The organism is Desulfobacterales bacterium (genome assembly GCA_030066985.1).
In the GTDB taxonomy this organism is placed as follows: Bacteria; Desulfobacterota; Desulfobacteria; order Desulfobacterales; family JAHEIW01; genus JAHEIW01.
On sequence record JASJAN010000002.1, the window covers coordinates 115344 to 281494 of the forward strand.

Here is a 166151-nt window from a genome sequence, read left to right on the forward strand (position 1 = left end):
ATGATATCAGCCCCGCAGAGCAGTCCGCGCTGGACGCCCTTATTAATGCATTTAAGGGCAAAATCATCGGGGTCCAGGTGGCCACCATCAATCAAAAATTTGCCGATGCGTATCTGGGCGAGCATGCTGAAATTCGCATTTATGATTTCCAGCACACCGTTGACCTGGAGCTTTACCAGGGTCGCCTGGACGCGCTGATAGGGGGTATGGCCTACTGGGTGCCGCTGCTCAAATCCGATCAGGGCAAGGAGTATACGATCGTCGGCCCCCAGATGACCGGCGGGCCTTTTGGCAGTGGCATTGGCGTGGCCGTCCGTAAAAAGAATCAGGACCTGGCCGATATGTTTTCAAAGGCCATTGACGCAGCGCTGCGTGACGGAACCGTTAAAAAACTGGCCATCGAGTGGTTTACCTTCGACACTTCAGCACCGCAATAGCGGTTTTGATGATAGAACCCTAACCGAATTCGCTTATTCATCCTAATTACAGGAAAGCTGTATGTCTCAGGTTGTTGCCTATTTTCCGCTGATTCTGAAAGGAATGCTGCTGACCGTCGAAGTGGCCTTATTATCCCTGTTGATTGCTATTTTGCTGGGATTGATCGGTGCGGTGGCCAAGCTTTCCAAATCCCGCATTGCCAAAGCGATCGCGGGCACCTACACCACCATCATCAGGGGCATACCCGATCTGGTCCTGATGACCCTTATCTTTTTCGGTGGCCAGATTCTGGTCAACAATTTCGGTGAAAAACTGGGGTGGGATTATATCGATGTGGATCCTTTTATCGCCGGTGTCCTCACCATCGGTTTTATTTTTGGTGCCTATTTCGCGGAGTCCTTCCGGGGGGGGATACTGGCCGTAGCCCGCGGAGAAATCGAGGCCGGATACGCCTTTGGTATGACGCCGTTGCAGGTTTTTTTCCGAATTACCTTGCCGGCCATGGTGCGGCATGCCCTGCCGGGAATCGGCAATAACTGGCTGGTGATGGTCAAGACCACCGCACTGGTTTCGGTGATCGGCTTGCAGGATATGGTTTACAACGCCGGCCTGGCCGGCGGCTCCACCCGCAAACCATTTACATTTTATTGCGTAGTGGCTTTTTTGTTTCTGGTCATCACGGGCTTTTCCGATGTGGGCATGCGATGGCTGGATAAAAAGTACAGTGTTGGGGTGCGCAAAGCTTAACCTGCATTTTTCATGAATATTTTTTCTTTTAATAAAAAATGCGGATCAACATTCTATGGATTTTCAGGTTATCATAGATAATTTACCGCTGTATCTTCAAGGGTTGAAAACCACTATTGTTTTGGTTGTTGCCTCGTTGATATTGGGATTGGTTCTGGCGATACCCATTGCCCTGCTGGCAACATCAAAACGCAAATGGGTGGCTGCACTGCCCAAGGCTTACATATATTTTTTCCGGGGCACACCACTGCTGGTCCAGATGTTTATGATTTACCACGGCATGGGGCAGTTTGAGGCGGTGCGCGAAAGTTTTTTGTGGGTCATCTTCCAGCATGCCTGGGCCTGCGCCCTGGTGGCCTTTGCGCTGAATACCGCCGGCTATACGGGCGAGATCCTGCGGGGCACCATCGAGCAAACCCCTTACGGCGAAATCGAAGCCGCCAAGTCGGTGGGCATGTCCAATGCCCAGATTTATCGCCGTATTATCTTGCCCAGCACTTTCAGACGGGCCCTGCCCGCCTATGGCAACGAAGTCATCTTCATGCTGCATGGCAGCTCTTTGGCGGGGCTGATCACCATTGTCGACCTATTCGGTGCGGCTAAAGTTGTCAACGCCCGCAATTTTGTGCCGTTTGAATCGTTTATCGCCGCCGGGATTTTTTATCTGGCGATCACGTTTATGATCGTCTGGGGATTCAAAAAAGCCGAACATTACTGGCATGCTTATCTGCGCCCGCGCGAAAGCTAGAAGGGATTTCAAAACCTCATCTTCCCGCTCAATGGAGCGGAATTTCGCATCTAGTTTGAAAAACTATTTAAGGTGCTCAAAAGGCTCCAATGGCTGAAGCTGTCCCAGCTCGGCTGAGCTCGCCACAGGACCGCAACGTTATGCTCATTTATCGCGGCAAGATGCCGCTCCCACTAAATGTATCAGAGCTGAGCGGAATGAATTATCAACAGCGGCATCGTACTTATGCAAATACAGTGTCGCTATTTACATGTGGATTTTGCACAAGTCGGAGGCTTTCATATGCAAGGCATTTAAGGGCGAGGCTATAGTCTACTATGCCTCGCCCTTAATAACGCAGCAGATGGAAGTCTCCGGCTTGCCCGTAGGGTGAAAATTAATGAGAATAAAATAGATTCGATCCTTTATCCGGATTTGTAATATATTTTATCATGGCGTAAAGTTAGCATCCTCTTATTAAATTTATATTGAACCTCTCATTAATTTTCATGCAAGTTAAGGTGATAACAGGTTTCCACCTTTATCTTTGATAGGCTCCTTGCCGGCAATCTTGGCCAGGATGCGGCCGGGCCGGGCATAGCGGTCGGTGTTAATGGAAAAGACGATCCCGCTGACAGCGCTTTTTACGGGTGTGATGCGATCTTCCGACCCGTCTGCCAGTGGATTGACGATCTCGGCGATCAGTTCACCCTTATCGACGCGGTCCCCGGGTGCTTTTAAAAAAACCACCACGCCCGGGGCCGTTGCCTTCAGATGCTCTACAGCCCGTAGAGGCGTTGCTTCATTTCGCAGAGGCGGCACCCCGGGCGCCGCTCCTTTGATAAACCCTCTTCTCTGTAAAAACCAGAAGATATTTTGCGCATCCTGCTGCCCCTGCGCATGGGAAACATCGGCCATGCCGCGCAGCTCAACCGTAGCGGCCAGGCAGGCCGATGGGATGGGATGATCGGGAAATTTTTTGGCCAGCTGCCACCAGATGCGGCTGCAAGCCTCGTCATAGGGGGTCACACCGGAATCTGCCGCCAGCAATGTGACTTCGGCGCCCAGCTGGGCGGATAGATCTGCGGCCTCCGGCCACAGCGGCGTGCCCAGGTAAACGTGCATCAGGGCCTGGTAGTCGCAGTGTAGATCCAGCACAACATCGGCATCAAACGACAGCATTAGCAGCTGACGCTTCAAGGCAGCCGCCTCATCCGGCGGGGAAATGCCGCCCAGGATTTCTGCGGCGGTCTTGCGGATCAGGGCCACATTATCCTCCGCTGAGCTTCCCAGGCGGTCTTTGACCTGCTCCGCGGTCTGGGCTGCGATGTCCGGATACTGGCGGTTAAAATTGATGTTATTAAAAAAATCAAAACGGCCGTGCAGGGCCTCATCACGCCACTGGCTGACGCCGATGGGATTGGCCACCGGAACGAGCACAAGGTGCCCCTCCACGTTGTTTTCAGCATCGGCTTGATCAAACAAATCGATCAGATGATGCATGACGACAAAGCCGGGGGCCTCGTCGGCATGCAGGCCGGCCTGGATATAGGCTTTGCGCCCGGCGCTTTGATCCCCGTAATGGATGGCCTTTAAAGTGCGCGCATTTCCCAGACTGGCAGCCGGCAGGGTATACTGTTTTGTGGTTTTGGTGCCCATAGCGCTTGTGCTCCGGTGCTGCTTATTTCTTTTCAAAAGAAGCATTCAATTTAATAAAAAGGGGGAGTGGAACTCCCCCTTTTGAAAACAATACTAGATGAGCAAATAAGTTTATTCGCCGTACACGTCAAAATCAAAGTATTTATCCTGGATGGCCTTATAGGTGCCATCTGACCGGATCTGCACTATGGCCTTGTTAAACATTTCCACCAGATCCGTGTCTTTCTTGCGGATGGCAATCCCAGAGCCTTCACCGAACCATTTTTTATCCGTCAAAGGAGGCCCGATGAAATGGTACTCTTTGCCCTCGGGTTTTTTGAGAAAGCCACCGTCAATCGCAACGCTGTCGGCCAGCAACATGTCGACGCGCCCGGATCGCAGGTCCATATAGGCCTCATCCTGGGTGGCATAGCGTTTGATCACCACACCTTTGCCGCCATTGTCGGTAATAAAATTGTCATGGATGGTGGCGCGCTGGACACCGATCTTCTTGCCGGCGGTGACTTCTGCAACCTGGTCGCGCGTAAATTCTTCCATGATGCCTTTTTTGACCACAAATCTGGCGGGCGTGTTATAGTACTTGTTGGTGAAAGCCACTTTTTTCTTGCGCTCTTCGGTAATGGACATGGAGGCGATGATGGCATCATATTTGCGCGCCAGCAGGGCCGGAATGATCCCGTCCCAGTCCTGGGGCACCAGCTTGATCTCAACACCCATGGCTTTGCCCAATGCTCGAGCAATGTCGATGTCAAATCCCTCCAGTTTGCCGTCGGCCGTTGTATAACTGAATGGCGGGTAAGCGCCTTCCACGCCGATGCGCACCAATTTCCAATCTTTGGCTTGGATGGTTCCGGCCGCAAATACCAGTGCAATCAGGGCAAATACAACAAGAAGTTTTTTCATATTTCCTCCTTTTTGATGTTGGCTAAACCGCCTGCGGATTGTTTTCGGTGACAATGCGACGGTTAGCCGTCAGTATACCAGTATCAATCAACGAACGCCATTCACTTAACAACCAATGGAAAATAAATAAAATGAAGGCTTCTGTCAAACGAAAAAGGCTTTGGATGCGCATGCACCCGTCCGGCAAATGGTGGAGCAACACAGGTGCATCGCAGGATCCGCCTTTTCCAAAACGGGAAAAGGGATTTTACAACAAGCCACATCTTATGCTATAAATAATAGCAGTTGTGCTGACCGGATCTCCATCTCCCACGCGCTGTTCGTTCTCCTAAAATTCACCTGACGACGCTTTCTGATATGTTGAATCAATTTAAAGAGGGATCAATATGTCACTAAAATCCAAATTTTGGGGTTTATGCACTTTGAGCGCAGTTCTCATTGCTGCGCTCGTGTTCATTTTCAATGTTGGCGGAACAAGGGAAAAGGCATGGCTTCTCATCAAACCGGAATTTACCGCGGAAAATGTTGAACTGAAAATTGAGAATCAACGTTTAAAACATAGCATCGCCCACCTGAAGAAACAGAACAGAAACTTAAAAACCTATCTGGATGCATATGAAGAAAATATTATCGCCTTAAAAGATGCCGCCAAAAATTGTGACCCGTTTCAGACAATGCTTCAAATCGACCTGCCTGCGGGCTTGGCAACTGAGCGCTTTGAAATACGCCAACTCTATCGTCAAAAGCTGGCCGAAAAAAAACGCTGGGATCAGTATCAGCAGAATAAATACAGAGGTATTTTGGAAGATACGCTTGAGCCGGCGGTCGTTGAAGCTCAGAATCTAGTATTAGATAATGAAGACAATTTGGACCATTTTCTGGAATTGGACGGCGCCTTGAAACTGCACCGAAGGCTGATCCGGGATGTGCGTGTCTTTCACGATGAAATCAAATACCAAAAAAAGCAATTTCAAGCGCAACAACCGTATGCGCTGTATGATGTAAAATTTTCACTCGCCCCTTTTACCCGGGAATCTGCCCTGGTTGATGCGTTGCAGCAGGCCATGAGTGCGCTGAGCACTGGTATCTATGAACAGGAGGCGATTGAGGTACTGGATCGGATCAGCGATGAGTTTACCGAACCGATTCAGCGGCTTTACGAGCATCAGCTGGATGGGTCTGATCCTGTCCTACCGCTGGAATATAATTATAATTTCTACACCCTGTTTGGTAAAAAATTAATGGATTACGCCGATAAGCTGGCGGGGCAATCCGCCATCCCCTTGGGGCCGTCGACTTTCGGCGAATTGGATTTTTTCAACCGCCAGCTGCTTGAAAGCTTAGCTGATCTCTATGAAGTCGGGCAGACAGCGGACATCCATCCACATTATCTCGATGTCAGTGAGTTAGAGCATTTGCTGACCTCCAGACCCTGAAAGCGTTCCATCATCCCCACACAGGTGTTCCTCTTAGCGCGCTCGCCTCCCATCTTACTCCAATTGCAGTCTCCTTTTTTGGACTTACCGGCAATGATGATTATGTTAACTCAGCAAAAACAGAAGGGAGATCCAGATGACGAATTTGGCCCGAAAAATAAGCTTGGTCTTTGCCGCGGGTGTGCTGGGCGCTCTGCTCAACAGCCTGGCAGTTTGGGCTGCCGGAGAGTTCGGTATTACGGCAACGGCCGGTGTAAAAATTGCGCCCAAACTATCGGCTGCATGGCTATATCCTCGATTGGTATGGGGGGGAATTTGGGGAATACTGTTTCTGCTACCCATGATGCAGTCAAGTATCTGGTACCGTGGTTTGATTTACAGTCTCGGTCCAACACTGGTTCAGCTGTTCGTCGTTTTTCCCATGAAAGCCCAAAAAGGGGCCATGGGTCTTGAGCTGGGTGCGCTCACACCCCTTTTCGTAGTGGTCTTTAATGCCATCTGGGGGTGGACCGCGGCCATCTGGTTGCGCTGGACGGGGAGATAGACATGCACTTTTACCGCTTGAATGATTCAGGTTAAACGGCATCCAAAAATATTGAGTCCTGCATTCTTGTCCTGTCTGAAAACATCACCGGTGAATCCCCCACCACAATGTAGCATAATAATCCAATATCATTGACAATAGTAATCATTTTTATTACGTATCAGCTGTATGTTGAACTAATTGATAATACCGTTGGACGGCAGTTGCTCTTTTTCTTGATTTCCACAAACACGCACGCCATATACCGGTGGATGATGGGACCCATTGAAAAAGATAAATATTTAACTTTACTGAGCAAGGCCGTTGAGTGCTCCATTAATGCGATTGGCATGACGGATCTCGAAGGCAGGTTAATTTATGTCAACGAATCTGCCGTAAAGCTATGGCGGTATAATAACAGAGAGGAAATGCTGGGCCGGTTTTTGCCCGAATTCTGGGAAGGGGAGCGCATCGGCCAGACCATTGAAGAACTGCATTGCAAGGGGTATTCATCCGGACAGGACCTGGCAAAACGAAAAGATAATACGGTATTCAACGTTGAATACAGCGCCAATTTGATTCGAGATGAAAACGGTGAACCCCTGGCAATGTTTGGCGCTTTTGTTGACATCACCAAACGCAAAACCGCCCTGAAGCTCTCCAAAAAAAAACAGCAGGAATTGGAATCCAAATCAATAGAACTTAAAGAAGTCAATGCCGCCTTACGCGTGCTGCTCAAAAAAAGGGAGGAAGACAAGTCTGAACTTGAAGAAAGCGTGCTTTCCAATATAAAAAATAATATCGAGCCCTATCTGGAAAAGCTGCAAAGAGGCAGCCTGAATGAGAGGCAAAAAAACTATATCGACATTATTCGAAAAAATTTAAACGACATCATCTCACCATTTGCACGTAATTTATCGTCAATTTATTACCATTTAACCCCCCAGGAAATTCAAATTGCCGGCCTTGTCAGACAGGGAAAAACCAACAAAGAAATTGCTGCGATCATGAGCCTTTCCCTGAAGACCATTGAGTTTCATCGCACCAACATTCGCAAAAAACTGGGATTAAAAACCAGAAAAGCAAATCTGAGAACCTATCTGATGTCCCACGGCTAAACCCTAATTAATACTAGAGTTTTACTGGGGTTATTTTCGGTTGTGCGATTCCCCTGATATTTATTATATAATAATTTCAGGTTGCATCTTTGTGCAGCCTACCACCCGCCGCCCCTGAAGTTCGGTTTGGCCTTTTCCGCTTCAGGGGCAATCTGACAACCATAGGGAATTGAAAGTCCCTTTTAGAAATACTAGATTCTTCAGATACCAAACATATACAAGTGTCATCCTTGATTCAAACGCGTCCCGTGATCTTTTTGCCAAGCGTTTTCTTGGGTGCACAAAGAAGAATCAGATCATCAGGCATTGAGTGGGTTCAGGGGGGACATTCACGCCGGATTGAATTCATTCTTGTGCACCCATTATTTTAAGCACCGGGTTCAATTTGTGTCCAAGTCACGCTTTATCGTGTTGTGGCTTCATGCTTATGATCCAGCCCCCCTTCTGTACCCGCTACACCTTATGAAGAAAAAGCTTACACTTACTGCCTTTCGCAGTCTTGCCTATACCTTGCGCCCTATCAAACCCCTGGGAATGTGCTGTGGCAACACCCTGCTGGAAACGGTTTCAGTTGAACCGTTGGCAGGGAGATCAAAAGCACAGGTAAAGCGGTCATGTATTGTTGAATGCCCTGAATGCAAAACAAAGTATGTAAGCAAGTGGGATTAATCCAGCTTTAAAGGGCCATCCGGGAAGCACATTAGTTGCCATGCCATTGAAGATCACCAACACTGACAATTACATCCTGATGGAATCCTCCAGCGGAATGGATTATTGGGAAATCATGGAGGGCATTTCCAATTTATTTTCAATGCCTGAATTCAAGAATAAGAATGATATTTGGCTGTTTAGAGATGGTCAATTGAAAATCATGTACAGCGACTTGTACAGTATCAAAGATATGGTCGTAAGGCTGTATCCTCCAGATTCCAAAGGTAAAAAAACGGCCATCGTTGCGCAAACCGGTGTCCAGCACAGTTTGGTCACCTTGTATGCTGATTTGGCTAAAGATCTACCCCGCAAAATAAAGGTTTTCTCAGATTTACAATCGGCTAAACAGTGGATTCGTATCTGAGCTGGATGTTAGCTGATCGGTTGTAACGCCAGTACCTCAAAGTGTTGATGTCATCAACACGCTTGCAGTTATTAAATCCCAAAAATCAACATCAGTTTTTATACTAACAGATAGTATGATGGAAAAAGGTTACAAAAAACTTGACAATTAAAGACGACCGGTCTATTTTTTAATCGTAAACCTTCATTTAATCACCCATCTGAAGGGATTCATAAAATGGCGTTAAACACCAGAGACCGGATCATTGAAACCGGTGCCGAAATTATCCATCGCAAAGGATTCAACCACACGGGTATCCAGGAAATATTGACCGCCGCCGGTGTGCCTAAAGGATCATTTTATAATTATTTCAAGAGTAAAAATGACTTTGGGCTTCACATTATCGACTATTTTTCAGCCCACTTTATGCAGATTGCCAGCGAAATCTTGGAGGATACTTCCATTTCACCGCTGAACCGGATCTATGAGTTTTTAAGCGCCTTTATGAAGCATTTTGAATCCCAAAATTATGCCGGCGGTTGTCCGATTGGCAATCTGGCGCAGGAAATGGGGGATTTAGATCCAGCGTTTCGTAAAAAGCTAAATGAATCCGTCGAGTTGATGATCGATGCGTATTGCCGGCTTTTATCCGCCGCCCAGAAAGACGGTAAGATATCAAAATATTTGGATATTAAAGACACAGCCAGTTTTATTGTCGCCAGTTGGCACGGCGCCATCATTCAAATGAAGCTGAACCAAAGCCTGCAACCGCTCAGAAACCACCGCAATTTTATATTTGACCATATTTTAAAAAGATGAGCCTGTGATTTGAAACCACAATCAACACAACTTGACCGTCTTTAGGGTGTTAAAATTAGACCGGTCGTCTTATTATTTGCTTTACAGGGATTGTAAAACCCCCCCTCAATATCAATATTAAGAATGAAATTCATGAACGGTTGCTAAAAGCACTCTAATTTTCAAGGTCCAACGACTGATTTATATCATAACGAAATAGACTGTCTTCACTTTAATAAATCCAAAACCGTTCAAACCTTAGGAGCCTAACATGGTAGACAAATTTAAAACACATGGTGCGTTTAGCTGGTGTGAGTTAATGACAAACGACCCTGAGGCAGCGACCCGATTTTACGTCGAGTTGTTCGGCTGGACGGTTGATAAGATGCAAATGACGCATATAGACATGACCTACACGGTTGTAAAAAGTGGTGAAGAAGGCCTCGGGGGTATCATGCCGATCCCTGCGGCTGTTGCGGGAATGCCGCCGCAATGGGGTGTTTATGTTACGGTTGATGATGTGGACGCTACGGCTAAAAAAGCAGAGGAACTCGGCGCCAAAATCGTGATACCCCTGACGGATATCCCCAACGTCGGCCGCATGTGTGTATTTCAGGATCCCCAGGGAGCGGCCATTTCTATAATCACGTATGTGGATATGGATTAGACAGCTTCAAACAGACGTTAAAGAGATTTCAATTTTAATCCAAATAAACGGATGATCATGAAAGCGAACAAACCAACACAATATGCAGAAAAGATAAAAAACCTGGTAGACAGCGTTTACAGCGGCCCGGGACACAGCGATACCCAGCTTCGACGAGCGGTGGCGCGAAAGGTCGCTGCGCATTGCCATCGGGTACCGGCAAATAGCCTGCGATTGCCTGAAATGCTTGAACCCTATGTGGACAAGATTGCCCGGCATGCATACAAGGTCACCGATGCAGATGTTAATGACTTGCGAGATGCCGGCTATTCAGAAGATGTCATTTTCGAGTTGACGGTAAGCGCGGCTTTGGGGGCAGGCATCGCAAGGCTTGAAACCGGCATGGCGGCCTTAAAGGGAGACAAAGATGCGGCTTAAGAAAATTGAAAGCGGCCAGAAACTCTCCAAAAAATTGGTCCTGGGGCTGATGGGCTTTAAACTCGGTGAACGCGCGCCAGATGTGCTTCGCACCGTATGGTATCGACCGGAGTATTTCGGGAACCCCTACGGCAGTTACCTGAATGCCGTTATGCGCGGCCCCTCGCAATGGTCGGTGGGTGAACGCGAGCTATTTGCCGCTTTTGTATCAAAATTAAACCAGTGTGCTTTTTGAACCGGCGCCCATGGCGCGGTCGCGTCAAAAGCACTGGGTGCAAATATCAGCCAAGCGGTTTTAAAAGACTGGCGCAACGCCCCTATCAGCAGACGACTTCGGGCGGCATTGGCATTTATTGAAAAGCTGACGCTGGCGCCGCATGAAATTGAGGCCGGCGATATGGAACCACTCCGGGCAGAAGGCCTCAGTGATGCGGCCATTGAAGATGCCATTCATGTCACGGTCTTGTTTAACATTATCGATCGTATCGCCGATTCCCTGGGTTTTGCCATACCCAGCGCGAAGAGTTTTGCAAATATGGCGGAAGTATTACTCAAAAGAGGATATTAAAACCTATCTAAAAAATGCAGTCGGTTTTTCCTTATTTGACGGGCAAACGGGGCAACGGGACAACCTTGATATTTATTTTTACCCAGCAGGTTGACCTGCCAGTCGAGCGGTCATAAGTTTAAACAAATTACTTCCAACCAATTAAAGCCAACGCTCATTTAAAATAAACGGTAAAAAAATGACATCTGATAAAAACAAAACCAAAGATGAACTCATTAATGAATTAGCAGCGCTTAAGAAGCAAATTACAGAGAATGCGAATTCTTTTGAGCAAGAGTGCAAATTGCACGACCGTGCAGAAGAAGAATTGCGCCTGGCCAAAGTGATCATCGACAACAGCCCTGTGGTTCTCTTTCGACGGTTGGCCGGTGAACAGCCGCGTCTGGTATATGTTTCCGATAACATACGCCAAATGGGATATACCCCCGAAGATTTTATCGAAGAAAAAATTTTATTCCGTGAAATCGTTTATCCCGACGACATGGACCGCGTTGCCGAGGAAATTCAGCAATACGCAGAAGAAGATGCGGAAGAATACACCCAGTTTTACCGTATCAGGACTAAAGACGGCCAAATCCGCTGGGTAGAAGATCAGACCTCGGTGGTAAGGGATGCCGAAGGCAATAAAATTTTTAATCAAGGGCTGCTGGTAGACATCACCAGCCGCAAGCTGGCAGAAGACGAAGTGCGCAAAAGCGAAGAAAAGTTTCGTCGGATTGTGGAGACCGCCGGGGAGGGCTTTATCCTCATGGACGAGGATTTGACCATCATCGACGTCAACGAGGCCTACTGTCGCATGCTCGGTTATACCCGGGAAGAAATCCTGGGTAAAACCCCGCTTGATTTGGCCTCTGAAGATTTCAGACAATTCATGCTAGCCAATCGCGAAGAAATCCTGGCCAAGGAATATCGGGAATTTGAAGGAACAGTGGTGGCCAAAGACGGCCGGCATGTACCGATTTTGATTCACGGCAGCACCTTAAGGGATGATCAAGGAGAGGTTATCGGAAATATGGCATTTGTTACCGATATGACCGAGCATAAAAAAGCCCTCGCACTGGCCGGAGAAGTTCAAAAAAGTCTGCTGCCCCAGAGCAAGCCGGATGTGCACGGTCTGGATGTGGCCGGCCGCAATGTATCCTGCGATGAAATCGGCGGAGACTATTTTGACTTTCTGTGGCGGCGTGAAAATCCCGATGGCCCCTTCAGTGTCGTGGTAGGCGATATCACCGGCCACGGGGTGGATTCAGCCCTGCTGATGACATCAGCCCGCGCGTTTCTGCGCATGCGCGCCTCTCAACCCGGCAGCATTTCAGATATCGTTGGCGCCATGAACAGCCATCTGACCCAGGATGTCCTGGAGACCGGACGCTTTATGACCCTGTTTTATCTGACCGTTGACCCGCAAGAAGACCGCATCGATTGGGTGCGCGCTGGCCATGACCCGGCCCTTTTATATGACCCGCAAAATGACGCTTTCCAGGAGCTCAAAGGCACCGGAATGGCGCTGGGCGTCAACGATACTTTTAAATATGCTGAAAATCGACATGAGGGGTTGATAAACGGTCAAATTATCGCCATTGGCACTGATGGCATCTGGGAAGCGTTCAATAAAGATGGTGCAATGTTTGGCAAACAGCGCTTTAAAGAGATCATTCGCCAAAACGCCGCAGCAGGGGCCGATGATATTCTCAATGCGGTTTACAATGAAATCAATCAGTTTACCGAAGGTCAAAAAACTGAAGATGATATCACACTAGTGATTATTAAGATTAAAAAGCCTTAAATAAAATTAGTGGCAACAGGATTTTCTCAATTAGAAAGCTACATGAATCATCAGCGACTGCATCATGCAAACTCATGCATAAGGGGGCGTAACGAAAGAACAGATATCAAATATAAATAAGCAGAAAAATCTAAGGGCAACATTGTGCCCATGTGCTGCTTTGAGTTTATTCACTGGTCTTTCGCAACGCACCCTAATGCATTCAGACAATACATGACTGTGCTGCTGATAATTCATTCCGCCTTCGTCAACGGATGGGCAGAATAGCTCAAATAAAACAGCTCGCTGAGAGCGGTCAGTATAAGTTAAAACAACTTGAGGCCGGAGGTTCCCCATGAAGGAAGAATTGGAAGCGGTCGAAAAATATATGGATCTCATCGTAGAATTCGCCGTTAAGTATGGTTTTCAGGTCGTCTATGCCATTATTATCCTGATCATCGGTCTGATCATTGCACGCTGGCTGTCCAATATGGTGGTTCGTGTCTGTGAATCCCGCCATCTGGACATCACCCTCAGTCGTTTTCTGGGAAATGTTGTGCGGTTGACCTTGATTGCATTTGTACTGATCATCGTTCTGGGGAAATTCGGCATCACCATGACGCCATTTATTGCAGCGATCGGTGCGGTGGCTTTTGGCTCCAGTTTGGCGTTGGCAGGGCTGCTGTCAAATTACGGCGCCGGTCTGAGCATTATCATTACCCGACCGTTTGTGGTCAATGATACCATCCAAATCCAGGGTGTCAGCGGTGTGGTGGAAGAAGTTGGCCTGGCTGCCACCCGGCTGTCCACCGAAGACGGAGAGCAAATCACCATTCCCAACAAGCACATCGTCGGTGAGATTCTGATCAACTCATTTGAAAACAAGGTCGTTGAGGCCAGCATTGGGATCTCTTATGACGATGATGCCCAAAAAGCCATCGATACCATCCAAAAAGCGCTGCAGACAATACCCGACATCGTCAGCGAGCCGACGCCCCAAATCGGTATTGAGGAATTTGCCGACTCCAGCGTCAATATCGGCATACGATACTGGGTGCCGACCAAACAATATTTTCAAACGCTGTATCAGGCCAATCTGGCTGTTTATAAGGCGCTTGACCAGGCTGGAATTACAATCCCCTTTCCTCAGCGAGACATTCACATGGCAGCCGGAGATCAGGGTTAAATACCTCTTCAAAAAAAACACGTGAAAGATCCAAATGCCCCGGCAGTTTCGTTCTCACATGCCTTGCCTTGCATTCGCATCGCAAACTTTTGTTAGCTGGATGCCAACACCACTTGATCCTGTGCGCACGATTTCACCGATCAGCACCTTTATCTTATCCGTCTTGCGGTCGCGTATCTTCAACTCTATGGTTTGACCTACGGCCAAATCATCAGGGGTTTCAATAAATAGTCCACCGGGGCAGACATTTTTCACTACGCCATCATACTGTCGGCTTTGAGAAGAAAAGCAGACCGATTGGCAACAGCTCCATCTGGGGTATTTTCTCATATCCACCTTGGCGTTGACATTGATGGCTTCAGTGGATTCCGAAAGTAATAGGGCGCCGTAGCCGTAATTGTAATAATTGGATTGTGACCGTTTACGCCACAAAATTTTAGTCCGATATACGTCAATGACATCTGAATGATGTGAAAAGGGCGAATTTTCAATACCCAGTATGATCTCGGCGCCTTCAGCCAAGGTGCAGTTGGATTCAAAATAGAGACCGTTGTCGCAATAGTTCACCATACGGGCATTGCTAAATGTGCCGCTTTTTAAATTTTTTATTTTAAGCGGAGACTTAAACGCAACGCGTGCGCCAGCTCTTCTTTCAATATATCGCGACATTTTATCTTTCCAGTTCATGTTTTGGTAATAATCGACGCAAATTTCCTGCCAGAGTGCCGAGCTGCAAGGATAAAGTTTACAAGCTATTGATATTAATACTATTTGAGATAAAATGCGGGGATAACAAGTTTGTCATTAATGCGGGAAATAACCAATATCTGGGGCATTTAGCAGGTACGCGGGTCATCTTATTGAGCAGGTCAATCGTCTGAAGCATTGGCAAGCGGGTATAAAGCGGTTTGCAAAGGAGGCCATAAGATCAGTGGCGAGTACAAAAAAGGGCTGGCAGATAATATCATTGCCAACCCAGACATCCCGGCTGCGGAATGCGCCCCTGGAGATTTGACTCGCTTCCTGACTTTGGGTTTCCTTTCGTCAGGATTCGGGGCCATTCCGTTACTTAAAAAAAAATAATCATTTGCGTTTTAGCTGTCAAACAACGTAAATACCTTTAAAGCTAAAACCCATGGACTAAAGGAGGACAAAGAATGACACTTGAAATCGTGCGTGGCATGCTGGCCTGGAGCACTGTCATCAATTGGGGCTTGTTGCTTTTTTGGCTTATTTTTTTCATCGGGGCCCACGATTGGATGTATAACCTGCACAGTAGATGGTTTAATATTTCTGTCGAAAAATTTGATGCCATTCACTACAGCGGCATGGCCATTTTTAAAACTGCGGTTGTCATGCTAAACCTGGTGCCTTATCTGGCTTTGCGCATTGTGGGCTAATCAACTTTACTGATCGCTGGTTCTATCAACGGGATTTTAGACACTTTTAATCTGAACATGGTCAATAGGCGTATTTGCTCATCCGCCGAGTGCGGTAATACCAGACAGCTCGATTGCGGTGTAGAGCAAAAGCAATACAAGCACCGTATTGATCAGCATTCTTAATCTGGGCTGATGCAAATGCTTTCTGATTGCGGCCCCACCAAAAGCCCAGGTTGAAGTGGCACAGAAGGCAATAATGGCAAACAGCAGGGCAAACACCGCCAGAAAAAAATAATTTCCAGCGACAGATGACAAAAAGGTTGAATAAAGGGTGAGGCCGTAAACCGCCACTTTCGGATTCAGCGTCTGGAGAAAAAAACCCTTTTTAAATCCCATTGGCCTCACATTAGAATGGTCAAAGGCATAACTTGCCCGGGCGGTGCCAATGGCCAGCCATAATATATAGGCCGCGCCGATGACCCGCAGGATCGGCTCTACTGATGGTATGGTGTTTAGCAGCGCACTTGACACATAAGCACACACAAGCATGATAAAAAAGAAACCCACCATAATCCCTGTCAAATACCTTACCGTTTCTCGGTACCCGTAAAGAACTCCCATGGACGCGCTGGAAATATTGTTAGGCCCCGGTGTAAAGGTGGTTACCATTGCAAATGAAACCAGCGGAATAAACTCGATAGCCATCGGAAAACCTCCTTGACCATATCTGAAAATTGTCATACTATCTAACAGTCAATTGTACGTTATAACATACATTATGTTTAATATATTGTCAAGGTGTGCGCTATATGAAACAAACAGAAAGTAACATTGCAGCCAATTTGAAGGAGATCCGAGAAAAAAGGAACCTGAGCCTGGATCAGCTTGCGGACTTAACAGGGGTCAGCAAAAGCATGCTGCGGCAAATTGAAACGGGTCGCTCGAGCCCTACGATTGCCACCATATGGAAAATTGCCAATGGATTGCGGTTGTCGTTTACAACCCTTGTCAGCAAACGACCTGCGGAAGTGGCTATTATGGACTTTAATGCATCAAGGCCATTGACCGCAAAATCAAAACGCTATCGTCTGTTTCCGATGGTTCCGTTTGACCCGGAGCATGCATTTGAGATTTACCATGTCGAGATTGAACCCAAGACCACCTTTGAGGGAGAGCCCCATGAGGGCAATGTAGAAGAATATGTTTTTGTTCTGAGTGGTAAACTTGAAGTTACGGTTGATGATAACCACTACAGGGCTAAAGCCAACCAGTTTATGCGCTTTGTCGCCAATCGCCCGCACACCTACTACAGCGCAGGTAAAAAGATGGTTTCAGCCATTATGATGATCTGCTACCTGGGATAAATAGATGTCGATTTAATCTTCATTGTCGATTTTAATGACAACCAGGGTAACGTCATCTTCCAATTCAGCTTCTTGTTGAAAGTGCTGCAGGTCACGAAAAATAACGTCTAAAATCTGCTCGGCTGCGGCAGATTTATATCGCCGCAAAAGATTGACGATCGAGGACATGCCATACATCCTGCCTGCCGGATTGCGCGCCTCCAAAATACCATCTGTTGCCAGCACAATAACCTGGCCCTTTTTCAGCAGTCGTTTAACATTTTCCGTATACTGATGGTTGGCATCCACACCCAGCGCCAAACCCGGACCATTCAGTTCTTCAATGGTGTCCGTAGCGGGATCATACACAATCGCAGGCGCATGGCCGGCCCGAACCCATTTGAGACTTCGCTCCCTTAGGTCCACCGCCAGGTAAAATAATCCGATAAACTGGCCGGACTCTTCAATATCGCCGACCAGCTGGCGGTTTACATCGGATATGATGTCCTTAAGACGCCCTCCCAAAGATACGCGCTGGCGCAAGGCGGCACGAACAGCAGCCATCAGCAGGGCAGCTGAAATACCATGACCGGATACATCCCCGATGGCCACACCCAATTGTTCAGGACCGGTTTCACCCAGATGGTGATAGTCGAAATAATCTCCGCCGGTCTCATCGCAGTAAATGCTTTTGCCCGCGATGTCTAAGCCTGTCATTTGCGGTGTCTTACGGGGCAATAGGTTTTGCTGAACCTCCTGGGCCAGACTTAATGATTGGCGCATCCGACGGTGCTCTTTTAAATGCTGACCCAGGTTGATAAATTTACCTGCCTCGCCACTGTCGAGCAGCCGAATCTCGCAATCGGTTTTATCATCGCATCTGATGGTTGAACCCGCTCTATTTTCCTTCGATGGCGGCATATTAGTGGATTCATCCCTTACACAGGCCCCCTTTGAGTGTTCGATTACACCCGGATTCTGCATATGGTTGGTTGTGGTCATGTTTACACCATTACGCATGCAAGGCATCTAATCGCTCCAAGGGCTTGCTTAATTACCCCTTAAACTTATGAACAACCGCAGCCACTGGCCGGCGTATGCGCGGAAGTTTCCCCAGCGCTATTGTGGGCATTTGATTCCATCGGACACTCGACTTGATTTGAGGCCATCTGAAGATGGGTTCCTAAAAGCGCATCTGCTTTGGCCTTCATATGCCCTGCCGGCTGATCCTTGACAAACTGGCCGATAATGGCAGCCGCCCGCATCTTTTTTTCATCGATACTTTCAGCACGCGCCATCCCGCTAATGCTCTCCAGACACGGTATGCAGCCGGAGGCCACCGCTGAGCCTAAAGCAATGAGTAGTTGGGTTTCAGTGTCTAAGCCTTTGGTAAAAGGTTTCATTTTCTCATACCTCCTTTCAAACTTGTTTCAGAAATCTTATCTTTTGCCCCATGGCTGTGTTACATTTCGCTTCAAAATGCTCACGTACTAGCGTGTACGCTCCACTTTTGAACCGAAATGCGCCTTGCCCTGGAACAAAACCTAAGCTTCTGAAACAAGTTTAACTTATTCATATCAATAGGAACTTATTGATATATAATGATTAGCAAGCCATTTTACACATCACTCCATTACTCCAATAAAAAAATAATCTTTGCGACTTTGCGTGGGGCCTAAATCGGTTTTCTGGCTTCAATCGTAGCCGAAGCCACATAGTCTTCCAAATTTCGCTCCGGGAACCACTCGCGGATGCTTGCGCGGCTTTCGTCTTTAGGCTGTATCTTGATATCTGCAAAGCCGGTTTCCACGAGCATCGTTTCAATATCTTCGACTTGCTCAGTGCCCCCAACGCAGCCGGAAATCAGGGCTATATCGTTTTTGATTTCAGCCGGCAGTGGCTGCAAGGCCACCACGTCTAAAATGGCTAGACGGCCGCCGGGTTTGAGCACCCGCCAGGCTTCCTTAAAGACCTTATTTTTTTCAGGGGAAAGATTGATCACGCAGTTTGACAAAATGACATCTACGCTGGCATCGGCCACCGGCAGGTGTTCGATCTCACCCAACCGGAACTCAACGTTGCGCGCGCCTAGCTTCTCGGCATTGCGGCGGGCCTTGCTGACCATGTCGGCCGTCATGTCAACGCCAATAATCCGGCCGGCGTCACCGACCGATTTTGCAGCCAGGAAGCAATCAAAGCCGCCGCCACTGCCCAGATCCAGCACCGTTTCGCCTTCTTTTAGAACAGCGATTGCCTGAGGATTGCCACAGCCCAGCCCCATATTGGCGCCTTCGGGTGCACTTTCCAGCTGCTCTTTGGTATACCCAAAAGCCTGCGACATGGTTTCAATCGACACCGGCGCAGAACCACAGCAGGATGATTGAGTGCCGCAGCCGCAACCGGATGTTTCTTGCTTGGCGATCTCTCCATACCGGTTTCTGACTTCCTGACGAATTTCATCTGAATTTTTGGGTTCCATTTAATTCAATCCTTTCATATTTGTATAATTCGACATATATCGAACTTATTTTCCAAAAAAATTCCTGCCTACTAAAATGAGAAAAAATATTTTAGTTCATCGACAATCTCCGGATCCACCCAGCATTCGATATTCTGCCCATTGCGGCGGGATTTGATCAATCCTGCCTGGCGTAACTCCTTAATATGATGTGAAACTGTTGATGGTACGATTTTTAAATCCTTGCCGATATCCCCTACACAGGCGGTACTTCTGGGCTCAAAGATGCCAATGGTGCCCGGTTTGCAGCAGGTGGCCAGACTAAAGAAAATCTTTAACCTGTTGGGGTTGGACAATGCTTTAAAGATTTCAGCATAACGTTCAAATTTTGTATCATTATTCGACATATATCGAATTATAACACAAAAAAAATTATTGTCAATAGAATGATGTATTTTTTATTGACGCATATTTTTTAACTGCCGCTGCTCTTCCAGTTGACCACACACATACTGGTAAATGGACATCGGCAAGCAGATAATTGTAAAGCCGATAAAAAACAGCAGGCCCCAGAATGAAGATATAATTGCCTTTGCCAGCTTGCTGCCCGGACCGGCATAAGCCGGCTGGATAAAAATAAAGGCAATAATTAGAAATGTCAGACCAATACCCAGAAGTCTGTTCTTGTTCATAATTCACCTCGTTCAAACTAATTCAAAATAAAGAGCAAAAATTATACCACCCAGAAAAAATTGTATTTTATAAAATGATTTCAAAAGGATAAATCTAAGTGGAAATTAATAAGAGATTGAAAAGTTGCAAATATTGTCATGTTGAATGGCAATAAATGCCATCTAAGGGGGTTTTTTAATGAAAAGTCGTCGCGGCTTTGCCCTCAACAGGAATTGACAAAAAATCAGGACCCATTTAAGGAGGACAACGAAGGGTAAGTCAATTATTTCTTGTAGAATAAAAGGACTTTAGAATGATACCGAATAAGTTCATGGTCCTTGTGTTAACCCTGTTTTTACATTCCGCGGTAGCTCTGTTTGCAGAAAAGCGCGGCATCCAAATCCACAACCTAGTGAACATGTAGAGAGTATTCATTTCGGTAAGAAATCTCGCTTAGTATACTAATACCCGTTTTAGATCAGGCTTTTTTCGTGATCCAGCAGCCAGCGTTTGCGCCAGATCCCGCCTCCGAACCCGGCCAGTTTACCGTCACTGCCGATCACGCGGTGACAGGGAATGATCAAAGGGATTGGGTTTTTATTGTTGGCGTTGCCCACCGCTCGATATGCCTTGGGACGATCGATGGCGCGGGCCACATCACCGTATGAGGCCGTCTCGCCAAAGGGAATCTTTTGCAGCTGGCGCCAGACGGCAATTTGAAAATCAGTTCCTTCCAGCCGCATCACAACGTCGAAGTTCTGGCGCCGGCCCTTGAAATATTCTTCCAGCTGCCGCAGGCACTCCATCATACAGGCCGGCAAGTCGTTATCCGTCACCAATGGGTCAGTATTGAACTTGATCGTCAAAATCCCCTTGTCGCTGCCGACAATTTCAAAAGGCCCGATTTCAGACCAGTAGCATGCGGTGTAGGTTTGCACGAACAACTCCTTTGCGTATTGATATTGCTGCAGCACTTATGCCGCAATCATTATTTCGGAACACTCGTTTAATAGGCAGAATAAATTGCAGCTGGCCTTCTATCCCGAAATTGCCAATACCGTCAACGGCTCAATTCTGGTTAGCTTTTTTTTACGATGCCTTACGACAGGTAGGATGGAAAATTCTTTACTTAACCGTTTTACGCCAGAATTGCTTTTACATTCTGAGGTTCCTTATCCTTGATTCCCAAATCCTCAGCAGTCAATCCTTTCTGGAAATAGTCGACACCCAACATGGTTGAAGCAATCCGGATGACTGCATTTATGGTGGGTGTGGGCACACCCCAGGCGCGGCCGATCAAAGACCAGGGGACCAGGCCAAAGGGTAAATCCTCGTTTATGTAACGCGTATCTACGGATGACGGCGCCGGAAAGACCGGATCGCTGTGAATGGGGCTTTGCCGAAGGGTTTCAGACAAGGTTTTTTTGCCCAACGAATAATTGGCATAAAATGTTTCAAATGAATCTTTTATCGGAATACCATCCGTGCTGATAAGTTTGAGCAGGGCCATGCGCTCTTTGTCCATTGACAACATGACTCTGGCAACTGATTCGGTGGCACCATCTGCATACAGGTTCCAGCCTTCACCGCCGGTTGCTTCAATTCGCCCGGCGTTGAACAAAACCATGGGCGGGTGAACGATGGGATTTAAATTGTTAAGGCTTGTGGACCACACATTTTCGGCGGCAACAAATTGGGGGAATACGGGTCTGATTTTTTCCAAAAACTCCGCTGTCCGACTGGCCGGCAGGGCTGCTGTTGGAAGCTTACTTTTTAAGCCAATGCAGGCCACCACTCCTGGCTCTGAGGCCCGGGTGGCATATAAGAGCGAAATGGTCTCAACCGGCGTTACCCGGGCGGTGACTCCGGCCTCTTTCATCCATTTATGAAAACGCAGCGCCCCAAAATTGGATGTAAACAGGATAAACTGGCCATCCTCGAATTGGTGGGCCAATGCCTTGCTGAAAGGTTCATGCGCATGGGCCGATCCGCCGATAATGATGATATCTACACCCTTAATGGCTGCTTTGAGATCGGTGGTAACCATATTCAATTTGGCAAAACCGCTGCCGGCATCGCCGGATATCTCGATACCGCCTTTTTTTTCAATTGCGCGAAGGGCGGCTTCAAACTCAGGCACCTCTGCCAGGTTAACCGAATAGCCTTTTAAGGCAATATCCGCTGCAAAAGTTTGGCCCGAGTTACCGGTGCCGAGAACTGCAAATTTTGGCTTTTTTGAAAATGTAGTCATTCAAGGTATCCGTAAGTCAGCTAATTTTAGAGTAATCTTTGGTATACTTTTTAAGCTTATCCTCATTCAGTGCAACCCCGAGACCGGGTTGGGATGGAACCGTCACAACCGATCGGGATATGTTTTTGGCAAAGTCAGTAATGTCATCCGACATTCTAAGCACGGACATGTAAGCATGTCCCATGTCCAGCAGGTTCGGCAGCACACAGCCCAACTGCAATGAAGCCGCCTGGGTTATTCCAAAGTCAAACATGCTGTTCATTAAGACCTTTAGGCCAAAAGCATGGGTCATTTCCGCAATTCTTTTTGACTTGCTCAAACCACCATTTTTGGAAACTTTGATACTGAAGGCATCTACCGCCTGCTCCCGGATCAATGTTGCTGCGTCCCGGATCGAGGCGACACCCTCATCGGCACTCAGCGGGCAGGGTGCGCGACTACGAATCCGCTTAAGTCCTTCTACGTCATCACGTTCTATGGGCTGTTCAAGTAATACAGGGCGACTTCCACTAATGCCGTCGATAAATTCCAAGGTTTCAGCCAACGTCCAGCCCTGGTTGGCATCGACAATGATTTTAATACGGTCACCGAATTTTTTCTCAGCAGTGATCATGCGTTGGATTTCATCTTCGATCGGAAGGGCACCCATTTTGAGCATGACCGTTTTATATCCATCCTCGATCGATTTTTGGATGGAGTTTGCGTCCTCATCGGGGGTTCCACTGCCGATAGGGCTCAGCAGCGGCAATTTATCTTGGTATAAACCGCCCAGCAGCATGTGCGCGGGCAGATTATAGGATTTACCTGAAATGTCGAAAAGCGCCATATTGACTGCTCCCCTGGCCAGCAGATTGCCATGCACCAACATGTCCAAATGGGATTCCAGGGCCGAGATACGGATCGGGTTTTGTCCTATCAAATGTGGCGCAATCAAATCACGAGTGACGGCCATGACCGTCGCGGGAGTCTCGTCAGAAAATGGATTCAACGGATCTGCCTCACCTAGACCGACAATGCCCTCATCGGTGTGAACCTTTAAAATAACAGATTCGGCATCATAGCGAGTACCGTATTTTTTGGACAGGTGATATGGTTTGGCAAAGGGTATCGAAATATGAAACAGCTCGAGTCCGGTAATCTTCATTCCAAGGCTCCTAAATTGTTAGTAATTTGACCCACTTTGACATAATAGCAGAAACATCATTTGACCGCAACGACCGGGCATGGCGCCATCAGTATGATATACTGCGCGTTGGACCCGAATATGAGCTTTCCCACTTTCGATCTTCTTTTGACCCCAACGATAATTTCATCAATCTCTCTTTCATTGACAAATTGAACCAGATCTTCTCCGGGAGTAATCGGGCTGACAATGGCTTCGGCTTTGCATTCAATCCCTTTGTCTCTGAAAGACCGCCTGATTTTTTCAAGCTCCTGTTCGGCCTTTTGTATATCTTCCCGTTTCATTTCACGACTTTGGGCCAATGACCTGACGACATATACTTTGGCGTCAAAGGCTTTGGCGTGTTTCTCGGCCAGCGTTAACGCTTCTTTGGCAGCATTGGATTGATCATATCCCACCATAATCTTCATTATAGCCTCCTCACTGTTCAATAAGATTCAAAAGATCTTCAATCTAAGACGTATTATGTTCTGTATTTTCAAACAGAAAAGTAAAATTGCTGCACCCATTTTGTGCAGGGTATAACCATTGTCCAGTGGTCTTAATCAAGCTATGCAGTCAGAGAAACGATCTCTTCCGGCGTCTTATGGGCGATTCCAAGCTTTTCAAGATTCGTTCCCGTTGAAACATAATCCACGTCGTGAAGCCACGAGGTCAACCGAACGGTCAATTCGATAATCGGGGATTCCACGGCTGCTTTTTTTGCCATTTGCAAGGCGGGAACATTCAGACCCGGAACATCTTCGGTCAGATAACGACTTTGCACATTGTGACCGATGACATCTGTGTAAGGGCTTTGCGGACTATTCACATACTCATAATAGGTTTTAGCGTCGTTTTCTCCGTAATACATCTTTAGCTGCTCTAGCGTTGACATGAGCTCCAACGAGAGCGCTTTGCCTATGGCAAGGCGTTCTTCGTCCATTTGCATCATCTTTGCAGAGATCAGGGGGGTTATGCCGTCCATGTAATGACGAAAGGTTTCCGGATTATTTTCGATGCCGCCGTAATTTAAGAGCACCGGAAGCGGATGGAGGGTCTGATTGGGGTTATCCAAATCGACTTCCAGCAAATTTTTCCCGGGGATAAAATGGACATCACCCGAAAAAATATCGTTCATAATGTCAACCACTTCCGGGTTGTCGCCGCCAGGAGAGGTGGCTATTTTCAGGCGGAATTTTTTCTTATAAATCGTGACGGTATTGTATGTGCTAATCCGACATGCGTATGGAAGTGAGACCGTTTCAGATATGGTGATGTTGCGCTTGATCCCGCGATCGGACATCATTTTTTTTAATCGCAAGCCGCCATAATTTCCGGGAACAATGATGACATGCTGGCCGTCGACAAGGTGCGGGACCAATTTTGCAAATATGGGTTTATGCGCAAAAGAAGGGACAACAATTAAAATAACATTGCTGTCTTTTACAGCCTCCTCAATAGCCATGGTAGCGCCGCTGAGTTTACCACCGGCTTGAATGTCCCCATCTAAAAACATCTCTTTTTCTTGCCTGATTTTCAGATAGTCCTCTGTTTCTTCAAGGGGCTCATACATGATGACAGGATAGCCTTTTTCAGCGATCTGCCCGCAAACGGCTCTTCCGCCATGTCCACTCCCTAACACGGCATATTTTATGTTTTTTTTCATTTCCAATTTTTCCGTTTCATAATTCTGGGTAATCTTTCGGCCACAGTTTGAACTTCAAATACTTTTTTGTGTCCTGGTGTCTGATGGTTTGAAATATTACTTAAAGAAGTATTATAATCTAATGTTTTAGTAGAGATGGCATGCGACCGCGTGCCCTGGTTTTACCTCTTTGAGGGGTGGTTCAGTACCCCTGCATATATCCATCACCTGCAGGCATCGCGTCTGAAAACGACAGCCGGGCGGCGGATCAATGGGCTGGGCAACTTCGCCTCTAATTTCAGGTATGGGCCTTGTATAGGCGGGGTCGGGGATCGGAACCGCAGCGATGAGAGCCTGCGCATATGGGTGGAATGGCTCGGTGATCACATCCTTTGTGATACCCAGTTCCATAATCCTGCCCAGATACATGATCATCAACCGCTCCGAAATGTTGGACAGAATGGAAAGGTCGTGGGAAACATAAATACATGAAAAGTTCATGCGTTCGGACAGGTCCCGGATTAGGTCCAGTATGCCGGCCCGAATGGAAACATCCAGCATCGACAAAGGCTCATCGGCAATGACTAGATTCGGCTCTAAAACCAGCGCCTGGGCTATACCCACCCGCTGTCTTTCCCCGCCGCTCATCTGATGAGGATAGCGGTTTTTGTACTCGTCGGGCTCTAAGCCGGCCATTGAAATCGTTTCCAGGGTTCTCTCGCGGATCTCGGTTTTATTCTTTTCGGTAAGCGCCCGCAAAGGTTCTGCCACCAGATCAAAGACCGTGTACCGCGGGTTTAGAGATTCATAGGGATCCTGAAAAATGAGCTGAACTTCACGGCGATATTTCCGGAGCTCTGTTTTGGACATCACGGCGATATCGTTTTCTTTGTAGCGGATGGTACCGCCGGTCGGTTCCCGAAGTTTGGCGATCGCCAGGCAGCAAGTGGACTTGCCGCAACCCGACTCTCCGGCCAGGCCCATGATTTCGCCGGCATCCAGGGAGAAGCTCATGCCATCGACAGCCTTGATGACTCTGGGTTTCTTGCCGCCTACCAGTTTAGCCAGAAAGGTGGGTTCGAGATAGAAATACTGTTTTAAGTCGCTGACGTCGAGGATTGCCATGTCTTTTTGTCTCCCGCTAGTTTGCGAAATTCTTCCACATGATCGGTACGAATGCAATGCACGAAATGACCCGGTTTTATCTCCAGATCCGGCGGCCTTTCCTTCTCACATTCCGGAACAACAAACGGGCACCGGAAGGCAAAAAGGCACCCGGGAAGATCCCCCAGCAAAGATGGCGGCGAGCCGGGAATTGAAATGAGCTCCCGATCAAGGGCTTGAATGCTGGGAAAAGCATTTTTAAGACCCAGTGTATACGGGTGATAGGGCTCATTGAAAAGCTCCATCGATTCGGCAAATTCCATCAAGCGGCCCGCGTACATAATTCCGATGCGATCGCTCATTTCCGCAATGACAGAAATGTCATGGGTAATGAGCAGTATGGATACCGATGACTCGGACTTCTTGCGGATTTCCTTGATGTTTCTCAGGATCCGTTCCTGGACCAGAACGTCCAGGCCGGTGGTTGGTTCATCCATAATGACCAGATCAGGGTTTAAAACCAGGGACATGGCGATCATGGAGCGCTGGCGCATACCGCCGCTGAATTCATGGGGATAAGCCTTCATCATGCCGGCCTGCAGGCCCACCGCGTCAAAAAGCTTTTTAACAATCTGTTCGCATTCAGCTTTACTATTATCGGTGTGGGCCTGGATCGCTTCGATGCACTGGTCCCCGACCCGGTAGACCGGGTTAAGGGCGTTCATTGCGCTCTGGGGGACCAGGCCGATTCCTTGCCAGAGAATTTTTTCCCGGAAATCTTTCTCTGGCATGGAAAGAATGTCCTGTCCTTTAAATTCCATTTTGTCAGCCGATACATGAGCGCTTTTGGGAACCAGACGAATTAGGGTGCGAATGAGGGTCGATTTGCCGCAACCGGATTCACCGGCAAGGCCGACGACCTCGTTTTCATCGATAGATAAAGTGATCCCGTCATTGGCCTTTACGACACCCTGCTCTGTTTGATAATGGGTTTTCAGATTTTCTATTTCTAAAATCATTTGGTGTTATCTCCGCTATCGCTGTTTTAGGCGTGGATTGGCCACTTCCTCGTACGCCCGGGAAATGAAAACCAGGGCGCTGACCATCAGGATAATACAGATCGAGGGCCAGGCAAACCACCACCATGCCGTCCGGATTTTTCCCGAAATCCAGAGGTTATATAACATGCCGCCCCAGGTAAGGTTGTCCGGATCGCTAAATCCTAAAAAGCTGGCGCCAGCCTCAGCAAGAACGGACCAGGCAATGTTAAAAGAGGTATAGAGGAGTAATAGCGGCAGGATGTTGGGCATGATATGCCCGTAAATGATGCGCAAATTGCTGCAACCTCTGGCCCTGGCCGCCATGATGAACTGGCGTTGCCGGATGGAAAGGGCCTGGGAGCGAACCACCCGGGCCGAGGTGCGCCAGACGATGCAACAGATGGCGATAATCACAAACCAAATATTGCGGCCGAAAAGTGAGATCAAGACGATTAGAAACGGCAGGAAGGGCATGCCGTACACGATATCGGTAAAACGCATTAGAATTTCATCAATTTTTCCGCCATAGTAAGCTGAGAACAGCCCAATGTTGGCGCCGATGATGATGGAGATCAGCCCGGACACCAATCCGATCAGGAATGTGGTCCGGGTGGCGAGGATCATCTGACTCAAAATGTCGCGGCCCATGGCGGTGGTGCCCAGCGGAAACTCCAACGATGGCGGCCTTAGCATGGCCAGCTTGCCATTGGAATCCCGCAGTGGCTCCCATAAATCGTGAGGGGCAATCCAGGGGGCCAGAATGGCGACCACAGCGAAAAAAATGAGAATCACAGCGCCGAAGATACCGAAACGGTTGCTTGTGATAATGCCGTACTGGGTAACAAAAAAGTCTTTTATGCTTTCCAGTTTCATTCCATTGGCTCCCTTGGTAGTCGGTTTTGAATATGTCGGTCCCGGCAAAACCCCTGGTTGGCCATGCCGGACTTCCCGCTAACGGCTTCCTTCCTGATGAGCCGGTAGGTGGATGGGTCCATGAAACCTTTAGTGTTTTCCACCACCCACGGATATCCTCGGATCCAGGTAACAATAGGCAATATCCGACACCAGATTCAGGACAATAACCAGAGCCGCCAGCATCAAAAAAGTGGCCTGCGCCACCGGGTAATCGTGCGAAGAAGCTGCTTCAACCATCAACTGGCCCATGCCGGGCCAGGAGAAAACCTGCTCGACAATGACCTGCCCTCCCAGTGCAAACCCGATCAGAACTGATGAAACAGTAAACACCGGCAATAGCGCGTTACGGGCAGCGTGTTTCATCATGACCCTGTTGGGGGACAATCCCTTGGCCTGGGCCAGCTCAATGTAATCGCTACCGGTCACCTCGAGCATGGAATCCCGCATGATCAGCATCGGAGTCGCCAGATAGTAAAAGGCAGTGGTGATCGTCGGCAACACCAGGTGGTGCAGGAAATCCTTGCTGAAAAGCATTTGAATCCCTGTCTCCAATCGCATGCCCGGGGTGGCCATGCCGCCGGTTGGAAAAAGATCAAGCCGGTAGCTTAAGATTATTAAAAAGAGGATACCGGTCACAAAAGGAGGAGCGGATTGAAGGACCAAGGCGCTCACGGTGGAACCCACGTCAAGGGCGCTGCCACGTTTCCAAGCCATCAGCATACCCAGGCCCGCGCCAATCACCAAGGTAAAGCTCATGGCGGCGCCCATCAGAAAGATCGTGTTCCAGAAACGATACGCAAGGATGCCGAATACCTCATGCTGAGTGGTGTAGGATCGGCCCCAGTTGAGCGTGACCAGGTTTTTAAGGTACAGGACGTATTGCATGATCAAAGGCTTGTCCAGTCCAAATGCCTCTTTTAACCGGGCCTGGGCCGCCTCATCCAGGGCTGGGCTGATCACCTGGGCGGTGGGATCGCCGGGCATGACACGAAAAATAAAAAAAAGGATTGTTGCCACCGCAAATATCGTCATAATCGTGTATAAGATTCTGCGGATGATATATTCTTGCACCTTTTTTCTCCTCTACTGATGTGGAGGCGACCGACGCGTTCAGGTCGCCTCCAATGTTAGAGGGCAATATTCGATTTATGCCGGATAGTGGAGTTTGCCCTTTTTCCAGGTGTAGCCTGCGTCGGCCAGGATCTTTTTGGCCTTGTTGACATCCTCGGGGAATGGCTTGACCGCCGGGTTATGCCAGAATTTATTGGCCGGTGCGATGACCGAACCGCCCGGATCGGCCAGGCCGGACAATATGGCCTCGATAATCAATTCCTTGGGGATGACATGGGCGATGGCCTTTCTGAAGGCCGGATCGTTCAGTGGCGGCCGGCGGGTATGATAGCCCAGGTTGTAGAAGCCATGGTTGGGATACCCTTTAGCCACAACGTTTTTGACCTTTTGCAGATCCAGCAGCAGACTGGGTTTAAGGATATATCGGTTGCGGTCACATTCACCTTTTTCGATAGCCGCGGCAACCGCATCATGGGAACCGTAAACGATCCCGATAATTCCGGCGCACTTGGGCGGATTGAAATGCTTTTTAAAGGCTGACACCTTGAATTCCCGGCCCCGGTCCCAGTAATCCAGCTTGAATGGGCCGCTGCCGATGGGTTTCTCATTCGGGTAGTTGAGCGGATCGCTCACGTCAACCTTCTCGGGGATATCCTGCCAAACATGTTTGGGGATCAGGAACATGCCGCCCAAAAGGTTGGGAATAAAGGGGGCGTAAGATTCCGCCAGTTTAATACGCACGGAATTCGCGCCTGTGATATCGACGCTCGCCACCCGTTTCAGGATCTGGTAGAAAAAGGGGTGTTTCCACTGCTTGCAGTAATCGAAGGTAAATTTGACGTCTTCAGCAGTCAGCGGTTTGCCGTCGTGCCAGAGCATTCCCTTGCGGATGTTTAGGTCAAGCGTCAACTGATCGATTACCTTGTAAGACTCGGCCGCCCAGGGCACCATGTTCCCGTCAGGACCAACCCTGAACAGCGGATCATATATCATCCGCAACTCCATGAACTCGGTGGTGTCCTTGGCCGCCACCGGGTTCATCATCTTCAAAGGCGTCGGGCGGGCTGTCCTAACATAACCGTCACCCTGTACAACTTCCATATTAATATCCGTCCAGAAACTTCCGGTGCCTTCTCCGAGCATGGGAACGACATTCTTGATGCGATCGGAGCGATAGACGGTGGTCATCTGCATATAGGCAACCACAGTCAAGGCCTGAGCTTCATGGCACATTTCTTGGGCCTTGAAGACGATTTCTTTTCTTTTCTCAATGTCCATTTCCTGTTGCTGGGCCAGCGCCATTTTGTCGATTTCGGGATCGTTCAGCCCATACCAGTTATAGCCACCTTTCTTATATTGCGAAGAATGGTGAACCTGGTAAATGAAAACATTGGGGTCGATGCGAATGGAGGCGCCGGACAGCATGACAAACCACATGTCATAATCATGCTCCATGATCACCTTTTGGACATTCAGGTTATAATCGATGGGGTCCGCCTTGACGTCCCAACCGATTCGCTTGAAGGCGTCGGCGCACACACGGGCCACCTCCGGTCTGACCGGGTCCATGGTGGCGGTGGCGGTTGTAATTTTCATGGGATCCACCGGCGCTCCCGCTTTGGACGCAGCGAAGACGGCGCCGGGGCCTGCGATCATGGTAGCCCCGATCGTCCCCCCTGTTATTTTCATAAACTCACGTCTTCCTATTTTCCGTTCATTCATTTTAAGCCTCCTTATTGTGAGATGATTACTTGCGGTTGGCTGGTTATCGCGGCCATTGAACTTACTCAAGGTTTTGAAATGATCGAGCCCGGTTGATAGGAAATAATGGTGTACCTTTTTGAATATCAAAAAGATAACCATTGCTAAAAACAAATTTTACAGAGACGGTACTTTGCTAGTCAGGAAAAAATTGCGTGTTAAAAGTATAACTGACAACAATTGCATGCTATTTTGATAGGGTAGGCTGATGGTTAGCCGTTTTACAGGATAGTAAATTTCTATAGATTAAACCCCATTCAAAATCAACACTTTTTATTTAAAATTTGGATCGGTGCGCTTCCTTTTTAGCGGGCTATTTCCCAGTCCGGGCCAAATTCGAATCACTCCAAATAACGCCCGCAGAACAATCCAAAAAGCTGTAATGAGCCAAATCCAGGTAAGCGCGCCTGCGATCGTTTCATCGAGCAGATAGATAGCAATGGCGCCGCAACTCGTTGCAATAATAATGGCATTTCGCAAATACCGAAAGTCACTGGTTCCCCAGTGAATGCCGTCGGTGGCAAATGCCAAGGCATTGACCGGCTGGATGAGAGCGGCTATGGCCCAGGCAGGGACGAAAAGGTTTATCGCCGAAGGCGGAACAAAAAATGCGATCACAAGCGGCTTTCCAAACCACAGCAGGACGCCCATCAGCAGGCCGGTTAAGAAACTCCATAAACAAACAATTCGCGCAACTCTTCTGGTATGCTCCATTAACCGCGGACCGATAAAATACCCAATCAGGCTTTGTCCGGTGGTCGCATAAGCGTCCAAAAAAAGAAACGAAAATACCCAGACCTGCCGAACGGCCTGATGTGCCGCTCCTGCATCCGGTCCGATGCGCGTGGCCGCGCGGGTGGTGATAATGTAAAATGCCGTCAGAAGGCCGGTACGAATAAACAGATCTCTGCCGATCTTAACCAGTTTGACGACATCACGAAATTGTATGCGGTAAGCAAGACCTAATCGTTTATGGATAACCCACATCAGGCAGATCGCACCTATCCATTGACTGACCGTGCTGGCCAGCCCCGCGCCGAAAACGCCCAGGCGAGGAAACGGACCGTATCCGAAAATCAGCAGAGGATCCAGTATGATGTTGAGCGTATTGACACCCGTAGCTACCCAGAAGGGCGTATGCATATCCTGCATTCCCCTGAAAATGCCAAAGGCGGCTATGGTCAGTAAAACTGCCGGCGCTCCGAAAAGTCGAATTTGAATGTATTGCGATGATAAATCATAGACAGCGCCGCTGGCACCCATGACCTTTGAAACATAGGGCACAAAAGGCAAGCCAAGCATCACCAGTAAAAGTCCAATCAAAACAGCTAGCACTAATGCCGTGCCCCCGATGTCTTTTGTGATATTGAATTCCTGGCGACCTTGAGCCTGGGCCACTTCGGTCTGGGTTCCGATGCCTAAGAAATTAAAAATCCAAAAGATGCCTGAAAGCGTTACCGTGCCAACCCCCAGGGCGGCGAGTGATTCCGCGCCCAAACGCGCCACAAAGGCCGTATCCACCAAGCCTGTTAAGGGCTCTGCCACCAGCGACAACAGCACCGGCACCGACATGGACAACAGTGTCTTATGCGGCGACTTTACAAAAGGATGATCATTTTGGCCGTTGGCTTTGGTTTTCACAATGCTATGCGCTAAAAATTTAAAGGTTACGTTTTGGAAATAATCAGATTTTCTACCTCACAAAAAGATTTTCTTCAATTTAATTTAAACGGGATTAAAAAAATAGCTGACAGGGGTTGACAACCCTATTTTGAGTCTGATATTGTTAATCGTAAAAATACGATAAACGGATAGTCTACCATGACACAAACAAAAACAGCGATACCACCCGCATGTTGCACATTAAAAATCGCCGGCAAAGAACAGGAGCAGCTGGTTTCCATGCTGAAGGCAATCGGCAATCCTATCCGTTTTGAGATCATCAAGTTCCTGGTGACCCATCCGGGGTGCATCACCGGTGATATTGTCGAATATCTGCCCATTGCCCAGGCCACCGTTTCCCAGCATCTCAAGGTGTTAAAAGAGGCCGGTTGGATCTCTGGAGTTATTGAGGGCACCGCCACCTGTTATCAGCTGGATGCAAAGAATATTGGATGGTTTCGTTCAGTTGTAACAGATATTTTTTAAAATTGATTGCTCCCGCTGCCGGGACATGAGCTGCTTGAAAGCAGCGTTTTTTTTACGTTTGTATATCGTAATTTTACGATAAACCATAGGGGCATTAAAGATGATCACACACGTCTTAGACATTGGCCAATTCATTTTCGACGCCTTTCTTCATATCTGGCCGTATTTACTGGTCACCATCCCGCTGGCCGTTGCGGTTCAGATGTCAGGCGCCTCCAAATATATCAAACGCGCTTTTGAGGCGCGACCATTGATCGCTATTTTACTGGCAACGATAGCGGGCGCTTTTAGCCCATTTTGCTCATGCGGGGTTATTCCGGTCATTGCCTCATTGTTGATCAGCGGAGTGCCTCTGGCTCCGGTGATGTCTTTCTGGATTGCCTCCCCATCAATGGATCCGGAAATTTTTTTTCTGAGTGTCGGAATGATCGGCTGGAATCTGGCCGTCTGGCGCCTGGTGGCCACCCTTTTGATGAGTCTGGCCGCTGGCTACATCACCCATATGCTCATGCAAAAAGGATGGCTGGGCAAAGAGATCCTGCGCATGCACAAGGAGGTAAGGGTACAAAGCACTGCGGACTTTTTGAAGAGAGGCTGGCAGAAAATTAAAGACGGTTTCGCAAATGGTAAACCCTCAAAACGTGTGGTGCCGCCGTTGATCCCCAATCCAGGGCGTTGGCTTCAATATGCACCCGTTATTACTTCTGCTAATCCTGAAATGACTACCAGTTGCCGTTCGTGTTCAACCGAAACCACAGCACCCATCAGCATGCTGCCAGAAAGTCTTCAGTTCGCCAAGGCGCCCCCTGCTGAGGACGCCGGCAGCAGCGCAAAGCAAGGCTGCGGCTGCGATGAGACCACCGTGACATTCCGGCAACGCCTGTTTAAAGAAACCCTGGGCGCGACCATGATGGTGGTTAAATTCATGGCGCTGGCCTTTTTTCTCGAAGCTTTGATTATTCTATACGTTCCCCAACAATGGATAACGGCAGCACTGGGGCAGAACAACCCCATGGCGATCACAACCGCAGCCCTTTTAGGGATACCGACCTATACCGGCACTTTGACCGCGCTGCCGATGATCAGCGGATTGTTAACCCAGGGCATGAACCCGGCCGCTGCCCTGGCATTTCTGATTGCCGGGCCGACCACGACACTGCCAGCCATGGCGGCAGTCTGGCCCTTAGTGGTCCGGCGTGTTTTCGTTCTTTATGTTGTCTTCTCTTTGGTCGGGGCGGTTTTATTCGGCTATTTTTATAAAATGGCGGCCATGGGCTTCTGAGATCAAGATCTAAAAATGCTGACTTGTTATTGCAAAACCAAAATTCTTCCTTTAATAATATGTAAATCCAACAATAAGGGGAAAGGTGTGCAATGGACGAGCGCAAAGAAGTAACCGTTCAAAACTACAAAGGATGGGAAGACTTTTATAAAATCGAAAAAAGCGAAAAGCTCGATTTCTTTATCCGCAAGGGGCGCATGTTGGACATTTTGTTTTCCCAGCAGTTTGACCGTCCCTTTCTCGATAAGATGTGCCAGCTGGCCACCCAGATCCGTCGCATGGCCCTGACTAAAATGGGGGCCCGCAAATTAAGCGGCCTGCTATCACACAAGCGTGCCATGCTGTATTTTGTACAACCTTCCACGCGAACTTTTATATCCTTTCTCAATGCCTGCCACATACTGGGGATGAAAATATCTGAAATTCGCGGCACCAGCACCAGCTCGGAAGTCAAAGGCGAATCCCAGGAGGACACCATCCGCACCTTTGCCAGTTATGTGAATTTAATCATCATCCGACATCCTGAGGCCGGCTTTGCTGAAAAAACTGCCTGGCTGCTGAATCAAAACAACCTGCCGGTGGCCATTATCAACGGGGGCTCCGGGCCCGACCAGCACCCCACCCAGGCCCTGCTGGATATTTACACCCTGGAGCGCTCGTTTCGCAACATCGGCGGGATGGACGGCAAAAAAATTGCCATGGTCGGTGATCTCAAACGCGGCCGCACCGTGCGCTCGCTCAGCTATCTGATGCGAAACTATAAAGATGTCACGCTTTATTTTGTCGCACCGGAAATATTCCGCATGAAAGATGACATCAAAAGTTTTCTTAAAAAGCACAACATCGAATTTTACGAAACCGAAGACTTCGCCAGTGTCATGCCCCAGGTGGATGCCATCTACATGACCCGCATTCAAAAAGAATATTCCGAAGCCCCGGCTGAAGAAACTGACGTTTACCCGGAGTTTCATTTCACTAAAGAGCATCTCTCCGTTATCCAATCCCATTGCATCATTATGCACCCGCTGCCGCGCCGCTATGAAATTGAAATCGAGGTCGATAAGGACCCGCGTGCCGCTTACTGGAAGCAGGAACGCAACGGCATGTGGATGCGCGCTGCATTGATATCGTATCTTTTCGGCGTGGATGATGAAATTACAGCGGAATTCCGATAGGTCACCAACAAAACAATCTGGCTATAGTGTGGATAGCAGCAGAATACCGGAAGTCTCTGGGCAGGATTTGCCAGACGGGCGACGGTTACTGAAGCCGCATCGGAAGGAATCGCTTCAGAGAATAGGTTGCCTGTAGGAATGGGTTTAAATTTTATAAACCCTCTGGGGGCCCGTTGCCTGCTGCCGGGGCACAGCAGAAGAATGTTGCGCACTTGAACGATCACCTTTTTTCGCTTTTAAGCGGGGCAGAAATCGAAGCAAAAGAAAAATGATCACAAAACCGATTAAGCTGAGGCCGATGAAGGTCAAATTGTTCAAAGCGTCAACCCTTTTCTAAGTTTGATACGTTTGCGACTGCCTGTAAAAAAGGGGGCAACCCACCATGAACTGCCCCCCTTTTCAAGGATGTACATCTTTCTCAAGACTCTCACAAACTACCTAATATGATAGCACAAAGAAGCTGCTAAATAAAGCCCCTTCATCGATCAATTTGCTCTTGAACTGCTGTCTGTCAAACAGGCAACAGGCTCAATTATCCGACCTTTGCTGCATATTTGAGATCACCCCTAAAGTATTTGAAATAGATGCCAATAACTTAGTTGAGGTATCTCAATATGAAACTTTTCTTACTCATACTTGGTATTGTGGTTATTTTATTGAACATTTTTCTGTGGTATTCGAAAAAAAAGATCAGAGCCGCAAATGGTCATCCATCTTCAGATAGTGACAATTATTCGCAGGCCGCTCCAACTGAATTTTTAGACAGCCCTGAGGCCGACGACCTAAAAAAGGCTGCGGCAGCTGAGTTGGGAATAGCAGTTGAGCAGCTGAATCGCATGTCTACCGAAGAGATCGCCCATATGGCATCTGAAAAAGGGCTGATTTAAGACCACAACCAGCCAGATGATAATTGCAGGACCTTTTTTGACATCAGATGGGTGTCAGGAAGGTCCTTTTTTATCTATCGATCCCAATATTTAACTTGACTCAACACACCCCCGTGCGCATGTTTTCAAATCGTCTATTTCCAACCCCCAACCCGTTTCTAAAAAATTTTATCCTATGAAAATATCAAAAATCGGCACCGCAAAATTGTGGCCAACGATATCATGCGTAATGATGATATTAATCGTCTTGATGGGCTGCACCGCCTCAAATTACGGTCGGCTAGCATCCAATCCTGATGTTACCCAGGCATTTCAGGCCTATCAGATCCTGCCGGATCACACCTATTACTACAGAGGCTCGTCTAGCCGGCCATTTGTCATCGTCGGCATTCACAAGGACTTCACGCTAGATTCACCGCTATGGGTCAAAATTGATGCAAATTCAGAAGATTTTCGCAACCTGGTCGGCCGGGTATCGCTCCAGGCTACGGGTCGCACCACAGAACCCTGGGGATTCAACATCATTGATCAAACCGGAAGGAAAGTCGGTGTGTGGTATTCAGCAATTCGCAATGCCACGGTGGAAGTAGATCAATCTGGCCGAATTGCTAAATTGTTACCCATCCGAACGGTAACCAGAAGAGGACAAGGCATGTAAAACCCACTTTAAATCTATCGCCTAAACACTTTCACTAGAGGGACGCCCATATAATTATAAGTTTCTCAGGTACCGCAAGGGGACGCCCATAAAATTATAAGATTCTAGGCATCCTTTATTTTAAATTCTTCTTCTCTGGCAATATTTTCGCCTCTTTTTACACACTGGCTGATGGCCGGCTGGGTGATCCCGATTCGTCTGGCAAGCTCAGTGGCGCTGATGCCTAACTCACGCACTGCCCAATAGCACAGCAAACTGCGGGCTTTAACGGTTTGCGGATGTTTGCCTTTTTCCCATACCTGCTCAATTTTAACGCCGATTATATCAGCCACTCGCTGGGCAAGTTGATCAACTGTAAATCCTTCAGCTTTCAGTTGATATTGGCGATCAAGTCTCTCCTGCGCCTTTTTTAAAACCTGTTCGACAAAATCACTGTCACCCAGTATGCGCTCATCACTTTTTAAGTGACCATCGGTATGATCAAGGGCCTTGAACGCATGCCATCCGCCAACACTCCGAATCAAACCACCACCGACCAGCTCGGATCGGCGGCCCTGATTTACACCCTTTTTGACAAACTTACGATATCTCTTGCGGGCCTTAGACGCTTTTTTCCCAAACAGCTTTAGGGTTTCATCCACTGATTGCCAATCATTTTGATAATGGCCCATCAGCACAGAGTGGCCACCATACGGGTATTCGTCTAATTTTTTTAAATTATATGCCTGATTTGCGCGTAATGGATTGAGGTGAATGTAACGCACAAGCTCCAGCAAATAGCTTTCTTCCTGGCACAAAATAGACTTATAACGGTTTTGAAACAAATGCCCGCTTCTTTTGTGACGATGGTTAAAATTTACAGCATGGCTCGTCAGCAACCTTCGCATGATAGTGGCAATGGGGGTGAGGCTAGTTTTTAAGAGCAGATGAAAATGATTGGGGAGTAAAGCCCAGGCATAACAGGGGGTTTGGCTTTCGTTTAAGATATCACCCAGACGCTGGACAAAGCGTTTACGATCGGTATTGTCTTTAAAAATATCCCGCTTTTCAATGCCGCGAACGATAATATGATGTAAGGCGCCTGGGGCATCTATGCGGGCTTTACGTGGCATGCATTTAGATATAGCAAATTTTAAATTGGAAAGAAACTTATAATTTTATGGGCGTCCCCCTACCAAAAGCGGATATTTGGTTTGTTGTTTAGCTTTTTGGGCAAAATTTGTAATTTAATGAACATATGTGCTACCATATATAAAGAAGTACACTGAGGAACGACATTCAGCGGTATTCTCATCCTACCTTTCTCATTCGATATAACCGCTAAAAACCAATTCAACATCAGGCCATAAGGAGGTTCGCTATGCTACGACTGGTCTTTGCCGTTTTATTTATTCTTGGCATTACCCTCATCCCCAGATTAATCCCCAAAACCCGGCAAAAGCTAGTCGTCGACGAGGAAGGCAACAGCAAAAAGATCGACGAAGATAACCCGCTGCGCAAATACATTTTACCGTGCCAAATCGGTTGCGGTGTAATTGCGGCCTTTTTGATTTTCTCAACCTCTTTTGTGATCATCGATGCGGCCCGCATTGGTCACCTTAAACGAATTTATTTGGGCGAGCCCATGCCGCCTGGACAAATTGTCGCCTTTAATGGCCAGAAGGGGCCCCAGGCAGAAATCCTGCCACCCGGCTTTCACTTCAGACTGCTGCTCAACGTGCTTTTTGATGTGGAAGAATACCCGGTCATTGACATCAAGGAAGGTACCTACGGCTATATGGTGGCCAAAGATGGCGCCCCACTCAGAGAAGGCCAATATCTGGCCGATTCATGGCCCAACGATCAGTTTCAAAAGATGCTCCAAGCCGAATATTTTTTAAAAACCGGCGGACAGAAAGGACCCCAGCTAACCGTCCTGCCGCCGGGCAAATACCGCTTAAATCAATACCTGTTTAATATTCAGCTAAACGAAGCCACCGATATACCGGCGGGTTTTGTGGGTGTTATCAAATCAAACGTGCAGGAAACCGAATCCTATGAGCTTGCGCAAATACCTTTCGAGCTTGAGGGGTCGCTGGCCGTTCCGCTGGTTACAAAAGGATCCGTCGGTGTCTGGGAAGATCCCCTGCAGCCCGGCCGCTATTATCTGAACCGTACCGCTTATAACGTTACGGTGGTTGATACCCGGGTGCAGACCTGGAACTATAAAGGCGGCTACAGTCGCCGCTATATTGACCTGCAGGTCACCCAGGACGGCAAAATTGAGCAAAAAGAGCGCTCGGAAACCGTTTCCATTCCAGAAGATGCCGCCGATTCAGCCATTTTTACCCGTATGGAAGGCTGGCTGGTACCCCAGGAGCTGCGCATACAGGTACAGGTGGAGCCCAAAGATGCCCCGTTTCTGGTGGCCTCGGTCGGCAATGTCGCTGCCGCGGAAGACAAGGTGGTCACCCCATCCATCCGTTCGGTGGTCAGAAATATTTGCGCAGCAGAAAGAGTGCTGAGCCTGATCGACGAAAACCGGGCGGCTGTAGAGCAGCGAATTGAAGCATCGGTTATTCCTGAAGGCAAAAAAGCCGGTGTCACGATCAAAGACGTGCGCCTGGTGGATTCGGTGGTGCCGCCTGAGCTTTTGGTGGCCCGGCTGCGGGAGCAACTGGCCGAGCAGCTCCAGGAGACCTTCAAACGCGAAAGAGAGGCTCAGGATCAGCGTATTCAAACTCAAAAAGCCCGCGCAACAGCCGATCAGCAGCCTGAGCTGGTGGCGGCTGAGATCCGGGTGAAAATCGCTGAAAAAGATAAACTGGCCGCTAAGCTGGAAGGCGAGGGGCAAAAATTGAAGCTGATTGAAATTGCAACCGGCCAGAAGGCCCAGTCTACTGTGTTGGGTCAGGAGCGCGTCATGCAGCTTGCCGTATTGGAAAAAGTGCTGAACGCGGCAGTTGAAAATCCTGAAATCGTTAAAATACCAACAACACTGGTCACCGGATCAACCGGTGGTTTTGAAGGCGCGGCCGCCATTCTCGGCGCCAGCAATATCGCCAGCGGTATACCGCAAAAACAAGAAGCTGCCAAAGCACCGCAATAGAGCACCCGGGCTGAATAAGCCCTTGGTAAAAATAATTAAAGCTACGTCTAAGGGTCTTGCATCTATGCTTGCTTTGTAGAGTGCAGATTAATTTATAGGTAACATTGCGCTTACTAGAATCTTATAATTTTATGGGCGTCCCCCTAGTTTTTCCTTCAATGTAATATTTTTCAAATTAAAGAATACCTATATCAATCTCAATTATTTGGAGAATAGTCCGCGAAAACCCTTCTTACGGATATGTTCTTCTAAACTGAGCAACTTAGTTTTGGGATTATATTTTTTTAAAAGTTTTATTAGATGGGAAAATGATTTAATGGCTTGTCCTTTTAATATCAAACACTGTTTTTCCTCTAAATCTGTAACATGAATAGAAGAATACTGATTTTCACCTTTATAATAGAAGTAATATGCCTTGAAAGTGTATATTCTCCAAGGAAAAGCTTCTTTTTTTTTAAACCATTTCCAAAATACTCCTCCATGTTCAACTATTAGTCTGTCTTCTTTAATAAGTATTTTACCAAATACTATTTTAAAGTAGCAATCAAAAAGCAACATTATAAATAAAGCAACCAGTATTCCAGCAAATAATTTATTTTCGGAAGCACATCCTACAAGAATAGGTAAGGTCACCGCGACAAATAAAAATATAGCATATATTTTTCTCCAAAGTGTGTATTGAAAAACGACGGTTTTTTTCTCAGATATTTTCTTAATCATTTATTTACAAATTTGCTTAAAATTTAGCGAATATGTTTAGTTATCTTTTGTGCCATTGGAACGTGCTTTGGTAAAGTTGACACTGGTTCCTTTGCATAGAGGTGCATTAGTAGCCTAGTGATGATTTCTAATCGTTTCGGGTCTTGAAGGCCTAAATATGCTCCACCGGCTAAAACCCCAGCTGTTTTATACCAGGTATTTGGTGTCCAGAGTACAGCAAGGGACAGTCCCGCACCATAGGCTAACTTTTCATACCATTTATCGGCGTCGACTAATTTATCTGCATACCAATTTGCTGCATAGTCACCAAAACCTGTCCCGAAGTAATATCCCTTATAAATTCTATCTATTGCTTCACTAAAGGTACCATCACTTATATGACCTTGGGAGACAATATTGGCACTGTAGTAATCGGATTTATAATCAAAATTACCACCATAAGTTTGTGAATAATTAACAAATGGCGCTGATCCATCAAATGTTGTTCCGAATGAACTATTGCCGAATTGGTTTGATGATGCGAATCCAACACTATTTAAGCTGACGCCATTTTTAGATGAAGAGCCTCCATCTTTGATGGCGTTTTCGACTTTATCCCCTGCAAAATCACCGGCTAAATAGGATACCGAGGCGATGCCAGCTTGAATCGCTAACCCAAGACCTGGGACGGCTATATCAAATACGCTAAATATAATATTTGTGAGAACAACACTGGTAACATTTGTCGTTACAAATTTTGTCGCATCATCAGCAAATCCCTTCACTTTGTCCCATAAATTGCTGAAAAACCCGTACCCCGAAGGATCAATGTAGATTAACGGGTTGTTGCGACAGTAGCTGTAGCGATTGAGCGTCTGGGGATCAAAAGGCGCCTGGACAAACGGATCTGCGCTGATAAAACGGCCGATGACCGGATCATAAAGCCTGGCGTTGTAATTGTAAAGACCGGATTCGGGGTCAAATTCCTGGTCAGTGTACTTGTAATCGGAAACCTCCGTCCCGCTGTGACTGCGCAGCGCGCCAAAAGGCATATACGATGACGACTCCACCATCTCACCGGCAGCATCGGTCATCACCGTGGAGCTGCCCAGATGGTCCTTATGAAAATAGCTGGTCTCAGCACCTTTAATCATCGCAACCCGCAGATTGCCGGCGAAGATGTATTTAGTGGCTACGCCGTTTTTGATCTCAAAATGAGCGCCGATGTAATAGGTGGTGCTGCCGCCGCCGATAACCTTTTTGGCCCGCACACCGTCACCGTCATAGGTAAAATCAGTGGTGACCTGGCTTCCGCCCTTAGCGTGCACGATACGGGTGACCATGTTGTCCGCATTGTAGCTGATGCTGCGGGTGGCCACCTGGGCCGGATCGCTAAAGTCTGGCCCGCTGATCATGTTGCCGTTGTCGTCGTATTCATATTGAAAGTCGAAACCATTGACGTCGATGGTTTTAACCGCATGCTTGTGCCAAGTGTCATAGGTGTAGTCAAAGGAGCGGTTGCCGATGGTTTTGGCGGTTAAATTTCCGGTGGCGCCGTAGGTGTAGCTGATCGGATCATAAGCGCCGGTATTGGTTTCAGATTTGAGCCGGTGCAGTTTGTCGTAGGTGCAGTAAAAGCTGACCCCTTCGATATTGTTGGTCATTTCTTTGATGTTGCCCGCCGGTGTATAGGCATATGTTTTGTTCTGATAATACGGTTCGGGCGTCGGCGCGGGCACCCCTATCCCCGTCATGGATGCAGATTGACTCGCACTGCCAACCCCAATTGACGCGCTGGCGGATTGATTGCCGACCACCTGCGGCCCCTGGGTGACAATCGACATCAGGCGGGTGGATTCCGGATCGTAGGCATATTCCGTAGTAACCGTGTTGCGATAATCAATTCGGCCGATTTTACCGGTGGGCGTATAATTTGACATATATGCCAGCAGGCTGGATTGTGGGTCTCTGACGGCTTCAAGCAAACCGCTTTTCGGATGGTAGGTATTGGTCAGTTGATAACCATCCGGATAAGCGGTGTTTATGAGCTTGCCGGACAGATCGTAGGTGTATTGAGTGGTATAGGTGGCGGCATCTCCGGCAATGGTTTTAGAAAAACTTTTAATGTTGCCGATCTCGTCATAGGCGTTATAGATGGTGGTTGCATGCGCGTTGGATGCCGCATACAGACGACCTCTTCCATGAGCAATGTCAAGGTTGTCGTAGGTGTAGGTAACGGTTGGGTCATTTGTTGAGTAGGTTTTTGAAATGATCCGATTTAGCACGTCATAGTTAAATGATATTGTCTGCAGTTTTTCATCGATTTGGGTGATCAAATTGCCGTTTGAGTCATAGGTATATTCCCAGTAGCCCATGTCCGGGTCATTCATGCTGATTTTTCGGCCCAGTGTATCATAATCGATGGTGGTTGTGTTGCTGTAATGGTCATTGACGGTCAGCAGGTCCCCGGCGGCATTATAGGCATAGCGGGTGACATAGTCCTGCTGATCGGCATGCTCGACGACCTCAACCACCCGCCCCAGATAATCTTTGCGCTCGGTTTTACGGCTGCCGTCCGGATCGGTGACGGTTGCTGACAGGCCGTTGTAGTCAAACGTGGTGACAACCGAGCCATATTCACCATCGGCGCTTTCAACGGCTTCCGGCCGGCCGCGAAGATCAAAAGTGATCTGCTGCCAGGGATAAGCATCGGAAGGACTTAAAGGATAATCCACACCGGCGGCAAAAAACGGGCCTTCGGCCAGATCGTTGCGCCCCAGGGCATCATAAAACTTTTTGGTGACAATGGACTTGCCGGCCTCGCCAAAGGAGATCGTCTGAATTTCCCGGCCCAGCCCGTCAACATATTGATAGGTATCGATGGTGCTGCCGGATGGGTCTTCTTTGACTTTGGTGACCACATAGCGGGGAAATTCAGTATCGACATATTCGGTGGTCACCTGCCCGCCATTGGGAAAATCCACCTGCACCAGCCGCCCGAATTCATCGTAAGCATATTCGGTTGGGTTACCGTTTTCGTCTCTGGTGGTGATCACTTTGCCAAAGCGGTAATCCCAGGCTTCGTTTTCAACGATGTGAGAAATGCCGTTGGTTTCAGGATAAATTATTTTTACGGGAAAGGTATAGGTGATGGTATCGTATTCAGTGGCGGTGATGTTCCCTCTGGCGTCTTTAACCGTTTGCTGATTGCCGTACGGGTCATAGGTCATCTCGAGCCTGGGGTTGTCACCATCACTCAACCAGAATACTTTGTACAATAAATTGCCGGTATCGGATTCATAGCCGTAATAGGCTTCGCGCACCTTGCCGCTGCTACTGCCTTCAATGGTTTCCTGCGTTGGGCGCCATGTCCAGTTTCCAAAATTTGAATACTGGTAGGTGGATGTCAGCGTCTCACCATCGGTGCCGGATATGGTTTTTGAAAGCAGATTTCCATTGGCACTATTGTATTGATAAATTTCTTGGCGGGTTGTTGTCGCACCATCATATGATTCGGCGATTTTTTGCTGCAGGTAGACAAAACAATGCGCGGCATAAGGCAAATTTGCCGCTACATAAGATTCCACAAACCATGAGAAAGCTGTCTTGGACAGCAGCGCGCCGGTTTCACCGGGCTCTTTGAACTCAACCTGAGATGGTCTGCCTTTAAGATATTCGTCTTGATGAAATTGTGTAAGTGTGACGGTTTCATGCGGCGTACCCGGTGCGCTGGTCTGCACGGCGGTATGAAACCCTCTGAATTCCCTGCTTTCAATATCATAGCGCCCCCCCGTATAGCTGAACGCCGTACCGGCCAAATTGTCCAATCCGTCGTTTACGGTTATTTCCGAGACCGGATGCAAGACAAAGGGCAAAAAATCGTTGGCATAATGTGAAGAGGGCAGATAATCAATGGCGGTTGACCCGCCGGCGCCATTATCAACTTGAGCCAGCAGATCCGGATAAGATCCGCCGGCCATCAAGACAAACCAATTGCCGGAATTATTGGGACCGATAACAATATCGTGCATACCGTCTCCATTCACATCCATGGGACGGACATGAGCTGCCTTTTCTTTTTTCCGCCAGCTGTCGTAAAGGCCTTTAAGTTTCCATTCGGTCTTGTTGATAAAACTGCTTCCGGTGGACATCAAGATGTACCACTCCCCGGAGCCATTGGGACCCAATACGATATCCTGCATCCCGTCTCCATTGACGTCAGCAGAACGAATGCGGTAATTTTTCCAGCCGCCGAAGCTGTTTGTCATCCAGGCGCCTTCATCTGAAAAACTATCGCCGGTGGAAAGCAGCACATACCAGTTGCCCGATCCGCTGGGCCCGATGACCAAATCCGCAAATCCATCACCGTTGGCATCCATAGGCCGTATTTTTGCCGCATTATCATACCAGTTGCCGTAAGCACCGGTTATCCAGGCCCCATCATCTACAAAATCCGTGCCTGTTGAGCGCAGTACATACCAGTTGCCCGACTTATTCGGACCGATGACAATGTCCACCATGCCATCGGCATTAACATCCATAGGGCGTATGCGGTCCGCATTATCATGCCAGCCACCGTAGGCGCCGGTTAGCCAGACCCCATCATCTACAAATTGCGTGCCCGTTGAGCGCAACACAAACCAATCACCGTACTTATTCGGACCGATGACAATGTCCGTCATGCCATCGGCATTGACATCCACGGGGCGTATGCGATTCGCATTATCATGCCAGCCGCCGTAAGCACCGGCTATCCAGGCCCCATCATCTACAAAATCCGTGCCTGTTGAGCGCAGCACAAACCATTTACCGGACTTGTTCGGACCGATGACAATGTCCATCATGCCATCGGCATTGACATCCATGGCGCGAATACGGTCAGGATTATCTTTCCAGTTCTTATAGGCACCCTCAATCCAGGCACCATCGTTGATCATTTGATTTTCGGCGGATCTCAGCACAAACCATTTACCGGAACCGCTCGGGCCGATCACAATATCCTGTCTGCCATCGGCATTGACGTCCATCGGCCGAATAAGACCCGGGTCATCAGCAAAATTCTTATAGCCTGACTCAATCCAGTTAGACCCCAAATTTTCAAAACCGGCTTCCTTTGTTGTGTAGGTAAATTCGGTTTGGGGCTGCGACGTTTGCCCGTCACTGCCATACTGGGTTACCGCGTGAAGCAGCGAACGCGAAGTGCTTGGGTTCTGGTCCTTGTAAGTCAATTGATAGCGGCCTGCCAGTTGCCCGTTTGCATGTACCTCGATCGCCTCAAGTATTTTAGCGGTGGTCACCTTAAAGCGGGCCGTGTAGCGATCGACAACATCGGGTCGACCGGCCAGATAAAATTTGACGGTATTTGCCGGCGCCAGGTTTCCGTTACCGGTGTAATCAATCTGATCCGGATAAATTTGACCCAGTTCTTTTGTATAGGCAACGGTCATAAAGTTTCCGTTGCTGTCTTCCACCCTGTCCAAACACCATTTAAACACACGGCTGCTATCATCAGGATCAACCTGCCGCGAAGCAGAGCTGGTCCCATAAAAATATCGGGTGCCATTTTTGCCGGTAACTTCCCAGCCCGCATCGCCTTTATATTGATATTTGGTGAAACGACTTTCGATTTTGGCGCCGTAGTAGTCCGATCCCCATTCGTGCCTTTCCACAAGCTCGGATGAAGAGCCATTTATTAAAACGACAAAATCGTTGCCGCCATAATCAACCCCATGCCGGGTTGACCGCTGAATGGCCACCAGATCCAGGTCCCAGCCAACACCTACCCAGCCGTTTTTCAGGTAGCTGTTGTAAATCAAAGCCAGTTTCGGCTGGATACCCAACCTTCCGGGCGGTACAAAGATTGGAATTTTTCCGGCGGCTGCTCCGGTAAATTGAAACGTATCGACCGTGAGCGCTGACAAGGCTATTGATTTGCCGCCAGCATCATTTGAGCCGGGTAAGTCCTGATATGAAGATGTGGCTGCCGCTTGAACGGATTGCACTGATTCATCAGATGACACCTCACCCTGGCTTGTTTCGGTTTTTTTATCGGAAGTTATCGATGCAAATACGGCAGGTTCTGAGACGGGTTCAGGTGTCGAAATTAAATTTGGGTCGGTTTCTTGTGGGACAACGGTGCTGTCATCGGCAATTGATGCTTTTGATGAAATTAAGATTAGGACAAAAATACAAAAAATACCAAAAAAAGCCCTGCCGCCCCCTTTAAATAGCTTCATTCATGCTCCCCCTTCAGCAGAAATAAAGTTACCCCTACAGCTAAGCTTTACTCAGGTGTGAATTTGTGGCGGAATTCTAGCAAAATAAACAAATTGGATCAAGCTAAAAATAGTAATATTTTCAATATTTTACATTACTTTACAGCATTTGACAGCATTTGACAGCATTTGACAATTTGGCTTAAAAAATAACGATAAATTTGATCTTTTTCGTCAATCATGACTACAATTTGACGGGCGTAATACCTCTAAAACTGTCTAGTGAAACCAACTGACATTACGACCGGGATGGTCTGATCGCATATGAAAAAACACATTAAATGGCTGATTGCTGAAATAGACGGGTGGGTCAACGCCGGTATCATCGCACCCGATCAAGGCCAGGCCATCAGGGATCGCTATCCGGCCCCCGAGCAGGGATCGGCCTGGGGCCGGATAATTTTTTTTAGCATCGGCGCTATTGATTGAAATTGGTTTAAAAACACTTGGATTTTGTCTATGGCGGCGTTAAAACTTGCATAGTCTTTGCCCTTGATTACAGAAGAACAGGAAAATAGGATTATATCATGAAGATGTTGAAGATACTGGCGGCTTTGGTGACTGCCACAATGCTGATGCTGGCCTGCGCGACTGACCCGGAAGAGCGAAAAAAGCAATCACAGAAGGCCTTTCCCAATCAAGAATGGCGACGCCCACCGGCGCATTGGTCCCCACCCTGACATTATTTTTTGTCGATCCAATCAAAAAACTAAAACCCATATCCAGGTATGAAATTGGACGTAATAAATGCAACTAACTAGTCAATACCTGTAAACATAGTTGACACTTTTTGAAACCTAACCGCGACAGCTGCGAGAGCCATATCTTTCCATCAATTAAAAATATATTATATATATAAATATGTTAAGTCATCCTATGTGTATTTCTTGCCCCAATTGAAACCCCTGGCACCACATTTGCTCCTCTGAAATGTGAAGGCTTAGAAAGTATCCATTTCCCGTAGAGTTGAGACACAAGATTTCCGCAGATTCCGTAAACATTTCTGAATATGAACTCACCCGAGTCCTTTTGATTGATTCTGCTTTTTGAAACCCGAAGACATGGAGCCTTTTAGATAAAAAATGAAAGCAAAGGAGGGCAACATGTACACTAAATTATTGATCATTGGCTTGATGATCGCTTTGGGTGCTTTGTTAAGTTCGCTGCACTCACCTGAGCTTTCCAATGAAATGGTTGACCTGGCCACATTATATGAATACAGCATCGTCAAAAAGATAGAGAAGTGCGAATCACAGGCGGATTTGCTGCACACTTCCGGGTCCGCGACACTGCGGCATCATGCAACGCTCCAGGATAAAAAGGCACAATTCTTTGATACCCAAAGGGATTTGCTGGTTCAGGCGATGATTCAAAGACGTCTGGAACCCAAGCAGTATAAAATAGATCACTTTTTGGAAGTTCAGTTTTACCAATCCACGGCAAACTAATAGCCCTTAGATCGGATATCTCCTGCTGGCGCGCATCTCGCTTACCGGTGGGTGGCACAAGCACGCATGCTCTGCAGCCCCCACCGGTTTAGGCGCGCAGCGCGATCTCTGCTGAAATCCAATGCCCCGCATTTGACACCTATTCCCAGGTCCCGCCGGACAGGCATTTATCTATGTTCAATTTCTCGAACTGCTTGACTTTATTCTCAATCTTGTTAACTTAATTTTTGGTGTCCAATAAAAATCTACAACTTTCCGGGTAAGTAGCGTAACTGCCTTGACCTCAAAGCGAGGCCGGTGTTTGTGGTAAATTAAACTATGATCGTCTCTTTTCATCCTTTATTTGAAGCAGACCAAAACATTATCTGTGCCGGGCGCGAGCCCAATACAGATGATCTGGCCGCCATCAAAGCCGCCAAGGCGATTGTATTGCCCCAAGGCTGCCGTCAATCTCTGTACGAGATGGCCATCGACAATTGCCGTCATGTTTTTCCCAATTATGATGCGCGTTTTGCTTATCCCGGAAAAATCGGTCAGATCCAGCTGTTCCAAAAAAGCGGCGCTGCTCACCCGCGTACCGAAACCTTTGCTGCCCTGACGGATTTCAGGCGGCAGTATGGTGAGAACGCCGAAGATCTTGCTTTTGAAATGCCATGGGTTTTCAAATTTGACTGGGGAGGTGAAGGCGAAACTGTTTTTCTGATAAATTCCTCGGAAAATCTTGCAGAAATATTGCAAAAAGCCATCGATTTTGAGCGCTCGGGTCAAAAAGGCTTTTTAATACAGGAATACGTCCCCATACAGGGCAGGACCCTGCGGGTCGCCATCATCGGCCAGTCCCTGATTTCATACTGGCGGATTCAGGAAGATACCCAAACGTTTAGGTCAAATGTATCGCAGGGGGCACGCATCGATGCCGCTTTTGCTCCCGAGCAACAAAAGGTGGCAAAGGGTTTCGTAACATCTTTTTGTGGCAAAACCGGCATCAATCTGGCCGGCTTTGATGTCATCTTTGCCTCGACTCATAAAGACAGCAAGCCCCTGATGCTTGAAATCAATTATTTTTTCGGCCGCCGCGGCCTGGGCGGCTCCGACGCCTATTATGAAATTTTAAATCAGGAAATTAAAAATTGGTTAGGAAATATATTATGCAAGCAGGAGCAGTTAAACACCAAAAGGTAATTTCATCAGGTATTTGGTGTTTCGTTTTTGGAATTTGGTATTTGATTTTACATATAAACATATCTATTCGTTATTGAACCGCTGAACACAAAACACTAAATACTAAACACGCTCATTTAAAAATAACATGAAGAAAAAAAAATCCCCCGAACCCTTTGCCTATGATCTGGAAAAATCGGATCTGAAGCGCGAACGCCACAAAGCCCGGGAATTGCGCGGATCCCAATGGTGGAAGCGCCAGTTGGCCAAAGGGGTGTGTTATTACTGCGGCAGCAAAACACCGCCCAAGGAGCTGACCATGGATCATATCGTTCCGATTGCACGCGGCGGCAAAAGCACCCGCGGCAATGTAGTGCCCTGCTGCAAAACCTGCAACACCGCTAAAAAACAACTCCTGCCCATGGAGTGGGAGGCATACCTGCAGAAACTTACCTCAACATCATCCTAAATTCATTATTATTTATTTTTCCCAGGGTCGAAAAATTTGCGAAGATTCCATTTATATGCGATAATTTTAACAGTTGCCTAAACCAAGTATCTGTTGCCCGTTGGCCCGTTAGCCGGTTAACCGTTAACCCTAACAAACAAAAACCATCTTACCCAACCAACGGGCAATCGGATCAGCCGGCTAACGGGTTACCCATACACCCTGCTAGAATCAGCAACACAAAATTTCTGAATACCCGAAGCACCCAAGCCCATACATCAGGAAATTCATCATGCAAATCAGTTGTTCGAATTGCAAAAAAGTTTACACGGTAAATTCAAGCAAGATACCGCCCAATGTCAACACCACGCGCTGCAAAGCCTGCGGGGGTTCGGTTCCCCTTCAGCCCCAAAAATCCCAGACTCAGCCTCAAAGCGCTTCCAAAACAGCAATGCCATCAGACATTGTGCAGATCAGCTGCCAATATTGCAGCCAGCAGTTCAAGATCAAATCCAGTGCCATTCCCCAGGGCGTCACCAGCACCCGCTGCAAAGCCTGCGGCCATGCGATTTCCTTAAAGCCTGCAACCGACGCGGCGGCCCCCATATCCAAATCGGCAAAACCCGCTGCGTCCGAATCAGGGATCCTTGAGATCGCCTGTCTGTATTGCGGTAAAAAATACAGCATCAATTCCGCCAAGATTCCACCGGGTGTCAAAAGCACCAAATGCAGGGACTGCGGCCGCCCCATGTCTCTGCAAGCAACTCAAACAGGCCCATCGGCACTTCAAAAAGACGCCCCGCCGACTCAGCCGCAACCTCATGAAGCAGCGCAAGGTGCGTTTGAGGGGGCAGAGGCCCCGCTGATCGCTGATGCCGGGCAGCGTGCAAATCCAATCTGGCTAAGCCGGCGGGCGTTTTTAGCGGCAGCCGTCCTCATTATAGTGCTGGTGGCCGGTTATTTTGCGGCCGCCAACTGGTATGGTTTAGACAAAAGCCGTCTGGGATTGGACAAAATCTTCGCAAAAAAACCGGCCGTTGAAAAAGCTCAACCACCTGCTCAAACGGCACCTGTCGGAAACCTGGCAAAAGCCAAACCGATTGGCGCCCTTAATCTCAATGTCCCTCTGCTGCTGGCGGCTGTGGATCAGAACATGGCGGCAGATAAAAAAGACATCCGCTATAAGATGACCACTACTGTTATCAAATCGTTTGGGTTAAAAAACATTGAGCTTTTCCTTTATCCGCATCCGCAATACACTTTATTACCGGTTATTCTAGCCAGCGGTGAAGAGGGCAATAGTCTTGAGAAACTGGTAAGTGCCCAGGCGAATTTTGTACAGGTGCTGGAGCCGCTGCCGGATGGATCTTACGCTTTCAAAAAAGACGCCATACCGGCCGACAAACAACAAAGCTTCCCCATTGATCAATACCGCGTTCAATTTGTCGATGACATCGCCATTATAGCTCCGCAAAGTTTCTCCAGACTGCTGCGCAAAGGACCAGACTCCCTGCGCAAAACCCTGGTGGCGCAAATGATCGCCGCCCTTGCCCAGCCGCAGGACCTGGCTGTATTGGCGGTTCGCATCCCTGAAAATTTCAGCACAGACTGGCAGAAAAAAATCCAGGGCAACCCAGCCGTGCAGCAGAACCCACAGGCCGCCATGATGATCGCCATGGGAGGCGGGGTTCTGACCCAATTATCCGAACCAATGAAAAATGTGGAATCGCTGGCGGTGGGTTTTCGCCTGGATGAAATCAATGACCGCGTGCTAAGCTATGCCCAGCAATTTCGCGAGGGTTTCGATGGCAACCGTATATATCAGCAATTAAAAGCCGGTGATCCAGACGATCTTGATGTTGACGGTATGGTCTTAAAGCTGGTCGAGCTTTTTAACGATCCGCGTTACCGACACACCCTCAAGCACAAAAACAATCGTCTGATGATAACACTCAACTGGGAGCAGACAGATGATGAAGCCTTCTTTGCGGCCTTGTCAGAGGCCACCATCGGGCAGCTATTTGCCCAGGGTATGGCGTTAGAGCCCACAGAAGGCCCCGTTGCCGCTCAATACATCGATACGCCGCGCATTTTACCGACCGTCAATATCGACACTTTGAAAAAAACCGTGCCCGCAGCGGTTGAGCAAAACCTTTTTCCCGGCAATTACTGGAGTTTTGGTGATGAGCCCCGCATGACCCTGGAATTTGACACGCTTGCCATTCCAAATGCATCCCTGGCCCAGTTAAAATATGAGGTCATCGAAGTCGCATCAACCGATGGTGCCAATATCATGCGGGTGGAGGAAAACGCCTTTCAGCCCATCATTAACCCGGGTAGTGCTTCGCCCGGCTTTATCGAGATTAACGTTAAAAAGAAAACCCCGGCCGAAAAGCTGGCAACCGCCAAAATCCAGTTTAATCTCACCTTACCATCGCGTCTGAAAATATTTGAATTTGTCGCCACTAATGACGCCCCCGGCACGATCCGCAAATCTGAAGGGGTATCAGTGAAGCTGGCCCGCCTGGAGAAGGATGTGACCAAAATCAGCTTTCGCGGTGGTGCTTCAGCGCGGCTGTATGCGTTTGACAAATCCGGGCGTTCGCTGGCCCCCAAAGAATCCATGAGCGGGACCTCGTCCGCCACCGCTCGTTTTCAGGGTGAAATCTACCGGCTGCAAGCGGTCGTGGTGGAAGAAAACTTTGAGCATGCCTTTGAGGTAGCGGCTGACCTCAACCAGGGCAAAGAGCTGGCCCTGTCTCACAAGCCGGAAGAACCTGCAAGACGGCGCTATGACCATCGCCCCATGCAAACCTTTGTGAATTACACCGAAAGTGAGCTCAATGGCCTGAATGTGGCGTGGCGGGAAGCCGGTGGCATGATGTGGAACGACAACCTGCGGGTCACGCTTCCCCGGGGGCCCTATAGCGGCGATATTGCCTGGGAAGTCCACTTTTTTGGTGAGCGCGAGCCGGTCTATTTAGCGGGCACTTCATTTCACAGCCCGGGCGGTTTCAGTTACGGGCTTACAGACGGACAGCTTAAAAGCGCCCATGCCGCCTTCGGAAAAGTGCGGATGGAGCTGGCAGCGACCATTGAGCGCGTTACTTTTGAAAAACAAGCTGACCGCAAAACCAGCGTTAAACGGCTGCCTTCCGGTCAAACCATCAAGGTAACTTTCAATCAGAATGAGATCACATTGAATGCCGGCAAAAATGATGTCATCCAGTCAATGGCGTTTGATGCCGAGGGCCTGCAATTACGTAAGGATGGCTATACGGGGATCAAAGGCAATCAGAAAAAGATGTATTTCTGGGGATTGCCCACCCGTTTTGTCATCGATGTGGCCACCGAAAAAATCAATAAGACCATTGAATTTGATGTTCGCCAGCGAACGGTAGATGAAACCCGCTACCAGAAATATAAACAGGACATTGCCAACCACCGTGAGGTGGTCAGAACACTCAAGCAAATCGCCAGTGCCCGGCGCAAGGATCGCTCAAAATACGGCGACGATCTTGCGGGGCTGTTTTACCTGTACGGCCGTAAAACCAAAAAACCCATGGCGCTTGTGGATCAGAAGGTGGCCCATTCCGATCCAGCCGGGCAGAAACGTTTCGGTTACACATCAAAGCCATATAAAGGCTATTATTTCACGGTGCTGTCCGGGATTGAATCCGGCGGCACACGCAATGACTACAGGCGATTGCCCAAACAGCGCACCTATTCCTGGAAAAAAGGATCATTTAAAACCGCGCTGTTTTTGCAGCCGCCCGATCTGGTCGCCATCCCCGTCGACAAATCGCAGCCGACGTTTTTTATGCAGTATGATCAAATTTTTATGAAACAACTCAATGGCGACAAGCTGACCTATCTGCCGGAAGACTATTACAGCACCGGCTGGGTGGAGGCTAAGTTTGTCGGCGGATGATGAACCATTTTAAAGATTTTACCCCGCATTGGCTTTTTTAGTTCAACATAACAGTCCAAAAGGCCAACAACTTTGATTTAGGCGGGCAGCTTCCCCCATGTTGCGGCGCCAGCCTGCCATTTTTTTGCATTTTCCCACCATCATCATTTTATTATTTAAAAATATAAAGAATTACCCCGACTGTCCGATATTAACAGTAGGATTTAATATAATTTTATCAAAACGTTGTCTTCAATTGTGCAGCCCATTCACCAAAAAAAATAATATATTGCTTTTACACAGATTTTACAGATGGAAGCCGTCTTTTATGCCCGGGGGCCATCCATATATTTAGACATTTCGGCAGCAAGATCGGACAAATTTTATGATTCTCAAGTGGATGCAAAAATTAGGTGCGGTAAAAACCGCTCTGGCCATCACTGTTGTCTCAATCCTGGGGTCAGTGGCTCTTGAATTGGGGATGTCGCTATTTTCCGGTCAGATCCACACAAGGGCCGTAATCAAATGCATCCTTTTTCCCGGCATTCTGACACCCTTCATTGCCTATGCGGTCGTGCGGGTGGTGCTGAAGATGGCCGATTCGGAAAAGGCGCTGTGCGAAAGCAAGGAAAAATACCATTCCATTCTGGATGATATCGAAGACGGATATTACGAAGTTGACCTGAAAGGAAATTTCACCTTTTTCAATAACTCGTTGAGCCGTTTGTTGGGATATTCCCCTTCGGCCATGGCGGGCATGAATTACTGCGAATGCATGAGCTCTGAAAATGCTCAGAAAGTATACCAAACCTTTAATCAGATCTATGAGACCGGCGAGCCCGCCAAAGGATTTGACTGGGAAATTTTTAAAGTCGATGGTTCCAGAGGCCACCTGGATACCGCTGTAACGCTGATGAAAGACGCCGAGGGAAACCCCATTGGATTTCGCGGAATCGTGCGCGACATGACCCAGCGAAAAAAGTCTGAAAATGCCTTACGCGAAAGTGAGGCCAAATATCGTCAGCTGCTCAATCATGCCCCCAGCGGCATTTACGAAATCGATCTGGCCAGTGGAAAATTTACCAGCGTCAATGATGTCATGTGTGAGTATACCGGTTATTCACGGCATGAGCTGTTGTCGATGAGGGCACTGGACATTCTGACAGAAGAAAGTCAGAAAAAATCCATTCAGCGATTAGAAAAAATTATGAATGGTGAAAAAGTGCCGACATCGGTTGATTATAAAATCAAAACCAAAAACGGTCGTGAAATTTGCGCACTGCTGAACACGAAATTTTTGCATGACCCCGAAGGCAGGACTACCGGGGTGCTGGTCGTCGCACATGATATCACTGAGCAAAAACAGGCCGAAGAAGAAAAGAAAAATCTGGAACACCAACTGCAACAGGCGCAGAAAATGGAAGCCATCGGAACACTGGCCGGTGGGATTGCGCACGATTTTAACAACATTCTTTCTGTAATCATCGGATATACCGAGCTGATCTTGATGAACGCCCATGTGGATTCAGAGGTCCGCCAAAATTTAAAAGAAATTTTCAACGCCAGCAAACATGCGCGCGATATGGTCAAGCAAATTCTGGCGTTCAGTCGCCAGAACAAGCAGGAGCGCAAACCCATTCAAGTAGCCCATATCGTCAAAGAAGCCCTGAAAATGCTGCGAGCTTCTTTGCCATCCACCATATCGATTCAGCAAAAAATTGAAAAAAATACCGGGATCATTGAAGCAGACCCCTCCCAGATCCATCAGGTGCTGATGAACCTGTGCACCAATGCCGCGCATGCCATCGATGAAAAAGACGGTGTGCTTAACGTCAGTCTTGCCAATGTGGATCTGGATCAGGCAGCAGCTGCGAATATTACGGATATCCGACCGGGGTCTTATCTGAAGCTTAGTGTCAGCGATACCGGGGATGGCATTCCGCCCGAGGCGTTTCCTCAAATTTTCAATCCTTATTTTACAACCAAGGAAAAGGGGGAAGGGACCGGCCTGGGATTAGCAGTGGTTCAGGGTATCATCAAATCCTTAAACGGCACCATAACTGTTGAAAGCGAGGTCGGCAAAGGCTCAACCTTTGAGGTGTATCTGCCGATCATCAAACGCGAATTGGCAAAGGAAGAAGAAATGCCCAAGCCGCTGCCGATGGGTTATGAGCGCATTCTGCTGATAGACGATGAGCAGCCTCTGGTGGAGATTGGTAAACAAATGCTGGAACGCCTGGGCTATAAGGTCGATACCCGCACGAGCAGCATCGAAGCCCTGAATCTTTTTAAAGCGGACCCACATCGATTTGATCTGGTCATCACCGACATCGTGATGCCCAATATGACCGGTGACAAGCTGGCCGATGAAATGATTGGCATCCGACCCGATATTCCCATCGTGCTGTGCACCGGTTACAGTGAAAAGTTTACCCGCCGGGATGCCTCCGATATGGGCATCGAAGCCTTTCTCATGAAACCGCTGGTGATGCAGGACCTGGCAAATACCGTCCGGCAAGCGTTATCCGTTAACTAACTCCCTAGCGGTAAAAACCGCCTTATTTTAAAGCTTAATATCGTAACGGGTGATCTTGTTAAGCAGGCCCTGGCGGGTCAACCCCAAATCCCGCGCAGCCTGGGACTTATTGCCGCCTGTTTTACGAAGCGCATCCACAACCATCTGACGCTCCATCTGCACGGTGGCTTCCTTTAGAGTCGCGGTTTTGGTAGCGGGGGCGCTGCCGGCGGCGGTCGAAGCCTTGATTCGTTCTGAGAGAAATTCTTCGGTGATTTCGGTGTCACCCCCGGCCAGGGTCAAGGCCCGCTCAATTTCATTTTCCAGCTCACGCACATTTCCCGGCCAATCAAAGTGCATCAATGTCTCCAGAGCACCGGGTGATAGGCGCGCTGGCGGCCGGTCCAGCCGCGCAGAGTGTTGCTCCAAAAAATAGGCCACCAGCAGCGGAATATCTTCCTTGCGCTCTCTGAGCGGTGGTATAACGATGGGAAACACCTGAACCCGGTAAAGAAGATCTTCTCTGAACTTGCCTTCCTTAACCTGTTCAAACAAATCACGATTGGTAGACGAAATCAGCCGGAAATCCACACGCTGATAGTTACTACCGCCCACCGGCCGGATTTGATTTTCTTGCAGTACTCTCAGCAGCTTTATTTGCATTGAATAGGGCATGTCGGATATTTCATCCAGAAAGACAGTGCCCCCGTTTGCCCGTTCAAACAGGCCCTTTTTATCGGCAATCGCGCCGGTAAAGGCGCCTTTGACATGGCCAAAGATTTCACTTTCCAGAAGGTTTTCAGACAGGGCCCCGCAGTTTTCGGCAACAAAGGGCTTATTCTTCAAAGCTCCGTTATAGTGAATCACTTTGGCCAGCAGCTCTTTTCCGGTTCCGGTCTCACCTTGAATGAGAACAGCGGTGTCGGTTTCGATGACTTTATCCAGCAGGGTAAAAACACGCTGCATGGCCGTACTGGATCCAATGATTCCCTGGACATTGAACCGTGCCTGGCATTCGGTTTTGAGTCGAAAATTTTCCTTTTCTAGGGAACTGGCATAGCGCTGCACCTCACCGTAAAGTCTGGCGTTTTCAATGGACACCGCAATGACCACCGACAATACTTCCAGCAGACGCAAATCTTTTTGGTTGAATTCAGCCCCGTGTTTGTTGATGGCATACAGCACACCCATTACCCGTTTCCGGGTTTTCAATGGTACGCATATCATGGAACGGGTATCCAGATTTTGCTGAAGGTCGAGTTTTTTGGTAAAGCGGCTGTCTTTGGAAACATCGGGAATTAAAACCGACTGTTGTTCTCTTAAAACCCAACCCGCTACACCATAATCGTCAGGAAAGCGCATCTCGGCCATTTTCTGCGGATCGCCGTCTGTGAGCTCTTCGACGGTTCGAATAAAATACAATTCTTTGCGCACATGATCATGAAGGGCAATCGAAGCGCCATCTATTTTGAAAACATCTTTAACCTTCGCCAGGACATTTCGAAGCATTTCATCCAGGTCATGGATGGAGTGAATGGCGGTTGAAACCTCATACAGCAGATCAAGATCGGCCGCCTCCAATGAAACGCCAGGATTGATTTCAACCATCGCTTTGCTCCCCCAAAATATGATGTTGAAATGCAAAAAAAATTGCTCAAAATTGTAAATGTACTTTACACTTAAACGCTAACAATATCAACTTGCTTTACATATACCGCCGCGTCGTTTTTTTTGCCATGAGACCACAAAGAAGCATTATTATATATATTTATATTGATGTTAGATAGTTATAAAGACAATAGAAACTGCTAGGGTATTAATTCAAGGAAGTGGCATTGAATCTGCACTAAGGTCTAAACAAAGACTCGCACCACAAAACCCACAAACTATGAACGAGGAGGCTCTATGAACACAAAAATGATGATCATATTGTCGGCAATGGTCATGGCCGGAATGATGGTGACAGCTCCGGCATTGGGTGGTGAAACGGATCGTGCTCGTCTGGAAGTCATTGTGGATGAATATATTAGCGCCTGTGAGGCCAAATCCGCAATGCTGAATTCCAGCAGCGAAAAAATCCGACGGGCTGCCATGCTTTCCTGTCTGCGAGCCACTTTTGCCCGCAGAGCAAAATCTGAGCTTGTTGATGAAATGGTCGCCCATAAGGTGGATCCCAAGCCATATAAGGTTCACCATTTTCTGAATGCCCGCTTTAACGAAGTCGTAGATTCCAGCCAACTGGCTTTGAAATGAGGCCAAAAACAAACATTCATCTGCCTTGTGGTTTGGCCCGCAACCGGATCCGTTGAGTCACGTCGGCGAGCTCAACATGGCCGGGGATGAAGTTTCAATCAGGGGGGGACTTCATTCGGGCCAAACCCACTCCACGCTGCTGAACAGCGCACACCGCTTCATCAGCCATCCATCCTTCAAGCTGCCGTCAAAATCATATCGACCTTATCGTATTATGTCCTTCAAATTAATGTCAAAAACCATGGCACCGCTAAAATAAAATTTTGGCATCTATTCGTTTTCCGTGTATAATATTTAATTATTCCATCTAGCAAAGCCCTGCTGTGCGTTATTCTAACCCAAGGACTTAAATGAGAATGCCGTCTTTATTTACCCGGGATAAGGTCAAACTGCCTGAGGCCATGGAGGCAAGTTACCAGAAGTATCTGGTGAAAGTCTGGATGCTGATCGGCATACCGGTCCTAGTTGGTTTTATCATCTATGATTTCATTATCGGACGCTATCTTGTCGGATGTGTTCTGGTGTTGATGTTGGCTGTTCTGGCCACTCTTTACATCATCACCAAAAATCCCAGTTCTCGAGCCAAAGAAAAGCAAATCTACAGATATTCGATCACTGTTTTTTTTATCCTGTTCGGCTTGTTTTTAATCTATACCATCGGTGTTGAAGGCAATATAACCCGAATGCCATGGGCGTTTCTTTATGCCGTATTGATATTTTTTGCTCTGGGCGCAACCAGAGGCATTATCTGGACCACTGTTTTAGGTGCGATCCTTTTCTTTTTGACTTACAGCTCAACGCCTGCAAATCTACCCGCCCAGGGGCTAAAGGCTCGGTTTTTTATGGCGTTTCTGCTGGTGATCGTGGCCGCTTACTTTTTCGAACGCCTCAAAAGACGATATCAGTTGGAGGTGATTGAAAACCAGCAATCGCTGCAAGAATCAGAGCATCGATATCGAGAAGCATTTGAACAACTCAACCAGGAAATCAACGGACGCCAGCAAGCGGAAAAAGAATATCATCAAATTGAAAACCGCTTCCGTGAAATGGCAGATAACATCCGGGAGGTTTTTTGGTTGTTTGACTGGATAGAACAAAAAGTGATCTATGTCAGCCCTGCTTATGAAGTGATTTGGGACCGCTCGGTTGAGAATCTGTATAATCGTTATGAGGAGTGGGGCAACAGCATCTACCCGGAAGATGTGGAATACGCCAACGAAAGCTTCCAGGAGATTGTCCAAACCGGTGGTGGTCAAATCAGAGAGTACCGTATCGTGCGGCCGGATGGCTCGGTACGCTGGGTATCAGACAGGGGCTTTGCCATCAAGGATGAAAGTGGCAAGGTGGCGCGAATTGCCGGAATCGCTGAAGACATTACCGACCGTAAAAGGGCAGAAACAGCCCTGCGTGAAAGCGAGGAACGCTTCAGGGAGCTGGCTGAATTAATGCCGGAAACCATCTTTGAAATGGATTTAAGCGGAAATTTAACCTACGTGAATCGCAACGCTTATAACTATTTCGGATATACGCGCACCGATTTTAAAAATGGTTTAAAAAATCAGGACATGCTGATCCCTAAAGACCGTGAGCGGGCCACTGAAAATGTTGCTAAAATACTTGAGGGTGAAAAAACCGGTATCAATGAATATACGGCCCTGCGAAAAGATGGCACTACTTTTCCGGTAATGGTCCATTCGGCGCCTATTTTTAAGGAAGGCCAGCCGGTTGGCCTCAGAGGCTTTATCATCGATATTTCCGACCGCAAAAAGGCCGAAGAAGAACGCCACAAATTGGAAGTTCAATTCCAACAGGCCCAGCGCTTTGAGGCCCTGGGAACCCTGGCCGGCGGTATTGCCCATGATTTTAACAATCTTTTGATGAACATTCAGGGCAATACATCATTGATGCTATGCGAAATTAAGACCAGCCATCCATACTTCCAATTGCTGAAAAATATCGAGAAACAGGTTAAAAGCGGTGCCCAGCTAACCCGTCAAATGCTGGGGTATGCCCGCAAAGGGAAATTCAATGTCAAGGCCATCGATTTAAACCAGGTTGTCGAAGAAAGCACCGAAACCTTCGGTCGAACCCGCAAGGAAATTACGATACAGCGAGATTTGGAAGAAGATCTGTACCCCATCGAAGTCGACCGGGGACAAATTGAACAGGTGCTGTTAAATCTGTATGTAAATGCCGCCGATGCCATGCCTGGCGGCGGCACGCTTAGTTTGAAAACAAATAACGTCAGCCATCTGAATATCAAAAGTACCCAGTACAGTGCCAACCCGGGCCATTATGTTCAATTAACTATCAGCGACAGTGGTATCGGGATGGACCGGCATACATTGGAACACCTGTTTGATCCATTTTTTACAACCAAAGAAATGGGTCGGGGCACCGGTTTGGGCTTGGCCTCGGTTTACGGAATTATCAAAAGCCATGATGGCTACATTGATGTTGAGTCAGAAAAAGGCCAAGGAACAACCTTCACCATTTTTCTACCCGCCTCCGATAAAGCGGTTGAAGATCATACTGATACAGCCGCCGAACTGATCAGGGGCAGCGGAACGATCTTGGTGGTAGACGATGAAAATCTGGTATTGGATGTGGCTGCCAATATGCTTGAAAAATTAGGGTACACCGTCCTGAAAGCGCTAAATGGTAACGAAGCCGTCAATATTTTCGAAACCCATAAAGATGAGATTCAAATGGTGGTACTGGATATAATTATGCCGGATATGGGTGGCAGTGAGGTCTATGATAAAATCAAAACCATACATCCGGATGTGAAGGTGCTGCTATCAAGCGGATATAGCGTGGATGGGCAGGCCATTGAATTGCTGGAACGCGGCTGCGACGGCTTTATGCAGAAACCATTCACCATGGAGGAGTTATCGGGGAAGGTAGAACAAGTTCTTACCAAATAATATTCTATTCACCATCTCCCATTTTGAAATCCTTTTGGTTTTATTGTGACGGTCTCTCCTTTGCTGGCATCTAACAATAACAGCTTTATATAGGATCAAATCAAATTTAGGCGGGTTAATTCGTCTTTGCTTTGGTGATTATGAAATTAGACACTGATAAATATAAAATGAATTGGAACCGGAATTTAATCAAGTTAATCCATAATAAACCGATAATCGTTTAAATTCTCAGCCGAAACAGCATGGCTTGTTTTTTTTATATGCGGCTATAATTTGACATTAATTAAACATGTTCTCCAAAGTCTCTCATAAGCAAAATTAAATATAATCTATAACTAGTGAATAATATGAAAGCTATCATTGTTAGTGATTTACATATCGGCTCACGGTATTTTCTGCGTGCTGACTTCATGAAGTTTCTTCAACATATTCCTCAAGATCATGAATTTATTTTAAATGGAGATATCATTGACAATCCATATGCAAAAATGTCGTCGGCCGACCAGGCGCTGCTGGATTATTTGAGAGAGATGTCTCTGAGGCAACCGGTGGTCTGGGTACGAGGCAATCACGACAATGGTTATGTACCTGATAATTTTTGCAAAGTTAAGATTAAAAGGCATTATGCCGTGCAGAAACGTCTGTTCATCACCCATGGTGATTTTTTTGACGAAGTGATGCCACAGAGTCGTCTTTTTATCAAAACATTTAATATGTTACATGATTTCAGGATTCGGCTTGGCGCTCGACCTGTTCATGTGGCCCGGTATGCCAAAAAATGGCGGCGCTTTTATGCCTATCTGCGTAAAAATGTGACGTTAAATGCCGTCAATTATGCTGCAAAACATGGATTTAAGGCCGTGACCTGCGGTCATACCCACTATGCTGAAGAACAGTTTATTAATGGTATCAAATACTTAAATACCGGCGCTTGGACCGAACAGCCGACCTATTACGTGCAGGTAACCGCCACTGATATAATGTTGAAAAAATCAACAGATACGGCTGATTGGTCCAGATCATCGGATCTCCAAACAGTTGAGCGGTCATCTGTTGATCTGCAACAACCGGCCCAACCGGTTACCCATCAAAATTAGACGTTGATTACATGACGGGTTTTTAGCGGTTAGCCCGTACCCGTTTATTGGCAAAGGAATCAACTCAAACATATTACCGGTTTCACCAGGCCTAACTGGCTCAATCCCGTTTCACGAGGACCTTCGGCAGGCTCAACCGGCCAACCTATTATTATCGGCTACTATTTTTACCTTGATACCCCCATAACGATCCGCTAAGGATAGGCTCAAACTCGAATAAACTTGCGGAGGCACCCATGGGGGGCTTTAAAGAATATGATCAATATGATGGGCTTGGGCTGGCAGAACTGGTCAGCAAGAAAAAAGTCACCGCGTCTGAAATCTGTGAAGAGGCCATTTCCCGCATCGAGGATGTCAATCCTGCTTTAAATGCGGTCATCACGCCCCTGTTCGATCTGGCCCGCAAAGCGGTTCAGGAAGCACTTCCCGACGGCCCTTTTTGCGGTGTGCCTTTTCTGTTAAAGGATTTGTTATGTGACCTTGCCGGCGTCCCCCAGACCATGGGATCCAAAGCCTGCCAACATTACATCCCCCCCCAGGACAGTGAGTTGGTCAAACGTTACAAACAAGCCGGTCTGGTAATTCTGGGAAAAACAAACTTGCCCGAATTCGGATTGCTGGGCATCACAGAGCCAAAATTGCACGGACCAACCCGCAACCCGTGGAATCCGGACCATACACCCGGCGGTTCAAGTGGCGGATCAGCCGCCGCGGTTGCCAGTGGAATGGTACCGTTGGCTTCAGCCAGCGATGGCGCCGGTTCGATCCGCATCCCGGCTTCTTGTTGCGGCCTGTTTGGTTTAAAAACCACCCGGGGCCGCACGCCCAGCGGGCCGCCCTACGGCCGCACCTGGCAGGGCGCGGTGATTGAACATGTGATCAGCCGCTCTGTAAGGGATAGCGCAGCCATTCTGGATGCAACCCATGGTTGCGATGCGGGGGCCCCTTATGTCATCCCGCTGCCGGCACAGCCCTATCTGGACGAACTCGATCAGAGCCCGGGGTGTCTTAAAATCGCATTTAATACCCGATCACCCATCGATACCAAGGTGCATCCGGAATGCATCGGCGCGGTGGAAAAAACAGCGGAGCTTCTTGAAGAATTGGGCCACACGGTGGAAGAAACACGTCCGCAAATTAACGGCCAGGCCCTGGCCAGGGGTTTGGTCACACTGTACGCCGGCGAGGTCGCCGCTTTGATGGAGGATTTGAAATTAATGCGCGGCAAAAAAGTAACTCCGTCTGATGTGGAAACCCTTACATGGACGGTGGCCTTACTGGGGCGCAGCTTTAAAGCCGGCCATATTGTAAAAGCCAAACGTGAATGGGAGCTTGCGGCCAGAATTATGGGGCGTTTCCATGAAGACTATGATCTGTACCTGACCCCCACCATGGCCTACCCGCCGGTAAAAATAGGTGAGCTAACGCCAGGCCCAATGGAGTTGGCAACACTGAAAGTCATCAATACTCTGGGGCTGGGCCGCTTGCTCATCAGTTCGGGAATGACAGACAAGCTGGCGGTGCAAAACCTTGAGAAAACGCCATTTACGCAACTGGCCAATTTCACCGGCCAGCCGGCCATGTCGGTGCCGCTGTATTGGACCACGGATGGGTTGCCCTGCGGTGTGCAGTTTATGGGGCGTTATGGAGATGAAGCCACATTATTGCGGCTGGCGGCTCAATTGGAAAAAGCGCAGCCCTGGTTTGAAAAACGGCCGCCGATTTTCGCATCTAAATGAAAAGCGGTTGTTTATGATGATGGTTTGTTAGCCGTCTTGCCAAGCTTTTCAAGTTGCTTGTCAATGGCCACCTGAAAACCTTTGAGGCTGCGATCTCTGAGGCGCCTGCCATTGACAAAAACCGTTGGGGTGCCCCTGACCCCGGCCCGGCGCCCATCTGAAAGATCTCTTCTTACCTTTCCCTGAATGGATGGATCTTTCTTCATTTTCTCATATTCTTCCAGGTTTAAACCGACGGCCACAGCAATATCTTGGATTTTTTGGTCATTGATCTTGTTATAGTTTTCGAATAACAGGTCGTGAAACTCCCAGAATTTTCCCTGGCTTTCAGCCGCCAGGGCTGCAACTGCCGCCTTCATGGCGAATTTATGGTTTTGCAGAGGAAAGTTTTTAAAAACCACTTTGACATCTTGCGGATATTTCTCGAGCACCTGCTCGAGTACGGGCACGAGCCCGGCACAGTACTTTCATTGAAAATCATCGAAAACAGCAATCACAATCGGTGCCTCTTCAGACCCCTTGAATGGAGAGCCGGATGTATTGATCTGCTGGATAAAATCAATGGAAATCACCTGCACGGTTTTGTTTTTGCCGCTGCCCAAAATTAAAGTGTCACCTCTGGGCCCCAACTTAATTTGATCCACGTGTTTACCAACATCTATGGTGGCCTCCGGCCGGGTGCTGGTCGAGTAAATCAAAACTTTACCCTCATCGGTCAGAATAAAAATTTTGCGGCCGTCATAGGTAATGGCCACGTCAATGGGTGACGCATCCAGCTTCAAGGTCTGATAGACCTCCCACTCCAGGTTATCGGAAGCCAGGAGGCCGGTAAAAGCGCCCGGTGCGATTACCAAGATCATCACCATGATCAAATTGCGAATTTTCCAATTCATTTCTCAAGCTCCTTGTTCGCAGCAGCAGCAGATCGGCTGTCATTTAAAAAAACTATTATAGCATATCAAAAAGAAAAATCTTTGATTATTTTTACGCGCCCGTTTGCCTATTTCGATCCGAAAATCCTGCTATTTTTTATTAACATCTGAACAATTGCCATAACCTTACCATTTACAAAAGAAAATGCAACAGGCGCCAGAATCAGAGATCGATTATAAAGATACTATGACCCCTAAATCGTGCAGATCGCCTTCAATATGACATTTACCGGCGATTATCATAAGGTTTAATACGCTAGAAACTTATAATTTTATGGGCGTCCCCCTAGTTTTTACTAGCTTGTATTTTTGTTTTAGCTTTGCGTGAGGTTTCTTCATTCCGGTCGATACGGCTTACCCAGGGCCGAGGGGGCCATGCCGGAGAGCATGTTCAATATGGCTTTGAGTTGCGCTTTGCCTTCTGCCCAGATCTGAACGGATTCTTTCTGGGCAAAGGACATGATCAGGAGGGTAAAAATCATCAAGGGGAAGGGTGCCACCTGAAAAACCTGGGCCGGTACAGACGGCAGCCACCCCTGGAGATAAATGCCGATGACCTGTAAAAAGGAAAAAAGATAGGCACCGATGGCGGCACGGACCGGATTCCAGCCACCGAAAATGACCAATGCCAGCGCGATCCAGCCGGTGCCTTCGGCGCCCTGGGGGCGCCCCCAGCCCGGTTTGGTGGCCAAAGAAAATGTGGCCCCGGCCAACCCAACCAGCATACCGCCGCAGATGGCATAAAATAACTGCAGCTTTTGCGGACTCATGCCCCGGGCATAGGAAGCGCGTGGGTGTTCACCCACCGAACGCAATTTGAGACCGTATGGGGTGTAATAAACATACCACCAGCACAGCAGAATCAGCAGCAAGCTGAAATATACCGGTAAATTATGGTGAAAAAATACATCACCGATAAACGGGATCTTTTCCAACAGCGGGATGGCCAGCGGTTTTACTTGCGGGCCCTGAATGCGGGAGTAAGGGTTGCCGATAAAATAGGCCAAATCGCGGCCCATGAGCGTTAACACAAATCCCACGGCCACCTGGTTTTGATTCAGGTAAATGCTGAAAACCGCCACCGTCAAAGCCATCAGGCCACCCACCAGCGAACCGGCGACAAAACCAGCCAGCAGATGCTGGGTCTCAAATGCAACCGCAAATGCCGCCATGGCACTCAGCAATATGGAGCCGTCCAAAGACAGATTGATGAGCCCGGCTTTCTCGGTAATGGTCTCGCCCAGAGCCGCCAGCACGATCGGCGCAGCGCCGGCAATCACACCGGCAAATAAGATGGTGATGTCTAGTTCAAGCATGGCTTTTCAATGGAGTACTGGAGTATTGGCGTAATGGCGTATTGGACCGAATCAGCATATGTTCTCTTCCTACTCCTTACTCAGCTTTGTCTTCTGACCTCTGCTTGCTGCGGCGAAGCTCGCTAGAGCGAAGACGAGTCTTCTGTTTTCTGTCCTCTGATTTCTGACCTCTGTTCCTTGCGCGTCGCCAGCCGTGAATTCCCAGAGCGGCCAGCACCAGGGCGCCCTGGATGACACCGCTCAGGGATGAATCCAGCTGAAGGGCCATGGGCAGCTGGATGCTGCCGACATTCAGACAGGCAAAAAATAAGGCTACCAGCGGCACGAGCCAGATATTATAGTTGGACAGCATGGCCACCAGCAGGGCCAGGTATCCGTAATTGCTGGATATGGCCGGCAGCAGGCGGTGATAAACACCGCTGACCTGGAGGCTTCCGGCCACACCGGCGAATCCGCCGGCAAATATCATGGCCAGCACCATATTGCGCGCCGGTTTCAGTCCGAACAGATAAGCGGCGGACGAATTGCTGCCGATGGCTTTTAAATGCAGACCGATTTTGGTGTACCGCAGAATCAGCGCCGTTAAAATCAACGCCAGGCATACAATGCCCAGCGCCGGCAAAGACAGCCGCAACGAAGCCAGTTGGGGTAGCCACAGGGCTGGCGGAAAAACTTCCGTTCCACTCATTGATGCAACCCCCGGTCGCTTCCAGGGACCGAATATCAGCCAAAGAATAACCCCCTGGGCCACAAAATTGAGACCCAGGCCGGCAAAGATTTCATTAACACCGCCCTTTGTTTTCAGAAAGCCGGCGATTAGGGCCCACAGGGCACCGCCGATCAGACCGGCGATAATCGATCCCAGAATAATTATCGACGGCATCTGGCTTTCCAGCCCCAAGCGTAAAACTGCGGTTGTAAAAACAGCGCCCATCATGACCTGGCCTTCGATACCGATATTCCACAACCCGATCCGGAAGGTAAACAGCAAGCCGCAGGCACATAAGGTCAGCGGAATCCAGCTTTTGATAACATGGGAAAATTTAATCCAGGACCCCAGCGATCCTTTAAAAATATGATAATAAGCAGCCAGGGGCGGCGCGCCGGCGATCATCAGAACCAGGGAGGTGAAGAAAAACACAGCAGCAACGGTCACCAACACATTGCGGGATTGCCTTGTTAATAATTCAAATCTATTGGTCATGGGTTCATTCATAATTAATCGGATTTTTATCGGGTTTGCCGGCCGAAGGTCCCCTTGAAAAGGGATTGGGCTTATCACAGATAATAATTTACGCAAAAAAATAATTTGAAAATTTATTCTTTAAACAAGTGTTATAAGCAAACTTAAAAATAGCAGATCACGTTCAAGGGCAAGGCGCAAACCGATTCGAAAGTGGAGTCCGCCTCCGGCGGATTAGTATTCGAGCATTTCGAATTGGTTTGTAACACCGCCATTGGGCGTTAGATGCATTTTAAAGTTTGCTTATCAGACCTTGCCCGCTATGGCCCTGCCTAACTCCTGGGTGTCTGTCTTAGTGGCTGAAACTTCTTTGATCACACGGCCATTGAAGAAAACCAGCACACGATCGGCCACCATCAGAATTTCATCAAGCTCCGGTGAAGAAAAAACAATGCTGGTTCGTTTTGAACAATAAGCGTGCAAATGCTGCCAGACCCAGTTCACCGATTCAATATCCAGCCCGCGGGTGGGATTTTCCAACAGCAGCAATTGCGGATTAGCAGGCAGAAAGGATAGTAGCAGGCGCTGCTGGTTGCCGCCCGATAGCGCTTCAACCATTGAGTCCGGCCGGCCTTTAATCTGAAATTTTTCGATTTGCCGCTTGGCCTGCTGCATGGCGTCCGGCCAGCGAACCACAAAATGCTGCTGGTTGTCCTGGAGGGCAAAATGCTCGGTGATGTGCATTCCTGTGATCAGCCCCTCTTCAAGACGCGATGCCGGCAGAAAGGAAACGCCTTGCTGTTTGAAGGCATGATGGTTTTTTCCATGCATGTCGTTTCCCAGCAAACTTAAGGATCCGCGTCTGGCCTGTTTTAAACCGCCGGCAATTCGCAGAAAAACACCCTGGCCACTGCCTTCAAGACCCGCCAGCCCGACAACCTCCCCCTCACGAATGACAACGTCACAATCTTTAAGGCCGGCGCGACCGCCGCTGCCGCACACTCGATTCATGACCAGAACATCTTTACCCGGCGTTTCCGAGCAGCGGGGTGGAAACACCGGCGGTGTACCGAACATCATCTCCAGAAGTTTGCGGGAATCAAAGGGCCGATCCATATCGCCGGTGACCTTGCCATGGCGCAACACGGTGACCCTGTCACACAGGGCCTCGACATCTTCCAGCTTGTGGGACACCAGGATAATGCTTTTACCCTCGGCAGCCAGTTTTTTAAGGGCATCAAATAAAACCTCTTTTTGGGTGCTGGAAATGCCGGTGGTCGGTTCATCCAGGATCAACACCTGAATGCCAAGGGATATGAGTCGGATAATTTCAAGCTGTTGGCGCTCACCAATGGTCAGGGTATTTAAAGGCGCATCCGGTTTTAAAACAAAGTGCAGGGCCCTTGAAAGTGAAGCAAACCGTTGGCGAAATTTTTTGCGTTGCGCTCTGGGGCCAGCGGTTTGTCCGAGCATAAAATTATCCAGAACCGTTAGCAGCGGAAAATCGAGTGGATCCTGATAGAGCATGCCAATGCCCAGCTCAGCAGCCTGAGCCGGATTGCGGTAATCAACCACAGCGCTGTCTACCCGAACCAGCCCGCTGGTTGGCTGACTGAAACCCGCCAGGATTTTCATCAGCGTGCTTTTACCGGCGCCGTTTTCACCCAGGATTCCGTGGATCTCACCGGGCATCACCTTCAGATCAACCCCGTCGTTGGCTCTTACGGCGCCATAATGTTTGTGGATATCCTGCAGCTCAATTTGCATGGTTCACTCCTTCTTCCACACCAGAGCTATTAACGTATTTCATCGGCAAGCACAAAGGGAATTTGCCTTTCTTGGATTTTTTTTGGAGTACTGGAGTATTGGAGTAATGGAGTAATGGAAATGCGCAATTGATAGCAAAAAATAAAAAGGTGCAGAAGGGCTCAATGTCTTCTTCTGCACCTTATATTTTTAATTGATGAATATTTGATATAGATCTTTAAGGCACAATATTTTTTAAAACAGTAAAATTTTCGCTTTATGAATGAGTAATTTTTTCAATGCACAAGGCCGCACGAGAGTTTGCAAGGAGGCGTACTTGAAGTACGTCGACGCAGCAAACTCTTGGAGAACGCCGTGCATTGGAAACAGGGCCATTCAGAAAGCGGAAATTATTTGGCGCTACTTTGGCCTTCCATCCCCTCCAACAACTGCTCCATATACCAGATCTGCTTGTCGCTGGCGGTTTGGCCGGCTTTGACAAACGGGCTGCCATCCTGATAGTTCAAGGGGCCCTTGAACAGGTTGATCTTTTTTGAACCCAGATCATTGATAAAGCTGACCAGGTGCTTTTGGGCGTCGGCGGAAAGCGCTGGCCCTTTGGTAAATCCAATGGTGCTGGTATCGAGATTATTGATATCTTCCCAGTCCGGTCCCAGCCAGACCCATTTGGATTGCCATTTTCCGGAAAAGGCGGCCTTCACAAAGTCCACATAACTCGGCCCCCAATTAAAGAAAGGCACCCCCAGGCAAACGTCATCAGCGCCTTCACAAGCACCAATGTAGTCATAGGGAATGGCCCAGACCGCTTTGCCCTCCTGCTTTTTCTGCTTGGCAACCACTACCGCTTCGGTGGTGTCAATTCCGGAGATGACCACATCATGCCCGGTGTTAAAGAAATTTTGAGCTACCTGGGTTGGATCGGCAGTTACGCCGGGGATATTGAACCAGAAACCAATCCAGGTCACCTGAAATTTCAGCTGCTTGGGATCTTTTTTAAGCACATTTGCCCAAGCATATTTGGCACCCAGATAGGCGCAAGCAGCCAAACGGCGTGTTTCTTCGTTGATGAGTGGCCCAAGATAGCCGATTTTTCCGGTCTTGGTGGTCAAAGCGGCTGCAAAACCGGCCATCATTTTTCCATATTCCATGCGACCCATTAAATTGCTCAGATTCTTGGGTGCCTTGCCGGTCAGCACATCGTCTCCGGAGATATGAATGAAGTAAACATCCGGATGCATCGCGGCCGCTTCACGCGTCCCGTCTTTCATGTCGTCAGAGTTGGCAATAATCAGCTTGGCACCTTTTTCGACCATATCATCTACCAGCTGCGGAATGGTGACCCCCTGGCGATCGGCCGGATTTACTTTGTCTATATAAATCATCTTGGTGCCCGGCACCATTTTTTCGACATACTTGCCGCCCTCATAATGGGCCTGGCTCCAGCCATGGTCGTTGTAAGGCCCGACAAGAAGCAGCCCGAAGACATTGGGCTTGTCAGCCGCGATGACCAGGCCGGCAGAGGCAAATATGAAGGCAAAAACAAGACAAATGGTTGCGAATCCAGTAAAGATTTTTTTCGTCATGAATTTTCCTCCTTCGTAATGTGAAATGAGAAAGACTTATCGTCGCTGGCGGGAGAAACGATATAATTCCTTAAAGAGTCTGCTGCACCCCGGGCCCAATGATATTTAATCCAGGGCACAGGACTTTTCTCAATCAACAGGAATAACGACATTCATTTACTTCAAAGACATGCCAAAATGGATCTTGCCTTTATAAATAAAAAAAATACCCGCGGTCAAGTCTGAATTTAATTTTTGTGAAAATTTATTTGTTTAAATTTCAACAGGTTATAATCTGTAAAACACTGTAAAGTAATTTCTTTAATAATATTAAATACAAAGCGCATATTATACTTCTTCAAATATTTTGCCAAGGAAGGGTAATTGCTTTTTTAGCATTGTTTTCACGTGAAACATTCCGAACTGGCTTTAAAAACCTATCTTTTACTCGATGACGGTGTTCCGATCCGCTTCAAAATGCTCACGTACCATTCCGCCGGAGGCAGACTCCGCTTTCAAACCGAATCGCGCTTGCTGAATACACTAATATTTCTAAAATCAGATGTGAAGTCTCGCATACTTGCAGGGTCATCAAGCAAAATCTGGGCTTTTAAAGCCAGTTCGAGTTATTAAAAAATCAAGTATGAGACAACGATCACGGATGCTGCCGGTTGCATGTTCTAAATATGGGAAAGTGTATCTATAAGGCTCTATAGGTATTAGAACGAAGATGACCGATTTTTTGTTGACATATCGTATGATCTATGACCAATAAATGCGTTTACTACCCTGTAGCGAGCCATCTCAAATTTTTCATATCATACCTGCCCAGTCTACTTTTCGCAGGAGAAAAAGTTCACCAGTATCCGATTTCGGAGAAAGACACGATTTGGGACAAAGGGTTTCATGTTGAAAAGTTAAATGGATAACTGCTGAGTGCTTTTCGTTTAATGGCTGCACTCTGACGTGCAGCAAACAAGATGGAGGCATACCGTGTTCGGCTTTGAAAATATATCAAACCATAATGGATGGGCCATAGCGGCCGTGGGCGCATCAATCGTGTTTTCGGGTCTGGTTGTGCTGTCTTTCGTTATTTCTCAAATCCATAAAATCTTGAATCTTTGGGAGGATAGAGAAAAAGTTGTCCGCCGATTCAAAAAACAGCCTGCAGCCGTTGAACCGCAAGAAACTGAAGAGATGGTGTACAGCGAGCAACGACTTCCGTCCGTAGAGGAGCTGATCGAGGTTTACCAGCCGTTGGTTGAACAATTGGAAGAACCGTTTAAACTATCACAACTATTTGAATTTGCTAATAAAAATGACATGCCCCACCCGCATCTATCGATACAGCGCCTGCAGGAGGCCGACGTTTTAGTGGCACAAGGGGATGGCACGTTTACCTGGAATGAATTCAAATCATAAGTAAGGGTTAAACCATGTTCGATCTATTATTGCAGTTTTTAGCAAATACCGGATACGCTTTGGCAGACTATCGCAATTATATCATGCTCGTGGTGGGTTGCATCTTTTTATATCTTGGCACCGCCAAAAAATATGAGCCTTTGCTGCTGATTCCTATCGGCTTTGGTATCTTGGTGGGCAATATTCCCTTTTTCAAAGGCTTTGGCATCGGTATCTATGAACCCAACAGTGTTTTGCACTATCTTTACTTTGGGGTTACCACCGGTGTTTATCCATCAATCGTTTTTATGGGCTTGGGCGCCATGACCGATTTTTCATCCTTGCTGGCCCAGCCCAAGTTAATGCTTCTGGGGGCTGCCGCCCAGATGGGAATTTATTTTACCCTGCTGGGGGCCCTGTTTTTCGGGTTCGCCCCCAAAGAAGCGGCTTCAATTGCGATTATCGGTGGCGCTGACGGTCCGACATCCATTTTTTTAACCGCCAAACTGGCGCCGCACCTCATCGGCCCAATTGCCATCGCCGCCTATTCCTACATGGCATTGATACCGGTTATCCAACCACCGATCATGCGTTTGCTGACGACCAAAAAGGAACGGCTGATTAAAATGCCGCCCGCCAGAGCCGTCTCCAAAAAAGAGCTGCTCATATTTCCGGTAGCAGGGGTTTTGCTGTGCTGTTTTCTGGCGCCCACCGCACTGCCGTTGCTGGGGATGCTGTTTCTAGGCAACTTCATCAAAGAATGCGGCGTTGTCAATCGTCTTGCCAATACCGCCCAATCCGCTATTATTGATACGGCCACCATCTTCCTGGGTTTCACGGTGGGCTGCAGCACCCAAGCGGATGTCTTTTTAACCCCAAAATCTCTTGGCATTTTCTTTCTGGGTGCCGTGGCATTCTCCATTGCCACTGCATCAGGTCTGATTTTTGCCAAAATAATGAATCTATTTCTGAAGCAAAAAATTAATCCTCTGCTGGGCGCAGCCGGCGTATCCGCGGTGCCCGGTTCCGCCCGCGAAGTCCATTTGATGGGCTTGAAAGAGGATCCCAATAATTTTTTGCTGATGCATGGGATGGCATGCAATTCATCGGGTGTGATTGGCTCGGCCATTTGCGCCGGAATTCTGTGGAGTTTCTTTGTTTGATTTGACTTTCGGTGTTTTCACCACAAAGACACAAAGATCACGAAGGTCACAAAAAATTTTCTTTATCAATTTTCGCTGCAACCTCACAGCCCGTGAGGAATTAAAGCAATCATCATAATAAAAAAGCTCGCCCAATGGGCGAGCTTTTTTATTTGCCGGATATTTTTTATCTATCTTCTGACCTCTGCCTGCGGCGCCGAAGTCTTTAGGCGAAGGCGGGTTCTCTGTCTTCTGACCTCAGTAAAACTACTGATGGGTGGGGATGTCCTTGATGCAGCGGAATCCCATCCAGTGAGCGCCGTTTACGGGATCCTCCGGAGTCCAACGGCAAGTAACGCGCACAAAAGTCGCCGTGCCTAAAAAACACCCCCCCCGCATGGGCAGATGTTCATCCAACCAGCGGCCTTCGCACATTTCCCAAACATTGCCACACATATCATAACAACCATATGGACTGATTCCCTGATCAAAGACGCCAATTTCTGATGTGTGGCCCAGCCCGTATTCATTTGAATTGCAGCGTTCGGGTAAAAAATCCTGTCCCCAGGACCACCAGCGGCCATCTGTACCGCGACCGGCTTTTTCCCACTGTTCCTCGGTAGGAAGTGTCTTTCCGGCCCATTTGGCATATGCGCGGGCATCATCCCAGCCCACAAATACCACCGGCCGCATCGGCTGCCCCCAGATGGGGTGCTGGAGCAAAATGGGTTCGCGGTGACCAGTTGCCTTGATAAAGTTTTGATACTGGAAGTTGGTGACGGGATAGCGATCGATATAAAAATCCGTTAGATAAATTCTACGGGCGGGAACCTCGGAGGCAAAAACAGGATTTTCTTGTTTGTCCAGCAAGAATATCTGGTCCAATTCGGCTTCAGTTATTCCTTTGGTAAAATCGCCGGCAGGCACCCTAACCATCTCGGCCCTATCAATCGGAGCAAGAAGGGTTTCGGGCAAAGAGCCGCTGCCGATGGTTTCTTTTATGTTCCAGCGGGTTTCCATGGTAGAGACTGGTATTGGTTGTCGAAAATTGGCAAATGGATTTCGGGTTCCTGATTCGAATCGCTATGCATAACCGACATTCATACCCCGTATCATCATCCGCAATTCAAAATAAAAGATTAGGTTCTTCCTTCTTTGTCCAACAAATCCTTGTACCAGCAGGAAAATTCAAACATTGCCAGAAAATAATCGTCTTCGTTTACGATACCCAGGGCAAGATCCAATACACCGCGACCGTATGAATTACTGTATTCTTCTGAACTGCGTGATTGCAAAAACTCTCTGACCAGCATCTGGGTGGTCCGTTTGGTTTTGTCCTTGCGAATGTCAATCGGATCTTTGGGTTCTTCAAACGGATCCCATTTATCATACCCTTTTTTTAAAATATGCTTCTGGCGCCGGGCGGACATACTTTCAAAGACGGCCCGCTTCCGCTTTTCGACCTCTTCAGGAGAAAATTCGCTCATAGGGTTCTCCTCTTGCGTTTTTTTCGGGGTGGCGGTTCGGCGGCTTTCTCCTCACCGATTCCCATATACTCATCATCATATACCGTGAGCAAGGCCATGGACAGCGGTACCAGCATGTCCGCCAGTTTTACATACCTGGATTTAAGATCCCGGATCAATTCCGCCGACAGTTTCTGGAGTTGATTGTGGATGACATCCAGGTTCACCGTCGGGTACTGTTCTCCTTCTTTAAATTCGGATTTGCCGCAGGTGTGACCCTGCCCTCCAATAGCTGTGGGTATACCATAAAAACGACAGGTCAAGGGACGATTATCGTATAGATCACACAAATCATCTGCGTTTAAAAGCGGGCAGCGCACGCGCTCCAGGGCCAGTTCGGCAAGAATCTTGTCTTCGCTTTTGCCGTTCTGCAGATCTTTGTATGCTTGGCGCTTAAGTTTGTGTACCCTGCGATCAGCCTGATTGGCTTTTTCCAAAAGATCCGCTTTCTGGCCGCCTTTGACCTTCTCGTTAAACTTATGATTGATGTAAAGGGCTTCAATCAAGGTTAAATCGAATAAAGCATGGCAACAATCCGCACATTTTTCCTCACATTTTACACATTCTGCGTATGCCTGTTGCACGCGTTCAAATGCTTCGTCGCCTTTTGAAACCAGGGCCTCATACTTATCAAAATAGGGTGTAAAATCAAAATCCATGGATAGTTTTATCTCCTTTGGTGAATCATATAAGCATTTCGATTAAACCATACAATGGTCGCTGTTAAGATACAAGTGCCTAAAATTTATTATGATCTAATCCACCACAACAAAGGCGGATAAAAATGCCTAAAATTAAGGCTGGACTCAATATTTTTTAAATTTAGGCATTTTAGCTCATTTTAGTTCAATTTAGGCATTTCCAAATGTTTCACGTGAAACATTAACTATTTTCCCACACAAAATCGGCTAAAAATCTGATCCAGCACATCCACTTTGACATTATCACCACTGATAACCCCCAGCGCATCGATGGCTTCCTGCAGGTGAATTGCCATCAAGTCGCTGGAGGTATTGTTTTGTAGCGCTTCAATGACCGTTTCCGTAGCCGATAAGCTGGTTTCCAACAGCATTTTATGCCTTAAATTAGGGACAACCGTAGCGGTTACATCCAGCGGATTTTTTCCACCAGCCAGCTGAATCATTTTGTCTTTAAGCTGGTCTATTCCCTGGTCGTAAAGAGCTGAAATAAATACCCGATCATCAAATTGCCACTTGTCCGGAAGCGCTGCCGGGCTGTCTTGTTGTATCAGATCTTTTTTGTTCAACACCAAAATGATGCGTTTGGACTTGATCTTCTCATAGATCAAATAATCATCCGAGCCCAAAGGACAATGGGATTCAACCATAAAAAGGACCAGATCAGACCCATTGACATGCTCGATTGTTTTTTCAATTCCAATTTTTTCAATGGGGTTATCAGTTGGATGGACGCCGGCCGTATCGCTGATGATCACGGGTATGCCCTGCAGGCTGAGGGTTTCTTCGATAATATCCCGGGTGGTTCCGGGCATATCGGTAACAATGGCACGATCCTTTTTGACCAGCTGATTTAGCAGGCTGGATTTGCCCACGTTGGGCCTGCCAACCACAGCCACCGATATGCCATCTCTGAAAACATGGGCATCAATATAATTTTGGATCAGGCCTTTAAGAGGCGCCAAAACGTCTTTTTGAAGTACTTTGACGGTGTTATCGGGGTTGACCAGGTCGTCAACCTCATCCGGAAAATCAATGGCAGCTTCCACCTGAGTCAAGAGTCCGATAAGGCTGTTTCTGGACATTGCTACCCGCTCTTTTAGCTTCCCGCTGATTTGAGCCGCAGCCAGCTCCAGATTTTTTTGGGTTCGGGCATTGATGACATCGATGACCGCTTCAGCCTGGGTCAGATCGATGCGCCCATTCAGAAATGCCCGACGGGTGAACTCCCCCGGTTCAGCCAAACGCGCGCCCTTGCTTAAAACCAGGCCTAAAATCGACTGCAGTACCACGGCACCGCCGTGGGCATTGATTTCGACCACATCTTCACGGGTATAGGTTTGCGGCGCCTTCATGGCCGACACCAATACTTCGTCTAACAACCGACCGTCATCCGGATCAATGATGTGCCCGTAGTAAAGGCGATGGGTTTCAAATCGAAATGATCGCGTTTCAGGGGACTGTCGGTTTTGACCTGCATACTGTTTCAGGGAACTTTTTTGCGGTCTAAAAATAGCCTGTGCAATCACAAACGCATCATTGCCGGATATCTTGACAATGCCGATGCCACCCTGGCCAGCAGGTGTGGCGATGGCCGCAATGGTATCAGAATGTGGTATCATAAGCTTTCAACCGAGGAATGCCCTTCCATTTTGGGCCATTTGGGCTGTACCAGCACAGCTGGCAGCAGATTTGAGATGTCAGCGGACATCCTTCTGGACAACAAAGCCCATCAGCAGGAATACAGTTGTTCGGGGCCTACATCCATTTTTCTGGAGGGATAGCGCTATCGGCCGAAGTGTTGGCTTGCCTACTCCCTATTGTCGTGCGGCATTCCTTTTCTGGGGGAAGATCACCAGTTTTCTTAAAGGACCTTCTCCCCGGCTGCGGGTTTGAACAGCCGAAAAATCTTGTAGCGCAAGGTGAACAATTCTGCGGTCATAGGCATTCATGGGGCCCAGTGTCATGGGCTTACCGATTTTTTTGGATTTTTCGGCCAGTCGCAAAGCCATCTTTTCCAAATTTTCCTTGCGGGTTTCCAGATAACCTTCAATATCCACCAGGACCCGGGTTCGGCTTTGATTGTGCTTGTTGACCACTTTATGGACGATGGCCTGAATGGCATCCAGGGTTTGACCGCGCTTGCCGATCAAAACGCCGGCATTACCACCATTGACATTGAAACATATTCGATCATCAACTTTCTCAACCGAGATTTTCGCATCCGAGGTTATGGCGTCCACGATACGCCTTAAGACGAGCCGGCCCATTTCAGCAGGGTCATCCGGAAAAGCATAAAGCGTTTGGCCGTTATCGCTTTGGTCAGTTGTTCTACCGTTATTGCTTGAATCCATCTCGGCTGAATCCACAGTGGCGCCGTAAGCAACCGCTTCAGGGCTACTGTCAGCAACGGATGTGTCTTTAGCTTCAGATGCCAGGGTATCTTCCGGCAGCTGAACCCGAATTTTAGCTTTTCTGGCACCGGTCAAACCGAATATGCCGCTGGATCCGTAGGAGAGCACTTCGTACTTTAACTCATCTTTCGGCAGTTTGAGCTCTGTACTGGCCCGCTCGACGGCCTTGTCTAGGTTTTTGCCTTTGAATTCCAGCTTGGTTGACATATAAAACCTCCGTAATCAGGCATATTTTTTCTGAGTATAGTATTGCTGGGCAATCGATAAAATGTTGTTCACCAGCCAGTAAAGCACCAGACCGGATGAAAAATTAATAAAAATGACCGTAAATATAATGGGCATAAACATCATCATCTTTGCCTGGGTGGCATCCCCCATCGGTGGTGACATTTTTTGCTGAAGCAGCATACTGGCACCCATAATAACCGTCAAAACAGGGATGCCGTATGGCGGCTCCATAAAGGGTATGCTAAAGTTAAAATTAAATAAACGGTCCGGTGCTGACAGGTCATTTATCCAGAGAAAAAAGGGCGCATGCCGCAGTTCAATAGCCTGGTAGAGCATGCGATACAGAGCAAAAAATACCGGCAGCTGAACAATCATGGGCAGACAGCCGCCCAGCGGATTAATTTTGTAAGTTTTATAAAGACCCATGAGCTCCTGGTTCTGGCGCTGTTTGTCATCTTTGTATTTTTCACGGATCTCTTTCATCAGCGGCTGCAGTCTTTTCATCTCGCTCATGGATTTGTAGCTTTTCTGTCCAAGGGGCCACAGCAAGGCCTTGACCAAAACGGTTAGAACAATGATGGCCACCCCATAATTGGGGATTACGCTGTAAAACAGATTTAGAAGCCACAGACACGGTCTGGCAATAAAATCAAACCAGCCAAAATCAATTAGCTTTTCCAGATTATTGCCCACTGTTTTCAAATAGCTGATGCGTTTCGGGCCGATGAACAAATCATATTTATATGTGTACTGGTTGCCGGGCGGTATGGCTTTTTCCGGCTGCTGATACTGGGCAGCGACAAATTTATCAGATTTCAAGGCCAGAAATAATCGGGCTTCTTCGATCTGTTCGGGAATCAGCCCGGACATAAAATAACGGCTTTGAATCGCAATCCATTTAATTCGGCCGTCAAAGGTATTCTCATCTTCAATATTTTTAATCTTGATTTGCTGGAGTTCATCGTTGATCAACGCACTGGGGCCTTGAAACGAATACATGCGTTTGTCAGAGGGTGTCTTGCCGTTTATGCCAACCCACAGCCTGTCCTGAATGCTGCTTGCAGAACCATTTTTAACCGACACATTCAGGCCAATGACATATGAATTGGGGTCAAAGCGGTATGTTTTCTGAATCACGACGCCTTTGGGCGAACGCCATAAAAAGGAGAGATCGCGCGCAGCTTGACTTACCGTCAGCTGATCAGCAGTCAAGTCCGTGCTGAAAACCGCTTTATCAAGCCCGGCAACGCTTTGGCCGAGAAATCCCAGTTGGCCAACGCCCTGGGTCTGGTCGTTTGTCAACACCTGTTTTAACGGTGCATCTCGCTGGACGCGTTCGCGATAGTTTTTGAGAAGCAAGCTGTAAACAACCGCCCCACTCTCAGATATTTTTGCTTCATATAGCGGTGTCTGAATGGTTATGGTTCTTGCGATTGCGGGTGCCACGCTTGTGGTGTCAGACTGGGCGCTCAAACCGGTGGTTTCTTTTTCCGCCACATAGGGCTGCGCCTGATCTTTATCTTGAACCGGTTTTTCCTGGGTCGCCACAGGCGTCTTCGCCTTTTCGGCCGGTGGGCGTTGCGGCGGCTGGGGCGCGAAAAAAAACTGCCATGCCAAAAATATAAGTAGAGATATGACGATGGCTAATAACAATCGCGATTGTTCCATAGGTTTCTCCTAAACACAGGTTATGAAATTGCGGCCCTCAAATTGGGCGCATGCGCACCGATCAAACAGGTTTATATCTGGGGTTTTCGCAAGGTGAGCTGGTGCTGCTCGGTTAACCTTTCATCTTATATCCTGCAAGAGGCGTCCGCATCGATTTGTTATGCGCAGATTGGGGAACCGGATCAACGCCGCCAGGATGAAAGGGATGACATCGCAGCACTCGTTTGGATGCCAGAAATAGGCCTTTGAACGGACCATGCTGTTGGATGGCCTGTAAGGCATAATTCGAACAGCTTGGATAGAAACGACAACAGGGACCCAATAGCGGAGATAGTGTATATTGGTAGCCCCTGATCGATGAGAGCATTAATATCGATATAATCTTTTTAATTAACACCATTCTCAATCTGTTCAAACACATCTTGAAGGAATGAAAATACCTTCTCAGCTGAAAGGTCTACGGCCTTATTTTTGGCTACGATGTTGATATCCCAGTTTTGATTGAAATGCCGCCTGTTTAATCGAAAATATTCGCGTACCAAACGCTTAATTCTATTTCGGTGTGCAGCTTTTGCGACCTTTCGCGTAACCGTAATTCCCAGCCTGCAGCGATCAAATCGGCCTGGCTTGTAGAGTGCGATAAAGCAGTCGTTTTGTACCTTGCGCCCGGATCGGGTGAGTTCGAGAAATTCCGATCGCTTCAGGAGTCGATCTGCCTTTTTTAAGGAAAAGCGCATCGCCATCCATCACCATCATCCGGTTTTAAAGGCCGGGTCGTTTAACCGGCGAGTCGTGCTCTGCCTTTTGCCCGGCGACGATTAATGATTCTGCGACCTGCTTTGGACGACATCCGTTTGCGAAATCCATGATTCCTGGCGCGTCTGACCCTGCTGGGTTGAAAAGTGCGCTTCATTTTATAACTTCCTTATATTATTATATATTTTATTTATTAAAGTGGGCACCAACTGCCGATATTTAGGGCCTGAGCATGCGTAGCCCGAAATTTTTGATATAAATCACATGCTTGAAACCATGTCAAGATAAAATCCTAATCTTGATGAATTTCAAATATATCGAACTCTTCAAGGTGATAGGTGGTATTGGGGTATATGACAATTTGCTTGCCGATGACTTTTTCCAGAGCCGCGATCAGGGAGTTTTCTTCGTTGTGCAGCAGTTCGGCGATCTGAGGGTTGACCCTTAGGGTTAGCCGAATACCGTTCATATCCTTGGATTCCCGCAAAATTTCGCGGAAAATTGTGTAACAGATGGTTTGCTTGGAAACGATGTAGCCTTCACCATCGCAGTAATAGCATGGCTCGCACAGAATTCGCGTCAGCGGCTCACGCGTGCGTTTGCGGGTCATCTGAATGAGTCCCATATCAGACATCGGCAGCACATGGGTTTTGCTTTTGTCTTTTAGCAGCGCTTCCTTTAAGGCCGTATAAACTTTTTCGCGATTGGATTTTTTATCCATATCGATAAAATCAAGAATGATAATACCGCCGATATCCCGCAATCGAATTTGATATGCAATCTCTTTGACGGCTTCCAGATTGGTTTTTAGAATCGTTTCTTCCAAATTGTGTTTGCCGACATAGCGTCCGGTATTGACATCAACCGCAACCAGCGCCTCGGTATGCTCTATGGTAATATAACCACCAGATTTCAGCCAGACCTTGCGTTTTAGCGCTCTTGAAATGTCGCCTTCCAGGTTATAGGCATCAAAAACTGATTCAGTGCCTTCATAAAGCACCACATGGTCTTTTAGGGTGGGCATATAGGTGTCCAGAAAAGACAAAACCGATTCATAGGTGGCTTTGTCGTCAATGACCAGTTTCTCGACTTCATGGATCAGCAAATCCCGCACTGCGCGCAGACTCACAGAAATCTCGTGATGCAAAATGGATGCAGCCGTGGCTTTTTCAGACTTCTTCTGGATGTTGGCCCACAGGTTATTTAAAAAGGCCATCTCTGAAGCCAATTTTTCTTCAGCCTCGCCCTCTGCGGCTGTGCGCACGATATACCCATGGCTGTTGGAGCGCAAATCCACCACCGCTTGGCGTAATCGCTCGCGTTCGACTTCATCTTCGATGCGGCGTGAAATGCCGATATGATCCGAGGAGGGCATCAGTACCAAAAAGCGTCCGGGCAGAGAAATGTATGAGGATATGCGGGCCCCTTTGGTACCGATGGGTGATTTGGCAACCTGGGCCATTATTTCCTGGCCCTCTGAAATCAGTTCTTCGATGTGCTGGCTGCGCCGGTTTTCGAATGCGGACGGCTCTATATCCACGTCGGTTTCTTCGTCCGTTTCATCAGCATCCATCTGAAAAAGGCGCTCGTATTCTTTAAAATCATCGGAATAAACATCATCCACATAAATAAAGGCCGCCTGTTGAAGACCGATATCAACAAAGGCCGCCTGCATTCCGGGCAACACTCGCAGTACCCTGCCCTTGTAGATGTTACCGGCAATATCCGAATCATCCCCACGGTCCACATAGAGTTCAACGATGGTGCCATCTTCGAGCAAGGCTACGCGGGTTTCATGCTCCAGCACATTTATGATCAGCTGTTTGTACATGGTGTCGCTAAGATAAAAATTTAGTTTCTTAAGCTATTATTTTTTCACCACGAACCCGCTCGTCTCGCCTGAGTCCGCCTCAGGCGGACGATGGCGGGCGCGGGACACAAAGTTCACAAAGGATTTTAATGAATTTTATTAATTGGTGCACTTAGTTTTCTTTGTGAACTTCGTGGTTAAATTTCTTTTAGCTTCGAACCTGAACGGCTAAGTTTCTGAGTTTAATTTAATGATTTTTGCCTGTTTGATCTGCGTGTCGCTCAAATTGAATATGTGACGCAGGACATCAAAGGGCCTCACGGTTTTTCCCGGTTCGCTTTGAAGGACCAGCTCCAAATCGCCTGAATCGCGCAGCTCACTTTTAATTACAATATCCTTTAAATCAATCTTTTTCAACTTTCCTTTTCGCCCGCTGAGCGAAATGGGAAAATGTGGCTGCGCATTGAAGGCTTTTAGCAGCGCGGGATCAAACTGTCCTTCTGGCAGGGCAATTCGGTAACGGATGCGCCGCTGCCGACTTTGCGCCGATTTGGGAGGGGTCAACCGGCAATCGTTGATCTTAAGACCCGCCGGCAAGTGGGCATTTAGCGCATCTTTTATTTTGCGGGGATCTCTGGTGTCCGGAACAGAAATCACAAAGCGCTCCTGCTGGCTTTCGATTCCCACAGGCAACGGATCGTCAAAAGAGATTTTGGGTTTGGGGTGAAATCCCTCTGAAAAGCGAACGGCTATTCCAGCCCGTTTTAAGGCCCGTTGGAAAATGTTGACCAGCTCAAGATGTCCAAAGAACCGCGCCTGATCCCGCTTGGTATAAAAAACGGTGAGTTTTTTGAAAGTCGACGGTTTCGGTGCCGCGTGTTGCTGCGCCCCGGTGGTACGGTTTTTAAAACGGTCGTGGGTTAACGGCTCAACGTGTTCAAAGTCGCAGACACCGCATTGGTTGCAATCATCTACACGGCAATCTGCTGTATGGGCGCCTTTGCGCGCCTGTTCCCATTCAGCGGCTAAAAAAGATTTGGTCACCTGGGTGTCAATATGATCCCAGGGCAGCGGTTCGCAAACGTCTCTTTCGCGTAGGGTATAATACTCCGGATCGACACCCTGCTCCGCAAAGGCCGCTTGCCACAAATCATAGCGAAATTGATCGCTCCAGCCGTCAAAGCGGCAGCCTTTTTGGTATGCAGCGACCAGTAGACGACTCAATTTACGATTGCCACGGGCCCAGACCCCTTCCAGCCAGCTGACCTTTGGCGCCTGCCATTTGAATTTGATTCCGGGCAATTTCAGCTGAGCTTGCAGCCAATGGATGCGCTCTTCAGATTCGGTGAGTGACAGCTGGGAGGCCCATTGAAAAGGGGTATGCGGTTTGGGAATAAAGGTCGCCACGCTGACATTGATCTTGCCCCGACGTCCGGCGGTATTTTTAGCGTGTCGCAGGGATTTAACCAATGCCACCAAAGCGGCCAGGTCCACCTCGGTTTCGGTGGGCAGCCCAATCATAAAGTACAATTTGATTGCCTGCCAGCCCAGATCGAATGCATCTTTAACCGTTTTGATAATCTCGCTGTCACTGATATTTTTATTGATTACATCGCGCAGTCGCTGGCTGCCGGCTTCAGGGGCAATTGTAAAGCCGGTTTTACGCACTGTCTTGATCAGTTTCATCAGCTCGGGTGTCAATGTTCCGGCCCGCAACGAGGGTAGCGACACCGCTACATTCTGGGGCGCGTAACGCGACATCAATTGCTCCATCAACGGCACGATGCAGCCGTAATCGCCGGTGCTCAGGGACAACAGAGAGATGTCTTCATAACCCGTGTTGCTGACGGATTGATCGCACAGGGCCAGCAAAGCGTCCGGTGAGCGTTCCCGCACCGGCCGGTAGATCATGCCCGCCTGACAGAACCGACAGCCGCGGGTGCAGCCCCTGGCGACCTCCAGCCGCAGGCGATCATGAATGGGTTTGCCGAAAGGGATGATGGGTGTCTCCGGAAAAGGCACCTGATCCAGATCGGCGACCAGCGTGCGGGTGACATGGGTATAATCCGAATAGCGCGGCGCCAGTTTTTGAAAACCACAGTCATCATCATAGGGCGTGAAAAAAGAAGGCACATAGACACCTTCGATTTGAGACCAGCGCTTTAAAAGCGCCTCTTTGTCGTTTTTCGCATTCTCTTTCCACTCCAACCAGCTTTCGGCCAGCTGCAGGGTAACGTTTTCACCGTCACCAATGACCATGGCATCAAAAAAATCCGCCACCGGCTCCGGGTTGCAGGTACATGGTCCGCCGGCGACGATCATCGGATAGGTGTGGTCGCGCTGGCTGGCGTAAAAGGGGATGCCGGCCAGCTCCAAGATGGTTAAAATATTGGTGTAGTTCAGCTCGTAAAGCAGGCTGAATCCGATAATGTCAAAGCAATCCAGCGGCTGGCGTGATTCCAGAGAAAATAAGCGCAGTCCCGAGGCTCTCAAATGGCCTTCCATATCCACTCCCGGTGCAAATACCCGTTCGGCGGCAATATCCGCACGCTTATTGAGGATATGATACAGAATCTGCATTCCGAAATGGGAGGTGCCGATTTCATATAGATCCGGAAACGCCAGCGCAATACGCAATTTGACGCGAGCGGGATCTTTTTTGATCTGGTTGATTTCTCCACCCAGATAACGGCTGGGTTTTTCAACCAGCGGCAGAATGTCTTCGATGGTCTTGGTGCTCATAGAATTTAGGGTGATACACAGCAGCCATTATTTTAACTTGTTTTTGGCATTCATGCATAAATAGCCATCAAAAAAAAGTGACTAAAGTGAACTAAAGTTTGGCGTGACTAAAGTGATGGTGTCGCTATGCTCCTTCTTTTTTATGAACGATAGAATTCCTCAATTTTAGTCATTTTAGCTCACTTTAGTCATTTTAGGCACTTCTTTTTGTTTTTTCTGAGGACCGCAATACTGCTTGATATTGATTTTTAGCTCATAGTACCAGATTTGCTCTAATAAAAGAAGAAGTCGTCTTTATTTTCATGGCAAGATGTTTATCTTTTAGCTGCCAAACGGGGACGCAGTGTCAAACACAGGCGAACTGCAGGATTGGAAGGAAATATATGTCCAACCACTTGAACCGCAATCAGACCAAGATCGTTTGCTTTCTTTTTGTTTTGCTTTGTTTTCTGTTTTCTCTGGTATCCCCACAGCCTGGCTGGAGCCTAAAAAACGAGCGTGAAAGCCCAGTCGTAAGGGCCGTGCGCAAAGTCAGCCCGGCAGTCGTTAATATAAGCTCCTCCTATGCCGTCCGCAAGCGTCCCAATCCTTTCTCCGGATTCGGCATGGATCCGTTTTTTGAGGAGTTTTTCAAAGATTTCTTTGACCCGCGCTTTGAACGCCGGCAGCAAAGCGCCAGCCTGGGCTCCGGCGTGCTCATCGACGGTAAAAGAGGCTTAATTCTCACCAACGCCCATGTCATTGAAAAAGCAAGCAAAATAAAGATCGTGTTGGAGGATGAACGCGAATTTGATGCCAAGATCATCGGCGCGGACCCGGACTCTGATCTGGCTGTTTTGCAAATCGACTCCCCCAATCGTCTGCCGGCGATCGAAATGGGCAGCAGTGATGATCTGATGATTGGTGAAACGGTTATTGCCATCGGCAATCCCTTTGGTTTTTCACACACGGTGACCACCGGTGTCATCAGTGCCCTCAACCGTAGCGTTCGCAGCGAAGAGATGGTGTTTCATGATTTCATTCAAATCGACGCTTCCATCAATCCCGGCAACAGCGGTGGGCCGCTGTTAAATATCGAAGGTGATCTGATCGGTATCAATACCGCTATTTATGCCAAAGCCCAGGGCATTGGATTTGCGATCCCCATCAACAAGGCCAAAAAGATCATCGCCGATCTGATTGAATTCGGCGAAGTGATCCAGGCCTGGATCGGCATCCGCGTTCAAAACCTGAGTCGCAAACTGGCCGGGTATTTGAACGTCCCCGATAAAAAAGGGGTTGTGGTAAAAGCCGTTGAGCCCGGGAGCCCGGCACTCAAATCCGGTCTTAAGGAAGGCGATATCATTTTGGGGATTGATTCAAAAAAAATTGCCTCGCCGCGGGATTACTGGTCGATAAAAAAAACATATGCCGCCGGAGATAAGCTCAAGGCCCGAATTTGGCGCAACAATAAAGTCAAAACCGTATCGATCAAAACCCGGGTGTTTCCCATGGAGCGAGCTGAAAAACTGGCCTTTCGTACTATGGGCATCCGGGTGGAAAATATCAATCGACAAAACCGCAATTATTATCGCCTCCTGACGCGAGAAGGCGTGGTGATTTCAGAAATTGCCAATGGCAGCCATCTTGACCGCATCGGTGCGCGGCCCGGTGATGTCATTCGCCAAATTGATGACTTGACTATTTCAAACAAAGAAGACTTTAAAAAAGCCGTTGTCAAATATCGGCAGAAACAATCGGTGGTGATCCTGCTTCAGAGGGGGGATCAGGGGTATTATATAACACTTAGAATGTAACGTTGTGGTGCTCTATTCATTTTAAAAATAGGCGCTACAAAATCTAAAGATACTGGCGTGGTGACGTATTGGAGTGATGGAGTAATGGAAAAGCGAAAAAAGAGCAGAGCAGTAAGATATTTTGAAATATGGATAAAAGATGTAAATGCGGATGCGTTTAAGGAGGTCAATATGCAAAGGTTAAAGTTGCGAATGATGATAGTCGTCCTGATGGTGGTGTTTCTTTATGCCTGTGGTTACAATACCATGCAGCAAAATGAGGAAGCGGTTTTCAGTGCCTGGGGTGGCGTGGAGTCCAACTTGCAGCGCAGGGCGGATCTGATTCCGAACCTGGTCGAAACAGTCAAAGGCTATGCGGCCCATGAAAGAGAAACATTGGAGGCCGTGATCAATGCCCGCGCCAAGGCCACATCTGTGGAAGTCTCGGCCTCAGATCTGAGCAATCCCGCCGCGATGCAGCAACTGCAGGCCGCCCAAGGAGAGCTGTCTTCGGCCCTGGCCCGCTTGATGGTGGTGGTTGAACGATACCCGGATTTAAAGGCCAACGAGAATTTTAAAGATCTGCAAAACCAGTTGGAGGGCACCGAAAACCGCATCAATGTTGCCCGGCAGCGCTATAATCAGAATGTGGAGACATTTAATTTTTCGATTCGCAAATTTCCCAACAGCCTGACCAACAAATTGCTGCTGAATCTGGAGCGCAAGGAATACATCAAAGCCGAGGAAGGCGCCGCACGTGCGCCCGAAGTCAAGTTTAACGAATAATGCCAAGCCGTATTGGATAAGCCGACGTTATGAAAATGCAAAAACGACATTGGATTATCCCATTTCTGGTCGTGGGCGGATTGATCTGTTTTGTTAGGATCTCCAACCTGTTGGCGCTGGAGGTCCCGGCGCTCAGAGGCCGGGTAAACGATACCGCCGGCATGCTCTCAGCAGCCACACGGCAACAGTTGGAAGATGTTCTGGCGCGCCTGGAAGAAACCGATTCCACCCAGATCGTCGTATTGACCATCCCTTCGCTGGGCGGAGAAGTCCTGGAAGAATATTCCATCAAAGTGTTGGATCAATGGAAAATTGGTCAAAAAGGCCTCGACAACGGCGCAATGCTGTTGATTGCCAGAAATGATCGCAAAATTCGCATCGAGGTCGGGTACGGCCTGGAGGGCTCCATGACCGATTTGATGGCCGGCCGCATCATTCGCAACGTGATTGTGCCGCAGTTTAAAGCCGGTAATTTCGATCAGGGAGTCATCGACGGTGTCCAGGCCATGATCAAGGTGGTCAAGGGTGAATATCAAGCTGCGGATAAATTGCCGACCGGCAGGGGCCAACGGCAAAAAAAGGTGTCTGGAGGTTTTGCCGGTTTGATCGCCTTTTTATTTTTCATCAGCTTGCTGGGTCGGTTGCGGCGTCCTTTAGGCATTGCCGCCGGCGGCATCCTGGCGCCAATAGCGGCATCACAGTTCTTTAACATCAGTTCCGTCTGGCTTCTGCTGTCGATTCCCATCGGTTTGCTGGTCGGCCTGATTTTAAGCTTCCTGGGTTCACCGCTGATATTCGGCCACGGGCATCACCATCATCGCCACAGCGGCGGGTGGTGGTCCGGAGGGGGCGGTGGCGGATTTTCAACGGGCGGCTTTGGTGGCGGTGGGGGCGGTTTTGGCGGCGGCGGCGCCTCCGGTGGCTGGTAGCGGTCATACGCAGGAAATATGATCTGATAGTATGTTCAAGTTGCAAACCATAAATTTAGAGCCGATTGATATGGTTAATTATTTCGGGTTTAGAATACAGGGGAATCGCGAATGAAAGACCTGGCCCAACATTTCTTAACAGACAATGAGCGCAACCGGGTGGAGGATGCGGTCAAAGCGGCGGAAAAATTAACTGCCGGCGAAATTGTGGTGATGATCATATCGTCCAGCTATCAATATCCGCTGGCCAATGTGATCGGCGCGGCCACCTTTGCGCTGCCGCTGGCTTTGATATGGTCATCCCTGGCGGGGTCGTGGTTGTGGATCGGCGCTCAGAATATGTGGCTGTTTTTGGGATTTCTAACCGTTTTTTTCATCCTTTTTCATGAAGTCATCAAGCGCACGCCATGGCTCAAGCGCTTTTTTATATCTCAGCGGGAAATCGATGATGAGGTTGAAGAAGCGGCCGTAACCCAATTTTTCGATCAGGATTTGTATCGCACCCGGGACGAAACCGGTGTACTGGTGTTGATATCGGTATTCGAACATAGGGTCTGGGTATTGGCCGACCGCGGCATCAATGCCAAAGTTGATGAGGGCCAGTGGGACGATATTGTCACCATCATTACCGATGGCATCAAGCAAAGCCGCCCGGCGGAAGCCATTTGCACGGCGGTCGAAAAAATCGGGGATCTTTTGAAAACGCATTTTCCCATCAAACCCGATGATACCGACGAATTAAAGAACCTGATCATTGAAAAATAGCGCATTACGGCCCTTACCGGTAAAGCATCCTCATAAAACCAAGCGCAGGCGCACCCAACTGAATAATTTTAGTTAAAGTTTTACCTGTATAACGCCGATAAGACATTTGAACCGCTTAGGTTTATCGTAAATGTCATTGTGGTTTGCTCTTTGTAAAAATCGGTTGTTAAGATCATAAATTTCTCAAGATAATGCCAAACCTTGAGTAATCAGGGGACGGAAAGCCACGGGTCCGCCGGAGGTGGATGGCCGGGTTGCCTGAGGAGGCAAAGAAGCTGGGTTGTCGATAAGACGGCCCAGCTTTTTTCATTGGTCATTTCAGAGGTCAGACATCAGATGACAGATAGCAAATTTAGAAAATGATGCACGCAAAAATCCCTCAATACCCAGTATCGAATACTCGACATCTAATCAACTTTCACAGATAGTGATCACAACCGAACCGCCGACCGTCAACAGCATCTAGCAAGTGTAGATCTATCTTGCCGACTCAGTATGACAATGGTATAAATGAGAATTGGAGGGATTGCAGTGCACGATTTTGCTAATGATAACTCATCCCGCCTTAACCGACCCAACGGGCTCAACCGATTATAGGGAGTTTTCATGGAACGCACCAAGATATTCAAACTCATGCAAGCAGATGATCCCATGGAACAGGTGATGATCAAAGGCTGGGTCCGCACCCGGCGTGATTCCAAGGGTTTTTCCTTCATCGAAGTCAATGACGGCTCCAGTTTAAAGAACATTCAGGTCGTGGCCGATGAAAAATTGCCCAATTATGCGGACATCAAAAAACTGACCACCGGCTCAGCCATTGCCGTCGGCGGCGGCCTGGTCGCCTCCCAGGGTGGCGGCCAGCGCTGGGAAATCCAGGCCGATGATTTACAGATCATTCATCTGGCGCCGGAAGATTACCAGCTGCAAAAAAAACGGCATACCGACGAATTTTTACGAACCATCGCTCACTTGAGGCCTCGTACCAATAAATATGGCGCAGCCTTTCGCATCCGCTCTGAAATGGCCTACGGTATTCACAGCTTTTTTCGGGACCGTGGCTTTCGTTATCTGCATTCGCCGATTCTGACCGGCTCGGACTGCGAGGGGGCCGGGGAGCTGTTTCAGGTGACCACCCTGGATCTGAACAATCCGCCTCAAAAAAAAGGTAAGACCGATTATGAGCAGGATTTTTTCGGTATGGAAGCCAATCTGACGGTTTCAGGCCAATTATCAGCCGAGATGTTTGCCCTGGCCTTGGGAGATGTCTACACTTTCGGACCCACCTTCAGAGCAGAAAATTCGAACACCCGCCGCCATGCCGCCGAGTTCTGGATGGTGGAGCCGGAGATGGCCTTCTGTGACCTGGACGGTAACATGGACCTGGGAGAGGAGCTCATTCGCGAGCTGACCACCTACGCCATGGACGCGTGCGCTGAAGATCTTGAGCTTTTTGGCCGCTGGGTAGACAAAACCCTGATGGCCACTTTGGAAAACATCGCCCAATCCGATTATATCCGTCTGCCCTATCGCGAGGCGGTGGATATCCTAAGTCAATCCGCCAAAAAATTTGAATACCCGGTGGGCTTCGGCCATGATCTGCAGACCGAACATGAGCGTTTTCTGACTGAAAAACACTTTAAAAAGCCCGTCATCGTCTATGACTACCCCAAATCCATCAAACCCTTTTATATGCGGGTCAATGACGATGGGGAGACTGTGGGCGCTATGGATGTACTGGTGCCACGCATCGGCGAAATCATCGGCGGCAGCCAGCGTGAAGAGCGTCTGGAAGTGCTGGAAGCGCGTATGGATGAAATGCAAATGGACAAAGCCCCCCTGTGGTGGTATCTGGATGCCCGCCGATATGGCAGCGTGCCTCACAGCGGCTTTGGCCTGGGTTTTGAACGCTTTCTAATGATGATCACCGGCATCCGTAACATCCGTGACGTGATCCCTTTTCCGAGAACACCGCAAAACATCGATTTTTAACCGCCAGCAGATAAACTGGAACGAAAAAGGCGCCCGGATTCAAACGGACGCCTTTGTTTTTGATTTAGCCTGAAAGCGTTTTCAAGGCATTTGAATGGATGCGATGATCTGCTCGGCAGTATTTTTATATTTGGGGTAATAATATTCGCGTGCGCCCGAATAGCAGATTAAATACAACCGCTGGTCTTTAACCGTCCCGACGGCAAACCCCTCATATTCAAGGCCTTGCTTGGATAGAAAAGTAAGCTGGAAACGAAATCCGTTTTGGCTGCCAAAGGTAAAGGGTCTCAAATTAAACGACTGCACATTGGTGCCGATCATATTGGGCCCCACCAGTGATTGGGGATAGGGCGCCATCATGCTGTCAACCACAAACTCCTGCACCTCATTGGCCGTCATATCGTCTTGAAATTTGGGTAATTTTGCTTTGCGTATCGCTTTTCCGTAGTAAGGGTACAGGTTTTCCCCATCAGCGATGCCATTGAAAAAATGAACGGCTGCCAGGGCAGGGCCGTCGACCGTCCAGATTTCAACCTTACCCTGGGTAGCCCGATTCCAGGTAATTTGCGGCTCAACATGATAACTGCCACCGGCCATGTCTCTTTTGGCCGGCTCCACCCGGGTGTAATGCGCACAGGCGCTTAAAAGTAAGACCATTGCCAACAGGATAAGGCGTTTGTTGTTACTCATTTGATTCAAGCTCCTTTAAATAGGATTTGACCATTTCAGCATCGGGCGCAGCCGGATCTACCACCAGATAATTGTTAAATGATTCTTTAGCATCCTCGATTTTTTGGGTCTTCCAGAACAGCAATCCGAGAGACCGCAGGACGACGGGCGGGTAATGGTCATAATTTAAGGCCTTTTGATAGCTGGCAATGGCCTTTTCGAGGTCGCCTTCCTGGGCCCGCATGCGATAGAGTTCACCCTGATAAAAATACAACTCTCCGGCATTGTCGGCGGCGATGAGCAAATGCTTGAGCACCACCTCACTGGCGGCATAATCCCGTTTGCGCAATTCATTTTTTAACCATTGGCCCCGAAAGGGGCGGATGGCAGCTAAATACTCACTTTGAAAAGATTGCCCGTAGATGCCATGGGATTCCAGCACGTCGGCCATTTTTTGCAGGGTCTCCACCCTTTCGGAGGAAGTGGGGTGGGTGGAAAAAAGAATGAATTGCTCGGGGTGTTCGGCGGCATCATGTTCTTCGATTAATGCCTGCCATATTTTGGGCGCTTCATGGACGTCATAGCCGGCATCCGCCATAAGATCAATACCGATGTCGTCGGATTCGCGCTCCTGATCCCGACTGTAAGCCAGAAGGCCAAAAAGGGCTGCGAAAGAGGCTATGTCGCCGGCATACCCTGCACCGGCGGCTGAAGCCGCAATCCGCACAAAAGCCAGAGCGGTGGTGGTATTGCGCACAGCTCGCCAGCGCTCCAGTGAATGGCGCTCCTGGTAGTGGCCGATTTCATGACCCACCACATAGGCCAGCTGGGCTTCGTTCTGGGCTCTCAGCATCAGACCGGTCCAGATTTCCATGTAGCCGTTGGGGGCCATCATGGCGTTAAAATGGGGTGTTTTGACAATATAAAAGCGCAGGTCGTCACAAAAATCGGGCTCGAGTTTGCAAATAATGCGGTGCACATAAGCGTTGAGCGCAGGGTCGGTTTCGATGCGGCCGGATGTCTTTAAATTTTCTTCCATGCGATCCATCATCATCCATAGACCGCCCTCATCGGTTTCCGGAGCCGGTGTTTCACCGGGTTTGATCTTCGGCACCGAAGTGGTGGCACAGGACAGACAGATCAAGCAAACCGCCAGAATCCAGAGGTTTAAAAACTTATTGGTCATAACGGTATCTCGGATAAAAGCTGCATTACCGCTTCGTGGGCCGGCTCTTCTGTTCGCAAATCACCCGTAGTTCTGAATAATCGGCCAAACCACAGGACATTTCCGGTTTCAAGATCAACAAGGGAGGCAAAACCGCTCTGAGCGCCGCCGGTCACCCCAATACCGGCCAATGCCCCCAGTACCATCACCGCTTTTCGGCCGGCACTGGCATAGCTGTCCCTTACAAATATGAACAGCGCGCAGTCGGCGTCGTATCTTTCGTTAATGCGCTGGACGCCGCTGCCCAGACTCCAATCGAAATTGTCCTTTTTGGTCGGAAGGTTGAAGCCCGCAAAATAGGTATGCACCAAAATGGTTCCCCCGACCACCTCATGCAGTTTCAGCAGCTGTTGATTAAGGCGTTTTTTTTCCGGATCATCCTGTGGGGGTTCGTAGAGCAGCACGGTATCTTTTTTGTCCGCCAATACCTTTTTCAGTGCTGTGTGCATGTGGATTTCGGCCGCCGCCGTCCAATCTGCTTTGGGCTCCTGAAGACCGCCAGCGGTGAGTTCAAACAGCTGCACATCGAGGGGCATCAAAAGAACCCGCGCATTGGGCGGCAACTCTGGTGACTCCGGGTTTGCTTTATAGCTGACGGTGGCACAACCAACGCAGACCAAACAAACGCATAAGATGGCTGATTTGAAAGCGGTGTGGATCAGACGGGCAAAAATAGAAAAAACTCTAGACCACGTACTTGTAGTATTCATTACCTTGATTCCCTTCGGTTAAATTTCCAGGAAAAAATGAATCCACTATAACAAGCACAATTAACGGCGTTTTTCGGTTTGTGGAAAGAGAAGGTGAGTAATTTTACTTTATCAAAGAATCATACGGCGGTCAAATGAATATCAGAGGCCTGCCTACAAACAAGCGCCTGCCGCGAATTTACATCAACACCCTGTTCACGTAAAGATACTGCAACTGTATGGTTAAGTATAATCTTCAGAATCTGGTTTGCAGTCAAGAAAATGTGATAAAAAATTAAACAGCCGAATTTATGAGTATTATTGATTGTCCTCATTTGTGGTATGCCTTTTGCTTTGACTAGCTCCCCAATACGTTGTCTGCAAGGCCTAAATAAGGGAAGCCCCCACCTCAAGCCGCATGATCTGCATATTCTTTTTGTCCAGCAGAACACAGATCTACTAGGAAACTTTATCGGATCTCCCGAACCGGTGAAGGTCATTCAACCTAACGGCAGCAATAAAAAGCGATCAACACCTGCCATCGCGTGGTATCCCGTTCGCGCTTCACGCGAAGATCTTAAAAAGGAGATTCGGGTGCAACGGCAGGTTGGGTGTTACCAAAAAGGAGGTGGCTATGATCAACACGCGTTTACCAATAATTCTCATCCTAATGATATTGATGGCTGCATGCAGCGGTGGTGGCGGCAGCGGATCGGGCGATTCCGACGGCCTCGGCAGTGATTCGCAAGAAGAAATCGGCCTGCAAAGTTTTGCAGATCAGGATTACAATGCGCTGAGCGAAGAAGACAAATTGGGGGTCTCCAACAAAGCCTTGGGCGCTCTATTTAAAGGCGTGGCCCCGGACGAATTTTTCGATATGGGCAACGGTGTGTCGGCCCTGGCGCTTGAAACGGAAGAAAATTATGTGTCCAAAATTGAAAAGGACCTTTCCAAACCAATCAATGAAAGCCAGATTCGCAATCTGATCAACGAAAAATATGAATTCGACGACAAGCAGGAACCGATTCAATATCAACTGGCCTTGCTTTATGAAACCCCTTTGAGCAAAAATTATTTTGAGTTGTGGATGGCCTATCAATTAACCAACACCATCCTGTTTTCTCCGGCGGTTGAGCTGGATACCGTTGCCTATGAGGATGCGCGGCGCGTCTTTGAGCGTGTGCTGGCTGGAATTCGACAGGACAACTCGATTCGCAAGATTGTATATGACCATATGATATCCCAGGAAAACTGGCGCCGTTTTCGCTCGCCGGAAGACAATACCCGGGAAATGATGGAAATATTTTTAAAGCGCTTTAACGATGCCGAGGTGCCGCTGGCTGCCATGGCTTGCAAGAACTGGTCACTGGAAGAAGAAGACGATGAATATCTGCTGGTCATTGGCCCTGAAGTAAATACGGAACCGGTTCAAATCCTGGATACCACCGTTGTCGACTGCACTCAGTTTTACCAGGCCGTAGCCGGTCATGCAGATTTGATCCCCACCGTGGCAGCAGCGCTGGTAGACGTTTTCTTTTACGGATATATGCCGGAAGACAAGGCCAGAATAGTCGAAGATATCATCGACGGTAATCCCGTCACATTTAATGATATTTTCAAAGACATCCTCTTTTCAAAAGAATTTCTAATGAATGTTGAACGACCGAAGTCCTTCGAAGAAATTTTCCTCGGTCTGGCTGAAAAGATGGACTGGTACGCCAATGAAAGCTTTTTTCGGTACATCAACCGGCAGACCAGTAATACCAGTTTTCCCAGTCTCAACAACATGAATCAGTCCGCCCTGACCTATAAACTGGGCCGCCGGGCCCGGGTACCTTTAGATACACTCAGCTTTGCCTTTTATCATCAAGCGGTTCGGGAAAGACTGCTGATCGACCGCAAAGGCAACCCTGACAATGACCGAGACGGCGGCTGGCAGGACTCGTTTATCGAGGTGGATCTGCTGCAGGACGACTTTTATCATTATTTATTTTTGGCCCTTTTATCGCGCAATGCACGCCAGCAAGAACTCGACGAGCTTAAGTCCATCATCGCAGATCAGGGCTTTAACCGTAACGATCGCCGAAGGCAGCAGGCCATGATTATCCTGGATTATATATCCCGACTATCAGAGCTCTATCACACCCGGCCGTTTGAAAAGGAGGTGTCCTAATGATTTCCAGAAGGCAATTTTTAAAAGTCGCCACCATCGGAGGCCTTTCCTTGGCAATACCGCCGCTGGTCTGTAGGCATGAAGCCCAGGCAGCCCTTCCCGATACGCTCAATTATAATGCACCGGCGATGGTCCCCCAAATTATTCATATATTTTTATACGGTGGGCCTTCGGAACTGGCCGGCAATTTGACCAACATCGAAGAAATTGCCACCAATTCGCAAAATCCTTATCCGTCCAGCCTGAATCCGAATATCGCTAACAACGATATTACTGCCAATAACCTCTGGGGCAGCGCCGGTGGCGATATTATGGAGCAGTTGCTAGCCAGCGGTGAAATGTCGCTGTATCGCACCATCAACCGAATTAAAGACGATAACAAAGGCCACGGCCGATGTATCGCCCAGAATCTGCTGGGCAACCTGGATTTGTCCAACCCCGGTATTGCCACCACCCTGGCGGCAGTTCTCGAGCGCTTTAATCCTTTCGGCAAGGCGGTTGATGAGCTCCGGCTGCCATTTGTCAGTTTTGAGGGCGATTCGCGGGTTTTCAGTTCCGGAGATCTGGATATACCCCAGACCTTAAAGCCCTTGTCCCTGGATGCCAATTTCAACAACCCCTATGCACGTTCTGACAATAATTTTTTAAACGCCGCCAATGATCAAAAACTGGAGGATCTGGCCCAAAGTGAGTCGAACCTGTTCCCGCAATTTGACAAAGTCAACAGCGCATTTATCAAACGGGCCGAGCTCTCAGATTTTATTGAAAGCAGCTTTAACAGTGCAAAAATCATTGAAGACCTGCCCGTGGATCCGTCCACCGGCCAAAAACTTCAATACCCCAACACCAATTTCGGCAACCGGCTGCTGGCAGCTGTCAGCCTGGCGATCAAGAACCCGGAAAGTGTTTTTATCAGCCTGGGCAGCGGGGGTCTGGGTGGCTGGGATGATCATTCCGAATCGCTAAGCCGCTATCCAAACCGCATTCAGCTACTGATGGGGGCCCTGCAAGTGGCTTCCCGGCATCTGGCACTAATGGAAGCCAACAACATCGTCATCAATGTATTCGGAGACTTTGGCCGAAATGTGAATGTGAACGACTCCCAGGGGTGGGACCACGGCAACAACCAGAACCTGTATACCTTCGGAGGCGCTGACATTCCCGGTCGCGCCCTGGGAAAACTGGTTGGCAAAACCCAACGTATTGGAACGGCTTTTCAAAATCGGCAATTTACTTCACCGACCGATGACAGCTACCAGTGCGAGCCTTTTGCAATTGCATCGACAATATTTAAATATTTCGGGGTGCAAAACCCTGAGGTGTTGACCGGTGAGCCAGCCATTGATGAATCTGACAACATACCCGATGAACGAGTTTAGCCGGAGCACGAATTAAGCGCCCAATGACCCGGCAAATGAAACCGCCTTTTGTCAATAATGAGCCGCTGAATCAAGATCTTAAATGAAACAAAAGCCAGGCGGGGGTTGATTTTTTCAACCCCCGCCTGATCTTGTAAGGGTTTGACTTTCTTTGATAAAAGAAGCTATAATAAAAAAGAACGACATCTGGCATAACAAACCCAGCAGCAAGAAAGGCTTTTTCATCATGGACACCACCGAGCGCGGAAAACTGATTCTAAAAGCAGTGCCGGCCGGAGAAGCTGAAGAAAAGGTTGTTCGGCTGCTGTTAAAATTTGCAAAAACGGCGTCCGCCATCGAATTGACCCAGAAGGTCAGGAATCCGCCTTATGAGCTGAGCAGTGATATTGAGGCGGAAAAAGCGGCCATCTTCATCGAGGCATTTCAAAATTGTGGAGCGACCGCCGTATTTATCCCCCACATTACCGAAAAACCGGTTCCGGAAAAACCGGCACTTGTCCAGAGTCGACCGGATTTTTCCTTTGACTCAGATCCCGCATCAGCTGGTGAAATCACACCGCCACCAATTAAGGTAAAGCCTCAAAAAAACGGCGTCCGCCGCTTAACCATGATTCTGGTAATCATCTTATTGTTGTTATCCCTTGGTTTTCTGACCTGGCAGCTCTGGCCGATTATCAGCGTTAAACTTCAAGAGATGATTCACTTCCTCAAAAACAACATTTAAAACCGGCCTTAAAAATGCATCTAACGCCCAATGGCTGTGTTGAAAACCGATTCAAAATGCTCGAATACTAGCGTGTATGCTCCACTTTTGAATCGGTTTTCGCCTTGCCCTTGAACGTTATCTACTATTTTTAAGACCGGTTTTTATATTAATAAATTCCAGAATAATTCGTATTTGTTAATGAAAATAAAATTATAAATTCGAAACGCTCAAATTTGGAACCTAAGCTGAGCGCTTGTTGAGGTTGCTGCAGCTACACGGCAGATGCCGTTCCGCTATAGTCTACTATGCGGAATGGCATCTAACACTGCAGATGCAGTAAGATCGACAAGCCCCTTGGGGTTTCAAAATAAAAATATTAAAATGATAGAATTCCTTAAAAAAAGATCCCTCCTATTTTTATTTTGAAACGATCAGCTTAGGTAATACTTAAAGTGAGCGCTTGTTGAGGTTGCTGCAGCTACAAGGCAGATGGTGTTCCGCTATAGTCTACTATGCGGAACGCCATCTAACACAGTAGATGCAGTAAGATCGACAAGCCCCATAGGGGTTTTAAATTTTAAAAATTAAAAAGACAGAATTCCTTATACTTTAATTAGATTTTTTAAAATTTAAAACGCTCACTTTAAGTAAAAGTTGTGTAAAAGATACTCTCCTAATATTGACTGCCGCAGCCGTCGCTTATAAAATTTTAGCATGAGCTTAAAAACCAACATCCAATGCATACCAAAACAGCCGGGAGCTTATTCCATGAAACGGATCCATATCTTTTTTTATATAGCGCTGCTTTTGCTGATCGCCGCACCGGTCGGGGCTGCAGACATCGCCCACCCTCAAATTCGCAAACAGGCCCAAAAAGCTTATGCCGATGGCAACTGGCGGGATGCCTTTGAGCTGTATCGCCAACTGAGTCTGGACACCGACGCTGACCCCAAAATGGTTGGGCCGGATTTTAACCAGGCCTGGCAGTGCCTACGCCAGCTCAAACAGTTAAACCAGCTGGACGAATACCGTGAAGCGGTCATTGAGCAACATGCGGCCAATTGGCGTTTGCTACTGGCTGCAGCCCGCAGCTACAGCCACAACACCCACTGGGGCTATATGATCGCCGGAGAATTTCGGCGGGGTCATCATCGGGGCGGTGGGAAATATATCAACGCCGTTGCCCGCGACCGGGTGCGCGCCATGCAGCTTCTGCAGCTGGCCATGGCGCCGGCTGAATCAGATCCGCAAAAAACGGAAGTGGCCCAGTTTTACATGGCATTTGCCCAGATCGTTCAGCAGCAGCGCGGAACCAACCAGTCCTGGCGCCTGCAGTATTTAACCGATCTGAACCGCCTGCCGGACTATGCGCCCGGTTACGGACCTGCCTATGGCCGGCGCACCGTATTCGCCCCGGTGGATGCTGAGGGTCAGCCGATTTATCATCACATTCCAAAAAATTTCACATCCGCGGTCTCTGATGGAGAGCGCTGGCGCTGGTTGCTGTCCAGAGCGGTGGCACTGGATCCGACGCTCAAAGCCAGTGTCGACAACACCTGGGCCACTTTTTTACACCAGCAATTTGGTGTTCAAACCCTGGCAAATGTCGGTATTCTCTACGGCCGCGGGCGCCCCTTTAATAAGGAAACGAAGCAGAAAGATGAAAGCGGCGCATATGCCGTGCACACTTTAAACGATCAAGAAACCATCGCCAGACTGGCGGTCGGCGTCCGCCGCTTTGATCTGCCCGCAGGTTTTAATTTCATTCAGTTGTATAAGCAGATCCTTGATGGTCACAACAGCAGCCAGGCCGCAAATGCCGCCCGGGCGCTGGCTCAAATCCATGAAAACCGGAGGCAATACGATCGCGCCGGACACTACTGGCAACGGTACAAAACATACAACCGCTCCGCTGCCCAAAAGCGAATTGATCAAATCACCCAAAACTGGGGTATGTTTGAATCCAGCAGTACACAGCCTGCCGGCACAACCCCCCGGGTTGATTATCGCTATCGCAACGGCCGCATGGTGACATTCAGCGCCCAGCGTATCCGGGTCAAGCGGCTACTTGAAGATGTAAAGGCCTATATCCGCTCTGAAAAACGGCGACTGGACTGGCAACGCATCAATCTCAACAACATTGGCTGGCGCATCGTCAATGCAAACCAGACCCGCTATGTCGGTCAGCATGTGGCAACCTGGAAACTGGCCCTGGAGCCTGACGTGCGTCACTGGGACCGGCACGTCAGCGTTGAATTTCCCGATGCCCTTAAAAAGGCCGGTGCCTATCTGGTAACCGCCCGGATGCAAAGCGGCAATATTGCCCGCATCATCATCTGGGTAAGCGATACGGTTATCGTTAAAAAGCCGCTCAAGCAGCAGATGCTGTATTATGTCGCCGACGCAGTCAGCGGCAAAGCCCTGGCCGGTGTTGACCTTGAATTTTTCGGCTACCGCACCCGTTCGATTAAAGGAACCAATCGCTACCGGGTCATTCACCGGGAGTTAAACAAGGTTACCGACGCCAACGGTCTGGTCATTGTCGAGCCGGACCAAATGGCTCAAAATATGAACTGGCTGGCAACTGCAACCACGCGGCAGGGCCGCCTGGCCTTTTTGGGTTTTTCAAATGTCTGGTATCCAAATTATTATGATAGTGGATACAACCAGACCAAAACCCTGATCATGACCGACCGCCCGGTGTATCGACCGGCCCAAACGGTAAAGTTCAAAGCCTGGGTGCGGCACGCCCGCTATGACAAGGAGGATACGTCCAGCTTTGCCGGCCAGCACTTTACGGTTCGTATTCATAATCCCAAAAGCGAACAAATCTATTCGCAACGCCTGACAGCCGACGCCTATGGGGGCATCGCGGGAGAATTTAACATACCGCCTGAAGCCCCATTGGGTGTTTATCGCATCTCCCACGGGCGCAGCAGCGCCTATGGCGGGCAGACCTTTCGGGTGGAAGAATACAAAAAACCTGAATTTGAGGTCCGTGTGGAAGCCCCCACAGAACCGATCATGCTGGGCGAAAAAATCACCGCGACCATCAAAGCCGCTTATTACTTCGGCTCTGCAGTCACCGAAGCCAGGGTCAAATACAAAGTCTTGCGAACCGTGCACGACAGCCGCTGGTATCCGCAATTTTACTGGGACTGGTTTTATGGACCCGGTTACTGGTGGTATGCCTATGACTACCCCTGGTACCCGGGCTGGCAGGAATGGGGCTGCCTCAGGCCGATCTGGAGCTGGTGGCCGCACTGGCCCCAACAGCCGCCGGAAATCGTTGCCGATGGTGAAGTTGACATCGGCCCCGACGGCACGGTCCGTATTCCCATCGATACTGCCCTGGCAAAACTGATCCACGGCGACAGCGACCAACGCTATACCATCAAAGCCGAGGTACGGGATCAGTCGCGGCGAACGATCGTCGGACAGGGCCAGGTGCTGGTGGCCCGCAAACCGTTTAAGGTATATGCCTGGTTGGATCGCGGCCACTACCAAGTCGGCGATACGATCCGGGCCAGTTTCAAAGCCCAGACCCTCAGCCAGAGCCCGGTTAGCGGAAAGGGACGGCTCAAGCTGCTGCGCATTACCTACCCAAACGATCAACCCCGGGAAGACGAAGTGGCTAGCTGGGATTTGAACACCGACGAGCAGGGCGAAGCCGGCATGCAGATTCAGGCTTCCCGTTCCGGTCAATACCGGTTGTCCTATAGCGTTCGCGATGCCAAAGGGCATGCCATCGAAGGGGGCTACATTTTTACGGTGCGCGGTGCGGGCGATGACGGTGCCGGCTACCGATTTGCCAAGATCGAACTCATCGCCGACAAAGCCGAATATGCGCCCGGAGACACGGTCCGGCTGCAGATCAATACGGATCAAAAAGGTGCTACGGTGGTATTGTTTGTGCGCCCGGTAAACGGCATCTATTTAGCGCCCAGAGTCATCACACCCGTTGGTAAGAGCGCCCGGGAAACGATACAGATTTCAAAAAAGGATATGCCCAATTTTTTTGTAGAGGCGTTTACGGTATATGGCGGCAAGGTGCACACCGAGATCCGTGAAATTGTGGTGCCTCCCGAAAAGAGGGTACTGAGCGTCAGCGTGGCACCTGCCCATCAAGATTATCGGCCCGGCCAAACCGCTAAACTCAAGGTTCAGCTAACCGATTATAATGGTGAGCCCTTTCAGGGCTCAGCGGTCATCAGTGTTTATGACCGCGCCGTCGAATATATTTCCGGCGGCTCCAATGTACCCGAGATTCGCTCATTTTTCTGGAAATGGCGGCGTCAGCATCAATCCTATCGAGAATCCAATCTCACTCGCTGGTTTGCCAACCTGCTTAAAAAAGATGAAACCCCCATGAGGCCCATCGGCGTCTTCGGAAATCTCATGCAGCCCGTTACGCCTGGAAAGGGAACACGGGACGAACATAAAAAAGCCCGCTCCCAGGCGACCCTTGAGGCAGGAGTTGCCAGAGCCCCGGCGCCGGCCGAGGCCGGTGAAGCCGCACCCGTTTTACATTCTAAAATGCATGCGGCCGACCGGTTCGCCGACAAGGAGGGTCAGGCTGCAGCACCCGAAGACCTGGCCCAACCCGAGGTGCGCACCCAATTTGCCGATACGGCTTTCTGGTCAGCCAACATCACCACCGATGCCCAGGGGATGGCAGCGGTTGCCTTTAAAATGCCTGAAAACCTGACCGGCTGGCAGGCCAAAGTATGGGCCATGGGGCACGGCACCCAGGTCGGCCAGGGGGAAGCCAGGTTGGTGACCCGCAAGGATTTGATTGTGCGCCTGCAGGCCCCCCGGTTTTTTGTGGAAACCGATGAGGTCGTGCTGTCGGCCAACGTTCACAATTATCTAAAACGGCGCAAATTTGCTAAGGTTTCACTGGAACTGGACAGCGGTTGCCTGGTCTTGATCAAAGGCCAGCAACAAACCCAATCGGTCTTTGTCGACGCCAACGGCGAAACACGCGTAGACTGGCGTGTTAAAGTCATCAAAGAAGGTGAGGCCGTGGTGAGCATGCAGGCGCTCACCGATGAAGAATCCGATGCCATGCAGATGCGCTTTCCAGTCTACGTCCACGGCATGGTCAAGCAGGTGCCCAAAAGTGGCGTCATCCGCAACGATCAGACCCAGGCCCGGATTCTGTTTAAGGTGCCCGCCGCCCGGCGGGTGGACCAATCCCGCCTGGAGCTGCGCTATTCACCTACTCTGGCCGGCGCTATGGTGGATGCCCTGCCGTATCTGGTCAGTTATCCTTACGGCTGCACCGAACAAACCTTAAACCGCTTTTTACCGACGGTGATCACCCAGCAAACCTTAAAACGCATGGGGGTTGATCTGGCCGATATTCAAAACAAACGCACCAATTTAAATGCCCAGGAAATCGGTGACGACACCCGGCGGGCCGCGCAGTGGCAACGCTATGACCACAACCCGGTGTTTGACGCGGATGAAGTGGCCGCCATGATCACTGCCGGGGTCAGGCGCCTGATCGCCATGCAGCTTTCCGACGGCGGCTGGGGTTGGTTTAGCGGTTACGGTGAGCGGTCCTATCCCCACACCACCGCCCTGGTCGTTCATGGGCTGCAGATCGCCCGACAAAACGGGGTGACCATCTCCGACACGGTTATCGATCGGGGCATTCAGTGGCTCAAAGACTATCAGGCCAAAGAAATCGAGCGCCTGCGGCTTTGGGACCGCACCCGCAAGAAAGGAAAATCCCAGGCCGACAACCTGGATGCTTTTGTCTACATGGTATTGACCGATGCAGCGGCCGAAAATCAAACGATGCGTGCGTACCTGTATCGTGATCGCAAACGGTTGGCGGTATATGCCAAAGCCATGTACGCTCTGGCGCTGGTCACCGTCGAGGATCATGAAAAGCTGGCCATGGTCATTAAAAATATCGAGCAGTTTCTGGTCATTGATGACGAGAATCAAACGGCTTACCTGGACCTTCCCAACCACCATTACTGGTGGTACTGGTACGGCTCCGAATACGAGGCCCACGCCTATTATCTGAAGCTGTTGGCGCGCACCGATCCGGCCGGTAAGAAAGCGCCCGGCCTGGTCAAATATCTGCTCAACAATCGCAAACATGCTACCTATTGGAACAGTACCCGGGATACGGCCGTGATCGTGGAAGCGTTTGCCGATTATCTGGCCGCCAGCGGTGAGGCTGCACCGGATCTAACCCTGGACCTCTTTTTTAACGACCAAAAAGTAAAAACCGTCCGGATCAATGCCCAGAACCTGTTTACCTTTGACAACAAATGGGTGCTGGAAGGCAAACAGATTCCGGGTGGCACCCAGTCTTTGACATTGAAAAAATCAGGCCGGGGTCCGATCTATTTTAATGCCTATCTGGATTATTTTTCCCTGGAAGACTTTATCACCAAAGAAGGTCTGGAGATCAAAGTTGAGCGCCGAGTGTTTCGCCTAACAGAAATCGACAAAAAAATTAAAGATGTCGGCTCGCGCGGGCAGGTAATTGACCGCCGGGTGGAAAAATACGAACGTCAGCCGCTTAAAAATAAGGCCGTCTTGCAAAGCGGCGAGCTGGTTGAAGTTGAGCTGCTCATTGACAGCAAAAACGATTATGAATACCTGGTCTTTGAGGACATGAAGGCCGCCGGCTTTGAACCCGTTGAGGTGCGCAGCGGCTATACCGGAAATGAAATGGGCGCCTATGTGGAATTTCGCGATCAGAAGGTGGCCTTTTTTGTGCGCCGACTGGCACGCGGCAGGCACAGCGTCAGCTATCGGCTGCGGGCGGAGATCCCTGGTAAATTCAGTGCGTTGCCCACTAGGGCATATGCCATGTATGCACCGGAGCTGAAGGCCAATTCAGATGAAATTAAGCTGGTCATCCGAGATCAATAGGATCCTTGGCGACCACCGATGTACCCAGTGGCTGGCAACCTATTGTATTTGCTTTTGATATGAACCATCAACGCCTTGGGGTGAAAACGAATCGGGCCATAAACGGATGATTATACCAAAGGGTGGGGGATTTCACAGGGTGAGTGACAACGGTCCACGAGAATAACTGGGTACAGGTGACCTGTCTCAATTGCCAAATGAGGCCATAAATACGCTGCTTAAAAGCGAGGCATATGCAGCTTGTCGATATGGTGTTTGTTTTCCCTGACAAAATGGTTCACGTAAGGCGGAATCACCGAACGGTCTAAATAATCCTTGAAATCGGCTTCTATTTTCGCCTTGGGCACGCTGGCCACCGGCCAGTCTTCGGCAGATTTGCAGAAAACATCGTATTCGCTGTGTCCTGTCACGCGCGAGATTTTATACAAATAATACTCCATTGAATTCTGATGTTTCTTGATCTGTCGGGCATTTAACTTATACAGGGCCACCAGTCCCATACCTGCCAGAAGTCCAAAACACACATTGCCAACGCCGTTTATAATATCTGCAAACATCACACTATCTCCCAAAACATTGTTCTCCGACATATATATCAGCACTATCTGGTGTAATTTTTAGACATTTATACAGATTCCATCTTTCGGCAGCCGGACTATGCTGCAAAGAACTGGATTCTGCCAAAATGCCAGAGGTATATGATAAGCACGAATTTAAAAATGCAAATCATATGCCATTTCAACCGCCCGCCGCATCAGAAGTGATTCAATCGGCCAAAAGGGTCTGGATAGCATTTATCTTGCTGAGAGTGAGAACGCGCTAAGTGGCTTAGCCATGCAAACCGCCAGCAGTGGGCGGATATCCAGCGCGCCCGATCTCCCGAATCGTTTCGTTTGACATCGCCAATGGCCTAGCTCGCTGCATTGCCATATAATGTGAAAATCCGTCAAATTCCGAACCCTAAGGCTGCTGCGCATCGTCAGGTTTTTGGCGAAATATAATGCTAAAAGACTCAAAACCTCCGTTTCATTGTATTTTTGAGTTAAGGTGTATTATCGAAATAGCTTGCCTGAGGCGACTTTGATGCTTAAGATTCCCAATAGATTCAATCTGATGGAAGGGTGCTGACGGCACCCGATGGCATTTCACTCTAAGGAAGGATTTGGCTCGTGACGCCGGAAATTGTGCTGGTATTGTCGATCCTGGCCGTAGCGATCGTATTTTTGATCAGCGAATGGCTCCCGATGGAGGTCACCGCCCTGCTGGCGCTGGGGGCTGTGGCCTTAACCGGTCTGGTTAGCCCGGTTGAAGCGCTGGCCGGATTTAGCAACCCGGCGGTTGTTACCGTGTGGGCGGTTTTCATTCTAAGCGGCGGTTTAACCCGAACCGGCGTTGCCAATGTCATCGGTCGATTTGTGCTGCGCCTGGCGGGCAACAGTCAAACAATTATGGTTATCGTCATCATGATCACCGCCGGTGTGATGTCGGCCATTATGAACAATGTGGCGGTGGCCGCCCTGATGCTGCCGGTGGTCATGGATATCGCCCGCCACACCGGCAGCGCGCCCTCCCGGTTGTTGATGCCCCTGGCATATGGTTCGCTGCTCGGCGGTCTCACCACCCAGATCGGCACGCCCCCCAACATCCTGGTCACCAATGCCCTGCAGGATGCAGGGCTTGAGCCTTACTCATTCTTTGATTTTACGCCTATCGGCCTGGTGATTATGTTTGGCGGCATTGCGGTAATGACCTTTATCGGCCGTTACCTTCTGCCGCAACGCGATGTGGCCAAGGAATCATCCCGCACCAATACGGTGGACTGGGGGTCCGATGACGATTCAGGAGAGCAATTGTTTAAAGTACGAATTCCAGCGGACTCAAATCTGATCAACAAGACCCTGGCTGACAGCCGTATGGGATCTGTTTTGGGCTGGAATGTGATTGGTATTACCCGCAAGGAGCGCACTGTTTTGGCCCCCGGCCCCACTGATGTTTTACAGGCCGATGACCTGTTGACCGTTGAAGGCCGTATTGAAAATTTAGATGACATGAAAAACTGGCAGCAGTTAATTGTGGAAGATAAAAAAATCGATGTTACCGAGCCCTATTCAGATGAGATCAAAATCGGTGAAGTGCACCTGCCGCCCGCTTCCCAGTACATCGGCAAGACCCTAAATGTTTTGGGTTTTCGCGATCAATTCGGCGCCAATGTGCTGGCCATACACCGTAACGGCAGCACCAAACGCACCCATCTGTCGGATGAACCTCTGCTGCCGAATGATCGACTGCTGGTGGCAGGGCAACAGGAGCGCCTGGAGCAGCTCGGGAAAAAATCCGGTTTCGATCAATTTCGTTTTGTCCCCCGGCAGGAACTGATCGATGTCTTTCACCTGCATGAGCGCCTGATGGTCATGCGGGTGCCGCCGGATTCACCGCTGGCCGGAAAAACACTTAAACAGAGCCGTTTGGGAGATGCGCTCGGCAGCCGAGTTTTGGGTATCATGCGGGGCAATGATCCCATCGTGATGCCCGAGCCTCACGAAATCCTGCAGGCTGGTGATCGGCTGGCGGTCGAAGGGCGTCTGCGGGATTTTAAAGAGTTGGGTGACCTTGAAAAGCTACAAATTGAAAGACGCACCCGTCCGGATATCCAGTCATTGGTAACAGACAATGTGGGCGTGGTTGAGGTCATCCTATCCCCCCAGACGACGCTGGTGGGCAAAACCCTGCGCCAGCTAAACTTCCGCGAAAAATACGGTTTAAATGTACTGGCCATATGGCGTGGTGGAAAGGCTTTTCGGTCGGATTTGCGGGATATGGACCTGCGCTTCGGAGATGCCATCCTACTGCTGGGCCCGCGCAATAAACTCCAGCTGCTGGGCCGCGAGCCGGATTTTGTGGTCCTGACGGAAATGGCGCAACGGGAAGTGCGTCAGGAAAAGATGAACATCTCGATTTTGATCATGGCCGCGGTGCTGTTTCCGGTGATTATGGGCTGGGTGCCCATTTACATTGCTGCCGTGGTCGGGGCTGCTGTGATGGTTATGTGCGGTTGTCTGACCATGGAAGAAGCCTATCGGCAGATTGAATGGAAGGCTGTTTTTCTGATCGCCGGTATGCTGCCGCTGGGCACGGCCCTGGATCAGACCGGCGCTGCCCGGATGATCGCCGAAGGGGTAGTCGCACTGGTGGGTCCTTTCGGGCCCACGGCGGTGATGTTCGGCCTGGTGAGCCTCACCTTTGCAGCCACCTGTTTTGTGCCCACGGCCGCCCTGGTGGTTTTAATGGCGCCCATCGTTTTAAATACCGCCGCCACATTGGGCCTGTCGCCGCATGCCCTGCTCATGGGGGTGGCCATGGCCGCTTCGGCCAGTTTTATGACCCCCATATCGCACCCGGCCAACATCCTGGTGATGGGGCCGGGGGGCTATCGTTTTTTGGATTATATCAAAGTCGGCGGTCTGCTGACCCTGGTCGTTTTACTGATCATTGTTTTTGTTTTGCCGTTTTTCTGGCCGCTGACCGGATGATAGCGCATTAGGAAAATTGCAGCGCGTACACCGCAGCTAACGCCCCTTTGTATGTTTCCCCCTTTTTAACAAACGCGCTGCGGCTTACTCACCGTGGCGGGTATACTGGCGGCAAACGCCAACTATCGGATAACCAATGGTTCGCACCGATAGGTCCCCCGATTTGCCGCTAGACAGCGCCCAACCCTTGAATTGATATTAATTGACTACACAAAAATCGCTAAGATCCCGGGCCGGCAAGTTCGTTGGTGTTTACAGGTCGGGCCCGATATTCATCTATAACGAACAGCAAATCCATCAAAACGGCGAATGATTTCTAGCCGCAAATCTGATGATCGGCAAAACAACAACATGACAATCGATTCGAATATCGGCTTTATCATCCGATCGAACCATCAATTCATTGACCGACAGCCTGATCATTTAGACTTTATGGTTATGCCCGGCAGAATTGTATAGTGGGAGCAAACATTAGAAGGGATGAAGGGGGATAACCTAACCCAAACCAGAGACAAAGCAGAATTGGCAAAGAACTTGTGTTTTAGGCGTCGGCTTCTTTAAAACCTTCCTCTGTCCGGAATAGTTTATCCCCCTTGTAGGCTTCATGCTGACGGGTGATTTTAAGCTCCTTATCAGAATATGCGATGATAAGCGCTCGTGGCTTAGGACAGCCATGCAGCATGATAGATGTCACCGTAGCAAAAGATCGCAGGGGTTTCAAGAAAATAATTATATATAATCAAATATTTACAGCATTTGACAGCATTTGACAGCATTTGACAGATAGAATCCTGAAAAACTGTAAAATTGCTAAAACCTGTAATAAATAAACAGGAGGCATCCGTAAGAATGCCTCCTGTTGTTTATCCTGGGTATTTGTCATTGCTGTTGGCTGGCAATCGGTTATACAAAGACCGTTTGCCGGCAATGGCAATTATTTGCCGGTTACCGCGGATCCGCCTGTAGGATCCGAACCTTCGGGCTGAGCACATCATAGTACACCACTACCGCCGGCAGAAAATTACCGTCACGCTTGGCGTCATAGCCGGCGACCACCGTCTGACGCTGATACACCGGCGATAAGTTGCCGAAACCGTCTTCAGTCATAAAGGGTTCAGCAATAAATCCACCGTCGCGGAAGCGCAGCAGCCCCTGTTCGATGGCTTCGCCGGTGGTGTTGGTGTAGCTGCGGTCCTCGACGATCTCACCCTGGTACTCGAACAGGATGATGGGGCGCTCGTCGGGCCCGTTGTCCGCCTTGTATTCTTCAGCAGCAAACGGCGATCCGGCCTGCGACACGTAATCACAGGAGCCGTCAAAGTGGATGCCGGTGTTCTGGCCTTCGGCCATGTACTTGTCGTTGACCTGCACGTAACCGGCACCTGAGACGCGCACGAAGAACACGCACGCCAGCACCTCGGCCGTGTTCTGGTCCACCAAGAACATGTAGGCCGCCCGGTACCCGGTGCGCTCGCCCGAGATCCAGCCCGTGTTGCCGCCGGTATTGACCTTGAAAGAGCTCTCCACAGTCCGGTGCCAGTAGCCAGGTCGTTTAAGATGATGGTAAAGGCTTCTTTGGGAAGGCCCCTGCCGTTGAAGGTCTCATTCTTAATCTGTTCTTCGATACACGGCCCGCCGGGTACAGCCCAACCATTGTTAGCCAGCCCCCCGACAACCAGGATGCTAAGGAGCATCAAGAGCATGATTTTAGCGAACAGCAACCGGGTTGGCGCCGTGACAATTTGAACAGTTACTAAATCCATTTGCTTTGCGAAATTCATTTTAAAGACCTCCATTTCATGTTGCAGAAGTCAATTTTTGAAAAGTTCTTCCTCAACGCCAGTGTCTTTGAACACGAAGCGCTTTAAAAGCACGGGTCACTAAAAACGGCTGCTAATCGGTAATGGGTTCTTGCTGCGCGGCAATCCGTATGCAACTGCAATTTTCTGGGACAGAATTGGCACCGCATGCAGCGTGAATGACCGTTGGTGTTGCCGAAACGGTCTCGGTTTTAAGGGGGCAAACGATCCATGCAGATCATACGAGATCTTGGACCGGACGCAGATCGGGAGATGTCCCTGAACGCCCGTCCTATAAGGACCGCAAGGGGCATGTTGCCGTACATGTAGAGCAAAAAGCATTCCACAAAAAGGCAGATATAAATTAATACAAAAATATCAGTGGTTTTATTGTGGGGTTGGGTTGAAACCGCGGTCAGTAGACAAATAAAGCGTGTGATTTAGTGAACGGCTAATTATAGGTTTCGAATACAAAACCATACAGGCAGTTTAAGATGAAAACGAAAATCAAACTGGCGAGCCGTAAAAAAACATGACTGGCTGTGTAAGGAGGAATTTTTTTTCAAACACATACACGCCGAAAAATACGGCTTAGTTTTGACTCTATTTTAGAGCATTTTACACATCTTTGACAATTTTCAAAAAAGTACCTCACACAGGCGGCTTTATCATTTAAAGCTTAACGTCAGGGGGTTCGTTTGGCTATTTTAGAAAATAACCATAAAGAAAAACAAGACATTTACCGATACTAGAGTAGGCCAAAAGCCAAGAGAAGTTTTCCACAAAAATATAAAATTAGGTGGTATTTATGATCAACGATCATATCGTACAACGCAGAAGCGGTGAAGATCGGCGCAAAAAAAGCGACAGACGCAGCGGGTTTGATAGACGTAACGCAAGCTTTGCCAATGGTTTTGATGATACCAGCGAAGAAAATGTGTATACCACCAAAGAAGCCTGTGAGTACCTGAAAATATCACGCCCTACCTACCTTAAGTATATCGCTGAAGGCCGTATCAGGGCCATTAAAGTCGGCCGCGGCTGGCGTACCCTTAAAACCGAACTGGACCGATTTTTACGCGGAGACTGACGCTTTTAAGCCCTGGCGTCATAAGATTCATGCATCTTTCAGCTCGCATCTAACTGTTTTTTCCTGCCACTGATAACATCTCTGCTCGTTTTCAGCATCAAGCACAACATCGTGCAACAGTGAAATCAAATCCCAGCGCGTTTGTGCCAAACCCATTTGATCCATCATTCAGCCCTAATTGAAGCGCTGGATAAAAAAGTTTACCCTGTGTATGAAATCAACGCTAGCTAAAAAACCATGTGTTTACTTTTGGTTAAGCCAGTTGAAGCTCCCACCATAACACCGGTGGTGCAGGGAAAACCATACATTTCAACGTATCCAGAATCCACCCTGTTTTTATAAAAAATCATAATAACAATTGGTTATGCATCATTTTGCCACTTTGGCATCGACCTTGCTGTTACAGAAAATAAACGCAAAGGAGGTGACCATTGTGTTGCAAAAAAGCATGTCTCTAATCCTGGTAGCACGCTGGCTAATCGTCATCTTTATAATTTCGGTGGTGGGTGTGGCCGTGATCCCTTTTGAGAAAGGAATTCAAACCGGCCGAATATTAGAAGGCACGATCATTAATAAAAACATAGAATTGGTTACAGTGGGAGCCAATGAACACCCCGGTCAAATTTTAACATTAAACACCGGACCCGGCATCGATCGGTTGGCCTTGCGCACGGGTGATCAGATCATCGTTGAATTCAGTCCGGATTATACCATTCGTTGGATTTCAAAGCGAAGTTAGCCTCATGGCAATCATGCGCCTGTATCTTTTAATACAAATGCATACAAGCCAGCAACAAATGGATACACAATTTAAGTCACTGTTATTTCAATATATCATAATATTTTGGCGTCTGATGACCCCCAAACTGTCACAAATACTATACAAATCACAGCTTTTCTGTGATAGCAAAAAATATAAAATTATAATTATTTCAGGCAGATAATTAGAAATACCCTGCCTGGCACAGCCCTTGCTCTTTCAATTGGCGGTATCGGAGGGATCCGTTGATATCGTTGTTCAGCATCGAAAGCCATATTCACCTGTTGGTCATTCGGTGCCGAAAATTGAAATGGGCTGTCACACCGCACTAAATGGACCCGCATGGAAAGGAGGTGACCTATTACGGGTATAACCCTGTTCAACAGAAAATCATAGTGAATCAGAATGATTCACTTATCACCAAAAAGGAGAAGACCTATGCATCAATTAACAAGACATAAGCCCATTTCAATGTTGATCATCACCCTGTTTGCCGTTTGTTTTGCAGCTATTAGCGTTGCTCAAGCCGCCGGACCCGCTGGGGCCATTAAAGGCGAGGTGGTTTCAGTAGACCCCAATACCGGTATGCTTGAAGTGATGAATCCGGATGGCAAAACCATCATGCTCAATGCCGGACCGCAAATAGAGGACCTGAAAACGCTGCAAAAAGGTGACCAGGTCATGATCCAATACGATAAAAACAAAAATATTACATCCATCAACAAAGAAGGCTAGTGCTAATGCTTTCTTTGAAAAGGATAAAAGGGGCACCTGCTGCCCCTTTTATCCCTAAGTTTTCAGCCTGTAATCTGGCTGACAGTGTTCCCCCTCTTCACGGATCCAACCTTTTACCCGCTTGTTCGCGCCCAAACTAAAAAGAATTCTCAAGAATATAGCCAAACAGTATTGCCAAACGGACAAGTTCTTTTCTGAATGGCGATATGCGGAAAACTAACGCATGAGTGAAACCATGCCACGATATTTGGGATGACAGGCACCCAAATATCTTCGCTGATGATTGCGGTTGTGGAATCACAAATATCGGGGCACAGGCACATTAATATTCATATCGCCTATCAGAAAATGACTTGTCCGGCTTTCATCATTAAAGCGTTTTCGGTAAGAACTTATTGTGGGGCTTAATCGTCAAACCAAAACCATGAAACTAACCATCTTTAAACGATTGACCTTTGGTTATGCAGCCATTTTGCTGCTGGTGATATTTTTGGGTGTATATGTGACCTTAACACTCAACCAGCTAAATGGTCTTAGCCGTGAGATCGCAACGGTTCATGTCAACCGCCTGACACTTGCAGAACATATTTTGGACAAGCTGTTTTCCCAGGTCAGTTTTGAGAAAAAATACCTGATTTCCAATGATGCTGATTTTTTAAAAAAATTCTGGGAAATACAACTCCATCTGATTGAAGACATCCGCAAGCTCTCTGCATTACCGGACACCGCGGAGAGCAAACATCTGCTGGACCAGATAGAGACCGACTATGGCCATTTTCTGCTGCTGTTTAGAACCGAGGTTAAAGAGATGAAGGACAACCCGGATTATCTGCGCGCTAAATATCAGCAACGGAAAGATAACCTGGTTGATCGCATCAATCAGCGACTCAAAAAAATGATTCACATCAGCCGCTTGCAGCGCGATAAAAAAGTAAACGACGCCAGCCAAATTAGCTCCCGGGTTCTGCAGGTAACAGCAATTACAGCCGCTATAGCCGTTTTATTGGGCGTACTCATTTCTTTTTACAATACGCGCAGCATCAATCGTTCGATCAAGCGCTTGCAGATGATGACAAGAGAAATTGCCAAAGGTAAATTTGAAGAAATGCGTCATTTTTCTTCACCGCCTGAAATTAAAAAACTGGCTGACGATTTTAACCTAATGTGCGAGCGTCTCAGAGAGCTGGATGAAATGAAAAAAGATTTTATCAGCCATGTTTCCCATACGCTACGCACACCTTTGACCGCCATAAAAGAAGCCAGCCGCATGCTAATGGACAAAACCTATGCCGAGGTCCCCGCTAAAGAAAAGGAGCTGTTGACCATTAGCCAAAAAGAATGTGATCGCTTAATTGAATCGGTAAACCGCATTCTGGATCTGTCCCGTATGGAAGCCAAAATGATGGACTATCGCTTAAGGCCGCAAGCAGTATTTCCAATCATTCAACAAACTGTTTTAAAACTGGCGCCCATTGCCCAGCGTAAAAAAATTGACCTTGAATTAAAGCCATCGCGCAATTTGCCGGTGGTTAAAATGGATGAAGAGCGCATCGCCCAGGTCATGGAAAACCTGATCGGCAATGCTTTAAAATTTACAGCTGCCGGCGGAAAAGTTGTCATTGAAGCGTGTTTGAAAATCAAAGGTCGGCATTGGATCGAGGTCTGCGTGGCAGACAAAGGATGCGGTATTCCACGGAAAAACCTGGGAAAAATATTTGATCGATTTCAACGAATCGATGGCGGTCGCAATACCCCCCTGGGGACGGGATTGGGACTATCAATCGTCAAACACATCATCGCCGGTCATGGAGGAAAGATATGGGTGCAAAGCCAACCCGGACAGGGCAGCCGCTTTTTCTTTACACTGCCGGTCTCCTGATATGGGTTTTGATGGTCACGGGTTGTCTGCATTGGCCGCCACCGTCGCAGGGAAAACAGCAATTGCTCGAGGCCCGACAGCGGTTGGTCAGCGGGGACTACTCTGGAGCGCTTGACATAAGCCGGCACGTACAGACGCAGTTTCCTACAAGCCTGGCAGCGCAATCGCTTTTTCAAATCGGTCAGATCTATGCGCACCCGCATAATCCGGATCGCGATGTCCAAAAAGCAATGGCAGCCTTTCAAGACATCATCGACCATTATCCTGCCAGTTCTCTGCGCCCGGAGGCCGAGCTGTGGCTGACTTTACTGCACGACCTTAGAGCGCAAGAGGCTCAAATTCACGCATTAACGCAGCGTCATTCACCGCTGGAGAAAAAAATAAAAATGCAACACCAGAAAATACTTCGGCTCCAGGATCAATTGGAAAAATTAAAACGCATTGACATCAAGATAGAAGAAAAGAAACGCGACACCATACCCCAGACAGAAGATTTCGAGGCAAAAGAAGATGGAAAAAATTCTGGTAGTTGACGATGATCCCAGTATCCTTAAGGTGATTCGTATGCGACTGGAGGCCCAGGGATATCGGGTAACCACCGCCTTTGATGCCCAAAAGGCCATCGAACTGGCAGCCGAAAATCGGTTTGATGCCGCCCTGCTCGACCTGAAGCTCAATGGTAAAGACGGCATTCAGCTGATGCAGGATTTACACCATATCACCCCGGAAATGCCGGTTATTATCCTGACCGCTTACGGCACGATTAAAAGCGCCGTGGCAGCCATGAAAAAAGGGGCCTACAGCTATTTAACAAAACCGTTTGATCATGAGGAACTTTTGCTGCAAACCCGCAATTGCCTTGAACGCAGCCGTCTGACCAAAGAAGTAAAAAATCTAAAAAAAATCGTCAAAGAACGCTACGGTTTTGAAAACATCATTACCAAAAGTAAATCGATGCAAACGGTCCTTGATCAGGTTGCCCATGCAGCAGAGTCGGATGCCAATGTGACCATTGAAGGGGAGAGCGGGACCGGAAAAGAGCTGATTGCCCGAACGCTGCATCTGGCCAGCTCACGCAGAGACGGACCTTTTGTGGCGATTAATTGTGCCGCCATACCCGAAACCCTCCTGGAAAGTGAGCTTTTTGGCTACCAGAAAGGCGCTTTTACGGATGCCGCGCAAAACAAACCTGGCCTGTTTTTACAGGCCAACAAGGGGTCTTTTTTTTTGGATGAAATTTCAGAAATGGTGCTTACGATGCAAGCCAAATTTTTACGGGTCCTGCAGGAAAAAGAGTTTTATCCGGTCGGCGCCTCAAAGACCGTTAAGGTGAACACCCGCTTTATTGCCAGCTCCAATAAGAACCTTGACGCAGAGGTTAAGAAAGGCACATTTCGCGAAGATCTGTTTTACCGCATCCATGTTATCGTCATACAGCTGCCGCCGCTGCGCCGACGCAAAGATGACATTCCCCTGCTGGCCAATTATTTTTTAAATAAATACTCCCGTGAGGCAAAAAAAGATATTGCCGGATTTACACCCTCGGCCCTGCAAAAACTGATGTTTCACGAATGGCCGGGTAATGTGCGCGAGTTGGAAAATACCATTGAATGTGCGGTTGCGCTGGCCACTGAGAATATCATCTCGGAAACGTCAATTCTACCGGACCACAACGTCGCCGAAAGCGGCCCGCCGTCCTTCAAAAATGCCAAAGAGAATTTCGAGAAAAATTATCTGACCCAGTTGATTGAACTGACAGGCGGCAATGTGAGTCAGGCCGCCAAATTGGCCGGAAAATACAGAGCAGATCTGTATCAATTGTTGAAAAAATACGGTATCAAAGCAGCCGATTATCGCAAATCGCCATAACATTGCCGATATAAAATTATTGTAACTTGCTTGGCACTTTTAATTCATAAAACCACCGCTGCTACCGGATACCTTACTTTCGCGTACCTTTCGAACAATACCGTTTTTTTCAAAATAGACATGAAGATTACAATTTTTTTTGTCCATCTCAACCCGTCCGCCACCCATCGTATCTCTGCTGGATGACTTGAAGGCATTTCCGCTGCCGCGTCCGCTGGGCGATGTGACTTCATAAGAATATTTCCAAAGCTCACCTTGATTGAGGGCTTCCTCAACTTTATCGGGATCACCAATGAGCTGCTTGACATCCTCTTTGGATGACTTGCCCTGCTGGATCTGACCGATAATCTTTGGATCACAGACATCTCTATTACCGCGAGTTGAGCCGGCATAACCCGGCAACACCATTGCCAGCATGAATAGACAGGCGATTGATGCGGTCATATAATGTATTTTCATGTTTTTCCTCCTTTCCCATGACCGGTAAAGAAAACGAAACTTTGGAACGTCATGAGGTTATGACAAAAGATAATTTCAGAATGAGGAATGACAACCCCGGCGCCATAGACGGTTTCGACCAGAGGCATGAATCCTATTGACTTTTGCAGCCATACCAGAGACAAAAAAGGCGGCAGGAGATTAAACAATGAAGCCCATAAAACTGGCGGAAATTGATTGTCAACAGGTTAGCAAAGAGATTGGTGATTTTGTCATCGAAGTGGTGTCGCAAGCCGCCTCTACTGGGTGTGTGATCGGATTATCGGGTGGGGTCGATTCCAGTACAGCGGCAGCCCTGATCAAAACCGCCTTTGACCGCCATAATGTCAAGCATTCAAAAAGCCAACCGGCGCTCGAGTTAGTGGGCTATATCTTGCCCTCCAGCGTCAATGCAACCCAGGACGAAGCTGACGCCGTATCTGTGGCCAATCACCTAAAGTTGCGTCATGAAATTCACAGCATCGAAGACCTGGTAAAATCTTTTCAATCAACCAATCCGGAAGCATTTGAACATAGATTCCACATAGGCAATATGATTTCCAGAATCCGGGCCAATGTTTTATCGACCAAGGCGGCTACCGAAAATAAAACTTTAGCGGGCACCGGCAATCGGGATGAAGACTTTGGTATCGGTTATTATACCCTTTTTGGTGATGGGGCGGTGCACCTTAGCCCTATTGCCGGTCTACCCAAGCGGCTTGTACGTGAAATGGCCACTTTTCTGGGTTTGGATAAGCAGATTGTGGAACGAGAACCAACTGCCGGTTTAGAGCCAGGTCAAAGTGATTTTAAAGACCTGGGATATGACTATGACGTGGTTGAACTGATTACCGAGGGTCTCCAACAGGGTTTTTCAAAAGATGCCCTCGTCAAACATACGCAAATCGTCCCCCTGATTGAACGGCAAATCAAACAGTATCAATCGGTTTTCGGCAGCAAAAAGTTTAACTCGGTTAAGGCCGTAGTCGAAGATGTGCTCCACCGACATCAGCGGGCGAAAGACAAAATGAAAATCATCCATCCGCCAACGCCAAAAATCTCGTTATTCTACGACTGATCAATTTTAGCTCTCTCCAAAATTATTTTTTACGCCACCAAGAACACAAAGAATAAAAAGGGGGAAACATGCCTGCAGAAGCCTTGCGCAAACAATTGTATGGATCATTTAAAAACCGTGCCATGATGTACTGGCATATTTATCAAGTATTGCTAAAAGAACTCGGGGAACAGAAGGCGACCAAGATCATGAAACAAGGCATTTACCATCGCGGCCTGGAAATCGGCAGCCCGTTTGAAAGATTTGCGCCGGCTGACCTCAACGGCTTAAAGGATGCTTTTTTTGATGTTATCCCGGATGGCGGCAAGATGTTTGATCCTGAAGTGCAAAAATGTGATCAAAGTGGGTTGGAGATCCAGATGCGCCGTTGTCCCCTGAAAGAGGCCTGGCAGGAAGCCGGACTTAAAGAAAGTGACATCGAGCGCATGTGCGATATTGCAGCTGCTGTTGACAAAGGCACCTTTGAAGGCGCCGGCTTTGGTTTTACAATCAAAACCTGGAAACCGGGCCAGCAAGGATGCTGCCTGCTAAAAATAAAGCCGGGTAAATAAAATTATGCGGTTATCTGGGAAACTCCGGTAGGATACATCTGATATGGCTTACACTACGAAGAACACGAAGATCACAAAGGGAAAACACTTTAGTTTACTTTTATCCTTTTGTGTCCTTTGTGCCCTTCGTGGTTTTGGGTGCCTAACTTGAGCTTTCTGCATAACCATACAAAATTATTGATCCGAGAAAAAAAACTAAAGTTAATTGCAAAATGGCCAATAACAGTAGTGAGGGGATTGTGATCTGTAAGCCTTAAAAATGAGGCCGCAAAGTCCAATATACCCCTTAATCAGTTCAGTATTCGGATAACCAATCAATTAATGATTGCCAAGCCTTGGGGGGGCTTAGATGTGTAAGGTTCGTATCCGTATCGTCTGGATGTTGGTCATTTTAGGCCTAACCGGTTTTATCATCGGCTGTAATTCGATGCCGGTACCCGAAGAAAAAAAGTCTTATATCGGAACCTGGGAAGGCGTCGGCTTTCATTTGACCATAAATGACAACGGTGGTGTTGATTACCGGCGCGTCGACGGGAACCGATCAACCAAGATCTCCGGCCCCCTTAAAGACTTTGATGGCGATGACTTCATCATCGGTGTCCTCTTTTTCACCACAACTTTTGAAGTGCACAAGCCCCCTTACCTGGATGGTGATGATTGGTTAATGATAGTCGACGGTGTTGAATTGAAAAAAGTTGCCGGACCGATTACCTGATCCCTTTAAACATTCCTGTTTGGCGCAACTGCATACCCCACATACCATTCTCATATGGTGTTAATCCTTTGATTTATAGGATTGATGCTTTTGCTTGTTGTAACATTGCTAATCTGAGTCGTGATTTTGCCAATAGCTGAATATAATAGCTAAAAATCATTTTATCGCGTTCATTTTCATGCAAAGTCCTGCCAGTAGCTTAATCTTGCATGAAAATGAATGCGAAATTAAAGTAATATGTATTGACAGCATCTCATGCTTATTAGAAAAGTAGGACAAAATTCCGCTTGGGTATAAAGGAGTCGAAAGATGCCGCTAAAATATATGGGCCTGATGGTTCTGCTGTGTTTGTGTGCTGTATCCTGTGTCACCGATTCCGGACCGCGCTTCAATAGCCTGCGGGCCACAGAGCAACAGCAGATCCAGCAGCAGTTGGTGGACAACTGGTCCCAGTACACCATATATTACATCCCGGAACATGCCGTTTTATTTGACCCCAAGGACGACAATAACACGCTTAAAGTCAGCGGAAGGTGGTACCGGGTGGGTGATGGTGAAGAAAAAAGATGGATAGACATCTTGCGAAAAAACACCCAGGAAAAGGATGATTTTTTCAGTGTCTGGCTGGGTTCAAGATCGGGTTTTCTCGAAGTTATCGGACCCGATGAACAGCTTTTCGGCTATCTGATCCATGATAAAAATGACCTGGTCGCCTTAAGAATCCTCGACCCCAGTACGATGCGTATTTATTACTCGCCGCAGAGAAGTGAAGGACCTTAATAGAAGCCATCTCAAAAACGCCTTTTGGCTCAATATCTTTCTTAGTGCCTAATTTTAAATCCTCGATCCGCCTCATTCGGACCTCCGGTTTAAAATTAGACCCCGACACGCGTGTCCCGGCGAAGCCTTTGGGCGAAGACGGAATCTTGAACAATAATCCTTTTTTTGAAATGACTTCTAATAACTTAGTATATTGTGTATCGGATATGCTCCTATTTTAGCTGCTTTTTGATCAAGCGCCCCAATTCGGCCACTGCCGCGGCAATCACCATTTCACTGGATTGAGAATATGAGAGCCGAAACGTATGAGCGCCACTGCCGTCGATGAAAAACGGCTCCCCGGCCACAAAGGCCACGTTGTGTTCAATTGCTTCGGTCAGAAGTGTGGAAGCATCGAGGCTTTGGGGCAATTGAACAAATATAAAAAAGCCGCCATCCGGCCGATTCCAATTAACTTCTTCGGGGAAATGGGCCGCCAGCTGTTCGAGCATAAAATCCCGTTTGCGTTTATAGTACTGGTTGTTAAGCTGAACGCGTTTTTCCCACAACCCGCCTCGAATAAATTCCAGCAATATATACTGCGCCAGGCTGTTGGTGGCCACATCGACAAACTGTTTGGCAACCACCATTTTACGAATCATTTCCGGCGCACCAATAGTCCAAGCCACCCGTAGCCCCGGGGCAAACGTCTTGGACATTGAGCGCATGTGCACGACGCGACCGTGGGTATCCAGAGATATAATCGGCGGCAGATGTTGGCCTTCAAATTGCAAATCACCATAGGGGTCATCTTCAAAAATGACCAGATCATAGCGCTTAGCCAGCTCCACAAGGTGTCGGCGGCGTTCGAGGGATAGGGTGGTTCCGGTGGGGTTCTGAAAATTGGGTATGACATAAACACCTTTGGCGCGCTGACCCTTTTTCTTTAATTGTTTCAGTTGCGTTTCCAGTTGCTGGGTATTCATCCCCTCTTCATCGACTGCCACGCCCAACAATTCGCCGCAAGCAGCCATTATTGCACCAGTTCCACCAAAATAGGTCGGCAAGCCAACGGCAACAACGTCATCGGGATTGATGATCACCCGGCAGGCCAGATCCATTCCCTGGGCTGAACCGGCCGTAATGACAATGTGATCCAGGCTGCAGTCAATACCGTAGCGGTCAGTGGCCAGACTGGCCAGTTCCTGTCGCAGCTCAGTCACCCCCTCGGTGGTACCATATTGCAAAACCTTACCCGCCTTATTTTTGAGCAGCTCGTTGGTAATACCAACAATCTCTTCTCCCGGAAAAACAGCCGGATCCGGCCAACCACCAGCCAAGGATTTCATTCCGGGTGAATCAACCAGTTTATTAATTTCGCGGATGGCAGACGGTACAGCACAACAAGCGCTTTTAGAATATAGATGGGCCAGGTTTGATGGTGACATGATGAACCTCAATGTTGATGGTTAACATGTTTGGGTGAGTGGGAAGGCGTGCAACTGCCAGCACCACATACTCAAATAATATCGAAATAACCTTATATTAATCAAATATTATTTGATATTCAGATCAATTGAACATCAACAATACAGGCGGATGCTGGTGTATCTTGGGGGGATCAATGGTGTTGCGATAATGCGGGCGAATTAGGTTCTTAAACAGCGCAAGTTCGCCAGATCTTCCGCATAGCCGTAAAGGTGTAATCCTTTGCTTTCGACAACCATCTGACCATCTTCAACGCCAATTTCAGCAGCCATGTACTCTTTGAGGTTTTGAATGGCGGCAAGATTGGCCGGAAAACCATTCCATAAGTCCCAGGAGCGAAAATAAACAAAGAAATTTAGGCTGTCATTTTGAACACGGGTATCAATTGACCGCAGGCAGGGCGGATCTATTAGGGTCAGATCCGAAGGATGAGCGATTTGAAGGACCAGTTGATTATTGCGCTCGCCAAACTTTCGATAAGTATCGATGACCCACTCGATTTGGTTTAAATACAGTTGTCCGTCTTCCTCAAATACAATTTTTCCGTCAACATCGCGTTTGTCAATGATCTCTTTATTGGATTCTTGCCACCAGCTCAGTTTGTCACCGGACAATGGAACCCGCGTCAAGCGCTCTCCATAGGTATAGGACTCACCGGGTTCCTTGCGTGCTGACATTAAATACTCGATATAGGCCCGGTCATAACCGGGACCGCCGTAAATGTAATCGTGCTCCACTGGATTGGGTATACCGCATGTCGGCGGAATATCCGGAATCAACGGTTGGGTACCGGGATGTTTTACATGACCCATGAAATAATCATACTCCAGCCGGGTTTGGCCTTCATATGATCCACGATCGATAACAAAACGTTTGCCTTGATCCAGAATATCATGCACCGCTTGAAACCACAGATCCGGCAAGTCCCTGGCATAAATGTTGTGGATGTCCATCTTTTTTCTCTTAACTTAATTAGGTGTCGGGTGTCAGTGAAATTCAGATGTCAAAGATTAGTCGTTTTGAATGTCAAATAGTGGTGTTTGTTTTTCGACTTACCTAATTATCAAGTCTTTCAATCCTGACACCTGAACACTGACACCCAATGACTTATATAAGGAGCCAAGTTTTTGGGGAGAACCGATTACGATTTTTTCAGTAATTAAGACTAAATGTCGAGCGTGCTGACTTCCAAAGCATTACTCTGAATGAACTCTCGGCGGGGTTCAACGGCTTCACCCATTAGGACGGTAAATATTTCATCGGTATCGACAACATCTTCGACTTTCACTTGAAACATGTTGCGCTTTTCCGGATTCATAGTGGTTTCCCACAGCTGGTCCGGATTCATTTCCCCCAGACCTTTGTAGCGCTGAATGCTTATACCTTTTTTGCCGTCGTTTAAGAAAATATTCAGCAATTCAGCCTTGTCTTTGGCCGTCTGGGGCTCAGAATCTTTTTCTTTATCCTTTAGTGCAATGGTAAAAGGTGGAAAATCATATTTAGTAATATTTTTGCCCAGATTCAGGCAGCGTTGATAATCTGTGGAATAGATGAGACCGCGACCTATTTTTACCGTACCGAATGCCTTGCCGCCAAGATCGAATAACATTTCGCCATCTTCTTTGGGAGACTGACCGTTAACGGTTAATTCAAAGACTTTGCGTTCTTCACTGAAATTTAAGTCATCGACCAAATAGCCATTTTTAATCAATTTGTCGCGCAATTGCGTCATGCGCTTTTCATCTTGTAAAAAGGTTTTATTGGTGACTTTTTCGTTAATCAAAAGCTCAATCAGGTGGGCTGGAAGACCACGGTTTTCCAGGTGTGCTAAAACTGAATAACACTCTGATATGCTGGTAATGAACATAAACAGATTGTGTCCGCTTAATTCCTGCCGACCTTTTTTAAATTTCACTAGACGGTTATTGCAAATCTTTTTGAGAACAAAATCATTTAATTCGGACTCACTGTTAAGGTAATTTTCGCTCTTCTTACCTTTGCCGACTTTAAACAATGGTGGTTGGGCAATGTAAAGATACCCTTTATCGACCATCTCAGGCATCTGACGATAAAAAAAGGTCAGCAACAGTGTTCGGATGTGGGAGCCGTCGACATCCGCATCGGTCATAATAATGACTTTGTGATACTTTATTTTATCAATATTGTATTCTTCTTTGCCAACGCCAGTTCCTAAAGCGGTGATGATATTTTTGATTTCCTCACTGCGTAGAATTTTATCAAAGCGCGCTTTTTCGACATTTAAAATTTTACCTTTCAGCGGCAGCACCGCCTGAAATTTGCGATCCCGCGCCTGTTTGGCGGATCCACCGGCTGAATCCCCCTCGACAATAAACAGCTCCCGCTCCGCAGGATCGGATGATTGACACTCGGCCAGTTTACCGGGCAAGGTGGCATCCACCAGGGCACCCTTGCTGCGCGCCAGATCTCGCGCCCGCTTGGCCGCATCGCGAGCACGGGCGGCGTCTACGCCTTTGGCAATAATCTTTTTGGCAACCGAGGGGTTTTCTTCAAAAAATGTGCTTAATTTCTCATTGACCAGAGATTCGACAATCCCTTTGACTTCGCTGTTGCCCAACTTTGTCTTGGTCTGACCTTCAAACTGTGGATTGGTGATGCGAACACTGATAATAGCCGTCAACCCTTCGCGTACATCATCACCGGTGATTTTTGCCTGTAAATTTTTGGGTAGATTCCCGTTAGCGGCATATTGGTTAATGGTGCGGGTTAATCCGGCTTTAAATCCGATCAGATGGAAGCCGCCTTCGGTGGTGTGGATGTTGTTGGCAAAAGAAAATATTTTTTCTGTGTAGGTGTCGTTATATTGGATGGCAACTTCAATTTGGATATCGTTTTTGGTGCCTTCCATAAAAATGGGTTTTTTGTGGACGGCGCTGTGGCGGCGATTTATATATTTTACAAAATCGATGATACCGCCTTTATGATAAAATTCTTCTTTGGTGTCGCTACGCTCATCTTCGATCTTAATTTTGAGACCCTTATTTAAAAAGGCCAGCTCTTTTAGTCGGCGCACAAGGACGTCATAGCTGAATTCAGTGATTTCGAAAATTTCCGGATCCGGAATAAAATGAACCTTGGTGCCTTGCTTGCGGGATTTTCCTTTTTGGGATAATTCGCAGGTTTTTTTGCCTCTTTCATAAGACTGATAATAGCGCTTGCCTTCGGTGTAAATTTCAACTTCCAAAAAACTGGACAGGGCATTGACCACCGACACGCCGACACCATGCAGACCACCGGAAACCTTGTACGAATGGTTGTCAAATTTTCCGCCGGCATGCAGTTTGGTCATCACGACTTCAACAGCCGGAATTTTTTCCTTTTTGTGAATACCCACCGGTATTCCCCGACCATTGTCGACCACACTGATACTGTTGTCATCGTGAATGGTAACATTAATCTGGTTGCAATATCCGGCCATGGCTTCATCGATGCTGTTGTCAACAACCTCGTAAACCAGATGGTGTAAGCCGGCAACATCGACGTTTCCAATATACATAGCCGGTCTTTTGCGGACTGCCTCCAGGCCTTCCAATACTTTAATATCGTCTTCGGTGTAATTGTTGGTTCTTAAATTTTCTTTCATATTCGCATCGGCATAATAACGCTTAAATAGGTTTTATCTTTCTCACTTTCAATTAAACAGGGTTTTTCCTCATCAATAATATTTAATATAACGTTGTCTTCATCAATCACATTAAGGGTTTCAATAAAAAATTTGGGGTTAAACATAACCGTGATGGAATCCCCGCCATATTCAACTTCCATATCTTCTTTTGATTCCCCGATATCAGGATTGGTGGATGTTATCACCAGTTGATTTTTTTCAAAATTAAAAATAACCCCTTTATAATCTTCTGAACTCAAAATTGACATACGTTTGAGCATCATTAAGAAAGGCTGACGTTCCATAACAATTGAATGACCGCCTTTTTTAACAATTATATCACCATATTCAGGAAAATCACCCTCCAGTAGCAAAATAATCAAGGTTTCTGAATCTTTTTTAACAATAAAATTGTTTTCTTTAAAACCAATTTTTACCGGACCTTCAGCATCTAAAAATTTACTGACTTCAATTAGCCCCTTTTTGGGAATTATCACATTATCCCCGGCAGGCAGATTATTATCCTTTTCAAATACCGTATCAACTTTAGACAGGCGGCTTCCGTCGGTGGATACAAAACGAAACAATTTGTTCTTTTTTTCCTCAATACGCTCAGCAAAGACCCCCATAATATGAGCTCGCTTATCATCACTTGATCCACTGACCACCACTGCACGTTCAATCATTTTATTGAGGTCCAGAGAATCGATCTCAAAAAATTCGATGGCCTTTATTTTGGGAATCTCCGGAAAATCGTCCGGATTTAAACCGACGATATGATATTCAATATTCTTGTTACCAATTTCAATCCAATGGTTTTCCACTTCGTTTAAAAAGATGTCTTCGGTGGGAAAATCCCTGACAATTTCATAAAATTTTCTGGCATTTATGGCGATGACACCTTCTTTTTCAACCTTGGCCGGATAAAATCCCTCAAAACCGGTTTCAAGATCTGTGGCCGATATCGACAGACCTTTTTGTTCCGTTTTCATGAGAATATTGGTGGTTATGGCCAGATTGGTTCGGCGGCCGGTCAAACCCTGTACTTTAGATAATACAGGAAGCAAGTCACCCTTTTTGATGGTCGCTTTCATAATCTATTCCTTAATTATATTTAATAAATAAAGATAATAATAAATAAGGGCTGTTGATAACATCAACAACTTTATAACCATTTTATTTTTATTAATAAAAAATAAAATTAGATGATCATAATGGATGTCTTTATAATTGAATAAAAGCCGCGATATGATCAGAAATAAGCTATTGTCGAAAACAGCACTTTTTTAAACAGTCTATGAACACACTATAATCGATATTTTGTTGAAAACCTAATAAAAGGAATTGTTTTATTAATAATATAAAATTCAAATATATAGAGATCCCTTTTACCATTTAAGAGCCCGATTGGGACCACTTTTTAATCAATATTAAGGAACCTTTTTGCCAGCGGGATGATACGCGCTCTTTGATAAAGTTTTTATATAATTTTTCTAAAAATTGCAAGATCTTATCATAAAGAAAGATTTTTTCTAAAATAAAGCCTTCCATATCTTCGGGGCTGTCTGGGGCGGCTATTTTGGGTGTTTTCAAACTGCTTAAGTTAAGACTCTCGCCTTTCAATGTAAATTGCCATTTTAACTCGGCTGACCGGTACACCAGATTAAGTTCGGTTACCAGAGCCCCCTTCTGCAAGGCCAGCATGGCTTCTTCAAGACCCGCATTTTCCCCTTTAATGGTAATCTTTTCGACACTCTTTTTATGCCGTTTTTCAAGCACCATACGATTACCTATTTCCAATGAAGCAAATTCCGGATCGGCCTTTCTAAGGATAGCTGTGTCCTGATCGACGACAAACCACAACCAGGTTAGAAACTCTTCACCTAAAAATTTAAAACGGTTATAGGCTACGGCAATATCCAGCATTTTGTCGATTGATTATCCTGTAAACGGGGTTTGCGTCAGTTCCAATAGTTGATCTTTTTGTGTATCGGTCAGATTGGAGGTATAGTAGGCTTCAGTGTAGGGAATCATCCGTATCAAAGTTAGATCAAAAGATCTCAAAAATAAGGTTTCCAATTCCTCGTTGGCCGCCTTGAGATTAGAAAAAAACCATAATCTGGCATCTTCATAATTCCAGACAAGATCATAAATATGGGGTGTTGCTGGAACAGTTGCATGTAGACGATCTATTACCTGATCGCGGATACGCTCTTTTTCATTGCGAGACAAATAGGGTCGACCACTTTCAGCCAATCGCCTGTCTGATTCGATTACCACATGTTTTTTAAGTACCTTGGGCGGAACGGTTTTGCGATCAACTCGCAATGAGAATACCAGATAATTTCCATAAACAAATCCGGATCCGCCAAAATCAGGTTGATACGGTTTTTCAAAAGATGTCCAACCGACCGCCCTTTCCAAAGAGGCATCATCTATTTCGGAAATGGTATGTTTTTTTAATGCGGCTGCTACGGTTTCCAGAATGGGGGTTTTAAGTTGTCCCTCAACCTGGTAACGCGTTATGGAAACCGAACTCGACAGCAAACTCATATCAGCGCCAAAGATTCTTTTTGGTATAAACCGTTTAAATAAGGTAGAAGGTGAAAAAACACCATATATAGTATATCGTCTATAACAATATAAATATATAGCGTGTTTGGTAGAAACGCACAAGCTTAATTTAGGGTTAAAAAATGAGTTTAAAAATGATATGAAGATGTGGTCTGAAGCTTTGCCCGTAAGCCAGTTGCACCTGTTTATCATTTGTCCGCCTTAGCACCCAAACTAGCATAAACAACACTTTTATAATGAAAAAAATTCCATGAAATTTATTGCCGATTTACACGTTCATTCCAAATATTCAAGAGCTACGGCTAAAAACCTGGATCTGGAAAATCTTTATATTGCGGCTCAACTCAAAGGTGTCACGGTAGTGGGGACCGGCGATTTTACTTACCCGGCCTGGTATGAAGAAATTTCTGACAAATTAGTCGCCGCTGAACCTGGTCTGTATAAACTTAAAGATGACCTGGCACGACATTGCGACGTCGAGGTGCCGGATTCCTGTCGCGCACCGGTGCGCTTTATGCTGGTTACTGAAATCAGCAATATCTACAAAAAAAATGGTAGAACCCGCAAAAATCATAATCTTGTATTTGCACCCGACGTTGATGTGGCCCGGCGATTCAGCAACCGGCTGGACAAAATCGGCAATATCCGATCAGATGGAAGACCTATTCTGGGGCTGGATGCCCACGACCTGCTTGAAATGCTGCTTGATACATCCGAAGAGGCGTTCTTAATCCCAGCTCACATCTGGACGCCCTGGTTTTCGGTATTGGGCTCAAAGTCTGGCTTTGATTCAATAGAAGAGTGCTTCGAAGATTTAACACCCCATATTTTTGCGGTTGAAACCGGGCTTTCTTCCGATCCGGCCATGAACTGGCGCGTGTCTTCACTGGATGGGTTTACACTGGTGTCCAACTCAGATGCGCATTCACCACTCAATTTAGGACGCGAAGCCAACGTATTCAACACGGCACTTGCCTATGCAGAGATAAAATCGGCATTAAAAACCGCTGATCCTGAAAAATTCTTGGGAACCCTGGAGTTTTATCCTGAAGAGGGCAAATACCATATCGATGGTCACCGCGCCTGTAATATTTCCTTATGGCCGGCCACAACTCTTAAACATGACGGTCTGTGCCCGGTCTGCAACAAACCTCTGACGCTTGGGGTTTTGCATCGAGTCGAAGAATTGGCTGACCACAAAGAAGGCCGCAAACCTGCCCGGCATTCTCCCTACCGCAGCATCATTCAACTGGCGGATATCCTGTCCGATGTGATGCGGGTAGGACCCAAATCCAAAAAGGTCACCCGGGCCTATCAAACCATCTTGCAACAGCTGGGATCGGAATTCAATATTCTACAAAATATGGATTTCGAGGAAATCGAAAAGGCTGGCATCCCGTTGCTGGCAGAAGGCATCAGGCGCATGCGGCATCAGGAAATTACCGTCATTCCCGGATTTGACGGGCAATACGGCCGGGTTCGAATTTTTAAAGAACATGAGCGCGCATCTTTACTGGGCCAGCAATCGCTTTTTGCGGCCGGCGAGCCCCAGGAGCCCGCTTCCAAACCCGGCTTTACTGAACCCCCGCGCAGGATGCCGCATAAAAAGGATGGGGCTGCAAAAAACGATAAACCCAAAGACGTGTCACCGGCGCAATTTTTTAAGCAGCTAAATGAACAGCAGCGCCAGGCGGTGGAGCATCCCGAGGGCCCGCTACTGGTTGTGGCCGGGCCCGGCACCGGCAAAACCCGCACCATGACCGTTCGTATCGCCCATTTGATCAAACGCAAAGGGGTATCCCCCGACAATATTCTGGCATTGACATTTACCCGCAAAGCCGCGCGTGAAATGCAGCAGCGCCTGCACACCATTCTAAACGACGATCATCATTTGCCGCTGACGGCTACGTTTCATTCTTTGTGCTATAAACTACTTAATGATCTTAAGCCGCAAGAAACGTTCGCCATTATTGATGACGACGATCGCAAAGAAATGATGCGTGAGGCCATCAAAACAGTAAAGCATCATAAAATTGAAGTTTTGCAAACTCCCAAACAACTCCTGACCCAAATCATTGCCGCTAAACAGCAGATTTTGGGACCGGACGAGATGACACCGTCGAATAAGGTTACTGCTGCTGGCCGCGCGCTGGCCGAGGTCTATCACAGTTATCAGACACTGCTATCCACCCAAGGGCTCTATGATTATGAAGATCTTATTTTTAACGTCGTTGAGCTGCTTGAGAATAATTCCAACCTCCTTCAAAAATATCGCCGCCGCTTTCAGTACGTATTTGTCGACGAATATCAAGATTTAAACCATGGCCAATACCGCATCGTAAAAGCACTGGCGCCACCGGATGAGAACGGTCCCAATCTGTGTGTGATCGGCGACCCGGATCAGTCCATTTATGGATTCAGGGGGGCTGACGTCCATTATTTCAAACGCTTTAAAGACGACTACCCCGATACAACAGAGATTCACTTAACCCGGAATTATCGATCAACAGAAACCATACTGGATGCTTCCTTTTATGTGATCCGCGATCATCGGCTCCATTCCAGCGACACCCGAACCTATTCCCAGATTGATGGCGTAAAGACCATCAGCATCCTTGAGGCTGCCAGCGGCAAAGCCGAAGCCCGCGCCATTGCCAGTGTCATTGGCCAACTGGTGGGCGGTTCCGGTTTTCACTCTGTTGATACCGGTCAAGTTGCCGATGCCAACCTTGATGCAGCAAACAGTTATGCTGATTTTGCGGTGTTGGTTCGCACCCACTATCAGCTGAACATCATCGCCGATGTCTTTGATCAGAAAGGTGTGCCGTTTCAGATAGCCAGCCGCAAAACCAGCCTTAAGAGCTGGGGACTGGCAGAACTGATTTCGCTGTTAAGCGTCGTGGAGGGATTCGGCAGCGATTTGGATTTGAACGTCTGTCTATCTTTATTAACAGGAGGTTTGAACAATAAAACAACCGAACAATTCAAATCCTGGTGCACCGCTAATAAATTCTCGCAACTAAACGGACTGGTTAATGCCAAACGATTTCCTGTCCCGGGTTTAAGCCGTGACCAACAGCAAAAGCTCATTGATTTTAGCGAAGCGCTAGGCGTGATTAAAAACGAAACGGCGGCGATGACCATTGCTAAAAAATTGCAGCATTTATCCCAAATTCGGCAGTTATCAACCCTGGTAAACACCGAACCCCAATCCCGCGAAGCGTTCAGCAACCTGTTAAACCTTTCAAATGATTTTGATGATATGGCAGCCTTTTTGGCAGCCGCAGCGCTGCAAAGTGATACGGATGCCTATTCGTCCCGGGCCGAGAAGGTGGCGTTGATGACTCTGCATGCTGCCAAGGGGCTCGAATTTCCGGTGGTGTTTATCGCCGGGTGTGAAGATGAACTGATTCCCCTTAACCACCAGGGCAATGGTCAAACCGATCTGGCTGAAGAACGTCGTTTGTTTTATGTGGCCATGACCCGCGCCATGCAGCGTTTATATCTGACCCGCGCTAAAAAACGCAGTGTTTATGGTAAGCTTTTGACCCGCCGACCGTCTCCTTTTCTGGCCGACATTGAAGACCATCTTAAAAAATATGAAACCCCGCAAAAAAAATCTCCAAAGAAGAAAGATAAGCAGCAGGAGCAGCTCAAACTCTTCTAAAAACGCTCTCAAACCCAACGGTTGGGCCCGTTACCCGCTTGTCCGCCTTTGGTGGATTGACCCGTTAACCGGTTGAACGTCATTTATTCCTATATAACCGGCGCAACCGGCTCAACGGGCTTAACCGGCAACCTGAAATAATAGAAAACCTTAAGTTTTCTATTATTTTAGTCGATATTTTAGTGGGGAAGCATGACCGGATGACCCATGCGGCATACGCCTTGGGTTAAGGTTTAGCAGCGCCTACAAGATATAGGGGTTTTGTTTCATAAGCACCTAAAATTATTATATATTATTATTAATGACTTGAGTTTCGGGAAAAAGTATTGTAAAATTTAAGATACAGTCTCAACGAGCATATGAGCCCTTGCTTTTGGGGGAAAGCACTAAATGGGGTTAAATTGATTCTGAGGTACAATGAGCGGACGAGGAAATACATTTCGACAAATTTTTGGTTTCGGTACTGCGCTGTTTTTACTTGTCTTTGGATCATCGGTGAATGCGGACATATTTCGCTATATCGATGAAAACGGGGTGATGCATTTCACCAACACCCCCACCTCCAATGTCCAGGAATACAAACTGTACATCAAAGAAAAAACCACCCTATCGCGGAATTTTTACGCCCCTGACAAGTATGATCGTTACATTTCGGATGCCTCCGCCCAAACCGGTGTCGATTCGCGCTTATTGAAAGCCATGATTAAAGCCGAATCGGATTTTAACCCGCGGGCCATTTCCAGAAAAGGCGCCATGGGTTTGATGCAGATCATGCCCGAGAATTTTAAAATGCTGGATTTGGAAAATCCCTTCGATCCCTGGCAAAACATCAGGGCCGGTGCACGCTATTTTCAACAGCTCTACGAGCGCTTCAACGGCAAATTGGCGCTTTCTCTGGCCGCCTATAATGCCGGACCCACCGCTGTTGACCGCTATAAAACAATCCCGCCCTATAAAGAAACCGAAGAGTATGTTCGCCGGGTCCTGAGATACTATCGAACCTTTAAACAGCTATAAATTGACATTCCGATTCCTACCGACATTCAATCATGGGTCTATTCAATAAACTCCGTCGTCACGCTTCTGTTGCCCGGGGCGACTTCCAGATGCTGTCCAAGGATTTGAAGATTCCCCCCTTGCCAGCGGCCGTCAACCAGCTTCTAGCAGAAATCAATCGAAGCGAGCCGAATATCGATCGGCTGGTAAAGCTCATTTCCGCAGATCCGGAAATCACCGCTAAAGTCATTAAAACGGTGAACTCTTCGCTGTATTCGCCGCGTGTGCCGGTTGCTGATGTTAAACGGGCCGTTACCATGCTGGGTCTTGCTCAGATTCGCTCCATTGTCTTGGCTTTTGCCACCATGGAGGCGTTGCCTCAGCCCAAAGGAAACGGTTTCGATCACAACGCCTTCTGGATTGACTCGTTACTCAGAGCCATTCTGGCACGGGCGTTATCGCAGCAGCGTTTCAGCGGGCAGTTGGATGAAGTATTTACAGCGGCATTACTGTCAGAGCTGGCAGTGCCTTTATTGCTGTGCGTCTGGGCGGAGTACTATGAACCCGTTGTGGCTGAATGGCAAACCAGCGACCGACGGTTATCAGATATCGAGCGCGAGCAATTTGGCTGGGATCACGCTCAGGCAGGCGCCTGGATCGTGCAGTCCTGGGAGTTTCCCGAAGAGATGATTTGCTATATCGGTGCCCACAATATGTCCATGGAAAAATTACAGGAAATGGAATTGCAAGATACCATTGTCATGCCGCTGGCGGTGGCATCGCTGGCACCCAGTGTACTGAGACCGGAGCCTGAATCATTGGCAGCGGTTTTTAACCAAAGCGTCCACCACCTTGACATGGACGCCAGTCAGTTTGCCGCTGTGGTCGAAACGGCCAAAGATACCTTGACGGAGCTATTGGCTCTGTTTGAGCTGCCGGATCAAAAAGCCGTTAACATTTTTGATCAGCTAGTGGAAATCGCTGAACCGGGTGCTGATACACCTCTTGAGAAACCATGACCCAACGGCCGCCGCAACATACCCTCTTTTTCCGGATGGTCGCTTTTTTCAGTCGGCTTCAGTTGTGGTATCTGATCCGTAAAATCGACAACCCGCGTGTGCTGTTGCTGCTGTTCATTTTTATCGCCGGTGCCGTTGCATTGGGCACCATATCCATTATCGCCTACCTGACACGGTTGCCATTGCTTTTTCCCCAACTGGGCCCTTCGGCGTTTATTTTGTTTCATACCCCAATGTCGGTGACAGCCAGCCCGCGCAATGTTCTGCTGTCGCATACCCTGGCGGTGGCTTCCGGTCTATTTGCCTTATGGCTGGTGGGATGGTTCTATCCGCAGGCCGGCCTTTCCGATCCATTTGTGCTAAACTGGTATCGCATTTTAGTGATCGCGCTAACGATGGGCGTTTCCGGGGTGATGATGGTGGGCATAAAATGCATCCACCCGCCGGCGGCGGCCTCTGCCTTGATTGCGGCAATGGGGTTTTTAAACAGCCCTGCGCAGGTGCTGGGCGTCATCGGTGCCATGATCCTGCTGGTGCTGGAAGCGATATTATTTAACCGGTTTATCGGCGGGCTTCCCTATCCTTTGTGGCGCGCCGATCCGAAAGTGGCACGCCATTACGGCGCCCTGGCCGGTATCCCCGACAGCGAAACCACCTTCTGGCGACGGCTGGCCGCTAAAACCGTTCAAAAACGATGATCTCATCAAGGCCCTTGGGGGTTATTCGTCTTGTTGAGTACGATACCTGACCGTCATTCTGGGGAAGGTGTTTTGCGCTTCAATAACCGGTCAATGACAAGTTGACCGACGCGGGCATTGTCAAGAATTCCACCGAATTCAGCACTGGATGGCCCATAGGCAAAGACGGGCACCATCGATGCCGTATAACTGCTAGTTGTAAAAGAGGTTGAGGTGACCTGCCGGTTTATCATCGAACCCTCATGGATGGCTAATCCGCCGGTTTCATGATCGGAGGTCACAACGACCAACGTGCGGCCCTGTGTTCGGGCGAAATCCAATGCCGCCCCGATTGCAGCGTCAAAATCGAGCATCTCGGCGATAATGTTGGGGGTATCATTATCGTGGGCGGCCCAATCGATTTGAGAGCCTTCGATCATGAGCACAAATCCGTTACGATTTTTTGACAGGATTTGAATCGCCGTCCGGGCCAGCTGGGCCAGGGAATAATCCCGCTCTGCTGCCCTATTCAGCCCATCGGGGGCCAGCAGGGCAGCCAGTTTTTCACCGTTGCTGTGCTCCAAGATGGCATCTGCATGCAGCACCAGCGGCATGCGGGATTCAAGGGTGGCCGGTACAAAATATGCCCATCCCCCGCCGATGAGCACATCAATGCCGCTGTTGGCAATCTGTTCGGCGATATCGTCCTGCTTGCGACGATGGTTGGCATGGGACATAAACGCTGCCGGTGTGGCGTGGGTCACCTAAGAGGTGACCACCACCCCGACGGACTTGCCCAGGTCTTTGGCGTATTCAAAAAGGGTTTTGGCCGGTGTACCATCAGGTAAAACCGAGACAGCCCTGTTGTTGGTTTTTTTTCCGGTTGCCAACGCAGTAGATCCTGCCGCCGATTCGGTTACCAGCCGGTTGGCCGAGTGGGTGGTGACCAGACCGCCGACAGGCATGCGCTCCAGGTTTAAGTTGCCCGCCACAATCTGACTGGCGGTGACATGGGCCACACCCATACCGTCGCCGATGAATAGAATAATATTGTGCGGATAATCGCTTTCATTGCTGCAAGCGAACAGCAGTAAAACGGAAAGAAAGCACAACCCCGCAAGGCGAAAAATTTTTGCTTTACCCGCTGATGGTATCATTTGCATTAACCTGAGATTATCATAGAGGTGTTTGAAGCAAGGTGTCGATGAAAAATTACGCGATCAAGGGTTTGGGCTCTTGGAGTTGACCATTGCCAGGATCCGTTCGACAATTGAGCGGGCGATTTGATCGGATTGATCCATGACCGAGGCCGAGGTCATCGCATCCACATCCCGCACCTCAGGTGTCCAGCTGTCCCCGATACCGGTGGTCAAAACAATGATTTTATTTTTTTGTGGTTCGCGATCGATAAAGCTCTCCACCCGGGGGTCCGGCCGGCCGGCCATACATCTATTAAGGATCACAATGGCTGCAAACTCAGTGGTGGGTTGATTTTTAAGGCCTTTGACATCAATGAGTTTTATATAAATGGCGTTTTGAACCAGTTCATCATAAATTTCAGTGACCACGGCCTGTTTGAATTTGCTTTTCTGAGTGGCCACCAGCACCCGCTTATCGTCCGCTGCCGGCGTGCCGCTTTCAACGGTTGCCACCGGCTGCGATGCGCACCCCCAAACGACCAGACACATGCAGATCAACATTTGTCGGAGCATATTTTCGATATCCATCCTGGTTTTCATTCGTGATTGGTAATTCTAAAAGAACATAAGCATTATCCGAAGAAAACAAGCGGGTCAAGGCTGAATTAACTGATGCCGCGGTTCAGCGGGGTAATCTGACGGCGATGGTTTTACCGCCATAACCATGCACCGAGTCGTGGGCCCGAATAGTAACGGTGGTAATGCCGGCAGAGATCTTCACGCCGCCCAAACTGCGGGTAAACGGCTGCTCGTTGTCATGTGGATGATGCAGGGTGCGTGTCGCCAGCACGGTGCCATCGGGGGCCACCACGTCCCATTTATTGGCATAGTGATCCCACCCCTTGTCGTCGTGGCGCACGGTCACCGAAAACTGGAACGTATCAGGTCCCGTGGAAATTGCGTTGACCGTTAACACATCCGCTTCACCCGCATAAAGGGTATGAATCACCAACATTGACAACAAAGTCAGGGTCGTTAAAATTTTCATCATGAGCTCCTAAAGTTAAGGCAAGGCAACATCATCTTTATGATGTGCAAATTCCTGTGATCGAATTTTGGTTGCGCGGGTCATGGTTGCGATGCGGTTTTCTGGTTGGGGCGTGACGCCGAAGGCCACTTTTGTGAAGGCGATGGATTTAATGGCTTCCACGACGGCTTCCTGATCACCTGGGCCGTAAATTTCAGGCGGGTCGCCGATGGCAACCGCATTGGGGGCTACGAAAAAACCTTGCGGAATCCTAGTGCCGGCATGCACCAGCGCGCCGACGGCCACCACCGCCCCCCGACCCACTTGTGCCCCCTGGAGCACTGTTGCTCCGGTGGCGATGTAGGCGTGAGATGCCACCCGGCATCCCAAAAGGGTCGCCTGTGGGCTGATAAAGACATGATCGCTGATACGTACCGGATGATCGATATCTTCAACCTTGGTGGCCCGGATAACCGCATTTTCACAGACAATACTGCACTTGCCGATCTCAACGGCCGATGCTTCCGAATCGATGACGGCACCGTACATCACCCGCGTCTGGGGACCGACCGTGACATTACCGCAAACAACAGCCGTGGGTGCAACGTATACCGACTCATCTATGCGGGGCTCAACCCCACGATGCTTGATTATCATGGTTAAACACCTCCCATCATGTTACACAATAACGGTCAAAAAATATTCGATTATTATATTAGGTTGGCCGGTTAAGCCCGTTGAGCCCGTTAAGCCCGTCACTTTATTGGAAGGGCTACAAGAGCGCTATAGGACGACCGAAGGTTCCCGTGAAACGGAATTAAGCCTGTTGAGCCCGCTAATATGTCAAAAGGGGTGTTTTAAAAAGATATTGTTTGGTTTGGATTTCAGTTAAAATGAAATGGGCGACATCCGCACGGGATATTTTGCCGGCCGTGACGCCCGCAAGATCCGTTAGCGCGCGATAGGTGCCTGTCAGCGGGCCATTGGTCAGAAATCCTGGACGCACGATAACCCACTCCAGGCTCGCATCGCGCACGAGTGCTTCCTGGCGATCTTTGTCTTCATAGATGGTTTTTAGCAAAAGTGGATTAAAGATTTTATCATAGAAAAAACCGCCATGATTTTTGCTGTCGCCGGCACCGATTCCGGTAACACAAACCAGCAGCTTTGGTCCGCTTTGGGTCATGGCAGCGATAACGTTGCGGGCGCCATGTGAAAATACGCTTACTGGTTTGCGGGTTGGATGAATCCCAATAGTGAGGCATACGGCCTCCTGATCTTTAACTGCGCGAGTGACCGTTGCTTCGTCGCGAATATCGCCTGTGATTACCGTTAGCTGATCATGGCGAACCGGCATCCGCGCCGGATCGCGCACCAGTGCCGTCACGGTATGGCCTTCTTCTATGGACAGTTCAGCAAGGCGCAGACCGATGCCGCGGGTGGCGCCAATAACCAAAAGTTTCATAAGCCTGCATCCTCTGATTTAATTGGATGTTGGATCGGTCTCTTGCAGATGCACCCATTTTACAGTGGCTCGGCGAATCAATTCCTGCCACAGGGCTTTGGGATCCTGGGCAAAAACGCTATCCGCGTCGGCTTTTAAAATATGCCAATCGCCCCGGCTGTGCTCAAAATCAAGTTGGTTGGGCGCCCAGCCGGCATAGCCGGCAAACAGGCGAAAGCGCTGCTCAGCAGAGGCTTTTTTGATGAGGCCCTCGAGCACTTTCCAACTCGAGCTGATATAAACATTGTCGATGACCAGGGTCGACGCTTCCGGAGCCTGGCTGGATCGGACGAGCATGAGCATCTGATTGACGGCTACCGGCCCACCGATATAGACGGTATCTTTGCGCTTTTTGAGCTCTTTGACATCCGGAAACACTTTAGACAGCTTGACCGCTGAAGGCCGATTGATGACCAGGCCCATTGCACCGTCCGGACCGTAATCAATCAACAGCACCACGGTTTGGCTAAAATTGGGATCGTTCAGCCGGCGGCTGGCCACCAAAAATTTTCCTTTGGCCAGTTTTTCCCGGGAACCCGGTGTGCCGGGGTCTTCTTTTGGGATGGCGGCATAAATTTGCTGTTGGGTCGATGTTGCGCTACCGGCCTCTGCGGGTATGGTTGCAAGCTGAAATGACCCGCCGCTGAGCAGCAACATGACACTCAAGCATAGGTAAACCAAGCGTTTGGACGATCGCTTGAATGGACGTGTGTCAGGATTCAGTCTAATCCCCCTTTCCTGGCCAGACTACCAACGACGGTTTTTATTCCGAGACCCGCTCTGAATGGTGTTTTTAGTCAAATCAAAACCCCGTTATCAGTACATGATACGGGGTTTTTTCATCAGACCATTTTTGATCCTTCCGGGCAATTTTTTAAAGTCTTCTTTAGCGGGATCACTTGTCGATTTTAGTTTATCTTCTGGTGGTTAATTTACCCATAAAATATTTCCGTAGTCAAGAAAGCAACCGCTAAATGGTTTTACCCGGTAGACGCCTGCCCCTGATATCGAAACCAACCGCATGCAAACGTCATTCGCTAAAACCCATGCCCTTAAAGGCGTCTATGCGGGCCTTTCTGACCTGCCAGCGGGTGTCTGTTTTGAGCCATTCGAGCTTAAGCTGGAACAAATCCGCATTGTCCCCCACCTTTTCGAGCCATCCCTGCGGGTCATCATAGAGATCTTTTAGTTCCGGGATAACACGGTCCTTTTTCACAATCAGCAAAAACATTTTACTGGACGCCCGGTCCTCTTCGGCGGAAAGTTCAACAGAGGGCTTTGGATATAAAACCTTTATTTGGCCGTAATGCCGCAGCGCCAACCAGAGGATGCGCTTGATCTCCAGACGATTGTGCGCCCCCGGCTGAGCCACGATATCTTCGCGGGCCATCTCCATCAGGCTGCTGATATCATGCGCTTCGGCCAGCGCGGCACCTTTTTGAATCATCGACCGGATAACGGCAACATCATCTTCTTGTGAGCAGGCGCTTGCCAGAAGGAAAAAAATGCCCCCGATAAGGGTGAATACGGTCCCCTTGCTACGGCGGTTCATGGGGTTCATTTCGTGGACCTCAGCGGTGTCATCGATTTTACGGACCTTTATTCGTGCGCCGACTGTGGAATTTGTGACGAGTGGTGGTGAATAATGGGATGATCTTTGGCGGCGTTGATAACAAATGTAAACCGTGAGGCAAATGAATGCTTCTTTCCAGCCACATCATATGAGAAGGTATAATGACCGCAGACACATTCAACTGTTTCTCCGATGCGATACTCAACAATGGTATCCGGATCAAACTTGACACGGAGGGCCGCTTTAGACGCCAGATTTTCAAAATACGCTTTGATGGCGGTTTTTGTGGGTGCTGGATACGGTGAAAACGTCGGCAACAGTGTGGCGGATTCATCATACAACCCCAGAACGCCTTCCAAATCACCGGCGTTGACCTTTTCCATCCAGGTTTGCAAGATGGTATTCATTTATCAACCCCTTTGGATATAGTTTGCGTTACGGTCTAGTTTGTATATGCGGTGCTGTCTGGAGAGAGGTGATGCGCCATTGGATATGTCCCACCGTGGTGGGATTTTTCCGGCCCAATACGCCTATTACAAAAAACCGATACCAGAAACGAACCTTATTTACAACTTAACAGTGGCATAAATAGGCGGCAACGCGGGCTAGCGGCTCGGATGTGCTTTTTGTGGTATCAGCCGCAGGCACATCGGATAGCGGTAATATTCGCCATCATTGGCCTTGACGCCGGCAACGATAACCATAATAAGGCTGAACAGCACCAGACCGATGAGCAGAAAGATGCCGATAACCACCAAAATCAAAACAACTGAAATTATCATGTAAATCATCATCGAGATCTGAAAATTGAGCGCTTCTTTGGCTTGATCGGTAACAAATTCAGATTCATTTTTCTTCAATTGCCAGACGATGATGGGGCCGATAAGATTGCCCAGCGGCACCAGAATCGAGAGGAACGTGCTGATATGGGCCCACATGGCCCAGTTGTTTTCTTGTTCTTCGGTCAGCGCGCCTTCGACCGGATCGCTGTTTGGTTTTTGGCGCCTGACAAAAACCACCAATGCGATGATCGGAGCAATGACAACGCCCAAAAATAACAGCACCCCACCCCAGATAATGGCTTTGGCCATTTCCCATACTTCAAAGCGACGCACCAGCAGGCTGTCACTCCCCGGGATTTCGCCGACAACCGTGGCGCTATAAGCGCCAAGGGTATCAAACTGAATCTGTGCAATGGCATGCAATGTCATGTTGCCGTCTTCTTCGGTATAGGGCATCTCAACCGGCTGTAAGGCCATTTCCTGTCCGGTGGACAGATCCATTATGTAGATGGCAAAATCCCGGCCCCATTGATAATTGGCCGCATTAAAAACCCGATAACGGCTGGTTTCATAAAAAAATACATAGGTACCGGTGTTGTCGATCTGCAGGTCGGTTTCACCCGGCACCGCCAGGCGGGTTTCACTCTCAAAATAGGTATTAAAGGTATTAAACAGTTTGGTTACGCCGGCAATCACCGGAATTAAGAAAAGCAATGCCGCAAAGACATACCACAACGCGCTGGGACCGGTGCCGGTCATGGTCGCTGACGTTTGGGCCACTGCAGCCGGTGGGGATTCGACCGCGGTTGTGTTCTGAGCCGCCGGCACAGGCGCGGCCTGATCCATTGGCGCCGTATGGTCCATCTGTAGCGACTGTGCGGGCAGCGGCGGTGGTGCCGTGGTGCTACCGTCGTCTATCGGTGTAATCATACAATCCGCACCGGCATCTTTAAACATATTATTGATCTTTAAAGCAGTCTGATGATCGACATTTTTTTTGATCACAATCCGCTTGCCGGAAAACAGTTTGTAAATGGTCTCTTCATTTGCTTTTAATATTACCGCCAGATTGGATTTGACTTCATCGAGCTCCCACCCCGGGATAATACGCCCTGAAAAATCGACATTGTAAAGCGTTCCAGACATCATTTTTTCCTTGATAGTGATATTAGGGGTTGTCAAAAGCGCCTGTTATGTTTCAATTTTTTGACCACCCGGTATCGCACCACGTTGTAACTTAAATACGGTCAGCGCAATGCCTTGCTAATCGCCTTGAAAATTAAGTCAAACAATATGAATACTTTAAAGAAACAGCCGCCATGAGGCTGCCGATCCTAAGTCTATTGTCGGCTAAAGTATGGAAATGGTTTAGAGTTTTTTGGACCAAAGTTGGTTAAAAAAGCAGTTGCGGCAGGTCCGATGCAAGCTGATTGCAGCAGGAAAAAGGGTCTTGAGATACACGACTTTTTGAGTTGATCGGCTGATTTTTGACCCGATTTTACGGATTTGCTATGATAGCATCGATTCTAGCATCAATGCGATCCAGAGGAGGATTAAGGTTGTCGCTACAATTGTTGAAAGATAAGCGTTGTTTTGTCTGTGGTGCCGAAAATCCCCATGGTCTAAACATAACGGTCCATCAGACGGGTAATGATCAGGTAACGGCAGAATTTGTTGCCGCAGATCGCTACCGGGGCTGGTCCGATTATCTGCATGGTGGCGTTTTATCCCTCATTTTCGATGAAATGATGGGTTGGCTGTCGCGCTACATGGGCCATGATGCCATGACCGCCCGACTGGAGGTGCGCTATCGCAAACCGGTGCCGCTGGGCAGCCGCTTGACCTTCAGCGCTGTTTTGCAGCGCCAGATCAAAGGACTGCTGGATATAAAATTAGATGCCTTAATGGAAGATGATACCGTGGTGGCCGAGGCCACCGGTAGGATGATGATTATCAGCGATCAAAAACAAGCGGATCAAGACTGAATCAGGCTCAGAAAATATTGGTGGAAGCGGGTATCATGGGTTAGTTCAGGATGAAAAGCGGTTGCCAAAAGCGTATCTTCCACCGCGGCTACCGGGGAGCCATCTGCCAGATGGGCAAGAATGACGGCCCGGCCTTTGGTTTGGACCAATTTGGGCGACCGAATAAATATCCCGGGGAACGGAATGGAATCCCCGTTTATCAGGGCGCTGACGTATAAATTTTCCTTAAAACTGTCTTTTTGGCGGCCAAAAGCGTTGCGTTCAACCATAATATCCATGATGCCCAAAAGGGGCTGATCCATTCCAATCGCTTTGGCCATAAAAATCATTCCGGCACAGGTGCCCCATATCGGTCTTTCGCTGGCAAATTGGCGCAAAGGGTCCATCAACTGATACATGACGGCCAATTTGCCGATGGTGGTGCTTTCACCCCCGGGGATGATCAACCCGTCGATGTCTTCTAATGTTTCCGGCAGGCGCACCTCGACTGTTTCCACATCGAGCTGTCGCAGCATATGGATGTGCTCGCTAAATGCGCCCTGGAGAGCCAGTATACCGATTTTCATTGTTCAGGTTTGCCCGTTGAGCCCGTTGGCCGGTTAGAAGAGGCGTGTTATCGATTTGTCGTTGAATGAATTTCTTTGTGAGCCTTGTACCTTTGTGGTGAAAAATATTCAATCTATTCTTACCACCCGCGGTCGGCCAGGGTTTCTCCTTCGGCCAATGTGCTGACACTGATACCGACCATGGGTTCACCCAGATTTTCACTGATATCTGCCAGAATTTTGGGATCCTTGTAGTGAGTGGTGGCTTCAACGATCGCTTTTGCCCGGTGGGCCGGATCGGCGGATTTAAATATGCCGGAGCCGACAAATACGCCATCCACGCCGATTTGCATCATCAAGGCGGCATCCGCTGGCGTGGCAATGCCACCGGCCGCAAAATTGACCACCGGCAACCGCCCCAGTTCTTTGGTTTGTTTGACCACTTCATAGGGTGCACCGATATCCTTGGCAAAAGCCATTAATTCATCATCCGGTTTGGCCTTGAGATTGCGGATGGCGCCCAATACAGTGCGTGCATGGCGCACCGCTTCGACAATATCACCGGTTCCCGCCTCGCCTTTTGTTCGAATCATGGCGGCCCCCTCACCGATACGGCGCAGCGCCTCGCCCAAATCGCGGCATCCGCAGACAAACGGAATTGTAAAGGGGTGTTTGTCGATATGATGGCGCTCATCGGCCGGGGTGAGCACCTCGCTTTCGTCAACATAATCGACGCCGATGGCCTCTAAGATCTGAGCCTCGACAAAATGACCAATGCGACATTTGGCCATTACCGGTATGCTGACCGATTGCATAATTTCCTTGATCAATGCCGGATCGGACATGCGCGCCACGCCGCCATGCTCGCGGATATCAGCCGGAACGCGCTCCAGGGCCATCACCGCCACTGCACCGGCTTCTTCGGCAATTACAGCATGCTCTACGGAGACCACATCCATAATGACGCCGCCTTTGAGCATCTGTGCCAGCCCGCTTTTGACCGTGAAGCTGCCCACCCTGTCGTCACATTTTTTATCATGCGTTTCCATTGGATTTCCCCCTGGTGAAATAAAATTCAGCTGAATGATATCGGTTGCAGCCAGAGTAGCGGGTGTGTTAAAGAAAAAACAGATACAGATAATATAAAAAATATGCATAACAGATTAATTGTCAGCTTAATGGCGCTGAAGCTCATTGACCCAAATGGATGCCACCATACGGCTTTAACGGAGAAAAAATGGATCCAGCCAAAAGAATTTTTCGTTATCGGCATCTGGCCGAACAGATAGAGCAAAAAATATTAAGCGGGACCTATCAACCCGGGGAGCGGCTTCCCTCGATCCGCAAACTACACAAGCAATCCAATTTGAGTATTTCCACGATCTATCATGCCTACCTGGAACTGGAATCCATGGGGCTGGTTGAAGCCCGGCCCAAATCCGGCTATTTCGTCAATCCCGTCGCCCTGCAATACATAAAGATTCCGCGATTTAAGAAAGAGTCTTATCCGCCGAAAAAAGTCAGATTGTCATCCATGATTAATTCGGTCATATCGGCCATCAGCAACCCTTATCTTTTGCCGCTGGGCTCTACGGTCGTGGATGCGAAGCTGATGCCCTTTAAGCACTTTTCCAGAATTTTAAAAAATCTTTCCCATGCCGAATTAACATCCATGATTTCATATTCTCCATCGGAGGGGTATGCTGAGCTGCGCCGGCAGATTGCTTTGCGAACCGTGGGCGTTTTGGAAGGGATTGCGCCGGAAGATATTCTTATCACCAACGGTTGCATGGAAGCGGTGGCTTTGTCCATGCTGGCCATTGCACAGCCGGGGGATACCATCGCGGTTGAAACCCCGACCAATTTTGGTTTTCTACAATTGCTGCAGGAGCTGGGACTCATGGTGATGGAGGTGCCGGCTGATCCCAGATTTGGTGTCGATTTAGACGAACTGGAAAAAATCTTTCGCCGCAACACCATCAAGGCTTGCCTTCTGATACCGAATTTTCATAATCCGCTGGGAGCGCTGATGCCTCACGATCATAAGGTCAGACTGATACAATTAATCAATCAATATGACATTACGGTGATCGAGGATGACATCAGCTCCGAATTGCATTTTGGAGATAAACGGCCGATGCCGTTAAAATCATATGATACGTATGACCGGGTGATCACATGTTCATCTTTTTCAAAGACACTGGCACCGGGCTTGCGGATTGGCTGGGCCATTCCGGGCAAGCGATATATGGAAAAGGTTCAGAATTTAAAGGCGGCCACAACGGTTTCAACGTCGACTTTGGATCAATACCTGATATCGCAATACCTGGCCGAAGGCGCTTTTGAGCGTCACAGCCGGCGGTTGAGGCACATGCTGAAAAAACAGGTCGTTAGAACTGCTGTTGCCATCCAAAAATATTTTCCAGCTGAAACCCGTCTGGCCATACCCGAAGGGGGAACCCTGCTGTGGGTCGAGCTTCCTTCGCAGGTTGACGGCTTGCACGTTTACCGCTTGGCCCTGGAGAACCATATTGCCATCATTCCCGGCGGGGTTTGCTCAAACTCAATGCGGTTTAAGAATTTTATCCAGATAAGCTGCGGATCACCGATTACAGAAGACATGGAAAAGGGAATTATGCGATTGGGTCAGATCGTCAAAGATTTGTGTCGCCGGTGACAACTTGTATTTTAGGCATAATCAGCGTTTGCTGCTTTAGCGATGACGTCATTGAATATCATCTACAGTGTAGGTGCCCCATTGCCCGATTTTGACAATGCCGTCTTCTTCCAGGCCCTCTTGAATCGATTGAAATACGGCATCAACCGCTTTAGCAGCCGTCTTTTTGGGAAGATCGCCCAGCTTTTCGGCCACTCGTTTGACCAATTCAGTTTTATTCATCTGCACCTCTTTGTGTTGAAGTAAAATTGGCGCCAAAACCGCCTATCATGGTTGAGGGCACGGCGCAAATCGATTCAAAAGTGGAGCGTACACGGCAGTACGGGAGCATTTTGAATCGATTTGTAACACAGCCATCGGCCATTAGAGGCGGTTTTGGCGTCAATTTTATTTCCAGCCAATGACCTGGTATCCTTTATCCCTCAAACACTGCTCAACAAAGCGACGCTCGATATTATCCGGATCGCCTGATTTCCAGACACCTGTCATCAGCCCCCCGGCACCGCCCCCGGCAGCGCCGGCAGCCGCGCCGCGGCCTGGCCGGCCGGTTACCGCTCCAACGGCACCGCCGACGACTGCGCCGGTAGTAGCGCCCTTGGCCGTTGAGACCGCCATATTTTTGCCGGCATCGGTTTCATGGCCATGATCGGCTGCCAGCTGAATGCAGGCATCAATATCGGCCATCGCCACATTGGCACCCGCTGTCTGGTAGGTGAGGTTGGGGTAAAGAACCGGTCGTTTTTTGGCGCAAGCGCCCACCAGCAGAGAAATTGCTAACAGGCAAAAACAAATTGTCAGAAATTTTTTCATTATCGCAAAAACTTTCATCAATGCATGTTCATCATACCAAACAAAGATGGGCAGCGATAGATTAATTCGTCTAAACAACAAAATGGTATACGACCGAGTCAATAGACGTATGGACGCGATCCTTTTGTCTACAGGGACACTTAATTTAATCCCGGGGTTTCAGGAATTCAACCCGGATTCCGCATTTTCATCTGAATCGGTCCCGGCTTCGGCGCCATTGGGTTTACTTGCGGATTTGTTGTCGCTGGTCGGGGTGTCAAATATACCGTAAACCGGATCGGATTTGGCCCCGTGGCGGAATCGGTCTTGAATGAAGTATAGCAAATAGGCGATCAGGATTCCGAGAAAAATGAAAAAAGCAACAATTAAAAGGGATTCGATCAGGGTCGCCATGGCGGTGCTGACACTATCACTTTTTACCATGCGATAAATAACCGTAAAAATAAACAGGAGCATGGCCGCAAAAAACAAGATCGCTCGCAAGGGGATCACCACATGCCCCTGGTGGTTGCAAACCTGTCGCATCATTGTATTTCCCCGTTGGCCTTAAGATTATTAATGTCATACCGGCTGTCCAAAGCCCGTATGATGCTTGTGTAGGGTTAATGTTATTCGGCTTTTAATCGACCAAATGATGTTCAGGCGGGATTTGGTCGATTGTCCGCTATTGAAATGACAGCGTATTGACAATGTTTTCCAACTGGCCAAGACCGGAATCATCCTGATACGTCAGCGCCATCAACAATGCATATCCTTTTATAATGGTGGCATACTGCCGTTGGCGGATGACGACACCCGGCCCCATGTTGATTACCGTCTCCATAATATCAAACGAAATCCCGTCAATGGTCTTTTCGTAGATCTCTTTTGGATAGGAGACCTTCATACGGCTAAACTTCATTATTTTTTTCGCATGGTAGTGGTAATCACTGCCTCGTTTAATACCCGGGGCATGCGTTACTTTTTCGGCAATCAACATTATTCCCGGGTTGGTGGTCACCGCCGCCCCGGGAGGGTGCTCATAGGCGGTTAACAAATTGATGCTTTTCAAATCCGCAGCATCAATCGCCGCCTTTAATTTTTTATTGTCTCCGGCGACAATTTCGCCGCCGCGTTTCATTATTTCCAGGCGGGATTCCAGATCCATTACATGCCAGGAATCCGGGATGCTGAGCATCAAATTAAAAAATGTATTGGAATAGGTGCCGGCTTCAAATGTTCCAAAATCAATAGCATTTTTATCACTGCAACTGCTTAGTAATATGCTTGTAACCAACCCGGCGAGCATCATCAAATTTCGCGCAATTTTCATTCGACAGCTACCCTTACAAATATTTATCCTTTTGCTATTGAAAATGAACAAAAAGCATGCGAACCACAATATATAGTATATCGGAAATCGCTCCATGTCGCAATTTTTTCTGCTCACAGGTTGCATTTAAGCACAACGCTCCGATTGCTGGTTCATCCACCAATGCTTAATTTCTGGTATTTGGAAGCAAATGCTAAGCGCTTATTAGCGGACTCAACTGGTGAACCGGCAAAACCGGCCCACTGAAACTGGAGGTCACAATGGAAGTTTTACACTGGAAAGAGAGCGAAGATGTTCAGATCAAAAAATTCCCCTATCGGGGTCAGCAGCTCGATGTCAAAGGCATCAGCATCCGCTGGTTGTCAAAGCACGGAGATGACGGCAGCGGTTATCCTGAATACGGTTTGCGGTTTTTTACTGCCCAACCCGGCGGTGAGATTCCCATCCATAATCATTTTTATCATCAAACCATGTACATCCTCAGCGGGCAGTTTGAATGCTATCAGTATGATCCCCAAAACGATGATGTTGTAAAAACAAAGGTTTGCGGTGCCGGTGATGTGATTTATGTTCCCAGCCTCGAACCCCACGGTATGAAAAACATCAGCGACACCGAGACGGCCACTTTTCTTTGCTGTATTTGCAATGTTTATGAGAATGAGGAAGGCTAGGTGTCAGATGCCATTGCGGTGCCGGTATGGGTCGACAGGTGTTCAGATCATAGCAAAACGATGGTATCGACTTGATCACTTGCTCCAGTCATACTTGCTCTGCTGGTAACAACCCGAAATGATTTATTTTATTAATCAGCAACTGGGATTCAAGTGGTTTAACCAGAAAATCATCACAACCGTTTCTCAGACAGGCCATCACCATTTCCTTTTCCAGCACACCGCTGATCATAATGATTTTGGCCCGGAGCTTGTCGGGAATGTGTTTTTCTCTTTCAAGCTCCCGGATTTTGCTTAATACCTGGCTTCCATGCATTTCGGGCATCAGGATATCCAGGAAAATTAGGTCGAAAGGGCGCCAATCTTCCCATGCTTTGGTGAATGCGGAGATGGCTTTCTGACCGCTTTCAGCCGTCTCGCATTCCCCCAGTTTTGCGACCATGGCCTTTAACAAATTGCGAATGGCAGCGTCGTCATCTATGATTAAAATTCTCATGGGATCCCCCAACATGTCATTAGAGCTCTGATATAAGTAAAGTATCGGTTATTTATAGAAAAACTTAAGAAAAAGATGTCATCATTTTACCTATCCCAAATTCACCCTAAGGGTGAAGTTAATGGGGCGAAACGTGTACTACACCAGGGTTTAGGTCAGGTGAGAAAATGAAAGCGGCCAAGCTGCGGATCAGCGGGAATGCTGTAAAACCATTCCGGTTCGGCTGGGCAAATAAAGCCTTAAAAATTGGGATTTACCGGGAGCGTCCGTTGTCGGCAGGGTTGAATGCTCCTGGTCGATTTGTACACGACCGTGACCGCCGTAGCGGGGGTCATCGCTGCACAGCAGCATGCGATAGCGGCCCGGCGGGGTATTAAAGCGATAGTCGGGAAAGGATTGCTGGGGATGAAAGTTGAAAGCAAACAAGAGCTGGGCTCGTTTAAATACGATAATCTTGTGATCGGTGTATTCGTACAGCAAACGCAAATCATTGCTGTCTAACAGGTGGTGGGAATTGGCCATCTCGATCATATCGCGGTCAAAGTGGGCCAAAAATTGGTATTTTAAATTTGGATCATCGACCAGGTGCCATTGCCGGCGAGCATAATGATAAGACCAGTCGTTACCCTCCCGCGGAAAATCGATCCATTCCGGATGCCCGAATTCATTGCCCATAAAATTTAAATAACCGCTGCCGGCTGTGCTCAGCGTAATCAACCGAATCATTTTCTGCAGGGCCAGGCCGCGATCCACTTTCAGATTCTCAGCATCCAAATGCATATGGTCATACATGTCGGCGCCGATCAAACGAAAGATGATGGATTGATCCCCCACCATCGCTTGGTCGTGGGATTCAGCATAGCTGATGGTTTTTTCATCGCGGCGCCGATTGGTGAGCTCGTGCCACAGGTGCCCAACCGGCCACTGTTCATCAGACACTTCTTTGATCAATTTGATCCACAGATCCGGCACCCCCATCGCGAAGCGAAAATCAAATCCGAAGCCGCCATGTTCTGTTGCGGTTGCCAGACCCGGCATTCCGCTGACATCTTCGGCTATCGAGATGGCATCCGGGCGGACCGCATGGATGACTTCGTTGGCCAGCGCCAGATAAACCAGCGCATCTTCATCTACCTGATCATTGAAATAATCCGCATATGAGGTAAAGGCCTTACTCAGTCCGTGGTGCAGATAGAGCATGCTGGTGATGCCGTCGAAGCGAAAGCCATCCAGTTGATATTCATCCAGCCAGAAGCGACAGTTGGACAGCAGAAAATGCAATACTTGATATTTGCCGTAATCAAAGCAGCGGGAGTCCCACAGCTCGTGGCGCCCACGGGGGCCTTCATGAAAATATTGGTACAGGGTGCCGTCAAAGCGACTGAGCCCTTCAACTTCATTTGAGACGGCATGGGAATGAATCAGATCAATAATGACGGCCAATCCTGACCTGTGGGCCGCGTCAATGAGGGCCTTGAAATCTTCAGGGGAACCGAATCGCGAAGATGCCGCGAAGAAACTCGAAACCTGATAGCCGAACGATCCATAATAAGGGTGCTCCGGTATGGCCATGATCTGAAGCGTGTTGTATCCGGAGTCGGCCACCCGGGGTAAGATATGTTCGGTAAATTCCGCATATGATCCGATTTTGCCCTCTTCCTGGGCCATACCGATGTGAACTTCATAAATTAAGGGGGCCGAAGGGTCACGCCCGAAGTCCTGACATTGCCATTGATAAGGAGAGGCCGGTCGCCACACCTGGGCGTTAAAGATGAGCGATTGGGGGTCCTGGACCACACGCCGGGTATATGCGGGAATACGATCTCCCTGACCGCCGGGCCAGTGAACACGCAGGCGGTACAAGTCAGCGTGCTGAAACGACTCGGCAGGCAGGGAAATTTCCCAGACGCCTTCGTCGCAGGGCTTGAGGGCAAATTCTTTTTTTTCCTGCCAGCCGGACAGATTTCCGATTAAATAAATGGCAGTGGCATTGGGGGCCCACTCGCGAAACACCCATTGATCATCTTTAAAATGCAATCCAAAGTATTCGTGCCCGGAAGCAAAATCTGCTAGTGATGCATGCCCTCGGATCAGTTGCTGTCGGGTTTTCGCAATTTTTTTCAGGCGCCGGCGTATGATGTCTTGATATGGCTCTAAATACGGATCGTTTTCCAACAGACGCTCAAGCGCCGCATTGATCTGATCTGGCTGTACATCATCTGTTTTTTGTGGGGCCATGTTGTCAACCGGACGGACAGTTTTTTCCGCCTTGGCTTTGGTTTGTGCTGTTGTTAACAGTTGATTGAGGCAGGCATCCGATGTTAATGCTTTGCGGTCATTTGAACCGCGCTAGTTGAACACCTTCGCTAATTTCTCACCACGAAGATCACGAAAGCGGGACAGAAAAAATATAATTTCTCTCTTCGTTTTCTTTGTGCACGTCGTGGTATAAAAGCGTCAGTTGGGTTATGTGCATATCCGATTAAGATTTTTACGTTTCCGGTTTGATAACGGGTTCGCAGGCATCCGTTGCAGGCACATTTTCGAGTATCAACGGGCGTTCGAGCATGCGTTCATATAGCGCAATGTATTGGCGCGCGGTATTGGCGTGGGTGAAGGTATGGGCGCTTTCTTTCATAATTCGTCTGATTTGTTGATTTTTGATGGTCTTCGGCAGGTTATAAAAATTCATCGCCTGCTCAATGGCCCAAAAAAGACCGTTGGGGTCAAAGGTTTTAAACAGGAAGCCGTTTCCCTGATCCCCGATGGTGTCCAGATCCCCGATGGTATCGTGGATCCCCCCGGTGTCGTGGGCAACCGGCAGGGTGCCATAAATGGGGGCGATCATCTGGGGCAATCCGCAGGGCTCAAAACTAGAGGGCATCAATATGAAATCGGCTGCGCCGTATGCCAAATGCTCCAATCGGAAATCAAAATCGCAAATCGCTACCCGCTTTTGCAATCCGTGAAAATTGACGATGTCTCGAAAGACGCTCTGATAATCGCCGTTGGCAACAAAGATAATTTGTAAATTTTGTTTCCAATAGGTTGAAAGGACCCGATACAAAATGTCTGCCAGCAAGTGGCAGCCTTTTTGGACCGGATCCAGGCGCGAGGGCCAAAAGAAAATCGGGGCGGCGTCATCCAGAATGAGGCCTAGTTTATTTTGCAAAAACACCTTATTGGCCTTTTTACCGGATACAAAATTCTTAGGGCCATAATTTTGGGCCAGTTCTTTGTCGGTCTCAGGGTCAAAGGCGGGATCGGGTGCATTCAGTATACCGGCAGCACAATCGGCTTTTACTTTATTGGCCAGTTCCTGTTTCAGCGGAGGGTAGACAAAATCATGCCGGCCATTGATGACTTCCGCTAAAAAATTAGGGCTGACCACATTGACAAAGTGGGCTGCAAAAACACCGCTGGTCAGAAGATCCACCGGAATGGCTTCGCGGGCCTCTTCATATTGATAGGCCATGTTTTCAAAATATAAATTCTGCCAGAAATAGGCGGCATCGATTCCGCGGTCTTCGATATATGCCAGGGTGGTTTTGACCGTATGCACATTGTGAATGGTGAAAAGGCAAGGGATGCCCATCTGTCGGGCCATGGCCGGAATCAGGCCAGTCATCCAGTCGTTGCAGTGGATCAGATCTGGCTGTACCCGCGGAACGATGTTGTTGATAACCTCCCGCTGAAATGCCAGCGCCAGTTTGATATTTTCCTCGCCATAGTCAGAATAAACGCGGTTTACATAGTAAAAAGCGCGATCTTCGGCCAGGTGGATGCGGTCATCGGGCATTTTTCTGCTAATTGTACGGAATTCTTTTTTCAGAACCGGTGCCAGGCCGTCGCTGAAAATGGACCGATAGTCTGGAATGGCCACGTGTACATCAGCGCCCTGCTCAAATAAAGCGGTTACCAGTGCCGCCGACACGTCGGCCAGTCCCCCGGCCTTGGCGGTAAAAAAAGAGGCCAGGCCGCCCATGCGATGCGGCAGATAAGTTACCTCGGGAGTCACCAGCAGCACCCGCGGGTTGCATGTTATGTCATCCATACACGTCGTGCTTTCTTTAAGCGCTTATGAAAATTTACTTCCGGCTTTTATAAACAGGTAAGTTATTGGTTATCTGTTATTGGTTATTTGTTGATTGAAAAGCCGCTACTGAAATTTTTTTACCAATAACAAATATCTATTAACGAATAACCATATTAGGCCCATGTTAAAAGACCGGGCGTTGATTTTACGCGACTATCACCCCGGGGGGTAATACGAACCGTAAATCCAAATCGACCTGAGCTTTGACAATTTAACGCGCAGCCATACAGATAGTGTCCGTTGCCGTTGTCTTCCAGGACGCTCATTTTTTCTGATTTACTGGCGCCCAGATCCTCCAGGGATTTCATTTGGCCGTAATACAGTTCGACATCGACCTCATCGGGTGTCAGTTCTGCCAAATTGACTTCGGACGTAATTTCAAATTTTTCTCCGACGCGACAGGGCCCGTGGGCGTGCCTGACCGGCGGCTGGATCTTAATTTTTTTCCATAGCGAACGCAGCCTGCTGACCTGATTGTTGAGCATCTTTGCTTCTTCAGCCTGATTGGCAAGCAAGGCCTCATAGCGATTGGCAGCCGGAATATAAAAACGGTTTTCATAATCGGCCACCATACGAAGACTGCAAAACATCTCCATCGCCATTTCCATCGATGCTTTCATCATTTTTAACCATTTGACCGGGATGTCACCGTTTTTTCGATCGTAGAAGCGGGGAATCACCTCATTTTCAAGTACATTATAAAGCGCTTGGCTTTCAACAGCGTCCTGGTAGTCGCGATCCTCGTATTCCTCGCCGTTTCCGATGCGCCAGCCCCTTTCCTCGTCATAGCCTTCGCACCACCATCCGTCGAGGATACTGACATTTAAGACCCCATTGATGGCAGCTTTCATACCGGATGTGCCGCAGGCCTCAAGGGGCCGCCTGGGTGTATTCAGCCATACATCGGCACCCTGCAGCAGATGTCGGGCCAGATGCATATCGTAATCTTCCAGAAAAACAATTCGATCACGAAGTTCCGGCTTGCTGGCAAAATGGAAGAGTTGTTTGATCAGATCCTTGCCTTCGCCGTCTTTGGGGTGGGCCTTGCCGGCAAAAATAAACTGAACCGGATATTTTTCCGAGTTGACAATCGCTTCCAGACGTTGGGGATCCTGAAAGAGCAAAAAGGCGCGCTTGTAGGTTGCAAACCGCCGGGCAAAAGCGACGGTGAGCACATTGGGATCCAAAACGGATTCAAGCGCCTCGATCACAGTTCGCGGTGCGTTGCGGCGGGCATATTGTTTTACCAGCTGTTCCCGGCAGGTGCGCACCAGACGCGAGCGATTCATCTCATGGCTGCGCCACAGCTCCTCGTCAAAAATATCATCAATGTGTTTGATATTTTCCGGTTTGCGCGAGCTCATGTACCAATCCGGCCCGAGATAGCGCCCAAAAAGATTGGCAAATTCCTGGGAAATGAATGAGGATATGTGGATACCGTTGGTGATATGGGATATGGGCACTTCTTCAACCGGACGTTGCGGCCAGACATGGGACCACATACGCCGGGCTACCGAACCGTGCAGGCGGCTGACGCCATTGCAATGGGATGCCAGATGCAACGCTAAGATAAACATCGATAAAGGCGCGTCGGGCGGCGAACCATCGGTTTGTCCCCATGATAAAATTTCAGTTGCCGCTATGCCTAATTTTTCCTCCAGCGGTTCCAGATACGGCAGGACATCTTCGGCTGGAAATTCATCATGTCCGGCGGCCACCGGTGTGTGGGTGGTAAAGACGGTTGTGCGCGGTATGATCTCGAGGGCGGTCTTTAGGTCAACATCGTGGCTGGCCATTATTTGCGCCACTCGTTCCACGCTGGCAAAGGCCGAATGCCCCTCATTCATATGCAGAACCTTCACCTGCACGTTCATCTTTTCCAGCGCCCGCATTCCACCGATACCCAACAGCACCTCCTGGGCCAGACGCGTTTTCTGATCACCGGCGTACAGCCTTGATGTCATGTCGCGATACGGCAGCGGGTTTTCAAGAATATTGGTGTCCAGCAAATAAAGAGGGATTCGCCCGATCATCATTTTCCAGACAACCGCCTGGATGGGGCCGTCTGGTCCCATAACCGAGATCCGCAATTCGTTATTCTCAGCATCCCGCACCCGGTCAACCGGAAGGTCGTAAATGTCGGTTTCCGGATAAGCTTCCTGCTGCCATCCGTCAGGATTGAGATACTGGCGAAAATAACCGCGGCGATACATGAGCCCTATGCCGATCAGCGGCAGATTCAAATTTGATGCCGATTTCAAATGATCACCGGCCAGAATTCCGAGACCTCCGGCAAACAAGGGCAGGCTCTCATGAATACCAAACTCCATTGAGAAATATGCAATCGTCTCCCCGGGCTCGAAGGCCGTTTTGGTACGTTCGGCCGAATCCAGAACCCGGCTTTGAAATTGTTCCTGGACACCTTTTAGGTGCGCCAGAAAACCTTTATCTTTTGCTAGTTTTTCAAAGCGACTCTGTGAAATTTTCGATAAGAAAAAAATAGGGTTCCGGCCGGTTTGTCCCCAAAGCGGTGGATCTATGCGCCGGAAAAGCTCGATCGCATCTTTGTTCCAGCACCACCACATGTTGCGAGAGAGGGTTTCGAGAAATAGAAGGGGCTTGGGTATACTTGGAACAACCTGAAATGTCTGAAAATTTTTCATATAATTTATATCCTTGCATATGAATGCAAACGGCATTGCCGTTTTGATTTTCTTCTGGTTAAGATCGTTGCAGCTGAATTAAAGAAGAATAAAGCCTAACGTCTGAAAAATCAATATGCGCGCTAAATTTAGAAATTAATTGCCAGTTCATTTGCGATTCTCAATTCCTCATTTGAAACGCTCACTTTAGAAACCTGAGTTGAGCGCTTGTCGAGGTCGAAGATCCGCCTCTGGCGGATTGCCGCCCTGTTGGGGCGCCTTTTGACACCGTAGATGCGGTGAGATCGGCAAGCCCCCTGGGGTTTCAAATTCAAAATACTAAAAATGATAGAAGTCCTTAATCTTGGTTGGTGTTATTCACATTTTTAATTTGAAACGCTCACTCAGGTTAGTTTTAGCCAGACCCTAAGCAACTCACTGGCCCCCCAGGCCTGGGCATCACATCCGCGCGCTGTATGCGGATAATCGCCGTCTAAAATTTCGGGTATATGACCCAGACAGCCATGCTCGAGCAAATGTGCCCCACTGGCAAGCCATGCCAGTGCGGTAGGCTTGCTTTCGGGTCCGTAGGTCATCTCCCAAGCTTCACAATAAGAAGGAAACATCCAGGTCCAGGCCGTGCCGTTATGATAGGCCGGTTTGCGCCGGGTGTCTTCATCGCCTTCATATTTTCCCCAGTACGGATGGTCGGGATCGTTTAGCAATGCTCCCCGGTGGACAATTTTAATCTCGTGTCGAACCGTTCGGTCTGCCAGGCTGCGGATAGCCCCCGGGACCAGGAGGGTTTCACAGGCCGCCAGAATGCTGCGGCACTTGACGGCATCTTTGATGGCGCCCAGTGTGATGGCCAACAGTTGATTGGGGCGCAGGGCATCATCGGCAACAGCAGCCGATGCCGGTTGTCCGGGGGTGGCGTGCAGACAATCCGACAAAAAGGCCAGTTCCGGTTGCCAGAAATATTGCAGAATCGATTGTTGAACCTGTTTGGCCAGCTGCCGCCAATGCCGGCCGGATTCCGCCGGATCTATTTGGGCCAGAAAACGAAGGGCCGCAAACCACAGGGCCTGAATTTCAATTGGATAGCCTTGACGGGGGCTGCCGGCTGGATGGTTGGTATCCATCCAGCTGAAATGGGTTGGACTGAAAATCAACCCCGATTCCGGGTCCATGTACACACCGTTGGGCGCGCCGTTTTTCAAGGACTGGCCGATGGACAGCAGAATTTGTCCCAGCGAGCGCCCGCCGCAATCTGTGGCCAGCAAGGTGTCTTTATCTTGTGCTTGGACCCAGTCGGCACAGGCCGTCAGCAGCCATAGGGGTGCATCGGATGTATTGCGGTTGGCGTCATTTTCTGCCTGAATCATGTTCGGCAGGGTGCCGTTTTTCTCAAAACGGGCAAATTGGACGAGTATATCGCGGGCCTCAGCGGTTTTACCGGCAGCCACCAATCCGCGCACAAAAATTAAGGCATCCCGCCCCCAATCCAGAAACCATGGATAACCGGCGATGACCGATTTTAAATCACCGCGTTTGACAACATAATGCGCCAAGGCGGTTTGCAACATCTTGCTGACCGATGTTTGCGCTTCGCTTTCCGCCAAGACCGCCTCGGCCATCGAATCGGTAGCGGATGACGGTGCCTCTGATATCTCACTGGCTGATCCGGCCGTGGCATGCAGCGATACGGTCTGATTGCCTTTGACATATACGGACAGATATCCGGGGCTGAATAGATCTGAATCCGGATCATGACCCCGCCGGGCATCCTGCGGCCGATGGATCATGTAAAGCCATTCGGGTTCCGGCACAAAGGCGGCCTTAGCCATCTGGATTCTGAGCTGATGGTCAGCATCCGGTCCAAAATCAAAACCATTGTCAAAGGCGCTCACCGCTTTTGGCCATCGATTTTCAGGCCCCTGATAAGCCTTGGTAGCGGCATGAAAACTACGGTTTTCAATGTCGGGTCGCAAAATAATTTCCACCGACTCTGAATCGGTCAGTCTTTGAGGCAGACCTTTGGCCGGATGTCGGAAAAATTGCAGTGCTATCGAATTTTGGCCCGCTGCCATGGTCATCCGAACTGTCAGCAAAACATTTTGGCCCTGACCGGTAGGAACGTGATATTGCCACCATCCGCTGCCGTCTGCCGATGTCCGAAACATTTCCAGACAATCCCGATTGAGGGCCTGTGAGTACCCCTGAAAAACGATCCAGGCCCGGCAGCGGCTGAACATTATCCAGCGATCGGCAGGATATTGTGGATTGAAATTGGCGGCCAGTAGCCCGTCATAGCGGCTGGCCAGCCTGTTCCAGGCCACTGGGCTGCGCATCATGGCACCGCGACCGTTGGTTGCCAAAAAGGTTAAATCTTCAGCGATAAGCTCAGAATGGTTAAACCGTTGTTTGATGCGCAACTCCTTGGCGCTCGGCAACAACAGCACATGGGCCTCTTCATGCCGACAACCGTGAGGGTCTGTCTGATCGTAGACCGACAATGACAAAGTACAGGGTGTAAAGGTTTGCGGTACTTTAAGCGGTCTCAACAAAACAAAATGGTGACCATCCGCCGTCGGCAGGCTGGCTTCTGCTGCCAAGGTTTGGTCCCCAGCGGCCATTCGGACTCCGAAGGCGCAATCAGAGCGGATAAGCAAAAAATGATCGGGCGGGAGCATGACTTCCCGCTGCAGATCCTGCGGCCATTGCCAGATGATCACCCCGGGTGGCCGATCGGCGGAAACCTGCTGTTTGCAAAACGTCAGCGGATCTTCTTTTAGCTGCTGTACCGCCTGGCGCCGATCAAAACCATCGAAATGGCCGATACCCCCGTAAAATGACACCACCTCCAACGCTTTGGCTGACAAACGCTGCTGTTCTATTTTTGCGGGTATCGTGAAGGGTTGTTTGGGATACCGCTGGGCTTGCGTTAGATCATCCGCCTGGGTTGACAGACACAACACCTGGCCGGGTGCCAACAGCAGGCTGTGCATGTTATCGATTGTCTCTGGTTCAAGCGACGCACCGCTGAGCAGATCATAAAATAAAGGGGCTGGCAAACCTGTTGTGTTTGCGTCCCAGAAAACTCTGGTTTGCTTGTCCGGCTCCAAGTTGACAATGATCAATAATTTTTTTCCAGAGGCGCGATGGTGCCGCAGCAGGACAATCGCATTTCCGTCCTTTTGCTGGTGCATGTTTAGGGCAACCTCTTGGTGAAACGCCGGATGGATCTTCAGCAGATGATTCAAGCGTCGAATTTCAGCGACCTGGTTTGGGGTCGCACCCCAGTTCAACGACGGGGCATCATGAACGTTTATTTTTTCGGTGGCCAGCCATTCCACACCATTGGCAAAGCCGAATGCGCCGTTATGGGAGCTCAAAGCACACAGAGCGGTTCGCATGCGCGCATACGATTCAGATTGCTGCGCCAACCTGAGGTTATCATGGGTTTCAGCAAAATGTACTGTTAAACCGTCAGTGTTGGCAATATCGATGGCTTCCGGCAGGTAATGCTCAATTTGTTTGCGGTCGTAATTTTGAAACAGTTCTGAATAGGCCCAGTTTAAGTTGGCGCGGTTCAAAAGATCGCGGGTCACCGAAATTTTCCCGCCTAGACCCTCAAGCAAAAAGATCACATCTGGAAATTGAGACCGCACTTTGGCGACGATGTAGCGCCAGGCGGCCAATGGTATCATATATCCTGCATCGCAACGGAAGCCGTCCACTCCCCGGCGACACCACTTGAGGAAAACATCCGCCATATACTGCCACAACTCCGGCTGAGAATAGTCCAATTTCGTCAGGTCTTCCCAGGCAACCCCCCAGGCGCCGGGCACTTCGATACGGCCTTCGGGACTTCTGACCAGCCATTGCGGATGGGCTTCATGCAGCCGCGCAGCCCAGCCGGTGTGATTGATGGCAATATCGATCAGGATTTTGGCGTTGCGGCGGTGAACCGCGTCCACCAACTCGATGAATTGCTCCAGGGGTGTGGCATGGGGATCAAATTCTGCCAGGGCAGGATCAACTTCGGTAAAGCTCAAGGCAGCGTAAGGGCTGCCGAATCTTCCCATGCGGGCATAGGTTGTTGGCGTCGGATGGATGGGCAGCAGCATCAGCAAGCGGCACCCCAGCTCACCGATGATAAAATCCAGTTCTCCAATCAGGTCACGAAATTTTCCCGATGGCGGGATAACTGTATAACCGCTGCTATCCAACTTTTGAACACACTGTTCATCGGATGGTTCAAGCCTGCGGCGACCGGTTTTATTGGGTCCAAATTGCCGCACAAAAGCGTTGTAAATGATGTTGGCGCAACAGGCATCAGCCGCCTCTACGTTAATGGCCGTGTTGGGTCCCGGCGGCCATGTCGGCTGAACCTCGCCTTCTTTTAAAAAATAGCATTTGGCTTCAAAATGGCCGGCCTCGCACAGGGGCAGGGTGACTGTAAAACGCCGTTCATCCAAACGCTTCATGGGAAGATCAAACCAGGCTTTACCAAGTGGTGGTTTTTTTTCTTCGACCTCCCGGATAATTTCCTCTCTGATGATGCTGGCATAACCGATATTGGTGCGCACCCATGCCGTACCGGAATGGGTATCGGGCAATTGAAGGGTTAGCCTCAGGGTATCACCACAGAAGCTCACCAGCCGCGTTCCCGGAGCTGGATTTTGCACGATATGAATGTCATAGGTCATTTTTCAGGCACCTTGGATGCTTCTTTAGGATTTTGGCTATCGAGGTCAACCTTCTCACACAGTCAATCGTCATCTTTATGGAAGTTTTTGTAAGGCGTATTCCAATGCCCGGTTTAATGTTTAATTTGATGTGATGTTCATATTCACATCATTTGCTGATATATATATAACACCGAAATTCTCCTTGAAAAATCAAAAATATAAGTATAAGAAATTTTTAGGGATTTATCAGGCTACGGTTCTATTGTAAACAAGAAGTTGATATGCCAATCCCATAAAAAAACAAAAAAGGCTTTATATGAGACTAAAACAAACCACGGGGCGCAGTGTTTGCGTCCCTCTCTGGATGGTGCTGATGGGTGCACTCGGATTTTGGCTGCTGCCATTCCAGACAACGACATCTGTCTTTGGTGCCGAATCATCACAGCTGCAGTTGTTTCAGGCATTAATGGCTGAGGACATTTTTTCTAACGCCCCCCGCAACCCGACGACGGTTTTTTCCGTCGAGCAAAAGAAAGCCGTTTGCTATACATCGTTCAATCAGGTACCGCAAAAACTAATTATTTATCATAACTGGTATCACCGCGATGTGCCCAGCGCCAAAATTCGGTTAACGCTTAGGCCACCCCGCTGGTCAACTTACAGCAGCATCGAACTAAACCAATCCGATGTCGGTCCCTGGCGGGTTGAAATCACCGATGAATCCGGCAAAATTATAGAAGCATTAAGATTCAGTGTGACGGAATAATCGTAATGGAAAATATTCTGCTATTTTTATCCACCATTCGCTGGCAGGACGTTGTTGATATTTGTGTCAACAGTTACATTCTTTTCCGTTTTTATGTTCTCTTTAGAGGAACAAATGTTTTTCAGGTTCTTGTCGGAATGACCGTTTTGTGGTTTCTGCAGCGCATTGCGGTTTCCCTCGGATTGATTGTTACCAGCTGGGTTGTCCAGGGCATTGTGGCAGTGGGTGCGATCATTATCATCGTTGTATTTCGCAATGAAATTCGGCGGGTGCTCCAGGCCAAAAATTTAAAATCGATTCTCTGGGGGTTGTCCTATAAAACGGCGACGACGCCCACCGAAATAATCACCGAGACCGTCTATCAAATGGCGGCCCGCAAGTGCGGCGCTTTGATTGTTTTTCCGGGCAAAGAGGATCTAAGCGGCTTGGTGCAGGGCGGTACGCCCTGGAAAGGCTTGATCACCAAAGAAATGATTGCCAGTATCTTCTGGCCTGACAATCCGGTGCACGATGGTGCCGCCATTGTTCAGGGAGATCAAATAACCCTTGTAGGCGCCATTCTGCCGCTATCGGATCGTCAGGATTTGCCTTCACACTATGGTACCCGGCACCGTGCGGCCTTAGGCCTGGCTGAAGCGTCCGATGCACTGGTTATTGTGGTATCAGAAGAAAGAGGCGATGTGCTGGTGGCCAAGGGTAACCGCTTGCGCGAAATCAAGCAAAAACGGACACTGGAGAACAACCTGCAAGAGCATTTGGGTACGGCCGCCGTTGACAAAGGAGCCGCTCGTAAAGAAGGCCTGGAAATAGCGTCAGCCGCGATGCTGTCCATCTTGTTTATTACCGGCATCTGGTTCAGTGTTTCCCGGGGACAGGACACACTGGTTTCTTTAGACATTCCTATCGATTACACCAATCGAAAAGCCGGAACTGAAATTGTCGATACGTCGGTTAAATCGGTTAGTCTGGTGTTAAGCGGTTCAGGTGCCTTGGTCAAAGCCATCACACCGAACCAGGTCAACGTTCGCCTGGATTTAAGCAATGCCGTTATCGGTTCCAACTCTTTTTTCCTCACATCAGAGAACATATCGTTGCCACCCGGTATTGTGCTGCGTGAAGTGACGCCTTCAGAGGTCGATGTTTTAATTGACGAAACCATCAAAAAGAAATTGCCGGTCCAGATTGATTGGGCTGGCAAACTGTCCGGGAATCTCATTTTGGTGGATTCCGTAACCGAACCGGCCAAAGTGGAAGTCACCGGCAGCAAGCGCATTCTTGAAGAAATCGGGACGATTTATACCGAAAAAGTGCAGCTCGATCAGCTAAGCGGCACAGGCGAAATTACAGCCAACCTGGTGCTGAGTCCGGCATCTTTAAAAATGGCGCCCGGATCCAAGGAAAAGGTTACTATCCAATATTTTATTCGGGAAAGAGAGTGATTTGAATGCGGAATGCGGAATTTTGATTCTAGAAAAGGAGGTCCTGATTGATGAGGGTTCCTTTTTTGACGGTGGCGTTAGTGTTTTGCGTGTTTTTGATTGACACCCGGCCCTGAATGACCACATCGCTCTCAAAAGCGACATCGCCTACAATTTCAAGTGATTCACAATCCACCAACGAGGGCAATCCCTGCCCGATACGTTGCTCCAATAGATCTATTTTTCCATAGAACCGTGGGTCCAATTTGATTTTGACCGTTTCCGGTTTGCCGGCTGCCGTGCGTTTTGGATTGATGCTCAGTTGGTATTTATCCTCGAGAATATAACAATCCGAGCGCAGCGCCAAAAGGTCATTGCAGGACTTGACCGGAAAAAATCGGGAACGGGGCACCCGCACAGCGGTGGCACCGTCGAACAGAGAAATTGCAGCGCCCATGGCGGTCTCAACCTGGAAAACCACCGGGCTGCTTTCATTTCTAGGATCTGCTGTTTTCGGATTGAGGATCATGGGAAGATGCAACGTGTGTTCTTTGTCGAACAGCGTTTTTAAAGCGTCTAAATTGATCCAGATGTTATTGGTGTTGAAAAAGCGATAGCGGGTAATATCCTGAAAGGCCTTAATTTCATCCTGGGGGCATTGAGCAGCCTCACGCAAAATCATGCGCCCGTTGCGATGCCGGGCCAGATGCCCGCCTTTGATATCCGCCGGGGTTTTTTCTGCCACCTCCATCATAAACGGAAAGCCTTCTTCTGCAAAATAACCCAGCAGCCCCATTTCCATTTGGGCACCGAGATTATCCAGGTTATGAATAAAGGCAAATCGGATTCCGTTTTTCTGAAGCCGATCCAGCATTCCGGACGTATGCAGGGCGGTAAACACATCACCGTGTCCCGGTGGGTTCCATTCCAATTCCGGATTCGGCGGCCATGTGGCCGGTTGTAGATCTTTTTGTTGAATTTTTGGAAACTTGTGCTGAATAAACTGAAACGGTTTGCGTGCAGGATTAATTTTGGATAAGGCTGTTTGGGTTGCCGCATGGGTATTAAAGCTGTTCATGAGCGCCAGCTGGACGCCATCGTGATCAGCTTGTTTTAAAATAATTTCAAGAAAATTCTTTCCGTCTTTGGCTTCGATCAGTGACTTGGGCCCAGTCAAACCCATGGTTGTTCCCAATCCGCCGTTTAAAACGATTCGAACACTATGCTGCAGAGCACGCTGACCGGCATCGGCATATTTTTTTAAACGGTTGAAGTCCTGGATATCCTGGTGCTCAACCGGCTGAATCTCGCGATCATACACCAGACCTGTTTCTCCGCTTAGCACCTGATGGTAGTAATAGGCAAAGGTATCAATCACCAGAGGCTGCAGACCTTCGTCTTGCATCTTGGCAACAAATGCAGGCAGATGGCCTTTAGCCGGTGTTTTGGACATTTAGTTCTCCATGTCAAAGGGTTCTGTGTTTCGCGTTGCGGGTATCAGGCTCTAAAGTTCCGCCGTTGGCGGTTCAGGTTTCAGGTTTCGGGTGTCAGAAAAAAGAGGCCATGCAGAATCTGATGATTTCCATCAGATTGGTAATCCTGACACCTGACACCTTTTTTAGGTGACTTGAACAATCCACCCCAACGGGTCTTCGGCTTTGCCATACTGGATGTCGGTGATGGCCTTGTAGTATTTCTGGGCCACCGGGCCAACCTTGCCGTCGGCAATTGTAAAGACCTGGTCCCCGTATTTGATCTCGCCAACCGGTGAGATCACGGCTGCGGTCCCGGAGCCGAAAACTTCCGTCAGTTTTCCCGAAGCATTGGCCTCCACTAAATCATCGATACTGATTTTTCTCTCTGACACTTTATCTTTCCAGTGTTTGGCCAGCCGGATCACCGAATCCCGGGTGATGCCCGGCAGGATGCTGCCGTTTAATTCCGGTGTGACGATCTCACCGTCAATCACGAAAAAGATGTTCATGGAGCCGACTTCTTCAAGATATTTTTGCTCGACGCCATCCAGCCAAAGCACCTGCGCATAGCCTTCTTTGTGGGCTTCTTCACCGGCCAGGATGCTGGCAGCATAGTTGCCGGGTGTTTTGGCTTCACCCACACCGCCGCGCACGGCCCGGACATATTTATGGGTGACCAGAATTTTAACCGGGTTAAATCCCTCGGGGTAATAGGCGCCCACCGGTGAAAGAATAATAAAATAGCGATAGTTGAATGAAGCCCGCACACCGATATAGGGGTCCGTGGCAATAAGCGTGGGCCGGATGTAAAGAGAGGTTTCGGGGGCTCCCGGCACCCAATTTTTTTCCATTGTCAGCAGCTGCTTGAGTGCATCAAGGGCAAAGCCCTCGTCGAGTTCAGGCATGCACAGTCGCCGACAGGAGCGATTCAAACGTTTAAAATTTTCCTGGGGCCTGAACAGCTGAATGTTGCCGGATTCTGTTCGGTAAGCTTTAAGCCCCTCAAACGCGCCCTGAGCATAATGCAGAAACATGGTGGACGGATCCAAAGCCATGGGACCGTAAGGCTCGATGCGCGCTGAATGCCACCCCTTATCCGGCTCGTAATCCATGATAAACATGTAATCGGTGAACAGGGTCCCAAAACCCAAGTTGGCTTCATCCGGTTTTTCTTTTAGCTGTGCAGATTCTGTCACGATCACTTCCATGGAATCCTCCTCGGTGATTCTAATATTGATGGATATATCCAGAGCTTTATCTTCCTAATTTAATGGATATAGTATATTCAAGTGATAAATCAAGAAATATGTTCTTATCATCACAGAAGAGGTTCAAAGGTTCAGCGTTCAAAGGTTCTGGGTTTCTGGCTTCTGATTCTTATACCTAGTCAATTCGTTAACTGGTTAAATGGTCAAATAGATTAAAATAGATTCAATCCCTGACTATTAAACCAATCAACTAATTAACCTCTGAACCCCGAACCCTGAACCTTTGAACCTGGTGATTGACATCCGGCGCCAGCTTGGATATAAGCGGCCATTTGAAGTTTTAAGTCACAACTTTGCGCAATGGCGGCAAGG

General features: G+C 48.5%; 139 protein-coding genes, 1 pseudogene and 1 riboswitch (1 of these 141 only partly in view). Of the genes and pseudogenes, 64 read left to right on the forward strand and 76 right to left on the reverse strand.

Annotated elements, in window-relative coordinates:
- The 3 genes from QNJ26_01325 to QNJ26_01335 all read left to right on the forward strand — a co-directional run.
- A protein-coding gene (locus tag QNJ26_01325; GenBank protein ID MDJ0984154.1) for a transporter substrate-binding domain-containing protein crosses the window boundary here: on the forward strand, window positions 1-437 show its 3' portion. It extends 412 nt beyond the left edge of the window; only the last 437 of its 849 coding nucleotides appear in the window; its start codon lies beyond the left edge, outside the window; the stop codon is at window positions 435-437.
- A 61-nt stretch (window positions 438-498) separates the two neighbouring features.
- On the forward strand, window positions 499-1185 hold the full coding sequence (locus tag QNJ26_01330) for an ABC transporter permease (protein ID MDJ0984155.1): 687 nt from the start codon (window positions 499-501) through the stop codon (window positions 1183-1185).
- Between the two features lie 55 nt (window positions 1186-1240).
- Window positions 1241-1933 (forward strand): ABC transporter permease, encoded by a 693-nt coding sequence (locus tag QNJ26_01335; GenBank protein MDJ0984156.1) that lies wholly within the window; start codon window positions 1241-1243, stop codon window positions 1931-1933.
- A 495-nt stretch (window positions 1934-2428) separates the two neighbouring features.
- On the opposite strand, the gene QNJ26_01340 is transcribed toward QNJ26_01335, so the two are convergent.
- Window positions 2429-3571: a M14 family metallopeptidase gene (locus QNJ26_01340; protein ID MDJ0984157.1), complete on the reverse strand. Its 1143-nt coding sequence runs from the start codon at window positions 3569-3571 to the stop codon at window positions 2429-2431.
- A gap of 111 nt (window positions 3572-3682) precedes the next feature.
- The gene (locus tag QNJ26_01345) at window positions 3683-4474 is read right to left on the reverse strand and encodes an ABC transporter substrate-binding protein (GenBank protein MDJ0984158.1); all 792 of its coding nucleotides are present in this window, start codon (window positions 4472-4474) and stop codon (window positions 3683-3685) included.
- 386 nt (window positions 4475-4860) lie between these two features.
- On the opposite strand from QNJ26_01345, the gene QNJ26_01350 reads away from it, so the two are divergent.
- The 11 genes from QNJ26_01350 to QNJ26_01400 all read left to right on the forward strand — a co-directional run bounded on the left by QNJ26_01350 (window position 4861) and on the right by QNJ26_01400 (window position 14006).
- Window positions 4861-5910, forward strand: coding sequence for a hypothetical protein (locus tag QNJ26_01350; GenBank protein ID MDJ0984159.1), 1050 nt, complete (start codon window positions 4861-4863; stop codon window positions 5908-5910).
- Window positions 5911-6046: 136 nt separating this feature from the next.
- Entirely contained in the window at window positions 6047-6454 is a 408-nt protein-coding gene (locus tag QNJ26_01355) for a hypothetical protein (protein MDJ0984160.1), read from the forward strand.
- A 254-nt stretch (window positions 6455-6708) separates the two neighbouring features.
- On the forward strand, window positions 6709-7551 hold the full coding sequence (locus tag QNJ26_01360) for a LuxR C-terminal-related transcriptional regulator (GenBank protein MDJ0984161.1): 843 nt from the start codon (window positions 6709-6711) through the stop codon (window positions 7549-7551).
- 709 nt (window positions 7552-8260) lie between these two features.
- Window positions 8261-8626 (forward strand): hypothetical protein, encoded by a 366-nt coding sequence (locus tag QNJ26_01365; protein ID MDJ0984162.1) that lies wholly within the window; start codon window positions 8261-8263, stop codon window positions 8624-8626.
- A 216-nt stretch (window positions 8627-8842) separates the two neighbouring features.
- Window positions 8843-9424 (forward strand): TetR family transcriptional regulator C-terminal domain-containing protein, encoded by a 582-nt coding sequence (locus tag QNJ26_01370; protein MDJ0984163.1) that lies wholly within the window; start codon window positions 8843-8845, stop codon window positions 9422-9424.
- Between the two features lie 250 nt (window positions 9425-9674).
- A complete protein-coding gene (locus QNJ26_01375; GenBank protein MDJ0984164.1) occupies window positions 9675-10070 on the forward strand; it encodes a VOC family protein in 396 nt (131 codons plus the stop codon).
- 57 nt (window positions 10071-10127) lie between these two features.
- The gene (locus QNJ26_01380) at window positions 10128-10487 is read left to right on the forward strand and encodes a hypothetical protein (protein MDJ0984165.1); all 360 of its coding nucleotides are present in this window, start codon (window positions 10128-10130) and stop codon (window positions 10485-10487) included.
- Complete coding sequence (locus QNJ26_01385) at window positions 10477-10722, forward strand: hypothetical protein (GenBank protein ID MDJ0984166.1); 246 nt, start codon at window positions 10477-10479, stop codon at window positions 10720-10722. Before QNJ26_01380 ends, QNJ26_01385 begins: the two co-directional genes overlap by 11 nt.
- 108 nt (window positions 10723-10830) lie before the next feature.
- Window positions 10831-11055 (forward strand): hypothetical protein, encoded by a 225-nt coding sequence (locus tag QNJ26_01390; protein ID MDJ0984167.1) that lies wholly within the window; start codon window positions 10831-10833, stop codon window positions 11053-11055.
- Window positions 11056-11233: 178 nt separating this feature from the next.
- A complete protein-coding gene (locus QNJ26_01395) occupies window positions 11234-12841 on the forward strand; it encodes a PAS domain S-box protein (protein MDJ0984168.1) in 1608 nt (535 codons plus the stop codon).
- A 334-nt stretch (window positions 12842-13175) separates the two neighbouring features.
- The gene (locus tag QNJ26_01400) at window positions 13176-14006 is read left to right on the forward strand and encodes a mechanosensitive ion channel family protein (GenBank protein MDJ0984169.1); all 831 of its coding nucleotides are present in this window, start codon (window positions 13176-13178) and stop codon (window positions 14004-14006) included.
- 54 nt (window positions 14007-14060) lie between these two features.
- Here QNJ26_01400 and QNJ26_01405 read toward each other — a convergent pair whose 3' ends face one another.
- Window positions 14061-14675: a PilZ domain-containing protein gene (locus tag QNJ26_01405; protein ID MDJ0984170.1), complete on the reverse strand. Its 615-nt coding sequence runs from the start codon at window positions 14673-14675 to the stop codon at window positions 14061-14063.
- Window positions 14676-15163: 488 nt separating this feature from the next.
- Here QNJ26_01405 and QNJ26_01410 point away from each other — a divergent pair, with 488 nt between their 5' ends.
- Window positions 15164-15406, forward strand: a complete 243-nt coding sequence (locus QNJ26_01410; protein ID MDJ0984171.1) for a hypothetical protein — start codon at window positions 15164-15166, stop codon at window positions 15404-15406.
- Window positions 15407-15484: 78 nt separating this feature from the next.
- Here QNJ26_01410 and QNJ26_01415 read toward each other — a convergent pair whose 3' ends face one another.
- Window positions 15485-16093, reverse strand: a complete 609-nt coding sequence (locus QNJ26_01415) for a LysE family transporter (protein MDJ0984172.1) — start codon at window positions 16091-16093, stop codon at window positions 15485-15487.
- 104 nt (window positions 16094-16197) lie between these two features.
- Between QNJ26_01415 and QNJ26_01420 the strand changes: the two genes are divergently transcribed.
- Entirely contained in the window at window positions 16198-16752 is a 555-nt protein-coding gene (locus QNJ26_01420) for an XRE family transcriptional regulator (GenBank protein MDJ0984173.1), read from the forward strand.
- A gap of 12 nt (window positions 16753-16764) precedes the next feature.
- Here QNJ26_01420 and QNJ26_01425 read toward each other — a convergent pair whose 3' ends face one another.
- From QNJ26_01425 to QNJ26_01500, 16 genes are all read right to left on the reverse strand, one after another.
- Complete coding sequence (locus tag QNJ26_01425) at window positions 16765-17733, reverse strand: PP2C family protein-serine/threonine phosphatase (GenBank protein MDJ0984174.1); 969 nt, start codon at window positions 17731-17733, stop codon at window positions 16765-16767.
- A 65-nt stretch (window positions 17734-17798) separates the two neighbouring features.
- Window positions 17799-18134, reverse strand: coding sequence for a carboxymuconolactone decarboxylase family protein (locus QNJ26_01430; protein ID MDJ0984175.1), 336 nt, complete (start codon window positions 18132-18134; stop codon window positions 17799-17801).
- A 272-nt stretch (window positions 18135-18406) separates the two neighbouring features.
- Entirely contained in the window at window positions 18407-19210 is an 804-nt protein-coding gene (locus QNJ26_01435) for an arsenite methyltransferase (GenBank protein MDJ0984176.1), read from the reverse strand.
- 71 nt (window positions 19211-19281) lie between these two features.
- Window positions 19282-19596 (reverse strand): metalloregulator ArsR/SmtB family transcription factor, encoded by a 315-nt coding sequence (locus QNJ26_01440; protein ID MDJ0984177.1) that lies wholly within the window; start codon window positions 19594-19596, stop codon window positions 19282-19284.
- Between the two features lie 51 nt (window positions 19597-19647).
- Window positions 19648-19881, reverse strand: a complete 234-nt coding sequence (locus QNJ26_01445; protein MDJ0984178.1) for a hypothetical protein — start codon at window positions 19879-19881, stop codon at window positions 19648-19650.
- Window positions 19882-20334: 453 nt separating this feature from the next.
- Window positions 20335-20799, reverse strand: coding sequence for a methylated-DNA--[protein]-cysteine S-methyltransferase (locus QNJ26_01450; protein MDJ0984179.1), 465 nt, complete (start codon window positions 20797-20799; stop codon window positions 20335-20337).
- Between the two features lie 200 nt (window positions 20800-20999).
- Window positions 21000-22112 (reverse strand): NAD/NADP octopine/nopaline dehydrogenase family protein, encoded by a 1113-nt coding sequence (locus QNJ26_01455; protein MDJ0984180.1) that lies wholly within the window; start codon window positions 22110-22112, stop codon window positions 21000-21002.
- A gap of 16 nt (window positions 22113-22128) precedes the next feature.
- A complete protein-coding gene (locus QNJ26_01460; protein ID MDJ0984181.1) occupies window positions 22129-23256 on the reverse strand; it encodes an enolase C-terminal domain-like protein in 1128 nt (375 codons plus the stop codon).
- 56 nt (window positions 23257-23312) lie between these two features.
- Window positions 23313-23705 carry a universal stress protein gene (locus tag QNJ26_01465; protein ID MDJ0984182.1) on the reverse strand — a complete coding sequence of 131 codons (393 nt, stop codon included), beginning with the start codon at window positions 23703-23705 and terminating at the stop codon, window positions 23313-23315.
- Window positions 23706-23845: 140 nt separating this feature from the next.
- Window positions 23846-24943 (reverse strand): NAD/NADP octopine/nopaline dehydrogenase family protein, encoded by a 1098-nt coding sequence (locus tag QNJ26_01470; GenBank protein MDJ0984183.1) that lies wholly within the window; start codon window positions 24941-24943, stop codon window positions 23846-23848.
- 126 nt (window positions 24944-25069) lie between these two features.
- Window positions 25070-26047, reverse strand: a complete 978-nt coding sequence (locus QNJ26_01475; GenBank protein MDJ0984184.1) for an ABC transporter ATP-binding protein — start codon at window positions 26045-26047, stop codon at window positions 25070-25072.
- The gene (locus QNJ26_01480) at window positions 26020-27045 is read right to left on the reverse strand and encodes an ABC transporter ATP-binding protein (protein ID MDJ0984185.1); all 1026 of its coding nucleotides are present in this window, start codon (window positions 27043-27045) and stop codon (window positions 26020-26022) included. The genes QNJ26_01475 and QNJ26_01480 overlap by 28 nt, the downstream gene beginning before the upstream one ends.
- A 15-nt stretch (window positions 27046-27060) precedes the next feature.
- Window positions 27061-27939: an ABC transporter permease gene (locus QNJ26_01485; protein MDJ0984186.1), complete on the reverse strand. Its 879-nt coding sequence runs from the start codon at window positions 27937-27939 to the stop codon at window positions 27061-27063.
- A gap of 129 nt (window positions 27940-28068) precedes the next feature.
- Window positions 28069-29052: an ABC transporter permease gene (locus QNJ26_01490; protein ID MDJ0984187.1), complete on the reverse strand. Its 984-nt coding sequence runs from the start codon at window positions 29050-29052 to the stop codon at window positions 28069-28071.
- Window positions 29053-29127: 75 nt separating this feature from the next.
- Entirely contained in the window at window positions 29128-30774 is a 1647-nt protein-coding gene (locus QNJ26_01495; GenBank protein ID MDJ0984188.1) for an ABC transporter substrate-binding protein, read from the reverse strand.
- A gap of 312 nt (window positions 30775-31086) precedes the next feature.
- A complete protein-coding gene (locus QNJ26_01500) occupies window positions 31087-32454 on the reverse strand; it encodes an MATE family efflux transporter (protein ID MDJ0984189.1) in 1368 nt (455 codons plus the stop codon).
- Between the two features lie 180 nt (window positions 32455-32634).
- On the opposite strand from QNJ26_01500, the gene QNJ26_01505 reads away from it, so the two are divergent.
- The 5 genes from QNJ26_01505 to QNJ26_01525 all read left to right on the forward strand — a co-directional run bounded on the left by QNJ26_01505 (window position 32635) and on the right by QNJ26_01525 (window position 36963).
- A complete protein-coding gene (locus QNJ26_01505; GenBank protein MDJ0984190.1) occupies window positions 32635-32961 on the forward strand; it encodes a winged helix-turn-helix domain-containing protein in 327 nt (108 codons plus the stop codon).
- A 100-nt stretch (window positions 32962-33061) separates the two neighbouring features.
- Entirely contained in the window at window positions 33062-34243 is a 1182-nt protein-coding gene (locus QNJ26_01510) for a permease (GenBank protein ID MDJ0984191.1), read from the forward strand.
- Window positions 34244-34335: 92 nt separating this feature from the next.
- On the forward strand, window positions 34336-35418 hold the full coding sequence (pyrB, locus tag QNJ26_01515; protein MDJ0984192.1) for an aspartate carbamoyltransferase: 1083 nt from the start codon (window positions 34336-34338) through the stop codon (window positions 35416-35418).
- A 614-nt stretch (window positions 35419-36032) separates the two neighbouring features.
- A complete protein-coding gene (locus tag QNJ26_01520; GenBank protein ID MDJ0984193.1) occupies window positions 36033-36305 on the forward strand; it encodes a hypothetical protein in 273 nt (90 codons plus the stop codon).
- Between the two features lie 229 nt (window positions 36306-36534).
- Window positions 36535-36963 carry a hypothetical protein gene (locus QNJ26_01525; GenBank protein ID MDJ0984194.1) on the forward strand — a complete coding sequence of 143 codons (429 nt, stop codon included), beginning with the start codon at window positions 36535-36537 and terminating at the stop codon, window positions 36961-36963.
- Between the two features lie 104 nt (window positions 36964-37067).
- On the opposite strand, the gene QNJ26_01530 is transcribed toward QNJ26_01525, so the two are convergent.
- Window positions 37068-38075, reverse strand: coding sequence for a transposase (locus tag QNJ26_01530; GenBank protein ID MDJ0984195.1), 1008 nt, complete (start codon window positions 38073-38075; stop codon window positions 37068-37070).
- Window positions 38076-38323: 248 nt separating this feature from the next.
- Here QNJ26_01530 and QNJ26_01535 point away from each other — a divergent pair, with 248 nt between their 5' ends.
- Complete coding sequence (locus tag QNJ26_01535; GenBank protein MDJ0984196.1) at window positions 38324-40051, forward strand: SPFH domain-containing protein; 1728 nt, start codon at window positions 38324-38326, stop codon at window positions 40049-40051.
- A 201-nt stretch (window positions 40052-40252) separates the two neighbouring features.
- Here QNJ26_01535 and QNJ26_01540 read toward each other — a convergent pair whose 3' ends face one another.
- The gene (locus QNJ26_01540; GenBank protein MDJ0984197.1) at window positions 40253-40771 is read right to left on the reverse strand and encodes a hypothetical protein; all 519 of its coding nucleotides are present in this window, start codon (window positions 40769-40771) and stop codon (window positions 40253-40255) included.
- A 23-nt stretch (window positions 40772-40794) separates the two neighbouring features.
- Complete coding sequence (locus QNJ26_01545; protein ID MDJ0984198.1) at window positions 40795-46986, reverse strand: FG-GAP-like repeat-containing protein; 6192 nt, start codon at window positions 46984-46986, stop codon at window positions 40795-40797.
- Between the two features lie 303 nt (window positions 46987-47289).
- Here QNJ26_01545 and QNJ26_01550 point away from each other — a divergent pair, with 303 nt between their 5' ends.
- The 7 genes from QNJ26_01550 to QNJ26_01580 all read left to right on the forward strand — a co-directional run bounded on the left by QNJ26_01550 (window position 47290) and on the right by QNJ26_01580 (window position 56528).
- Window positions 47290-47454: a hypothetical protein gene (locus tag QNJ26_01550; GenBank protein MDJ0984199.1), complete on the forward strand. Its 165-nt coding sequence runs from the start codon at window positions 47290-47292 to the stop codon at window positions 47452-47454.
- Window positions 47455-47552: 98 nt separating this feature from the next.
- Window positions 47553-47705, forward strand: coding sequence for a hypothetical protein (locus QNJ26_01555; protein MDJ0984200.1), 153 nt, complete (start codon window positions 47553-47555; stop codon window positions 47703-47705).
- Window positions 47706-48128: 423 nt separating this feature from the next.
- The gene (locus QNJ26_01560; GenBank protein ID MDJ0984201.1) at window positions 48129-48473 is read left to right on the forward strand and encodes a hypothetical protein; all 345 of its coding nucleotides are present in this window, start codon (window positions 48129-48131) and stop codon (window positions 48471-48473) included.
- 318 nt (window positions 48474-48791) lie between these two features.
- Window positions 48792-49655, forward strand: a complete 864-nt coding sequence (locus tag QNJ26_01565; protein ID MDJ0984202.1) for a hypothetical protein — start codon at window positions 48792-48794, stop codon at window positions 49653-49655.
- A gap of 127 nt (window positions 49656-49782) precedes the next feature.
- A complete protein-coding gene (locus tag QNJ26_01570) occupies window positions 49783-50103 on the forward strand; it encodes an HNH endonuclease (GenBank protein ID MDJ0984203.1) in 321 nt (106 codons plus the stop codon).
- Window positions 50104-50374: 271 nt separating this feature from the next.
- The gene (locus tag QNJ26_01575) at window positions 50375-54013 is read left to right on the forward strand and encodes a zinc-ribbon domain-containing protein (GenBank protein MDJ0984204.1); all 3639 of its coding nucleotides are present in this window, start codon (window positions 50375-50377) and stop codon (window positions 54011-54013) included.
- 364 nt (window positions 54014-54377) lie between these two features.
- A complete protein-coding gene (locus QNJ26_01580; GenBank protein MDJ0984205.1) occupies window positions 54378-56528 on the forward strand; it encodes a PAS domain S-box protein in 2151 nt (716 codons plus the stop codon).
- Window positions 56529-56555: 27 nt separating this feature from the next.
- Here QNJ26_01580 and QNJ26_01585 read toward each other — a convergent pair whose 3' ends face one another.
- Window positions 56556-58115, reverse strand: a complete 1560-nt coding sequence (locus QNJ26_01585; GenBank protein MDJ0984206.1) for a sigma 54-interacting transcriptional regulator — start codon at window positions 58113-58115, stop codon at window positions 56556-56558.
- Window positions 58116-58412: 297 nt separating this feature from the next.
- Here QNJ26_01585 and QNJ26_01590 point away from each other — a divergent pair, with 297 nt between their 5' ends.
- From QNJ26_01590 to QNJ26_01605, 4 genes are all read left to right on the forward strand, one after another.
- Window positions 58413-58760 (forward strand): hypothetical protein, encoded by a 348-nt coding sequence (locus tag QNJ26_01590; GenBank protein MDJ0984207.1) that lies wholly within the window; start codon window positions 58413-58415, stop codon window positions 58758-58760.
- Between the two features lie 356 nt (window positions 58761-59116).
- Window positions 59117-61687: a PAS domain S-box protein gene (locus QNJ26_01595; protein ID MDJ0984208.1), complete on the forward strand. Its 2571-nt coding sequence runs from the start codon at window positions 59117-59119 to the stop codon at window positions 61685-61687.
- Between the two features lie 347 nt (window positions 61688-62034).
- Complete coding sequence (locus QNJ26_01600; protein MDJ0984209.1) at window positions 62035-62784, forward strand: metallophosphoesterase; 750 nt, start codon at window positions 62035-62037, stop codon at window positions 62782-62784.
- Window positions 62785-63020: 236 nt separating this feature from the next.
- On the forward strand, window positions 63021-64523 hold the full coding sequence (locus tag QNJ26_01605) for an amidase (GenBank protein ID MDJ0984210.1): 1503 nt from the start codon (window positions 63021-63023) through the stop codon (window positions 64521-64523).
- 11 nt (window positions 64524-64534) lie between these two features.
- On the opposite strand, the pseudogene QNJ26_01610 reads toward QNJ26_01605, so the two are convergent.
- From QNJ26_01610 to QNJ26_01635, 6 genes and pseudogenes are all read right to left on the reverse strand, one after another.
- Window positions 64535-64975, reverse strand: a pseudogene (locus tag QNJ26_01610) (thioredoxin domain-containing protein).
- 15 nt (window positions 64976-64990) lie between these two features.
- Window positions 64991-65416 (reverse strand): hypothetical protein, encoded by a 426-nt coding sequence (locus QNJ26_01615; protein MDJ0984211.1) that lies wholly within the window; start codon window positions 65414-65416, stop codon window positions 64991-64993.
- 374 nt (window positions 65417-65790) lie between these two features.
- Window positions 65791-66771 (reverse strand): ABC transporter permease, encoded by a 981-nt coding sequence (locus tag QNJ26_01620; protein ID MDJ0984212.1) that lies wholly within the window; start codon window positions 66769-66771, stop codon window positions 65791-65793.
- 76 nt (window positions 66772-66847) lie between these two features.
- Window positions 66848-67975 carry an ABC transporter permease gene (locus tag QNJ26_01625; GenBank protein MDJ0984213.1) on the reverse strand — a complete coding sequence of 376 codons (1128 nt, stop codon included), beginning with the start codon at window positions 67973-67975 and terminating at the stop codon, window positions 66848-66850.
- Between the two features lie 285 nt (window positions 67976-68260).
- Entirely contained in the window at window positions 68261-69721 is a 1461-nt protein-coding gene (locus QNJ26_01630; protein MDJ0984214.1) for an ATP-binding cassette domain-containing protein, read from the reverse strand.
- A 389-nt stretch (window positions 69722-70110) separates the two neighbouring features.
- The gene (locus QNJ26_01635) at window positions 70111-71304 is read right to left on the reverse strand and encodes a BMP family ABC transporter substrate-binding protein (protein MDJ0984215.1); all 1194 of its coding nucleotides are present in this window, start codon (window positions 71302-71304) and stop codon (window positions 70111-70113) included.
- 972 nt (window positions 71305-72276) lie between these two features.
- Between QNJ26_01635 and QNJ26_01640 the strand changes: the two genes are divergently transcribed.
- Both QNJ26_01640 and QNJ26_01645 read left to right on the forward strand, forming a co-directional pair.
- Entirely contained in the window at window positions 72277-72705 is a 429-nt protein-coding gene (locus QNJ26_01640; GenBank protein MDJ0984216.1) for an OadG family protein, read from the forward strand.
- Between the two features lie 14 nt (window positions 72706-72719).
- Window positions 72720-73847 carry a sodium ion-translocating decarboxylase subunit beta gene (locus QNJ26_01645; GenBank protein MDJ0984217.1) on the forward strand — a complete coding sequence of 376 codons (1128 nt, stop codon included), beginning with the start codon at window positions 72720-72722 and terminating at the stop codon, window positions 73845-73847.
- A gap of 246 nt (window positions 73848-74093) precedes the next feature.
- Here the strand turns inward: QNJ26_01645 and QNJ26_01650 are convergent, their stop codons facing one another.
- From QNJ26_01650 to QNJ26_01700, 11 genes are all read right to left on the reverse strand, one after another.
- Window positions 74094-74846 (reverse strand): formylglycine-generating enzyme family protein, encoded by a 753-nt coding sequence (locus QNJ26_01650; protein MDJ0984218.1) that lies wholly within the window; start codon window positions 74844-74846, stop codon window positions 74094-74096.
- A gap of 119 nt (window positions 74847-74965) precedes the next feature.
- Window positions 74966-75313 carry a hypothetical protein gene (locus QNJ26_01655; GenBank protein MDJ0984219.1) on the reverse strand — a complete coding sequence of 116 codons (348 nt, stop codon included), beginning with the start codon at window positions 75311-75313 and terminating at the stop codon, window positions 74966-74968.
- Entirely contained in the window at window positions 75310-76011 is a 702-nt protein-coding gene (locus QNJ26_01660; GenBank protein MDJ0984220.1) for a YkgJ family cysteine cluster protein, read from the reverse strand. The genes QNJ26_01655 and QNJ26_01660 overlap by 4 nt, the downstream gene beginning before the upstream one ends.
- Before the next feature lie 227 nt (window positions 76012-76238).
- Window positions 76239-77672 (reverse strand): tRNA uridine-5-carboxymethylaminomethyl(34) synthesis GTPase MnmE, encoded by a 1434-nt coding sequence (mnmE, locus tag QNJ26_01665; GenBank protein ID MDJ0984221.1) that lies wholly within the window; start codon window positions 77670-77672, stop codon window positions 76239-76241.
- A gap of 195 nt (window positions 77673-77867) precedes the next feature.
- Window positions 77868-78671 (reverse strand): RNA-binding cell elongation regulator Jag/EloR, encoded by an 804-nt coding sequence (gene jag, locus QNJ26_01670; GenBank protein ID MDJ0984222.1) that lies wholly within the window; start codon window positions 78669-78671, stop codon window positions 77868-77870.
- Between the two features lie 15 nt (window positions 78672-78686).
- Complete coding sequence (gene yidC / locus QNJ26_01675) at window positions 78687-80360, reverse strand: membrane protein insertase YidC (GenBank protein MDJ0984223.1); 1674 nt, start codon at window positions 80358-80360, stop codon at window positions 78687-78689.
- Between the two features lie 112 nt (window positions 80361-80472).
- Window positions 80473-80760 carry a membrane protein insertion efficiency factor YidD gene (gene yidD / locus QNJ26_01680; protein MDJ0984224.1) on the reverse strand — a complete coding sequence of 96 codons (288 nt, stop codon included), beginning with the start codon at window positions 80758-80760 and terminating at the stop codon, window positions 80473-80475.
- The gene (gene rnpA / locus QNJ26_01685; GenBank protein ID MDJ0984225.1) at window positions 80747-81103 is read right to left on the reverse strand and encodes a ribonuclease P protein component; all 357 of its coding nucleotides are present in this window, start codon (window positions 81101-81103) and stop codon (window positions 80747-80749) included. The genes yidD and rnpA overlap by 14 nt, the downstream gene beginning before the upstream one ends.
- Window positions 81104-81138: 35 nt before the next feature.
- Window positions 81139-81273: a 50S ribosomal protein L34 gene (gene rpmH / locus QNJ26_01690; GenBank protein MDJ0984226.1), complete on the reverse strand. Its 135-nt coding sequence runs from the start codon at window positions 81271-81273 to the stop codon at window positions 81139-81141.
- Window positions 81274-81408: 135 nt separating this feature from the next.
- Window positions 81409-82947, reverse strand: coding sequence for an Rne/Rng family ribonuclease (locus QNJ26_01695; protein ID MDJ0984227.1), 1539 nt, complete (start codon window positions 82945-82947; stop codon window positions 81409-81411).
- Window positions 82948-83154: 207 nt separating this feature from the next.
- A complete protein-coding gene (locus QNJ26_01700; protein MDJ0984228.1) occupies window positions 83155-85668 on the reverse strand; it encodes a TIGR03960 family B12-binding radical SAM protein in 2514 nt (837 codons plus the stop codon).
- 383 nt (window positions 85669-86051) lie between these two features.
- On the opposite strand from QNJ26_01700, the gene QNJ26_01705 reads away from it, so the two are divergent.
- From QNJ26_01705 to asnS, 5 genes are all read left to right on the forward strand, one after another.
- On the forward strand, window positions 86052-87464 hold the full coding sequence (locus QNJ26_01705; protein ID MDJ0984229.1) for a Do family serine endopeptidase: 1413 nt from the start codon (window positions 86052-86054) through the stop codon (window positions 87462-87464).
- 171 nt (window positions 87465-87635) lie between these two features.
- Window positions 87636-88229 (forward strand): LemA family protein, encoded by a 594-nt coding sequence (locus QNJ26_01710; protein MDJ0984230.1) that lies wholly within the window; start codon window positions 87636-87638, stop codon window positions 88227-88229.
- A 35-nt stretch (window positions 88230-88264) separates the two neighbouring features.
- Window positions 88265-89158: a TPM domain-containing protein gene (locus QNJ26_01715; protein MDJ0984231.1), complete on the forward strand. Its 894-nt coding sequence runs from the start codon at window positions 88265-88267 to the stop codon at window positions 89156-89158.
- 111 nt (window positions 89159-89269) lie between these two features.
- Complete coding sequence (locus tag QNJ26_01720; GenBank protein ID MDJ0984232.1) at window positions 89270-89923, forward strand: TPM domain-containing protein; 654 nt, start codon at window positions 89270-89272, stop codon at window positions 89921-89923.
- 183 nt (window positions 89924-90106) lie between these two features.
- A riboswitch (cyclic di-GMP riboswitch) is annotated at window positions 90107-90185 on the forward strand.
- Between the two features lie 344 nt (window positions 90186-90529).
- Window positions 90530-91912 (forward strand): asparagine--tRNA ligase, encoded by a 1383-nt coding sequence (asnS, locus tag QNJ26_01725; GenBank protein ID MDJ0984233.1) that lies wholly within the window; start codon window positions 90530-90532, stop codon window positions 91910-91912.
- Between the two features lie 81 nt (window positions 91913-91993).
- Here asnS and QNJ26_01730 read toward each other — a convergent pair whose 3' ends face one another.
- From QNJ26_01730 to QNJ26_01740, 3 genes are read right to left on the reverse strand one after another with little or no spacing between them, the layout of a single operon-like run.
- Complete coding sequence (locus tag QNJ26_01730) at window positions 91994-92602, reverse strand: hypothetical protein (GenBank protein MDJ0984234.1); 609 nt, start codon at window positions 92600-92602, stop codon at window positions 91994-91996.
- Window positions 92595-93767, reverse strand: a complete 1173-nt coding sequence (locus QNJ26_01735) for a M48 family metalloprotease (protein MDJ0984235.1) — start codon at window positions 93765-93767, stop codon at window positions 92595-92597. Before QNJ26_01735 ends, QNJ26_01730 begins: the two co-directional genes overlap by 8 nt.
- Window positions 93764-94516 carry a hypothetical protein gene (locus QNJ26_01740; GenBank protein ID MDJ0984236.1) on the reverse strand — a complete coding sequence of 251 codons (753 nt, stop codon included), beginning with the start codon at window positions 94514-94516 and terminating at the stop codon, window positions 93764-93766. The genes QNJ26_01735 and QNJ26_01740 overlap by 4 nt, the downstream gene beginning before the upstream one ends.
- Before the next feature lie 613 nt (window positions 94517-95129).
- On the opposite strand from QNJ26_01740, the gene QNJ26_01745 reads away from it, so the two are divergent.
- The 4 genes from QNJ26_01745 (at window position 95130) to QNJ26_01760 (ending at window position 105653) form a co-directional block, all read left to right on the forward strand.
- Window positions 95130-96668 carry a hypothetical protein gene (locus tag QNJ26_01745; protein ID MDJ0984237.1) on the forward strand — a complete coding sequence of 513 codons (1539 nt, stop codon included), beginning with the start codon at window positions 95130-95132 and terminating at the stop codon, window positions 96666-96668.
- A complete protein-coding gene (locus tag QNJ26_01750) occupies window positions 96668-98047 on the forward strand; it encodes a DUF1501 domain-containing protein (protein ID MDJ0984238.1) in 1380 nt (459 codons plus the stop codon). Before QNJ26_01745 ends, QNJ26_01750 begins: the two co-directional genes overlap by 1 nt.
- Before the next feature lie 226 nt (window positions 98048-98273).
- Complete coding sequence (locus tag QNJ26_01755) at window positions 98274-98771, forward strand: hypothetical protein (GenBank protein ID MDJ0984239.1); 498 nt, start codon at window positions 98274-98276, stop codon at window positions 98769-98771.
- Window positions 98772-99521: 750 nt separating this feature from the next.
- On the forward strand, window positions 99522-105653 hold the full coding sequence (locus tag QNJ26_01760) for an MG2 domain-containing protein (GenBank protein MDJ0984240.1): 6132 nt from the start codon (window positions 99522-99524) through the stop codon (window positions 105651-105653).
- A 218-nt stretch (window positions 105654-105871) separates the two neighbouring features.
- On the opposite strand, the gene QNJ26_01765 is transcribed toward QNJ26_01760, so the two are convergent.
- Window positions 105872-106210 carry a hypothetical protein gene (locus QNJ26_01765; GenBank protein MDJ0984241.1) on the reverse strand — a complete coding sequence of 113 codons (339 nt, stop codon included), beginning with the start codon at window positions 106208-106210 and terminating at the stop codon, window positions 105872-105874.
- Window positions 106211-106822: 612 nt separating this feature from the next.
- Between QNJ26_01765 and QNJ26_01770 the strand changes: the two genes are divergently transcribed.
- Window positions 106823-109183, forward strand: a complete 2361-nt coding sequence (locus QNJ26_01770) for an SLC13 family permease (protein ID MDJ0984242.1) — start codon at window positions 106823-106825, stop codon at window positions 109181-109183.
- Window positions 109184-110128: 945 nt separating this feature from the next.
- On the opposite strand, the gene QNJ26_01775 is transcribed toward QNJ26_01770, so the two are convergent.
- On the reverse strand, window positions 110129-110710 hold the full coding sequence (locus QNJ26_01775) for a hypothetical protein (GenBank protein ID MDJ0984243.1): 582 nt from the start codon (window positions 110708-110710) through the stop codon (window positions 110129-110131).
- 1080 nt (window positions 110711-111790) lie between these two features.
- Between QNJ26_01775 and QNJ26_01780 the strand changes: the two genes are divergently transcribed.
- The 6 genes from QNJ26_01780 to QNJ26_01805 all read left to right on the forward strand — a co-directional run bounded on the left by QNJ26_01780 (window position 111791) and on the right by QNJ26_01805 (window position 117315).
- Entirely contained in the window at window positions 111791-112072 is a 282-nt protein-coding gene (locus tag QNJ26_01780) for a helix-turn-helix domain-containing protein (GenBank protein ID MDJ0984244.1), read from the forward strand.
- A 433-nt stretch (window positions 112073-112505) separates the two neighbouring features.
- Complete coding sequence (locus QNJ26_01785; protein ID MDJ0984245.1) at window positions 112506-112811, forward strand: hypothetical protein; 306 nt, start codon at window positions 112506-112508, stop codon at window positions 112809-112811.
- A 459-nt stretch (window positions 112812-113270) separates the two neighbouring features.
- On the forward strand, window positions 113271-113567 hold the full coding sequence (locus tag QNJ26_01790) for a hypothetical protein (protein ID MDJ0984246.1): 297 nt from the start codon (window positions 113271-113273) through the stop codon (window positions 113565-113567).
- A 397-nt stretch (window positions 113568-113964) separates the two neighbouring features.
- Entirely contained in the window at window positions 113965-115446 is a 1482-nt protein-coding gene (locus tag QNJ26_01795) for a HAMP domain-containing sensor histidine kinase (protein ID MDJ0984247.1), read from the forward strand.
- Window positions 115386-115979: a hypothetical protein gene (locus tag QNJ26_01800; GenBank protein MDJ0984248.1), complete on the forward strand. Its 594-nt coding sequence runs from the start codon at window positions 115386-115388 to the stop codon at window positions 115977-115979. The genes QNJ26_01795 and QNJ26_01800 overlap by 61 nt, the downstream gene beginning before the upstream one ends.
- On the forward strand, window positions 115957-117315 hold the full coding sequence (locus tag QNJ26_01805) for a sigma-54 dependent transcriptional regulator (GenBank protein MDJ0984249.1): 1359 nt from the start codon (window positions 115957-115959) through the stop codon (window positions 117313-117315). The genes QNJ26_01800 and QNJ26_01805 overlap by 23 nt, the downstream gene beginning before the upstream one ends.
- A 39-nt stretch (window positions 117316-117354) precedes the next feature.
- Here QNJ26_01805 and bamE read toward each other — a convergent pair whose 3' ends face one another.
- Window positions 117355-117774, reverse strand: coding sequence for an outer membrane protein assembly factor BamE (gene bamE / locus QNJ26_01810; GenBank protein ID MDJ0984250.1), 420 nt, complete (start codon window positions 117772-117774; stop codon window positions 117355-117357).
- A gap of 187 nt (window positions 117775-117961) precedes the next feature.
- Between bamE and nadE the strand changes: the two genes are divergently transcribed.
- The 4 genes from nadE (at window position 117962) to QNJ26_01830 (ending at window position 120916) form a co-directional block, all read left to right on the forward strand.
- On the forward strand, window positions 117962-118870 hold the full coding sequence (nadE, locus tag QNJ26_01815) for an NAD(+) synthase (protein ID MDJ0984251.1): 909 nt from the start codon (window positions 117962-117964) through the stop codon (window positions 118868-118870).
- Window positions 118871-118938: 68 nt separating this feature from the next.
- Window positions 118939-119421: an L-2-amino-thiazoline-4-carboxylic acid hydrolase gene (locus QNJ26_01820; protein ID MDJ0984252.1), complete on the forward strand. Its 483-nt coding sequence runs from the start codon at window positions 118939-118941 to the stop codon at window positions 119419-119421.
- 349 nt (window positions 119422-119770) lie between these two features.
- A complete protein-coding gene (locus tag QNJ26_01825) occupies window positions 119771-120136 on the forward strand; it encodes a hypothetical protein (GenBank protein MDJ0984253.1) in 366 nt (121 codons plus the stop codon).
- Between the two features lie 309 nt (window positions 120137-120445).
- The gene (locus QNJ26_01830) at window positions 120446-120916 is read left to right on the forward strand and encodes a hypothetical protein (protein ID MDJ0984254.1); all 471 of its coding nucleotides are present in this window, start codon (window positions 120446-120448) and stop codon (window positions 120914-120916) included.
- 212 nt (window positions 120917-121128) lie between these two features.
- Here the strand turns inward: QNJ26_01830 and QNJ26_01835 are convergent, their stop codons facing one another.
- The 6 genes from QNJ26_01835 to rdgC form a co-directional block, all read right to left on the reverse strand.
- A complete protein-coding gene (locus tag QNJ26_01835; GenBank protein ID MDJ0984255.1) occupies window positions 121129-122343 on the reverse strand; it encodes a PLP-dependent aminotransferase family protein in 1215 nt (404 codons plus the stop codon).
- A 201-nt stretch (window positions 122344-122544) separates the two neighbouring features.
- On the reverse strand, window positions 122545-123336 hold the full coding sequence (locus QNJ26_01840; GenBank protein ID MDJ0984256.1) for a thymidylate synthase: 792 nt from the start codon (window positions 123334-123336) through the stop codon (window positions 122545-122547).
- 212 nt (window positions 123337-123548) lie between these two features.
- Window positions 123549-126005 (reverse strand): DNA topoisomerase (ATP-hydrolyzing) subunit B, encoded by a 2457-nt coding sequence (gene gyrB, locus QNJ26_01845; GenBank protein MDJ0984257.1) that lies wholly within the window; start codon window positions 126003-126005, stop codon window positions 123549-123551.
- The gene (dnaN, locus tag QNJ26_01850) at window positions 126002-127120 is read right to left on the reverse strand and encodes a DNA polymerase III subunit beta (protein MDJ0984258.1); all 1119 of its coding nucleotides are present in this window, start codon (window positions 127118-127120) and stop codon (window positions 126002-126004) included. Before dnaN ends, gyrB begins: the two co-directional genes overlap by 4 nt.
- Before the next feature lie 301 nt (window positions 127121-127421).
- Window positions 127422-127952: a hypothetical protein gene (locus tag QNJ26_01855; protein ID MDJ0984259.1), complete on the reverse strand. Its 531-nt coding sequence runs from the start codon at window positions 127950-127952 to the stop codon at window positions 127422-127424.
- 12 nt (window positions 127953-127964) lie between these two features.
- Window positions 127965-128579, reverse strand: coding sequence for a recombination-associated protein RdgC (gene rdgC / locus QNJ26_01860; GenBank protein ID MDJ0984260.1), 615 nt, complete (start codon window positions 128577-128579; stop codon window positions 127965-127967).
- A 271-nt stretch (window positions 128580-128850) separates the two neighbouring features.
- On the opposite strand from rdgC, the gene QNJ26_01865 reads away from it, so the two are divergent.
- The 4 genes from QNJ26_01865 to QNJ26_01880 all read left to right on the forward strand — a co-directional run bounded on the left by QNJ26_01865 (window position 128851) and on the right by QNJ26_01880 (window position 134980).
- On the forward strand, window positions 128851-132267 hold the full coding sequence (locus QNJ26_01865; GenBank protein MDJ0984261.1) for a UvrD-helicase domain-containing protein: 3417 nt from the start codon (window positions 128851-128853) through the stop codon (window positions 132265-132267).
- 417 nt (window positions 132268-132684) lie between these two features.
- Window positions 132685-133284, forward strand: coding sequence for a lytic transglycosylase domain-containing protein (locus QNJ26_01870; GenBank protein ID MDJ0984262.1), 600 nt, complete (start codon window positions 132685-132687; stop codon window positions 133282-133284).
- A gap of 32 nt (window positions 133285-133316) precedes the next feature.
- Window positions 133317-134282: an HDOD domain-containing protein gene (locus QNJ26_01875; protein MDJ0984263.1), complete on the forward strand. Its 966-nt coding sequence runs from the start codon at window positions 133317-133319 to the stop codon at window positions 134280-134282.
- A complete protein-coding gene (locus tag QNJ26_01880) occupies window positions 134279-134980 on the forward strand; it encodes an HPP family protein (GenBank protein ID MDJ0984264.1) in 702 nt (233 codons plus the stop codon). Before QNJ26_01875 ends, QNJ26_01880 begins: the two co-directional genes overlap by 4 nt.
- A 53-nt stretch (window positions 134981-135033) precedes the next feature.
- Here QNJ26_01880 and QNJ26_01885 read toward each other — a convergent pair whose 3' ends face one another.
- The 10 genes from QNJ26_01885 to QNJ26_01930 all read right to left on the reverse strand — a co-directional run bounded on the left by QNJ26_01885 (window position 135034) and on the right by QNJ26_01930 (window position 142130).
- Window positions 135034-135723: an alkaline phosphatase gene (locus QNJ26_01885; protein ID MDJ0984265.1), complete on the reverse strand. Its 690-nt coding sequence runs from the start codon at window positions 135721-135723 to the stop codon at window positions 135034-135036.
- Entirely contained in the window at window positions 135724-136116 is a 393-nt protein-coding gene (locus QNJ26_01890) for an alkaline phosphatase (protein ID MDJ0984266.1), read from the reverse strand.
- Between the two features lie 63 nt (window positions 136117-136179).
- On the reverse strand, window positions 136180-136686 hold the full coding sequence (locus QNJ26_01895; GenBank protein ID MDJ0984267.1) for a hypothetical protein: 507 nt from the start codon (window positions 136684-136686) through the stop codon (window positions 136180-136182).
- Window positions 136687-136780: 94 nt separating this feature from the next.
- On the reverse strand, window positions 136781-137146 hold the full coding sequence (locus QNJ26_01900) for a hypothetical protein (GenBank protein ID MDJ0984268.1): 366 nt from the start codon (window positions 137144-137146) through the stop codon (window positions 136781-136783).
- 15 nt (window positions 137147-137161) lie between these two features.
- Window positions 137162-137782, reverse strand: coding sequence for a hypothetical protein (locus QNJ26_01905; protein ID MDJ0984269.1), 621 nt, complete (start codon window positions 137780-137782; stop codon window positions 137162-137164).
- A 178-nt stretch (window positions 137783-137960) separates the two neighbouring features.
- The gene (locus tag QNJ26_01910) at window positions 137961-138590 is read right to left on the reverse strand and encodes an SDR family oxidoreductase (GenBank protein MDJ0984270.1); all 630 of its coding nucleotides are present in this window, start codon (window positions 138588-138590) and stop codon (window positions 137961-137963) included.
- An 18-nt stretch (window positions 138591-138608) separates the two neighbouring features.
- Complete coding sequence (locus tag QNJ26_01915) at window positions 138609-139286, reverse strand: YqgE/AlgH family protein (protein ID MDJ0984271.1); 678 nt, start codon at window positions 139284-139286, stop codon at window positions 138609-138611.
- A gap of 373 nt (window positions 139287-139659) precedes the next feature.
- The gene (locus tag QNJ26_01920) at window positions 139660-140190 is read right to left on the reverse strand and encodes a hypothetical protein (protein MDJ0984272.1); all 531 of its coding nucleotides are present in this window, start codon (window positions 140188-140190) and stop codon (window positions 139660-139662) included.
- A gap of 38 nt (window positions 140191-140228) precedes the next feature.
- Window positions 140229-140609 (reverse strand): DUF4440 domain-containing protein, encoded by a 381-nt coding sequence (locus tag QNJ26_01925; protein ID MDJ0984273.1) that lies wholly within the window; start codon window positions 140607-140609, stop codon window positions 140229-140231.
- Window positions 140610-140807: 198 nt separating this feature from the next.
- A complete protein-coding gene (locus tag QNJ26_01930) occupies window positions 140808-142130 on the reverse strand; it encodes a DUF4870 domain-containing protein (protein MDJ0984274.1) in 1323 nt (440 codons plus the stop codon).
- 413 nt (window positions 142131-142543) lie between these two features.
- Between QNJ26_01930 and QNJ26_01935 the strand changes: the two genes are divergently transcribed.
- A complete protein-coding gene (locus QNJ26_01935) occupies window positions 142544-142969 on the forward strand; it encodes a PaaI family thioesterase (protein ID MDJ0984275.1) in 426 nt (141 codons plus the stop codon).
- On the opposite strand, the gene pdxT is transcribed toward QNJ26_01935, so the two are convergent.
- On the reverse strand, window positions 142960-143535 hold the full coding sequence (gene pdxT / locus QNJ26_01940; GenBank protein ID MDJ0984276.1) for a pyridoxal 5'-phosphate synthase glutaminase subunit PdxT: 576 nt from the start codon (window positions 143533-143535) through the stop codon (window positions 142960-142962). The genes QNJ26_01935 and pdxT overlap by 10 nt on opposite strands.
- 119 nt (window positions 143536-143654) lie before the next feature.
- On the reverse strand, window positions 143655-144563 hold the full coding sequence (gene pdxS, locus QNJ26_01945; protein MDJ0984277.1) for a pyridoxal 5'-phosphate synthase lyase subunit PdxS: 909 nt from the start codon (window positions 144561-144563) through the stop codon (window positions 143655-143657).
- 188 nt (window positions 144564-144751) lie between these two features.
- Here pdxS and QNJ26_01950 point away from each other — a divergent pair, with 188 nt between their 5' ends.
- Window positions 144752-146191: a PLP-dependent aminotransferase family protein gene (locus tag QNJ26_01950; protein MDJ0984278.1), complete on the forward strand. Its 1440-nt coding sequence runs from the start codon at window positions 144752-144754 to the stop codon at window positions 146189-146191.
- A gap of 48 nt (window positions 146192-146239) precedes the next feature.
- Here the strand turns inward: QNJ26_01950 and QNJ26_01955 are convergent, their stop codons facing one another.
- From QNJ26_01955 to QNJ26_01970, 4 genes are all read right to left on the reverse strand, one after another.
- Entirely contained in the window at window positions 146240-146413 is a 174-nt protein-coding gene (locus tag QNJ26_01955) for an HU family DNA-binding protein (GenBank protein MDJ0984279.1), read from the reverse strand.
- Between the two features lie 165 nt (window positions 146414-146578).
- Entirely contained in the window at window positions 146579-147019 is a 441-nt protein-coding gene (locus tag QNJ26_01960; GenBank protein MDJ0984280.1) for a cell envelope biogenesis protein OmpA, read from the reverse strand.
- 141 nt (window positions 147020-147160) lie between these two features.
- On the reverse strand, window positions 147161-147529 hold the full coding sequence (locus QNJ26_01965) for a hypothetical protein (protein MDJ0984281.1): 369 nt from the start codon (window positions 147527-147529) through the stop codon (window positions 147161-147163).
- 136 nt (window positions 147530-147665) lie between these two features.
- The gene (locus QNJ26_01970) at window positions 147666-148313 is read right to left on the reverse strand and encodes a hypothetical protein (GenBank protein MDJ0984282.1); all 648 of its coding nucleotides are present in this window, start codon (window positions 148311-148313) and stop codon (window positions 147666-147668) included.
- Window positions 148314-148573: 260 nt separating this feature from the next.
- Between QNJ26_01970 and QNJ26_01975 the strand changes: the two genes are divergently transcribed.
- Window positions 148574-148984 (forward strand): cupin domain-containing protein, encoded by a 411-nt coding sequence (locus QNJ26_01975; protein ID MDJ0984283.1) that lies wholly within the window; start codon window positions 148574-148576, stop codon window positions 148982-148984.
- A gap of 88 nt (window positions 148985-149072) precedes the next feature.
- Here the strand turns inward: QNJ26_01975 and QNJ26_01980 are convergent, their stop codons facing one another.
- From QNJ26_01980 to QNJ26_02000, 5 genes are all read right to left on the reverse strand, one after another.
- Window positions 149073-149480: a response regulator gene (locus QNJ26_01980; protein MDJ0984284.1), complete on the reverse strand. Its 408-nt coding sequence runs from the start codon at window positions 149478-149480 to the stop codon at window positions 149073-149075.
- Window positions 149481-149669: 189 nt separating this feature from the next.
- Entirely contained in the window at window positions 149670-151718 is a 2049-nt protein-coding gene (locus QNJ26_01985; GenBank protein MDJ0984285.1) for an alpha amylase C-terminal domain-containing protein, read from the reverse strand.
- Between the two features lie 253 nt (window positions 151719-151971).
- The gene (locus tag QNJ26_01990) at window positions 151972-153534 is read right to left on the reverse strand and encodes a glycogen/starch synthase (protein ID MDJ0984286.1); all 1563 of its coding nucleotides are present in this window, start codon (window positions 153532-153534) and stop codon (window positions 151972-151974) included.
- Between the two features lie 155 nt (window positions 153535-153689).
- Entirely contained in the window at window positions 153690-156239 is a 2550-nt protein-coding gene (glgP, locus tag QNJ26_01995; protein ID MDJ0984287.1) for an alpha-glucan family phosphorylase, read from the reverse strand.
- A gap of 383 nt (window positions 156240-156622) precedes the next feature.
- Window positions 156623-160930: an amylo-alpha-1,6-glucosidase gene (locus tag QNJ26_02000; GenBank protein MDJ0984288.1), complete on the reverse strand. Its 4308-nt coding sequence runs from the start codon at window positions 160928-160930 to the stop codon at window positions 156623-156625.
- A gap of 298 nt (window positions 160931-161228) precedes the next feature.
- Here QNJ26_02000 and QNJ26_02005 point away from each other — a divergent pair, with 298 nt between their 5' ends.
- Together QNJ26_02005 and QNJ26_02010 are read left to right on the forward strand one after the other, a co-directional pair.
- A complete protein-coding gene (locus QNJ26_02005) occupies window positions 161229-161678 on the forward strand; it encodes a DUF2914 domain-containing protein (protein MDJ0984289.1) in 450 nt (149 codons plus the stop codon).
- Between the two features lie 5 nt (window positions 161679-161683).
- Window positions 161684-163117, forward strand: coding sequence for a diadenylate cyclase (locus QNJ26_02010; GenBank protein ID MDJ0984290.1), 1434 nt, complete (start codon window positions 161684-161686; stop codon window positions 163115-163117).
- Window positions 163118-163145: 28 nt separating this feature from the next.
- Here the strand turns inward: QNJ26_02010 and QNJ26_02015 are convergent, their stop codons facing one another.
- On the reverse strand, window positions 163146-164549 hold the full coding sequence (locus QNJ26_02015) for a UTP--glucose-1-phosphate uridylyltransferase (GenBank protein ID MDJ0984291.1): 1404 nt from the start codon (window positions 164547-164549) through the stop codon (window positions 163146-163148).
- A 165-nt stretch (window positions 164550-164714) separates the two neighbouring features.
- Entirely contained in the window at window positions 164715-165779 is a 1065-nt protein-coding gene (locus QNJ26_02020) for a branched-chain amino acid aminotransferase (GenBank protein ID MDJ0984292.1), read from the reverse strand.
- Window positions 165780-166151 lie beyond the last annotated feature (372 nt).

Coding starts and splice junctions, on each gene's coding strand:
- QNJ26_01915 (MDJ0984271.1), bottom strand. CDS start 139,286: ATGTTGCTGCTCAGCGGCGGGTCATTTCAGCTTGCAACCATACCCGCA.
- QNJ26_01375 (MDJ0984164.1), top strand. CDS start 9,675: ATGGTAGACAAATTTAAAACACATGGTGCGTTTAGCTGGTGTGAGTTA.
- QNJ26_01465 (MDJ0984182.1), bottom strand. CDS start 23,705: ATGAAGATTATGGTGGGATATGATCAATCCAATGCTGCCAAAGAAGCG.
- QNJ26_01655 (MDJ0984219.1), bottom strand. CDS start 75,313: ATGAGCGAATTTTCTCCTGAAGAGGTCGAAAAGCGGAAGCGGGCCGTC.
- QNJ26_01445 (MDJ0984178.1), bottom strand. CDS start 19,881: ATGAACAAGAACAGACTTCTGGGTATTGGTCTGACATTTCTAATTATT.
- QNJ26_01650 (MDJ0984218.1), bottom strand. CDS start 74,846: ATGGAAACCCGCTGGAACATAAAAGAAACCATCGGCAGCGGCTCTTTG.
- QNJ26_01840 (MDJ0984256.1), bottom strand. CDS start 123,336: ATGGACATCCACAACATTTATGCCAGGGACTTGCCGGATCTGTGGTTT.
- QNJ26_01800 (MDJ0984248.1), top strand. CDS start 115,386: ATGGGTGCAAAGCCAACCCGGACAGGGCAGCCGCTTTTTCTTTACACT.
- QNJ26_01975 (MDJ0984283.1), top strand. CDS start 148,574: ATGGAAGTTTTACACTGGAAAGAGAGCGAAGATGTTCAGATCAAAAAA.
- QNJ26_01805 (MDJ0984249.1), top strand. CDS start 115,957: ATGGAAAAAATTCTGGTAGTTGACGATGATCCCAGTATCCTTAAGGTG.
- nadE (MDJ0984251.1), top strand. CDS start 117,962: ATGAAGCCCATAAAACTGGCGGAAATTGATTGTCAACAGGTTAGCAAA.
- QNJ26_01435 (MDJ0984176.1), bottom strand. CDS start 19,210: ATGGAACCCAAAAATTCAGATGAAATTCGTCAGGAAGTCAGAAACCGG.
- QNJ26_01560 (MDJ0984201.1), top strand. CDS start 48,129: ATGTACACTAAATTATTGATCATTGGCTTGATGATCGCTTTGGGTGCT.
- QNJ26_01505 (MDJ0984190.1), top strand. CDS start 32,635: ATGACACAAACAAAAACAGCGATACCACCCGCATGTTGCACATTAAAA.
- QNJ26_01480 (MDJ0984185.1), bottom strand. CDS start 27,045: ATGATTTTAGAAATAGAAAATCTGAAAACCCATTATCAAACAGAGCAG.
- QNJ26_01960 (MDJ0984280.1), bottom strand. CDS start 147,019: ATGAAAGTTTTTGCGATAATGAAAAAATTTCTGACAATTTGTTTTTGC.
- QNJ26_01370 (MDJ0984163.1), top strand. CDS start 8,843: ATGGCGTTAAACACCAGAGACCGGATCATTGAAACCGGTGCCGAAATT.
- QNJ26_01760 (MDJ0984240.1), top strand. CDS start 99,522: ATGAAACGGATCCATATCTTTTTTTATATAGCGCTGCTTTTGCTGATC.
- asnS (MDJ0984233.1), top strand. CDS start 90,530: ATGGAACGCACCAAGATATTCAAACTCATGCAAGCAGATGATCCCATG.
- QNJ26_01525 (MDJ0984194.1), top strand. CDS start 36,535: ATGATGATATTAATCGTCTTGATGGGCTGCACCGCCTCAAATTACGGT.
- QNJ26_01330 (MDJ0984155.1), top strand. CDS start 499: ATGTCTCAGGTTGTTGCCTATTTTCCGCTGATTCTGAAAGGAATGCTG.
- QNJ26_02000 (MDJ0984288.1), bottom strand. CDS start 160,930: ATGACCTATGACATTCATATCGTGCAAAATCCAGCTCCGGGAACGCGG.
- QNJ26_01755 (MDJ0984239.1), top strand. CDS start 98,274: ATGGACACCACCGAGCGCGGAAAACTGATTCTAAAAGCAGTGCCGGCC.
- QNJ26_01790 (MDJ0984246.1), top strand. CDS start 113,271: ATGCATCAATTAACAAGACATAAGCCCATTTCAATGTTGATCATCACC.
- QNJ26_01345 (MDJ0984158.1), bottom strand. CDS start 4,474: ATGAAAAAACTTCTTGTTGTATTTGCCCTGATTGCACTGGTATTTGCG.
- QNJ26_01485 (MDJ0984186.1), bottom strand. CDS start 27,939: ATGAAACTGGAAAGCATAAAAGACTTTTTTGTTACCCAGTACGGCATT.
- gyrB (MDJ0984257.1), bottom strand. CDS start 126,005: ATGAAAGAAAATTTAAGAACCAACAATTACACCGAAGACGATATTAAA.
- QNJ26_01530 (MDJ0984195.1), bottom strand. CDS start 38,075: ATGCCACGTAAAGCCCGCATAGATGCCCCAGGCGCCTTACATCATATT.
- QNJ26_01835 (MDJ0984255.1), bottom strand. CDS start 122,343: ATGTCACCATCAAACCTGGCCCATCTATATTCTAAAAGCGCTTGTTGT.
- QNJ26_01750 (MDJ0984238.1), top strand. CDS start 96,668: ATGATTTCCAGAAGGCAATTTTTAAAAGTCGCCACCATCGGAGGCCTT.
- QNJ26_01340 (MDJ0984157.1), bottom strand. CDS start 3,571: ATGGGCACCAAAACCACAAAACAGTATACCCTGCCGGCTGCCAGTCTG.
- QNJ26_01590 (MDJ0984207.1), top strand. CDS start 58,413: ATGAACACAAAAATGATGATCATATTGTCGGCAATGGTCATGGCCGGA.
- QNJ26_01520 (MDJ0984193.1), top strand. CDS start 36,033: ATGAAACTTTTCTTACTCATACTTGGTATTGTGGTTATTTTATTGAAC.
- QNJ26_01540 (MDJ0984197.1), bottom strand. CDS start 40,771: ATGATTAAGAAAATATCTGAGAAAAAAACCGTCGTTTTTCAATACACA.
- QNJ26_01405 (MDJ0984170.1), bottom strand. CDS start 14,675: ATGTCGCGATATATTGAAAGAAGAGCTGGCGCACGCGTTGCGTTTAAG.
- QNJ26_01420 (MDJ0984173.1), top strand. CDS start 16,198: ATGAAACAAACAGAAAGTAACATTGCAGCCAATTTGAAGGAGATCCGA.
- pyrB (MDJ0984192.1), top strand. CDS start 34,336: ATGGACGAGCGCAAAGAAGTAACCGTTCAAAACTACAAAGGATGGGAA.
- QNJ26_01600 (MDJ0984209.1), top strand. CDS start 62,035: ATGAAAGCTATCATTGTTAGTGATTTACATATCGGCTCACGGTATTTT.
- QNJ26_01920 (MDJ0984272.1), bottom strand. CDS start 140,190: ATGAACCCCATGAACCGCCGTAGCAAGGGGACCGTATTCACCCTTATC.
- QNJ26_01355 (MDJ0984160.1), top strand. CDS start 6,047: ATGACGAATTTGGCCCGAAAAATAAGCTTGGTCTTTGCCGCGGGTGTG.
- QNJ26_01705 (MDJ0984229.1), top strand. CDS start 86,052: ATGTCCAACCACTTGAACCGCAATCAGACCAAGATCGTTTGCTTTCTT.
- QNJ26_01950 (MDJ0984278.1), top strand. CDS start 144,752: ATGGATCCAGCCAAAAGAATTTTTCGTTATCGGCATCTGGCCGAACAG.
- QNJ26_01575 (MDJ0984204.1), top strand. CDS start 50,375: ATGCAAATCAGTTGTTCGAATTGCAAAAAAGTTTACACGGTAAATTCA.
- QNJ26_01905 (MDJ0984269.1), bottom strand. CDS start 137,782: ATGATAATCAAGCATCGTGGGGTTGAGCCCCGCATAGATGAGTCGGTA.
- QNJ26_01900 (MDJ0984268.1), bottom strand. CDS start 137,146: ATGAAAATTTTAACGACCCTGACTTTGTTGTCAATGTTGGTGATTCAT.
- QNJ26_01910 (MDJ0984270.1), bottom strand. CDS start 138,590: ATGAAACTTTTGGTTATTGGCGCCACCCGCGGCATCGGTCTGCGCCTT.
- QNJ26_01825 (MDJ0984253.1), top strand. CDS start 119,771: ATGTGTAAGGTTCGTATCCGTATCGTCTGGATGTTGGTCATTTTAGGC.
- QNJ26_02010 (MDJ0984290.1), top strand. CDS start 161,684: ATGGAAAATATTCTGCTATTTTTATCCACCATTCGCTGGCAGGACGTT.
- QNJ26_01980 (MDJ0984284.1), bottom strand. CDS start 149,480: ATGAGAATTTTAATCATAGATGACGACGCTGCCATTCGCAATTTGTTA.
- QNJ26_01715 (MDJ0984231.1), top strand. CDS start 88,265: ATGCAAAAACGACATTGGATTATCCCATTTCTGGTCGTGGGCGGATTG.
- QNJ26_01555 (MDJ0984200.1), top strand. CDS start 47,553: ATGAAGATGTTGAAGATACTGGCGGCTTTGGTGACTGCCACAATGCTG.
- QNJ26_01615 (MDJ0984211.1), bottom strand. CDS start 65,416: ATGAATTGGAAAATTCGCAATTTGATCATGGTGATGATCTTGGTAATC.
- QNJ26_01955 (MDJ0984279.1), bottom strand. CDS start 146,413: ATGAATAAAACTGAATTGGTCAAACGAGTGGCCGAAAAGCTGGGCGAT.
- QNJ26_01855 (MDJ0984259.1), bottom strand. CDS start 127,952: ATGCTGGATATTGCCGTAGCCTATAACCGTTTTAAATTTTTAGGTGAA.
- QNJ26_01875 (MDJ0984263.1), top strand. CDS start 133,317: ATGGGTCTATTCAATAAACTCCGTCGTCACGCTTCTGTTGCCCGGGGC.
- QNJ26_01630 (MDJ0984214.1), bottom strand. CDS start 69,721: ATGCAAATTGAGCTGCAGGATATCCACAAACATTATGGCGCCGTAAGA.
- QNJ26_01965 (MDJ0984281.1), bottom strand. CDS start 147,529: ATGATGCGACAGGTTTGCAACCACCAGGGGCATGTGGTGATCCCCTTG.
- QNJ26_01570 (MDJ0984203.1), top strand. CDS start 49,783: ATGAAGAAAAAAAAATCCCCCGAACCCTTTGCCTATGATCTGGAAAAA.
- QNJ26_01455 (MDJ0984180.1), bottom strand. CDS start 22,112: ATGACTACATTTTCAAAAAAGCCAAAATTTGCAGTTCTCGGCACCGGT.
- QNJ26_01585 (MDJ0984206.1), bottom strand. CDS start 58,115: ATGGTTGAAATCAATCCTGGCGTTTCATTGGAGGCGGCCGATCTTGAT.
- rpmH (MDJ0984226.1), bottom strand. CDS start 81,273: ATGAAGCGCACTTTTCAACCCAGCAGGGTCAGACGCGCCAGGAATCAT.
- QNJ26_02005 (MDJ0984289.1), top strand. CDS start 161,229: ATGAGACTAAAACAAACCACGGGGCGCAGTGTTTGCGTCCCTCTCTGG.
- QNJ26_01410 (MDJ0984171.1), top strand. CDS start 15,164: ATGACACTTGAAATCGTGCGTGGCATGCTGGCCTGGAGCACTGTCATC.
- QNJ26_01335 (MDJ0984156.1), top strand. CDS start 1,241: ATGGATTTTCAGGTTATCATAGATAATTTACCGCTGTATCTTCAAGGG.
- QNJ26_01990 (MDJ0984286.1), bottom strand. CDS start 153,534: ATGGATGACATAACATGCAACCCGCGGGTGCTGCTGGTGACTCCCGAG.
- QNJ26_01535 (MDJ0984196.1), top strand. CDS start 38,324: ATGCTACGACTGGTCTTTGCCGTTTTATTTATTCTTGGCATTACCCTC.
- QNJ26_01830 (MDJ0984254.1), top strand. CDS start 120,446: ATGCCGCTAAAATATATGGGCCTGATGGTTCTGCTGTGTTTGTGTGCT.
- QNJ26_01360 (MDJ0984161.1), top strand. CDS start 6,709: ATGGGACCCATTGAAAAAGATAAATATTTAACTTTACTGAGCAAGGCC.
- QNJ26_01820 (MDJ0984252.1), top strand. CDS start 118,939: ATGCCTGCAGAAGCCTTGCGCAAACAATTGTATGGATCATTTAAAAAC.
- QNJ26_01870 (MDJ0984262.1), top strand. CDS start 132,685: ATGAGCGGACGAGGAAATACATTTCGACAAATTTTTGGTTTCGGTACT.
- QNJ26_01745 (MDJ0984237.1), top strand. CDS start 95,130: ATGATCAACACGCGTTTACCAATAATTCTCATCCTAATGATATTGATG.
- QNJ26_01545 (MDJ0984198.1), bottom strand. CDS start 46,986: ATGAAGCTATTTAAAGGGGGCGGCAGGGCTTTTTTTGGTATTTTTTGT.
- QNJ26_01580 (MDJ0984205.1), top strand. CDS start 54,378: ATGATTCTCAAGTGGATGCAAAAATTAGGTGCGGTAAAAACCGCTCTG.
- QNJ26_01730 (MDJ0984234.1), bottom strand. CDS start 92,602: ATGAGTAACAACAAACGCCTTATCCTGTTGGCAATGGTCTTACTTTTA.
- QNJ26_01880 (MDJ0984264.1), top strand. CDS start 134,279: ATGACCCAACGGCCGCCGCAACATACCCTCTTTTTCCGGATGGTCGCT.
- QNJ26_01700 (MDJ0984228.1), bottom strand. CDS start 85,668: ATGAGCACCAAGACCATCGAAGACATTCTGCCGCTGGTTGAAAAACCC.
- mnmE (MDJ0984221.1), bottom strand. CDS start 77,672: ATGATACCACATTCTGATACCATTGCGGCCATCGCCACACCTGCTGGC.
- QNJ26_01660 (MDJ0984220.1), bottom strand. CDS start 76,011: ATGGATTTTGATTTTACACCCTATTTTGATAAGTATGAGGCCCTGGTT.
- QNJ26_01635 (MDJ0984215.1), bottom strand. CDS start 71,304: ATGACGAAAAAAATCTTTACTGGATTCGCAACCATTTGTCTTGTTTTT.
- QNJ26_01550 (MDJ0984199.1), top strand. CDS start 47,290: ATGAAAAAACACATTAAATGGCTGATTGCTGAAATAGACGGGTGGGTC.
- QNJ26_01710 (MDJ0984230.1), top strand. CDS start 87,636: ATGCAAAGGTTAAAGTTGCGAATGATGATAGTCGTCCTGATGGTGGTG.
- glgP (MDJ0984287.1), bottom strand. CDS start 156,239: ATGAAAAATTTTCAGACATTTCAGGTTGTTCCAAGTATACCCAAGCCC.
- QNJ26_01380 (MDJ0984165.1), top strand. CDS start 10,128: ATGAAAGCGAACAAACCAACACAATATGCAGAAAAGATAAAAAACCTG.
- QNJ26_01425 (MDJ0984174.1), bottom strand. CDS start 17,733: ATGACCACAACCAACCATATGCAGAATCCGGGTGTAATCGAACACTCA.
- QNJ26_01865 (MDJ0984261.1), top strand. CDS start 128,851: ATGAAATTTATTGCCGATTTACACGTTCATTCCAAATATTCAAGAGCT.
- QNJ26_01440 (MDJ0984177.1), bottom strand. CDS start 19,596: ATGTCGAATAATGATACAAAATTTGAACGTTATGCTGAAATCTTTAAA.
- QNJ26_01620 (MDJ0984212.1), bottom strand. CDS start 66,771: ATGCTTGAACTAGACATCACCATCTTATTTGCCGGTGTGATTGCCGGC.
- QNJ26_01970 (MDJ0984282.1), bottom strand. CDS start 148,313: ATGAAAATTGCGCGAAATTTGATGATGCTCGCCGGGTTGGTTACAAGC.
- QNJ26_01695 (MDJ0984227.1), bottom strand. CDS start 82,947: ATGTACAAACAGCTGATCATAAATGTGCTGGAGCATGAAACCCGCGTA.
- QNJ26_01350 (MDJ0984159.1), top strand. CDS start 4,861: ATGTCACTAAAATCCAAATTTTGGGGTTTATGCACTTTGAGCGCAGTT.
- QNJ26_01415 (MDJ0984172.1), bottom strand. CDS start 16,093: ATGGCTATCGAGTTTATTCCGCTGGTTTCATTTGCAATGGTAACCACC.
- QNJ26_01470 (MDJ0984183.1), bottom strand. CDS start 24,943: ATGAAAAAAAACATAAAATATGCCGTGTTAGGGAGTGGACATGGCGGA.
- QNJ26_01930 (MDJ0984274.1), bottom strand. CDS start 142,130: ATGTCTGGAACGCTTTACAATGTCGATTTTTCAGGGCGTATTATCCCG.
- QNJ26_02015 (MDJ0984291.1), bottom strand. CDS start 164,549: ATGTCCAAAACACCGGCTAAAGGCCATCTGCCTGCATTTGTTGCCAAG.
- QNJ26_01365 (MDJ0984162.1), top strand. CDS start 8,261: ATGCCATTGAAGATCACCAACACTGACAATTACATCCTGATGGAATCC.
- QNJ26_02020 (MDJ0984292.1), bottom strand. CDS start 165,779: ATGGAAGTGATCGTGACAGAATCTGCACAGCTAAAAGAAAAACCGGAT.
- QNJ26_01400 (MDJ0984169.1), top strand. CDS start 13,176: ATGAAGGAAGAATTGGAAGCGGTCGAAAAATATATGGATCTCATCGTA.
- QNJ26_01645 (MDJ0984217.1), top strand. CDS start 72,720: ATGTTCGATCTATTATTGCAGTTTTTAGCAAATACCGGATACGCTTTG.
- bamE (MDJ0984250.1), bottom strand. CDS start 117,774: ATGAAAATACATTATATGACCGCATCAATCGCCTGTCTATTCATGCTG.
- QNJ26_01495 (MDJ0984188.1), bottom strand. CDS start 30,774: ATGAATGAACGGAAAATAGGAAGACGTGAGTTTATGAAAATAACAGGG.
- QNJ26_01765 (MDJ0984241.1), bottom strand. CDS start 106,210: ATGTTTGCAGATATTATAAACGGCGTTGGCAATGTGTGTTTTGGACTT.
- QNJ26_01510 (MDJ0984191.1), top strand. CDS start 33,062: ATGATCACACACGTCTTAGACATTGGCCAATTCATTTTCGACGCCTTT.
- rdgC (MDJ0984260.1), bottom strand. CDS start 128,579: ATGAGTTTGCTGTCGAGTTCGGTTTCCATAACGCGTTACCAGGTTGAG.
- QNJ26_01625 (MDJ0984213.1), bottom strand. CDS start 67,975: ATGACCAATAGATTTGAATTATTAACAAGGCAATCCCGCAATGTGTTG.
- yidC (MDJ0984223.1), bottom strand. CDS start 80,360: ATGGAACAATCGCGATTGTTATTAGCCATCGTCATATCTCTACTTATA.
- QNJ26_01890 (MDJ0984266.1), bottom strand. CDS start 136,116: ATGATACCATCAGCGGGTAAAGCAAAAATTTTTCGCCTTGCGGGGTTG.
- QNJ26_01735 (MDJ0984235.1), bottom strand. CDS start 93,767: ATGACCAATAAGTTTTTAAACCTCTGGATTCTGGCGGTTTGCTTGATC.
- QNJ26_01595 (MDJ0984208.1), top strand. CDS start 59,117: ATGCCGTCTTTATTTACCCGGGATAAGGTCAAACTGCCTGAGGCCATG.
- pdxT (MDJ0984276.1), bottom strand. CDS start 143,535: ATGAAAATCGGTATACTGGCTCTCCAGGGCGCATTTAGCGAGCACATC.
- QNJ26_01720 (MDJ0984232.1), top strand. CDS start 89,270: ATGAAAGACCTGGCCCAACATTTCTTAACAGACAATGAGCGCAACCGG.
- QNJ26_01385 (MDJ0984166.1), top strand. CDS start 10,477: ATGCGGCTTAAGAAAATTGAAAGCGGCCAGAAACTCTCCAAAAAATTG.
- jag (MDJ0984222.1), bottom strand. CDS start 78,671: ATGTCAACCAAGCTGGAATTCAAAGGCAAAAACCTAGACAAGGCCGTC.
- QNJ26_01460 (MDJ0984181.1), bottom strand. CDS start 23,256: ATGAAGATTACCGGACTCGAGCTGTTTCATATTTCGATACCCTTTGCC.
- rnpA (MDJ0984225.1), bottom strand. CDS start 81,103: ATGGCGATGCGCTTTTCCTTAAAAAAGGCAGATCGACTCCTGAAGCGA.
- QNJ26_01740 (MDJ0984236.1), bottom strand. CDS start 94,516: ATGAATACTACAAGTACGTGGTCTAGAGTTTTTTCTATTTTTGCCCGT.
- QNJ26_01395 (MDJ0984168.1), top strand. CDS start 11,234: ATGACATCTGATAAAAACAAAACCAAAGATGAACTCATTAATGAATTA.
- QNJ26_01895 (MDJ0984267.1), bottom strand. CDS start 136,686: ATGGATATCGAAAATATGCTCCGACAAATGTTGATCTGCATGTGTCTG.
- QNJ26_01925 (MDJ0984273.1), bottom strand. CDS start 140,609: ATGAATACCATCTTGCAAACCTGGATGGAAAAGGTCAACGCCGGTGAT.
- yidD (MDJ0984224.1), bottom strand. CDS start 80,760: ATGGTGTTAATTAAAAAGATTATATCGATATTAATGCTCTCATCGATC.
- QNJ26_01430 (MDJ0984175.1), bottom strand. CDS start 18,134: ATGAAACCTTTTACCAAAGGCTTAGACACTGAAACCCAACTACTCATT.
- QNJ26_01605 (MDJ0984210.1), top strand. CDS start 63,021: ATGGGGGGCTTTAAAGAATATGATCAATATGATGGGCTTGGGCTGGCA.
- QNJ26_01565 (MDJ0984202.1), top strand. CDS start 48,792: ATGATCGTCTCTTTTCATCCTTTATTTGAAGCAGACCAAAACATTATC.
- QNJ26_01780 (MDJ0984244.1), top strand. CDS start 111,791: ATGATCAACGATCATATCGTACAACGCAGAAGCGGTGAAGATCGGCGC.
- QNJ26_01985 (MDJ0984285.1), bottom strand. CDS start 151,718: ATGGCCCCACAAAAAACAGATGATGTACAGCCAGATCAGATCAATGCG.
- QNJ26_01475 (MDJ0984184.1), bottom strand. CDS start 26,047: ATGGCAATCCTCGACGTCAGCGACTTAAAACAGTATTTCTATCTCGAA.
- pdxS (MDJ0984277.1), bottom strand. CDS start 144,563: ATGGAAACGCATGATAAAAAATGTGACGACAGGGTGGGCAGCTTCACG.
- dnaN (MDJ0984258.1), bottom strand. CDS start 127,120: ATGAAAGCGACCATCAAAAAGGGTGACTTGCTTCCTGTATTATCTAAA.